The sequence below is a fragment of the Caballeronia sp. LZ028 genome, assembly GCF_031451415.1.
Lineage (GTDB): Bacteria > Pseudomonadota > Gammaproteobacteria > Burkholderiales > Burkholderiaceae > Caballeronia > Caballeronia zhejiangensis.
The window spans coordinates 840235-1070920 of record NZ_JARUXN010000001.1; the positions used below are offsets into that span (position 1 = coordinate 840235).

The window sequence follows — 230686 nt, forward strand, 5'->3', positions numbered from 1 at the left end:
CCCCAAAACCATGATCCTTACCAACTCAACCCTTGACGCTCAATACAGTTGCTTTCTTTGCAGCAGCAAAGAAAGTGACTGCCGCCCCGCACAGGGGCAACGCTAATAGACCGACACGAAAACGGGGATCCGGCGAAGAGAAACAAAGCGCCAAACCCCGCACCGCCCACAAGCTTCATAGAAGCTCAATACCAATACAAAATCAAGCCAACCGCGGCCGCGCCGAATCGAACAACGGCCTCACATGCTGATACAGCTCCCGAAACCCCTTCAACCGCTGCCGCAGCAACGCATGCCGTTCGGAATTCGGCGTGAATTCCTGCTTGATCTCGGGCTTCGCGAGCACCGTCGCCGGATCGCCGCCCGCCGCAAGCCACCCGAGCCGTGCCGCGCCGAGCGCCGCGCCGGTCTCGCCGCCGCCGTGCGTGCGCGTCGGGGTATCGAAGGCATCGGCGAACATCTGCGCCCAATACGCGCTACGTGCACCGCCCCCGAGCATCGATAGCGCGCGCGCCTGCGTGCCCGCGGATTGAAGCGCATCGAGGCCATCGGTCAAGGAGAGCGTCACGCCTTCGAGCACCGAATAGCCGAGCAACGCGCGATCGGTCGCGTGCGTCATGCCGAAGAACACGCCCTGCGCATACGGATCGTTGTGCGGCGTGCGCTCACCACTCAGATACGGCAAAAACAACGGCGCAGACGACAAAACATCGACAGGCAAAGCTTCGATTTCCGCGAGCAGCGTCGGCTCATCCGTCGATGTCAGCTTGCACACCCAGCGCAAACAGCTTGCCGCCGACAGCACCACGCTCATCTGATGCCACCGATCCGGAATCGCGTGACAGAACGCGTGGACGGCCGAAGCCGGGTTCGGCCGAAAGCGATCGCCGATGACGCACAGCACACCCGATGTGCCCAGCGACAGAAAACCATCGCCCGGATCGGTCGCGCCGATGCCCACCGCGCTCGCGGCATTGTCGCCGCCGCCCGCCGCGACGATCACGCCTTCGCGCAAGCCGAATTCGCGCGCGAGTTCGGGCCGCAAGGTGCCCGAGGGCGCGCTGCCTTCCGCAAGCGACGGCATCTGCCGGCGCGACATGCTGCACGCGGCAAGCAACTCGTCGGACCAGTCGCGGCGCGCGACATCGAGCCAGAGCGTGCCCGCGGCATCGGATGGATCGGACACTTTCGTGCCCGTCAGATGCATCCGCAGATAATCCTTCGGCAACAGCACGCACGCGGTCTGACGGAAGACATCGGGTTCGTTGTGCGCGACCCAGAGCAGCTTCGGCGCGGTGAAGCCAGGCATCGCCAGATTGCCGGCGATCTCGTGCAGGTTCGGCGCGCGCTCGTAGAGCTCGGCGCATTCCTTGTCGCTGCGCATGTCGTTCCACAGGATCGCGGGACGCAGCACCTTGTCCTGCGAATCGAGCAGCACGGCGCCGTGCATCTGACCGGACAGACCGATGCCGCGCACCTGCGCGAACTCATCCGGGAATTTCTCGCGCAGCTTGAAGAGCGCGGCGCGCGTGCCTTCCCACCAGTCGAGCGGATTCTGCTCCGACCAGCGCGGCTTCGGACGCGAAACGGTGAACGGCGTGCCGGCCGTGCCGACGACGCTGCCGTCGCTCGCGAGCAGCAGCACTTTCACTTCGGAGGTGCCGAGGTCGATGCCTAAGTACATGAACGGACCCTTTGTCGTTGCCGGAATCGAACTTGGTCAGAAACCAGGCGGGACGCCATATCGGCGGGAGGCGCTAATTTAACGCCACGCGCGACGCCGCGCCATGAGCACATTACCCGAGCGGCGCGGCTTGCAGTTTCGCGATGCCATTAACGCGGCGATAACAGCGGGCTTATGGCCGCTTATGGCCGGTTATGGCCGCTTGCCGCCTACGGCCGATTGGCGAGCCATGCATCGACTTTCGCAATCGCGCTGCGCATCACGCGTTCGAGGCCTTCGGTCTGCGCCATGCTGCCCCACAGGAGCTTGTCGCTCGTGAAGGCCTTGACCGGATCGGGCGACGTGAAGAAGCCGTGCGCCACCGCCGGATCCATCACGCCATCCTGATAGGCATACGGCAGCTTGCCCTCGTGCCAGCGTTCGAGAAAGCGGAAGAAGAGCGCAGGCAGGATCGCGGTCGAATCGGGATCGACCTTGCGCGCGAAGCATTCCGAGAGCGTCGGCGCGATGAAGCCCGGCAGCTTCGAGAAGCCATCCGCCGCGACGCGCTGGTTCGTGTCCTTGATGTACGGATTGCTGAAGCGGTCGAGCACGACATCGCGATATTTCTCGAGATCGATCGGGCTCGGCGTGAGGCAGGGAATCACGTCGTCGGTGACGTAGGCGTCGGCGAGCGCGCGGATTTCCATGTCCTGCGTGCCTTCGTGAATGTATTGCAGCCCGACGAGCGTGCCCGCCCACGCAATGCAGCTATGGCTCGCATTGAGGATGCGGATTTTCGCCTCCTCATACGGATGCACCGATTCGACCATCTCCGCGCCGACCTGCTCCCACGCGGGCCGCCCGGCGATGAAGCTGTCTTCGATCACCCACTGGATGAACTTTTCGCCCATCACGGGCGCTTTGTCGTCGAAGCCGGTCGCGGCCTTCACGCGTTCGGCGACGTCGGGCGTCGGGCGCGGCGTGATGCGATCGACCATCGCGTTCGGACACGACGTGTTCGCGATCATCCACTCGCGCAGCGCGGTCTCGCCGCGCCGTTCGAGAAATTCGAGCATGCCCGCCTTGAAGCGGTCGCCGTTGCTGCGCAGGTTGTCGCAGTTCTGCAGCGATACCTGGCCCGCGCCATTCTTCATGCGCGCATCGAGGATCGCGGCGAGCGCGCCGTAGATCGTGGTTTTTGCGCCCTTGAGGTCGGCGGCGAGATCGGGGTTCGCGGTGTCGAGCTTGTCGTGCTCGTCGAGGTAATAGCCACCTTCGGTGACGGTGAACGACACGATCTTCGTCTTCGGGTCCGCGCCCACGGCGACGAGTTCGGCGAGATCCGCGGACCACGGCACGACCTTTTTGATCGCGCGGATCGTCTCGTATTCGCGCTCGCCCTTCGGCGTGACCGTTTCGAGCGTGTATTCGCCGTTCTGCGCGGCGAGGGCATCGAGCACGGCGTTCATGTCGCCGCGAATATTTCCGACCGCGAGCGACCAGCTTTTGTCGCCCGATTCGTTCAGTCGATGCAGATACCACGCCTGATGCGCGCGATGAAAAGACCCGGCGCCGATGTGCAGGATCACGTTGGCTTCGTTCGTCATGTCGTCTCTTCCTCTGAATGGCGGCGCGCCCGTTCTTCGCGGGCGGCTGGTCGCTTTGGCGCCACGACGGCGGCGGTCAAGGCGGTTTGAGTGAACATTTGCTCGTTCGATGATCGAATGATCGTATTCGGTTCGGCGAAAGTCAAGGCGCGAGGTGGGGTGGGGTTTGCCGCAATGCGGCGCAATTCGCGCGCCTTTGAGCGTTGGGAAGGCGAGTGGTGGAGCGCTCGCGAGCGGCGTTGCAGTGCAACAAGCGATGCGGCAGCGGGAGATCGGGAATAACCCGTAGCGGTGATGCTTTCGGCACTAAGCGAGCCGGATGCCTTCGGATCGGGGGCGGTGTTCGAGCCGATTTCCCAGCGCGTGGATCTGCGCCTTCATGAAATCCTGTCTTCGCGTCGGTCTATTTGCACTGCCCCTGTGCGGGGCGGCACCTACTTTCTTTGCTGCTGCAAAGAAAGTAGGCAAAGAAAGCAGCTTTTCAGGCCCGCGGTCACACGCAATTTGGGTAGTTCTCTCGTCACAGGCGGCACTCGCCTAAAGAGTGCCCTCATCACAATAGCGGGGCTTGGATCGCGCACGGTCTGACGAGCTAGTTTTCCAAGGACACTGGTTCAGCACGAAACAGCATCGGCACAGCGCTACGCGCTGCCGCTGGGTCTGCAAGGGAAACCATCGGTTTGCGCGCGCAGTGCGATAAAGATGTTAGTAGCGAAGCGCGTGCCTCCCCGATTGACCGGACGGCCGCGAAGCGGGCCGGAGCTATTTGGTGCTGAACCCGTTTGGCGTGTGGTGCGATGAGACGGACCGTGCGCGATCCAAGCCCGATTAGGTGTTTGAGGGCACTCTTTAGGCAGCCCACGAACGACGAGAGGACTACCCAAATTGCGTGTGACCGCGGGCGTATCGGAAGCTGCTTTCTTTGCTTACTTTCTTTGCAGCAGCAAAGAAAGTGAGTGCCGCCCCGCACAGGGGCAGTGCTAATAGACCGACACGAATACGGGATCCGACGACAACCAAGACCCCGAAAAAAACACGTCACCGCGCATGCAAACTCGGATGCGCATCAAACACCGGTCCTTGCACGAAATGCACATCGAACTGCTGAAGCGCATTGAACTGCGCCTCATCGCAGACATTCGAAAAGATGAGCGGAATCCTCAACCGATGTGCATACGCCACGAGATGCTTCACCACCGAGTCCCGTAAAGCCTGCGCCGCATCCATCTTGATGAAATCAAGCCGCGCCATATCCGACACTGCCATGATCTGCCCGGCATTCGGCAGATTCCCCGCGACCTTGAATCCGTAATGCTGATAGCTCTTCGTGAGATACCCAAGAAACGTCTTGTGCGCGACCGCCGCCGCAGGCAATTCGATCACCACCCGCGACGGGTTCATCCCGAACTCCATCAGCACGGAAGAGAAGTGCAGTCCGTGGTCATACTTCACGCTCTTCAATAGCCGCTCATGCACGCGCAGAAACAAAAGCCCCGGCCGATGCGGCCCGAAGAAATTGAACGCATGCAGCGCGCGCGACAGCCGGTCCAGCACGACCAGCTCGCGATCGTCTTCCAGTTGTCCGAACGGATCGCGCGGCGCATCGCCCTGAATGAGCGTCAACGCCTGCACGCCGAGTTCGTCGCCGAAACGCTCCGCGCTCTCCGGCGATGCGCTCAAAGTCTGCGGAAAGCTGTGCGTGCCGACATCGAAGATAGGCTCGTAGGCGCTCGAAATGCACAGATCGCGGTAATGCGCGATCGCCTGACCGGCGTGCTCGTTCTCGCCAAGCACGACATGCGCGCCGAGAAACGGATGTTCCGCGGCGCGGGCGACGAGTTCAGGCAAGGACGGGGCGATCATGGATGGAGCGTCGAGTTCGTGAGGCGTGCCGTACCGGGCAATTTTCATTCGAATGGTCGATGGTATCAGCGCGCAACGCCGCGTCCAGCACCAAATTCACATATTGATATGCGCGGCGAGGCCCGTCGATTAAGGGTATACGATGAATTTCACTAATCGTAATTGGTTTTACCATCCGTAAATTGCAGCGACGACATGCCGCGCACGGCGCCGTCGCCTGAACCGTCGCACTTTTCGTCGAGGATTCCGACCATGCCAACGTTCGAGACGCACACGGACGCGAACCAGCACTATCAATCGGGTTTCGCCAACGACTTCGCCACGGAGGCGCTGCCGGGCGCGTTGCCGATCGGCCGCAACTCGCCGCAACGCGCCGCTTACGGCCTGTACGCCGAGCAGCTTTCGGGCACCGCGTTCACCGCGCCGCGCGCGCACAATCGCCGTTCGTGGCTCTATCGGATACGTCCGGCGGCCGTGCACAAGCCGTTCACGCGCATTCCCGCCGACATGCTGCGCGCGAAACTCGTGGCCAATTTCACCGATGTTCCGCCGACGCCGCCGAACCAGTTGCGCTGGGATCCGCTGCCGATGCCCGCCGCGCCGACCGATTTCATCGACGGCTGGGTGACGATGGCCGGCAACGGCGCCGCGGAATCGATGTCCGGTTGCGCGATCCATCTCTACGCCGCGAACCGCTCGATGCAGGACCGCTTCTTCTACAACGCCGACGGCGAATTGCTGATCGTGCCGCAGCAGGGACGTCTCGCGATCTTCACGGAACTCGGCAAGCTCGATATCGAGCCGCACGAAATCGCGGTGATTCCGCGCGGCGTGCGCTTTTCGGTGACGCTGCCCGATGGCGAAGCGCGCGGCTACATCTGCGAAAACTTCGGCGCGCTGCTGCAATTGCCCGATCTCGGTCCGATCGGCTCGAACGGGCTGGCGAATCCGCGCGACTTCCTCACGCCGAACGCCGCGTATGAAGACCGCGAAGGCAGGTTCGAACTCGTCACGAAGATGAACGGCGTGCTTTGGCGCGCGGACATCGGTCATTCGCCGCTCGATGTCGTCGCGTGGCACGGCAATTACGCGCCGTACAAGTACGATCTGCGCCACTTCAACACCATCGGCTCGATCAGCTACGACCATCCGGATCCGTCGATCTTTCTCGTGCTTCAATCGCCGAGCGACACGCCGGGCGTCGATTCCATCGACTTCGTGATCTTCCCGCCGCGCTGGCTCGCCGCGGAAGATACGTTCCGGCCGCCGTGGTTTCATCGCAATGTCGCGAGCGAGTTCATGGGACTCGTGCACGGCGTCTACGACGCGAAGGCCGAAGGCTTCGTGCCCGGCGGCGCGAGCCTGCACAACTGCATGTCGGGGCACGGGCCGGATGCGGAAACGTTCGAGAAGGCATCGAAGAGCGATACGTCGAAGCCCGCGAAAGTCGACGTCACGATGGCCTTCATGTTCGAGACGCGCACGCTCATCAAGCCGACTCAGTTCGCGCTCGAAACCGCGCAGTTGCAGGCGAATTATTACGAGTGCTGGCAAGGTCTCACGAAACACTTCAACCCGGAGCAACGATGATCGACGCGCTGAAGGCCACACTCGCGCCCACTTTGAAGAGCTGGATCGAGTCCGCGAACGATCCCGCGAGCGACTTCCCGATTCAGAACCTGCCGTTCGGCATATTCAGCGACGCGGTGAACGCGCAGCCGCGCGCGGGCGTCGCGATAGGCGACTGGATCGCCGATCTCGCCGTGCTCGAAGACGCGCGTCTGATCGATGCGCGCGGCACGTTCCACGCATCGCGCCTGAACGACTTCATCGCGCTCGGACGCGAGACGTGGCGCGGCGTGCGTATCGCGCTGTCCGCGTTGCTCGCGCACGGCAATGCGACGTTGCGCGACGACGAAGCCTTGCGCCGCCGCGCGCTCGTGCCGCGCTCCGATGCGACGATGCATCTGCCGGTCGAGATTCCTGGCTACACGGATTTTTATTCCTCGAAGGAGCACGCGACGAACGTCGGCTCGATGTTCCGCGATCCGAAGAACGCGCTTCTGCCGAACTGGTCGGAATTGCCGGTCGGCTATAACGGGCGCGCGTCGTCGGTGGTCGTGAGCGGCACGCCCGTGCGCCGCCCGAACGGTCAGATCAAGCTGCCGAACGAAGAGCGCCCGATCTTCAGCGCGTGCCGCAAGCTCGATATCGAACTGGAGACGGGCTTCATCATCGGGCGCGGCAATGCGCTCGGCGAGCCGATCGCGTGTGAGGACGCGGAGGCGCATATCTTCGGCATGGTGCTGCTCAACGACTGGAGCGCGCGCGATATCCAGCAATGGGAGTACGTGCCGCTCGGCCCGTTCAACTCGAAGGGCTTCGCGACGACGATCTCGCCGTGGATCGTCACGCTCGATGCGCTCGAACCGTTTCGCACCGCGACGCCCGCGCAGGATCCGCAGCCGCTCGCGTATCTGCGTCACGAAGGCGATCACGCGTTCGATATCGAACTGGAAGTCACGCTGCGTCCGGAAGGCGCACACACGCCGACGACCATTTCACGCACCAACTTCAAGCTGATGTACTGGTCGATGGCGCAGCAGCTCGCGCATCACACGGTTGGCGGATGCAATACGCGCGTCGGCGATCTGATGGGATCGGGCACGATAAGCGGGCCGACGCCGGATTCGTGCGGCAGCCTGCTCGAAAGCACCTGGAACGGCCAGCGGCCCGTGAAGCTGGAACAGGGCGGCGAGCGCGCGTTTCTACAGGACGGCGATGAAATCACCCTGCGCGGATGGTGCCAGGGCGAGGGATATCGCGTGGGCTTCGGCGAATGCGCGGGGCGGATTTTGCCGGCGCGCGGGTGAAACACCGCGGCCGGTCGTTGCGGGTCAGGCTTTCCTGACGAACTCGGTCTTGAGGCTCATCGCGCCGAAGCCCTCGATTTTGCAGTCGATGTCGTGATCGGCGTCGACGAGCCGGATGTTCTTGACCTTGGTGCCCATCTTGACGACGCCACCGCCGCCCTTCAGCTTCAGATCCTTGATGACGGTGACGGTGTCGCCATCGTGAAGAACGTTGCCCGCGGAATCGCGATAGACCTTCGCGGCGGGCTCCGATGCGGTATCCGTCTGCGCGGACCATTCGTGCGCGCATTCGGGACAGATGTACATGCCCGCATCTTCATAGGTGAATGCCGACTGGCATTGCGGACAGGAAGGTAAAGCGCTCATACGTTTCCTTGATGCCTCGTAGCGGAATTGAAGGCCGGAAAAGTATACCGCCGACCTCGCGCCGAACGACACGCTCGAACTCCTAACCGCGCCGCTCCCACCACGCCGCAGCGAGAAACGCGCACGCGGCCGCCGTCAGCACGCCGATGAGCGCATCGGCGCCGACGCGCTGCATCAGCGTGCCCGCGACGATCGGTCCGCCGAAACTCGCGACGCTCCACGAAGCCCCGACAATCGCCGTCGCCGAGACCAGCGACGGTCCGCGAAAGCGTTCGCCGCACGCGACGAGCGACAGCGTGTACACGCTGCCCGCCGCCGCGCCGGTCACGAAGAGCAGCGGCCAGCAGATCCACGGATACGCGATCGCCCAAGGCAAAAGCGGCAGCAGCAGCGCGACGACCACGCCCGCGCCCGCATGCACCTTCGCGCGCCCGATGCGGTCGGCGAGCCAGCCGATCGGGAACTGCATCGTCGTATCGCCGAGCAGGATCGCCGATGCGAACAGCACGCCGATATCCTCGCCGACGCCGTGCGACATCGCGAAAAGCGGCATCAGCGAGAGCGCGAGCGTGTCGAAGAGCGCGAAAAAGCCCGTGCCGATCACGAGCGCGGGCATGCGCGGCAACACGCTGCGCCAGTCGCCGTGCTCGCCTTCTTCCGATGCCAGCGCGTGCGGCGCGCCGCGTATCGATGCGAGCGCGGGCAACGCCAGCAGAAAGATCGCCCCGCAGATGGCAAAGCGCATCGACGGCAAGCCGCCGATCACGCTGACGAGCACCGGGCCCGTCATCTGGAAGAGCGTGAAGTTGGTCGCGTAGATCGCGACGACGCGGCCGCGCGTGGAGTCGTCGGCGAGTTGCGTGACCCATGCTTCGCCGATCGTGAAAAGCAGCATCAGCGCCGCGCCGCACAGAAAACGCAGCACGGCCCACAGCCACAGGTTCACGGTGAACTGCATCGCGATAGTCGAGAACGCCGCGACGATCACCGTGCCGACGATCGTCTCGCGCGCCCCGAAATGCCCCGCGAAGCGGCTCGCCACCGGCGCAACCATGAGCCCGCCGAGCGCCTGCGTCGCCGTCATCCAGCCGACGATGTCCGTGCCAAAACCCGATTGCGTCAGCGCGAGCGACGTCAGCGGCAGCGTCGCGCCGAGCCCCAGGCCGACAACCGCGACGCTCAGAATCAGCGCGAGAAAATCGCGCGAGAGAATGCCTTTCATGCAACGTACCGCCCGAAGGAACTCAGGCGGGTTGTCCGATCGAAAGACGGCGCGCGCGCTTGTCGAGCGTCGCCGAGAGCAGCGTCAGGCCGAACGCGCTCACCGCCATCAGTACGCCGACCCACGGCAGCGACGTGAGCGGTGCGCCCGCGCCGATCACGCAGCCGCCGAGCCACGCGCCCGTCGCGTTGCCGAGATTGAACGCGCCCTGGTTCAACGTCGATGCGAGATTCGGCGCATCGCTCGCGCGGTTCACGATCAGCATTTGCAGCGGCGGCACGATCGCGAAGGCGAGCACGCCCCAGAAGAAGATCGTGATCATCGCGGCGACCGGCTGATGCATCGTGCCGGCGAAGATCGTCAGAACGGCGACGATCGCGAGCAGGAAGGACAGCAGCGAACGCAGCAGCTTCCAGTCCGCGAGCTTGCCGCCGAGCGTGCTGCCGACCGTCAGGCCGAGACCGAACAGCAGCAGCACATACGTGACCGCGTGCGGCGAAAGGCCCGTCACGTCTTCGAGAATCGGCGTGATATACGTGAACACCGAGAAAAGACTGGCCGACGCGAGCACGCTGATGCCGAGCACCATCAGCACTTGCGGGTTCTTGAGCACGTCGAATTCGCGCAGGATGCTGGTTTCCGGCATCTCGATGTGCTTCGGCAGGCACACATGCAGCGCGCCCGCCGCCGCGACGCCGATCAGCGTGACGACCCAGAACGTCGAGCGCCAGCCGGCCGCTTGGCCGAGCGCGGTGCCGAGCGGCACGCCGAGCACGTTGGCGAGCGTGAGGCCGGTGAACATCAGCGCGATGGCCTGCGCGCGGCGGTTCGGCGCGACGAGATCGGCCGCGACCACCGAGCCGATGCCGAAGAACGCGCCGTGACAGAACGCGGTGACGATGCGCGCGCCCATGAGCACCCAGTAGTTCGGCGCGAGCGCGCACAGCAGATTGCCGACGATGAACACGCCGATCAGGCTCATCAGCGCCTTCTTGCGCGGCATCTTCGCGGTGACGACGGCCAGAATCGGCGCGCCGACCGTCACGCCGAGCGCATAGCCGGACACGAGCATGCCCGCCGCCGGAATCGTCACCGCGAGATCGCGCGCGACGTTGGGCAACAGGCCCATGATGACGAATTCCGTCGTGCCGATGCCGAACGCGGCAATGGCGAGAGCGAAAAGAGGCAGAGGCATGGCGGAAGAGAAGGAGATGTCACGTCTGGGCGCATCGTCGGATTGAGCGATGCAGGCGCCGAGGCGGAGTTGAAGGCTCGAATTGTACCGAAACGTCATTTTCGACGCTGGTATAAACCCTTATTCCGATCGGCCGATCCATGCTCCGGCCCGAACGGATATTCTTTCTGACGCGGCAGCGGCGCACGACTCTTGCAAACGCTGCGCCGCCATGCGTCAGATGTTTCCGGTAACACGCTCGCGGCCTCGCATTCCTTGCGCGTCGGGGGCGCCGCGCAGTGTTGGTCGCAGTGTTGGTAAAACGCAGCAACTTTTTGAACGAAAGATGTCACTGACAAAATTCTGTATTCACGCGGCAGCCGCCGGCACGCTGTTCATCGCTACGCTTGCGTTCGCCCAGAGCGACGCCGCCGGGCCCATCGCAACGCAGGCGGGAACGCTGCACTTTCTCCGCGATGAATCCGGCATGGCCGCGGTCATCGACAAAGAGGTATTCGATCGCTTCGACGCGAAGCGCGTCGTCCATTTCGATGAAACTTCCGGCACGAGCGACACCGTCACGCGCATGCTCGTGCAGACCGGTTCAGGCCCGATCCTCTACGATTTCCGCCGCCATCCGCCGCTCGTGCAGCGCGCCGGCCAGCGCATGACGGTCAAGCGCGTATTCTGGCAAGGCGAGGAGGTGGTGATGCAGTCGAATCTCGGCTGGTACCGCTTGCAGCGCGGCAAGCTCACGAAGCTGCAATCGTCGACGAACGTCTATCACTGAGCGGGAACACGCGCTCGCCCGCGATCACGTAGAGCGCTTCGCCGCGCACGCCGCCGTTGACTTCGAAGCCGCCGGTGAACGCGCCGAACGCCGGCAGCACGCCCGCGCGAGGGCCGAAGCGGAAGCACGGTAGACGCGCGCTGTCGACGCGCGTCGCGAGCCGGTACACCGGATGCTCGTGTCCCGCGAGCGCGTAAGCGCCATCGACCGTCTGCGGATGATGGCAAAGCGCCCACGGTCCGAGCGCGTGCGGTTCCTTCACGACATCGACGCCGAACAGCGCGGGCAGCGCGCCCGCGTGCCTGTCGTGATTGCCTTCGACGAGCACGAGCGCGAGTTCGCGATGCTTCGCGCGCCACGCGGCGAGGGCGTCGAGCGTCTCGTCGGCGTGGGATTCGCGCGCGTGCAGCAAGTCGCCGAGAAAGACGATCGATTCCGGCCGATGCGCCGCGACGAGCGCATCGAGCCGCGCGAGGCTCTCGCCGGTCGTGCCGACGGGCACCGGAATGCCGCGCGCGCGGAACACGGCGTCCTTGCCGAAGTGCGCATCGGCGATGAAAAGGCTTCGGGCGTGCGGATCGAACGCCGCGCGATCGGCGGATAGGACGAGCGCGTGGCCATTCACATCGATGGTCAAAGCTTCCATTTATGTCTTCGCCGCCTTCTCCAGATCCGCGAGCATGCGCTCGACGCGATCCGAGAGCTTCTCCGTGCTCACCTTTTCCCGCAAGCGCGCGACGATCAGCGGAAACGCGAACGGCGTGGGCTTCTTCGGCGCATGCAGCGCGAGGCAGCTCGCGCTCATGCGTTCGAGCGCCGCGCGGATGCGGCCGAGTTCGAGTTCCTGCAGCATCACTTCCTGATCGGCCTGCGCAAGCAGCAGATTGCTGCTGTCGTGCTTGCGAAAGACTTCGTAGAACAATCCGCTCGACGCCTGCAATTGCCTCGCGCTTTTCTGCTGTCCCGGATGCCCCTGATAAATCAGCCCCGACACGCGCGCGATCTCGCGAAAACGCCGCGCCGACAATTCGGATGCGTTGAGGCTCGCGAGAATGTCGTGCTCCAGATTCTCCGGGGAAAAAAGCCCTTCCGCGATGAGCGTCTCCCAGTCGAACGGTTTTGCCGACAGCAGTTCGAAGCCGTAATCGTTCATCGAAATCGAAAACGTGCTCGGCTGATCGCGTGCGACGCGCCATCCGATCAGCGATCCCAGGCCAATATGCGCCATGCGCCCCGCAAACGGATAGCAAAAGAAGTGATGACCTTCGCGCGAGCGCACGCGTTCGACGACGAGCACGCCCGGCCCCGGCAGCGCGGACCACTTCGCCTGCAAATCGAGCAGCGGTTTGACGGCGCGCATTTCCGGCTCGTCGTAGATGCCGTCGTTGGCGCGCGCGAGCATCACGAGTGCGGCATCGGCCAGTTCGGACGACAGCGGCATCTTGCTGCCCGCCCATTGCGGCATCGCCCCGCGCGATGAAGTCGCGCGTTTCACATACGCGGTCATGTCGCGCACGCGCACGAGTTCGAGCGCGCGTCCGCCGAAGGTGAAGACATCGCCGGGCTTCAAGCGCGAGATGAACGACTCCTCCATCGCGCCGATGCGCCCGCCCGTCATATAGGCGACGTTGATGGTTGCGTTTGCAACTATCGTCCCGACGTTGTTGCGATGCCTGCGCACGAGGTCTTCGCGCGGCACGCGATACACGCCGTCATCGTCCTTCACTACGCGATGAAAATCCGGATACGCCGCGAGCGATGCGCCGCCGCGCTCGACGAAAGCGAGCGCCCAGTCGAATTCCCGCTGCGTCAGATCGCGATACGCATACGCGCTCTTCACTTCGTCGAGCATGTCGGCGGGCGTGAAGCCGCCGCCGATCGCCACCGTCACGAGATGCTGGACGAGCACGTCGAGCGGCTTCAACGGCATGTCGCGTCCTTCGATGCGCCGCTCTTCGATCGCCCAGCGCGCCGCGGCCGCTTCGACGAGTTCGAGCGCATGCGTCGGCACGATCGTCACGCGCGATACGCGCCCCGGCGCGTGCCCCGAGCGTCCCGCGCGCTGCATCAGACGCGCGACGCCTTTGGGCGAGCCGATCTGAAACACGCGATCGACCGGCAGAAAATCGACGCCCAGATCGAGACTCGACGTGCACACGACCGCCTTCAGTTGCCCGTTCTTCAAGCCGAGTTCGACCCAGTCGCGCACTGCCTTGTCGAGCGATCCGTGATGCAGCGCGAGCAAGCCGGCCCAGTCGGGCCGCAATTCGAGCAGCGCGCGATACCAGATTTCCGATTGCGAACGCGTGTTGGTGAAGACGAGCGAGCTTTGCGCGCGCTCGATTTCGTCGGCGACGGGACCGACTTGCCGCACGCCGAGATGGCCACCCCACGGGAAGCGCTCGATGGTTTCGGGAATCAGCGTATCGACGACGAGCGTTTTCGGCTGCGCGCCACGCACCACGACGCGCGGCGTCTTCACCGGATGCAGCAACGCATCGTGCGCGAGCGCGAGATTGCCGAGCGTCGCGGACAAGCCCCAGATCTGCAGATCGGGACGCCAGCGCGCGAGCCGCGCGACCGCCAGTTGCGTCTGCGTGCCGCGCTTGTTGCCGAGCAGTTCGTGCCATTCATCGACGACGATCATGCGCAGATGCTTAAGTTCTTCTTGCGCGTTGGCGCGCGTGAGCATCAGCGTGAGGCTTTCGGGCGTCGTGACGAGCGCGGACGGCATCCGGCGACTCTGACGCGCGCGTTCCGTCGATGACGTGTCGCCGGTGCGCAGCCCGACCGTCCACGGCACGTTCAGCGCAGTGACGGCGCTTTGCAGCGCGCGGGCGCTGTCGGCGGCGAGCGCGCGCATTGGCGTGATCCAGAGGACGGTGAGCGGCGCGGGATTTTTATCGGCTTTCGATGACCGCGCGAAAGCCGCGAGCGCCCCGAGCCACACGGCCCACGTTTTGCCCGCGCCCGTCGTCGCGTGAAGCAGGCCGCTCGCGCCACGCTCGATCTCACGCCACGCTTCGCGCTGAAACTCGAAAGGCTGCCAGCCGCGCTCGTCGAACCAGCGCGCGATGCGTTCGTCGATTGGCTTTGCAGCTTCGTTCGCGTCGTACGCGAAAGGCGCGGGCGTGAAGGATTCGGGGGCGGCATCGAGTTTTGCCTGCGCCGCACGCGTGCGCGGCACGCGTCGAGGTCGCGGCGCGCGGCGCCTGCGCTCGCCGGCCGATTCGGACTCGCTCATGCCGTGGCCTCGTTCAGAAAGCCCTTGAGGATGTCGAGCGTATCGGCGTCTTCGATTTTTTTATCGGTGCGCCAGCGCAGCATGCGCGGAAAGCGCACGGCGATGCCCGATTTGTGACGCGGGCTCGCCTGTATGCCTTCGAAGCCGATCTCGAAGACGAGCGTCGGCGTGACGCTTCTCACCGGCCCGAATTTCTCGATGGTCGTCTTGCGCACGATCGCATCGACCTGGCGCATTTCTTCGTCGGTCAGTCCTGAATATGCTTTTGCGAAGGGCACGAGCGTGCGCATGCCGTCGGCTTCGTCCCAGACGGCGAAGGTGAAATCCGTGTACAGGCTCGCGCGCCGGCCGTGACCGCGCTGCGCATAGAGCAGCACGGCGTCGATCGCATACGGATCGATCTTCCACTTCCACCACGTTCCCGACGCCTTCGTGCGCCCGACGCCGTACATCGACGCGCGTTCCTTCAGCATGAATCCTTCGACGCCGCGCGCACGGCTTTCGTCGCGCAATTTCGCCAGTGCAGTCCAGTCGGATGCCGTCACGACCGGCGACACGCGCAGGACATTCACCGCAAGCGACGACGCGAGCGCGTCGAGTTGCGCGCGCCGCGCGTGCAGCGGCTCCATGCGCAGATCGCGGCCATCGATCTCGAGCAGATCGTAGGCAAGCAGCGCGGCGGGGGAATCGGCCAGCACTTTCTTCGTGAGCGACTTGCGCGTGATGCGCGGCTGCAGTCGCGCGAAGGGCAAGGGCGCGTCCGCGCCCGGTTCCCACGCGAGGATTTCGCCGTCGATCACGGTGCCGTCGGGCAACGCTTCGCCGAGCGACGCGAGCTCCGGAAAGCGCTCCGTGACGAGATCCTCGCCGCGCGACCAGATCCATACGCGGCCCGCGCGCTTCACGAGCTGCGCGCGTATGCCGTCCCATTTCCATTCGACGATCCAGTCGTCGGGCGAGCCGAGCGTCGCCGGATCGGCCTGCAGCGGATGCGCGAGAAAGAACGGGTACGGCAGGCCGATATCGCTTTCGTGCGGCGTGTCGACGTCATCGCCTTCTGCTGCCGGTGCGATCAGCCGAAGATAGCGCGCGGCGCTCGGTTTCTCGCGCGAATCGGTCCAGCCGACCATGCGTTGCGCGATGCGCTTATGATCGACGCCCGCGACCTGCGCGAGCGCGCGCACGACGAGCTGCCGCGCGACGCCGACGCGAAAGCCGCCGCCGATCAGCTTCGTCAGCAGGAAACGCTCGCTCCAGTTGAGTTCGTCCCAGTAACTCAGAAGCCGCTCGCGCAATTCGGACGGATCCGCGCCGCGCAGCGTGAGGATGCGTTCCTCGATCCATTGCGCGAGTCCGAGCGACGATTCTCCCGACGCCGGCGGCAAAACGTGCGCGATGGTTTCAGCGAGATCGCCGACCGCCTGATACGACTCTTCGAAGAGCCACTCCGGCAAGCCCGCGCGTTCGCGGGCGAACTCGGTGAGCAGGCGCGTCGGCACCGACTGGCGCGGCTTGCCGCCTGCGAGAAAGTACGACGCCCACGCGGCGTCTTCGGCTTGCGCGCCCGAGAAATACGCGATCAGCGCTTCGAGCTTTTCGTTCGTCGATGTCGTCGCGTCGAGCGCGGCGTAGAGCGTCGCGAAGCGCTTCATGATGTTTGCGCCATATCGGCTTCGATGGCGTCGTCGCCGTATTCGGTCGTGAACGCGCCCGCATCGAGGCCTTGCTCGTTGAGCCAGCGCACCATCGGCTCGATCTGTCCGTGCGTGACGATCACGCGCTCGGCGCCGCTCGCACCGATGGCGAGCTGCAGGCCGGGCCAGTCCGCGTGATCCGAGAGCACGAAGCCGCGATCGACGCCCTTGCGGCGCCGCGTGCCGCGCAGACGCATCCAGCCGGACGCGAAGGCATCGCTGTATTCGCCGAAGCGGCGCATCCAGGTGCTGCCTTGCGCGGACGGCGGCGCGACGATCAGCGCGCCCTTGAACGCGGCCTTGTCTTTCGCGGCGATCTCGCTGACGAGGCGCGTCGGCGGCAACGCGACGCCCGATTCGCGATACGCGCGATTGAGCGGCTCGACCGCGCCGTGACAGAAGATCGGACCGATGGCGGCATCGACGCCCGCGAGCACGCGCTGCGCCTTGCCGAACGAATAGCAGAACAGCACCGACGCGCGGCCTTGCGCCGCGTTATGCCGCCACCATGAGTCGATGCCGTCGAAGACATCGCGCGAGCTGTCCCATCGATAGATCGGCAGCCCGAACGTCGATTCGGTGATGAACGTATCGCAGCGCACCGGCTCGAACGGCGCGCAGGTCGGGTCGGGCTCGACCTTGTAATCGCCGGACGCGACCCACACGCGGCCCTTGTGTTCAACGCGCACCTGCGCCGATCCGAGCACGTGCCCGGCAGGATGCAGCGACACGCGCACACCGTTCACGACGATTGCTTCTCCGTAAGCGAGCGCTTGAATATCGATGCCCGGCAGCCGCGACAGCAACACGCCGACGCCCGGCTCGGCCGCCAGGTAATGCGTGTGCCCGAAGCGCGCGTGATCGGCATGCGCATGCGTGATGACGGCACGTTCGACAGGCCGCCACGGGTCGATATGGAAGTTGCCCGGCACACAGAAAAGACCCTCGGGCCGCGCGACGATGAGATCGGAAGAAGTGTCCACGAGTCGTTGATCGGTGCCGTGAATGAAAGTCACATGACAAGCGATCTCGCAGGCTATGTCCATGTGTTCGATTCTGGCAACAAAAGCACATGCCGTGCCCGTCATGGCGCTTTCACGAATTGCGTCCAGGGTGTAAAAGTTTGTTTAGCCCGAGCGCCTGTTCAGCGGCGGTCGTTCAGGCTGCTTGTCAGCGAAACACGCGCGCACGGGGCGCGCGCCGCAGTCTTCCTCCTATGCCGAACATGGACACGATGGTTGCGCCGACCGCCGCAGAAGCGGTCTGGATCGTCAGATTGCAGAGCCATCCGCAGTACGACTTCGTGCGGCTGAAGCGGGTGTTCACCGACCATGGCTCGCGTCATCAGGTCGTGCTCGTCGACGTGAGGAAGCTCCTCGCGTGCGCCGATCGCGACGACACCGACTACGTGCTCAAGGCCGTCGACGACTGGCACGCGGGCAAGGTGCGCGGCATCCGCGAGTTTCTCGATCCGGACAATCCGCGCGTGCCCGAAATGCCCTACGTGACGATCAGCGTGCGCCGCTCGCCCGGGCTGCTCGGGTTGCTGGGCGTGCATCGGGAAGGTGTCGTGGCGTTTCGCAACGGCCAGCATCGCGCGCGCTACATGGCCTATGCCGGCGCCTTGTTGATGCCGGTTGAAGTGCACGAGCGCGAGGCGTCCTTGCTGCGCGAGATGTGCGCGGCGCCGGATGCGTCGAATGCGGAGTACGGGGAGGGTTGAGCGCCGCCCGATTCGGCGCTGGACGAAGCTTAGTTGTGCGGTGCGATCGGGAGATTGGGTCAGACGGCGGTAAAACGCCGTGCTGGCCCTTGTGCTTGCTATGGCTTCAGTTGGCGGTCGCGGTCGCGTTGCGCAACGCCTGCATCGGCATCATCGCCGGCATGGTCGGGCGGATGATTTCGTCGGGACGCGTGCCGCCTTGCGCGGTGAATTCCCGGCCGAGATAGTCCAGCGCATAGTCGATGAAAAAGCGCGTCTTCGCGGGCAGATATTGCCGCCCCGGATATACGATCGACACTTTCATGTCGGGGTCGTCGATCGAATAGCCGTCGAGCAGGCGGACGAGCGTGCCGCTTTCGATGTCCGCCCGCACGATGCCTTCGGGAAGAATCGAGAAGCCCATGCTTTTCAGCGTGGCGAGACGCACCATCAGCGCGTTGTTGACCGTGTAGACCGGCGCGAGCGTGACCTGATCGGCGGCGCCGTGACGATGCCGGAAATGCCAGGTCTGGCTGCGCATTTCGTTCGGCAGTCCGACGGACGGCAACGTTTGCAGATCGGTCGGCGTGGCGGGCGTGCCGTGCTCGGCGACGAACGCGGGCGTCGCGACCGTCACGAGCGCGCTTGTGCCGACCGGCCGCTCGATGAGCGCGGTGCTCGACACCATGAACGCCGTGACGATGCCGACGTCATAGCCGTCCTCGACGAGATCGACATGGCGCTCCGCGAGCGTGAGCCGCACGTTGACCTTCGGATACACCTTGCGGAAGCCGTCGATGAGCGGCGTCAGCGTGAGCAGCGAAAGCGCGCTGGATGCAACGACGCGCAAAGTGCCGCTCGGCTCGCCTTCGGTGTGCGTGACTGTGGATTCCAGATGATCCAGTTCCTCCAGCAACGCGCGGCAGCCCTCGAGATAGCGTGTGCCCGCTTCCGTGAGAGACAGATTGCGGGTAGTGCGGTTGATGAGACGTGTTCGCAAATGCGCTTCGAGCATCGCGATTGCCCGAGTCACGAGCGCATTCGAGACATCGAGTTGTTGAGCAGCGCGGCGAAAACTCTCCGTGTCTGCCACGCGCACGAACACACGCATTGCATGGATCTGATTCATCATTCAGCCCTCTCAGGTTTTACCACACGGGCCGGACATGTTGTTCTAGGACAACTTTGTGTCCGGTTCTTGAATCTCGCGTTAAGTCGATAATATTTAGGGCTAACCAAATTTGCAATATCAAATTTCCATTGAGCGATAAATTTACCGCATCGTTATTGCCGCTGTTAATAGCGAAGACGCATGTTTCGAAAACTAATTTAGCGCTGTTCGAAATGCGATATGTACGAAATGCATGGAGTTCGTAAATCTTTCGCGAATTAGGACTGTATGGTTAATTTGCTTAAAAAACGGCATTTTCTGCGCGCTTTCCGCGTGCGAACGCATCGAAGTAACACTCAAGGCCGAAAGAGATTTTATCTATCGCCCGGTAAATGCCGTTAAAACTTTTGGTGCAAACCCGTTTCTCTTTTCGGATATTGATGGATATATCGATGCCGCGATTACGTTCGAAATTCGAAAACACGGGTTGACGTCATGATTTGGACTCTGCTTGCGGCGCATCCTGAAATCGCCCTATTTTCGAGCCTCGCTATTGGTTATCTCGTCGGGTCCGTGAAGCTCGGCCCCATTCAGCTCGGCGGCGTTTGCGGCACACTCGTCGTCGCGCTGATTCTTGGACAAAGCGGCGCGCGCATTTCACCCGATCTCAAGAACATCGCATTCGCGCTCTTCATCTTCGCGCTGGGTTTCACCGGCGGCCCGCAGTTCTTCGCGAACATCGGGCGCGGCTGGCGTTACGGCGCGTTGTCGATCGTCGAGATCGTCGTCGTGGTCGCGCTCGTGCTCGGCGCCGCCGTCATATTGAAACTCGACGCGGGAACGGCGGCCGGCTTGCTTGCCGGCGGCGCGACGGAATCCGCGGTGATCGGCACGGCGTCGGAGGCCATCGGGCGGCTCGGCCTGTCCACGACAGATACCGCGCGGCTGCAGGCGAACATCGTCACCGCTTACAGCGTGAGCTATCTGTTCGGCCTCGTCACGATCGTGCTGTTCACGAGCCAGTTCGCGCCGCTCATCCTGCGCGTGAATCTGCGCGACGAAGCGGAGCGCGTGTGGCGCAAGCTGGGCGGCGACGGCGCGCTCGGCACCGGGCAGACGCCCGCCACGCCGCCGCTCGCGGGCCGCGAGCTAAGGGTGACGGCCGCCGCGGGCCTCACCGTCGGCGACCTGGAGAAGCGCTTTCGCGACAACATCAGCGTGCAGCGCGTGCAGCGCGACCGCTCGGTCATCAAGCCGCAAGCGGCGGTCATGCTGAAGGCGGGCGATCTCGTCGTGGTCGGCGGGCGGCGCGAGGCGCTGGTCGAGGCGATTCCCGCGATCGGCGAGGAAGTTTTCGGCAACGGCGTCTCCGATGTCTATGTCGAACGCACGGATGTGATGCTCACGCGGCGCGAACTGCACGGCCTCACGCTCGCCCAGGTGCGCGCCCGCGCCGCGCCCGCCGACGCCCACGGCGTCTTCGTCGCGGCCGTGACGCGTCTCGACAGCACGATTCCCGCGCTCGCCGGCACGCAGGTGCATCGCGGCGACGTGCTGACGCTCATCGGCAACAAGGAGGATGTCGCGCGCGGCGCGGCCAGGCTCGGCTACATCATCCGCGCGACGCAGAAAACCGACTTCGTGTTCCTCGGGCTCGGCGTGCTGCTCGGCATCGCGGTCGGGCGGCTGTCGGTACATGCCGGCGACATCGATCTCACGCTCGGGACGGGCGGCGGCTGCCTGCTCGCGGGGCTGCTGTTCGGCTGGATCCGCTCGCGTTTTCCGCTGACCGGCTCGCTGCCCTCGGCGGCGGCGCAGATATTGAAGGACTTCGGCCTGTGCACGTTCATCGCGGCGGTCGGGCTGTCGGCGGGCCCGGACGCGTTGCGGCTCGTTCGCGAATACGGCATCGCGCTGCCGGTCGCGGGCATCGTCATCACGCTCGTGCCGGCGCTCGCGTCGCTCTTCATCGGACGATGGCTGCTCAAGCTCGACGTGCCGATGCTGCTCGGCGCGATCGCGGGGCAGCAATGCAGCACGCCCGCGATCAGCGCGCTCGTCGGCGTGACGGGCAACGCGACGCCGATGATCGGCTACACGATCACGTATGCGCTCTCGAACGTGCTGTTGCCGCTGCTCGGCCCGGTGATCGTCGGGCTCGCGAGCAAACTGGGCTGACCGTATGGAATGGCTCCACGACATCTTCCAGAAAGCGCCGGAATCGGCGCTCTTTCTTTCGCTCGCGGCGGGTTATCTGATCGGCCAGATCAGCTTCGGCAAGTTCCAACTGGGCGGCGTGGGCGGCTCGCTGATCGCGGCGGTGATCGTGAGCCAGGCGGGCGTGCAGATCGACAACGGCGTGAAATCCGTGATGTTCGCCGTGTTCATCTACGCGGTCGGCTACGACTCCGGCCCGCAGTTTTTCAGCTCGATCAACCGCCGCACGCTGCGCGAAATCGCGATGGCGCTGTTCCTCGCGGTGACGGCGCTCGCGAGCGTGATCGTCTGCGCGAAGCTGTTCGGGCTCAACAAGGGGCTAGCGGCCGGACTCGCGGGCGGGGCGCTGACGCAATCGGCGATTATCGGCACGGCGGGCGATGCGATCGCGCGGCTCGGATTGCCCGCCGATCAGACCAAGGCGTTGCAGGCCGACGTCGCGGTCGCGTACGCGGTAACGTACGTGTTCGGCTCGCTCGGCGCGATCATCGTATGCGTGAACATCCTGCCGAAGTTCATGGGGCAGAGTCTCAGGGATGCGTCGATCGAAGCGGAGAAGGCGCTCGCGGGCGGGGCGTCCGGTCCCGGACCAGGGCAGATTTCGGCGTTGCCCGCGCTCGTCGGACGCACGTATCGCGTGACGCACGATGGCGCGGCGGGGCGCACGGTCGCGCACGTCGAAGTCGACGACCGGGACATGATCACCGTCGAGCGCATCCGGCGCGGCGTGCGCGCGCTGGAGCCTGCCGCGGACTTCGTATTGCGAGCGGGCGATATCGTGCTCGTCGTCGGGCGGCGCGAGGCGATGGCGGGCGCGACGGCGCACATCGGCGAGGAAATCGCGGACGCCGATGGCAGCAGCGTCGTCATGCAGAAGCGTCAGGGCGTGTTCACGAAGCGCGGGATGAACCACGTGAGCATCGCCGACGTGCGCGCGACGGTCGATCGCGACATTCGGCACGGCGTGTATATCCACGGCATCACGCGTGCGGGGCATCCGTTGCCGGTGCTGCCCGAGACGACGCTCGATCACGGCGATGTCATCACGTTCTACGGCGCGCCGCAGGACACGAAGCGCGCCGTCGATGCCGCCGGTTACGAACTGCCGTATTCCGACAAGACCGATTTCATCTACATGGGCGTGGGTATCGTGCTCGGGTTGCTGATCGGGCTGATCGTCGTCGATGCAGGCGGCGTGCCGCTCACGCTCGGCTCGGGCGGCGGCTGCCTGCTCACCGGTTTGCTGTTCGGCTGGATGCGCGGCAAGCATCCGATGTACGGCGTGATGCCGCCGGCCGCATCGCAATTGCTGAAGGATTTCGGACTGGCGGCGTTCGTCGCGGTGGTCGGGCTGAATTCCGGCTTGCAGGCGGTCGTCACGGTGAAACAGAGCGGGCTGACGATCTTCCTGCTCGGCGTGTTCGTCACGCTGTTTCCGCTCGTGCTGACGATGCTCTTCGGCCGCTACGTCCTGCGTTACGACAACGCGGCGCTGCTCGCGGGCGCGCTCACCGGTTCGCGCAGTGCGAATCCGGCGTTCGGCGGCGTGCTCGACAAAGCCGAAAGCGCCGCGCCGACGGTGCCGTTCGCGATCACGTATGCGTTGGCGAACGTGCTGCTGACCTTGCTCGGACCTTTGGTGGTCGGGCTCGTCTGAAGCGGCGGGCGTGCTCCTTGCGCCATAATCGGCGGACCTGCAAGGAGACTTCTTCATGGCTCAATCCAATGCGGCAACCGTCACGCTTCCGTCCGGCGAAGCGATTCCGAAACTCGGCCAGGGCACCTGGGAAATGGGCGAGCGCCCGAACGCGCGCAAGAGCGAGATTGCCGCTTTGCGCGAGGGCGTCGATCTCGGCATGACGCTCATCGATACCGCCGAGATGTACGGCGAAGGCGAAAGCGAGAAGCTCATCGCCGAAGCGCTCGGCGACAGGCGCGACGAGCTTTTCATCGTCAGCAAGGTGTATCCGCATAACGGCAGCGAGCGCGGCGTGCAGAGCGCATGCGAGCGCAGCCTGAAACGCCTGAAGACCGATCGCATCGATCTGTATTTGCTGCACTGGCGCGGCGGCGAGGATCTCGAAGGCGTGATCGCGGGTTTCGAAAAACTGAAGGACGACGGCAAGATTCGCCACTGGGGCGTGAGCAACTTCGACACGGACGACATGGAAGAGCTCTTATCGCTCGATGGCGGCGACGCCTGCGCGACCGATCAGATTCTCTTCAACGTCGCGCGGCGCGGGGCGGAGTTCGATCTGTTGCCGTGGCTGCGTGAGCACCGCATGCCCGCGATGGCGTACAGCCCCGTCGATCACGCGCGTCTGCCGCGCGGCGGCGCGCTGGAACAGATCGCGGCGGCGCGCGGCGTGTCGGCGTTTCAGGTGGCGCTCGCGTGGGTGCTACAGCAGCCGCAGGTATTCGCGATTCCGAAAGCGTCGGATGTCGCGCACGTTCGCGAGAATCGCGCGGCGCTCGATCTTCACCTGTCCGCCGACGAGCTCGCGGACATCGATCGGCAGTTCAAGCCGCCGAAGTCGAAGCGCCCGCTCGAAATGCTGTGACGACGCGCCGGATCACGTGCACGCGTGATGCGCGTGCACCGAGCCGAGCACCGCGACTTCCGCGGGCGTGCGCCTCAGATCGGCTTCGTTGACCTGCTTCGCATCGGCGAGGAAGTCGTCGACGATCGACGACACGGTCGTGTCCGCGAGACACAGCGATACGCGCTTCGTCTCGCCATCGGGCAGCGACGTGCGCTGCGACAGAAACAGCACGCCGTACTGATAACCGCGCACGATTCCGCGTACCGCGCCCACGCATTGTCCTTGCGCCGTGTTGTCGGACTTCGCGGCGCATTGCTGCGCGAGCGCGTAGGCCGAGAAAGTCGGATCGGACGCGCCGGGCGCCGGAGCCTGTGGTGCGGTCTGCGCCTGCGCGGCCGTCGCGACGCCGAAAGTCAGTGCGCAAAGCGCGGCGGAGAGGGCGGGTTTCATCGGTTGAATCCTCGTTGTTTTGAAGGTTGAACCGATGAGAGGCGCGCAACGCCGCTTTGGTTCCGACGAAAGCCTCAGCGCGCCTGACGCTGCAGCGTGCGCAATTCGTCGACGGGAATGTGGCAATGAATCGCGTGACCGTCTCCGGCGTCGCGGCACGGCGGCGTTTCGGTTTCGCAGATTTCGCCGATCTTGCGCGGACAGCGCGTATGGAACACGCAGCCCGAAGGCGGATTCGCCGCGCTCGGCAACTCGCCCGACAGCCGGATGCGCTTCGCGTGCGTCCCGTCGATCGACGGCACCGACGACAGCAATGCTTCGGTGTACGGATGCTGCGGTCCGTCGAATACGGCGGCCGCGCGCCCGATCTCCATGATGCGCCCGAGATACAGCACGGCGATGCGGTCCGACAGATAGCGCACGACATGCAAATCGTGCGAGATGAACACGTAGGAGACGCGGCGCTCGCGCTGCAGATCGGCAAGCAGATTGAGGATCGCGGCCTGCACGGAGACATCGAGCGCGGAAGTCGGTTCGTCGCACACGACGACGCGCGGATCGCCCGCGAACGCGCGCGCGATCGCGACGCGCTGCTTCAATCCGCCCGACAGTTGCCGCGTGCGCGAGCTCAGATAGCGCTCCGGCAGACGCACCGCTTCGGTCAGCGTGTGCAGGCGCTGTTCCTTCGCTTCGCCGTGCAACGCTGCGAGCTTCGACAGCGAACGCGCGATCAGTTGCCGCACGGAATGCGCGCGATTCAGCGCGGAATCCGGGTTCTGAAAGACGATCTGCAGCGACTTCACCTGTTCTTCGCTGCGCCGGGTCACGCGCTCGGGCAGCGCGGCGCCGTCGAGTTCGAGCGACGCGCCTTTGTCGGGCGATACGAGGCCGAGCAGCAGCTTCGCGAGCGTCGTCTTGCCGCTGCCCGATTCGCCGACGAGCCCGAGCGTTTCGCCCTGCACGAGATCGAGCGAGACATCGTGGACGGCGCGCACGTCTGCATCGCCGACGCGGAATGTCTTCGAGAGATTGCGCGCGGATAGCGCGAGCGGCTGATCGACGCCGTCGGCATCGGCGACGGGCACCGGCGCTTCGTCGGCCGAGCGCGGCAGCGTTTCCGCGCGTTCGTGATAGTGACAGCGCGCCATCTGATCGCCGTGCGCCGACGCCACGCGATACGGCGGCGGCGCGTCCTTGAGACAACGCTCGTCGGCGAGCTTGCAGCGCGGCGCGAAAATGCAGCCCTGCGTGATCGATCCGGGCAGCGGGAGGGAGCCTGGAATCGTGTCGAGCCGGCCCGTTTCCTTGGCGCGCCCCGCACGCGGCAGACAGCGCAGCAGGCCGACCGTGTACGGATGACGCGGCTTGGCGAACACGTCGGCGGTCGTGCCTTCCTCGACGAGCTTGCCCGCGTACAGCACGCCGACGCGATCGCACATGCGCCCGATCACCGCGAGATTGTGGCTGATGAAGAGCACGGCCGTGCCCAACTGCGCACGCAATTGCGCGATGAGATCGAGCACTTCGGCTTCGACGGTGGCGTCGAGGCCCGTGGTCGGTTCGTCGAGAATCAGCAGTTCGGGATTGCACGCGAGCGCCATCGCGATGACCACGCGTTGCTGCATCCCGCCCGAAAGCTGATGCGGATAACTCTCCATCACGCGTTCGGGCGATGCGATGCGCACGCGTCTCAGCATGTCGGCCGTGCGCGACAGCGCTTCGTCGGCGGATGCGCCCGTGACTTCGAACGCTTCGGAGACTTGCCGCGCGATCGTCAGCGACGGATTCAGCGCGCGTCCGGGATCCTGATAGACCATCGACACGGCGGTCGCGCGCATGCCGCGCAGCGCGTCGGCGTCGAGCGCGGCGACGTCGCGCCCGGCGATCGAAATGCGGCCAGCCTTCACGCGCCCGTTGCGCGGCAAGTAGCGCAGCACCGCGAGCGCGGCGGTCGACTTGCCGCAGCCCGATTCACCGACCAGCCCGTAGGCCTCGCCGCGCCTGACGCGCAACGTGACGTCCTGCAGCACGTCACGTTCGCGTCCGCGCGAACGGTACGCGACCGTGAGGCCGACGACCGTGAGCGCGTCGGCCTGATCGCCTTTCGCGGCGCCGAACGTGGGAAAAGCCGATGGCGGCGGTCCGTTCATCGGTCGAGCACTCCTTGCACGGCATCCGCGACGAGATTCACCGCGACGACCAGCGACGCGATCGCGGCGGCGTCGAAGACGACGGTCCACCACGCGCCGCCCGCCATCAGCGTATAGCTTTCGGACAAGGCGAGACCCCAGTCGGCGGACGGCGGCTGAATGCCGAAGCCGAGAAACGACAGCGTCGCGACGGCGAAGATCGCGTAGCCGAGACGAACGGTCGCCTCGACGATGATCGGCGGCAGCACGTTCGGCAGAATCTCCGCGAACATGATGTAGAGCGCGTTCTCGCCGCGTAATTGCGCCGCGAGCACGTAGTCGAGATGGCGCTCGCTCAGCACGGCGGCGCGCACGGTTCGCGCGGTGATCGGCGCGAAGGTGAGGCCGATGACGAGGATCACCGTCGTGTTGCTCGCGCCGACGGCGGCGAGCGCGAGCAGCGCGACGATCACGAGCGGCAGCGCGAGCAGCGCATCGATCACGCGGCCGATGGCGGCGTCGACCCAGCCGTCGAAATAGCCGACGACGAGCCCGAGCGCCGTGCCCGCCGCCGTGCCGAGCAAGGTCGCGAGCGGCGCGATCGTCAGAATGTCGCGCGAGCCGACGATCACGCGCGCGAACACGTCGCGACCGAGCTGGTCGGTGCCGAACCAGTGATCGCCCGAAGGCGCGACGAGCGAGTTGAGCGGATCGGACGCGTAGGGATCGTGCGGCACGAGCCAGTGGCCGAAGAGCGCGCACAGCACCCAGAAGAGCAGGATCAGCACGCCGATATCGAAGGTCGCGGAACGCACGAGCGCGCTCAACGCTTCGAAGCGGCGCGATTTCGGTGCGATAGCGGCCGCCGTGCTCATTTCGCTTCCCCGGTGCGCAGGCGCGGATTGAGCACGACGTAGAGCGCATCGGCGATCAGATTCGCCGCCGTATAGATCACGCCGATGGTCAACACGCCCGCTTCGAGCATCGGAAAGTCCTTCGCTTTTGCGGCGTTGTAGATCAGCGAGCCGATGCCCTGGTAGTGAAACAGCGTTTCCACGACGACGAGTCCGCCGATCATGTAGCCGAGCTGCGTCGCGGCGACGGTGACGGTCGGCAAAAGCGCGTTGCGCAGCACATGGCGCACGATCACGACGCGCTGCGGCAAGCCCTTCAGGATCGCGGTGCGCGTGTAATCGGCGTCGAGCGCTTCGACGGTGCCCGCGCGCGCCATCCGCGCGATGTAGCCGAAGAACACGAAGACGAGCGGCAGCACTGGCAGGATCAGATGTTCGAGTTGCGTGAAGAAGCCCGCGTCGGCAGGCGCGGTCGCTTCGATCGGCAGCCATTGCAGCCAGACGCCGAAGATCAGGATCAGCACGATCGACGAGACGAATTCCGGCACCACCGTCGCCGTCAATCCGCCGATGCTGATGACGCGATCGATCCATCGTCCCGAATGCAGCGCCGCGTACACGCCGCCCGCGATGCCGAGCGGCACCACGACGACGAACGCGAGCGCGCCGAGCTTCGCCGAATTCCACAGCGCGTTGCCGATGAACGGCGCCACGGGCGCGCGAAACGCGTAGGACTCGCCCATGTCGCCGCGCAGGAAATGGCCGATCCAGCTCGAATACTGCGTGAGAAGCGGCCGGTCGACGCCAAGCTGATGGTTGAGCGCGGCGACCGCGCGCGCGTCGGCGAGCGGGCCGAGAATCGCGCGGCCGACGTCGCCGGGCAGCAACTGGCCGCCCGCGAACACGATCATCGACAGAAGCCACAGCGTGACGAGCGCGAGCAAGACCCGCACGCCGACGAAGCGCGCGATGCGCTTCATTCGGGCGAAGTCGGCGACGTGCGCCGTGGGCGTGATCGTGCTCATTCGCTTACGCCGAGATCGTCGCGCGGTCGAACCACATCTGCGAAATCGCGTTGAAGCGCACGCCGGAGACATTGGCGCGCGTGACGATCAGCTGGTCGTAGAAGTAGGGGATGACGACCGGCGTTTCGTCGAGCAGCAAATGCTGAATCTGCCCGGACAGCTTCTTCTGCGACGCGACGTCGAGCGCCGCGACGAACTGCGCGACGAGCTTGTCGTATTCGGGATTCTTGAAGTGCGCCGCGTTCCAGGTGCCGCCGCTCGTCAGCGGCGCGTTGAGGAACACGTTCGGCACGCCGCGATGCCCGTAATCGGTGATCCCGAGCGGCGAATCGAGCCAGTCCGACTTGCCGAACGTGCCCGAGCCGTAATAGAGGTCCTGACTCTCGACCTTCAACTGGATGCGTATGCCGATCGCCTTCGCCGCGTTTTGCACGACGACCGCGAGATCGGGAATCTCCATGTACTTTTCGGTCGTGAGCGTGACGTCGAAGCCGTTCGCGACGCCGGCATCGCTCATCAGCTTCTTCGCCTGCGCGATGTCGATCTTGCGTTGCCGCACGCTGAGATCGCTCGACGGAAAAACCGGCGCGAACGGGCTGTCGTTGCCGACTTGCGCGCGGCCGCGGAACAGGCCCTTCACGATGACTTCGCGATCGATCGCGAGCGCGAGCGCCTGACGCACGCGCTTGTCCTTGAACGGCGCCATGTCGCAGCGCATGTGCAATTGCCGATGCGAACTCGACTTCGTGCCGAGCACCTTGAATTGCGGATTCGTCAGCATCGCGACCCCGCCTTGCACCGTGAAGTCGCCCATCACGTCGGCCTGGCGGCCTTGCATCGCGAGAAGCTGCGCCTGTTGATCCGCGTAGAAGGAAAACTGCACGCGATCGGGCAGCGCTTTCTCGCCCCAGTAGTCGGGATTGCGCACGAACGATGCGCCCACTTTCGGCGTGTATTTCTCCAGCTTCAGCGCGCCCGTGCCCATGAACGTCTTCTCGTAAGGGCCGCTGAAATTCGCCGGGAGGATCACGGCGTTATACGTATCCGAGGAAACGTAATACGGGAAATTGCCATTGGGCGCGTCGAGATGAAACTCGACGGTGTGATCGTCGACGGCCTTCGCCGAATCCTTCGACAGCACGCCCTTCAGCACCGAAAGCGCAGCCGAGCCGGTCGCCGGATCGGACAGGCGGTTGAAGGTCGCGACGACGTCCTTCGCGGTCATCGGCTGGCCGTCGTGGAACTTCACGTTCGGGCGCAGCTTGAACGTCCACACGTCGCCCTTGGCATTCGACGACCACGACAGCGCGAGGGCCGGCTTGAGCGTCAGATGTTCGCTGTCGTCGTCGACGAGAAATTCGCCGGTCTGATTGATGAGCGCAAGCCCCGACGCATCCGTCACGGTGAGCGGATCGACGGCGCCCGCGGGCATCAGATGCGCGACGCGGATCGTGCCGCCCGGCTTGCCCGCGCCTTGCGCCCGCGCGCCCGGCATACCGAAGATGCCGCCCGCCGTGAGCGCGATGCCGAGCACGCTCGCATGGCGCAGCAACTCGCGGCGCGTGAGGCGCCCGGCCATGAACTCGTCGATCGCGTGATTGCCCAGTTCGCCCGCGCGAGGGCGGGCCAGTTCCAGAAGATGCGCGTCGGTCGAAGGTTTCTTCATCGTGTGCTTTTCCGTTGTCGTTGTTTGCTGGCCGTCGCCCACGCGCGATCGGCTCGACCGCGCCGTCGAGGTGCATTCGGGCATCGCTAGCAAGGAACGCGCCGCTCCATGACGCGCCCGTGCGCTTTTCAGTGATCGTGTGGATGCTTGTGAATCGGATCGACCCAATAGACTTCCTCGGGCTTCTCGACGGCATCGATGTTCAGATTCACCACCACCGCTTCGTTGTCGCTGCGCACGAGCACGCATTCGAGCGGATCGGCGGTGCTCGCGTTGATTTCCTGGTGCGGCACATAAGGCGGCACGAAAATGAAGTCGCCGGGACCGGCCTCGGCCGTGAACTCGAGATGCTCGCCCCAGCGCATGCGCGCCTGGCCGCGCACGACATAGATGACGCTTTCGAGCGCGCCGTGATGATGCGCGCCGGTTTTCGCATTCGGATGGATCGTGACCGTGCCGGCCCAGATTTTCTGGGCGCCGACGCGCGCCGCGTTGATGGCAGCCGCGCGGTTCATGCCGGGCGTCTGCGGCGTGTTGGTGTCGAGCTGATCGCCCTTGATGACCTTGACGCCGTGTTCGCGCCAATCGATGTGCTGATGTGGATCGCTCATGTCGCTCATGCCCGTGTATCGTCTGCGGATATGAAAAAGTCCGTTGCCGCCATCAAGGAAGCGAGCAACGGACTTCCGATACTACACGGTTCGATCGCGATTATTTCGCTTTCGAATTGATGATCGCTTCCGACACGTTCGACGGCGTCTCCGCGTAATGCTTGAACTCCATCGTGTAGGTCGCGCGGCCTTGCGTCAGCGAGCGCAGCGACGTCGAGTAGCCGAACATCTCGGCAAGCGGCACTTCCGCGCGCACGAGCTTGCCGCCGCCGCCCGCGATGTCCTCCATGCCCTGCACGATGCCGCGCCGGCCCGAGAGATCGCCCATCACGTTGCCCATGAAGTCCTCGGGCGTCTCGACTTCGACGGCCATCATCGGTTCGAGCAGCACGGGCTTCGCCTTGCGCATCGCTTCCTTGAAGGCCATCGAGCCCGCCATGCGGAACGCGTTTTCGTTCGAATCGACATCGTGATACGAGCCGAAGGTGAGCCGCACTTTCACGTCGACGACCGGATAGCCTGCGAGCACGCCGGCCTTCAGCGTTTCCTGAATGCCCTTGTCGACGGCGGGGATGAACTCGCGCGGAATCACGCCGCCCTTGATCTGGTCGACGAACTCGTAGCCCTTGCCGGGGTCCGGCTCCAGCGCGATCACGGCGTGACCGTACTGCCCGCGTCCGCCCGACTGCTTGACGAATTTGCCTTCGACATCCTCGACCTTGTTGCGCACGGTCTCGCGATACGCGACCTGCGGCTTGCCGACCGTCGCCTCGACGCCGAACTCGCGCTTCATCCGGTCGACGAGAATCTCGAGGTGCAGCTCGCCCATGCCGGAGATGATCGTCTGGCCCGATTCCTCATCGGTCGTCACGCGGAACGACGGATCTTCCTGCGCGAGACGGTTCAGCGCGATGCCCATCTTTTCCTGATCCGCCTTCGTCTTCGGTTCGACGGCCTGCGAGATCACCGGTTCAGGGAAGATCATCCGTTCGAGGATGATGACGTTCTGCGGATCGCAAAGCGTGTCGCCGGTCGTCGCTTCCTTGAGACCGACGGCCGCCGCGATGTCGCCCGCGCGCACCTCCTTGATTTCCTTGCGCTCGTTCGCGTGCATTTGCAGAATCCGGCCGAGGCGCTCCTTCTTGTCCTTCACCGGATTGAAGACCGTGTCGCCTGAATTCACGACGCCCGAATACACGCGGAAGAAGATCAACTGCCCGACGAACGGGTCGGTCATGATCTTGAACGCGAGCGCGGAGAACGGCTCGTCGTCGCTCGGATGACGCTCCGCTTCCTCGTCGTCTTCCGTGTGGCCGAGAATCGCGGGCACGTCGACGGGCGAGGGCAGGTAGTCGATCACGGCGTCGAGCATCGCCTGGACGCCCTTGTTCTTGAACGCGCTGCCGCAGAGCATCGGTACGATTTCGTTGGCGATCGTGCGTTTGCGCAGCGCGCCCTTGATCTCGTCCTCGGTCAGGCTGTTGTGGTCTTCCAGATACTTCTCGAGCAGCTCTTCGCTCGCTTCGGCGGCGGCCTCGACCATCTTCTCGCGCCACTCGTGCGCGAGATCCTTGAGGTTGTCGGGAATTTCCTCGTAGGTGAACTTGATGCCCTGGCTCTCGTCGTCCCAGACGATCGCCTTCATCTTCACGAGGTCGACGACGCCCTGAAAGTGATCTTCCGCGCCGATCGGAATCTGGATCGGCACCGCGACGCCCTTCAGCCGGTCGCCGATCTGCCGCTGCACGCGAAAGAAGTCCGCGCCGACGCGGTCCATCTTGTTGACGAACGCGATGCGCGGCACCTTGTACTTGTTCGCCTGACGCCACACGGTTTCCGATTGCGGCTGCACGCCGCCGACCGAGTCGTAGACCATGCACGCGCCATCGAGCACGCGCATCGAGCGCTCGACTTCGATCGTGAAGTCGACGTGCCCCGGCGTATCGATGATGTTGATGCGATGTTCCGGATAATTGCCGGCCATGCCTTTCCAGAAGGCCGTCGTTGCCGCGGAGGTAATCGTGATGCCGCGTTCCTGCTCCTGCTCCATCCAGTCCATCGTGGCCGCGCCGTCGTGCACTTCGCCGATCTTGTGCGTCACGCCGGTGTAGAAAAGGATGCGCTCGGTAGTCGTAGTTTTGCCGGCATCGATGTGAGCGCTGATTCCGATATTCCGATAGCGCTCGATGGGAGTCTTGCGGGGCACGTGAACCTCCTGTGGTTTGAGTCGGCGCGGCGTGTGAAGCCAACGCGAATGCGTCGCGCCGAATCTTTTTAGGATAGCGCGTCGGCAGGCTCTTTGCAGGAATCCTGCCAGCCCGGCGCAAGCGACTTCCCGGACGCAAAAAAACCGGCGTGTCGTGCGACGACGCCGGTTGTTCGGGCAGGCAAGAAGCGCGTTACTGCGCGCGCGGCAAGCCTTTGATCTGCGTGCCCGGCTTGATGCCTTTCGCGGCAAACCATCCCTTCGGCATTTCGAGCGCATACACGCCGTTGTTGCGCGGGCAGTGGTTGTTCTCGGTTTCGGCCTGCATCTCGTCGATGTCGGTGATCGTGCCGTCCGCGCGGATGAACGCGATCGACAGCGGGATCAGCGTGTTCTTCATCCAGAAGCAATGCACGGCGTTTTCATTGAACACGAAGAGCATGCCTTCGTTCGGTGCGAGCTGCGTGCGATACATGAGACCTTGCTCGCGATCGGCATCGTTCGCGGCGACGGCGGCGTCGATCACATACATGCCCGCGGTCAGCTTTGCGCGCGGAAAGTCGGACGGCTGCTTGGCGCCGGGCGGCATTGTCTGCGCCTGTGCGAGCGGCAATGCGGCGAAGGGCAGGGCAAGCGCGATCACGCATGCGCGCGCGAGCTTGCCGAGGTTGATTTGTTGATTGAAGAAGCGCGAGACGAGATTCACGGCAAAGCTCCCTTTCTGATCGATGGCTTGCGCCTGAGCCGGACAAACCCCGCGCATGTTACTCGATGCGCAGGCACAAAACAAAAGGGCAGACGCCTTGCGGCCATCTGCCCTTTGAACGCCGTAAGGACGGCGGTAATGCTCGTTCTTGACTTCGCTATACCGCCTCTTACAAAAAACTTACTGAGCTGCCGAAGCGGCTGCCGGAGCCGAAGCAGCGGCTGCCTTCTTGTGCGACTTCGACGACTTGTGCGACGTCTTCTTGTGAGCCGACTTGTGAGCCGACGAAGCAGCTGCCGGAGCAGCAGCGGCCGGTGCCGAAGCTTCTTGTGCGAAAGCAGCGGTTGCGAACAGGCCAGCGACGAGAGCAGCGATCAGTTTGTTCATCTGTGAATCCTCAGCTTGAGTTAATTAACCAAACGACCCGGTCATTGAGTCATGTCGGTAAACGAGCCACCTACCTTTCGGTTGACACTCGACATCGATAATTCAAATTCGATGCGACTGTGAACGCTTGAACCTTTCAAACTCCCTGGAGCACACAGGTAGTTGTAATCAGTTATTCGCTCATGCCGGATAGCTTTATGCGGCATCTGACGCCCTTAACGCGTCGCGTGAAGAGTCGGTTGACGCGATTTACAGAGAAAATTGCGCGGCGACAAAAAAATATCGGCGGCGCGATATGCGCTACTCTATCTCGATGACAGCACGTTTAAACACATCGCACTAAACGATGCACACGGCGATGCACACGGCGATGCACACGGCCGATATTCAGGATAGTTGAATGCGATTCAACGAACGCGTTGCCACGGCGCGCGCGGAGCGACCTCGACGGTCTCGCCCGGCGCGAGGCCGAGCGTGAAGATATCGAGCGCGCCGATCGCGACGCGTACGAGCCGCAAGGTCGGAAAGCCGACTGCAGCCGTCATGCGCCGCACCTGCCGATTCTTGCCTTCGGTGATGGCGAGCTCGATCCACGTCGTCGGGATGGCGGCGCGATAGCGGATCGGCGGATTGCGTGGCCAGAGCGCTTCGATGTCGCGTTCGTCGACGAATGCGGTGCGGCACGGCTGCGTCACGTAATCGCCGAGATCGACGCCTTTCGAAAGACGCGCGAGGGCGGCTTCGTCGGGCGCGCCTTCGACTTGCGCCCAATAGCGCTTTACCAGCTTGTGACGCGGCTCCGCGATGCGGGCCTGGAGCGCGCCGTCGTCGGTGAGGAGGAGCAGGCCTTCGCTATCGGCGTCGAGCCGGCCCGCGGGATACACGCCCGGCGTCTTCACCCAGTCGCCGAGCGACGCGCGCGTCTCGTGCGCCGAAAACTGGCAGATGGTGCCGAAGGGCTTGTTCAGGGCGATAAGTGACATGCGAGGCGCGCGGCGTGGTCGGATGCGGCATCTTAAAGCATGCGCGCGGCGGCTTTCGGGCGCGCCGGGACAAGCCAGCATGGTTAGAATGATGAAGTGAACTTCATCGCGCGGGTTCATCGCTCGCGCATGCTGCATCGCATCGCTCTCTATCCAGTTTGCTTGCTTCCATTCAAGCCCGGCCTTATTTGGAGTCGACCATGCCGTATCAGCACATCAAGGTTCCGGAAGGCGGTGACAAGATCACCGTCAACGCGGACTTCTCGCTCAACGTCTCGGATCAGCCGATCATCCCGTATATCGAGGGCGACGGCACGGGCGTCGACATCACGCCGGTGATGATCAAGGTCGTCGATGCGGCGGTCGAGAAGGCCTACGGCGGCAAGCGCAAGATTCAATGGATGGAAATCTTCGCGGGCGAAAAGGCGACGCGCGTCTACGGCCCCGACGTGTGGCTGCCGGACGAAACGCTCGAAGTGGTGAAGGATTTCATCGTGTCGATCAAAGGGCCGCTCACGACGCCCGTCGGCGGCGGCATCCGCTCGCTGAACGTGGCGCTTCGTCAGCAACTCGATCTCTACGTGTGTCTGCGTCCGGTGCGCTATTTCAAGGGCGTGCCGTCGCCGGTGCGCGAACCGGAGAAGATCGACATGGTGATCTTCCGCGAGAATTCGGAAGACATCTACGCGGGCGTCGAATGGCCGGCGGATTCGCCCGAAGCGAAGAAGGTCATCAAGTTCCTGCGCGAAGAAATGGGCGTGAAGAAGATCCGCTTCCCTGATTCGTCGGGACTCGGCATCAAGCCCGTTTCCCGGGAGGGCACGGAGCGGCTCGTGCGCAAGGCGATCCAGTACGCGATCGACAACGATCGCCGCTCGGTGACGCTCGTGCACAAGGGCAACATCATGAAGTTCACCGAAGGCGCCTTCCGCGATTACGGCTACGCGCTCGCGCAGAAGGAGTTCGGCGCGGAACTGATCGACGGCGGCCCTTGGATGAAGGTGAAGAATCCGAAGTCGGGCAGCGATATCGTCGTGAAGGATGTGATCGCCGATGCGTTCCTTCAGCAAATCCTGCTGCGTCCCGCCGAATACGACGTGATCGCCACGCTCAACCTGAACGGCGACTACATCTCGGACGCGCTCGCGGCGCAGGTGGGCGGCATCGGCATCGCGCCGGGCGCGAACATGTCGGATTCCGTCGCGATGTTCGAGGCGACGCACGGCACGGCGCCGAAATACGCGGGCAAGGACTACGTGAATCCCGGTTCGGAAATTTTGTCCGCCGAAATGATGCTGCGCCATCTCGGCTGGTTCGAGGCCGCGGACCGCATCATTTCGTCGATGGAGCAGTCGATTCTTTCGAAGCGCGTCACGTACGACTTCGCGCGTTTGATGGAAGGCGCGACGCAAGTATCGTGTTCGGGTTTCGGAGAGGTGATGATCGAGAATATGTGAGGACTCACCTCGATTCGATGTGGTAAATAAAAACCCCGGAAGGCCTACGCCTTCCGGGGTTTTCATTTCGCGCACATGCCTCATATGCGTGCAACGCGCGAGGCATGAAAAAACCCGGCGCGAAGGCCGGGTTTCACGAGGCCAAGTCGATCGAACGGTCAGGCAGCGTCCTGAATGTTCGAAGCTTGTTTGCCTTTCGGTCCCTGGACGATCTCGAAGCTGACCTTCTGGCCTTCCTTGAGCGTCTTGAAACCGTTCATTTGAATCGCCGAGAAATGTGCGAACAGATCCTCGCCGCCTTCATCGGGCGTGATGAATCCGTAGCCTTTCGCGTCGTTGAACCATTTGACCGTACCAGTAGACATTCGTACTTCCCCTCTAACTCTTGTCGCACCCAGAGCACGCTCGAAAAGCTCGACGGCACACCCCACAATGTGAACCGCCCCCTCCTCACAAGCTCACCTCGGCCTCTTTTTTCGTCCGTGGTTGGCCCCCGGAAAAAAGTGCCAGTTTGATTGTTAAATCTCTTAAATCGGGTGTCAAGGAATTTTTGGGATAGCCGTTAAGCTCGTTGCAAAGAGCGCATTCGTAGGGTAATTCCTGCTTTGCGTGTGTGCTGCCGTCCAAGCAAGTCATCTTGAAAAGTCGCATAATCGACTCACTTGTGTGATACCCGGCGGCCCGCAGCGCTTGGTGCTCGGTTTGTTTTTTTTGAAGCTGTGCGATACTGGTTTCGACGAGGTGCAAGCGGGCCGCGCCGAAATGTTGGGCAGCGGCAGGATTCGATGGACGACACCTGTGCGAGTGCGGTTTTCAGCGACACATTCCGACCGGGCGGTCGGTGCTGGAGCGGCGATTGCGAGGACGTCCGTGATGTTTAGAATGGGTGTATGGCGATCAATCCCAACAAGCAGGATGGCACGGTACTGGAGCGGCAGGAGCAGAAGCTCAAGAAGCCGGCCATGTACAAGGTGGTGCTGCTGAATGACGACTTCACGCCGATGGAATTCGTCGTGATGATCGTGCAGGAATACTTCAATAAGGATCGTGAGACCGCGACGCAGATCATGCTCAAGGTTCATCGCGAAGGCAGGGGAGTTTGTGGGGTCTACACGCGAGACATTGCGTCGACCAAAGTTGAGCAAGTCGTTAGCCATGCACGGCAAGCGGGGCATCCGCTGCAGTGCGTGATGGAGGAAGCATGATTGCCCAGGAACTGGAAGTCAGTCTGCACATGGCGTTTATGGAAGCACGTCAGGCGCGGCATGAGTTCATAACGGTCGAGCACCTGTTGCTCGCCCTGTTGGACAATCCGACCGCGGCTGAAGTGTTGCGCGCCTGCGCAGCCAACATTGAAGATTTGCGTCAGAACCTGCGCAATTTCATTCATGACAACACGCCGACCGTGCCCGGCACGGACGACGTCGATACTCAGCCGACGCTTGGTTTCCAGCGCGTGATCCAGCGCGCGATCATGCACGTGCAATCGACTTCGAATGGCAAGAAGGAAGTGACCGGCGCGAACGTGCTGGTCGCGATCTTCGGCGAGAAGGACTCGCACGCGGTGTACTACCTGCAGCAGCAGGGCGTCACGCGTCTCGATGTCGTGAATTTCATTTCGCACGGCATTGCGAAGACGAATAGCGGCGACGCCGCCAAGGCGAGCAGCGAAGCGAATCCGGAATCGGAAGACGCCGCTGCGCAGAAGGAAACGCCGCTCGCGCAGTTCACGCAGAACCTCAACCAGCTCGCGAAGGACGGCAAGATCGATCCGCTGATCGGCCGTGAACTCGAAGTCGAGCGTGTGGTGCAGGTGCTGTGCCGCCGTCGCAAGAATAATCCGCTGCTCGTCGGCGAAGCCGGCGTCGGCAAGACGGCGATCGCCGAGGGCCTCGCATGGCGCATCACGCGCGGCGAAGTGCCGGACATCCTCGCCGATGCACAGGTCTACTCGCTCGACATGGGCGCGCTGCTCGCCGGCACGAAGTATCGCGGCGATTTCGAGCAACGTCTGAAGACGGTGTTGAAGGAACTGAAAGAGCGTCCGCACGCGATTCTGTTCATCGACGAAATTCATACGCTGATCGGCGCGGGCGCGGCATCGGGCGGCACGCTCGACGCATCGAACCTGCTGAAGCCGGCGTTGTCGTCGGGTCAGTTGAAGTGCATCGGCGCGACCACGTTCACGGAATATCGCGGCATCTTCGAGAAGGACGCGGCGTTGTCGCGGCGTTTCCAGAAGGTCGATGTCACCGAGCCGTCCGTCGAACAGACGGTGGCGATTCTGCGCGGCCTCAAGACGCGCTTCGAAGAGCATCACGGCGTGAAGTATTCGTCGGGTGCGCTGTCGGCGGCGGCGGAACTGTCGGCACGATTCATCACGGACCGTCATCTGCCGGACAAGGCCATCGACGTGATCGATGAAGCGGGCGCGGCGCAACGCATCCTGCCGAAGTCGAAGCAGAAGAAGACCATCGGCAAGAGCGAGATCGAAGAGATCATCTCGAAGATCGCGCGCGTGCCGGCGCAGAGCGTGTCGCAGGATGACCGCAGCAAGCTCCAGACGCTCGATCGCGACCTGAAAGCCGTCGTGTTCGGTCAGGATCCGGCGATCGACGCGCTGTCGGCGTCGATCAAGATGGCGCGCGCGGGTCTCGGCAAGCTGGACAAGCCGATCGGCGCGTTCCTGTTCTCCGGCCCGACGGGCGTCGGCAAGACGGAGGTCGCGAAGCAGTTGGCGTTCACGCTGGGCATCGAACTGCTGCGCTTCGACATGTCGGAGTACATGGAACGCCATGCGGTCAGCCGTCTGATCGGCGCGCCGCCGGGCTATGTCGGTTTCGATCAGGGCGGTTTGCTGACCGAAGCCGTCACGAAGAAGCCGCATTGCGTGCTGCTCCTCGACGAAATCGAGAAGGCGCATCCGGACATCTACAACGTGCTCTTGCAGGTGATGGACCACGGCACGCTGACGGACAACAACGGACGCAAGGCGGATTTCCGCAACGTCATCATCATCATGACGACGAACGCGGGGGCCGAGGCAATGGGCAAGGCGGTGATCGGCTTCACGTCGCGACGCGAGTCGGGCGACGAAATGGCCGACATCAAGCGCATGTTCACGCCGGAGTTCCGCAACCGTCTGGACCAGATCATCAGCTTCCGTTCGCTGGACGAGGAAATCATCCTGCGCGTGGTCGACAAGTTCCTCATGCAACTGGAAGATCAGTTGCACGAGAAGAAGGTCGATGCGGTCTTCACCGATTCGCTGCGCAAGCACCTGGCGAAGCACGGTTTCGATCCGCTGATGGGCGCTCGTCCGATGCAGCGTCTGATTCAGGACACGATCCGTCGCGCCTTGGCCGACGAGCTCCTGTTCGGCAAGCTGGTCAACGGCGGCCGCGTGACGGTCGATGTCGATGCGGACGACAAGGTGCAGCTGACGTTCGACGAAAACTCGGCGCCGCCGCGCAATCCGAATCCGGAAGCGATCGAAGTGGATTAACGCGTTTAAGGCGGGACGATAAGCGTGGACTCGAAAGAGCCCACGCTTTTTTTTGCGCGTTTCACAACAAGCCGTTCCATGCTCAAGCATGTTTAATGTATCCGTGTCCCATCCCATGAGTCTCGAAGTCCAGATGATGCGCGGAAACGAGCAAGCGCGTTTTCTGTTTGCGTCCTCACGGGTTGAGCGTTCCGACCATGATGTTGATCGAGCTGATGGTTACGATGCGCAAGTCTTTATCTCCAGTTGTACCTGAGAGCCGAAACTTGCCGTGTTCCCCGTTATTGCTGTGAAACGAGACTGCCGATGAGGGTTTTACGAAGTCCGGCGACACTCCGAATATGGTGAAAAATCTCCAGCCGATTCCTTGCATGCATGACGAATCGTGGTGATCGTCGGGGCTCGCCAGTACGGTTTCCAGAGGCGGGGGCGGAAGCGGGCCAAGGATGATTTCCTCGCAGTCATTGCCGTGTATGTCTGCATCTACTTGAATGGCGACAAGGTAGAACAGGCCGTTATACGACGTCGGAAACATTTGCGCGGTGTAGGTGTTGGAGTAGAAACTCACTTGAGCCACATCGAGCTTACTTACTACGGTAGAAGTTGTTTCGCCCAGAAGCGCCTGCCCATCACGGCCGGGGTTGCAGACTGATTGGACGCCAGCGTCATTGGAGTAAAACCAGTGGTCATAGAATTTGAATCCGCTGGCAGGCGGTGCAAGGCCGGACAGCGAGACGGTGGGAAATTCCAGTGCGAGCTGGTAGTTGTCTGAAAACATACATTCTTGGGCCATGATGCACTCCTAGAAATATGACTGTGAATCCTAAATAAAGCAGCGCGGATTAATCCAGTTGGATCGAGTATTGAAGCGGTCTACATGGCTACCTCCACGGGTTTATTAAGTCAGAGTCGACAACAAACATTTGAATCGGAATTTCGCAGCGGAAACGTGCGTGAAAACATTGGGCTCATCGTCAAGCGATGAACTCGATGCTGTCTCGAGCAACGCGCCGAGATAGCTGCAGTTATGTTGATGGAGATAGTCCGCGCGTTCTTTTGCTGTAGGGAGTTATAGGTTTGTAATGTCAAAATAACTGTGAAGGTTTGTAATACGCGAAAGCGATTTGATTGCGAGAATTTTCCTATTTGAAAGTTCGATATTTTGGATCGTTAAACAAAAACGCGGATTATCTAAAAGATAATCCGCGTTTCATCGGTAATGGAACTGATCAGTGGGACGATCTATGTCTCGTCCCAGCGCGAGTGTATTCGCTTTCAGTGTTTCCCGGTACTTCCAAATCCACCAAGCCCGCGCTCGCTCGCTTCGAAATCATCGACGATATTGAACTGCGCCTGCACGACCGGCACGATCACCATCTGTGCGAGACGCTCCATCGGGTTCAGCGTGAACGCGGTGTCGCCGCGATTCCACGTCGAAACCATCAGTTGGCCTTGATAATCCGAATCGATCAGCCCAACGAGATTGCCGAGAACGATGCCATGCTTGTGACCCAGACCCGAGCGCGGAAGGATCATCGCGGCATAGCCGGGATCGGCGAGATGAATGGCGAGGCCGGTCGGCACGAGCACGGTCTGATGCGGCTCGATGACGAGCGGCGCATCGAGGCACGCGCGCAGATCGAGGCCCGCGCTGCCGGGCGTGGCGTAGGCGGGCATGAAGTCGCGCATGCGCGCATCGAGAATCTTGACGTCGAGTTTCATGGATCGAGGCGTTATTGAATGGAATGACCGAGCTCGAAAGCATCGGCGGGAAGTCGATAGGAGCGCGTGCGCGCGGCGTCGAGTTCGGTCACGACAACAGCGTGCCGCCGGTCTTCGGCGCGCGTTTTGCGATCTCCGCGATCAGCGTGCGCGCGAGTTCCTGCTTGCCGGCGCGCGGCAGCGGTGTCGTGCCGCTTTCTTCGAACAGCACGACTTCGTTGTCGTCGCGTCCGAACGTGAGCTGTCCGATATTGCCGATCAGCAGCGGCACGTTCTTGCGCTTGCGTTTCTCATCGCCATGAACCTCGAGATTGCCGCTTTCCGCCGCAAAGCCGACGCAAAAAGGCGGATTCGGCAGCTTCGCCACCGACGCGAGAATGTCCGGATTCTCGATGAAGTTGAACGTCGGCAACGCGTCGGCGGTCTTTTTGATCTTCTGCTCGCTGACGTGATCGACGCGCCAGTCCGCCACCGCGGCGACCGCGATGAAGATGTCGGTGTCAGGGGTCGCGGCCATCACCGCATCGTGCATTTCCTGCGCGGTCTGCACGTCTTCGCGATACACGCCCCACGGCGTCGGCAGGGAAACCGGACCGGCGACGAGATGCACGTCCGCGCCCGCCTGCGCCGCCGCGCGTGCGAGCGCGAAGCCCATCTTGCCCGACGAACGATTGGTGATGCCGCGGACCGGATCGAGCGGCTCGAAGGTCGGACCGGCGGTAATCAGCACGCGCTGGCCGCGCAGAATCTTCGGCTGAAAGAACGCGCAGATCGCTTCGAACGCGGCTTCGGGCTCGATCATGCGGCCGTCGCCGACTTCGCCGCACGCCTGCGAGCCCGAATCCGGACCGAGCACTTCGACGCCATCGGCGCGAAGCTGACTGACATTGCGCTGCGTCGGCGGGCTTTGCCACATCTGGCGGTTCATCGCGGGCACGACGAGCAGCGGGCAATCGCGCGCGATGCACAGCGTCGAAAGCAGGTCGTCGCACATGCCATGCGCGAGCTTCGCCATGAAGTCGGTCGAGGCGGGCGCGATGACGATCGCATCCGCTTCGCGCGAAAGATCGATGTGCGGCATGTTGTTCGGCATGCGCGCATCCCACTGCGACGTGTACACGGGACGGCCCGACAGCGCCTGCATCGTGACGGGCGTGATGAACTGCGTGGCCGCTTCGGTCATCACGATCTGCACGGTTGCGCCGGCCTTGACGAGCAGGCGCGTCAGTTCGGCGATCTTGTAGCAGGCGATGCCGCCGGTCAGTCCTAAAACGAGATGTTTGCCCGCGAGTTCCAACTTGCCTCCATCGCAAAAGAACACGGCTCCGTGAGAGGAGCCGCGTCGTGAATATCAACGTGAACCGCGCACGCGCCGCAGTTCGTCGAAAATCAGCAGGACCGCGCCGACGGTGATCGCGCTATCGGCGAGGTTGAACGCCGGCCAGTGCCACGCGTTCACATGAAAATCCAGAAAGTCGATGACGTGCCCGTACGCAATCCGGTCGATGACATTGCCGATCGCACCGCCCATGATGAGCGACAACGCCGTGCAGAACATGCGCTGCCCCGAATGGCGCTTGAGCAGATAGCAAATCACGATCGCCGCGACGACGCCCAACGCCGTGAACGCCCAGCGCTGCCAGCCGCCCGCCATCGCGAGGAAGCTGAACGCCGCGCCGCGGTTGTAGACGAGCAGCAGATTGAAAAAGGGCGTGAGCGCATGCGGATCGCCATAGGCGAACACGCGCTGCACGGCGATCTTCGTCAACTGGTCGAACAGAATGACGATCAGCGCGACGCCGAGCCACGGCGCGAGCGAACCGCTGCTCGCGGTTCTAACGGAAGTTTGCTTTGCCATCGTTCGAGCCATTTATGCCGCGCCTCGCGTTTCGCCTGCGCCGAAGAGATTGGAGAAGCAGCGGCCGCAGAGGCCCGGATGTTCCGGGTGCGAGCCGACATCGGCGCAATAGTGCCAGCAGCGCTCGCACTTCATGTAGCTCGACGCGGCGACATCGACGCCTTCTTCTGCTTCGCTCGCCACCTTTTCGACTTGCGCCGACGACGTGATCAGCACGAAGCGCAATGCATCGCCGAGACTCGCGAGTGCGTCGTAACGCGCGCCGCTCGCACGAACCACGACTTCCGCCTGCAGCGACGAACCGATCTGATTGGCCGTGCGCGCTTCTTCGAGCGCCTTGGTGACGTCGCCGCGCGCGCTGCGGATGAGCGTCCACTTGTCGAGCAGATCGCCGCCGTTCGCGATCTCCGGATACGTCGCGAAGACTTCCGTGAAGATCGTTTCCTGACCGGGCTTGAGCACCTTGTACGCTTCTTCGGCCGTGAACGACAGATACGGCGCGACGAGACGCAACAAGCCGTGCGCGATATGGAACAGCGCGGTTTGCGCGCTGCGGCGCTCGCGCGAATCGGGCTTCGTGGTGTAGAGGCGATCCTTCAGCACGTCGAGATAGAAGCCGCCGAGGTCTTCCGAGCAGAATGTCGCGATCTTCGCGACGACCGGATGGAATTCGTACTTCTCGTAGTGCGCGAGGGCGTCGTCCTGCAGATTGCGCGTGAGCGCGATGGCGTATCGATCGATTTCGAGCCAGTCCTGAACCGGCAGCGCGTTCTTGTCGAAATCGAAGTCCGACAGATTCGCGAGCAGGAAGCGCAGCGTGTTGCGGATACGGCGATACGTCTCCGTCACGCGCTTCAGGATTTCCTCGGAGATCGCGAGCTCGCCCGAATAGTCCGTCGATGCGATCCACAAACGGATGATTTCCGCGCCAAGGCGATTGGACACTTCGTGCGGATCGATGCCGTTGCCGAGCGACTTCGACATCTTGCGGCCTTCGCCATCGACGGTGAAGCCGTGCGTGAGCAGCGCGTCGTAGGGCGCGCGGCCGTCGAGCATCGACGCAGTGAGCAGCGACGAATGGAACCAGCCGCGATGCTGGTCCGAGCCTTCGAGATAGAGATCGGCCGGAAACTGCAGCGAATCCTTGTGCGAGCCGCGCAGCACGTGCCAGTGCGTCGTGCCGGAATCGAACCACACGTCGAGCGTGTCGCGGTTCTTCTCGTACATGTTGGCTTCGTCGCCGATCAGCTCGCGCGGATCGAGCGATTGCCACGTTTCGATGCCGCCTTCCTCCACACGCTTCGCCACTTCTTCCAGCAACTCCAGTGTGCGCGGATGCAGCTCGCCGGTTTCCTTGTGCACGAAGAACGCCATCGGCACGCCCCACTGACGCTGACGCGAAAGCGTCCAGTCCGGGCGATTCGCGATCATGCTGTAAAGACGCTGCTTGCCCCATGACGGATAAAACGCCGTGTTCTCGACGCCTTCCAGCGCGATCTCGCGCAGCGTGCGGCCGCCGTCCTTCGGCTTCACGTCCATGCCGGCGAACCATTGCGAGGTCGCGCGATAGATGATCGGCGTCTTGTGGCGCCAGCAGTGCATGTAGCTGTGCGTGTACTTTTCGCTCTTGAGCAGCGATCCCGCGCCTTCGAGCGCTTCGACGATCTGCGGATTCGCCTTCCAGATCGACAGCCCGCCGAACAGCGGCAACGATTCGATATAGCGGCCATCGCCCATCACCGGGTTGATGATGTCCGAGTCCGGCATGCCGTGCGCCTTGCACGACACGAAGTCTTCCACGCCATACGCCGGCGACGAATGCACGATGCCCGTGCCGCTTTCCGTCGTCACGTAATCGCCGAGATAGACCGGCGCCGTGCGCTTGTAGCCCGGATGCGCTGCCGCGAGCGGATGGTGGAAGCGCAGGTTCGCGAGCTTTTCGCCGGTCGTCGTCGCGATGACTTCGCCCGTCAGGCCGTAGTTCTGCAGGCACGCTTCGACGCGCTCCTGCGCGAGGATCAGGAGACCGCGCGGCGTATCGACGAGCGCGTAGACGATCTCCGGATGCACGTTCAGCGCCTGGTTCGCGGGAATGGTCCAGGGCGTCGTCGTCCAGATGACGATGCCGCCTTCCGTCTTCGGCAGCGCGGGCAGGCCGAACGCCTGCGCGGTCTTCTCCGGTTCGGCGAACGCGAACATGACGTCGATGGTCGGATCGGTCTTGTCCTTGTATTCGACTTCCGCTTCGGCCAGCGCCGAGCCGCAGTCGAAGCACCAGTTTACCGGCTTCAGGCCGCGGAACACGAAGCCCTTCTCCATGATCTTGCCGAGCGCGCGGATCTCGCCCGCTTCGTTGGCGAAGTTCATCGTCTTGTACGGATTGTCCCAGTCGCCGAGCACGCCCAGGCGCCGGAAGCCGACCTTCTGTTTTTCGATCTGCTCGCCCGCATACGCGCGCGCCTTCCGCATCACTTCGATGGCGGGCAGCGTCTTGCCGAACTGCTTTTCGATCTGGATTTCGATCGGCATGCCGTGGCAGTCCCAGCCCGGCACGTAGACCGCGTCGAAGCCCGCGAGATTGCGCGCCTTGACGATCATGTCCTTCAGGATCTTGTTGACGGCGTGACCGAGGTGGATGTCGCCGTTCGCATACGGCGGGCCGTCGTGCAGGATGAACTTCTTGCGGCCCTTCGACGCCGCGCGGATCTTCTCGTAGATCTTGTTGTCCTGCCACTCCTTGACCCACGCGGGTTCGCGCTTGGGCAGGTCGCCGCGCATCGGGAAGGGCGTGTCGAGCAGGTTGACGGGATACTTCGAGGAGGCTTTTTCTTTCTTGTCGCTCATGGGTGACTCAGTGAATTCGGTGAGACGGCGCTCGTCTTTTAGCGCGCGGTGATTCGGAAGCGGGGCAGCGGACGGCACAAGAACGCGCCGCACGCTCACCTAATTCGGTCGGTCGCCGAGATGGCGAAGCCCGTCGCGCGGCTGCCGGCGTTGCTCGCGGGCGGCAGGCCGAAGTACGCGCGCGCGTTGTCGACGTCTTTCGCGATGGCGCGGCCGAGCGTTTCGAGGTCGACGTACTTTTCCTCGTCGCGCAGCTTTTTCAGGAATTCGACGCGCACGAGCTTGCCGTAGGCGTCGCCGTGCCAGTCGAGCACGAACACTTCGAGCAGCACGCGGCCGGAATCGTCGACGGTCGGGCGCAGGCCGAGGCTCGCGACGGCGGGCAGCGGTTCATCGGCGAGGCCGTGCACGCGCACGACGAAGATGCCCGCGAGCGCCGGCCGCTTGTGCGCGATCGGCAGATTCAGCGTGGGAAAGCCGAGATCGCGTCCGAGCTTCGCGCCGTGCACGACGTGACCGCTGATGACATACGGGCGCCCGAGCGCGACTTGCGCCGCGTCGAGATCGCCCGCGACGAGCGACGCCCGCACCGACGACGACGATATGCGCGTGCCGTTCGGATGCGCGACCGTTGCCATCTGCTCGACTTCGAAGCCGTATTTCTCGCCGGCGGCTTTCAACGACTCGAAATTGCCCGCGCGTTTCGCGCCGTAGCAGAAGTCGTCGCCGACCATGACCCAGCGCGCGTGCAGGCCATCGACGATGACGTTCTTCACGAACGTATCCGGCGATTGTCCCGCGAACGTCTTGTTGAAATGCTCGACCACCACGCGATCGACGCCGTTGGTGCGCAGCGCTTCGAGCTTGTCGCGCAGCATCGCGATGCGCGGCGGCGCGCCCGCCGGATTGAAGAACTCGCGCGGATGCGGCTCGAAAGTCATCACGCAGACCGGCAGGCCGCGCGCGTCGGCGGCTGCCCGCACGTGCGCGAGCAGCGCCTGGTGGCCGCGATGGACACCGTCGAAATTGCCGATGGTCAGTGCGCAGGGCGCCCGGCTTTCGGCATTGGGGAGGCCGCGAAAGACTCTCACGATAGGCGATGGTCGGTGGGAGGGGCTGATGCTGCAAAGCGTTAGATTATAAACGCTCGCAAGGAGGACGGGCGCGAGCGCCCCGGCGCGATGCCTGACCGAACCCGTATGGCACGATTTTCGCACCCTTCGAATGATAAAATCCGCGGATGAAAAAAATCGTCATTCTGATCTCCGGACGCGGGAGCAACATGGAGGCCGTCGTGCGTGCATGCGCGCGCGAAGGCTGGCCGGCTCGCGTCTGCGCGGTCATTTCCAACCGGCCCGATGCCGCCGGGCTAGGCTTCGCGGCCGCGAACGGCATCGAAACGAACGTGGTGGATCATCGTCAGTTCGACGGTCGCGAATCGTTCGATGCCGCGCTCGCGCGTGAAATCGATCGCTTCGAGCCCGATCTCGTCGTATTGGCCGGCTTCATGCGCGTGCTGACCGACGCCTTCGTCGGGAAATATGCCGGGCGCATGCTCAACATTCATCCGTCGCTGCTGCCGTGTTTTCCGGGCTTGCGTACGCATCAGCAGGCGCTCGACGCCGGCGTGCGCGTGCACGGCGCAAGCGTGCATTTCGTGACGCCGACGCTCGATCACGGGCCGATCGTCGCGCAAGGCGCGGTGCCGGTCGTCGCCGGCGACGATGCCGCCGCGCTCGCCGCGCGCGTGCTCAAGGTCGAGCACGACATCTATCCGCGCGCGGTGCGCTGGTTTATCGAAGGGCGTCTTTCTATCGAAGGGGAGCGCGTCGCGCTCACGCCGTCTGAGCCGCAATGGCTCTTTGCCGACATTGCCGGGGAGGGCGTATGAGGCTGCATGGATTTCTGATCGGACAAACCGAAACGCTGCTTGCGGACGTGCTCCGCTTTTCCGGCCCCGCCGATGCCGCGACGAGCCGCTTTTTCCGCGCGCATCCGAAGCTCGGGCACGGCGAGCGCGGCGTGATCGCCGAGGCGGTTTTCGCGGTGCTGCGCCGGAAGATGGAGTTTTCGCATCTCGCGGAAAGCGGCAGCGGCAACCAGGCGCGCCGTCTGGCGCTGCTCGGGCTGATGCAGACGGCCGGGCTCTCCGCGCTGAAGCCGTTCGTCTCGGCCGATGAGTATCAATGGCTCTCGCAAGTCTCGAAGATCGATCCGGCGAGCTTGCCGGTGCGCGTGCGGACCAACCTGCCGCAGTGGATCTACGACGCGATGGGCAAGCGCTTCGAGCCGGAGGAACTCGCGCAGCTCGCCGCCGCGCTGAACTATCCCGCGCCGCTCGATCTGCGCTCGAATCCGATCAAGGCGGATCGCAAGGTCGTGCTGAAGGCGCTGACCGAAGCGGGCATCGACGCCGGCGAAATGCCGTTCGCGCCGTTCGGCATCCGCGTGGACGGCAAGCCGGCGCTCACGCGTCTCGCGCCGTTCCAGGAAGGCTGGATCGAAGTGCAGGACGAGGGTAGCCAGTTGCTCTGCTCGCTGATGGCCCCGCGCCGCGGCGAAATGATCGTCGATTTCTGCGCGGGCGCGGGCGGCAAGACGCTCGCCCTCGGCGCGATGATGCGCTCGACCGGCCGTCTCTACGCCTTCGACGTGTCCGATCGCCGGCTCGCGAAGCTCAAGCCGCGGCTTGCGCGCAGCGGTCTGTCGAACGTGAATCCGGTGCTGATCGACAGCGAGCACGACGCGAAGATCAAGCGTCTCGCGGGCAAGATCGACCGCGTGCTCGTCGATGCGCCGTGCTCGGGCCTCGGCACGCTGCGTCGCAATCCGGATCTGAAGTGGCGCCAGTCGCCCGCGACCGTCGCGGAACTCACGCCCAAGCAGCTCTCGATCCTGTCGAGCGCCGCGCGCCTCGTGAAGACCGGCGGCCGTCTCGTCTATGCGACCTGCTCGATGCTCGAAGCGGAGAACGAAGACGTCGTGAAGCAGTTTCTCGAGACGCATCCGAACTTCCGCGTCGTGCCCGCGCGCGACGTGCTGGCGGAACAGCGCATCGACCTCGATACGGGCGAATTCCTGTCGCTGTGGCCGCACAAGCACGGCACCGACGGCTTCTTCGCGGCGGTGCTGGAGCGCGTGCCGGACGCCGCAAAAGCGCCCAAAGCGGCCGAAGAAACCGCGTAAGCAATGCAGAACCACTTCCTGAACGAACTCTCCGCGCGGCTCTTCCGCGATTTCGGCGAGCCGGAAGTGATCTGGCAGGTGGCCGCGCTCGTCGGCCTGCTCGTAGTGGCGTGGTGGTGCGCGCGTCTGCTTCGCAAGAAGCTCGATGCGCGCCGCCAGTCGCGTTTCGAAGCCGTGCGCTTCGGCGCGGAAAGTCTAAACAAGGCGCTGTTTCCGTTGCTCGGCACGGTTTTCGTGTCGATCGCGCAGGTCGTGCTCGCGCCGTTCATCCATACGTCGCTGTTGCGGCTCGCGCTCGTGCCGCTGTGCGGCATCACCGTCATCTACACGATGCTCTACGTCGCGCGGCGCGTGTTCAGCCGCGGCCAGACGGAGCACGAGGCGAACGCGCTGCTGTATCTGTTCGAGAAACTCGTCACCGTGATCGTCTGGGTGACGATGGTGCTCACCGTCATGGGCATTCAGGACGACGTCGTCCACTGGATGGCGAGCGTGCGCTTCAACTTCGCGAACGCGCACATGACGCTGCTCTCGCTCGCCTCGGGCGTGCTGTGGGTGTGCGTGACGCTGATCGTCGCGATGTGGGCGGGCGCGCTGCTCGACGACCGCCTGATGCGCGCCCGCTCGCTCGACGCGAATCTCAAAGTGGTGCTCGCGCGCGTCGGCCGGGCGCTGATGATCCTCGCCGCCATTCTGGTGAGCTTGTCGATCGTCGGCATCGACATCACGGTGCTCGGCGTGTTCGGCGGCGCGCTCGGCGTCGGGCTGGGCTTCGGCTTGCAGAAGATCGCGAGCAATTACGTATCGGGCTTCATCATTCTGCTGGACCGCTCCTTGCGGCTCGGTGACATGATCAATGTCAGCGGAAATCAGGGCACGGTCACGCAGATTCGCACCCGATACACGATGGTGCGGGGCCTCGACGGCATCGAAACGCTGATTCCGAACGAAAAGCTCATCACGGACGTGGTGCAGAACCATTCGTCGTTTCTCACGCGCGGCAACGCGAAGATCGCGGTGCAGGTGAGCTATCGCTGCGACGTCGAACGCGCGATGCAGTTGCTCGTCGAAGCAACGCAGGGCGTCGAGCGCGTGTTGCAGGACCCGGCGCCCGCGGCGCTGCTTGCGAGCTTCGGCGCGGACGGAATCAACCTCGAACTGAGCTTCTGGATCGAAGAGGCCGCCAAAGGTACAGGCGGCGTAAAGTCGCACGTAAATCGGGCGGTTTGGCGGTTATTCTGCGAGCATGGCATTGAAATCCCGTACGCTCAGCGCGAGATAAGGATTATCGATGGCGTGCCCCGCCCGGGCGGCGAATCGGTACTTAATGCCGGAAGCGGCGGTGAAAGCGCTGCGCCTGCCGCCTGATCGCTGATCGTCAGAACCAATCTTTCGATTTGGCGTCGGAATCAACACCAATTCGGGGCGTGAGTTTTTCCTCGTTTTGGTACGATTCAAAAAATTTCACCTTTAGGACAAAGACTTGGAACGCATGCAGTAGAATGCGATCGAACTTGCGCACGTTCCTTTCATGTGCCCAACGCGTTGTTCGAAGTCTGTTCGACCGGCCATTTTTCCCGAATTTCACAGCTACACAGGTAACTGCCTTGCTGAATTCTTCCCTTGAATTTCTCGCCAACGGATTGCTGGACTTCTCCTGGTGGCAGATTCTGCTGTTCACGCTTGCGATGACTCACGTCACGATCGCCGGCGTCACGATTTACCTGCACCGTTGCCAGGCGCATCGCGCGCTGGATCTGCATCCGGTCGCGAGCCACTTCTTCCGTTTCTGGCTGTGGATGACCACCGGCATGTTGACCGGCCAGTGGGCGGCGATCCACCGCAAGCACCACGCGAAGTGCGAAACCGAAGAAGATCCGCACAGCCCGCAGACGCGCGGCATCTGGAAGGTGCTGCTCGAAGGCGCGGAGCTTTATCGCGCGGAAGCGAAAAACGAAGAAACCATGCGCAAGTTCAGTCACGGCACGCCGAACGACTGGATGGAACGCAACGTCTACACGCGTTATCCGATCCTGGGCATCAGCATCATGATGGTCATCGACGTGGCGCTGTTCGGCATCGTCGGTCTGTCGGTCTGGGCCGTGCAGATGATCTGGATCCCGTTCTGGGCGGCGGGCGTCGTCAACGGTCTCGCGCACTGGTGGGGCTACCGCAACTTCAATTCGTCGGATGCATCGACGAACATCTTCCCGCTCGGCATTCTGATCGGCGGCGAAGAACTGCATAACAACCATCACACGTTCGCGACGTCCGCGAAGCTGTCGAGCAAGTGGTACGAGTTCGACATCGGCTGGCTGTACATCCGCATGATGTCGATGGTCGGCCTCGCGAAGGTCAAGAAGGTCGCGCCGACGCCGAAGCTCGCCGCCAGCAAGGCCGTCGTCGATCAGGACACGCTGCAGGCCGTGCTCGCCAACCGCTACGAAGTGATGGCGCGCTACGGCAAGGCGCTCAAGCACGCCTACGCGCAGGAACTGGCGAAGCTGAAGGAGGCCGGCGCGCGCGAGAAGTATCAGTTGATGCGCGGTGCGCGCAAGTGGTTCCACAAGGAAGAAGACGGCCTGAACGAGCCGCAGTTGAAGCAACTGCCGGAGCTGACTTCGGATAATCAGAAGCTGCGCACGTTCATCGAGCTGCGCAAGGATCTGTCGGCGATGTGGGATCGCTCCAACGCATCGCGCGAGCAACTCGTCACGCAATTGCAGGACTGGTGCCATCGCGCGGAAGAAAGCGGCATCAAGGCGCTGCAGGACTTCGCGTTGCGTCTGCGCCGCTACGCCTGACGCGCGATATCCGTTAAAATTTGAGGACGTCACAAGACCCCGCTCTGGCGGGGTCTTTGTTTTTGTGCAGTCGATTCTTGCGTTACGTTGTTGGCACGGAGCAGGGGACAGGGACATGGAAGCGATCAGGAGCGTCGAGTACGACCGGCCGCAAGGCCTGACGTGTGGAGTGGGCGAAGCGTGGGCGCGCGTGCCGGACGCACCGTCGGCCGAACGGAAGCGCGAGTTGAAGGAGCGCATTCGCGCGTTGCTCAAGCGCGAAGAAGCCGTGCTCGTCGCGCACTATTATGTCGACGCTGAGCTCCAGGAACTCGCCGACGAAACCGGCGGCTGCGTTGCCGACTCGCTCGAAATGGCGCGTTTCGGCCGCGATCATGCTGCGAAAACGCTGGTCGTCGCGGGCGTGCGCTTCATGGGCGAGACGGCCAAGATTCTGAGTCCGGACAAACGCGTGCTGATGCCCGACCTCGACGCGACCTGCTCGCTCGACCTCGGCTGCCCGGCCGACGAATTCTCAGCATTCTGCGACGCGCATCCGGACCGCACGGTCGTCGTGTACGCGAACACGAGCGCGGCCGTGAAGGCGCGCGCGGACTGGATGGTCACATCGTCGATCGGGCTTGAAATCGTCGCCGATCTACACGCGCGCGGCGAAAAAATCCTGTGGGCGCCGGATCGTCACCTCGGCAGCTACATCCAGAAGAAGACCGGCGCGGACATGCTGCTGTGGCAAGGTTCGTGTCTCGTCCACGACGAATTCAAGGGCATCGAGCTCGACCTGCTGCGCAACGAATATCCCGACGCGAAAATCCTCGTGCACCCGGAATCGCCGGAAGGCGTCGTCGCGCTCGCGGATGTCGTCGGCTCGACCACGCAACTCATCGACGCCGCGGTGAAGCTGGACGCGAAGCGCTTCATCGTCGCGACGGACCTCGGCATCCTGCACAAGATGCGGCTCGCCGCGCCCGGCAAGATTTTCATCGAAGCGCCGACCGCCGGGAACAGCGCGACCTGCAAGAGCTGCGCGCACTGTCCGTGGATGGCGATGAACGGTCTCGCCAATCTCGCCGACGTGCTCGAACGCGGTCACAACGAGATTCACGTCGATCCGGCCATCGGGCAGCGCGCGCGCGTGCCGATCGATCGCATGCTCGACTTCGCGGCGCGTCACAAGAAACGCGTGCAGGCGAGCGGCGATCTCGCCAAGGACGGAACGCTGTTTTCGAACGTGGGAGCCGCGTGATGACGTATCCGGCGATTTTCGAGGAAGTCCGCAAGCAATACGGCGAAGCATTCGACGATGCGCTCGCACGCAATGTCGTCGATGCGCTCGAAGAAGACGTCGGCACGGGCGATCACACCGGGCGCCTCGTGCCCGCCGACGCCCGCCGCACCGCGCGCATCATCGTGCGCGAGGAAGCGGTGCTGTGCGGCGCGCCCTGGTTCGACGAAGTCATGCGCCGCGTCGATCCGACGATCGAAGTCGAATGGCAGTATCGCGAAGGCGATCGCATGGCGGCCAACTCCACGGTCGTACTGCTGCACGGCCCGGCGCGCTCGCTTCTGACGGCGGAGCGCAACGGCCTCAACTTCCTGCAATTGCTGTCGGGCGTCGCGACCGCCACGCGCCGCTATGTCGACGCGATCGAAGGCGCGCGCGCACGGATTCTGGACACACGCAAGACGCTGCCGGGCTTGCGGCTCGCGCAGAAATACGCGGTGCGCGTCGGCGGCGGCGCGAATCAGCGCCTCGCGCTCTACGACGGCATTCTCATCAAGGAAAACCATATCGCAGCGGCGGGCGGCGTCGGCGCGGCGATGGATGCGGCGCTCGCGCTGAAGGCGGGCGTGCCGATTCAGATCGAGGTCGAAACGCTGGAGCAACTCGAGACGGCGCTCGCACATCGGGCCGAATCGATCCTGCTCGACAACTTCACGCTCGACATGATGCGCGACGCGGTGCGCATCACGGCCGGGCGCGCGTTGCTCGAAGTGTCGGGTGGCGTGAACTTCGACACGGTGCGCGCGATCGCGGACACGGGCGTCGATCGCATTTCCATCGGCGCGCTCACAAAAGACCTGCGCGCGACCGATTTCTCGATGCGTCTGCTCTAAAGGCTCGTGCGGCGCGCGGCCGGCGGCATCAGCACCGTCGGCAGCGCTTTCGGCAAGGTCGCGGGCCAGTCGCGGCTGTAGTGCAGGCCGCGGCTCTCGCGGCGCGAGCACGCGCTTTCGACGATCAGCGACGCCACATCGACGAGATTGCGCAGTTCCAGCAGATCGCGGCTCACCTTGAAGTTGGCGTAGTACTCGTGAATCTCGTCGCGCAGCAGCGCGATGCGATGTTGCGCGCGCGCAAGGCGCTTGTCCGTGCGCACGATGCCGACGTAATTCCACATCAGGCGGCGCAGCTCGTCCCAATTGTGCGCGACGACGACTTCCTCGTCCGGATCGGACACGCGGCTTTCGTCCCAGTCGGGCAGTTGGGCGTGACAACCATTCGAGAAGCCGTCCGCTTCAATCGCCTGCGCCGCCGCGCGCCCGATCACGAGGCATTCCAGCAGGGAATTGCTCGCGAGCCGGTTCGCGCCGTGCAGACCCGTGTACGACGTCTCGCCAACCGCATACAGCCCCGGACGATCCGTGCGCCCCGCGAGGTCCGTGACGACGCCGCCGCAGGTGTAATGGGCGGCGGGCACGACGGGAATCGGCTCCTTCGCGATATCGATGCCGAATTCGGCGCAGCGCGCGAGGATCGTCGGAAAGTGCTCTTCGAGAAACGCGCGCGGCTGGTGGCTGATGTCGAGATACACGCAATCGATGCCACGCTTCTTGATCTCGAAGTCGATCGCGCGCGCGACGATATCGCGCGGCGCGAGCTCGGCGCGCTCGTCGTGCGCGGGCATGAACCGCGTGCCGTCCGGCAGACGCAGCACGCCGCCTTCGCCGCGCACCGCTTCGGAGATCAGAAACGACTTCGCATACGGATGGAAGAGGCACGTCGGATGGAACTGGATGAACTCCATGTTCGCGACGCGGCAGCCCGCGCGCCACGCCATTGCGATGCCGTCGCCGGTCGCGGTGTCGGGATTGGTCGTATAGAGATAGACCTTGCCCGCGCCGCCTGTCGCGAGAACGGTGTGCGGCGCCTGGATCGTCACGGTGCGGCCCGAGTTCAGATCGAGCGCGTAGAGGCCGTGACAGCGATGGCCGGGCAGCCCGAGACGGTCGGACGTGATCAGGTCGATCGCGTAGTGATCTTCGAGGACGGTGATGTTCGGATGGTTGCGCACGCGTTCGGAAAGCGTCGTGACCACCGCGTGGCCGGTCGCGTCGGCGGCGTGGATGATGCGGCGATGACTGTGACCGCCTTCGCGCGTCAGATGGAAGCCGAGTTCGGCGGAGACATCGCGCGTGAAGGGCACGCCTTCGTCGATGAGCCATTCGATCGCGGCGCGCCCGTTTTCGACGATGAAGCGCGTCGCGGCTTCGTCGCACAGTCCGCCGCCCGCGACGAGCGTATCGTCGACGTGATTGTCGACGCTGTCGGCGGAGTCCAGCACCGCCGCGATGCCGCCTTGCGCCCAATCGCTTGCGCCGACGCTCGCCGCGCGCTTCGCGAGAATCGCGACGCGCCGCGTCTCGGCCAGATTGAGCGCGACGCTCAGACCCGCGAGGCCGCTTCCTACGATCGCCACATCGAAATTCATGCTGCCGGTTCTCCGTCCGTGTTCTTCGTCGATAGCCGGCAAGCATAACGCGCATGAACATTCCGTGACAGCGAAAACCCCCGCACGATCGTGTGCAAAGCGTGTTAAAGCGGCGCCGGAAAACAAAAAGCCCCGCGAGGTGCGGGGCTTTCTGCTGTCTTCGTGCAGGCTACTCAAAAATCAAGCGGCTTACTTGATCTTGGTTTCCTTGTACTCAACGTGCTTGCGGACGACCGGATCAAATTTCTTGATCAGCATCTTTTCCGGCATGTTGCGCTTGTTCTTGGTCGTCGTGTAGAAGTGACCCGTGCCTGCGGTCGATTCCAGCTTGATCTTGTCGCGTGCGCCCTTGGCCATGTGCGTGCTCCTTAGATTTCACCGCGTGCGCGCAGGTCTGCGAGCACGGCGTCAATACCGTTCTTGTCGATCAGGCGCAGGCCGGCGTTCGAAACGCGCAGACGCACCCAGCGATTTTCACTTTCAACGAAGAAACGGCGATTCTGCAGGTTCGGCAGGAAGCGACGCTTGGTCTTGTTGTTTGCGTGGGAAACGTTGTTGCCCGACATCGGGCCTTTCCCAGTTACTTGGCATACGCGTGCCATGGTGACACTCCTAATACACGTTGAGTCCGAGACGAACGCTCGAATCGAAAGCACTCGCTTTCAGCTTCGATGCCTCTTATCGCCCAATTTGCCGATCGGGGACTTGGCAGCACGGTTATGCCAATGAGGGCCGCATTCGTTCAGAACAGGCGGGTTGAGAAAAGCAAACGAGGATTCTAACAGGAAAAACGCTGCAATATCAAACGTTTTATGCCGTCACAGCCAGCCATGCCGCGCGAACGAGAAGACCTCGTTCGCCGCCACGACGATGTGATCGAGCAGCCGCACGTCGATGAGCGTCAGCGCGTCCTGCAGCGTCTTGGTGAGCCGCCGGTCGTTCGCGCTCGGCTCGACGCCGCCCGACGGATGATTATGCGCGACGATGAGCCCCGCCGCGTTCAGCGTGAGCGCGCGCCGCACGATCTCACGCGGATACACGGCCACGCGCGTCAGCGAGCCGCGCGCCGACTCCTCGACATGCAGCAACTGATGGCGCGCATCCAGATACAGAGAGATGAACACCTCGTAGGGCCGCGTGCCGATCAAGAGCCGCAGATAGTCTTCCACCGCGCCCGGCGCGTTCAGCAGTTCGCGATCGCGCGCCTTCTCGGCGAGCGCGCGCCGGCACAATTCCGATACGGCGATGAGCGTCGCCGCCCGCGCCGGCCCGATGCCGCGCAGTTCGCGCAATTCCGCCGCCGACGCGTCCAGCACGCCGCGCAGCGACCCGAAACGCAGCAGAAGCTGACGCGCCACATCGACGGCCGTGGCCCCCGGAAGGCCGGTGCGCAGGAACAAGGCGAACAGTTCCGCGTCCGACAGCGACGCCGGGCCTGTATCGAGCAGGCGTTCGCGCGGCCGGTCCGCGCGCGCCCACTTGCGGATCGGCAGGAGAGGCGCGATCGCGGACAAACTGTCGCCGTCGGGTGCGACGAGCGGCGGCACGAGCCGCAGATCGGCGCTCATCGCGGTGCTCCCGGACCGCGTGGCGTGCGGGCAAGCGCACACGGGACTGAGCCGCGTGACGCGTGCTGCCACAACTCTGTCTTACAATAGCGGTTTTGGCGTCCGGTTCGCACGGGCGCCGTGCGGTTCGCTGCCACGCGCCGAAGAGCCGCCCCATGCGGGGCCTGCGCCCTGCCTTCAAACGAACGGCCACATCCAATACTCATGAGCATCATCGATATCTCCGAGGTGAAACCCGGTTCGCACGTCACGCTTCATTACCGGCTCGCGCTTGCCGATGGTGCTGACATCGTCAATACGTTCGCCGACAAGCCCGCGACGCTTCTGCTAGGCGCAGGGCAACTCGCCGAACCGTTGGAAGAGATTTTGCTGGGACTGAAGGTCGGCCACCATTCGACCTTTCAGCTAACGCCGGATCAGGCGTTCGGGCCGCGCAATCCGGAACTGGTCCAGTGGGTGTCGCTCGCGACGCTGCGCGAAAACAGCATGATCGGCGAGGATTTTTCTCCCGGCGATCTCGTCGAATTCAACGCGCCGAACGGCGGACGCTACGCCGGCGTGCTGAAGGAAGTCGGCGAAACGGCGGCACTGTTCGATTTCAATCACCCGCTCGCGGGCCAGGCGCTCGTCTTCGAAGTGAAAATCATCGGGATTCTGTAACCATGATTGAAAGCCTCAACGAAGTTCAGACCGACGTCGAAATCCTGCTCGCGCAGCCGCGCGGGTTTTGCGCGGGCGTCGATCGCGCGATCGAGATCGTCGAGCGTGCGATCAAACTGTTCGGCGCGCCCATCTACGTGCGCCACGAGATCGTGCATAACGCATATGTCGTCGCCGATCTGCGCAAGAAGGGCGCGATTTTCATCGAAGAGCTTTCCGACGTGCCCGAAGGCGCGACACTGATCTTCAGCGCGCACGGCGTCTCGAAAGCGGTGCGCAGCGAAGCGGAGGCGCGCGGCCTGCGCGTGTTCGACGCAACGTGCCCGCTCGTGACCAAGGTGCATATCGAAGTCGCGAAGATGCGTCAGGAAGGCTTCGACATCGTGATGATCGGCCACAAGGGTCATCCGGAAGTCGAAGGCACGATGGGCCAGTCGGGCGAGGGCATGCATCTCGTCGAGGATATCGACGACGTGCTGAAGCTCGATCTGCCCGATCCGCAGCGCATCGCGTACGTGACGCAGACGACGCTTTCGGTCGACGATGCCTCCGCGATCATCGACGCGCTCAAGAGCAAGTATCCCGAGATCAAGGAGCCGAAGAAGCAGGACATCTGCTACGCGACGCAAAATCGCCAGGACGCGGTGAAATTTCTCGCGCCGCAGTGCGACGTCGTGATCGTCGTCGGCAGCCCGAACAGCTCGAATTCGAGCCGTCTTCGCGAAGTCGCTGAGAAGCGCGGCATCCCTTCTTATATGGTCGATTCGCCGACGCAGATCGATCCGCGGTGGGTGGAAGGCAAGAAGCGCATCGGCGTGACGGCGGGCGCATCGGCGCCGGAAGTGCTGGCTCAGGCCGTGATCGCGCGTCTGCGTGAACTCGGCGTGCGCAACGTGCGCTCGCTCGAAGGCATCGAAGAGACGATCTCGTTTCCGCTGCCGCGCGGACTGTCGCTGCCGCAGTAACTAGCGGCCTTCCTCTAAAAAAGCGCCTGCGGGCGCTTTTTTTTCGCGCTTGAAACCCATCGGGCGCCATCGAAACGGAACCGTCACGCGAGAGATGACACCAAGCGTAAGCACCGATATGGGGCGCGCGCCGCGACGAGCAATTTCGCCGAAAGCCTTCAGGGTTTCCCCGTAAATCCGATAAGCAAACGTAACCGTCGGAACCGATCGATTAAACCTGTTCCCGTTGTGGTGCAACTGCTGCACAAATGCGGATCGCAACCCGGTTGCGCTCTAGCCGGAAAATCGCTCGAAAATGCTGGTTGCAATGCTGGAAAACCCCGCCACGCAAGAATATTGCTCGTCTCATATTTAGCGTTACAATGCGCGCGTCTTGAGGCCAGAAGGGTTCACGACGACAGTTTTTAGAGGCGCAGGAGACCTATTTGATGCGATTCAAGTTTGCTCACGCCGTGTCCATCGCGGCTGCGGTTGCAATGGCAACCGCATGCGGCAAGAAGGATGAAGGCGGGGCGAGCACAGCGGCATCGGCAGCGAGTTCCGCCGCCGTGCCCGTTGCGTCCGCGCCGGCGCCAGCGCCCGCGAGCGAAGCAACTGTCGTGAAGATCGGTCATGTGGCGCCCCTCACGGGCCTGCAGGCTCACCTCGGCAAGGACAACGAAAACGGCGCGCGTCTCGCACTGGAGGAGATCAGCGCGCAAGGCTTGACCATCGACGGGCGTTCCATCCGCCTCGAGCTCGACGCCCAGGACGATGCAGCCGATCCGCGCGTCGGCACCGAAGCCGCGCAGAAGCTCGTCGATGACCACGTGGTTGCGGTGATCGGCCACATGAATTCGGGCGTGTCGATTCCGGCGTCGAAGATCTACAGCGATGCGGGCATCGCGCAGATTTCGCCGTCGACGACGAATCCCGAGTACACGAAGCAGGGCTACAAGACGACGTTTCGCGTCGTCGCGACCGATGCGTTGCAGGGCCCGGTCCTCGCCGGCTACGCGATGAAGACGCTGCACGCGAAGAAGATCGTCGTGGTCGACGACGCGAGTGCCTACGGCCGCGGCCTCGCCGACGAATTCACGAAGAGCGCGCAGGCCGGCGGCGTGAAGATCGCCGCGCGCGAAGCAACGACCGAGAAGGCGCGCAACTTCAAAGCGATTCTCACGAAGATCAAGCGCATCCAGCCGGACGTCGTGATGTACGGCGGCATGGACGTGACGGGCGGCCCGTTCGCCAAGGAAGCGGCGGCGCTCGGCATCAAGGCGAAGATTCTGGCGGGCGACGGCGTCTGCACCGACAAGGTGGCCGAGCTCGCGGGCGACGCGGTGCAGAACATCGTCTGCTCGGAGGCGGGGCTCGCGCTTTCGAAGATGGACAAGGGAGCCGACTTCGAGAAGAAGTACGAAGCGCGCTTTCACACGCCGGTGCAGATTTACGCGCCGTTCACGTATGACGCGATGTACGTGATCGTCGATGCAATGAAGCGTGCGAACTCCATCGAAGCGCCCAAGGTGCTCGCTGCGATTGCCACGACCGACTACAACGGTCTGACGGGGCATATCGCATTCGACGACAAGGGCGATCTGAAGGCGGGGACCATCACGCTGTACGACTTCAAGGACAAGAAGAAGGACGTACTCGACGTCGTCAAGCAGTAGGCAGTCTGGCGGCGCCAGCTATCCGGCGGCGCTGTTTTCGTATCCGTCCGTGAACCGCTCGCAGCCTCATCCGGCCGCGGGCGGACGATCGGCGCTCAACCCTTACCGGTTTTTTAAAAGTACGCGCAGTGCCGCTTCAGATTTCACTTCACACCGGTTTATCGGCCGGTGATAAAGGCGTTATCGAATCGCACGGGGCTAAGGAGCTTTAAATGGATATTTTCATCCAGCAGATCCTCAACGGTCTGGTGCTTGGCAGCGTCTACGCCATCATCGCGTTGGGTTACACGATGGTGTACGGCATTCTCGGCATCATCAACTTCGCGCACGGCGACGTGCTGATGGTCGGCGCAATGGTCGCGCTCTCCGCCATCGGCGTCATGCAGAATCACGCGCCCGGCTTGCCCGGGCCGATCATGCTGACGATCGCGCTCGTTATCGCCGCGATCGTCTGCGCGATCGTCGGTTACACCATCGAACGCGTCGCGTACCGGCCGCTGCGCAAGGCGCCGCGTCTCGCGCCGCTGATTACCGCGATCGGCGTCTCGATCCTCTTGCAGACCATCGCGATGATGATCTGGGGCCGCAATCCGCTCGCCTTCCCGCAGCTTCTGCCGACCGATCCGATCAACGTGATCGCCGCCGACGAAACCCGTCCGGGCGCGGTGATCTCGATGACCGAAATCGTCATCATCGTCGTCGCGTTCCTCGTGATGGGCGGCCTGCTGCTCCTCGTGCACAAGACCAAGCTCGGCCGCGCGATGCGCGCGATCGCCGAGAACCCGGGCGTCGCGTCGCTGATGGGCGTGAACCCGAACTTCGTGATTTCCGCGACCTTCATGATCGGCTCGGCGCTGGCTGCGTTGGCGGGCGTGATGATCGCGTCGGAATACGGCAACGCGCACTTCTACATGGGCTTCATTCCTGGCCTGAAGGCGTTCACGGCGGCGGTGCTGGGGGGCATCGGCAACTTGGGCGGCGCGATGGTGGGCGGCGTGCTGCTCGGTCTCATCGAACAGTTGGGCGCCGGTTACATCGGCAATCTGACGGGCGGGGTCTTCGGTTCCAACTACCAGGACGTCTTCGCCTTCGTCGTGCTGATCATCGTGCTCGTGTTCCGTCCGTCGGGTCTGCTCGGCGAACGTGTCGCGGACCGCGCTTAAAGAACGTGTGAGGAGCTCAAAAAAATGACTTCGATTCAACCGATTGAGCCGTCCACGACGCTCATCCCCGAGAAGAACATGACGAAGACGCTCGTCATCGGCATTCTCACCGCTGTGTTCGTGATTGCCGCGCCGATGGTCATCGGCGCAGCGGGCGGCAACTACTGGGTCCGCGTGCTCGACTTCGCGATGCTCTACGTCATGCTCGCGTTGGGTCTCAACGTCGTGGTCGGCTTCGCCGGCCTGCTCGACCTCGGCTACATCGCGTTCTACGCGGTCGGCGCTTACACGGCGGCGTTGCTGTCGTCGCCGCAACTGTCGACGCAGTTCGAGTGGATCGCGGCGCTCGCGCCGAACGGATTGCATGTGCCGTTCCTCATCATCGTGCCGATCGCGATGGCGCTCGCCGCGACCTTCGGCGTGCTGCTCGGCGCACCGACGCTGCGTCTGCGCGGCGACTACCTCGCGATCGTGACCTTGGGCTTCGGGGAAATCGTCCGGATCTTCATGAACAACCTCGATCGTCCGGTCAACATCACGAACGGTCCGAAGGGCATCACGGGTATCGATCCGGTGCACGTCGGCGGCTACAGCCTCGCGCAGACGCACGAGTTCTTCGGCTTCAAATTCCCGTCGGTGTACCTGTACTACTACCTGTTCGTGCTGTGCGCGCTGTTCGTGATCTGGGTGTGTACGCGCCTTCAGCATTCGCGTATCGGCCGCGCGTGGGCCGCTATCCGCGAAGACGAAATCGCCGCGAAGGCGATGGGCATCAACACCCGCAACGTGAAGCTGCTCGCATTCGCGATGGGCGCGTCGTTCGGCGGTCTGTCGGGCGCGATGTTCGGTGCGTTCCAGGGCTTCGTGTCGCCGGAATCGTTCACGTTCTGGGAGTCGATCGTCGTGCTGGCGTGCGTGGTGCTGGGCGGCATGGGCCATATTCCGGGCGTGATTCTCGGCGCGGTGCTGCTCGCCGTGTTCCCCGAATTCCTGCGCACGACAATGGGTCCGCTGCAGAACGCCATCTTCGGTCATCAGCTTGTCGATACCGAAGTCATCCGCCAGTTGCTGTACGGTCTGGCGATGGTGCTGATCATGCTGTATCGCTCGGAAGGCCTGTGGCCCGCCGCGAAACACGAAGACAAGATCGCGAAGATCGCGAAGCGCAACGGCAAGAAGCCGGTGCGTGCTTAAAGGCGGGGGATTGAAAGATGAGCGATAAGCAAACACGACTTTCCGTCACGGGCGTCAACAAGCGTTTCGGCGGCTTGCAGGCGTTGTCCGACGTACGCCTCGAAATCAAGGAAGGCGAAATCTACGGTCTGATCGGCCCGAACGGCGCAGGCAAGACGACGTTCTTCAACGTGATCACGGGTCTCTACACGCCGGATTCGGGCGAGTTCAAGCTCGACGGCCAGGCGTACACCCCGACGGCGGTTTATCAGGTGGCGAAGGCGGGCATCGCGCGCACGTTCCAGAACATTCGTCTTTTCGGCGGCATGACGGCGCTGGAGAACGTGATGGTCGGACGTCACGTTCGCACGAAGCACGGTCTGGTCGGCGCGGTGTTCCAGACGCCCGCCGAACGCCGCGAAGAGCGCGAGATCAAGGAGCGCGCGCTCGAACTGCTGGAATACGTCGGCGTGCTGCAATACGCGGATTACACGTCGCGCAATCTGTCGTACGGGCATCAGCGCCGTCTGGAGATCGCGCGCGCGTTGGCGACCGATCCGAAGCTGCTCGCGCTCGACGAACCCGCCGCCGGCATGAACGCGACGGAGAAGGTCGAGCTCACGCGTCTGCTCGACAAGATCCGCGCGGACGGCAAGACGATTCTTCTGATCGAACACGACGTGAAACTCGTGATGGGATTGTGCAACCGCATGACGGTGCTCGATTACGGCAAGGTGATCGCCGAAGGTCTGCCGCAGGACGTGCAGAAGGACCCGAAGGTGATCGAGGCATATCTGGGTGCGGGGGTGCACTAAATGGCGACCACAAGCGCAATGTTGAAGGTCAAGGGTCTGCAGGTGAATTACGGCGGCATCCAGGCGGTGAAGGGTGTCGATCTCGAAGTCGGGCAGGGCGAACTGGTTACGCTGATCGGCGCGAACGGCGCGGGCAAGACGACGACGATGAAGGCCATCACCGGCCTCAAGCCGTACTCGGGCGGCGATATCGAGTACATGGGCCAGTCGATCAAGGGCGTGCCGACGCACGAACTGCTCAAGCGCGGCCTCGCGATGGTGCCGGAAGGCCGCGGCATCTTCGCGCGCATGTCGATTCTCGAGAACATGCAGATGGGCGCGTATCTGCGCAACGATTCGGACGGCATTCAGAAGGACACGGAGCGCATGTTCGGCTTCTTTCCGCGTCTGAAGGAACGTGCGTCGCAGTACGCGGGCACGCTGTCGGGTGGCGAACAGCAGATGCTCGCGATGGCCCGCGCGCTGCTGTCGCGCCCGAAGCTCTTGCTGCTCGACGAACCGTCGATGGGTCTCTCGCCGATCATGGTCGAGAAGATCTTCGAAGTCGTGCGGGAAATCTCGAAGGAAGGGCTGACGGTGCTGCTCGTGGAGCAGAACGCGCGTCTCGCGCTGCAGGCGGCGAATCGCGGTTACGTGATGGATTCAGGCACGGTGACGATGTCCGGCGACGCGAAGGTCATGCTCGATGATCCGAAGGTCAGGGCGGCGTATTTGGGTGAGTGAAGACTTAACCTTCCGATGCTCGAAAGGGAGCCGACTGTCGCGAGACAGTCGGCTTTTTTCTTTTCCAGGATTACGGGTGCTTCGCCAAATCGTTCTCGCTTTCTTGTCATCTATCGCATTAGCCCGCTTTCTCAGATTCTTCCCACTATCGAAGCTCAGGATGCCGATCAAGAATCGGGGATTTTGCGCGATGTTCACCTCCGGTCTCAGCCAGCTGCCGAAGCGCGGCCACCTCCTCATCGCAGCCACGATGGCACTGACGGGCTGCGGATTGTTTCCGCAGCCCAGTCATAACGTGACCGTCGCGGCGCCGGAATACGATAGCGCGGTCTCTGCGCGTATCAGACTTCTCTCCGGCAACGGAACGCGCACTGCCTCGTACCTTCCCAATCACGCCTGTTATGGCGGTTCCGTCGAGGGAGCTGAATGGGTGGCCGGTGACGACGGTTTTTTTGCCAATTGGAAATATTCGTCGCGGAGCGAGGTTATCGGCATGCCGCCGAGCCCGCGCGAGTTCATGCGAGTCGACGGCCTGGAGTTCAAGGATTCCATCAGAGAGTATGTGGTGGCGGGCGGCCAGCCGATTGTCCTGAGCATGGGAACGAGCGGCAGTGCGGGTAACGCCCATTGGTGGTGTACTCCACCGCGTGTGACTTTCAGTCCGGTTGCGGGCCGTGACTACGATGCGTTTCTCGAGATGAGGGGCAGGCAGTGCTGGATATCCGTTCGTCTTATCGACGGCCATGACATGGATGAACCCGTCGCTGTGACACGCGCTGCCAAATGTGCCGACGCGAGAGTTGACACGGATTCGAATTCAACTTCGCAATGATCGCGAGCCTTGCATCGCCTTTCGCTCGGCCATTCACATTCGAACCTCTCAGATCAGATAAGAATATATGCAACGCTTGAAAATCATACGTTGGCTCTTGGCTGCCTTCGCTTTCCTCTCGATAGCGACGGCGACAGGACAGACTCAACCGATCGCACCCGTATCCGCCGAGACGAGAGACTTGGCGGACTTCAACTCGCGGCTTGCATCATCAGGTATCGACCCGGATTCGCCGCAGGGCGCGATGCTGCGCCAATACTTTTCGAAGCTATGGCGAGGTGGTGCAACGCGGTCTTCCCGCTAAGGGCAGCCAGATTCTTCCCTACAAGCGACTGATCATCGAAGCAGATTGGGTCGATTCACGCTCACCACTGAAGCGTGTGCCCTTCACGTCAACTCTTGTGAACCGTCACGACAATGGTGTCGTTTCGGAGCAAAGCGTCACGACCGCTGGAGATAGTGCGGTTACATGGGCCTATTTCCGGACCTACTACCGAATGGCGGACCTGCGTTCTCAGGACTGTGGGGCGATAGCCAGATCGGCATGGCGAACCTCAAAGATAGCCCTGCGATCCGCGCGACCCCACAGACCCTGGTCAAAGGGGCGGAATTTGATATGTCCGTTCCTCAGCCTTCCCGAAAGGGCGAAAAGCGCATGCAGTGCCGGGTCGGAAACACAAAACCGGCGTTCGACGTGTTTGCTTCGCTCACCGGCTCCGCAGTCGAAACCCACTGCTCAGTAGCGACGCAGAGCGGATTCGTCGTGGAGTACGACGGCGTTTGGCTCACTGATTACAACGTAGACCTGACGCTGAAATACAGGGAAGAAAGCGGCACAACGGACGTGGTCTTTCGCAACATTTCGATCGAACCCAATCCGTCGTTCAAGGTGCGCGGCTCGTCGGTAGAAGATGCGGCGCGCAATCCGCAAAGAAAGCAAAGACGCGCAGCGGCCGTCGACGAGATGCCTCAAATCTGCTTTTCTTGTTGAACCTGGTCGACATCTGAGAAAGATAGCGGCCTTGTCGAAGCGTTCAGCCTGAGTTCGCGCGTCAAAGCCGCTTCCCCAAACTCACCACTTCATCCATCCGATACCCGAGCCTTTCATAGAACCCGCGCAGCTCCGTCTTGAACGACAAAATCTGCAGATTCACCTTCGGGCAGCCGAGCTTCGTCAACGCCGCTTCCGCGTGCTTCATCAACGCACTGCCGTATCCGCGGCCGCGCAGCGCAGGCGTGACAGCAAGCGAATACACCCAGCCGCGATGCCCGTCGTAACCGGTCATCACCGTGCCGATCACTTCGCCATCCATCGAGCCGACGAAGAACAGCTCCGGTTGCGCGCGCATCTTGTTCTCGATCGACAGCGCCGGATCGCGCTGCGGCCGCGATGCGTCCGCGTACTCCGGAAACACATCGCGCCACAGGGCGATCACGGCGTCGCGATCGCCTGCATCGAAAGTGCGGATGATCACAGCGAATCGAGCACCGAACGCAGCATCGTCATCATCTGGTCGATCTCGTCCTTCGTCACGTTGAGCGCGGGCATGAAGCGCAGCAAATTCGGGCGCGCCGCGTTGAGGAGGAGGCCGTCGGGCTGCATCAGACGCGCCTTCTCGACGATTTGCGGACCCTTGTCGCTGTCGAGCAGCAACGCGCGCAGCAAACCTTCGCCGCGCTCGCCCTGGAAGCCGCGCTCGTCCGACAGCTTCAGCAGTTCCTGCTTCAGATACTCGCCGCGCTCGCGCACGCCTTCGAGAAAGCCCGGCGCGACGAGTTGCGAAATCACCGAGTAGCCGACCGCCGTCATCAGCGGATTGCCGTTGTAGGTGCCGCCCTGATCGCCCGCATCGAAGCACGCGACGTCCGCCTTCGACAGGAGCGCCGCGAGCGGCACGCCGCCGCCGATGCCCTTGCCGAGCGTCATGATGTCCGGCTCGACGCCCGACAGCTCGTACGCGAACAGCGTTCCCGCGCGGCCGCATCCGCTTTGCACTTCATCGACGATGAGCAGGATGTTGTGCTTCTTCGTCAATTCGCGCAGTTGCTGCATGAATTCGCGCGTCGCGGGAATCACGCCGCCTTCGCCCTGAATCGGCTCGAGCATCACGCCCACGGTCTTCTCGTTGATGAGCTTCTCGACCGACGCGATATCGTTCAGATCGGCCTTCGGAAAGCCCGGCACTTGCGGTGCGTAGATCGTGTCCCAGCCGGCCTTGCCGCTCGCGGACATCGTCGCGATCGTGCGGCCGTGGAAGCTGTGGTCGAACGTGATGATCTCGTACGCGCCGTTCTTGAACTTCTTGCCCCACTTGCGCGCGAGCTTGATCGCGCCTTCGTTCGCTTCCGCGCCGCTGTTGGCGAAGAACACCTTGTCGAAGCAACTGTTCGCGGTGAGCAGGCCGGCGAGCTGCGCCATCGGCGCGTTGTAGAACGCGGGCGACGGGTTGATCAGCGTGCGCGCCTGCTTTTCCATCGCCTCGATCATGCCTTCGTTGCAGTGGCCGAGCGAGTTCACCGCCCAGCCCTGGATGAAGTCGAGATAGCGCTTGCCCGTGTTGTCGTAGAGCCAGGAACCCTTGCCATGCGTGAACACGATCTCGGGACGGTTCGTGATGTACATCAGCGAATCAACGGGGTACTCATTGAAATTCATGACAGCGGGCTCCACGAAGGCTAGTGCGAGAAAAAGAGGAAAACGATGCGGAAAAAAACAAAAGCCACGGATTTCCGTGGCTTCATTTCGTACGCTTCGACAAGACCGAACCGTGAGCGCAATGCGTGACGAGCCAGCGGCATCCCTAGGGAAGCGGCGAGCGGCGACGTCGAAGTGCGTTCAGGGTTTTGAGCATTCGCGAAGGATACGTTAAGCGGTTGCCGCCTGTAAACCGTGCACGCGGATTTTTTGTCCGCGTGCACGTTGTGTGCAAGCTCACACGGGATGCGCGAGATCTGCCGCGCTCGTGAACGAATCCGCGTAGAACTCGTCCTCCGGCAGCCGATGATGCTGCGTGAAGTCGCGCTGCGCCGATTCCACCATCACGGGCGCGCCGCACGCGTACACCTGATAGCCGCTCAAGTCTGGCAGATCTTCGATGACAGCCCGATGAACGAAGCCCGTGCGGCCCGTCCAGGCGTCGCCGGCGTCGGGTTCGGAGAGCACCGGCACGAACTTGAAATTCGGAACCTCGCGCGCCCACTGTTCGGCGAGCGACATCATGTAGAGATCCTTCTTGCGGCGGCCGCCCCAATAAAGCGTCATCGGGCGATTCAGATTCTTGAAGACCGCATGTTCGATGATCGCCTTGATCGGCGCGAAACCCGTGCCCGAAGCGAGCAGAACGATCGGCTTGTCGGACTCGTCACGCAGGAAGAACGTGCCGAGCGGGCCTTCGAAGCGCAAGATGTCGCGCTCTTTCATCGCGCCGAAGACGTGATCCGTGAACGTGCCGCCCGGCATGTGGCGAATGTGCAGTTCGAGCGGCCCTTCGTGATGCGGCGGGCTCGCCATCGAATAGCTGCGGCGCTTGCCGTCCTTCAGGATGAATTCGATGTACTGGCCCGCGTAATACTGCAGGCGTTCGTTCGCGGGCAGTTGCAGCTTCAGTTCGATGACGTCGTCGGCTTTGCGTTCGAGCGCGTTCACGCGGCACGGCAGCTTTTTCACCTGGACGTCGCCGACGCCCGCGACTTCGCGCACGTCGATGGTCAAATCCGTCTGCGCGGTCGCGCAGCAGAAGAGGGCCATGCCGCGCGTCTTTTCGTCGTTCGACAGCGCAGACGACGAATGCGGCGCCTGCTCGACCTCGCCGCTCACGACGGCGCCCTTGCACGAACCGCACGCACCGTTCTTGCAGCCGTACGGCAGGCCGATGCCCTGGCGCAGCGCGGCGGTCAGCACCGGTTCGTCGGGTTCTACTTGAAACTGCCGGCCGCTTTGCCGGAGCGTTACGTTGAAAGCCATAGATCGATTTCTGCGATGTGTGGAGTTGTCTCGTGAGTCTTTTCGGACGCCGCACGCGGGTTTCAGGCGACGGATAAAATGCTCCGATGATCGCCACTCGAAACCTTCGCCGCGCGCGCGTCCTGATCGTCGGATGCGGCGATGTCGGCATGCGCGCGTTGCCGCTTCTGCATGCGCGCGCCGCCGCGCCCCGCGTCGTCGCGCTCACGCATCATCCCGAACGCGCCGGCGAATTGCGCGCGGCCGGCGCGACGCCCATTTCCGGCGATCTCGACGTGCGCCGCAGCCTCGCAAGGCTCGCCGGCCTCGCACGCGACGTGCTGCATCTCGCGCCGCCTCAGCGCGACGGCGATTCGGACCGCCGCACGCGCGCGCTGATCGCCGCGCTGCGCAGACCGCGCCGCTCGGTGGCGCGCGCCGCCGCAAGCCATTGGCTGCATGCGGATCGCGCCGGAAAAACATCTTTCATTGTACCCGACGGTCTTCGTGCGGCCGCGAAGCGCCGGGACGGGCAGCGCACGCGTTTCGTCTATGCGAGCACGACCGGCGTTTATGGCGATTGCGCCGGCGCGTGGATCGACGAAACGCGGCCTGCGCGGCCTGCGAACGAACGCGCGCGGCGGCGCGTGTCGGCGGAGCGGCAGTTGCGCGCGGCGGGCGTGAAAAGCGGCTGGCGGGTGTCGATCGTGCGGATTCCGGGCATTTACGCGGCCAACCGCCTGCCGATCGCGCGCATCGAAAAGGGCATGCCCGCGCTCGCCGAACCGGACGACGTCTACACGAACCACATTCACGCCGACGATCTCGCGGCCATTCTCGTGCGTGCGCTCGCGCGCGGGCGTGCGCAGCGCGTCGTGAACGCGTCGGACGACACGGATTTGCGCATGGCGGATTACTTCGACCGCGTGGCCGATGCCTTCGGCCTGACGCGCGTGCCGCGCATTTCGCGCAGCGAAGCGCAAACGCGCCTGGAGCCGGTCACGCTTTCGTTCATGCGCGAATCGCGGCGGCTCGCCAACACGCGCCTGAAGCGCGAACTGGGCTACGTGCTGCGCCATCCGACGGTCGACGCGTTCCTAAAGCAGAACGCGCGGCGTTAGATCAGCGCCGGAATCGTTTCCAGCAGAACGAAGCACATCAACGCGCCGATCAATGCGCCGATGAGATTCGGCGAATACTTGTGGCGCATGTGCATGACGAAGCCCAGCACCCCGATGAGGACTGCGCACAGCGCGACGAACGCTACCAGCGCAACGGCCGATTGGGAGACCATGATGCCCTCCTGCTTTTTTCGTAATCATTTTGGTATCCGTTAGACCAGTATAAGAGTACGAAACGTGGAAGGCATGCTGCATCGCAGCGTCCGCCGGTGAGGGGATTCACCGATTTGCATGCTCAATGCGAAGTGTTTCGCAACGCGGCGAGATCGGCGTCTTCGAGCCAGCGCCATGCGCCTTCGACGAGCGTGTCGGGCAACGCATAACCGCCGACCCGCTCGCGATGCAGCTTTTCCACGCGGTTGCCCGCGGCCGCGACCATGCGCTTGACCTGATGGTATTTGCCTTCGAGCACGGTGAGTTCGAGCAGCCGTTCGCCGCGTTGTTTGGCGGCGAGCGCGGCGCTCGGTTTCGGCTCGCCGTGCAGCAGCACGCCTTCGCGCAACTTCGCGAGTTGCAGACCGTCGAGCGGATGACGCACGGTCGCGAGATAGACCTTCGGCACCTTGCGCTTGGGCGACGTGAACGCGTGCACGAACGCGCCGTCGTCGGAAAGCAGCAGCAGGCCGGTCGTGTCCTGGTCGAGCCGGCCGACGGCCTGCACGCCGCGCTCGGCGAGTTGCGGCGGCAGCAGATGAAACACGCTCAGATGATGCTGCGGATCGCGCGAGCATTCGTAGCCCGCGGGCTTGTTGAGCGCGATGTACGCCTTCTCGCGATACGTCCAGAGATGATCGTCGACTTCGAATTCGAGACCGGGGGTGACGGGGAGATGGGCGTGCGGATCGTCGCGCACGATGCCCGCGATGCGCAGGCGGCCTTCGGCCACGATGCCGCGGCACTGGCGGCGCGACCCGAAGCCTTGGGAGAAGAGGAGGGTTTCGAGGTCCATCGGATGAGCGGAGTTGAAGCGCGCATTCTAGCAAGCCGCGCTTTCGGTCCGCGCGCGCCGGCGCGCTTCGCATCGCCAAAAAAAGCGCCGCCCGAACCGCGGGCGGCGCCGAGCGTGGCGATGCGCTTTCGGACGGCCATGCGTCCGCGGCCAGCGTCATCGCCCAGGGAATCGTCGCGTGCGCGTCATTGCATGTCGATGCGGCCATACACGCCGTTGGCTTCGTCGTTCGGCCCGGCGGCGAAAAACAGCGTGTTCGACGGCTGCGCGTTCAGGTTGTTGCCGAACGCGATGCCCCACAGACCGTGCTGCACGAGCGGCGCGCCGCCCGTATCCGTGAGCGCGCCGACGAACGCGCCGGTATTCGGATCGAACGCGTTGATGGCGCCGTCGCCGAAATTGCCGATGAGGATATCGTTGCTGAACGTGCCGAAGTTTCCGGGCGCCTGCGCGATGCCCCACGGAGCGTTGAGCGGCCCGTTCGCCGCGAAGCGCTGCGTCAGATTGCCGTCGATGTCGAACACGTCGACGAAGCCCAGGCCCGCGCCCGGCACGTCGTCCTCGGCGTCGCCGTCCTGCTTCGCGTAGGTGACGAATATCTTCGAGACGATCGTCTGAATGCCGAAGGGCGCGAAGCCCGCCGGAATCTGCGCGTCCCTGAAGCCGCCGGGCACGGCGATCTTCGTGAACGTGCCGTCGAAGACGTCGACCTTGTTGTTATGGAAATCGGTCGCGTAAAGGCGATGCGCGCCCGTCGACGTCGTGGCGATCGCGAGTCCCTTGTAGATCGCGCCCGACGCGCTCGAATCGACGGCGGTGAACGCGTGCGTCATGTCGACGGCGGGCGCCCACGCGGTAATCGAGCCGCCTTCTCCCGCGAAGACGAACGCGGCGACGCCCGACTTGCCGTTGCGCGAGAGCGTGAGATCCGGTCCCTTGTTGAAGACGATTCCTGTCGGTTTGGCGGGCCCGGACGCGCTCGGAGGGATCGATACGACCAGCGACTGAACGACGCCGTTGCCGTCGTAGAGCGTGGCCGTCTGCGTGCCGTTGTCGGCGACCCAAACGAAGCCGTTCGGGTTGAACGCCACGCCCCAGCCGTTCTTCAGATTCGGGTCGGTGTGAGGCGCGGACACGGCGCCATCGGAGACGACGATCGACATCTTGAAACGTGTCGCCGTCGGCATGTTGTCGTCCGAGCCGCCGCCGCACGAGGCGATGCCCGCGAGCGAGACGACCGCGGCGGCGCAAACCACCAGACGGCGCAACAATCCGGTTTGCATGATGGTGACTCCTTCGGCGCGGTTCGCCGGCAGCTCGTTCGTCACCTTTAAACGGATGTGCGTTGCGGCTTATTCCGTTTGCATCATGCTGAATGGCGCGTCAGTACATCAATGCGCGTCGCCGCGTCCCTTCGATACGGCCGGCACGCCCAGGCCGAAGAGCGTGAAGCGCGAATCGTCGTCATCCGGTATCCCCGAATGATGGGCGTGCGCGTTCCAACGGCCGTCGTAGGTCATCGTCGGGACGACCGGCTTCGGGATGCCGCTCGCCTGGCGGAAGTACTCGGTGTTGCTCTCGTTCTGCACAGCGAGCGCGCGGCGCAGCGTCGCCTGCGCCTGGCCGTTGCGCGGGTCGAGCGCGACCGCGCGGCGTGCGTTGCGCAACGCGCACGCCGCTTCCATGTTGGCGGCGCAGGCGCGCGCGTTCGCTATCGCGCCGTCGCGCGCACGTTCCTGACGCGACAATTCGGCCGCGAGCTGCTGGATTTCCGGAGTGCGCGGCTCGCTCGCCGAGAGGCCGCGCATGTGACGGCGCGCCGCCGCGAGGTCGCGCCCGGCGAGCGCTTGCTGAGCCGCCGCGATGCTCCGCGCGACGGCTGCGGGAAGCGGCTCCGGCGCAGGCTGAACGGCGGGCGTGGCGGGCGTGGGCGGTTTGTCGATCGAGGCGACCGTCGCGGTGCTGCGCGGCTGTTCGGATTGTCGGGCGACGGGCGCGGTATTTCGAGGCTGTTCGATCGCGCGAGCGACGGGCGCCGGCGCTTGCGTCACCGGTTTCGGCGGCACCGGCGCCGCTGCGGCGATCGTCGCGACCACGCGCGGTTCAGGCTTCTGCAGCGATGCGACGACCGGTGTCGTCGGCTTGGTCGGCGGCGCGACGGCAGCGACCGATGCGGCTGTCGCGGCGGCTGCGTTCGTCGTGGGAACGGGCGTCGCGGGCTTCGCAGTTGCGATCATGGCTGGCGACGCGTTGCTCGCCGGAGCCGCGTTCGCCGCAACGTGCGGCGTCGTCGGCAACATGCTCGATGCCGTGACGCGCGGCGCGACAGACGCGGTTTCCGCTATCGGCGCGGGCTTCTTCGCGATCGTCGTTGTCGTCGTCGCTGACGGGACAGGCTGCGCACTCGGCGTATCCGCTTTGGAGCGCGCCAACGATGCGTGCCGCGCGGCATCGGCCTTGGACGCGCCGGAGGCGCCGTCGCGAATCGATCCCGCCGCGCTGATACCGGGCTCCGCGCTCGGCGACGGCGCGTTGTCGTCCAGACGCGCATAGAAGTATCCGCCGACCGCGATGCTGGCGACCACCCCGCCGACCAGCATCGCCATGCCGGTGCGGGCGGGCTTGCGCTGATCCTGCGCATCGGGCTCGACGAAGTTCGGATAGGACGTCAGCATCCTGCGGCGCACGAGGCGCTGCAGCCAGTGGCTATCGTCCCAGTCGAGAATGTCGAGCGGCGCGGGCACCGGCGCCGCGGCGGCCGCGGCGGCTTCGGCCGCGCGGCTCGTGAAAATCGCGCCCTGACGATCGGCGCCGCACGCGGGGCAGGTGTCTTCCGAGGCAGGGGAAACGGTGTTGCAGCGCTTGCAGATGACGGAGTCGAGAGACAGCGAGTGATCAGGTCGATTCATGTCGTACCTTTCTTCGAGTTATGGCTCGGCGCGTCGCGCGAGCGGGTCACGACATCGAGAGGGTCCTAAGCAACCCGAAATGCGGGCGCTGCGCGTGCGAGCATCCCCGCGATGCTCCGCGCGCCGGGGTTCCGAATGCCGATGGAGGCCATTTTTTGCTGACGCGGCAGTGCGCGTCTACGCGAGAGCGCACATAGCTGGACGGACGACTTACGCGCGCTCGCGTCATCGGCGAAATTGCGTGTCATCACGCACATATGGACGATGACAATGCAATCGAAGGGCTTCGACGCGACGGCGCGGCAACTGATCGTCGGACTGCCGCTATTCATGGGCGCGATCGAGTACATCTTGAGGGTGGCGCTGAAGCAGCCGGGCAGGGATGACTTCTTTCCGATTTCGCTCGTCGCGTCGAGCGTCAGTCTGAATCTTGCGTTGACGGTGCTGCCGGGTGAGCTTCGCCGCGGCGCCTATTCTCGATGGTTCTCCGAGCGACGAATCGCTGAGGCGTTTCTTGTCGCGAATCTGGGAATTTTCGCCTCTCTAATCGGGATGCTTCTCTGGATATACTTGCTCGTCGCTTCGTTCAGTGAGGAAGTTCGGGCGATTCTGCCTATGCATCCTCTTCGGGATGCTCTGGTCTACTATGTATTTTCGATCGCGGTGAATGAATGGAAGGCGTGGGTGGAAAAATGTTGAACTTCGTGCTGGGTTTCTTTCGAGAGTATTGGCCTGTCGTGTTGGCTTACGCGATCGCCAGGTTCGTCGTTCCGCCCGTCGTGGGCTGGATTTATCGGAAGACTGCGGGCGATGAGCCGCGCGTCGAAGTCGAGCGCGGTTCAGGCAACGTTCAAACGCAGATTGCCGCGAAACCCGGCGAGATGCCGAAATGACGCCGAAGCCGTGCCCCAAACGCAAAAAAGCCGCTCACAACGGAGCGGCTTTTTCAACAATCCTGGTGCCCAGGGCCGGAATCGAACCGGCACGCCTTGCGGCGGGGGATTTTGAGTCCCCTGCGTCTACCAATTTCACCACCTGGGCCTGAATCGACTCGTAGCGGAACAGAGCGAACCAACGAGCCAATCGAGTCGGCGATTATGACCGAAAACGCCGTCGCCGGCAAGCATCGACAGCAGCGTTTTCAGAACAAAGGACATTACTGCGCGAGATACGTAAATGCGCCGTTCTTGATGACGCCCATTACGCTCGCGCGCTGATCCAGACCGACGTGATCCGTCGCGCTCGTATTGACGACGCCGTTCGGCACGACCAGTTCGTGCGCATGCTCGAGTTCCGAGCGCAGCGCCACGCGAAACTCCTTCGTGCCCGGCTTGGCCGTCTTCAGCGCGCGCGCCACGGCGTCCTGAAGACGCGGATACACGCCCGCCGCATCGCCCGCGAACTGCGTCACGGTGCCCTTGCCGTACTTCTCCTCATACGCATTCGCGAACGCCAGCGCAGCCTTCTTCGACGGATGATCCGCCGGCAGCGTCCGCGCGACGACGACCGGCTGCGTCGGGAACAGGGTGCCCTCGACGTCCTTGCCGCCGAGCTTGATGAACTCGGGCGTCGCGATGCCGTGCGTCTGATAGATCGCGCCCTTGTAGCCGCGCTCGACGAGCGTGCGCTGCGGCAACACCGTCGGCGTGCCCGCGCCCGCGATCAGCACCGCGTCGGGCTTCGCGGCCATCAGCTTGAGAATCTGGCCGGTGACGCTCGCATCGGTGCGATTGAAACGCTCGCTCGCGACAATCTTGATATGCCGAAGATCGGCGAACTTGGTGAACTCGTTGAGCCAGCTATCGCCGTAGCTGTCCGCGAAGCCGATGAAACCCACCGTCTTCACGCCGTGATTGGCCATGTAGCGCGTCATGACGTCGGCCATCGCGCGATCGGTCTGCGCCATCTTGAACGCCCACACTTTCTTGCCTTCCTGCGGCTCCACGACCGATGCCGAGCCGATCAGCGTGATCATCGGCGTTTCGGATTCGGCGACGGGATCGAGCGCGGCGAGCGCCGCCGGCGTGATGTTCGGCCCGACGATCACATCGACGTGATCTTCGCTGATGAGCTTGCGGATGTTGCGCACGGCCGCGCCCGGATCCGAGCCGTCGTCGAGGATGATGTACTCCGCGCTCTGCCCGGCGATGGTTTTCGGCCACATGAGCATCGCGTTCTTGCTGGTGATGCCGATGGCGGCGGCCGGACCGGTGCTCGACAGATCGATGCCGACCTTCAACTGGGCGTGCGCGGCGGCGGCAACTACGGATAAGGCGACGCCGGCAGCGAGCCGGCGCGTGAACTTCGACAACGTCATCGGATGGTCTCCAAAAGGGCAGGATTTTCTAGGCGGCGGGCGCCGCCGATATTCAAAGCTCGTAACTCTCGTGCTCGCCGGACAGCGCCTGTTCGATCAGCTTGCGATTCAGCGACGGCGACAGCAGTTCGACGAGCGTATACACATAGCTGCGCAGGTACGCGCCCTGTTTGAGCGCGAGCCGCGTGACGTTCGTGCCGAAGAGATGTCCGACCGGCATCGCGCGCAAATGCCGATCGCGCTCCGGATTGAACGCGATATCCGCCAGAATCCCGACGCCGAGCCCCAGTTCGACGTAAGTCTTGATGACGTCGGCATCGATGGCTTCGAGCACGATGTCCGGTGTCAGATTGCGCAGCGCGAACGCCTGATTGATCTTCGTGCGCCCGGCGAACGACGCCTCGTAAGTGATGATCGGGAATTGCGCGAGATCGTCGAGCGTCAGCGTCTTGCGCTCCAACAGCGGATGATCCGGCAGCATGACGGCCAGATGCTGCCACTGGAAGCAGGGCAGCGACACCAGTTCCTTATAGTTGGCGATCGCTTCCGTCGCGATGGCGATATCGGCCTGATCGTGGATGACCATTTCGGCGACTTGCGTCGGACTGCCTTGCAGAATCGAAAGGTGGACCTTCGGGAAGCGCTTCTTGAATTCTGCGATGGCGGACGGCAGCGAATAACGCGCCTGCGTATGCGTGGCGGCGATGACGAGATTGCCCTGGTCCTGCGCGGCGTAATCCTTACCGACGCGCTTCAGGCTTTCCACTTCCTGCAAGATTTTCTCGACCGACGCGAGAATGATGCGCCCCGGCTCGGTGAGCGACCTCACGCGTTTCCCGTGCCGCGTGAAGATTTCGACGCCCAACTCGTCTTCCAATTCGATGATCGCTTTCGAGACGCCCGGCTGCGACGTATACAGCGCCTTGGCGGCTTCCGTCAGGTTGAAGTTCTGCCGGACGGCCTCGCGCACGAAGCGAAACTGATGCAGATTCATTTATAGCCTTTGTTTATTACTACCGGGCATATCAAAGTAATTTTTCAGTCGTTTGCAATATATAGCAGGTTCTTTACTATCAGTCCAATTTTTCCAATATCCATATCTCCATCTGTCATAAGCAAATGAGCGTTCAGTCTGAACGGCTCGGGCAATAGCGACTCAATGGATATTCGATGGACGAGACGCGCCGCGTAACCTAGGACGCTGCGCTTTACACAAGAACTTGGGGCCCCCGAATGTACCAATACGATCAGATCGACCAACGCATCGTCGACGAACGTGTCGCGCAGTACGCCGACCAGGTCCGCCGACGTTTGTCGGGCGAATTGAGCGAAGAAGAATTCCGTCCGCTGCGTTTGCAGAACGGCCTGTACATGCAGCGCCACGCGTACATGCACCGCATCGCGATCCCGTACGGCAACCTGCGCAGCGACCAGCTCCGCATGCTGGCCACCATCGCGCGCGAGCACGACCGCGGCTACGGTCACTTCTCGACGCGGACCAACATCCAGTTCAACTGGGTCGAGCTCGAAGAGACGCCGGAAATCCTGCGCAAGCTCGCGTCGGTGCAAATGCACGCGATCCAGACGTCGGGCAACTGCATCCGCAACATCACCGCCGATCAGTTCGCGGGCGTCGCGCCCGACGAGCAGGTCGATCCGCGTCCGTGGGCGGAAGTTCTGCGTCAATGGTCGACGTTCCATCCGGAATTCGCGTGGCTGCCGCGCAAGTTCAAGATCGCGGTGAACGGCTCGGCGGAAGACCGCGCGGCCGTGCAAGTCCACGATCTCGGCGTGTATCTGAAGAAGAACGCGCAAGGCGAAGTCGTGATGGACATTCTCGCGGGCGGCGGCCTCGGCCGCACGCCGATCGTCGGCGCGATCATCAAGCGCGATCTGCCGTGGCAACACTTGCTTACTTATTGCGAAGCCGTGCTGCGCGTGTACAACCGCTACGGCCGTCGCGACAACATGTACAAGGCGCGTATCAAGATTCTCGTTAAGGCGCTGTCGCCGGAGAAGTTCAGCAAGCAGGTCGAGGAAGAGTGGCAACACTTGAAGGACGGCCCGTCGACGCTCACGCAGGAAGAAGTCGATCGCGTGTCGAAGTTCTTCGCGCCGCCCGTCTACGAGAAGCTCGCGGACACCGACGCTTCCTATGAAAAGCATCTGATCGACAGCAAGCCGTTCGCGCGCTGGGTCGAGCGCAACGTGCGTCCGCACAAGGTGCCGGGCTACGCCGCCGTGACGCTCTCGCTCAAGCAGCGCCACATCGCGCCGGGCGACGCCACCGATCAGCAGATGGACGACGTCGCCGCGCTCGCCGATGAATTCTCGTTCGGCGAAATCCGCGTGTCGCACGAGCAGAACCTGATTCTCGCGAACGTGAAGAAGCGCGATCTGCACACGGTGTGGGAACGCGCGAAGGCGCTCGGTTTCGCGACGGCGAACATCGGCCTGTTGACGGACATCATCGCGTGCCCGGGCGGCGATTTCTGCTCGCTCGCGAATGCGAAGTCGATCCCGATCGCGCTCGCCATTCAGGACCGTTTCAACGATCTCGACTACGTGCACGACCTCGGCGACCTTTCGCTGAACATCTCGGGCTGCATCAACGCGTGCGGTCATCACCACGTCGGCAATATCGGCATTCTGGGCGTCGATAAGGACGGCTCGGAGTGGTATCAGGTGACGCTCGGCGGCGAGCAAAGCTCGGGCGCGACCGGCGCGCATCTCGGCAAGGTGATCGGCCCGTCGTTCTCGGCCGAAGAGATGCCCGACGTGATCGCGCAAGTGATCGACACTTTCGTCGATAACCGCGTCGAAGGCGAGCGCTTCATCGAGACGTTCGGCCGCATCGGCATGGCGCCGTTCAAGGAGCGCGTGTACGCATCGCGCCAGGCTCACGCTTAAGGATCTGCAAATGACGTTGATTATCAAGAACCGCGCGGTCGTCGAAGACAGTTTCACCGTTGTGCGCGCCGCCGAAGACGGTACGTTGCCCGCCGTCGATGCGCTGCCGGCCGGCAAGATCATCGTGCCGTTTGCGCTGTGGAAAGAGCACAAGCCGGCGATCGTCGCGTCGCGCGCGAAAGAAGACATCGGCGTGTGGCTCGCGCCGGACGACGAACCCGCCGACATCGTCGCGGATTTCGCGCAGATTTCCGTGATCGCCGTCGATTTCCCGGTGTTCCGCGATGGCCGCGGCTTTTCTATCGGCCGCTTGCTGCGCGAGCGCTATCAGTGGACGGGCGAACTGCGCGCAATCGGCGACGTGCTGCGCGATCAGGTTGCATTCCACGCGCGCTGCGGCTTCGATGCGTTCGCCGTGCGCGCGGACAAGGACATCAACGACGCGCTCAACGCGTTCACCGAGTTCACGAATCTGTATCAGGGCGCGACCGACAATCCGGAACCGCTGTTCCGTCGTCGCGCGGCGCTCGTCGCAGCGCTTGGAGCCTGATGTATGACGCCTGAATTGCAAGCCAAGGTTGAACGCCTGGATGCGCTGCTCGATTCGATCGCGGCGCGCCACCAGAACGTCAAGCTAGCCAGCAGTCTCGCCGCCGAAGACATGGTGCTGACGCACGCCATCCTTTCGCGCGGTGTGAAGATCGGCATCTTCTCGTTGAATACGGGCCGTTTGCACGCGGAAACGCTCGGCATGCTCGATACCGTGAAAGCGCGCTACGGCTACGACATCGAGCAGTTTCATCCGCAACAGGACGCGGTCGATGCCTACGTGCGCGATCACGGTCTGAACGCGTTCTACGAAAGCATTGATTTGCGCAAGAGCTGCTGCCATATCCGCAAGGTCGAGCCGCTCAATCGCGCGCTGTCCGATGTCTCCGCGTGGGTGACGGGACAGCGCCGCGAACAATCGGTGACGCGCGCCGAGCTGCACGAGGAAGAGCGCGACGAGCCGCGCAACATCGCCAAGTTCAATCCGCTCGCGGACTGGACCGAAACCGATGTGTGGGATTACCTGAAAGCCTTCGATGTGCCCGTGAATCCGCTGCACGCGCGCGGCTATCCGAGCATCGGCTGCGAGCCTTGTACGCGCGCGGTGCGCCCCGGCGAAGACAGCCGCGCCGGACGCTGGTGGTGGGAATCGCGCGATACGAAGGAATGCGGCTTGCACATCACGAACATCAAGATCGTCGAAGCAGCACCAAGCTCCGCGATCTAAGGCACTACCCCCTGTCACTGAACGCGGCGCTCATAGAAGCGCCGCTAGAAAAAGGATCGACGAACATGAGCACGACGCTCGACTCTAACGTCACCGCACCGGTCGTCAACAAGGCGACTCGCATGGATCACCTGGATTGGCTCGAAGCCGAGTCGATCCACATCATTCGCGAACTGGTCGCGGAATGCAGCAAGCCCGCGCTCCTGTTCTCGGGCGGCAAGGATTCGGTCGTCGTGCTGGCGCTCGCGCTCAAGGCGTTCGGCCTCGGCGGGGGCCGCAAGACGACGCTGCCGTTCCCGCTGGTTCACATCGACACGGGTCACAACTTCCAGGAAGTGATCGATTTCCGCGATCGCCGCGCGGCCGAGATCGGCGCGGAGCTCGTCGTCGGTCATGTCGAGGATTCGATCAAGAAAGGCACGGTGCGTCTGCGTCGCGAGACGGATTCGCGCAATGCCGCGCAAGCGGTGACGCTGCTCGAAACCATCGAGCAATACGGCTACACGGCGATGATCGGCGGCGCGCGCCGCGACGAAGAAAAGGCGCGCGCGAAAGAGCGCATCTTCTCGTTCCGCGATGAATTCGGCCAGTGGGATCCGAAGGCGCAGCGTCCGGAACTGTGGAGCATCTACAACGCGCGTCTGCACAACGGCGAGCATCTGCGCGTGTTCCCGATCTCGAACTGGACCGAGCTCGACGTGTGGCAGTACATCGCGCGCGAAAAGCTCGAACTGCCGAACATCTACTACGCGCATGACCGCGAGATCGTGCGCCGCAACGGCCTGCTCGTGCCGGTAACGCCGCTCACGCCGGTGCGCGAAGGCGAGACCGCCGAGATCGCGCAAGTGCGTTTCCGCACCGTCGGCGATATCAGTTGCACGTGCCCGGTCGCGAGCGACGCCGATGACGTCGAGAAGATCATCGCGGAAACGGCCGTGACGGAAATCACGGAACGCGGCGCGACGCGCATGGACGATCAGGCTTCCGAAGCCGCGATGGAACAGCGCAAGAAGCAAGGTTATTTCTAAGCATCACGCCACAGGAAGAAACGAGTCATGAGCATCTATCAAGCTGAAGATCTGGGCGTGTTGCGCTTCATCACCGCGGGTTCCGTCGACGACGGCAAGAGCACGCTGATCGGCCGTCTGCTGTACGACAGCAAGGCCGTCTTGTCGGATCAGTTGTCGGCGATTTCGCGCGCGAAGAACAAGCGCACGGTCGGCGATGAAATCGACCTCTCGCTGCTCACGGACGGCCTCGAAGCCGAGCGCGAGCAGGGCATTACCATCGACGTCGCGTATCGCTATTTCGCCACGGCGAAGCGCAAGTTCATCATCGCCGATACGCCGGGCCACGAGCAGTACACGCGCAACATGGTGACGGGCGCGTCGACGGCGCATGCGGCGATCATTCTCGTCGACGCAACGCGCGTCACGTTCGAGGACGGCGTCGCGCAACTGCTGCCGCAGACGAAGCGCCACAGCGCGATCGTCAAGCTGCTCGGTCTGCAGCACGTGATCGTCGCGATCAACAAGATGGATCTGGTCGAGTACAGCGAAGCGCGCTTCAACGAGATTCGCGATGCGTACGTCGTGCTCGCGCGTCAGCTCGGGCTGTCGAACGTGCGCTTCGTGCCGGTGTCGGCGCTGAAGGGCGACAACATCGTGACGGCGAGCGAGCGCATGCCGTGGTACGCAGGCGAGCCGCTGCTCGATCTGCTGGAATCGCTGCCGGTCGCGCAGCCGAACGATCAGGCGCTGCGTTTCCCGGTGCAATGGGTCGCGCGTCAGGACGGCTCGCAAGCCGACGATTTCCGCGGCTACATGGGCCGCGTCGAAGCGGGCGAAGTGCGCGTCGGCGATGCGCTGACCGTGCTGCCCGCCGGCCGCGAAGCGACGGTTGCCGAGATCATCGCGCCGGTGCCGGGTGGTGTCGCGCCGGTGGATCGCGCGTTCGCTGGCCAGACGGTGACGATTCGCCTGACGGAAGACGTCGACGTGTCGCGCGGCGATACCTTCGTGCCCGCCGCGGCGAAGGTCGAGCCGGCGAAGAAGCTCGAAGCGGACCTCTGCTGGTTCGACGAAGAGCCGCTTTCGCCGCAGCGCAAATATCTGCTGAAACAGACGACGAACACGGTGTTCGCGCGCATCGGCGCGGTGAAGCAGGTGCTGGACGTGCATACGCTGTCGCATTCGGTCGATCGCAGCACGCTCGCGATGAACGATATCGGCCGCGTGGCGCTCACGTTGCAGAAGCCGATCGTCGCGGACGAGTACGATACGCATCAGGGCACCGGCGCGTTCGTGCTGATCGATGAAGCGACGCATCACACGGTCGCCGCCGGCATGATTCGTTCGATCGCGGCTTGATCGACATTTAGCGACGGATGATTGCAATGGGTAAGGTCTATCTGATCGGAGCGGGGCCGGGCGCGGCGGATCTCATCACCGTGCGCGGCATGCGCTTGCTCGAGCAGGCGGACGTCGTGCTGCACGACGCGCTCGTCGAACCGGCGATGCTCGACTACGCGCTCAACGCGAAGAAGATTGCTGTCGGCAAGCGCTGCGGACAGCGTTCGACGGCGCAGCACTTCATCAACAAGCAGATCGTCGATGCCGCGCTGGAACACGGTGTCGTGGTGCGTCTGAAGGGCGGCGATCCGATGCTCTTCGGCCGCGCCGACGAGGAAATGCGCGCGCTCGAAGTTGCGGGCATCGAGTTCGAAGTGGTGCCGGGCATCACGGCGGCGCTCGCGAGCGCGGCGACGCTGAAGCGCTCGCTGACCTTGCGCGGTGTGGCGCGCAGCGTCGCACTGGCGACGCATTCGCGTGCGGCGGACAGCGACGAGATTCGCGAGCAGGCGAAGGCCGATTCGCTCGTGTTCTACATGGGCCGCGACAGCGCGCCGGACATCGCGCAGCAGTTGATCGATGCGGGACGTCCCGGCTCGACGCCGGTGGCGATCGTCGAGGCGTGCAGCACGCCGCGCGAACGCACGCTGACGTTGACGCTCGCGCGCATGGCGCTGGGTGAGGCGCAGGAGTGGCTGGATCCGTCGCAGCCGAGCTTGCTGATGATCGGTGAGGCGTTTCGCGAACGGGCGTCGGCGGTGAAGCCGAAGGTGCATTTGAAGGGGATGCAGGCGGCGGCTTGATGTCGTTCGACAGGCTCAAAGTAAGGAGCGCACCGGAGACGGTGCGCTCCTTTTGCTTTGGATCTCGGAATTCAAAAGTCGACGAGCTTGATTTTCTTCTTTTTCGAGTTGCTGCCGCGGGAATGCGTACTGCGAGGCTATTGCCCACTTGGAAATGAGCAGATTCATACGGGGCCTAATCGGATATACGGAAAAGTCAATCCAAGTAGAGGCGCTCGATTCGGAGGGTGCCATTCGGCCGAACGGCCAGCGTTGATCTACGCGCCCATCTGCCGCAAACAATACCCCGCGACCGCTTCCAGCACCGCGTCATCTTCCCCGACTGCCGTCGCGCAGGAAATCGCAACGTCGGGATGTGCCTTCCGGCACTTCTCGACGATCTCCGGCAAGTCGCGACGCACATGCCCGCCTTGTCCGAAAAAAACGGGCACGACCGTAATGGCATCGCATCCATCGGCGGCTTGCCGCGCCACTGCGGCCGGCAAATCCGGCGACATCAACTCGAGAAACGCCAGCGCCACCGGCTGATCGCCGCGCGAACCACGCAACTTCTGCGCAAGCCGCTCGAATGGCTCGGCCCAGCGCGGATCGCGCGCGCCGTGACCGAACAGGATGATGCCGTGCTTCTTCATCGCGCGTTCTCCGTCAGAGAAGAAACGTCAGTGCCGCTCGACCCACTTCAGTCCGATCAACCCGACCGCCAGATAGGCGAGCGCGGGCGCGGCCGCCGTGAGCGGCGCGGGCCAGGTATTCAGATTGCCGATATGCGAGAACAGCGTGTTGAACAACTGGAAGCTCATGCCGATCATGATGCCGCCGAACACCTTCACGCCGACCACGCCCGCGCGCGTATGCAGGTACGCGAACGGCAGCGACAGAATCAGCATCACGAACACCGCGAACGGATAAAGAATCTTGCGCCAGAACGCGATCTGATAGCGCTGCGCGTCCTGATGGTTCTCCGTCAGATGCTGGATATAGCGAAAGAGGTTGAACATCGACATCCGGTCCGGCGACACGAGCAGCACCGACAGAATCTGCGGCGTCAGCTCGGAGCGCAACGAGTACTCCGGCAGCGTGGTCTGCGTCGCGCGATACACCGGATTCAACGTGTCGCCGGGATTGACGGCCTGCGGCGGCGCGTCGTTCAGGCGGGTGTCGGTCACGCCGGTGAGCTTCCAGTGGCCGGGCGGCGCGTACACACCCGTCTTCGCGATGCGTACGTTGGTCAGGCGGAACTTCGAATCGAACTCGTAGATTCGCACGTTGGCGATCGTCGTATCGGGGTTCAGCGTGCCGACGTTGACGAAACGCGTGACCTGTTCGCCGTTCTCTTTCGCCGTCAACGTGTCCTTGACCCACACGCCCGACTGAAAATTCGATGACACCGACGATCCGAGCGCCTCAAGCCGCACTCGCTCGGACAACTGGTCCGTGTACGGCCCGATCACTTCGCCGATGAGGTACGTGATGAACACCAGCGGAATGCCGATCTTCATCAGCGAGCGCAGCGCCGCGCCGGTCGAAAGCCCCGACACGCGGAAGATCGTGAATTCCGAGGCTGCCGCCATCTGCGCGAAGACGTAAATGGCCGAGATGAGCGCGGCGACGGGAATGATCTCGTAGAAGCGCGAAGGCGTCTGCAGCCCGACGCGCAGCACCGCGAGCATGAAGTTGTATTTGCCGTGCCCGACCGTGTTCAGCTCGTTGATCAGGTCGAAGAAGAAGAACAGCCCCGAGAACGCGAACAGGATGAAGATGAACGCGAGGTATATCTGGCGCGCGAAGTATCGTTCGTAGATGCGCAACATGTCAGGCCCCCTTTGAACCCGTCAGCGACGAGAGCCTGAAGAGCGGCCGGTTGCGAATCCGCAGCCAGAAGATGAACGCGACGAGCGCCCCCACGACGAGGTGCAGCCCGACGAGTCCCACGCCGAACGACAGCTTGCCTTGCTCGATCCACGACTGCGCGACGTTCAGCAGGTTCGAATACGTGAGATAGATGAGCACGGCCATCACGAGATTGATCGTGCGGCTGCGGCGCGGGTTTTGATACGAAAGCGGAATGGCGAGCAGCATCAGATTGATGGCGATGATCGGCAAGCCCGCGCGCCACGCGAACTCCGCGAGATTTTCCTTGGTCGGATCCGCGAGCAGATCGGGCGTGTAGATGCCCGTGGTCGTCGGCGTGTTGACGACCTGGCGGCTCATTATCTTCACACCATAGCGCTCGAATTCCATGATCCGGAAGTTCGGCTGGCCGGGCTCGCCGTCGTAGCGGCGGCCGTTGTCGAGCACGATGAAGCGGTCGCCGTCGGGACGCGTTTCGGTGTGCCCGTTCTTCGAAACGATCACGTTGACCTTGCCGCCTTCCGTGCTCGTGACGAACACGTTCTCGACGTGCCCCTGATCCTGCGACATCTTCTCGATGAAGAACACGCGATGGCTCGCCGGCGATTCGCGGAACTGGCCCGGCGCGAGCAGCGACACTTCATCGCGCTGCTGAAAGCGCTGCTTGATGAGCTTGCTCTGCTGATTCGACCACGGCCAGCCGACGAAAGCGAAGAACATGATGAGGATGATGATCGGCGTCGAGAACACGGCGATCGGCTTGATGAGCTGCGTCTGACTCACGCCCGACGCGAGCCACACGACCATTTCCGAGTCGCGATACCAGCGCGTGAGCACGAAGAGGATGGAGACGAACAGCGTCACGATCAGCATGACCGCGAGATAGCCGATGACGGTAAGCCCGATCAGCACGACGACGTCTTTCGGGTCGATCTGACCTTGCGCCGCGAAGCCGACGATGCGGATCATCATCGTCGTGAGCATGATCGTGAGCAGGACCATGAACACGGCGCCGGCCGTATACGCGAGTTCGCGCTGCAGGGAGCGTTCGAAGATCATTGAATTTTGCGATTTGCCGGCGGGGATGCGGAATCATGCACGCATCTTGTGGCGAAGGGGAAGGGCATCGTGCTCATCCTCGCTTTGCGCCTGTGACCGCCGCGGAAAAAATAGCGGATAATTGCGGCTTTCATCCTTCAGCCTAGATTTTATCCGAGGATAAGCGCGATGGACTTTAGCATAAAAGCCTGTGATTGGAGCAAAGGCGAGGCAAATGGTTTCCTTACCGGAAAGTCGGATGTCATCGTGCTCGGCATCTTTGAAGCGCAGACGCTCACGGGCGCCGCGCGCGACATGGACGTCGCCACCAAGGGCCTCATTTCGCGCGTCGTGAAAGCCGGCGACATGAGCGGCCGCGCCGGCACGACGCTGCTCGTGCCCGAAGTGACCGGCATCGGCGCATCGCGCGTGCTGCTCGTCGGGCTCGGCAAGCAGGACGCCTTCAATCAGAAAGCCTATGGCGAAGCCGTGCGCGCCGCGTGGCGCGTGCTGCTCGGCTCGAAGATCGGCCAGGCGACCTTCACGCTCGCTCAACTGCCGGTCCAGGAGCGCGACGGCGTGTGGGCCGTGCGCGCCGCGATCCTCGCGCTGCGCGAGCTGACCTACAAATTCACGCAGATGAAGAGCAAGCCCGACAACGGTGCGCGCTCGCTCAGGAAGATCGTGTTCAGCATCGATTCCGCGGACGAGAAAGCCGCCAGGGTCGCGGTGAAGCAGGGCGTCGCGATCGCGAACGGCATGGATCTCACGCGCGATCTCGGCAATCTGCCGCCGAACGTCTGCACGCCGACCTATCTCGGCCAGACCGCGAAGAAGCTTGGCCGCGACTTCAAGCTGAAGGTCGAGGTGCTCGGCCAGAAGCAGATCGAGGCGCTCGGCATGGGCTCGTTCCTGTCGGTGGCGAAGGGTTCGGTCGAGCCGCCGCAGTTCATCGTCATGCATTACCAGGGCGCGGGCGTCGAAGCGAGCAAGACGAAGGGCAAGAACGCGCCGATCGTGCTGGTCGGCAAGGGCATCACGTTCGACTCGGGCGGCATCTCGATCAAGCCGGGCGAGGCGATGGACGAGATGAAGTACGACATGTGCGGCGCGGGTTCCGTGTTCGGCACGATGCGCGCGGTCGCCGAAATGGGCCTGAAGCTCAACGTGATCGGCGTGATCCCGACTTGCGAGAACATGCCCGCGGGTAACGCGGTGAAGCCGGGCGACATCATCACGGCGATGAACGGCACGACCATCGAAGTGCTCAACACCGACGCCGAAGGCCGCCTGATCCTGTGCGACGCCTTGACCTACGCGGAGCGCTTCAAGCCCGCCGCCGTGGTCGATATCGCGACGCTCACGGGCGCGTGCATCATCGCGCTCGGGCATCACAACACCGGTCTCTTCTCGAAGGACGACGCGCTCGCGGGCGAGTTGCTCGACGCATCGCGCGAAGCGTCCGATCCGGCATGGCGCCTGCCGCTCGACGACGAGTATCAGGACCAGCTCAAGTCGAATTTCGCGGATGTCGCGAATATCGGCGGACGTCCGGCCGGCAGCGTGACGGCGGCGTGCTTCCTGTCGCGCTTCGCGACGGCGTATCCGTGGGCGCACCTCGATATCGCCGGAACCGCGTGGAAGAGCGGCGCGGCGAAGGGCGCGACGGGCCGTCCCGTGCCGCTGCTTTCGCAGTTCCTGATCGATCGCGCGGGCGCATGACACGCATCGACTTCCATACGAATGTCGGCGATCCGCTCGCCTACGCCTGCCGCCTCGCGCGCAAGGTGTATGCGAGCGGCAAGCCGCTCGTCGTGCTCGCCGAACCGCCGCGTCTCGCCGCGTTCGACGAGCAGTTGTGGACCTTCCAGCCGCTCGAATTCGTGCCGCACTGCATGGCGAAGAGCGCGCTCGCGCTGGACACGCCTGTCGTGCTCACGTCGAATCTGGATGAAGCGCCGCATCATCAGGTGCTGGTGAATCTCGGCGCGCCGGTGTCCGCGCAGTTCGCGCGCTTCGAGCGGCTCGTCGAGATCGTCGGCAGGGAGGGCGACGAACTCGCCGCGGGCCGCGAGCGCTATCGCTTCTATCGCGATCGCGGCTATGCGATCGAGACGCACAATCAGGGCGGTTGAGCGAACAGAAAGCGCGCGTTGCGTGCGCTACGCTGGCAGTGACAAAGGAGACCACCCGAGATGACCGACAAGCCCGAATCCTTCGATTCCTCCATTCCGACGCTGACCGATGTCGTCGTGCCCGGCAAGCCGGAATACGCGCGCGCGCCGTCGATCAACGCCGCGATCGAATACGACGCGGACCAGATCGCCGAGCGGCTGCGCGGCCGCTTCACGAACTTCCTGACAGGCGATGCGCGCGCGCTCATCGAAGAACGCTGCCGCGAAGTGCTGCGCGAACATTCGACGCAACTCGTGTCGGCGATCACGCGCGAAGTCGCGATGGCGCTCGAAGGCCGGATGAGCGAATGGGTGCGCGATGCAGTCGAGGAAGAGTTGCGCCGTCAGCGCGGCGAATGAGTTCTATCGCGGCGACGGTATGTCCGCCCGGCACGCGATAACCTGATCCCGGCGACACCCTGTTTCTCCAGTCGAACGCGCGCGTTCGATTGTTGCGTTATTTCTTTTGGCGAACTGATCATGTTCGCCTGCCACGCATATCGTTACAAAGAGGATGACGCCGAAATTCGACGGGCGTTCACCTATACTGCCAATGCTTCGACCAGATACAGCGATGAGCGCGTGACTCGCAGTCGTGATGCACGCCTTGGGACGTCGGTGGAACGGAGTCGTCCAGCGCATGAGCAAACAACGATATCGCGGGCGGGACCGGCCATTCTTTACTGAACGGCGTCCTCATTACGCCGCCGTGCTCCTTCTTTTCGCGATGTCGGCGCACGCCGTCACGACACTCGGGCCAAGCTCGGCCACGCAGACGGTTTCCACCGACACGTCCTACCTGATCAAGCCCGGCACCGCGATCACGACCTCATCGGGCAACGCCATCAACGTCGAGGGCATTGCGCCCGTAACCATGTCGAACGCGGGTTCGATCATCAGTTCTACGGACAACATCGCGGCGGCAGTTGTGTTCGACGTGCCCGGATCGCTCGTCAATCAGGTGTCCGGCGCGGCGCTGGGCCATACGCACGGCATCCTCTTCAACAACAACGGTGCAGCCAACAATATCGTCAATCGCGGCGACGTCAGCGCGCGTATCAGCCATGCAATTACCTACTTGGGCGCGGCGAGCGGGACCGTCGACAACTTCGGAACGCTCAACGCCAACTCGGCGGTGACGGCCAGCACGGACGGCATTCTCCTCGGATCGACGGGCAACGTGACCGTGAACAATCACGCCGGGGCGGTCATCCGCTCGGGTATGGGCGATCAGGATAACGGCAGCGGGATCCTCGTGAGTGCCGGAACGGCGGTGATTGGCAATGACGGACTCATCGATGCCTATCACGAAGGCATTCTCGGCAGAAGCCGCCTTCCCATGGAGGTACGCAATGGCGCCACGGGCGTGATCCGCAGCACGATCGGGGCGGGCGTGCGGCTCCAAAGCGGGAGCACGCTCGATAACGCCGGCGTCATTGCCAGCGGGTCGGAAACGGCCATTCTGCTATTCGGCCCGCACAACGTCGTGACGCTCGGCGCGGGTTCGCGGCTGATAAGCGGCAATGGCAACGCCATCACCAGCCAGAGCACAGACAATTCGATCATCCTGACGGGCACCAACACGGAGTCGGGGAACTTCTTCGCAAGTCCCGAACATGGCTTCATCCGGCTGAACCCGCGCGCGGGCAGCGACTGGACGCTCAACGGCACGGTGCTGATGGGCGGGACATCCTCAGCGGCGCTCGATGTCGAAGGCGCGCTGACGCTCGGCGGCGCGGTCATTCAGAACGGCGGCGGCACGACGGTAAGGTCTTCGGGCTCGCTCACGCTCGGCACGGGCGGCGCGGCCGGCATCGTGACGGGCAATGTCGTCAATGACGGCCTGCTTCGGTTCAATCGCAGCGACGCCTTTTCGTTCGACGGCGCGATAACGGGAACGGGCACGCTCGTGCAGGCGGGCAGCGGCACCGCCGCGCTGACAGCAGCGGGATCGTCGCAAGGCGCGGTAAACGTGCAAGCGGGCACGCTCGCGCTGAATCAGCCGGGCGCGTTCAATGCGGGCAGCTATGCGACGCAGCCTGGCGCGACGACCGCCATCGCCGCGGATTCGACGCTGAACGTCGCGACGAACTTCAGCCAGGCGCCGGGCGCAGCGCTGACGATCGCCATCGGACAGGCCCAGCCGATCATCACGGCGGCGAGCGCGAGTCTCGGCGGCGCGCTGAACGTGAGCGGCTTCGGCGCGAGCGCGCCGGATTCCGCGAGCGCGCTCACGAGCACGCGCTTTGACATCATCCATACGAGCGGCGGTATCGCAGGCGATTTCGCGAGCGTCGGGTTCGGCGGCACGGCGAGTCCCGTCGATTATCTGACGCTCGCCGGCGCGAAGACCAACAACGGGCTCGACTACGAAGTCGGCTTCGGCCTGCGCTGGCTCGCAGGCGCGGCACAGGGCGACGGCGCGTTCACGCTCGCAGGCGCGGCGGATACCTTCAATGCCGATGTCGCGCTCAACGACCAGACTGGCCGGTTCGCGAGCGGCTGGGACGGCCGGACGTTGACGAAGAAGGGCGCGGGCACGTTGATCCTGTCGGCGGCGAACGGCTATACCGGCGCGACACTGATCGATGCCGGCACGCTCGCCGCGGGCGCGCGCGACGTGATCGCGGGAAGTTCGCAGCTCGCGGTGGCGGCGGGCGCGACCTTCGATCTGCGCGGCTTCGATCAGCACGTCAGCGATCTCGCCGGCGCGGGCAATGTGACGCTCGCCGGCGGTGCGTTGAGCGTGAACAGCGCGGCCGATTCGACGTTCAGCGGCACGATCGGCGGCGCAGGCAGTTTGACGAAGAGCGGCGCGGCCACGCTGACGCTGAGCGGCGACAACACGTTCACCGGCACGACGACGATCGCTTCGGGCGCGCTGCGGCTCGGCGCGGGCGGGACGACGGGCAGCGTCGCCGGGAACGTCGTCGATGACGGCGCGCTCGTCTTCGACCGCGCCGACAACGTGATCTTCCGCAACACGATCAGCGGCACGGGCGATGTCGTTCAGCAAGGCAGCGGCGTCGTCACGTTGACCAACGCGCAAACCTACAGCGGCGCCACGCGCGTCGATGCCGGCGCGCTGGTGTTGACCGACGGCGCGCGGCTCGCGAATACGTCTCAGGTAAGCGTGGCTCCGAGCGCGACCTTCGGCGGCTATGGCTCGGTGGGCGGCGCGGTGCTCAACAACGGCGTGCTGGCCATAGCCGATGCCGCGCCGGGTTTCGCGGGCGGTCCGGCGGGACAATTCCTCATCGGCGGCGCGCTCACGAACAACGGCGAGATTCGCATGGCGAGCGCCGCGCCCGCGAGCACGCTGACCGTCGCGGGCGATTACACCGGCAACAACGGCCGTATGGCGCTCTCCACGGTGCTCGCGGGCGACGGATCGGCGACCGACAGACTTGTCGTACACGGCGGCACGGCGGGGCAGACGCGCGTCGCAATCGCAAATGCGGGCGGCGCGGGCGCGCAAACGGCGAACGGCATCGAGATCGTCCAGGTGGACGGGCAATCGAACGGCGTGTTCACGCTTGACGGCCGCGTGGTCGCGGGTCCGTACGAATACAGTCTGCGGCAAGGCGGCCTGGCGACGCCGGGCGATGGCGACTGGTATCTGCGTTCGGCGCCGACGCCGCGCCCGGAGCCGGGCGCTTACCTCGGCAATCAGCGCTCGGCCGAAACGATGTTCACGATGACACTGCACGATCGCGCAGGCTTCGCCGATTCCTACGCCGCGCTACCGCCGGACGCCGATAACGCGACGGCCTGGGCGCGCACGAGAGGCGCGCATACCGACAGCGACGCGGCCAGCGGGCGTATCGGCGAATCGACGGACACCGCGCTCGTGCAGGCGGGCATCGACCTGCTGCATCGGGTGTCGGACGGGCATCGCTGGCAGGCGGGCGTGATGGCGGGCTACGGCTCGTCCACCACCGATGCGACCGCGCAGAACAGTTCCGCGACCGCGCGCGGCAACGTCAACGGGGCGAGCGCGGGCGTCTACGCGACGTGGCGCGGCAATGCCTGGTCAGCCGATGGCCCGTACGTCGACACCTGGCTGCAGTACGCCCATTTCGACAACACCGTGAAGGGCGCGGATCTGCCGGGCGAGAATTATTCGAGCAGCGTGTGGGCGGGATCGCTCGAAGGCGGCTGGGCCTTCGCGCTCGGGCAGACATCGACGGGACCGGTGCTCGTCGAGCCGCAGCTTCAGTTGATCTACACGAACTATCACGCCGGCGATCACGTCGAGCACAACGGAACGGTGATTCACAGCGACGATGGCGGCGGATTCACGACGCGCGTCGGCGTGCGGATCTTTCACGCGCCAGGCTCGGCGGCGTCGCCCGGATGGCTGCCGTTCGCGGAAATCAACTGGTGGCACGACACGCAGCTTTCCTCGGTTTCGTTCAACGACGTGCGCGTGTCGCAGGACGGCCCGAGAGATCGCATGGAGTTCAAGCTCGGCGCGCAAGGCCAGATCGCGAAACAGTGGCGCGTGTGGGGCAATCTCGGCTATCAGCAAGGCGACGGCGGTTATCGGAGCTACGAAGGGCTGCTCGGCGCGCGCTACATCTGGTGACGCGCGCGCCGGTCGCGCGTCAACCCGTCACCGCGCCCTTGTTCGCCGGCCCCGCGAGCGCCGCGAATTTCGCCAGCACGCCGCGCGTGTACTTCGGCGCGGGCTGCTTCCACGCGGCGCGGCGGCGCGCGAGTTCGGCGTCATCCACGTTCAGTTGCAGAAGCAGCTTGTGCGCGTCGATGGTGATCGAATCGCCTTCCTGCACGAGCGCGATGGTGCCGCCCGCGAACGCTTCCGGCGCGACGTGGCCGACCACCATGCCCCAGGTGCCGCCCGAGAAACGCCCGTCGGTGATGAAGCCGACGGATTCGCCCAGCCCCTTGCCGATGATCGCCGATGTCGGCGCGAGCATCTCCGGCATGCCCGGACCGCCGACGGGCCCCAGATAGCGCAGCACGAGAATGTCGCCAGCTTTGATCTTGTCGCTGAGAATGGCGTCCATCGCGCTTTGCTCGTCGTCGAACACGCGCGCAGGACCCGTGATGACCGGATTCTTCAGGCCCGTGATCTTCGCGACCGCGCCGTCTTCCGCGAGATTCCCGCGCAGGATCGCGAGATGCCCTTCCTTGTAAAGCGCCTGCTCGATCGGGAAGATGACCTTTTGATCCGCGCGCGGCTTGCTCGGCACGTCCTTCAGTTCTTCGGCCATCGTGCGGCCGGTGATCGTGATGCAGTCGCCGTGCAAGAGACCCGCGTCGAGCAGGATCTTCAGCACTTGCGGAATGCCGCCGGCTTTGTGCAAGTCCGTCGCGACATATTGACCGGAAGGCTTCAGATCGCAGATGACCGGCACTTTCTTGCGCATGCGCTCGAAGTCGTCGATGCTCCATTCCACGTCCGCCGCGTGCGCGATGGCGAGATAGTGCAGCACGGCGTTCGTCGAGCCGCCCGTCGCCATGATGAGCGCCACCGCGTTCTCGATCGACTTCTTCGTGATGATGTCGCGCGGCTTCAGATCCCTCTTCACCGCTTCGACGAGTACGCGCGCCGATTCGGCCGCGGAATCGACCTTTTCCTGATCCGGATTCGCCATCGTCGACGAATACATCAGCGACATGCCGAGCGCCTCGAACGACGAGCTCATCGTGTTCGCCGTGTACATGCCGCCGCACGAGCCGGTCGACGGGCACGCGTTCTTCTCGACGCCCTTGAAATCCTCCTCCGACATGCGCCCCGCGGTGAACTCGCCGACCGCCTCGAAAGACGACACGATCGTCAGATCCTTGCCCTTCCAGTTGCCGGGGCGAATCGTGCCGCCATACACATAGATCGACGGCACGTTCATGCGCGCCATGCCGATCATGCCGCCCGGCATGTTCTTGTCGCAGCCGCCGATCACGACGACGCCGTCCATCCACTGGCCTTGCACGGCGGTCTCGACGCAGTCCGCGATTACCTCGCGCGACACGAGCGAGTACTTCATGCCTTCGGTGCCCATCGACATGCCGTCGGAGATCGTCGGCGTGCCGAAAATCTGCGGATTCGCATCGGATTTCCTGATCGATTCGACGGCGGCGTCCGCGAGGCGCTGCAAGCCCGCGTTGCACGGCGTGATCGTCGAGTGGCCATTGGCGACGCCGATCATCGGCTTGTCGAAGTCCTCCTCCTTGTAGCCGAGGGCGTAATACATCGAGCGATTGGGCGAGCGCGCGACGCCCTGAGTGATGTGCTTCGAGCGGCGATTGAAGGCCATGGTGTGCTCCTGAGGGGATGTTCTTGATTTGATGCAGCAAGAATGCAACCGCGCTATGTGTCTGTCCAATATATTATTCAGGGCTTACTAGGTCGCAAAACATATCAATGGAACTACGACTCCTGCGTTATTTCGTGACGGTCGCCGAAGAGATGCACTTCGGCCGTGCCGCCGCGCGCCTCGCGATGACGCAGCCGCCGCTCTCGCAGGCGATCCGCGCGCTGGAAGAATCGCTCGGCGTCGCGCTTTTCGTGCGCACGAAACGGACCGTGGAGCTGACGCCCGTCGGCAAGGATCTGTTGCCGGAAGTGCGCCGCCTGCTCGCATCCGCCGATGCGCTGCGTCCGCTCGCGCAATCGCTCGCGCGCGGCGAGGCGGGCGTGCTGTCGCTCGCGTTCGTCTCCACCGCCGATTACGGGCTTCTGCCGGCGCTGCTGCGCGATTTCGGTGCGCGTCATCCCGGCGTGCGTCTGCAACTGACCGAAGCGACGAGCGACGTGCAGATCGACGAACTCGTCGCCGGGCGCGTCGATGCGGGCCTCGTCATTCCGCCGCTGCCGCCGCGTTACGCGTCGTCGCTCGAGTATGTGCCGATCGCGCGCGAGCCGCTGATGATCGCGATGTCCGAGAAGCAGGCGCAAGAGCTGAACTCGGGCGAAGGCGAACCCGTCGACCTGCACGATCTCGCCGCCGCGCCGCTCGTCGTCTTTCCGAGGCGTCTCGCGCCCGGCTTGCACGACATCATCATGGGCTGCTATGGCGCGGCCGGGCTCACGCCGCGTATCGGGCAGGAGGCGATCCAGATGCAGACCATCGTGAGCCTCGTGTCCGCCGGCATGGGCGTCGCGCTCGTGCCGCAATCGCTGCGTCATCTAAGGCGCACGGGCGTCGTGTATCGTCCGCTGCTCGATCCCGGTCCTTTCGTGGAAACGGGGCTGGTATGGCGGATCGCGGAAGTGAGTCCGGTGCTCGCCGGGTTCATCGAAATCGTCCGTTCGAGGGCCGAAAGCGCCGGTTCTGTATGATTCGCCCCTGTAGCCCGCTTAAAGATTCCCACATCAGAATGCTCATACATCCCAATTTCGATCCCATCGCGATTCATCTCGGACCGCTCGCCGTGCGCTGGTACGGCCTCATGTACCTGGTGGCGTTCGTGTCGGCCATCGTCATCGGCCGGTTGCGGCTGCGGCTGCCTTATGTCGCCGCGCAAGGCTGGACCGTGAAGGACATCGACGACATGCTGTTCTACGGCGTGCTCGGCACGATTCTGGGCGGGCGCATCGGCTACGTGCTGTTTTACAAGGCCAGTTATTACGCCGCGCATCCGCTCGATATCTTCAAGGTATGGGAAGGCGGGATGTCGTTTCACGGCGGCTTTCTCGGCGTGACGCTCGCGATGGTGCTGTTCGCGTATCACCGCAAGCGCACGTGGCTGCAGGTGACGGATTTCGTCGCGCCGATGGTGCCGCTCGGTCTCGCGGCGGGGCGACTCGGCAATTTCATCAACGGCGAGCTGTGGGGCCGCGTGACGGACCCGAACGCGCCGTGGGCGATGCTCTTCCAGAACTCGACGAACGACGACGCCGTGTGGCTCTCGAAGAATCCGCAGCTCGACGCGCAGTATCACCTCACGGAAATTTTTCAGCGTTACCACATGCTGCCGCGTCATCCGTCGCAGTTGTACGAAATCGCGCTGGAAGGGCTCGTGTTGTTTATCGTGATCTGGACGTTCTCGCGCAAGCAGCGTCCGGTCGGCGCGATTTCGGCGCTGTTCCTGATCGGTTATGGACTCGCGCGCTTCACCGTGGAATTCGCGCGTGAGCCGGACGATTATCTCGGCTTGCTCGCGCTCAATCTCTCGATGGGCCAATGGCTTTCGCTGCCGATGATCGTCGCCGGCGTGGTAATGATGGTGTGGGCCTACAAGCGCAATCTGCGCCTGCCGCCCGAATCCGCAAAGGCTTGAGGAAAGAGCGGGGCGGTCGAACGCCGCCCCGCGTGAACACCGTGAACGGCGTTTAGCGTCCCATTTGTACGGAGCCGGAAACGTCGACTGTCACCGTGGTCGTGCCGGCTTCCATCGCGATCGGGGCCATCTTCGCATCGGCGCTCATCGCGCGCGATTGCATCATCATGACGGGACGCGGCTGCGCGCCGCTCCGTCCGACATTCACTTCCCGAATCGTGAAATTGCTGTAGCCGAAGCCTTGCGCGGCGCTTTGCGCCTGCTTGCGGAACGAATCGATGGCTTGCGAGACGAGCTTTTGCTCGGCCGCGCGCTGCGCTTCGGGCGACAGCGAGAACGCGACGCTACCCACTTGCATCGACGAACTCATCTTGCCCGCGAGCTTCGATGCCGCCGCGAAGTCATGCGATTCGAGCACGACTTCGGTGCGCCCGCGCCACACGGAAATCTTGCCGTCGCGATCCGTCGACGGATAGACGGTGAACGAGCCGCTCTTCGCGGTCACGCCGTCGACACCTTTGGCTTCGCGTAACGCGGCCTCGGCGCGCTGATTGAGCGTGCTGGTGAGCGACGACGGATCGGCCGCTTCCTGTTCGTAGAAGAGCGTGATGTTGACGACATCCTGCGGCACTTGCGCGCTCGCTTGTGCGGAGAGCGAGAGCACGCCCGAGGGCTGTGGCTGCGTTATCACCGTCTGCGCAGCGGCGGTTTGAGACAACGTAATCGCGGCACCGGACATCGCGAGCAGGGCGAAGGCGGCGGCGGTTTTCTTATTGAGCATCGAAGGACTCCGTGACATCGCGTACGTGCGACGGGATTTAGTCGCAGTCGTGAAGTCGTAAGTTCCTTGTTAGACGAGGTGCTCGGTAATAAATCGCCATTGCGCTTCGGTCACGGGCGTGATCGAGAGCCGGTTGCCGCGCGCGAGCACTTGCATGTCGGCAAGCTCTGGATGTTCGCGCAACGCGGCGAGCGATATGAGCGGCGTCTTCTTCACGAACTTCACGTCGACGAGCATCCAGCGCGGCGTTTCCTGCGTCGATTTCGGATCGTAGTAATCGCTCTTCGGATCGAATTGCGTGGGATCCGGATATGCCGTCGAGCACACTTTCGCGATGCCCGCGATGCCCGGCTCCGGGCAGCTCGAATGATAGAAGAGCACGCCGTCGCCGATCTGCATCTGATCGCGCATGAAGTTGCGCGCCTGATAGTTGCGTACGCCCGTCCACGGCAAGGTTTTTTTCGGCGCGTGCGCGAGATGATCGATGCTCGCTTCGTCCGGTTCGGACTTCATCAGCCAGTAGCGCATGGTCGTGTGCATGAATCGAAGAGCGAACGGCAGGGACAAACGAAAACGGCATCGGAAAAACCGATGCCGTTTCTTGAATGAGGTCCCCGCCACAGCCGCTAGGCCGGCATCCTGAACCTGGGTTCAAGATTGGTCGCGGTAAGCAACACTTCGGGTACATCGGACTAGCGACGCGCGCGCCCGTGCTGCAAGGTTCCGCAACCGTGCCAATGTAGCATTGGTTCAAGGAATATATGACCTTGGCGTACCAGGCAGGGAAACGTCACTCTACACCAATCGTTTGCCTTCTGCAGCCTCTTCAACCTACTTCGGCAGTTTCTTTTTTCGATTGACATTGCGCGCTGATTGACTCGACGCGCATCTGCCTTATTGCGCTTCGTGTTGCGCAATGACCGCGCCCAATTGCTCGTTCATCGAGTGCATCGTGCGGCGGATTTCTTCGGCGGGGAAGGCCTCGCCGTGACGCACGCTGTCCTGCAGCTTAAGCAATTCCGACGCCAGCGAAAGCGCCGCCATCACCGCGATGCGATCCGTGCCGCGCACGCTGCTTGCATTGCGCACTTTGTTCATTTCGGCGTCGACGCGCGCGACGGCTTCACGCAATGCGCCTTCGGTTTCCGGCGAGCACGCGAGACGATACGGCTGCCCGAGAATGGATACTTCGATCTGCGTGGTCGTCATGCCTTCTCTCCCTGATGATGCTCGCCGTGCAATTCCGTTTCATGTGCTTCCTGGGAATCGGTTTCGAGGAGATCGAGTTGATTGTCGGACTCGGCATGTTGCGCGGACTTGCCGCGCGGCAGCTTTTCGAGAATCGCGTTCAGGCGGATTTGCGCGTCGTCGATTTTCGCGGACAGCGAATCGCGTTCGGACTGCAGCGTATCGCGCTCTTCGCGCACTTGCGCGAGCTCGGCCTGCACGTTCGCATAGTCGGCGCGCAGCTGTTCGAGTTGTTCCTGCAGCGCTTGATGCGCCTGCTTGTGGCGCTCGCTGATCTGGATCAGCCGGCCGATGTTTCCTGACAGTGATTCGAGTTCGTTGAGCATGTGCTGCGTCCTCTAAAGACCTCGCATTTTAGCGCGGTTCAACGGAGCTTCCGATAAATGTCTCGTTTCGAGACGTAACAACACGCGATCTAGCGCTTAATCCTTCGAATCAAGCGCATGTCGCGATGCATTCGTGTGCAGAAAACGCGAGCGCCCCGCAACGCTCGTGATGACAGGCCGGCCGCTTCTCTTTCGCTTCTCGTTCGATTCGTCATGCGCCGCGCCAGTCTGCCCGCGCGGTTTTCTTGACGGCCCCGAACCGCGCTCCTACACTTGCCGCACTTTTGGTGCTCGCATCCGCGGATCTCGTGGATGCAGTCAAACGGGAAACAGGGAGCGAAGTCGCCGCAATCGACGACGAGCCAACCTGTGCTGCCCCCGCAACGGTAAGCGACCGCAACGCAAGTTGCAAGTCGTCTCATGCGCGTTTTTGCCGCGCGAGCGTGTCGAAATTCGTCGCACGCGCGCGACTGCAAGAAACGTGTCGATGCCACTGCGCGCCATGCGCGGGAAGGCGAGACGATTGATCGCCAGCCCGGATACCGGCCGGAGTCCGACGCATCGGCGCGCATGGCGCGGTGCGTTCGTCGCGCATCGTCCTCGCGGGGAGCGGGGTCGCGCTCACGCGAAACGGAACACTTCACACATGGTATTGCCACTGGCCGCGCTCAGAAGCGGTCTCTCCCGTCATGGCGCGCTCGTTGCGGCCATCGGCGCCTTGCCGTTCGCCGGCGCTGCACAGGCGGCCCAGACGGAAGACAGCACGCAAACGCTTGCGCCCGTCGTCGTCACATCGACGCGCGCGCCGCAGCCGCTTGCCGAATCGATTCCGCAGACATCGCTTTTTGACGAGCAGGACATCGCCGATGCAAACGCAAGCGACGCGCTCGGACTCGTCGCGCTCGCGCCCGGCGTGCAGATCACGCGCAACGGCGGACCGGGCTCGAACTCGGGGCTTTTCATACGCGGTGCGGCGTCGTCGCAATCGCTCGTGCTGATCGACGGCGTGCGCGTCGAATCGGCGTCGCTCGGCGCGGCACAGCTATCGCAATTGATGCTCGACCAGATCGGGCGCGTCGAGGTCGTGAACGGCAACGTGTCGGCGCTCTATGGATCGAATGCGATTGGCGGCGTCGTGCAGATCTTCACGAAGGAAGGCGAGGCGCATCCGCCGCGCTTCAACTTCGAGGCCGAGTACGGCAGCTATCACACGCAGCGGCAATCGGCGGGCGTGAGCGGCGCGCTCGACAAGGACGGCCGCACGACCTTCAGCGTGAACGTCTCGCGCGAGAAAACCGACGGCTTCTCGTCGATCGATCCGGGAATCGCGCCCGGCGCCAATCCGAACGCGAACGGCTATCTGAACGAGAGCGTCGCGGCGACGCTGCGTCACGAGTTCAGCGACAAGTGGGACGTGGGCGTGCGCTTCCTGCAATCGAACGGCATCAACAGTTTCGACGATGCCTATGGCCAGCCGACCGATATCAACGAAACGCACGATCGCGTGCGCTCGGCGTCGGTGTTCGCGAACGGCCGCGTCACGGATAACTGGACGACGCACTTCACGATCGCGCAGGGGCAGGACCGCGCGAACATCGAGCAGAACGGCGTCTATACGAGCCGTTTCGATTCGGAGAACCGGCAATATACGTGGCAGAACGACGTGCGGATCAGCGACGCGCACAAGCTGCTCTTCGGCTACGAGCATCTCGATCAGACGCTCGATTCCGATCAGTTCAGCGCGCCCGACCGTCATGTGAATTCGATGTTCGCGGGTTACGTGGGGCACATCGGCGCGAACGAGTTGCAGGCGAATCTGCGCCGCGATCAGTATTCCGATTTCGGCGGCGCGAACAGCTACTATCTGGGCTACGCGTATAACTTCGACGCGCACTGGAAGGCGAGCGCGAGCTATTCGGCCTCGTTTCGCGCGCCGAGCTTCGACGATCTCTACTATCCGCTGAGCGGCAATCCGTCGATTCAGCCGGAGCGGAGTCATTCGGTCGAGGCGGCGTTGCAGTACGCATCGAATGCGCTCGGCGTGGTGCGCGTGACGCTTTTTCAGACGCGCTATTCGAATTTGATCGATTACGTGTCCGACGGCGGCTTCTACTATGTCGCGCAGAACGTCGGGCGCGCGAAGGTGCAGGGCATCGAGGGATCGTGGGCGGGGCACGTCGGCGCAACGGATGTGCGCACGGGCGTCACGTTCCAGAATCCCGTCGACGAAACGAATCACGAGGATTTGACGCGGCGCGCGCGGCATTTCGCGACGCTGACGGCGCATCGCACGATCGGGCCGTGGCGCGTCGGTGGCGAATGGATCGTGAGCGGTCAACGCAGCGATTACGATTCGACGCTCGCGGGCTACGGCATCGTGAATCTGTCGGCGCGCTACGACATCTCGAAGTCGTGGTACGTCACGGCGCGCATCGACAACCTGTTCGACAAGGACTATGAACTTGCCTACTCGTACAACACGCCACGACGCGGCGCGTACATCACGTTGGGCTGGCATCCGTCGTGAGCCGCGTGGCTGAACGTCCGCGCGCGATGGACGCGAGCCGCGCCACCGCGATCTGGATCGCGCTCGGCGCAGCGACGCTCGTCGTGCTGGTCGCGTCGCTCGCGATGGGCAGCGTCGCGTTGCCCGTATCGCGTGCGATCGGCGCGCTCTTTCACGCGCACTCGGCGACGCCCGATATCGCCGATGACATCGTGCTGACCTTGCGTCTGCCGCGCGCGCTCGCGGGCTTCGCGTCGGGCGCATTGCTCGCGTTCGCCGGCGCGCTGCTGCAAGTGCTGTTGCGCAATCCGCTGGCGGAACCGTACGTGCTCGGCGTATCCGGCGGCGCGGCAACCTTCGCGCTTGCCGCGATGCTCGGGTCGCTGCCGTGGTGGGGCGTCGATATCGCGGCTTGCGCGGGCGCGTTCGCATCGATCGTTCTGGTCCTCGGACTCGCGCGCAAGGACTTGTGGCAAAGCGGACAGGACGCATCGCCGAGGCTCTTGCTGACGGGTGTCGTGATCGCATCGGGATGGGGCGCACTCATCACGCTGATCCTGAGCGTCGCGCCCGAGAACCGTTTGCGCGGCATGATCTTCTGGCTGACGGGCGATCTCAACGGCGCGGCGGCGCCATGGCCCGCGCTGATCGCGCTCGCCGTCGTGCTCGCGGTCATCGTTCCCGTCGCACCGCAACTGAACGTGCTCTTGCGCGGCGATACGACCGCGCGCGCGCTCGGCGTGCCGGTCGAGCGCTTGCGTCTGCGCGTGTATCTCGTCGCATCGATCGCGGCGGCGGCCGCCGTGACGACGGCGGGCACCATCGGCTTCGTCGGGCTCGTCGTGCCGCATCTGTTGCGCCTCGCGTTCGGCAACGATCAGCGCATGCTCGTGCCCGCCGCCGCGCTCGCGGGCGGACTCGCGGTGATGGCCGCCGATCTCGTCGCGCGCACGGTGATCGCGCCCGCGCAATTGCCGGTCGGCGTCGTCACGGCATTGATCGGCGTCCCGATGTTCCTGTGGATGCTGCTGCGGAGGCCGCGATGATTTTGCGGCTCGACGCCATCGTGCTTCGCGCGGGTAAGCGCACGCTCATCGACGGGCTCACGCAGTCGATCGAAGCGGGCGAAATGTGGTGCATCGCCGGGCCGAACGGCGCGGGCAAGACGACGCTCATCAACGTGCTCGCCGGGATTGCGAAAGCCGCATCGGGCAGCGTGTCGCTCGACGGCCGCGCGCTCGCGTCATGGCGCGCGACGGAACTCGCGCGCGCACGCGCTTTGATGCCGCAAGCCGCGCACGACGCCTTCAGCGCGAGCGTGCTCGATACCGTGCTGCTCAACCGCTTTCCGCATCTCACCGGCTGGGGCTGGGAGAGCGACGAGGATCGCGCCGCCGCGCACGCCGCGCTCGAAACGTTGGGTCTCGCATCGTTCGCGTCGCGCGACGTGCTGACGCTTTCCGGCGGCGAACGCCAGCGTGTCGCGCTCGCCGCCGTGCTGTGCCAGAACGCGCCGCTGCTGTTGCTCGACGAACCGCTTTCGCATCTCGACCTGCATCATCAGATCGATTGCCTGCACGCGTTGCGCGACGCGGCGCGCGCGCACAAGCGCACCGTAATCTTCTCGTGCCACGATCTGAATCTCGCGCGCCGTTTCGCGACACACGCGCTTCTGCTCGACGGCAACGGCGGCGCTCATGCGGGACTCGTCGCCGACGTGCTCACGGCCGAACGCGCGAGCGCCGCATTCGGCTATCCGCTCGCGTTGATTCGCGATGGCGAGCACGAAGCGCTCGTGCCTTCCATCCCTCGCTCATGAAAGGAATTCCGATGTCCACGAATAACGGCATCCCGATGCCCCGCGCGCTCGACCGCGCCATCGAAGGCGAACTGCGCCGCATCATCGACACGAAGACGAAGCCGCCCGGCAGTCTCGGGCGGCTCGAAGACATCGCGCTGCAAATGGGCCTGATTCAACGCACGGCGAAGCCGCGCATCGAGCGTCCCGCGATGATCGTCTTCGCGGGCGATCACGGCATCGCGAAAGAGGGCGTGAGCTCGTATCCGCAGGAAGTGACCGCGCAGATGGTCGCGAATTTTCTGGCGGGCGGCGCTGCGATCAACGCGCTGTCGCGCTCGGTCGGCATGACGCTCGAAGTCGTCGATGCGGGCGTCGCGACGCCGATTCCCATCGATCATGGATACGAGCGTCTGTCGCTCGGGCTCGGCACGCGCAACTTCGCGCACGAACGCGCGATGTCGCGCGAGACCGCGCTCGAAGGCATCGCGCGGGGCGCGGCGCGCGTGCGGCATCACGCGTCGCTCGGCACGAACGTGATCGGCTTCGGCGAAATGGGCATCGCGAATACGTCGGCGGCGGCATGTTTGATGAGCCGTCTGTGCGTTCTTTCGATCGACGAGTGCGTCGGGCGCGGCACCGGTCTCGACCAGCGAGGACTCGCGCACAAGCGCGAGGTGCTGTCTAAAGCGCTCGCGCTGCATCGCGATGAAGGCGATGCGATCGACACGCTCGCGACCTTCGGCGGCTTCGAAATCGCGATGATGACGGGCGCGTATCTCGCCGCCGCGTGCGCGGGCATGACGATACTCGTCGATGGTTTCATCGCGACTTCCGCGTTGCTGGTTGCATCGAAGATGGCGCCTGACGTGCTCGACTATTGCGTGTTCGCGCATGCATCGAACGAGACGGGGCATCGCCGGATGCTCGCGCATTTCGGTGCCGCGCCGCTGCTGCAACTCGAGTTGCGTCTGGGCGAAGGCACGGGCGCGGCGCTCGCGTTGCCGATCCTGCGCGCGGCCGTCGCGTTCGTCGACGAAATGGCGAGCTTCGAGTCGGCGGGCGTCTCGAATAAAGCCGACTGAGATGCGCCCGCTCGACGAACTGCGCTATTTCTTCACCGCGCTCGGCTATTTCACGCGCGTGCCGGTGCCGCGCTGGGTCGGCTTCGAGCGCGACTATCTGAACGCGGCGGCGCGCTATTTTCCGCTCGTCGGCGCGATGGTCGGCGGCGTCGCGGCGCTGGTGTATCTCGCGGCGTTGCGCGTGTTTCCGGCGGGCATCGCGGTGCTGCTTTCGATGGCCACGACGCTCGTCTTGACCGGCGCGTTTCACGAAGACGGACTCGCCGATTGCGTCGATGCCTTCGGCGGCGCATACACGCGCGAGGACGCGTTACGCATCATGCACGACTCGCGCATCGGCGCGTTCGGCGCGATTGCGTTGATGATCGCGCTCGCGCTGAAATGGCAGACGCTCGCCGCATTGCCGCCGCAACGCGTCGCGTGGACGATGATCGCCGCGCACGCCGCGAGCCGCGCGTTCGCAATCAGCTATCTCGTCACGCTCGATTACGTGCGCGCCGAAGGCAAGGCGAAGCCGGTCGCGCAGCGCATGAGCGTGTCGTCGTTCGCGCTGGCGCTCGCGTTCGGCCTGCCGTGGCTCTTCGTGACCGACTGGAAGCTCGCGTGCGTGACGATCGTCGCGCTGATCGTTCTGCGCTTGTTCATCGGACGGTACTTCGTCCGGCGCATCGGCGGTTACACGGGCGATTGCCTCGGTTTCGCGCAGCAAGTGTTCGAGATCGCGATCTATCTCATAGGGCTCGCATGGATCTCGTCCTGATCCGGCATCCGGAAGTCGCCGTCGATGCGGGCGTTTGCTACGGGCAAACCGATGTGCCTTTGCAGCGCGATGCGCGCGAATCGGCGAGCGCGTTGACGGCGCGCATGAAGGCGCTGAACGTGCCCCCATGCGTCGATGGATGGCACGCGAGTCCGCTCGTGCGTTGCGCTTCGATCGCGCGTGCGCTGGGCGGCGACGTTCATCCCGACGCACGTCTGGCCGAAATGCACTTCGGCGCGTGGGAAGGGCGCGCGTGGGACGCGATCGATCGCGCGCTGATCGATGCATGGGCCGACGATATCGCCCATGCGCGTCCGCACGGCGGCGAGAGTCTCGCGCAGTTCGCGCATCGCGTGATCGCGTGGTTCGATGCGACGTGTGTCGATGAACGGGCCGTGCATGTCGTCGCGCATGCGGGCGTCGTGCGCGTGCTTGCTGCGCATCTGCTCGGCGTCGCGCGTGAATCGGCGTTGCAATGGCCGCTCGATTTCGGCGGGATCGCGTGGTTCAGGCGCGTGCGCGGGCAGTGGCTGCTTGTGCGGTGGAACGCCTGACTACTTCGTCCTCCGCTCGCGCGCGATTTCCAAATCGCGGCACAGCTCATCCGCGCCCAGCGCAAGCCGCGGCGTCGGCCGATTGATCAGATCGCCGTCGATGCCGAAGAGATTGCCGCGCGCCACCGCCGTCATCGATGTCCAGCGCCGCCATCTTTCGAGCGCGGGCAACGGGCGATCCGGCTTCGTCGCGCCGGGTGTCGCCGTGACGATCGCTTCCGGATTCGCCGCGAGCACGGCTTCGGTCGATATCGTCGGCACGCGCGGTTTCTCAGCTGCGAACACGTTCGCGCCGCCGCACAAGCCGATCACTTCGTCGAAAACGTTGTCGCGATTGAGCGTCATCAACGGATCGTCCCACACCTGATAGAACACGCTCACGCGCGGCCGTTCCGCGTAACGCGCACGCAATCGCGCAATCTCGCGCGTGAAGGCATCGGACGCGGCGCGTGCCTCATTCTGCGTGCCGAGCAGCGCGCCCAGCTTGCCGATGCTCGCCGCGATATCGTCGAGATGCTTCGGCTCGCTGAAATAGATCGGCACGCCGAGCGCCTGCAGTCGATCCAGCTGACGCGCCGCATTTCCATGCCGCCACACGACGATCAGATCCGGATGCAACGCGACGATGCGTTCGAGATCGAGCGCCTTGTTGTCGCCGACGCGGGCAATCGCCTGCGCCTCTTTCGGATAATCGCTATACGTGACAGCGCCGACGACGCGCGCGCCGCCGCCCGCCGCGAACAGCAACTCGGTCACATGCGGCGCGAGACTGACGACACGTTCGGCGGGCTTCGCGAGCGTGACGGACGCGCCGCTGTCATCGACGACGGTGATCGCATGCGCTTGCGTCACCGCGAAGCCGATCAGCAGGGCAATCGCACGGCGCAACTTCACGCGCAAATCTCCCGCAGCGCGAGCGACAGGCGCGCCCAGTCGCCTTCCGCGCCTGGCAATCCGATGCGCAGGCTCGGCGTCATGCCGGGCGGATCGAAAAGACGCGTCCAGATGCCGCGCAACGCGAGCGCGTGTTGCAGTTCGGGCGCTTTCGGCGTCGCTGTCCACGCGAAAAGCGGCGTCGCGCGCACGTCGAAACCGTAGATCGCGATCGATGCGGCAAGGCGCGCGCCATCGCGATGCAGACGCTCGCGCATTTCGCGCTGCCACGCGATATCGGCGAAAGCGGCGGCGACCGCATGTCGCGCCGGGCCGCTCACGGTCCATGCGCCGAGCGCGTCGCGCAACGCGTCGGCGAGCGCGGGCGCGGCCAGCACGAAACCCGCGCGAATGCCCGCGAGCCCGAAAAACTTGCCGACCGAGCGCAGCACGACGAGCCCGTCGTGCGCCGTCTCGCTCGCCAGCGACGATGCGGGATCGGTATCGGCGAACGCTTCATCGACGATCAGCGTGCCGCCGCGCGAGGCAAGCTGTTCGTGCCAGGAAAGCAGCGTGTCGCGCGCGACGCGCTCGGCCGTCGGATTGTTCGGATTGGCGACGATGACGTGATCGAACGTATCGGGCAAATCGTGCTTCGTGATGTCGAGCGTGGCGATCGCGTGGCCCGCGCGTGCGAACGCGGGCGCGTATTCGCCGTACGTGAGCGGCGCGACGGCCGCCGTGCCGCGGCGCAAAAGCGCGGGCAACGCGCGTATCGCCGCCTGCGATCCCGCCACCGGCAACGCGAGCGGCGCGCCGTAGTAGCGCGCGGCGTCTTCGGCGAGGCCGTCGTCGTCTTCGGGCAGGCGCCGCCACGCATCGGGCGCGACGGGCGGCACCGGATAGCCGTGCGGATTGATGCCGGTCGACAGATCGAGCCAGTCATCGAGAGATATCGCGTAGCGGCGCGCGGCCTCGCGCAGATTGCCGCCGTGCCGGATGGATTGCGTCATGTCAGTCAGCCACTCGTCGTTACGCTCAGAACCGCGATCATCAATAGCACCGCGAGCCACATCAATGTCGCGCGCTCGACGAGCCGCAACGCCGCGACGACATGCTTCGCCGTCGCCGGATGGCCCGCGCCGAGCGTCGGACGCGTTTCGAGCACGCCGTGATACACCGCCGCGCCGCCGATCAGCACGTTGAGACTGCCGGCCCCCGAGGCCATCACCGGCCCCGCGTTCGGGCTGTCCCACGAGCGCGCCTGCGTGCGCCAGCAGTGCCACGCCATGTGCGTGTCGCCGGCGAGCGCGTAGGTCGCGGCCGTGAGGCGCGCGGGGATGAAGTTGAGCACATCGTCGAAGCGCGCAGCCGCCCAGCCGAAACGCAGAAAGCGCGGCGTGCGATAACCCCACATCGCGTCGAGCGTGTTGGCGAGGCGGAACATCAGCGCGCCGGGGCCGCCCGCGACCGCGAACCAGAAGAGCGCGCCGAAGATCGCATCGTTGCCGTTTTCCAGCGCCGATTCGACCGCAGCGCGCGAGAGCGCGTTTTCATCGGCTTGGGATGTATCGCGCGACACGATGCGCGACGTCAGCACGCGCGCGTGATCGATATCGCCGAAACTCAACGCGCGAGCGATCGGCGCGATGTGCTGGCGCAGGCTTTTCGCGCCGAGCGCGAACCAGAGCAGCAGAACATGCACGAGACACGCATACGCGAACGGCAGCGCGCCGACCAGAAACCACGCGATGCCGACCGGCGGCGCGACCAGCGCGAACCCGGGGTGGAGGCCCGCCGGCCGCGCGCGAAAGCGGGTGTTCACGCGCTCTTCGAGCTTCGTCGCGAGATTGCCGAAGCCGACGAGCGGATGCCGCGCGCGCGGCTCGCCGAAGATGCGATCGACGATCACGCCGAGCACGGCGAGAAGCGCCATTGCGTAGGCGGAGAGAAGGAGCATCGCGCTAACCCTTGAGCGCGAGCGGAAGGCCCGCGACCATCAGCGTCGCGCGTGTGCTCGCGGCCGCGACGCGCTGATTCAGCCGGCCGAGTTCATCGACATAAAGACGCGTGACGGAGCCGAGCGGCACGACGCCCAGCCCGATTTCGTTGCTCACGACGATCACTTTGCCTTTCGTCTGCCCGAGCGCCGCGTCGAATTGCGCGAAGGCATCGCGGGCGCTGTCGGGCAGAACGGCGATTTCGTCGCTCATCGCTTCTTTCGAGAAAAGCAGATTCGCGAGCCACAGCGTCAGGCAGTCGATCAGCACGCAATGTCCCGCGCGATCCGCTTCGCACAACGCGCCCGCGAGATCGAGCGGCGCTTCGACGAGCGTCCAGTGTGCGGGCCGGCGCCCGCGATGCAGCTTCACGCGTTCGGCGAACTCCGCGTCGCCGACGCGCGCAGTCGCGATATACGTCACGGGCAGGCCGCTTTCGGCGGCGAGCCGTTCGGCGTGCGCGCTCTTGCCGGAGCGTGCGCCGCCGAGGATGAAAGTGAGGTCGGGGGTCATCGCGATATTGTACTGACGGGCTAAGATAGCGCGTCGCTCTTCATGGGAATCCTCCGATGCCATTCACGCCACGCGGCACGCTGATGATCCAGGGCACGACGTCCGATGCCGGCAAAAGCACGCTCGTCGCCGGATTGTGCCGCCTCGCCCGGCGCGGCGGGGTGCGCGTCGCGCCGTTCAAGCCGCAGAACATGGCGCTCAATAGCGCAGTGACCGTCGATGGCGGCGAGATCGGCCGCGCGCAGGCGCTTCAGGCGATCGCGGCGGGCGTCGATGCGCGCATCGACTTCAATCCGGTCCTGCTCAAGCCGACGAGCGATCGCGGCGCGCAGGTCATCATCCACGGTCACGCGCACGCGAACCTCGACGCGCGCGCGTATCACGCGTATAAGCGCATCGCGTTCGACGCCGTGCTCGCGTCGTACGAGCGCTTGCAGAAGGACTTCGACGCGGTGATCGTCGAAGGCGCGGGCAGTCCCGCCGAAATCAATCTGCGCGACGGCGATATCGCCAACATGGGCTTCGCGGAGCGCGTCGATTGCCCGGTCGTGCTCGTCGCCGATATCGATCGCGGCGGCGTGTTCGCGCATCTGGTCGGCACGCTCGCGTGTTTGTCGGAGAGCGAAAGGGCGCGCGTTCGCGGCTTCGTCATCAACCGGTTTCGCGGGGATATCGGCTTGTTGAAGCCAGGGCTCGACTGGCTGGAAGCGCAGACGGGCAAGCCGGTGTTCGGCGTGCTGCCGTATCTGCACGGCCTGACGCTCGACGCCGAGGACATGCTGCCGAGCCAGCCGCACACGCGGGGCGATGCACCCGCGCTGAAGGTGATCGTGCCGGCGCTGCCGCGCATCAGCAATCACACGGATTTCGATGCGCTGCGGGCGCATCGTCAGATCGACTTCAGCTATGTGCGCGCGGGCGTCGCGCCGCCGCCCGCCGATCTGATCGTGCTGCCCGGTTCGAAGAGCGTGCAGCGCGATCTCGCATGGCTGCGCGAAAACGGCTGGGATCGCGCGATCGAACGGCATCTGCGATACGGCGGCAAGGTGCTCGGCATATGCGGCGGCATGCAGATGCTCGGACGCGAGATCGACGATCCCGATGGCGTCGAAGGCGCGGCGGGGTGCGTGGGCGGGCTCGGGCTGCTCGATCTCTCGACCGTGCTAACGCCGCAGAAGCAACTGGAGAATGTCACCGGACGGTTGACCATCGGCGATGCCAAAGCGCCCGTGCGCGGCTATGAAATCCACATGGGCCGCACGCGCGGACCGGCGCTCGCGCGGCCGCTGGTCGCGCTGGACGGCGGGCGTGTCGACGGCGCGGTATCGGATGACGGCCAGATCGCCGCGACGTATCTGCACGGCGTTTTCGACACGCCCGAAGCCTGCGCCGCGCTGCTCGCATGGGCGGGCGTAAAAGACGCCGAGCCGCTCGATTATCCGGCGCTGCGCGAGGCGTCGCTGGATCGCCTCGCCGATGCGTTCGCGCAGTCGCTCGATCTGGACGCGCTACAAGCTGCCTTCGGTCAATAAAGAATCATCTGCGTGCAACGGAACATGGCGATCAGCTTGCCGTCGCCGTTCGTGACCGTCGCGTCCCACACCTGTGTGCTGCGCCCGAGGTGCACGGCCGTCGCCTTCGCGACGATCCTGCCTTCGCGCGCCGTCGAAACGTGGTTGCTCTTCAGTTCGAGCGTCGTGAAGTTCTGCGCCTTCTCCGGCAGATGCGCGATGCACGCGTAGCCGCAACACGTATCCGCGAGGCCGACGACCGTCGCCGCATGCAGAAAGCCATTCGGCGCGAGCAATTCCGGGCGGATCGTGAGTTCGCCGCTCAACTGGCCCTGATCGAGCGAGATCAGTTGCACGCCGAGCAGCTCGGGCAGGCGGCCTTTCTGGCGATTGCGAAGAAAATCGAGCGTGACATCGGGGCGAAGGGGCGTCATGAGCGTTCGGTCGGTTGAAATGGAGGAAGGCGTACGGCCGTTCGGGAGAGATGCCGGCCGCGCGAGTTTTGCCGATAATATCAACGCTCGAAATCATGCACCTGTTCTAGTCAAGACGAAATCGTGCGCGGCGCGGAAACACTGCGCGAGCGCGCCCAACAAAATCCAGGACACTTCATGACCGTGATCGTGGTGGCAAATCCTAAAGGCGGCGTCGGCAAAAGCACGCTCGCAACCAATCTGGCCGGCTATTTCGCGGCGCAAGGCGAATGGGTCGCGCTCGCGGATCTCGACAAGCAGCGCTCGTCGCACGCGTGGCTTTCGCTGCGCGTCGATATGCTGCCGAAGATCGAGGAATGGGCCGTCGACGTCGATTCTCCCGCGAAGCCGCCCAAAGGTCTGGAGAAAGCCGTCGTCGATACGCCCGCCGGCGTGCACGGCAACCGCCTGTCGCTCGCGCTGGATCTCGCCGATAAAGTGATCGTGCCGCTCCAGCCGTCGATGTTCGACATCCTCGCGACGCAGGACTTTCTCACGCGGCTATCGAAGGAGAAGGCGGTGAGGAAGGGCGCGATTCAGGTCGGCGTGGTCGGCATGCGCGTCGATGCACGCACGCGCTCGGCCGAACAGTTGCATCGTTTCGTCGAAGGACTCGATTTGCCGGTGCTCGGCTTCTTGCGCGATACGCAGAACTACGTGCAGCTCGCCGCGCACGGCCTCACGATCTGGGACGTGGCCAAAAGCCGCGTCGAAAAGGATCTGGAGCAGTGGGAGCCGATCATCGACTGGGTGTCGAAGAAATGAAAAAAGCCGGCGTCCGTTGAGGAACGCCGGCTTCGTCGGACGAAAACCGCCCGGAAATCAGGTCCAGTTCTGCGTCGGGACGTGATCGCGGCTGCCCTTGATGCGATTGTCCTCGTCGACGAACACGAGGTTCGGCTTCCAGCCCGCCTTGATCTCTTCCTCGTCGACTTGCGCGAACGCCGCGATGATGACGAGATCGCCGAGTTGCGCGCGGCGCGCCGCCGAGCCGTTCAGCGAAATCATGCCGCTGCCGCGCTCGCCCTTGATCGCGTACGTGGTCAGGCGCTCGCCGTTGTTCACGTTCCAGATGTCGATCTGCTCGTTTTCCATCAGGTTCGCGGCGTCGAGCAGGTCTTCGTCGATCGCGCACGAGCCTTCGTAATGCAATTCGCAATGCGTGACCGTCGCGCGGTGAATCTTCGATTTCAACAAGGTGCGCTGCATGGTGCTTCCTTCCTTCAGATTTCCAGATTGTCGATGAGACGCGTCGCGCCGAGCTTGGCCGCCGCGACCACGACGAGCGGCGCGTCGGTTTCGTCGGCGCCCGGCGCGATCAGGTTCGAGCGTTTGCGCACGCTGATGTAGTCCGGCTTCCAGCCGCGGTCGGCGAGCGCGTTCATCGCGTCGCGTTCGAGTGCGGCGATATCGCGATTGCCCGACAGCACGGCTTCGCGCACGCGCTGCAACGCGGCGGCGAGCTGCGGCGCTTCGGCGCGCTCGTCGGCGGACAGGAAGCGGTTGCGCGACGACAGCGCGAGGCCGTCTTCATCGCGCACGGTTTCCGCCGCGACGATTTCCGTCGGCAGCGCGAACTGATGGCACATGGCGCGCACGATCATCAACTGTTGATAATCCTTCTTGCCGAACACCGCGACGCGCGGCTGCACGCACGACATCAGTTTCATGACGACGGTGCACACGCCCGTGAAAAAGCCGGGGCGGAATTCGCCTTCGAGAATGTCGCCGAGATTGTGCGGCGGATGCACGCGATACTCCTGCGGCTCCGGATACATGTCCGTCTCGGTCGGCGCGAACAGCACGTAGACGTTCTCTTTCTGCAGCTTTTCGATGTCGTCCTGCAGCGTGCGCGGATATTTGTCGAAATCTTCGTTCGGGCCGAACTGCAGACGATTCACGAAAATGCTCGCGACCACGGGATCGCCGTGCTGGCGCGCGAGACGCATCAGGGAGAGATGGCCTTCGTGGAGGTTGCCCATCGTCGGGACAAAGGCGGTTCGGTTCTGGCCGCGCAACTGGTCGCGCAGTTCGTGGATGGAGCTGATGACTTTCATCGAGCGGGTGTCTCCTGTCGAGCGGCCGGTGCGCCGCCACGCGGAAAAAGATAAGAAAGACTAGGCAGGAGAATACGCGAGCCGCACGTAGATCGGCGCGTAGGGTTCGGCCTGCGTGATTTCGATCAGCGATTCGCGCGACAGCTCCAGCATCGCGATGAAGTTCACGACGACTACCGGCACGCCGCGCGTGGTGTCGAAGAGTTCCGTGAACTCCATGAAGCGCGCGTTCTGCAGACGCCGCAGGATCACGCTCATGTGCTCGCGCACCGAAAGCTCTTCGCGCGTGATCTTGTGATGCTGCACGAGCTTCGCGCGCTTGATGACGTCGGCCCACGCGGCGCGCAGGTCGTTCATGTCGACGTCGGGGAAGCGCTGCTCGGCGGACTGCTCGATGTAAATGTCCGCGCGCAGGAAGTCGCGGCCGAGCTGCGGCAACTGGTCGAGCTTCTGCGCGGCGAGTTTCATCTGCTCGTATTCGAGCAGACGCCGCACGAGTTCCGCGCGCGGATCTTCGGCTTCTTCGCCGGTGTCGGCCTTCTTGACCGGCAGCAGCATGCGCGACTTGATCTCGATCAGCATCGCGGCCATCAGCAGATATTCCGACGCCAGCTCGAGATTCGATTCGCGAATCTGATCGACGTAGCCGAGATATTGCGCGGTGACATCCGCCATCGGGATGTCGAGCACGTTGAAGTTCTGCTTGCGGATGAGATAGAGCAGCAGGTCGAGCGGGCCTTCGAATGCTTCGAGAAAGATCTCGAGCGCGTCGGGCGGGATGTACAGGTCGGTCGGCAGCTTCCAGAGCGGCTCGCCGTACAGGTGCGCGATCGCGACGCCGTCGATGGTGTCGGGCGTCGAATCGGTTGCGGGCGTGGCGAGCGCCACGGCACGGTCTTCCCGGGCTTCGTCGCGCTTTGCCTCAGACGGCGAATGCGCGGACGATTGCGGCTCGCGGCCTGCTGCGCTCACGTTCAGAAGTTCTGGTAATAGACGTAGGGCGTCTGGTTCACGCGCGATTGCTGCTGCGTGGTGCGCTCGTCGAGGTCGATCGGCTGCTTGTCCCACAGTAGCGCGCGGCCGCGGCGCTGTTCTTCTTCCAGCGAGGGCTTCTGCTCTTTCAACTGATTGATGAACTGGGTGATATCCGACTGATACATGATCCGGCTTCCGTTGAGGTCGAGGCGTGAGCCTGTGATTTTGCCTGTGCGCGCAATTTTACCGCAAGCGCGCGGCAGTTTCGTCGCCCGGAAGGCGCACGCGCGTGCAGCTTTCGCGGAACCCACGCGGCGCGCAGCCGTCCAACGGCGCACGTCCGGCGCGAGATGGCCGCTTTTGCGGCGTGCGTCCATGCCGATGTGGTGAAATAGCGCCTGCGTCCGATTGCGTCGGCTGCAAGTTTTACCTCGAATCCCACTTTTTCCCGATGCCGGAGGTCACGTTTGGCGGGGCGTTCGTTTGATCCGCTGCGCGCGTGGCGCGTAAGGCCGCGCGGCATGAGCCGCTGGCCGGCCCTGATTGTGGCGCTCGTCGCGTTCGGCTTCGCTGCGCCCGCTTGCGCCAAGTACGACGTCGACATCGACGCGCCGCGCAGCATCAAGAAGCTGCTGAAGGAGAACCTCGATCTCTCCCGTTTCGCCAAGCGCGACGACGTCAGCGACGACCAGTTCCAGTTCCTCGTCACCGCGACGCCGAAGGACGTGCGCGATCTCGTCGCGACGGAAGGCTATTTCACGCCCATCGTGCGTACGGACGTCACGACCGTCGACGACAAGCGCAACGTCAAGGTGAGCGTCGATCCCGGCCCGCGCACGATGGTCGCCTCGGTGCAACTGAATTTCACCGGCGCGGTGACGACCGAAGATCGCGCGCAGGAGAACGCGGCGCGTTTCGCTTTTTCGGTCAGCGAAGGCGATCCTTTCACGCAAAGCGGCTGGGACGACGCTAAAAACGCCGCGCTGCGGGCCCTGCAATCGAAACGCTATCTCGGCGCGAAGATCGTGCGTTCGCAGGCGCGCATCAATCCGCGCGCGCATCTGGCCGATCTCTCCGTGACGTTCGACAGCGGCCCGACCTTCACGCTCGGCAAGCTCGAGGTGAGCGGCCCGAAGCGCTATCCCGCGTGGATCATCGACCATGTGAATCCGATCCGCGAAGGCGAGGTCTACGACATCGCGCGCCTGAACGAGTTGCAGCGCCAGATCCAGAACACGCCGTATTACGCGAGCGTCGCGATCGATGCGGACAGCGACGTGAACAAGCCGGTCGACACACCGCTGCATGTGAAGGTGAGCGAGTATCCGTACAACAGCATCCGCTACGGCGTGGGTTACGCGACGGACACGGGTTTCCACATTCAGGGCGCCTACAGCTATCTCAATACGTTTGGCGCGGCGTACCCGTTCACGATTTCCGGGCGGCTCGACCAGACGCAGCAATACGGCCGCGTGCAACTCGCGATGCCGCCCGATTCGTCCGGCTGGGTCAACGCCGTGTTCGGCTCGTACACGATCACCGACGTCTCGAGCACGAAGATCTATAGCGGGCGCGTCGGCGTGCAGCGTTCGCGCTCGCGTCAGAACATCGACACGACGTATTCGCTGACCTTCTACGACGACCGCCTGACGCAGAACGAGCCGAATCCGTCGACGGCGCGTGCGCTCGTGCCCGCGTGGAGCTGGGTGCGCCGCGACGTCGACGATCCGCTGTTTCCGCGCCGCGGCAACATCATCCGCGCGGAGGCGGGTTTCGCCGTCAAGGGCGTGATGGCCGATCAGACTTTCGCGCGCCTGTACACCAACGCGCTGCAATACGTGCCGCTCGGCAAGAACGATCTGCTCGTGTTTCGCGCGGAGTTTGGCGGCGTGTTCACGAGCGGGCCGTCGAGCGGCGTGCCGGCTTCGCTGCTGTTCCGCGCGGGCGGCGCGAATTCGGTGCGCGGCTATAGCTATCTCAGCATCGGCAACAATGTGGCCGGCTCGATCCTGCCGACCAAATACATGGTGACGGCCAGCAGCGAATATCAGCACTGGTTCACGCACGACTGGGGCGGCGCGGTGTTCTTCGACATCGGCACCGCGACCGACAACTGGAGCGAGCGCGTGTTCGATCCGGGCGTGGGCGTCGGCGCGCGCTGGCGCAGTCCCGTCGGCCCGGTCAACGTCGACCTGGCGTATGGGCTGAAGAACAAGAGCATCAAACCGTATCTGACGCTCGGCATCGCGTTCTGATGCGTGAGAACGATGAAGGACATTGAATCGGCATGACGGACCCGAACAAGCAGGCGGACGCCGAAGCGCCGCCGCCCGAAAACGTTGGCGGCGGCGACGGCGGCGCGCAGAAACCGCCGCCGCGCAAAAGCGGCTGGCGCCGTTTGGCGCGGTGGATCGGCGCGCTCGTGCTCGTCGTCGTGCTGATCGCCGGGATCGCCATCGGCACGGTCTTTTACGTGCTGACGACCGAGCGCGGCACGCGCTACGCATGGAACGCGGCAACGAAGCTGCTCAAGGGGCAACTTACCGGCAAGCTCGACGGCGGCGCCATCGCGACCGGCCTGCAACTGCGCGACGTGCGCTGGAAGGACGGCAAGGGCACGGATATCGCGGTGGATAGCGTGTCGGGCCGCTGGGCGCTCACACGCGAGCCGCTGCGCTTCACGATCGATTATCTGCATATCGGGACGGTCGATGCGCGCATTGCGCCGTCGAACGAGCCGAGCAAGAAAACGGAACTGCCCAAGGATCTGCGCATTCCGATTCAACTTGCGATCAACGATCTTTCCGTCGGGAAACTGCGTCTGCATCAGGGCACGGCGACGACCGAATTCTCGCGCCTGCTTTTCCACGGCCGAAGCGACGGCCAGCATCACGAAGCGGCGGTAGAGCGGCTCGACACGCCGTTCGGCGCGGTGACGGCGTCGGCGAAGCTCGATGGCGGCGCGCGTCCGTTTCCGCTTTCCGGCGATGCGGGCTATGCCGGCAAGGTCAACAACGAAACGGTGAACGTGAGCGCGCGGCTCTCGGGCTCGCTCGAAGACCTGATCGCCGACGTCGATGCGAGCGGCCTGAAACTCAACGGACGCGCGCACGTCGAGGCGCTGCCGTTCGCGGACGTGCCGCTCAAGTCGGCGCTCGTCACGTTCGATCACGTCAATCCGCAGGCGTTCGCGCCGGGCGCGCCCGAGGCCGACCTCGCCGTGCGCGCCGAAGTGAAGCCCGTCGAAGGCGCGGACCCGAACGCGTTCGTCGTCGCCGGGCCGGTGTCGATCGTGAACGCGAAGCCCGGTTCCATCGACAAGAAGCTGCTGCCGCTCATCGACGCGCACGCGAACGTGCGGCTCGACGCGTCCGAGCAAAGCATCACCGATCTCGATGTGCGGCTCCTGAAGAACGCGTCGGTGACGGGCGGCGGCGCGCTCAAAAGCGGCAAGGGCAAGTTCGACCTCAAGGTCGCGAAGCTCGATCTGAACGCGATCGAGCCGACGCTGCGCCCGACGGATTTCGCCGGACCGATCCGCATCGAGCTGGATGGCGACACGCAGCGCATCGCCGCCGACCTGAACGATCCGAAAGCCGCGATCCGCGCGCAGGCCAAAGTGAAGCTCGATCCGCAAGCGACCACGCTCGACGACGTGAAGCTCACGGTCGGGAAGGGCCGCGTCGAAGCGAGCGGCGTGCTGAAGAAGGACGCGAATTCGAGCTACGACCTGAAGGCGAAAATCGTCGAGTTCAATCCGCTGCTGCTGCAACAGCAGTTGATCGCGCCGAAGCCCGCGCCGGCGAAGAAAGGCGCGAAGCCGTCGAACAAGCCGGCCGCGCCGGCGCGTGTCGTGGAAGCGCGCGTGAACGGCACGCTGGCGGCATCGGGGCAACTCGCGCCGACGCTCACGACCAAGGCGACCTTCAAGCTCACCGACAGCATGTACGACAATCTGCCGCTGACGGGCGAGGGCACGATACAGGTCGCGGGCATGCGGCTGTTGCCGAGCAAGGCGGCGCTGTCGGTGGCGGGCAACAACGTCGATCTGAACGGCAGCTTCGGCGCGCCCGGCGACCGGCTGCGCTTCAAGGTCGACGCGCCCGCGCTCGAACGGCTCGGCTTCGGCATCGCGGGCACGGCGAAGGCGGACGGCGATCTGACCGGCTCGATCGCGCATCCGAACATCGCGGCGAACTATCAGGCCGATGGCCTCGTGTTCGGCGCGAATCGGCTCGGTCACGCGGAAGGCCGCGCCGATATTCGCGACGGCGCGAACGGCGCGCTCGTCTTCACGCTGAAGGCGCGCGATGCGAGCACGGAAGACATCGACATCGCGAATCTCGACGCGAATCTGAACGGCACGCGCGCGCATCACACGCTCGACGTGACGGCGACCGGCAAGGTGCGCGGCCAGCCCGTGAATCTCGCGCTCGGCGCGAACGGCAAGTTCACCGACGCGCCCGACGGCCCGCACTGGGACGGCGCGATCACGAAGCTGTCGAACAAGGGCACGCCGTCGCTGAATCTCGAATCGCCGCTTTCGGTGAGCTACGGTCCGAAGCGTCTCGTGCTCGGCGCGACGCGGCTCGTCGCGGAAGGCGCGGTGCTGAATCTGAAATCGTTCGCGATGGAGAACGGCCGCCTGCAATCGGCGGGCACGCTGACGAACCTGTCGGTGCCGCATCTGCTCGACGTGCGCCAGACGCTGACGGGCGCGGAGCCGCCGATCCGCACCGATCTCGTTTTCGACGGCGACTGGAACTTCACGCTCGGCGCGACCGCGACGGGCTACGCGCAGATCAAGCGCCGCGCCGGCGACGTGACGATCGACGGTACGCGCGGCCTGTCGGCGCTCGGCATTTCCGATATCGCCGCGCGCGCGGATTTCACCGACGGCAACCGCCTGAACGCGTCGCTGCACGCCCAGGCGAGCCGCATCGGCGTGATCGATGCCAACGTGCACACGCCGCTCGTCAATCGCGACGGCATGCTCACCATCGACGACAACGCGCCGCTGACCGGCGCCATCAACGCGAACGTGCCGGAATTGCGCACGACCGGCGGCCTGCTCGGCGCGAACTATCTGCTCGGCGGCAGGATTGCGCTCAAACTCGTGATCGCGGGCATCGTCGCGAAGCCGAATCTGTCGGGCTCGCTGACGGGCGACAACATTTCCGCGACGGTCGTCGATCAGGGCGTGCAACTGAAGGACGGCATCATCCGCATTGCGCTGTCGGAGAATCTCGTCGATTTTCAGCGCGTCGAGTTTCATGGCGCGAGCGGCACGCTGCGCGCGACCGGCAAGGTGCGCCTCGATCAGCAGGAGCCCGATCTGACCGCGAGCATCATCGCGGACAAGCTGGAGCTGTTCGCATCGCCGGATCGCGAGCTGATGCTCTCCGGCAGCGCGACGATCGCGAACGCGGGCTTGCAGGGCGGCATGGCGATCGACGGCAAGTTCACCGTCGATCACGCGCTCATCGATCTGCCGGAATCGTCCGCGCCGTCTCTCGGCGACGATGTCGTGATCGAGCGCCCCGATGGCACGATCAAGGGCGAGAATCAGTCGATCACCGCGAAGACCGAGAAGCCGGTCGGGCCGTTCACGCCGCGCGCGAACATCGGGATCGATCTCGGTCAGCACTTCCGCTTCAAGGGCGCGGGTGCGGACCTCGGCCTCGCGGGCACGATTACGGCGATGAGCGCGCCGAACATGCCGCTGCGCGCGGTCGGCAACGTGCGCGTGACGACGCCGGGTTCGTCGTACACGGCGTTCGGGCGCAAGCTGAACATCGAGAACGGTTTCTTCACGTTCAACGGGCCGGTGGCGAATCCCGGCCTCAACATTCTCGCGATGCGGCGCAATCAGGAAGTCGAGGCGGGTGTGCAGGTGACGGGCACGGTGCAGGCGCCGGTCGCCAAGCTGATTTCCGAGCCGAGCGTGCCAGACAACGAAAAGCTCTCGTGGCTGCTGTTCGGCCACGGCACCGATCAGGGCAACAACGTCGGCCAGCAGAGCGCGATGACGAGCGCGCTCGCGCTGCTCGGAAGCCGCGGCGGCGCGAAGATCGCGCAGACGGTCGGACTGGACGAGTTCACGGTCGGATCGAGCGAAGTGGGCCTGACCGATCCGCAAGTCGTGCTGCTGTCGAAGGCGATCAACGAACGGCTCGTGATCGGCTACGAGCAAGGCTTGCAATCGGCGAGCAACGCGGTCAAGGCGACGCTGAACCTGTCGCGGTTCTGGGCCGTGACGGTGTACGGCGGGACGTATCAGGGCGTCGATCTGTCTTATACGCGGCGCTTCAATCGCTGGTCGAGGCTGTGGTCGTCGTCTTCGTCGGCATCGCGGGCGTCGGCTGTGCAGCCATCGGCGGCCTCGGGGGCGTCGGGCGTGAGCGCGCCATTCGGGGCATCGGCGACGGAAGTGGAATCGGACTGAGCATCGTCTGCTTCCAGCAAAAAGGGCACGCGATCTGCGTGCCCTTTTCGTTATGCGATGCGTGCTACTTCACCCGCATGCCCGGTTTCGCGCCGCTGTGCGGCTCGAGAATGTAGAGGCCCGGTTCGGCTTTTTCGTCTGTGGCGGATGCCGCGAGCACCATCCCTTCCGACAGACCGAACTTCATCTTGCGCGGCGCGAGGTTGACGACCATCACGGTCAGCTTGCCGATCAGATCTTGCGGCTGATACGCCGACTTGATGCCCGAAAACACATTGCGCGTCTTGTCCTCGCCGACGTCGAGCGTGAGTTGCAGCAGCTTGTCGGAGCCTTCGACGGCCTTGCAGTCGACGATCTTCGCGATACGCAGATCGACCTTCGCGAAGTCGTCGATGGAAATGACGCCCGCATCGTCCGGCTTCTTAGCGGCGGTCTTGGCCGGAGCGGCTGTTGTCGTCGCCGTTGCGGCTGCGGCTTCCGCGGCCGGCGCGAGCGATTCGCGATTCGCGGCGAGCAACGCCTCGATCTGCTTCGGATCGACGCGCGTCGTCAGATGCTTGTATGCGTTGATCGCGCTCGCCGACGACAGCGGCTTGTCGGCATCGGCCCAGACGAGCGGTGCGATGCCGAGGAACGATTCCACCGCTTCGATGAGCTTCGGCAAAACCGGCTTCAACGCGAGCGACAGCAGGCGGAACGCTTCCAGGCTCACGCTGCAGGTTTCATGCAGCGCGACGGCGTTCGCCGGATCCTTCGCCTGTTCCCACGGCTTCGCGGTGTCGACGTAGGCGTTGACGGCGTCGGCCAGTTCCATCGTCGTGCGCAGCGCGCGGCCGTATTCGCGCGACTCGTAGAAGCAGGCGATGTGCGGAATCGCCGAACGCAGTTGCGCGACGAGCGGATGATGCATCGCGCTGTCCTGCACGCGGCCGTCGAAACGCTTGATGAGAAAGCCCGCCGCGCGGCTCGCGATGTTCACGTACTTGCCGACGAGATCGCTGTTCACGCGCGCCTGGAAATCTTCGAGATTCAGGTCGATGTCTTCCATCGTGCTGTTCAGCTTCGCCGCGAAGTAGTAGCGCAGCCACTCGGGATTCAGCCCCGTGTCGATGACGCTCTGCGCGGTGATGAACGTGCCGCGCGACTTCGACATCTTCGCGCCGTCGACGGTCAGGAAGCCGTGCGCGAACACGTTCGTCGGCGTGCGATGGCCGGAGAATTCGAGCATCGCCGGCCAGAACAGCGTGTGGAAGTACAGAATGTCCTTGCCGATGAAGTGATATTGCTCGGCCTTCGAGCCGGGCTTCACCCATTCGCCGAAATTCACGCCGATGCGGTCCGCGAGATTCTTGAAGCTCGCGTAATAGCCGACGGGCGCATCGACCCAGACGTAGAAATACTTGCCCGGCGCGCCGGGAATTTCGAAGCCGAAGTAGGGCGCGTCGCGCGAAATGTCCCAGTCGGCGAGTTTGGCTTCGCCCTTGTCGCCGAGCCATTCGCGCATCTTGTTGGTGGCTTCGGGCTGAGCGAGACCGCTGACCCAGCCGCGCAGGAATTCCTCACAGCGCGGATCGGACAGCTTGAAGAAATAATGCGTCGACGTCTTGCGGATCGGCGTCGCGCCCGACACGACCGAATACGGATTGATCAGTTCGGTCGGCTGATAGGTCGAGCCGCAGACTTCGCAGTTGTCGCCGTATTGGTCCTTCGCGCCGCATTTCGGGCATTGGCCCTTGATGAAACGGTCCGGCAGGAACATTTCCTTGACCGGATCGTAGGCTTGTTCGATGTCGCGCGCCTCGATCAGGCCCGCCTGCTGCAGCGCGCCGTAGATCGTGTTGCACAGTTCGCGGTTTTCCTCGGCATCGGTCGAGTAGTAGTTGTCGAACGAGATGCCGAAGCTGTCGAAGTCGCGCTTGTGCTCTTTCCACACGCGCTCGATCAACGCTTTCGGCGTGATGCCTTCCTTCTCGGCGCGCAGCATGATCGGCGTGCCGTGGGTGTCGTCCGCGCCGACGTAGTAGACCTCGTGGCCATGCATTCGCAGCGTCCGAACCCAGATGTCCGTCTGAATGTATTCGACCATATGGCCGATATGAATCTGACCGTTCGCGTACGGCAACGCGGACGTGACGAGGATCTGGCGGCGGCCGCCTTCAAAGGCTTGAGCGGCAGGCGCGGCGGTGGCAGTGGCTGAAATCGGTGCTGACATAAAGGCGCGGCCCGGTGGGAGTGCTTGAGGTTGTGAAAAAACGCGGAGTTCGATTTTAGCAGGGCGGGGAGAGGCGGGCGGAGTCGGCGGTGGATGGGGCGGAGTGCGTTTCGAGCGCCCAAAAAAAACCGGGGTCCAATCGGGCCCCGGAGCAACAACGACAAGAGGAGAATGGCAGGTGATGGCATCGCCATCCGCCTACCGTAAGGACAGACAGCAGCACCGCGTCCAAGTTTCAAATTTTTTTCAGACGACTAATTGCCGCTCGTGCCAGCGCCCTCGCGGCGGCATATTCTCCTTTATATTCAGACGCTTACTGCACTTGTCCGGGCTGCGCGGTCGCACGCAGATAGATCTCCACGCGACGATTCTGCGCGCGGCCGGCTTCCGTCGAGTTGTCCGCGATCGGCTGAGTCTGGCCCATGCCCGATGCCGCGAGACGCTGCGCCGCGACGCCGTGCGTCGAAATGTACGACGCGACGCTCTGCGCGCGATTCTGCGACAGCGTCTGATTGTAAGCCGCCTGACCCGTGTTATCCGTATGGCCGACCACGCTCGCGATCAGCTCCGGATGCTGCTGCATCGTCTGCGTGACGGAGTTCAGCACCGGATCGAACGACGGCTTGATCGCGTAGCTGTTCGTGTCGAACGAAATCGAGTTCGGAATGTTCACCTTCAGCGAGCCGTCCTGCTGCTCGGTCACTTGCGTGCCCGTGCCCTTCGAGTCACCCGAGATCTTGTTCTTGATCGACTGCCAGTTGTAGCCGACGATACCGCCCGTCGCCGCGCCGGCTGCCGCGCCGATCGCCGCGCCCTTGCCGCCGCCGAAGATCGCGCCGATCGCCGCGCCGGTCGCGGCGCCCGCGCCGGTGCCGACTGCGGTGTTGGTGCCCTGCTGCGTTTGACAGCCGGCGAGAAGCGCGCCCACCAGGGCAACGACGGACAGGCGGGTCATCAACTTAGTATTCATCTACGATCTCCTTTGATTCAACAAGCGTTCGGCGCATGCGCCGACAGTGCGAAAGGGTCTTCGGACGAGCCTCCGGGCGAGCCTCTACAATAATGAGAAAAGCGCCCGACTGCCCGGTGGGATGCGTCCCCGGAAAGATTTGCAGCGGGATAGTGCAATGCGTAAGCGTTACAACGCAACGGCGCTAACAATTACTTTCAATTTCCTCAGAGTGTTCCGTGCGCCGCTGGGCGCCAGCAACAATCGTTCCATGGAGTCTCGATGAGTATTGACCGCGCGAAGATCGACGCCGCACTCGCCACACTGACCGATCCGAACACCAACCGCAAGCTGGTTGATCTGAAAAGCATTCGCAACGTATCCGTCGACGGCGCGAACGTCGTGGTGAGTGTCGTGCTCGGCTATCCGGCGAAATCGCAGTTCGGTGCGATCCGCGAAATGGTGGAAGGCGCGCTGCGTCAGATCGCGAGCGTCGCGAACGTGACCGTGGATGTTTCGTCGCAGGTCGTCGCGCATGCCGTGCAGCGCGGCGTGAAGCTGCTGCCGAACGTCAAGAACATCATCGCGGTGGCGTCCGGCAAGGGCGGCGTCGGCAAGAGCACGACGGCGACGAATCTCGCGCTCGCGCTCGCGGCCGAAGGCGCGTCTGTCGGCATGCTGGACGCGGACATCTACGGTCCCTCGCTGCCGATGATGCTCGGCATCACCGGCCGTCCGGAATCGCCTGACAATCAGACGATGAATCCGCTCGAAGGCCACGGCATTCAGGCGAACTCCATCGGCTTTCTGATCGAGCAGGACAATCCGATGGTCTGGCGCGGCCCGATGGTCACGTCCGCGCTCGAACAATTGCTGCGTCAGACGAACTGGAAGGATCTCGATTACCTCGTCGTCGACATGCCGCCGGGCACCGGCGACATCCAGCTCACGCTATCGCAGAAAGTGCCGGTGACGGGCGCGGTGATCGTCACGACGCCGCAGGACATCGCGCTGCTCGACGCGAAGAAGGGCTTGAAGATGTTCGAGAAGGTCGGGATTCCGATTCTCGGCATCGTCGAGAACATGAGCACGCATATCTGCTCGAACTGCGGTCACGAAGAGCACATCTTCGGCGCAGGCGGCGGCGAGCGCATGGCGAAGGAATACGGCGTCGAAGTGCTCGGTTCCCTGCCGCTCGATATCGCCATTCGCGAGCGCACCGACGCGGGCCAGCCGACCGTCGTGTCGCAGCCGGACAGCCGCATCGCGGAGACGTATCGCGCCATCGCGCGCCGCGTCGCCATTTCGATTGCGGAGCGCCAGCGCGACATGACCTCGAAGTTTCCGAGCATCGTCGTGCAGAACACCTGATTTCGAATAAGCGATCGAATCGGCGCGAGCCTTGTGCGATGCGGCTCGCGGTATCATGTCGCCTTCGATGCGCGGCAGCGCGGACGCACGGGGCGTCGGCGGGCCGCCGAGAGGATCGCATGAGACACAGATTCGACGGAAGGGCGCTTTACGCCTCGATCGCGATGGCCGCTTGCAGCGTCATGCTGAGCGGTTGCGGCCTCATCTTCCAGAATCACGAAAAGCGCGCGGACGCCGTTTTGAATCCGACGCCCGGCAACGCCACGCGCGGCACCGTCACGCTGATCGAGCGCGCGGACGGCGTGCAGGTTTCCTACAGCCTCACCGACATGCCGCCGAACAGCGATCACGCGCTGACCGTTCACGAGCGCGGCGACTGCATCGCGGTCAACGGGCCGGACGCGAGTCCGGTGTTCGCGCTGCCTTCCGATCGCAGACGAACGTCATCGCGTCTCGAAGGCGAGCTCGGCAACATCCACGCGGACGCAACCGGCGCGGCGACGGGCTTCATCGTCGCGACAGATGTCTCGCTCGACGGCGTGCGCTCGATCATTTCGCGCGCGATCATGCTGCACCGCGAAGCGCTCGACCCGTACGCGAGCGCGCCGCACAACGTCGGACCCGCGCTCGCTTGCGGCGTGATCCGGCGGTAGCTGCTGCGGCGGCATGCGAAGCGCCCGGCGCGGCGGCGCGCTTCGCGTAAAATACCCGCTTTCGTTTGGCCCGCGCGGCGAGAACCGCCGCCGGCCATGCCCCGTTTCACCGCAGGCGGCGGTCGCGAGACCGAGCCGTTCACCGTTGAGTAGCGTCCCCTATGAGCATCAAATCCGATAAGTGGATTCGCCGCATGGCCGAAGAGCACAAGATGATCGAGCCGTTCGTGCGCGATCAGGTGCGCGTGGCCGAGGACGGCCGCAAGATCGTGAGCTACGGCACGTCGAGCTACGGCTACGACATTCGCGTCGCCGACGAATTCAAGATCTTCACGAACATCAATTCCACCATCGTCGATCCGAAAGCCTTCGACGAGAAATCGTTCGTCGACTTCAAGGGCGATGTCTGCATCATTCCGCCGAATTCTTTCGCGCTCGCGCGCACGGTCGAGTATTTCCGCATTCCGCGTTCGTGCCTCACGGTGTGCCTCGGCAAGTCGACGTATGCACGCTGCGGGATCATCGTGAACGTGACGCCGTTCGAGCCGGAATGGGAAGGTTACGTCACGCTCGAATTCTCGAATACGACACCTTTGCCTGCCAAAATCTACGCGAACGAGGGCGTCGCCCAAGTCCTGTTCTTCGAAAGCGATGAAATGTGCGAGACGTCGTATGCCGATCGCGGCGGGAAGTATCAAGGTCAGCACGGCGTGACGCTGCCGAAAACCTGATCGAACCACGCACGTTACAAGCTTGTCGAAAGACCGCTGGCCCCGAGATTGCGACTCGGGCAGCGGTCGTTTCCATTTGGAGATTCGCCCCATGAAGTTCCGCTTCCCCGTCGTCATCATCGACGAAGACTTTCGCTCCGAAAACATTTCGGGTTCCGGCATCCGGGCGCTCGCAGAAGCGATCGAAAAGGAAGGCGCCGAAGTCCTCGGCCTGACGAGTTACGGCGATCTCGCCGCGTTCGCGCAGCAGTCGAGCCGCGCATCGTGTTTCATTTTGTCGATCGACGACGAGGAATTGCTGCCTTACGCGGACAACGTCGTCGTAGAAGGCGATACGCCGGAACTGGCGACGGCCATCGTCGCCTTGCGCGCGTTCATCACCGCGGTGCGCAAGCGCAACGCCGATATCCCCATCTTCCTGTACGGCGAAACGCGCACGTCGCGCCATCTGCCGAACGACATCCTGCGCGAACTGCACGGCTTCATCCACATGTTCGAGGACACGCCGGAGTTCGTGGCGCGTCACATCATCCGCGAGGCGAAGGTGTATCTCGATGCGCTCGCGCCGCCGTTCTTCAAGGAGCTCGTGCAGTACGCGGACGAAGGCTCGTATTCGTGGCACTGTCCGGGGCACTCGGGCGGCGTGGCATTCCTGAAGAATCCGCTCGGGCAGATGTTCCATCAGTTCTTCGGCGAAAACATGCTGCGCGCGGACGTCTGCAACGCGGTCGAGGAACTGGGTCAGCTGCTGGATCACACCGGCCCGGTCGCGGCGTCGGAGCGTAACGCGGCGCGCATCTTCGGCGCGGATCATCTCTTCTTCGTGACCAACGGCACGTCGACGTCGAACAAGATCGTGTGGCATGCGACCGTCGCGCCGGGCGATATCGTGCTGGTCGATCGCAACTGCCACAAGTCGATCCTGCACGCGATCACGATGACGGGCGCGATCCCCGTGTTCCTCACGCCGACGCGCAATCACTTCGGCATCATCGGACCGATTCCGCGCGACGAGTTCAAGCCGGAGAATATCCGCAGGAAGATCGAGGCGAATCCGTTCGCGCGCGAGGCGCTGGCGAAGAACCCGAAGATCAAGCCGCGCATTCTGACGATCACGCAGAGCACGTACGACGGCGTGATCTACAACGTCGAGATGATCAAGGATCTGCTCGGCGACATGCTCGACACGCTGCACTTCGACGAAGCCTGGCTGCCGCACGCCGAGTTCCACTCGTTCTATCAGGACATGCACGCGATCGGCGCGGGCCGTCCGCGCACGGGCGCGCTCGTGTTCGCGACGCACTCCACGCACAAACTGCTCGCGGGCATTTCGCAGGCGTCGCAGATTCTCGTGCAGGACAGCGAGAACAGCACGTTCGACCGTCATCGTTTCAACGAGGCGTATCTGATGCACACGTCCACGTCGCCGCAATACGCGATCATCGCGTCGTGCGACGTCGCGGCCGCGATGATGGAAGCGCCGGGCGGCGAGGCGCTCGTCGAGGAGTCGATTGCGGAAGCGGTCGATTTCCGCCGCGCGATGCGCAAGGTCGATGCCGAATACGGCGACGACTGGTTCTTCAAGGTCTGGGGCCCGGACGCGCTGGCGGAAGAGGGCATCGGCGATCGCGAGGACTGGGTGCTGAAGCCCAACGACCGCTGGCACGGTTTCGGCGCGCTCGCGGAAGGCTTCAACATGCTCGATCCGATCAAGGCGACGATCATCACGCCGGGACTCGACGTCGACGGCGAATTCGGCGAGACCGGCATTCCGGCCGCGATCGTGACGAAGTATCTGGCGGAGCACGGCATCATCGTGGAGAAGACGGGGCTTTACTCGTTCTTCATCATGTTCACGATCGGCATCACGAAGGGCCGCTGGAACTCGATGGTCACGGAGCTTCAGCAGTTCAAGGACGACTACGACAACAATCAGCCGCTGTGGCGCGTGCTGCCGGAGTTCGTCGCGCAGCATCCGTCTTACGAGCGCATCGGTCTGCGCGATCTATGCGAGCAGATTCACAGCGTCTATCGCGCGAACAACATCGCGCGCCTGACGACGGAGATGTATCTGTCGAGCATGGAGCCGGCGATGAAGCCGTCCGAGGCGTTCGCGAAGCTCGCGCACCGCGAGATCGATCGCGTGCCTATCGACGAACTGGAAGGACGCGTGACGTCGATTCTTTTGACGCCGTATCCGCCGGGCATTCCGTTGCTGATTCCGGGCGAGCGTTTCAATCGCACGATCGTGGATTACCTGCGTTTCGCGCGCGAGTTCAACGAGCGCTTCCCGGGATTCCATACGGATATTCACGGGCTGGTCGGCGAGATGATCAACGGACGGATCGAGTATTTCGTGGATTGCGTGCGGGATTGAGTGCACGCCGTGGCGATCACGAGCCGCATCAAAAAATAATGAATGCGGTGATCGTGTCGCGATAGGGGCCGGGCCGTGGGGCCGATTGCGCAGGCACTTGCCCATAGACGGTGAAGGTGTAGGCGACGCCCGTACCGACGCCGTTGCCCATCACAGTCCCGGACGTGCCGTCGCCCCACGGGACGGTATGCGAAGGGTCGATGTACAGCTGATAGTCGATTGTCTCGGTCCCACCCACCCGTGTGAGCTTGCGCCCAGTGATCGCGCCGCCGTCCGACGTGCCTCCGTTCAGCGCAATGTTGTACGACGCGCCCGACGTGCAGGTCGCGGTGATGCGGCTCGTCGCCTCGAGCGGCTCCTGAAAAGAGCTCTGCGTGCCGAACGCCATCGGCGTCGCGGAGATGTTGCAGTTGTTCGCCACGTTGACCGATACGTTGAACGCCGCCGACTTGTACGGCGCGGTCGCCGTGCTGCAACTCGGCGGCGTGCCGCTGTAGCCCACATAGACGAAATACGTGTCGGCGGCGGTGAACGTCTGCGTGTACGTCCCCAATCCGACCTGCTGATTCGGCGGAATCCGCCCGTAGAACGGCTCCTGTGCCCACACCTTGCCGCTCGGATGCACGGGCAGGTCGATGATGTACGGCGTCGTCGACGGATTGAGAATCGAGCCCCACACGCTCACATGATCCGGATCGACGTATAGGTTGTAGTCGAGCGTCGCGCCGTTCGGGCCGGTCAGCACGCGCGGCGACGTCGTGCTGATGTTCAGGCACATGCGCACCATCGGCGTCGTGTAGCCGGTGCAATACATGATGACCGCGCCGACGACCTCCGTCGGCTCCGAATAGGTCGTGTCGTATTCGCCGAAATCCGTGTAGCCGACGGAAAACGAACACATCTGCGCCCGCGACGCTTTCGGCAGCGCGAGCAGCGCAAACATCGCGACGACGATGACCGCGCCTCTTCGTATCCACGATCGCGTTCGCATGATTCATCCTCCGTTGCCGCGACAGACGAACGGCCCGATCTGCGGCAACTCGTGTGACGACGCGGCGTCGAACGGCACCTGCGCGGAACAGCTCGCGCCGTGTCCGCGAATCGTCACCGTGTTGGCGGCGTCGAGCTTGTTGAAGAACGCGAGGCCGTCGAAGCCGACGATCGCCGTTTCGCCCGTGCTCTCGTTGGTCGCGGCGGCGCCTTCCTTGATCGGCGCGCCGCCCGCATCGACGAAACTCACCGACGCGCCCTGATACCGCGACATCCCGAAGCGCGCGAGCACGCCCGAGCGCCGTTCGGGCGCGACGTTGAGCTTCGTCGTTTCGATACGCGCATCGGCGGGCAAGGCGAGCGGATCGATCGCGATCTGATTGCGCTGATACGACTGCAGATCCGGCACCAGCAGATGGCCGCCCGAATTCGTGACGCCGACCTTGCGGTTCTCCTGGCTCACCGGCACGCCCGCGACGCCGTCGGTGGAGACGAGCGCGAAGCCATCCGTGATCGTGCGCGCGGGCAGCACCGCACCGTCCATGATGGCGATCGCGCCGGTCATCTCGGCGGTGCCCGTCGTCGTGCCGTTGAAGCGCTGCGCCGTCGCCTGGAATTCCCCGAAGCTCGCCCGATAGTTCGCGCCCGCGAACCCATGCCGATAATCCGCGCCCGCGCCCGCCTGCACCGTCCAGCCCCATCCGCCGCTGAAATCGGCCGGACGCGACGCGGTGACGTCCGCCGTCGAGTGGCCGCCCGATTGCGCGAGCGTCGTGCTGACCGCCATGTTGCCGCCGAGCGCGACCGTCACGCCGATCGATCCGCCCCACACGTTCTTCTGCAGGAAGTCGCGGTACGCCGTCGCGAAGAGCGACCAGCGCCGCCCGAACTGCGCGTTGTACGCGAGCGTGAGGACGCGCGCGTGCCCGGAAAAGCTGTCCTCGGAATCGACGTAGCTCATCGTCGCCGATTGCGTGCGCAGGAACGAAACCGACGCCGTCGCCTGATAGACATGCTGAAACGTCGACGTGCCCGTAAGCGACGCGACATCGCGATAGCCGCTCGACGCCTGCGTGCCCTGCAGACTGACGGAAAACTTCGGCCCGATGTACTGATAGCCGAGGCTGTAGAGCGAACCGGTCATACCGTCGACCTTGCTCGCGGCCGCCGCCGTGCTGAACACGCCGAAGCCGCCGGTGCCGATCACCGCGCCCGCGCCGCCGTTGACGAGTCCCTGGCCGCCTTCGGCGTGCGCCTGCAAGGTCAGCCAGTCGCTGACGCCATAGCTGAACACGCCGCTATAGATGGGCGAACGCTCGTAGTCGAAAGACTCGACCGTGTAGTTGTCGCGCAGGAAGCCGAGTTCGAACGAATAGTTGAACAATCCCTTCGACAAGAGCCGCGCATCGATATAGAGCGGCACGCTCGTCGTGACGCGGCGACCGAGCGCATCGGTGACGACGATTTGCGCGACGCCCGCGCCGTTCAGGCTCGGCGCCTGCGCGATCTGGAACGGCCCGGGCGCGACTTCGCCGCTGTACTGGCGCAGGCCGTTGACGTAGAGATCGACGGCGGAAGGCACGGCGGCCGAGGCGGAGAACATCGGCAGGGGAAACGTGATGAGGTCGGGCCTCAGCGTGAAGTCGCGCTGGATCTGGAATCCGCCGAAGCGCACGGAGCGCGACCACGGCAGCGATCCCGATACCGAATCGCCGACCGTCATCGTGAAAAGTTTCGCGGGATTCGAGTAGCTCCAGTTCGTGTCGAGCCGCGTGTATCGGTTCGAGCCGCCGTCCGCGTTGATCCAGGTGCCGGTGTTGTCGAACACGCCGAAGGGCGTGAAGAGGCGCTGCTCGCTCCACACGCCGATGCTGTTTTCGCTGTCTTCGCCGTATTCGCGCGTGTAACTGACGTCGTAGTTCATCAGGAAGCCGGTGCCTGACGTCGCCTTCGGCGTGACCGGCAGCGTGTAGCCGATCTTGCGTGTGGTCTGGCGCGCTTCGTCGACGTCGAGAATCGCCTGCTGGCGCGCGGGCGCATACGTCACGCGCAAGCCGGGAATCGACGACAGCGCGAGCCAGCCATCGGCGTCCGGTTTGAGATCGCTCACGCGGATGCCCGCGGCTCCGAGCGTGTGCGGCTCGGCATAAAGTTGGCCGTGACGCAGTTCGAACTCCGACGGCTCGCCGAGATTCGTTCCGTTGATGACGATCTCGAGCACGAGTTGCTGATTCGTTTCGGCGAACGCGCCGAAGGGCTCCCCGCGCGCTGCGCCCGAGAGGCTCGGCAGTTCGGCGGGCGAGCCGCCGCCGGTGATGTCGACCTGCGCGATCGCCGCTTCCGACACGAGAACGAGCGTCAGCGCGACGCGAGCTTTCCGGCCCGGCGTCTTCCTGGCGGTGTCGGCGGACGAGGACATGCTCGCGGCGATGCGCAAGCGATCAAGGTCCGCCGCTCTCGCCGAGCCGCTCCGTGACGGCCGAGCCGTTGACCGTCGCCGCGACGTCCGCCGGCTTGCCGCGCAAGGCGCTCGCGGCGGCGGGCAGCGCCCACGCGCGCACGCGGCCCGGCAGGACGTAGCCGAGCAGGCCCGCGGAAATCGGAATGTCCGCGCCGCCGTTTTTCAGCGATACCGCGCTCAACTGCGCATGGATCGCCCCGCTGTTCGAGACGAGCAGAAACGGCTTGCCGTTTCTCTCGACGATGCTCCATTGCAGCTTCGGCTTGCCCGCTTCACCGGCTGGCGAAATAAATAGTGGTACAGAATATAGAAAGCGAAACTGAACGTTCGCACCGGCGGTCGCGCCTTCGGGCGGCAATTCATCGATTAGCAGACGATACGCGCGCTCCTGCTGCAACGGCTCCATGCTCGAGCGAATCACGCGGATGACCTGCTGTCCGCCCGCGGCCACTTCGGCGATCGGCGGGCTCGCGACGATCTCGCGCGTCGGCGTCAGCTTGTCCTGTTCATCGGCCTGATCCCAGACGAACGCGCGCACTTGAGCGTGGATCGGTTCGTCGCCGCCGTTGCTCAGGTTGATGACTTTGCCGTTCTCCGCGGCAGTGAGCTGGATCGTTACCGGGGAGATTTGCAATGAAGCGGCGAGCGTCGCGGAGCATTGCAGAAAGAGAAAAACCGCGCAGGCGCGCGGTAGCAAGGTGGGCATCGTCGGTCTCCTTATGTCATCCCGACTATCCCATTGATATAGATTTATCTGCGAACAAGCAAGCGTCGCGCTGAGTGCGAGATGCTTGCAGCGCGATGCGAGGTTTAGAACACGACCGTCGCGGTGATGGTCGACGAATACGCGCCAGCCGCGGGCGTGTTCTGCGTCGGCACGCGGCCATAGACCGGGATGGTTTGCGCGCCGCCGTCGCCGGTGCCCGCGACCGTGTCGGTGTCCGCCGTGTTGCCCCAGACCTGCGTGCGGGCGATATCGCGATACAGGTTGAACGAGACGAATGCGTCGCCTGCTGCGTTGCCCATCTTGCGATCCGATATGGCCGAACCGGTGGCCGTGCCCGCGTCGAGGGCGACGGTGTAGGGCGTGCCCTTGGTGCAGGTGACCGACAGGCTGGCGTTCTGATCGATGTTCTGCGTGAGCACGCCGGTGCTGCCGAAATCCAGCGGATTGGCGGCGATCGAGCAATCGTCCTGAACCGTCAGCGTGACGTCGAAAGTCGCGGTCTTGCTCGTGGCGGCGAATGCATTCTGCGAACCGACGGCGCCGAGCGTGGCGGCGCTTGCAACGATGGCAATGACGGCGGCTTTCTTGAATAGGTTACGCATGAGGAACACTCCTGAGATCGAAAAGATGACTGATGCTGAATCGCGCTGGCGTCGCGAGGACATGGATGAATCATAGGGAATACGCGACTAAGACTGAATGAGACGACTCTTAATTGAGATAGGCAGGCGCGGTGTTTCGCTTGTTGTGGTTATGTCGCGGGCGTTATTGAGATTGATGCGTGCCGCGAATCACTGGCTGCCGGCACGGAGCATCTTCGTGCTAACTCATCCTGATTGCGCCTTCTAGAATGAAGAGCGATCGGGCGCGGTTCGACGATTTGAATTAGATATGCGAAGCAAATCAAAAAAGGGGATTGTCATGTTCGCTGAGAAGTGGAAATTGACGTTCGTGCTGCTTCCGTTGGCCGTGCCGTGTGCGGTGTCGGCGCACGGTACGATCGAGACGCCGATCAGCCGCGTCTATTCGTGCTACCTCGAGGGCCCGGAAAGCCCGACGTCGGCGCCGTGCAAGGCTGCGGTCGCGGTGGCGGGGCCGTCGTTTCTGTACGACTGGGCTGGCGTGAATCAACTGCCCAATGGCGATCACAAGGCTTTCGTGCCCGACGGGCATCTGTGCAGCGGCGGCAAGACCAACTACTACGGTCTGGATCTCGGCCGAAGCGACTGGCCGGCCACGACGATCTCGGCCGATCTGAGCGGAAACTACACATTCGTCTGGTACGCGACCGCGCCGCACGTCACGCGCTACTTCCAGATGTACATGACCTCGGACGGCTACGATTTCAATCAGCCGTTGAAATGGTCCGATCTCGACAGCAAGCCGTTCTGCGAACTCAACAGCGCGACGCTCGACAACGGGCGCTACAAGCTGCAATGCAAGCTGCCCGCGGGCAAAACGGGCAGGCGGATCATTTACACGATCTGGCAGCGCAACGACAGCGCCGAAGCGTTCTATGCGTGCAGCGACGTGGTCATCAACGGCGCGCGCACGACCTGGCGCGAGATGCGTCCGATCCCGACGACCGCGCTGGATCAACCGGCGGGCATGAAGATCACGCTGCGGGTCTTCGATGCGGACGGGCACGATCTGGAATCGATCAGCTATACGGTGACGGCGCAGACGACGGCCGCTGCGGACTGGGTGTATGCGATGGCGCAGAAGGTCAACTCGGATGCGAAGCATGTGCGGCTGGGGCTGATCGACAACAACGGCAACATCGTGCCGCAGAAGACGATGTCGGCGAACCGCATCTACGTCGACAGTCCGCAGGACTACAACTTCGCGGTCGATTACACCGGCGCGCCGGCACCCGCGCCTTCACCTACGCCGACGCCTTCACCTGCGCCCACGCCAACGCCCACGCCAACGCCCACGCCAACGCCAACGCCAACGCCAACGCCAACGCCAACGCCAACACCTACGCCCGCACCGGCGCCAACGCCGACACCAACCCCCGCCCCCTCACCCAGCGCAGGAGGCGCGACATGCGCCATCGCGTGGCAGTCGGGCACGATCTACAAGGCGAAGGAAAACGTATCGGTCAATGGGCGCAACTACAGCGCGCGCTGGGAGAACTCCGACGATCCCTCGCGCAATTCGGGCAGCGGCAAATCGTGGCAGGACCTGGGCGCGTGTTCGGGACAGACGTTGCTCGCGTGCGCCGCGCCGTGGAGCGCGAGCAAGACCTACGCGACCGCGGGCACGACGGTCAGCTACAACGGCATGAACTATCGCAACAAGTGGTGGAGCGCCAACGCCGATCCGGCGACGAACTCGGACGGCGCCTGGGAAAAAGTCGGAGCCTGCAAATGAGAGAGGGGAGCGCGGCGCCCGCATCGAGGCGTCGCGCAAGTCTCATGCTTCAGCGCGAAAACGCCCGCGCCGGATCCACTTCGTCGCGATCCACTTCTCGCCTTTTTCGACGGGCGTGCCCGCGTGCAGCGTTTTTGGATCGCTTTGTCCGAGTTCGTTGACGTATTCGAAATAGAGCGCGCTGCCGCGCCGCGGATGAATCGCGAGTCCGATGTCCGGAAACGTCGTGTCGCCGCCTTGCTCGACTTCGTTGAGATAGAGGATGACCGTCGCGATGCGCTGCCCGCCGCGCTGCATGTGATGTTTGCTGCCGGCCTGCTCTTCGGGGAAGTAGTCGTAATGCGGGCGATATTCGCCGCCCATGCCGTATCGAAGGATATGCAGATCCTCGCCGTTCTCTACCGGCTGGCGAAACAGTTCGGCGATCCTTCGGTCGATCGTTTCGACGAGCGCATCCGTCGATGCATTGACGAACGCGCCTTCGCTCCTGCGTTCTTCGATGGTGATCTCCTTGCCCGAATCCGGATCGACGACGGACGAGCGCTGCACATGCTCGCGGCCGATCTCGATCAGCCGGTCGCATTCGGTGTCGTCGAGCACGTCGGCGACGAGCGCGATCACCGGCTGTTCGCTGCTGAAGACCTTGGGCGCGGATCGATCGCTCGCGGTCAGCACGCGCGCCTGCGGCAGCATCGGCGTGCCGTAGAGATAGTCGGGCGATGTTTCATCGTCGGCTTGAGGCGCGTCGCCGGCAAGATGGCGCGCGAGCAGCAGGCGCGCGGTGTTCGGATGGAACGCCGCGGCGATCATCGCGTCGATCAGCGACTGATGCGTGCAGCCGCGGCGGATGTTGTCGTCGAGCCAGTTCTTCCATGTCGAATCGAAGCGGGGAATCGTGCTCATGGCGGCTTTCCGAGTATCACTAAACGATCGGTCCTTTCATGGAAGCACAAAAGCATCTGAATAACAACGGCGCGATTGAAACAGCCGCGCGGCTCGCGCAAAGCGAACTATGCTTTCTCAAGGCGCGGCATCGGGCCGTGTCGGATGAGGGATGAATCGCGCCATGCGAAGCGCATCGTGGAGGATCGAAGGCCGCCCTGTGATCGCCGTGTTGCTGGCGATCGGATGCCTCGCGCTTGGCGAGCGAGCGCGCGCCGCGTCGATGCTGCGCTGCGAGTCCGATGACAACACGGTCACGTATGTCAGCACGCGCATCGAAAACGCAAAGTGCATCCGCGTGAACATGAACTGGCAGTGGACGCCGCCTGCAGCGTCATCCGCATCGATGGCGTCGGCCGCGCCGCCCGCCGCGCCGCTCACGCGACGTCAGACCACGGCGCGCATCTACAGCTATGTCGAAGACGGCGTGCGCCACTTCGTGTCCAGGAAACCGGCCGGCGTTGCGGCGAACGTAACGGTCATCGAGTTGCGTTTCATGGAGACGTGCAATCTGTGCTCGCCCGGCGATGACGTCAACGTTGCGGGGCTCGCGCTCGACACGCGTTCCTACGGACGCGAAATCGATGCCGCCGCCGCGTCGTTCAACGTCGACAGCGCGCTCGTGCGCGCGGTGATTCACGCGGAATCGGCGTATCGCGCGAACGCGATCTCCCGCGCGGGCGCGCAGGGCCTCATGCAACTGATGCCGGCGACGGCGACGCGCTTCAACGTCGGCGATCCGTTCGACGCGGCGCAAAACATTCGCGGCGGCGTGCAGTATCTGTCGTGGCTGCTCAGGCGCTTCAACAACAATCTCGATCTCGCGCTGGCCGCGTACAACAGCGGCGAGGCGGCCGTCGATCGCTACGACGGCGTGCCGCCATACAACGAGACGCGCACCTATGTGTCGCGCGTGAAGACGCTCGCCGCGCGTTATCGCGACGGGCACTGAACGCTTCACGCGTTCCCTCGCGCGGATGTTGCCGCGAGGGAACGCGCCGGCGCTTACTTCGTGTTGTCGACTTCGACCTTGCCGTTGTATGTCACCTTGCCGCGGAAGAAGTAGTCCGTGCACGCCTTGTAATCGCCCGGATTGATGAGCGAGAAAGGCATCTGATAGTCGACCAGCTTGCATCCCGTCGCCGGCTTGCCGTTGATCCACGAATAGTCCTTGTCGAGATACGCCTTGATCGCGGCGGCCGAGCCTTCGTTGAAGCCTTTCATGTTGGCGCAGCCGAGCGGTTCGTCGGCGGGAATGGTCACGCCCAGCTCGCGCGTGAACTCCTTGTACGCGTTGATGCGGTTCGTCACCTGCGATTTTTCCGCGCCGCCGCCGCCGCACTCGATCCCGCCGTTGATGATGAACACCGTCGCGCCGAAGCCCGGCTTCATGTTGTTGCCGATATCGACGGCGTTCGGTTTCCAGGTTCCGTCGACGGCCCAGGTCATCGGCGGCTTGGGCGTTTGCGGCGTCACGGCGAACCAGATCGCGGATGCGAAGTTGAGCCACGTATCCGCGACGCGTCCGGGATTGTCGAGCAGGATGTTGACGTCGCCATACAGCGCCTGCGAGAACGGGCCGAAGTTGTAGTTCCACGAGAGCTGCTTCGCGCCGCGCCCGAAGTAGTCGAGATACTTGCCCGAGGCATTCTTCGCGCACGGATAGAAGATCCAGTTCGTCGCGTGCGAGCCGGGGATGCACTGCTGATACGCGCCGACCGCCGAGCCTTCCGTGTATCCCGATTCGCGCAGGAACCACAGACCTTGCTGCCAGAAGGGAATCGGCGTGTTTTGCGGCATCGTCGCGAGTACCGGGTTGTTGTGCTCGGCGTCGTTCGAGCGCGCTTGCGCCGGCGTCAGCGAATTCCAGTTCGCGCCGGTTTCCTGCACGAAGTGCGCGAACGATGTAGCGAGCAGCTTGCGACAGATGGCGTCGGCGTCGCGTCCGTCCGTGTAGTCGCCGCAGTAGGCCGGGAATTTAGCGATGCCGCGCAGGAAGTTCACGTACGAGTAAGCGATGTTGCGTACAGGGAAGAGCGCGTCGAACTTCGCTTCGGGGATGATCGCTTCGACGCGCTTCACGTTCGACGGATTGGCGGCGCGTTTCGGCACGACGGCGTTGACTTCGTCGTCGGGCAGCACGCGCAGGGCGTCGCGCAGCGTCGCGATCTGGCCGCCGGATTGGTCGATCAGCGCTTTCTCGGACGCGTTGAACTGGGCCTGCGTCGGGTAATCGGCGGGCGCGGGGATGTAGGTGATTTGAGGTTTGTAGGACGCGGGGGTTGGCGTTGGGGTTGGCGTTGGCGTTGGGGTTGGCGTTGGCGTTGGCGTTGGGGTTGGCGTTGGGGTTGGCGCTGGCGTTGGCGTCGGAACCGGAGTGGGCACAGGTACGGGCGTCGGCGTCGGCGTCGGCGTCGGCGTCGGCGTGGGCACCGGCACCGGAGTCGGCGTGGGCGTTGGAGTCGGAGCAGGCGTCGGCGCAGGAACAGGCGCAGGAACAGGCGTAGGCGTAGGAACGGGCGTCGGGCTCGGCGTTGCGCCGCTGCACGCGCCGAGGTCTTCCCACACGCCATACGCGCCCGATTGCGCGGGATTGTCGCCCTGCGTCCACCACTTGTTTCGATAGTTCCGCCCGTTGTACGTCACGCGCGTGTTCGCCTGCGCATAAACCTGACTCGCGGACCACGCCGTGTAGCAGCCGGACGGTGTTGGTGTCGGCGTTGGCGTTGGCGTTGGCGTAGGTGTCGGCGTTGGTGTCGGAACCGGCGTCGGCGTCGGCGTGGGCGTCGGAACAGGCGTCGGAGTCGGAACCGGAACCGGAGCAGGAACCGGCACAGGCGTCGGAGCCGGAGCCGGCGCAGGCGTCCCCGCCGCGCCGACATCCTTCCACAACGTCGGCGACGCAGCCGGATTCCATCCCGCGCCGGGATAAGCCGTATGCGTCTGCAAAGCCTGATAGACGCGTCCGTTGTACGTGACTGTCGTGCCCGCCGAATAGGTCGTGCCCTCGGTCCAGGCCTGCTGCGCGAACGTCAGACCCGCCTGAAGCATCAGCGCGGCCGGCAGCAATGCCAGCTTTCTTCGAATCGATGTCATCTCAGTCTCTCCAGCGTGAAGGTCCGGATGCGCGCCGGACGATTGAAGTCGGCTACCGTCGGCTCATGTTCTTTTCCGGGTAGTACGTGAACTTCCATTCCGAAATGCTCGTCTGCAGCCCGAAGCTCGCATCGCTGTCGGAAAATCCGTCCTTCTTGAGCGGCGCTTCGTTCGATGCGCTGTACACGCCGTATAACTCGCCGTCCGGCCCGCGAATCTCCTGCCACGGGCCGTCGTTGGTCATCGGATCGGCATAGGCCTCGCGCAGATAGCGCTGCACGTATGACGCGCGCGGATCGCGCAGCAGATCGTCGAAGCGCTTCGGGAACGCGCCGCTCTTGTCGGCCTTGACGTAAGCCTCGATCGCCCGGCGGATCGCGTCGCCGCGGCGCAGCAGCTCGTCTTCCTTCACGCGCTGGATTTGCGTGGTCCATACGGTGCCGACCGCCATCAGATAGATGGAGATCAGCGCGACGCACATCAGCGCCCACAACATGCCGAAGCCGCGCTCGCGCTTTCGACGTGCGCCGCCGCGCCGCTCACCACGCGCTGTAATCGCTGCCATCCTTGCCCTTGCCTTTCGCGCCGCTGCGCACGTTGTAGACGCCGGGTGTGCCGTCGGCGGGCGGCTCGGTCGTCCATGCGGTGCGATTGCCCGCGACGGGGTCCATCGGTATTTCGCGCAGATAGCGCTTCTGCACGAGCTCATCGAGCGATTGCGGATAACGCCCCTGATCCGCGCGAAAGCGGTCGATGGAATCGCGCATCGCGGCGAGGTTCTGATGCAGCACGGTTTCCTTCGCCTTGTCCGCCTGGCCGAAGTAGCGCGGCACGACGAGCGTGAGCAAGGTCGCGATGATCGCCAGCACGACCAGCAACTCGATCAGCGTGAATGCGCGCAGCGCCTTCTTCCACATGGCTCTCACCACTTTCGATAGGGAACGCCGTTGAGACCGGTGCCTTCGGACAGCGAATAGACGTCGTAGACGTCGTCGCCTTCGCTCGGCGAATCGGGCGGGCTCGCGTAGCTGCGCTTGCCCCAGGTCGCGTCGTCGGAGCGGCTCGGGCAGTCGCACATCGGGTCGCGCGGCACGCGGCGCAGAAAGTAGATGCGCGCGTGCGTCGGACTCGTCTTGTCGACGACGCCTTCGACGAGCGTTGCAAGCTTCGCCGGATAGCCCGTCTCGCCGACGGGACGGTCGATCTTGCCGTCGTCGCCGGCTTTCTTGTAGGCGTCGATCGCGTCGCGGATGCTCCACAGCGCGCGCCTGAACTCGTCCTCCCGGTTGCGCTGCGCGGCGATCTGCACGAGGGGCGCGGCGACCATCGCGAGCGCGGCGAGGATCGCGAGCGTGACCAGCAGTTCGATGATCGTGAAGCCCTTTTCCATCGTCGTCGGCCGGCTGCGCGGTTCAGGGTTGCTCGCGCGGCAGCCGCTGCGCTTCGCCGGTTGACTGAAGCGTCGGCGCGGGCGGCGGCAGGATCGCGATGGGCGGCGCGCTCGGCGGCTCGTTCGGCACGGATGGAGCCGATGGAGCCGATGGAGCGGGCGGCGCGGGCGGCGCGGGCAGCGGGGCTGCGGCGACCGCACCGGCCGCGACCGCCGGCGCGGCGGCGACCGGCGGCGGCAGACGCAAGCTCTCGTTGCCGGTCACGACATCGCGCTCGGTGCTGATGCGCGTTTCCGTGCCCGAATCGAACTGCATCGCGTTGCCCGTCGGCACGGCCTGATTGCGCACGATGCGCGGCGTGAGCAGCAAGACGAGTTCGGTTTCCTTCGAGTCGTCGGCGCGCGAGCCGAAGATGCGGTCGAAAATCGGCAGGCGGCTCAGTCCCGGCAAGCCCGATCCCGAGCTGCGATCGTTGCGCTGGAGCAGGCCCGCGAGCATCTGCGTTTCGTTGTTGCGCACGCTCATCACGGTTTCGGCGGTGCGGGTGCCGATCTGGTACGCGACGAGCCCGGTCGACGTCGTGATCGTGTCGGTGACATTCGACACTTCCATGCGCAGCTTCACCTGCACTTCGTCGGGACTGGCGATCACCGGCGCGACTTCCAGCGTGAGGCCGACGTCCTGATAGTTGACGCTCTCGGAGCTGAAGTTGCTGGAGAGCGTCGTCGTGACGACGGGCAGCCGGTCGCCGATCAGCACCTTCGCCTTCTCGCGATTGCGCACGCGGATGCTCGGATTGGCGAGCGTGCGCGTCTTGCCGTGCGTCTGCAAAAAGTTGATGCCGACCGGCCCGATCCGCACCAGCACGTCGCTGCTGTTGAGGTTATGCAGTTGTTCGAGCGTGACGGTGTTGTCGGGCAGCGTGGTGCCGTCGTCGATCGTGCCGGACTTGAGCCCGAACGTGATGCGGTCCGGATACTGGATACCCATGTTCAGCAGATCGGACGACGACACTTCGAGCACCTGCGCGTCGATGACCACTTCGGCGGGCGTCACGTCGAGCGCGCGGATGATGCGCTCCGCCACTTTGATCGTGTCCGGCGCGTCGCGCATGATGATCGCGTTGGTGCGCTCGTCGAGCACGGCGTCGCGCGTCTTGACCATCTGCTTGAGCACGCCGAGCACCTGCGCCGCCGTCGAGTTCTGCAGATAGAACGTCCGCACGACGAGATCCTTGTACTCGGTTTCCTTGTCGGGCCGCTTCGGGTAGATGAGGATCGAATTGCCGCTCACGATCTTGCTCGAAAGCTGATTGGCCTGGAGCACCATCGACAGCACCTGCTTGACGGGCGTGTTGCTCGCGAAGATCGTGGTCGGCGCGGTCGCTTGCACTTCGCGGTCGAACGTGAAGTTCAGCCCGGTGATGTTCGACACCAGCTCGAAGATGCTGATGATCGGCTGATCGCGGAACTGCACCGTGATCGGTTGATCGAGGTCCTTGTTGAGCTTCGGCTCGATCGATTGTCCCTTCGGCGCGAGCAGTTCTTCGCGCAGCCGGATCGCGCGCGCGTTGTCGGGCTGCTTCGCGAGCACGTCGATAACGGCCGAGAGCGCCGCCTGCGGCTGATCCAGACGCACCGATTCGGCGTAGCGCACTTCCGCGTCGATCGGCGCCTGTCGCTCGATCCACTCGATCATCTCGCGCGGGTTGTCGTCGCCGGGCGCGGCCTGCTGCGCCTTGTGCGCCCAGCCGAGCGCCTGCGCCGCGTCGCCCGCGCGGTACGCGACGGTCGCGCGTTGCAGGTATTCCATCGACAGCCTGCGCCGCAACGCGAGATACCAGCTTCTGATTTCCAGATCGTCGGGATACTGCGCGCTTTGCTGCGCGAGCAGTTCGAGCTGGGCGTCGGGCGGCATGCCCGCGAGCCGGTTTTGCAGATCCTGCCGATGCAGATCCCCCGCGCATGCCGCGATGAGCGGAATCAACAGGCAGACCGTCACGTCTTTGAGCCGGCTCATTTGAGTTCTCCAAGCGACAGCGTCTGCCGGCGCTTCAGCGGCAGGTACGTGAACTGGACTTCGCGGCGGCTGATGTCGTCGATGCGATAAGCGTTCAGCATCACGTCGCCCTTGTGCAGGAAGCCCTTCTTCTGGCAGTTCATGCAGAGCGGGAACTCGCGGTTCGCGCCGGAAATGACCACATAGAAAACGCCTTGCTGATCGAGCCAGAGCGAGCGAACCGCGAACGGCAGCGGCGGCGGCTCGGGCGGCGGCGGCGGCTTCGACGGCTTGGGTGGTTCGGGCGGCGGAGGCGGCGGCGGTGGCTGCCAGTTCTGCGTCGGAAAGAGATCGATGGGCGCGGGTCCGGCCGCCGCGACGATATCGGCTGCGCTCGCCGCCGGCGGCGCGGAAGCGGGCGCGGCGGGCTTCGCCGTCGATGTCGCCGCTGGCTGTTGCGGTTCGGGCGCCGTATCGTCGCCGCCGCGAAAATACGTGAATACGACGAGCGCGAGCGCCGCCAACATCAGCCCCAGCACCGGACGCGAGATCTTCAGGGTGCGCAGGTCGAGCCGGCTCATTTCGTTGCTTCCACGAGAAACGCGCATTGCAGGCGCACCTCCAGTTGCGTCACGCCGATATTCGGCCGCGACAGGCTGAGCCGCTCGCAGCGCAGGCCCGGCAGCGTCCGCAGTTCGTGCATGAAGCCGCGGAACTGCAGATAAGTGGCGCTGAACGTCGTCTCGACGACATAGCGCCGCAGCGACGGATCGTCCTTCTCCTGCGCGGCGAGCTGATACGTGATCTGCGGAATCGCGATGCCGTTCTTCGCCGCGATCGCATGCAGACTGTGCAGGAACACGAAATAACGCTCCTCGGGGCTGACCGGTGCGACGGCTTCGTCGGGCGAGGGTGGCGGCGGTTGCGTCAGATGGACGGCGCGCGCGTTCAGATCGGCCTCACGCTGCGCGATGTCGCGATGCAAGGGCAGGATGTCGGTCAGCGCGACGATCGCCGCGCCCGCGATGAGCAGTACCGCGAGCAGCCCGAAGGTGCCGAGCCGCCACTGCGCGCGCCGCAGTTCCCAGACGAGGCGGTTCATCGGCGCGCTCCGCTCGGATGGGCGGCGTGGCTCGCCTGGGGCCGCGCTTGCGATGCGGCCGGAGCGGCGGAAGCCGCCGATGCCGCCGATGCCGCCGATGCCGCCGAAGCCGCCGAAGCCGCCGTCGATGCCGCCGAAGCCGCCGTCGATGCCGCCGATGCCGAAGCAGCGGCCGCAACCGCCGAAGCCGCCACCGGGCGCGCGACGAACGCCTTCCACGTGACCTGCAACGACGTCTCCACCGATGGCGCCGGCGGTCCCGGCTTCTGAATCTGCCGCTTGATCGCGACGCTTTCCGCGCCGGGCTGCGCCTGAAGCCAGTCGGCGTAAGAGATCGCTTCCTGGACCGAGCGCGTCTCGAACTGCATGTTGATCTGCCGCGACGCGGTGACGAAATCCAGCGACAGCAGCGCGATATTCGGATGCCATCCGCCTTCGATCAGATCGCGCGCGGGTTCCGTCGCGTAGCGCTGCTGCGCCATCAACTGCGCCATGCGCGCGTCGCCGGACTCGCGATGCGCGTTGCTGATCACATGAAACTTCGCTTCCTGCTTCGCGATCGTCGCCTCGCGTTCGTCGAGCGCCTCGCCTTGTTCCTTGAGCGCGTCGCGATACTGCATCGCCGCGATCAGCGCGACGATCCCGACGACGAGCGCGAGCAGCCCCACGGCCGCGCCGGGCCGGTTCGGACGATGCAGGTCGATGACGGGCGCTTTCATGTCGCGGCATCCCAGGGCGCGGGCAGCCATTCGACGAGCGCGGCGTCGGCCGACCAGCGCTCGCGCGCGTCCGGTCCACCCGGTCCGCCCGGTCCAATCACATAGCGGCGTTCGGGCGGCGTATCGGCGCAGAGCGCGAACGCGTCGCGCAGCACGCCATCGAGCGCGCCCTCGCGCGTGCGCGTCACCGGCAATGCGATGAAGGCCGTCCATCCGCCGCCGCGCCGCAGCCCGATATGCGCGATGGCCGCGTCACGCTCCGTTTCCTCCAGCGCGACGATCGCGATCGCGCCGTCGCGGATGCGCGCCGCATGCTTCTGCATCGCGAAGGCATACGCCGGCTCGATGCCGAGCAGTTGCAGCTTGCGCGTCTTGCACAGACGCTCGATGCCCACGCACAGCGCCTCCGATATCGCGGCGGCGAGGCGTCCCTGTTCCCACGCGCCATCGGTGACGGCGTAGCGCCACGCCTCGGTGCCCGCGCCCATCTGCACGGCCTGCACGCGTGCGGCGGCGACCCAGTCCTGCGGTTTCGGCAGCGGCTGCCACGGCAGCGCGTGATAGCGCGCGAACGGTGCGCCGACCACCACGCGCAGCGCATGCAGACCGAGGTTCGCGGGCTTCGGCGCGAGCGTTTCGATGGCCTTGAGCGCCGCGGCGACATCGTTCGCCGATGACAGCGGCATCGGCGCGCCGCCGAACGTGCGGGCGTGCCGTCCGTCGATCCAGATCGTCGTGCGGCTCATGAATGCGGGCGTTTTGATCGACGGCGCATTCAGCTTCGGCCGCTTCTTCGCGACGCTGCGCAACGCTTCGAGATGGTCCGACCAACGCGACATGATTCGCCTCCGTCAGCCTTCGACCATCGTGACGCGATTGACTTCGGCGAGCGTCGTGCGTCCGTCGGCGACCGCGCGCAACGCGATGCCGCGCAGCGGCACGAAGCCGCTCTGATACGCGAGTTGCTTCAGCTCGACGATCGGCCGCCGCTCGACGAAGCATTGCTTGATCGCATCGTTCAGGCGCAGCACTTCCGCGATCGGCTGACGTCCGAGATAGCCCGTGCGCCTGCACGCCTCGCAGCCCGCGCCTTTGCGGAAACGCCAGCCGGCGATCTCTTCGCGCGTGAGCGCCGAAGCGCGCAGCAGCGCGTCGTCGGGCGGATCGTCGTCGCGCACGCAATGCGGGCAGTTCTTGCGCATCAGCCGTTGCGCGACCGCGCCGAGCAGCGCGTCGACGAAACTGTGCATGTCGACGCCCATGTGCAGGAAGCGGTCGAGCACGGAGAAGACGTTGTTCGCGTGGACGGACGTCAGCACGAGGTGGCCGGTCAGCGCTGCCTGCACGGCGATGCCCGCCGTTTCGCCATCGCGGATTTCGCCGACGAGAATCTTGTCCGGATCGTGCCGCAGGATCGAGCGCAGGCCGCGCGCGAACGTGAGCCCTTTCTTGTCGTTGATGGGAATTTGCAGCACGCCCGGCAACTCGTATTCCACCGGATCTTCGATCGTGATGATCTTCTCGTCGCCGGTATTGATTTCGGTGAGCGTCGCGTAGAGCGTCGTCGACTTGCCCGAGCCGGTCGGCCCGGTCACGAGCAGGAGACCGTACGGCTCGTGCGCGATCGTGCGGATCGCCTCGACGATCTCCGGCTCGTGGCCGATCGAATCGAGCCGCAGCGCGGTGGCGCCGGCCTCGCCGCGTTGCTTGTCGAGCACGCGCAGCACGGCGTCTTCGCCGTGGATCGACGGCATGATCGAGACGCGAAAATCGATCTCGCGCTGATTGATGATCGCCTTGAAGCGCCCGTCCTGCGGAATGCGCCGCTCGCCGATATCGAGATCGGCCATGACCTTCAGGCGCGACAGCACTTGCTCGGCCGTGTCGATGCCCGGCGCGCTCGCCGTTTCCTGCAGCACGCCGTCGATGCGGTATTTGATGACGAGTCCCGCCGCCGTGCTTTCGATATGGATATCCGATGCGCGGGCCCGCAGCGCGTCGTACAGCGACGAATTGACGAGCCGGATCACGGGATGCACGTCGGCGGCGAGCGTGGCGAGCGTGATCTCGACGCCCGCATCGGCGCTCGCCGACGACTTGCCCTCGACGCTGATCTGCGTGAGCGCCTGATGCGCCGATTCATGCAGCGCGAGGTACGCCATCAGTTCGGCGGGCACGCAGAACGCGAACGCGAAGGGCTTCTTCACGCGGTTCATCGCCCAGGCGCGCATGTTGGCGTCGAAAGGGTCGGCGAGCACGAGCCACAAGTGCGCGCCGGGGTCGTCGGCGAGCAGGCACTTGCGCGACATCGCGTCGCCGAAAGAGAGCAGGTCGAAGCGCGGCGTGAGCGTTTCGAGCGCTTGCGCGTCGAAGCCGCGCAGGCCGAGCGTCGCCGTCACGTTATGCAGATAGTCGGCGGGATCGTGATCGGCATCGTCCCAGAATCGCTGCTGGCGCGTGCGCGTATCGGGCGCGATGTGCGCGGCTTGTTCCATGATTCACCCCACGGCTCCGGCCAGTTGGAAGATCGGCATGTAGAGCAGGAAGATGATCGTCCCGATGATGCTGCCCACCACCAGCATCAGGACGGGCTCGACCACGCGCATCAGCGTGTCGATCGCGCGGTCCAGCTCTTCGTCGCAAAACTCGGCCGAGCGCGTCACCATGCCGGCCAGCTCGCCGCTTTGCTCGCCCACGCGGATGAGCCGTTCGGCCACCGGCGTCGTCAGATTCGCGGCGGGCAGCGCGCCGGAGAGCGGCTTGCCCGCGCGAATTTCGTCGAGCGCCTGCGCGAGCGCCGTCTGCAATTGCGCGGGCAAGACCTGCGCGGCGAGTTCCATCGACGTAACCATCGACATGCCGCCCGCGAGCAAGAGGCCGAGCGTGCGGTAGAAGCGCGTCAGCGCGAAGAGGCGCTGATAGTCCGCGAGCTTCGGCAGCCGCATGAACGCTTCGAAGAGCCGCGCGCGCACCTTCTCGCTGCGCAACGACAAGCCCGCGCCGACGATCGCGCCGACGACGCCCGCGAGCAGCAGCCCGCCGTGCGCCTCGACGAGATTTCCCCATGCGAGCATCACGCGCGCGGAGAACGGAATCTCCTTCATCGACGCGAACACCTGGCTGAACTTCGGGATCACGTAGAACGCGAGAAACAGGACGATGAGCGCGCCCGTCGCGATGACGATCGACGGATACACCATCGACGACACGACTTTCTTGCGCACCACGGAGAGCCGCGCGTCGTAGTGGTGATAGCGCTTGAGCGCCTCGGCGAGATGGCCGGTCTGTTCGGCGGAGGCCACGGTCGCGACGTAGAGCGGCGGAAAATGCGCGGGCTGGCGCTCGAGCGCGCGCGACAGCGGCTCGCCTTCGTAGAGCGCGGAGACGATCTGCGCGAGCACTGTGCGATTGAGCCCGTCGCGGCTCTTGTCGCGCAATGTCTCGACGGTCTCGACGAGGCTCAGGCCCGCTTCGAGCAGCGCGATCAGCTCTTGCGTGAAGAGCGCGCGCTCGAACACGGGCTTGCGGAACGTGAAGCCCGCCTTGCGCTTTTCGAGCGGCGTCGCTTCGATGAGCGACAGACCCATGTCGGCGACGCTCTGGCGCAACTGGGCGTCATCGGCGGCGTCGAGTTCCAGCTCCTGCTGGCCGCCGTCGCTTTCGACCCGTACGCGATATCGCATGGCGCTCACCGCGCGGATCATTTGGCGACGATGTCCGCGTCCTCGCCCGATCCGCCCGGTTTGCCGTCGGCGCCGTAGGTCATCAGGTCGTAGTCCTTGCCGCCTTCGCCCGGCGATCGATAGATATACGGCTTGCCCCACGGATCGTTCGGAATCGCGCTGCTCATGTACGGACCTTCCCAGCCCGACGTGTTGCCGACGTTGGTCATCAGCGCGGCGAGGCCGGCGTCGGTGCCCGGATAGTGCCCGGTGTCCAGCCGATAACGGTCGAGCGCGCTTTCGATGCCCTTCATCTGCGATGCCGCCGTCTTGCTGCGCGCCTTGCCCACTTCGCCGAAGAGCTTCGGTCCGACATAGCCCGCCAATAGCGCGATGATGAGCAGCACCACCAGCAGTTCGAGCAAGGTAAAGCCGCGCCGGCGCAAGCCGATGCCGGTCTGCGTCAGCTTTCCCCTCAGTGCGGCAGCCTTCGTCAAATGGTTATACATGGCAGCCCCCGGCAGGTTCGGATCTCGGCGCCGCGCGCGTCTGCCCGGTCGGGCGATACGCGCGCGGCCCGTCGAGCATCACTTCAGTCCGTCGCTCATCACTTTCAGCAACTCGGCGTTGGGTCCGTCGCCGTCGAGTTCCCAGGCGAACGAGCCGCGCAGGTTCTGCGCTTTCACGTAGTCCATCTTGAGTTTCATGGTTCCGGGCGTGTCGTAGGACCACCAGGTGGTGCCGTCGAACTTGTACGCGGTTTTCGCGACCGGATGCTCGTACACCGTGCCGGCCGCGCTCTTCAGGAGACGGTAGTCCTGGATGCCTTCCTCGTACTTGCCCGGCGCGGGCTTGGTGGCTTTCTGATACAGGCCGTCGCCTTGCGGACCCTTGGTGACGCCGGTCCAGCCGCGTCCGTAGAACGGCACGCCGACCACGATCTTCGATGTCGGCACGCCGCCTGCGAGCAGCGCCTTCACCGCTCCGTCGACGTTATAGGTCGGCGCATACTGGCCCGCCTTGTAGTTCGGGCTGTCGGGGTCGCCGTAGAGCGGCGCCTGGAAGTCGGTCGGCCCGTTGGTTTCCCATCCGCCGTGGAAGTCGTACGACATGATGTTGATCCAGTCGAGCGACTTGCTGTATTCGCCCGGCTCGGTCATCGCGATCTTGTCGCCGCCCGCGCCGATCGCGACCGTCAGCAGATAGCGCTTGCCGTTCTGGGCGCCGATGGCGTCGAGTTGCTTGCGGAACTCGGCGAGCAGCAGCGTGTAGTTCTTCTTGTCGTTCGGATCGACGGCGTTGTATGGCTGGCCGCCGCCGCCGGGGAATTCCCAGTCGATGTCGATGCCGTCGAACACGTCCGCGCCGATGCCGTCGCCGCCCGCGTTCGAGCCGGCGTCATAGGGCAGATTGCCCTTGATGTAGACGTCGATGCACGAGCTCACGAGCTGCTTGCGCAGCGCGTCGGTTGCCGCCGCTTTGCCGAACCATCGCGACCAGGTCCAGCCGCCGAGCGAAATGATCACCTTCAGGTTCGGATGCTTGGCCTTCAACTGCTTGAGCTGATTGAAGTTCCCTTTCAGCGGGCCGGCTCCGGCTTTGCCGTAGCGCGGATCGTTCGTCGGGAAGTCCCAGGTGTCGCCCTTGCCGCTGACGGCTTCGTTGGCGCCGAAGTTCTTTTGATAGTCGGCCCAGGCGTCGCCGCCGGTGCCTGCGTCCGCGGCGTTCGGATTGGTCGCGCCCGGCTCGGCCTTGTTGATGATGCCGCACTCGTAGCCGCCGTTCTTCTGGTAGAGGTTGCCGAACGCGTAGTTGATGAACGTGAGCATCGAGGCAGAGCCGGTCGTGTCGACGTCCTTGAGCTTGTAATTGCGGTCGTAGATGCCCCACTGCGCGAAGTAGCCGCCGATTTCACGCGCCCCTGAGGGGGAGGGTGCGGGTGTGGGTGTGGGTGTCGGCGTTGGCACCGGCGTTGGCGTCGGCGTCGGTGTTGGAACCGGCGTGGGCGTTGGTGTTGGAACCGGCGTCGGCGTGGGCGTCGGCGTCGGCGTCGGAACGGGTGTTGGCGTCGGCGTCGGCGTCGGAACGGGTGTTGGCGTCGGCGTCGGAACCGGCGTCGGCGCAGGAGCAGGAGCAGGAGCAGGCGACGGCCCGCCCGAGCACGCGCCGAGATCTTCCCATACGCCGTATTGCCCGGATTGCGCCGGATTTTCGCCCTGCGTCCACCACTTGTTTCGATAATTGCGGCCGTTGTACGTCACGCGCGTGCCCGCCGTCGCATAAGCCTGCGTCGACGACCACGCGTCATAACACGCGGAGCCCGACGGTGTCGGCGTGGGCGTCGGAGTCGGAGTCGGAGTCGGAGTCGGCGTTGGCGTTGGCGTTGGCGTTGGCGTGGGTGTTGGAGTCGGTGTTGGAGTCGGCGTTGGAGTCGGTGTCGGCGTGGGACTCGGGGTTGGAGTCGGTGTCGGTGTCGGCGTCGGCGTCGGCGTGCCGCCCGTTGCGCCGAGATCCTTCCACAACGTCGGCGTGGTGGAAGGCGTCCATCCCGCGCCGGGGTAGGCGGTATGCGATTGCAGCGCCTGATACGTGTGGCCGTTGTAAGTGACGGTGGCGCCTGTCGAATATGTGGTCCCTTCCTGCCACTCGGCGCCATTGGCACTGACTGAATAGGCAACCAGCAAGGCCAGCGTCAATGCGCTAACTTTGGAATGCTTAACAAGGCGATTCATGAGAATGGCCTCCTTTGTTTCGATTATGGTTGGTTTCGATTCTCTACATTGTCAAGCTGTTTGCCTCAAACGCCGCGCATTTCAAGCGCCTATACGCGGATATATTGATAATCCAAGCTTCTCCACTAAGCAAGTTGGAAATTGATGATTAGTTTTCCTTCTGGTTTTCTTATAGGCGTGCTTTTTACGCGACGCAAAGAATACTGCTTCGAAATATGGCACCGTCGATTTGAATATGCACGTCGTGAGTTCGACATCGGGCCGTTATTTTCACTCGGCATTCCGGCGATATGGATCGTTGATGCATGCAGCGATGCGAATATGAAACGCGCCGCAGGTCCGTATGCGGGATCGCTTTAATCGCCTGCCGGTATATCGGCGTATCGGTGCGTCAGAACTGAACCGTGACGGCAACGATCGGTGGATAGTTTTCGCTGCCGGACACACTGGTCGATGCCGCCGCGTCCTTGACGTGAGACGTGTGCTCGATCGATTGCAACGATAGCGCCTCACCCGAAGCCGATCTCGCTTCGACGCCGACGCGATACGGCGTTTTGGTCCCGCCGCAATTCACCGCGACGCGGCTTGCCTGATCGATTTCGACAGGAGCGCCGGGCGTGACGATCGAGCAGGCATTTTCGATTGTCAGCGCGATGTCCATTTTGGCCGTGCCGCTTTTCGCGAAACCTTCGGGAGACACAGCAAGCGTTTCCGCCGCAATCAAGGCGGCGAATGCGGCATGGTAGAGCGAGTGACTTTTCATGAATGGACCCGAGGGGATATTGATTTTTCGCGCCATGCAACAGTGCATATGCGCGGGTGCTTTCTAAAAAGCCCCGCGCCTTTGAAAAAAGGAAACCGAAATGCTTAGAAAACCAGCGTCGCGGTGATGGTCGACGAATACGTGCCCGCAGCCGGCGTGTCTTGCGACGGCACGCGGCCATAAACCGTGATGCTCTGGTTCGAGCCGTCGCCCGTGCCTGCGACCGTGTCGCTGTCCACCGTATTGCCCCAGACCTGCGTGCGCGCCGTATCCCGATACAGATTGAATTCGACCGATGCATCGCCGGCCGCGTTGCTCATCTTGCGGTCCGCGACAGTCGAACCGTTCGCGGTGCCCGCGTCGAGCGCGACGCTGTAGGCCGTGCCCTTGGTGCATGTGACCGAGAGCGTCGTCGTCTGATCGAGGTTGTTGCTGATCACGCCGGTGCTGCCGAAATTCAGCGGGTTCGCGGCGATGGAGCAGTCGTCCTGCACGGTCAGCGTGACATCGAAGGTCGCGCTCTTGCTGGCGGCCATTGCATTGGGCGAAGCGACGACGCCGAGCGTGGCGGCGCCGGCAACGATGGCGATGACGGCGGCTTTGCTGAACAGATTGCGCATGAGAATCTCCGGTATCAGATTGACGACGCCGATTGCGTTTGGCGTCGCGAGAACATGAGCAAATGATAGGGAGCGCGCGTCTAAGACTGAATGAGACGACTCTTATTTGAGATGGTGAAACGAGCGGTTTCGCCGGATGGCATTGTGCTGACGCGTTTATCGAGATGCCGACGCTACATGTGAAAACGGCCTCCCGAAGGAGGCCGCCTGGCTACCGGAGACGACGTGGATTCAGATCAGTCCTTCGGCCTTGAGCGCGGCCTGCACGCCCGGGCGCGCGCCGACACGCGCCTGATACGCGACGAGCGCGGGCCACTTGCCGAGGTCGAGATCGATATGCTTCGCCCAGCTCAAAACCGTGAACAGATACGCATCGCCGATGCTGAATTCGTTGCCGAGCAGGAACTGCTTGTCATCGACTTGCTGCGCGACGTAGGCGAGACGGCGTTCGAGATTGGCCATCGCCGCGGCCTTCCAGTCGCTGCTTGCGGCCGGGTTGAAGAACGGCGAGAAGTTCTTGTGCAGTTCCGTGCCGATGAACGTGAGCCAGCTTTGCAGACGGTACCGCGCCATCGCATCGTTGAGCGGCGCGAGATGCTTCGCCGGAACCTGATCGGCGATGTATTGCATGATCGCCGGGCCTTCGGTCAGCAGTTCCCCGTTGTCGAGCAGGAGCGCGGGCACGTAACCCTTCGCGTTGATCTTGGTGAAATCCGCGCCGCTCGCGGTGAGCTTGGTCTTGAGATCGACGGCTTCGGTTTCGTAGGCGAGCCCGGATTCTTCGAGCGCGATGTGCGACGCGAGGGAACAGGCGCCTGCCTTGTAGAACAGTTTCAAAACAATTCCTCCAGGATGAGTCGCACGATTATGAACGATGTCGTGCTTGCGCAGCATCCGCTATCGCGAAACGAATTGTGTCGTTTGATGAAAGATCGAACCGCGATCAATCGAGGATGAAATCGCGCGAGGATGCGACGGTCTTCGGCGGCATCGGGAAGTCGGGGTCGGCGGCCATGTCGTGCAGCGCGGCTTCGATCGCGTCGCAGATGGCGTTCAACGCGAGATCGTTTTCCTCGAGGCCGAACGGATCTTCGATCTGCGCGGCGATCGCCTCCAGCGCCATGAACGCATACGCGACGAGCAACGCGAAAAGCGGCGTGAGCAGGCCGGCGCCATCGACGAGGCCGAACGGCAGCATCACGCAGAAGAGGTAGATCGTGCGGTGAATCATCACCGAGTAGGAGAAGGGCAGCGGCGTGGAGGCGATGCGCTCGCATCCGCCGATCACATCCGAAAGCGCGTTCAGATTGTGCTGAATCGCGAGGACGGCATAGCCGTCGAGCGCGTCTTCCCGCTTGCGTTCGGCGACCCATTCGCCGAGCCAGAGCAGAATCAGCGCGGGCCGGAACTTCGCGGCGGCCACGCGTGCGTGCAGTTCAGGCGAGAGGCGGGGCGCGAGATCGGCGAGCGCGTCGGTGTTGCGCAGTTGATGTCTCAACGCGTGAGGCAGCGCGCCGAGCGCGGACAGAAAACGTCGCTCCTCAGCGCGGTCGCGATTGTCCGGCAGCGACAGCGCCTGCTGCGCCAGCGCGCGCGATGTGTTGAGCAGCGTGCCCCACAGCTTGCGGCCTTCCCACCATCGCTCGTAACTCGCGCTGTTGCGGAAACCGAGAAACACCGCGAGCGCGATGCCGACGAGCGCGAACGGCGGCGTGCCGAGCCCGAGCGGATAGTGCCGCATGTGGTCGTGCATGAAGATCGCCGCGAGCGACAGCGCGAAGATCAGCCCGAGGCGCGGCAGCAGTTGCGGCAGCACGGAGCCGCGCCACACGAACAGCAGCCGGAACCAGTTGAGCTTGGGGCGAATGATCATGGACGAGCTTGCCGGTGAAACCGCAATGAATTTCCGATTATCTCGAAAATAAGGTGCATCGCGCGCGAGACATGGCGTCGCGTGCGGAAACGAAAAGGCCGTCCTTGCGAACGGCCTTCGAGATCAGCAACGCGACAATGCGATCAGAGCGCCGCGCGCGCCGCTTTCGCCGCCGCGCGCACCTGATCCGGCGCGGTGCCGCCCGGATGATTGCGGCTCGCGACCGAGCCTTCGAGCGTCAGATAGTCGAACACGTCTTCGCCGATCAGATGCGCGACGTTCGGCAGTTCGATACGCATCGCGTCGAGCGACAGGTCCGCGATATCGCAGCCGCGATCGTCGCAGATACGCACCGCGTGCGCGACGGCTTCGTGCGCGTCGCGAAACGGCAGGCCGCGCTTCACGAGATAGTCGGCGAGATCGGTGGCGGTCGAGAAGCCTTGCAGCGCGGCCGCGCGCATCGCCTGCGGCTTCACCGTGATGCCCGCGGCCATTTCCGCGAAGATGCGCAGCGTATCCGCGACCGTATCGACGGTATCGAACAGCGGCTCCTTGTCTTCCTGATTGTCCTTGTTGTAGGCGAGCGGCTGGCCCTTCATCAGCGTGAGCAGCGCCATCAGATGGCCGTTCACGCGGCCCGTCTTGCCGCGCGCGAGTTCGGGCACGTCGGGATTCTTCTTCTGCGGCATGATCGACGAACCCGTGCAGAAACGGTCCGCCAGGTCGATGAAGCCGACGCGCGGGCTCATCCACAGCACGAGTTCTTCGGAGAAGCGCGACACGTGCGTCATGACGAGCGCGGCCGCCGCCGTGAATTCGATCGCGAAGTCGCGGTCGGACACGGCGTCGAGCGAATTCGCGCAGATGCCGTCGAAGCCGAGCGCCGCCGCGACCGCGTGACGGTCGATCGGATAGCTCGTGCCCGCGAGCGCCGCCGCGCCCAGCGGCAGACGGTTCACGCGACGGCGCAGATCGCGCATGCGCTCGGCATCGCGCGAGAACATTTCGACATAGGCCAAAAGGTGATGCCCGAACGTGACCGGCTGCGCGACCTGCAGGTGCGTGAAGCCCGGCATGATGGTGTCGGCATGCTTTTCGGCCATGTCGATGAGCGCGACGCGCAACTCCTTCAGCAGCTCGCCGATGCGGTCGATTTCGCCGCGCAGCCACAGGCGGATGTCGGTCGCGACCTGATCGTTGCGCGAGCGGCCGGTGTGCAGGCGCTTGCCCGCATCGCCGATCAGCGCCGTCAGGCGCGCCTCGATGTTCAGATGCACGTCTTCCAGATCCAGCTTCCACTCGAACTCGCCGCGCTCGATTTCGCCCTTGATCTGCGCCATGCCGCGCTCGATGGCGGCGAGGTCGTCGGCGCTGATGATCTTCTGCGCCGCAAGCATGGACGCGTGCGCGAGCGAGCCTTGAATGTCGACGAGCGCGAGCCGGTTGTCGAAGAACACCGACGACGTGTAGCGCTTGACGAGCTCCGACATCGGCTCGGAGAAGCGAGCCGACCAGGCTTCGCCTTTTTTGTGGAGTTGGGACGTCATGGTGATGTTTTCAGCGGTTCGGGCTTCGGGAAGTCGACAATTTTAACATTCGGCACTATTCCGATCCGACCAGAATCACGAGCTTCAAATCCTCGCGATGCGCGGGCTTGAACGTGATCTGATTGAACACGACGCGCCCGCGCGACGGATGATTGAACGCGCGCTCGCCGCCTTCGCGCTCGAACACGTCCTGCGACGCCCAGTAGCGCGCGAAGGCATCGCTCGCGGCGGAGAGATCGTCGATGAGCGCGCGCGTCGGCGCATCGTTCAGATGGCGGATCGAATCGGCGCGGAATTCGGCCGCGAGACGCCGCGCGCGCGTTTCCCAGTCGACGATCAGCGCGCGCGCCGCCGGCGACGTGAACGTGTACGTGAGCAGATTGCGGTCGTGCTCGCCGTCGAGCCAGCCGACGAACAGCGCCGACGCATGCTCGTTCCAGCGCAGCGCGTTCCACTGACGATCGAGCACGTAGGCGGGCGCGCCGATCAGCCCGACGGTCTGGAGCAGCGCGGCGGGCGCGTCCTGCGAAGCCGGATCGGGCTCGGCGGGATCGCGCTGGGCGGCGAGCTCGAAAAGATACGCACGTTCGGCGCGCGACAGTTGCAGCGCGACGGCGATGCGCGCGAGGGCATCGGCGGAAGCGGACACGGGCCGGCCTTGCTCGATCCAGGTGTACCAGGTCGGGCTCACGCCGCACAGTTGCGCGACTTCTTCGCGGCGCAAGCCGGGCGTGCGGCGGCGCGGGCCGGGCGCGAGTCCGACCGCTTGCGGCGACAGCCTTTCGCGATGCGCGCGGATGAACTCGCCGAGCGCGTGCGCGGACGTTTCGGCGAGGGTTTCGTTCTTGTCGATGTGATTCATGCGTGGCAGGTGGTGTACATACCAGAATAACTGCACAACTTGTACTGGTACAAAGCGGGTTCTATTGTAGCGACACAAGACCACGACGAAACCGGAGCCCACGATGAAACACCACGATCAGGTCGCAGACGCATTCGGCAGCACCGCTGCCGCGTATCTCACGAGCGCCGTCCATGCGAGCGGCGCGGATCTGCAGAATCTCTCCGCGACGTTCGCGGCCACTTGCGGCAACGCGCGCGTGCTGGACATGGGATGCGGCGCGGGACACGCGAGCTTTGCGATCGCGCCGCACGTGCGCGAAGTGGTGGCGTACGACATCGCCCCGCAGATGCTCGCGACCGTGGAAGCCGCCGCGAAGGAACGCGGCCTGACGACGATTCGCACGCAGCAGGGCGCGGCCGAAACGCTGCCGTTCGCGGATGCGTCGTTCGACTGGGCCGTGAGCCGGATGAGCGCGCATCATTGGCGCGACGTTTCGTCAGCGCTTGCCGAAGTGCATCGCGTGTTGAAGCCTGGCGGGCGGCTGAAGTTCATCGATATCGCGGGCATCGACGATCCGCTCTACGACACGCACATTCAGGCGATCGAAATCCTGCGCGATGCGTCGCATATCCGTGACTATCGCGCCGACGAATGGATCGCGATGCTCGATGCCGCCGGTTTCGATGCGCAAATCGCCGAGCGCTGGCGCATCCCGCTGGAATTCGAGTCGTGGGTGACGCGGATGCGTACGCCGGCCGAGCGCGTGACGGCCATCAGATCGATGTGGGCGAGCGCGCCGGATGAGGTGCGGCAGTATTTCAACGTGAAGGATGATTGCTCGTTCGAGCTCGATGCGGTGATGGTGGAGGGGAAGCGGCGTGGTTGAAGATTGTTGGATGTCGCTCGATCCTCGGGTTCGTGTCGGTGACGGTTGTTGATTTCGCCGGATCCCTTATTCGCGTCGGTCTATTAGCGTTGCCCCTGTGCGGGGCGGCAGTCACTTTCTTTGCTGCTGCAAAGAAAGTGACCAAAGAAAGCAGCTTTTCAGGCCCGCGGTCACACGCAATTTGGGTAGTTCTCTCGTCCCAGGTGGCACTCGCCTAAGGAGTGCCCTCATCACAATCACCCGGCTTGGCTCGCGCACGGTCTGCCACATCGCACCACACAACGAACTGGTTCAGCACCAAACAGCTCCAGCCCGCTTCGCGGCCGACCGGTTAAGCGGGACTGCCAGTGCTTCGCTATTAACATCGCTATCGCACTGCGCACGCAAACCGATGGTTTCCCTTGCATGCCCTACGGCAGCGCGAAGCGCTGTGCCGAAGCTATTTCGTGCTGAACCAATGTTCTGAACACCTTCGGGCGGCAGACCGTGCGCGAGCCAAGCCCGATTGGTCCTTTGAGGGCACTCTTTAGGCGAGTGCCGCCCGGGACGAGAGAACTACCCAACGTGCGTGTGACCGCGGGCCTGAAAAGCTGCTTTCTTTGCCTACTTTCTTTGCAGCAGCAAAGAAAGTAGGTGCCGCCCCGCACAGGGGCAACGCCAATAGACCGACACGAAATCGGGATCCGCCGAAACCCACGCATACATCGAGGCAACGTTGCATCCCGAACCAAAACGCCCCGCCAAGGGAAGGCATCAGCCGGTATTACGCAACCCCGCGGCAATCCCGTTGATCGTCAAATGAATCCCGCGCCGCAGCCGCACGTTCTGATCGCCCGCGCGGTGACGCTTCAACAGCTCCACTTGCAAGTGATTGAGCGGATCGAGATAAGGGAAGCGGTTCTTGATCGAACGCGCGAGCAGCGGGTTGTCCGAAAGACGATCGATCTTGCCGGTAATTTCGCCGAGCACGTCGCACGTGCGCTGATGCTCCGCGACGATCTTGTCGAACACGGTCTTGCGCAGCTTCTTGTCGGTGACGAGCTGCGCATAGCGCGACGCGACGGCGAGATCGGTCTTCGCGAGCACCATGTCCATGTTCGACAGCAGGTTCTTGAAGAACGGCCACGTCTTGTGCATCTTGCGCAGCGTCGCGAGACGTTTCGCGCGTTCATCGTCGGAACCGGCGCGCTCGAGATACGCCGTCACCGCGCTGCCGAAGCCGTACCAGCCCGTCAGCAAGAGACGGCACTGGCCCCACGAGAAGCCCCACGGAATCGCGCGCAGATCCTCGATCTTGCGCTGCTTCGGATCCTGCAGCTTGCGCGACGCCGGCCGGCTGCCGATGTTCAGCTCCGCGATCTCCGAAATCGGCGTCGACAGGAAGAAGTAGTCGGTGAAGCCCGGCGTCTCGTAGACGAGCGCGCGATACGCGGCCATCGCGGAATCGGAGAGCGTCTGCATCGCCGCTTCGAATTGCGGCAACTGCGCGGGCGCGTTCTCGTGCGGCAACAGCGATGCTTCCAGCGTCGCGGCGACGACCGTCTCCAGATTGCGCCGCCCGATTTCCGCGTTCGCGAACTTGCTCGCAATCACTTCGCCTTGCTCGGTCAGGCGGATTTGCCCGTCGACGGTGCCGGGCGGCTGCGACAGAATCGCCTGATACGTCGGGCCGCCGCCGCGTCCGACCGTGCCGCCGCGTCCGTGGAAGAGGCGCAGCGTCGTGCCACGCTCCTTGAACAGCGTGACGAGCGCCAGTTCCGCGCGATACAGCTCCCAGTTCGACGTGAGGAAACCGCCGTCCTTGTTGCTGTCCGAATAGCCGAGCATCACTTCCTGCTCGTTGCCCTGATTTTCGATGAGCTTGTCGATGCCCGGCAGCGCGAAGAATTCGCCCATGATGACCGGCGCGTTGCGCAAGTCGGCGATGGTCTCGAAGAGCGGAATGACCATCAGGCCGTCGCGCGGGGAATCGTCCTTCGCGCCGAGATAGCCTTGCAGCACGCCCGTTTCCTTCTGCAGCAACATCACTTCCAGCAAGTCGCTGACGGTCTCCGTATGCGAAATGATGTAGTTGCGCACCGCGCGCGCACCGAACTTCGCGCGCGTCTCGCGGGCCGCTTCGAGCACGCCGAGCTCGCTTTTCGCGAGATCGGAATATTGCGCGTAGGGAAGGCGCAGCGGGCGCGGCTGCGCGAGCTCCTTCAGCAGCACTTCGCGCTTCTGCTCTTCGGTGAGCGACGCGTAATCCTCGACGACGCCCGCACGCGCGAGCAGCTCGCTCACGACGGCCTCGTGAATGTCCGAGCTTTGCCGCAAGTCGATGCTCGCGAGATGGAAGCCGAACACTTCGGCGGCGCGCGCGAGCGGCGACAGACGCAGGCTCGACATCGACGCGCCGTGATGCTCCGCGAGCGAATCAATCAGCACGTGCAGGTCGCGCACGAATTCGGAGGCATCGGCGTAGGGCGTCGCGCGAATCTGCGGTGCGCCCGGACCCGCGCTACGCACGGTCACGACGCCTTCGCCGAGCCGCACGCGCGCGCTCGCCGCAAGCCGCGTGTAGATGCCGATGAGCGCGCGCCGATACGGCTCGTCCTTGCGATGCGGCGACTGGTCGGGCGAGGCATCGGCGAGTGCTTTCAGGGCATCGCTCGAACCGGCGAGCAGGTCCGACACGGACAATTCCGCGCCGAGCTTGTGCGTCTCTTCCAGATAGTGTTCGAAGATGACGATCGCCTGACGCGTGATCGCGTTTTCGAGCGTTTCGCCGGTGACGAACGGATTGCCGTCGCGGTCGCCGCCGATCCAGCTTCCCATCTGAAAGAACGGCGGCAGGCGCACGGGCAGGCCGTGTTCCGCGAGCGCGGCTTCGATATCGGCGTAGAGCGCGGGAATTTCGGCGAGAAAGGTCGCGCGATAGTAAGACAGCGCGTTGTCGATTTCATCGGCGACGGAAAGGCGCGCGTCGCGCAACATGCGCGTCTGCCACAGCGACGTCACGCGTGCGCGCAGCACCGCTTCGTTCTGTGCGCGTTCGCGCGCGGTCAGTTCCTGATCGCGCTCGGCGAGCAGACGCGCGATATCGTGTTGCGCGTCGAGAATGCTCTTGCGCGAGACTTCGGTCGGATGCGCCGTGAGGACGGGTACGATCAGCGCATCGCCGAAAAATCTCTCGAGCAGTTTGCGCGTCGCGCTGATGTTCTTGTGCTCGCGCATGCGCTCGATCGCATACGCGATGGTGCCCGGCTGCGAACCCGAGCCCGCGAGCGCGTGAATGCGCCGCCGGCGATTGTGATGGCGGTCTTCGGCGATGTTCGCGAGATGCGAGAAGTAGCTGAACGCACGCACGACCGACACCGTCTGTTCCGGCGACAGCGCGCGCAGCTTCTTTTCGAGCGTCTGCGAGGCTTCGACGTCGTCCTCGCGGCGGAACTTCACGGCCGTCTGACGAATGGCCTCGACGACCTCGAACACGGCGTCGCCTTCCTGCTCGCGCAGCACTTCGCCGAGCACACGCCCGAGAAAGCGGATGTCTTCGAAGAGCGGGCGGTCCTTGTCGTCGCGCGTGCGGCTCGCGGGCTTCGGGGGCTTCGCGGCTTTCGCGACGGCCACGCCGTTGGGGCGCGGCGTTTTGAGCTTCGTCGGCGCGGTCTTGGTCGCGATGGCTTTCTTCGCGAGCTTCGGCGCGATGGCCGCTTTCGAAGCCTTCGCGGCCGTCGCGGCCTTCGTCGTGACGATGGGCGACGACGCCGCGCGCGGCGCGTCGGAGGAGGAAGACTTGGGCAATGCGGCGTTGCGGCGCGCCGGGCGAGCCGATCCGGATGACGTCACGTTGGGTTCCTCTCGAAAGCTGCGAAGCCAGGGTACATCGACATGATCCGGCGACCTCGACGGGCGCCGCATCGGCAGAAAATCGCGGGCCGCGCGAACGGCCGTGCGTCAAACCGGCGACAGCATGCCGCGGCATTCTTCGCGCCCCGAAGCGTTCATCGCGCGCGACGCGGCCGGGGCCGTCGTTCACGCCGCTAGGAACACACCACGGACGCCCCGAAAGGCGCATCGGACAAGGCTCTCGCGCGCTGCCCGGGTGTCGGTGGACCTTGGCGTGCGTGCTACCATTGTTCGCTAATGTCTATTCATCCATCCCGTCATTCGATCGAGCATCAATGAATTCCGAGACGCATTCAACGACACCGCCCGCGAGCATCATCATCGCTTCGCGGGAAAGCCGGCTTGCGATGTGGCAAGCCGAGCACGTGCGGTGTGCGCTGCACAAATTATATCCATCTTGCGACGTGAAAATCCTCGGAATGACGACGCGCGGCGATCAGATTCTGGATCGCACGTTGTCGAAGGTCGGCGGCAAGGGTTTGTTCGTGAAGGAGCTCGAAGCCGCGCTCGCCGAGGGCCGCGCCGATCTCGCCGTGCATTCGCTCAAGGACGTGCCGATGGAACTGCCCGAAGGCTTCACGCTCGGCGCCATCATGGAGCGCGAAGATCCGCGCGACGCTTTCGTGTCGCCGCATTACGCATCGCTCGATGCGCTGCCTGCGGGGAGCATCGTCGGTACGTCGAGCCTGCGTCGCGAGTCGATGATTCGCGCGCGCTTTCCTCATCTCGAAGTGCGGCCGTTGCGCGGCAATCTCGATACGCGTCTCGCCAAGCTCGACCGCGGCGAGTACGCGGCGATCATCCTCGCGGCGGCGGGTTTGAAGCGTCTCGGTCTGGAAGCGCGCATCCGTGCGCTGCTCGATCCGTCCGAGAGCTTGCCGGCAGCGGGGCAGGGCGCGCTCGGCATCGAGATTCGCGCGGACCGCGCCGATCTCGCCGCGTGGCTCGCACCTTTGCACGATGAAAACACCGCGCTCGCGGTCGAGGCGGAACGCGCGGTGTCGCGCGCGCTCGGCGGCAGTTGCGAAGTGCCGCTCGCCGCGTACGCTGTATGGCGCGACGGCGCGCTGAATCTGCGCGGCGCGGTGTCGATGCCCGACGGCAAGCGCGTGCTGCGCGCGGAGGAAAGCGCGCAGGCGCCCGATCTCGCCGCCGCGCTCGCGCTCGGCCAGCGCGTGTCGTCGGATCTCGAAGCGCAAGGCGCGATGGATATCGTCGCCGCGCTCAGCACCATGTCGCGCGCCGACGGCCCGAACACCGCGCCCTCGGGGCCGAAGTCCTGATGGCGAGCGAGCGCCGCGCCACCGTCGTCGTCACGCGTCCCGCCGGACAGTCGTCCGCGCTGCTCGCGCTCCTTGCGAGCGCCGGCTTCGACGCGCTGGAATTTCCGCTCATCGATATCGCGCCCGTCGCCGACGATGCGCCGCTGCGCGCCGCGCTCGACGAGCTTTTTCTGCCGCCGGAAGCGCCGGGGCGCTATGCGCTCGTCGTGTTCGTGTCGCCGAATGCGATCGATCATGCGTTCTCGCGGCTCGCCGCGCCGTGGCCCGTCGATTTGCCCGTCGCGGTCGTCGGTCCGGGCTCGGTCGCGGCGCTCGCGCGTCAGGGCGTGCACGCGCCGTCGCATCGCGTGATCAGTCCGTCGGCGCAAGCGCTCGATCCGCGCTTCGATTCCGAGGCGCTCTTCACCGCGATCGAAGCGCATTTCGGCACGAACGGTCTCGAAGGCAAGCGCGTGCTGATCGTGCGCGGCGACGGCGGCCGCGAATGGCTCGCCGAGCGGCTCGCGCAAGCAGGCGCGCGGGTCGAAAAGGCCGCCGCCTATCGCCGCGTGTTGCCGGAACCGTCGATGCAAGAGTGGGAGCGCATCCACGGATTGCTGGCCGGAGAACCGCACGCGTGGCTGCTGACAAGCTCGGAAGGCGTGCGCAATCTCGACGAGCTCGCCCACGAACATCTCACCGCCGACGAAATCGTGCTGCTCAAGCGCGCGCCGCTCGTCTGCCCGCACCCGCGCATCGCCGAGGCCGCGCGGGGAGCGGGTTTTGATAGGATTACGGTGTCCGGCGCGGGCGATGAGCGCAACGCGCACGCGCTGGAAGCGCTGTTCCCGCTCCAACGGGATCCGGAGGCTCACGCGCACGCGAGCGCATCGGCTTCGATAAATTCCTCATCCGCGCCGACGGACGCCAATCCGGCCACCGCGCCGGCCCAACAAACGGCTCAATCACGCATGACTGATTCGAACGATTCCAAGAAAGCTTCACCTCAGCCGAACGTGACACCGCCCTTGCCGCCGAACACGCCTTTCACGCCTTATGAGCAGCAGAAGAAGAACGGCGGCGCGGGCATCGTGGTGTTGTGGTTCGTCGTCGTCATTCTGGCGGTGGCGGCGGGCGCGGGCGCCTTCGTCCTGAACCGCAAGTTCGAGCGCACCGACGCGCAACTGTCGCAGCGCCTCGCCCAGTCCGACGAGCAGAACGCCGATCTGCGCGCGAAGGCCGATCAGGCCGCGAGCGCGACCACCGCGTTGAACACGCAGATCATCCAGTTGCAGGGCAAGCTCGCCGATGCCGAAGCGCACAGTCAGGCGCTGCAGCAGCAATATCAGGATCTCGCGAGCAATCGCGACGACTGGACCGTCGCCGAAGTCGAGCAGATTCTGTCGAGCGCGAGCCAGCAGTTGCAACTCACCGGCAACGTTCGACTCGCGCTTTTCGCGCTGCAAAGCGCCGACACGCGTCTTGCCGCGACCACCGGTCCGCAGGTCGTCGCGATCCGCAAGGCGATCGCGCAGGACATCGACAAGCTGAAAGCCACGCCGACGACCGATCTCACCGGTCTCGCGATCAAGCTCGACACGGCCATCGACCAGATCGACCAGTTGCCGCTTTCGGGCGAGGCGCCGATCGCCCGCGCCCGCGCGCAGGCCGCCGAGCCGGCCAACAGCGCGTCGATCGCGGCGGCGACCGGCGAGCCGCGCTGGAAGGTGCTGTGGCATCAGATCACGAACGGCATCGGCCAGCAGTTGTCGAGCCTCGTCTCGGTGCGCCGCATCGATAACGCCGATGCGATGCTCACATCGCCCGATCAAGGTTATTTCGTGCGCGAAAACGTGAAGCTGCGGCTGCTGTCGGCGCGTCTTTCGCTGCTGTCGCGCAGCGAGCCGACGCTCAAGTCGGACCTGCACGCCGCCGACGCCGCGCTCGGCCGCTACTTCGATGCCTCGTCGAAGAAAGTGCAGGCCGTGCGCGAGCTCGTGAAGCAGGTCGATCAGGCGTCGCTCGCCGTCGCCGTGCCGAACCTGAACGCGAGCCTCGCCGCCGTCCATCAGTTCAAGCGAGGCGGATGATGACGATTCGTGGACTCATCTGGCTCGCGCTGCTGTTCGCCGTCGCGGTGATCGTCGCGACCGTCGGCGGCTTCAACAACGGACAAATCCTGCTCGTGATACCGCCGTATCGCGTGGACATGTCGCTCAATCTGTTCGCGGTCGCGCTCGTCGTGCTGTTCATCGTGCTGTACGCGATCATCCGCGCGGTGCGTGGCGTCTGGAAGATGCCGTCGCGCGTCGCCGCGTACCGCACGCGCAGCAAGATCGCGAAGGCGAATGCGTCGCTGCGCGATGCGGTCGGGCATCTGTACGCCGGACGTTTCTCGAAAGCCGAGAAGGCCGCGCGCGATGCGTTGTCCGTCGAAGACAACAAGGGTGCGGCCGGGCTGATCGGCGCGAACGCGGCGCATCGTCTGCACGAATATGCGCGCCGCGACGAGTGGCTCGCGCAGGTTTCCGGCGCCGACTGGCAGGACGCGCGCCTGATGGCCACCGCCGACATGCGCGCCGATGGCCGCGACGCCGACGGCGCGCTCGTCGCGCTCACCGAAATGCAGGCGCAGGGCGGCCGGCGCATCCACGCGCAGCAAATCGCGCTGCGCGCGCAGCAGCAATTGAAGAACTGGGGCGAAGTGCTGAAGCTCGTGCGGATGCTGGAGAAGCGCGAGGCGCTGCATCCGGCGGTCGCGGTGCGGCTGCGCCAGGTCGCGGCGGAAAATCTGCTGCGCGATCGCCGGCATAACCCGGACGCGCTGCTCGAACTGTGGCAATCGCTGTCGGCGACCGAGCGCCAGTCGCCGCGTCTCGCCGATCTCGCCGCGGAACTGCTGATCGCGCTCGATCGTCGCGCGGAGGCGAAGAAGATCGTCGAAGACGCGCTCGCGCACAACTGGGACGCGCGGCTGTTGCGGCGTTATCCGGACTGCATCGTCGGCGGCGACGCTTTCCCGCTGATCCAGCGCGCCGAAGCGTGGCAGAAGGAACGCACCGAAGACGCCGACCTGCTTTTCACGCTCGGACGTCTCTGCCTGCATCAGCAGTTGTGGGGCAAGGCGCAGGCGTTCCTCGAATCGGCGCTGAAGCTCGCCGACAACGAACCGCTGAAGATTCGCACGCATCGCGCGCTCGCCCGTCTGCACGAACAGCTCGGCGACGCGGACAAGGCCGCGGAACATTACCGCGCAAGCGCGCTGGCGATGAACGTCGTCTGATTGCGCTCGCCTGACGCGTTCAGGAACGGGCTGCACGGGCGCGATGCTCATGCAGCCCATTTTTTTTGCACGCGCTTTCCGGACCGGCGTTTTTGCGTTGTCTGTACGCCACCGCACGGCCGATGCGCTTGTAAGATGGTCTAGTTTCCTTCCACCGATACGAGGATCGAAAGAAAAGGAGGCGGCGTGAGACGGGCGCTACACACATTGATCGGGCTTGCGCTCGTCGTTTTTCTGTCCTGGCCCGATACGTCGCATTACTTCGCGCAGGGCGTTATCACGTCCGCGCCGTGGACCGGAACCTGGGCCGCCGCGCCCGATGTCACCGCCGACCGGGGCTTCAACAATCAGACGATTCGCCACGTCGTGCGGACGAGCATCGGCGGGACGGCGGCGCGCCTGACGTTCTCCAATCTGTTCGGCACGCAGCCCGTTACGCTCGGCGACGTGCATGTCGCCCGTCGCGCGAGCGGCGCGCGGACGATCGCCGGCAGCGACAAGGCCGCGACCTTCAACGGGCAGACTTATGTGACGATTCCCGTCGGCGGCACCGTCCAGACCGACCCCGTTCCGTTTCAGGTGCCGGCGCTCGCGGACATCTCCGTGAGCTTCCATATTCCGTCGCAGACGCCGCCGGGATCGACCGGGCACGTCGAGGGCTTGCAGGACAACTGGATCGCACCGGGCGACGTCAGCGCGGACCCGGCGTTCACGGGCGGCGTCGTAAACGCGGCGGGCGAGCAGTCGTACTATTTCCTCACCAATGTCGATGTGATGAACGCCGCGGCGACGGGCGCGGTGGTCACCTTCGGCGCGTCGATCACGGACGGAATCGCGTCGACGCCCAATACGAACCGGCGCTGGCCGAACCGCCTCGCGGAGCGGCTGATCCGCTCAGGCATGACGGTCGGCGTGCTGAATCAGGGCATCAGCGGCAACGATTTCTTCACGAACGGTTCGGGCCAAGCCGGGCTGACGCGCTTCGCCCGCGACGTGCTCGCGCAGTCCAACGTCAAATGGGTGATCGTCTCCGACGACGCGGTGAACAATCTCATCAGCGGCAATCCGCCGAGCGCGCAGCAGCTCATCGGCGCGTATCAGCAACTCGTTCACCAGGCGGCCGCGGCGAAAGTGGGCCTGATCTGCTCGACGCTTACGCCCTTCGAAGGCCTCGACGAATGGACGCCCGAGATCGAGAACACGCGCCAGACGGTGAACGCTTATCTGCGCAGCAAGAGCAGCGGTTGCGATGCCGTGCTGGATCAGGCCGCAGCGCTGGGCCACCCGGCCGGCGCGCACGACTCGACGGCGTTCGCGCGCGCCTACAACAGCGGCGACGACCTTCATCCGGACGATGCCGGCATGCTGGCGATCGCCAATGCGGTCGATCTGGGCTGGTTAGCCGCGCTGCCGCCGATCAACGCGCCGACAGCGTGCGGGCGCATCGCGATGGGCGAGGGCCTTGCGGAAGGGCAATCGATCGCGGCGTGCAATGGAAACGTGCAGGTGAACTTGCGCGGCGACGGCTATCTCGTCGCGGTGAAGGATGGCGCGACGATCTGGTCATCGCAGGTGAGCGGCACGCCGGGCGTCGAACTGCGCATGCAGGAGGACGGCAATCTGGCGATGTACGACAACAATGGCGCGACGGTCTGGCAGACGCACACGTCGGGGCATCCGGGCGCCTACGCGACTATCTTGCCGAACGGCTATCTCGTCATCTTTTCGGCGCGCGGCACCGCACTCTGGTCGAGCGAGGGATGAAGCGCCGCGCCGAGCGCTTTCAGTACGTCGGAACCGACGGATCGACCTGACGCGACCATGCGTCGATGCCGCCGTAGAGATTGAACGTCTTCGTGAAGCCGCGCGATTCGAGGAACATCGCGACCTGTGCGCTGCGCGCGCCGTGATGGCAGATGCAGACGATCTGCGCTTCGTCGTCGAGTTCTTCGCTGCGTGCGGGGATGTCGCGCATCGGAATCGACACGATGTTGTCCATCTTCGCCGTCTGGATTTCCCAAGGCTCGCGCACGTCGAGCAGAACGGGAGCGGGGCGCGACGAATCGGCGAGCCACGCGGCGAGTTCGGGTGCGGTCAGGTTTTGCATGGAGATTCCGGCAAGATGCGCGCTACCGGATAAGGCCGGCAGCGCGCTTTCGGCTTAGAACTTGAACTGCGACGGATGCACCGCGTTCTTCAGCGGCGCGACGAGCGTTTCGAAGACATCCGACACGCGGAACTGCTTTTCGTCCACGCGCGTGATGATCTGCGCCTTCATGACCGGCGCCGAGCCGACGAACGCCGCGATGCGCCCGCCGATCTTCAGCTGTTCCAGAAATTCCTGCGGCATGACCGGCAGCCCGCCCGACACGCAGATCACGTCGTAAGGCGCGCCCTGATTCCAGCCGAGCGCGCCGTCGCCGGTGATCACGTCGACGTTCGTCACGCCGTTCGCCGCGAGGTTCTGCTGCGCGAAAGCGGCGAGCTCCGGCGAGATCTCGACCGTCGTCACGCTGCGGCCGCGGTGCGCGAGCAGCGCCGCCATGTAGCCCGAGCCGGTGCCGATTTCCAGCACGGTTTCGCCCTTGTGGATCGCGAGTTCCTGCAGGACGCGCGCTTCGACCTTGGGCGACAACATGCGCTCGCCGCCAGGCAGCGGAATTTCGAGATCGGCGAAAGCGATGTTGCGGTACGCGGCGGGAACGAAGTTCTCGCGCTTGACGATCGCGAGCAGGTTCAGGACGTCCTGGTCCAGCACTTCCCACGGACGAATCTGTTGCTCGATCATGTTGAAACGCGCTTGCTCGATGTTCATGTTCTGTGTGCGTGATGGCGACCGGAGCGGCTTGCATCGCGGCCGGATGCGGGGCTAGAAAACTACGAGATTGTAGCAAATCGAAGGGTTTTCCCGCCTGCTTTGCGCCCGACCTGCGCCCGACGCGCTGGCCTCCCGTGCGGCTAATGCGGCAGGCGGATATCGAACTTGAAGGTGATGAGCCGCGCGATCAGGATGAACGCCGTCGAAAATAGCACGTTGTAGATCGTGTCGACGTCGAGCCGTTCGAGCCCGAGATACATCCAGCATCCGGCGAACGCGCAGACCGCGTACGGGCGCGAGTCGCGCAGGATCAGCGGAATCTCGTTGCAGAGCACGTCGCGCAGCACGCCGCCGAACACGCCGGTGATGACGCCCATCATCGTCGCGGTGAAGGCGGGCATCTGGGCGTCGAGTGCGATCGACGTGCCCGACACGCTGAAGAGTCCGAGCCCGATCGCATCGGTGACGAGCAGCGCGCGCTGGTCGAAGAGGCGTGACGTGACGCGCAAAAAAAGCGGCGCGAAGATCGCCATCGCGAAGATGAACAGCACGTAGTCCTGATGCTCGACCCAGTAGAAGGGCCGGCGCGAGAGCAGCACGTCGCGCACCGTGCCGCCGCCGAACGCGGTCACGAGCGCGACGAGAAACGCGCCTACCGCGTCGAGCCGGCGCTTGCGCGCCTCGATGAGTCCGGAGAAGGCGTACGCGAAAATCGCGAGCGCCTCCATGATGGTGATGGCGAGGGTGAGTCTAGGATGCACTGTCCGGCCCCGGATTGCTGTTCTTGCCGAGGCTCCGGTCCTGCGACTTGTCCTGCGGATGATTGTGATGACGCGGCGTGCCGCCCGGCTGCAGCAGCACGAGCACCGCGCCCGCGCCGCCGTCGTGCGGCCGCGCCTGACAGAACGCGATCACCTCCGACTTCTGCACGAGCCACGCGCGCACCTTGCCCTTCAGCACCGGCTCCTTGCCGATGGACCCGAGCCCTTTCCCGTGAATGACGCGCAGGCAGCGCAGCCCGCGCTTCACCGATTCGCGGATGAACTCCGCGAGCGCCTCGCGCGCTTCCTCGCGGCGCATGCCGTGCAGATCGAGCTGCGCCTGCACGATCCACGCCCCGCGCCGCAGCTTTCTGACGACTTCCTGGCTGACGCCCGGACGATAGAACGACAGCGTTTCGTCGATGTCGAGCAGGCTTTCGGGATCGTATTCGTCGGAGAGCGCTTCCTGCAGCACCGCTTCTTCGTCGCGGCGGCTCTGCAGCGGCACGGGCGGCGGCGGTACGCGCGTGACGGTCGTGCGCGGCGGCGTCTTGAGCGGCTCGATTTCGCCGATCGCGCGACGAAACTCGTCGGCATCCGCGACGGCTTCCCGCTCGGCGCGCGCCGCCGCGACCCGCTGGACTTCGCGCTTTTCGGCGTCGGCCTTCAGCGCGCCCTTCAGCGACGACAGACCCGACAGGCCTTCGCGTTTCACGGCGGCGGCGACATCGCGCGCATCCACCGGTTTTTGCGCGGGCGCGGCCGGGCGCGGCGCTTCCTTGCGACGGACTTTCGGTTCGTTCGGATGAGGGAGATTCTTCGGCATCGTTCGGCCAGCGGAATGGGTCGGGGATCGGACTCGGCGCGCCGCGCGCCGGCGCCGCCGCGTGAAACGACGGCACGCGCGCGCCGAAACGAAAACGGGCCGGCGGAGTGAACCGTGGCCCGTCGTGGCTGCATTCTAGCGGCTCGCGCCGCCCGATCAGCGGTCGGCTTCGTGGCTCATCGAATGCGGCGTCGGCGTTTCGTCGATGGTTTCGAGATAACGCTGCGCATCGAGCGCGGCCATGCAGCCCGTGCCCGCGCTCGTGATCGCCTGGCGATAGACGTGATCCTGCACGTCGCCCGCCGCGAACACGCCGGGGATGCTCGTCGCGGTCGCGTCGCCGCTCGTGCCGCCCTTCGTGATGATGTAGCCGTTCTTCATCTCGAGCTGGTTGACGAAGAGATCGGTGTTCGGCTTGTGGCCGATCGCGACGAACACGCCTTGCAGCGCGATGTCGGTCGTCTTGCCCGATTGCGTGTCCTTGATGCGCAGGCCGGTGACGCCGGACTGATCGCCGGTGACTTCGTCGAGCACGTGATTCCACTTGATGTCGACAATGCCTTCCTTCTCCTTCGCGAGCAGGCGGTCGATGAGAATCGGCTCGGCGCGGAACTTGTCGCGGCGATGCACGACCGTGACCTTCTTCGCGATGCCCGCGAGATAGATCGCTTCCTCGACGGCCGTATTGCCGCCGCCGATCACCGCGACTTCACCGTTGCGATAGAAGAAGCCGTCGCACGTTGCGCACGCCGACACGCCCTTGCCCATGAACGCTTCTTCCGACGGCACGCCGAGATATTGCGCCGATGCGCCCGTCGCGATGATGAGCGAATCGCAGGTGTACTCGCCGGAATCGCCGATCAGACGGAAAGGGCGCTCGTTGAGCTTCGCGGTGTGGATGTGATCGAAGACGATCTCGGTGTTGAAGCGGCGCGCGTGTTCCTCGAAACGCTGCATCAGTTCGGGGCCTTGCACGCCCGACGGATCCGCCGGCCAGTTCTCGACGTCCGTGGTGGTCATCAGCTGGCCGCCCTGCGCGAGGCCGGTGATGAGCAGCGGCGACAGGTTCGCGCGCGCGGCGTAGACGGCGGCGGAGTAGCCGGCGGGGCCGGAACCGAGAATCAGCACTTTGGCGTGTTTGGGCGAAGACATGATGATGGTCCGTTATTGATGGTTTCGGATGCGCGCCTCGAGGCGCGCGAGCGATTGCCTGCGACGCAGCAATCTCGACGCCCGGTACATCCGATGAACCGTATTTGAGTGCAAAACGACGATTATAAAGGCGTCGGAAAAAGCCTTCCGAATGAACCTTTCAATCGGATTGATAGCCGCGCCGGGCCGAAACCGCGACATGACGCGCGCGTGACGAGTGTTACAGGTTGCAAGAACGCGCCGGTTTTTGCGCCTTTCACCGCAATGCAGCGTTTACAATAGTTCACCGTTCCATGCCGCTCTTGCGCAACAGGCGCGAGCCGCAAAAAAGCGATACAAAGCGACACCGAATCAATGGCCAAAGCTACCTATTCCGCGAGCCCGCAGGCATTGCCGCACCGCATGTCGCGGCTCTTCACCGAGATTCGCTGGATTCTCCAGGTCGCACTCGGACTGTTTCTCGTCATGGCGCTCCTCTCGTACAGCCGCAAGGATCCGAGCTGGACCCACGCGGTGAGCGTCGATCACATCGCGAACTGGGCGGGGCGCGTCGGCGCGTACACGTCGGACATCCTCCTGCTCGTCTTCGGGCTATCGTCCTACTGGCTGATCGTGCTGCTCGCGCGGCGCATCATCGCGAATTATCGAAAGATCACGCATCCGCCGGTCGTCGACGAAGACGCGCCGAAAGACCGCACCTGGCTCGCCGAAGCGTTCGCGTTCGTGCTCGTGCTGCTTGCCTCCGACGGCATCGAGGCACTGCGCATGTGGTCGCTCAAGGTGCAGTTGCCGCGCGCGCCGGGCGGCGTCGTCGGCGATGTGGTCGCGCGCCATGTATCGCACGCGCTCGGCTTCACGGGCGCGACGCTGTTTCTGCTGATCGCGCTCGCGATCGGCCTCTCGCTGTATTTCCGCTTCTCGTGGCTGTCCGTGTGCGAGAAGGTCGGCGACGGCATTCTCGATGCGATCACCGGCGCGCAACTGCGCCGCGAAGCCGGACGCGATCGCAAGCTGGGCGAAGCGGCCGCGGTCAAGCGCGAAGGCAAGGTCGTGCGTTCGCGCGAGAAGAGCGAGGATCACGAGCCGGTGATGATCGTGCCCGCCGCGCCCGCGCCCGCGCGTTCCGAACGCGCCGAGAAGGAAAAGCAGGTGCCGCTCTTCAAGGACCTGCCGGGCGATTCCACCTTGCCGCCGCTCGCGCTGCTCGATCCGCCGCCGAAGACGCAGGAAACCATCGCCGCCGATACGCTCGAATACACGTCGCGTCTCATCGAGAAGAAGCTGAAGGACTTCGGCGTCGAAGTGAGCGTGGTCGCGGCGTATCCTGGGCCGGTCGTCACGCGCTATGAAATCGAGCCGGCGACGGGCGTGAAGGGCAGCCAGATCGTCGGTCTTGCGAAGGATCTCGCGCGCTCGCTGTCGCTCGTGTCGATTCGCGTCGTCGAGACGATTCCGGGCAAGAACTTCATGGCGCTCGAATTGCCGAATCAGCGCCGTCAGACGGTCAAGCTCTCCGAAATTCTCGGCTCCGAAGTCTATGCGAACGGCGCATCGCCGCTGACGATGGGCCTCGGCAAGGACATCGGCGGCAATCCGGTCTGCGCCGATCTCGCGAAGATGCCGCACTTGCTCGTCGCGGGCACGACGGGCTCGGGCAAGTCCGTCGGCATCAACGCGATGATTCTCTCGCTCTTGTACAAGGCGAGCGCGGATCAGGTCCGGCTCATCCTCATCGATCCGAAGATGCTCGAAATGAGCGTCTATGAAGGCATTCCGCATTTGCTGTGTCCGGTCGTCACCGACATGCGGCAGGCCGGCCACGCGCTCAACTGGGCGGTCGCCGAAATGGAACGCCGCTACAAGCTGATGAGCAAGATGGGCGTGCGCAATCTCGCGAGCTTCAACACGAAGATCGACGAAGCGAAGAAGCGCGGCGAAAACATTCCGAATCCGTTCAGCCTCACGCCCGACGAGCCCGAGCCGCTCACGCGTCTGCCGAACATCGTCGTCGTGATCGACGAACTCGCCGATCTGATGATGGTCGTCGGCAAGAAGGTCGAAGAGCTGATCGCGCGCATTGCGCAGAAGGCGCGCGCGGCGGGCATCCATCTGATTCTCGCGACGCAGCGTCCTTCGGTCGATGTGATCACCGGCCTCATCAAGGCGAACGTGCCGACGCGCATGGCGTTCCAGGTGTCGTCGAAGATCGATTCGCGCACGATTCTCGATCAGCAGGGCGCGGAGTCGCTGCTCGGCATGGGCGACATGCTCTATCTGCCGCCCGGTTCGGGCCTGCCTGTACGCGTGCACGGCGCGTTCGTGTCGGATGAAGAAGTGCATCGCGTCGTCGACAAGCTGAAGGAGCAGGGCGAGCCGAACTATATCGAGGGCATTCTGGAAGGCGGCCTCGCGGGCGATGGCGACGAAGGCTCGGCGGGCGCAAGCGGAACCGGCGGCGCCGATGGCGAGTCGGACCCTTTGTACGATCAGGCGGTCGAGGTCGTCATCAAGAACCGTCGCGCGTCGATATCGCTCGTGCAGCGGCATTTGCGCATCGGATACAACCGGGCGGCGCGTTTGCTCGAACAGATGGAGAACTCGGGGCTCGTGTCGGCGATGTCGTCGAACGGCAACCGCGAAATCCTCACGCCGGCGCGCGACGCGGAATGACCGCGCGTTATATGGAGAACATAAGCATGAAGCAGTTTACGGGGCGCAGTTTCGTCAAGGCATTCGGCACGGCGCTGGTTTCGGCGTCGATGCTGGTCGCATCGCACGCATTCGCGAGCGGCACGGAGCAATTGAAGGCGTTCGTGTCGCAAGTCCACGCGGCGCGCGGCGACTTCACGCAGCAGGAAATCAAGGCGCCCGGCAAGACCAACAACGGCGCGACGTCCACGCAAGTGCCGACCAAGGGCGCAGCCTCCAGCGGCACGTTCATGTTCGCGCGGCCGGGCAAGTTCATCTGGTCGTATCAGAAGCCGTATTCGCAAATTCTCCAGGCCGACGGCGACAAGCTCTACGTCTACGACAAGGATCTGAACCAGGTCACGGTACGCACGCTCGGCGGCGCGCTCGGTGCGAGCCCGGCGGCGATTCTCTTCGGCAGTAACGATCTGGAAAAGAACTTCAACCTGCGCGACGCGGGGGAGAAGGGCGGCATCGACTGGCTCGAACTCACGCCCAAGGCGAAGGACACGCAATTCGAGACGGTCGGCATCGGCTTCAAGGACGGCAACCTGCAGGCGATGGAACTGCACGACGTTTTCGGCAACGTGACGCTGCTGACGTTCTCGAACATCCAGAAGAACCCGCCCATCAAGAGCGATACGTTCAAATTCACCGTGCCGAAGGGCGCGGATGTCATCAACGGCTGAGGTTTCAGGTCCGGCCGCGCGCGTCAGGCGTGCGCGGCTTGCATGTCCTCGACGAACGCTTCCACGATTTCCCGTTTCGCGCTGCCCGAGCGTTCAGCGCGCGTGACCATGTGAAACGCGACGCGATAGCGCATCGCTTTCGGGTTCAACGGCGCGAGCAACCCTTCCTTCACGTAGGGCGCGGCGAAATGCTCGGGCAGATAGCCGAGATGCCGGCCCGACAGCACGAGCATCGCGACGGCCTCCATGTTGTCCGCGACCGCCCCGATATTGCGCGGCGTCAGCTCGCCCGCTTCCGGCAGCGGATAGCTGCGCCACGCCCAGTCGTGCTCGAACGCTTCCGGTACGGCGACGCGTCCCGCGCGCGCGAACAGCGGATGCTCGCGTCCGCAATACGCGAGTTGATCCTCCGCGAAAATTTCGGTGTATTCGAGCGACGGCACGCGATGCCAGAAGTATCCGATCGCCATCTGGATGCGTTCGGCGAGCAGCATCTCTTCGAGTTCACCGGGCGAGCGCACGAGCACCGCGAAGCGCACGGATTCGTCGCGCTGCCGGAAACGCGCGATCGCCTCGCTGACGCGCGCGTTCGCGCTGACAGGCGTGTTGCCGATCATCCCGAGCGTCAGCGTGCCGACGAGCTTCTTGCCGACATTGCGCGCGGTCGAATCGAAGGTGTCGATGGCCGCGAGCAGCGTCCGGCACGCCTCGACGAACGGCTCGCCGCGCGAGGTCAGCGCGAAGCCGCCGCGTCCGCGCTCGCAAAGCCGGTAGCCGAGCCGCGTTTCCAGCGTCGCGAGCTGCGTGCTGATGGTCGACTGCCCGACGTTGAGCGTCGCTTGCGCGGACGAGACGCCGCCCGCATCGACGATGGCGAGAAACACGCGGATCAGGCGCAGATCCAGATCGGAAAGGTGAGTGAACATGACCGCCGTCGATACATCGATAAATATCGATGTTAAGTTGATTTCTTCGCCATTTTATCTCCGCGGGAAAGCAGCTATTAATAGTCGGATCGACCACCCGCCGCCATTCGACGCCATGAATCCTTCCTCGCCTTCGTCGCTTTTCGCTCCAGCCGAACACTTCGATTCGCATTTCCTCGAACAGCGCGCCGAGCGTCCGCAGCCGCTTTCCGGCAATCAGATGCCGCGCTGCGGCGGCATCACGACGATGATGCGTCTGCCGCACGTTCAATCGGCGGAAGGGCTGGATGCCTGTTTCGTCGGCGTGCCGTTCGATCTCGGCACGTCGAATCGCACCGGCGCGCGATTTGGCCCGCGTCAGGTGCGCAGCGAGTCGGTGCTGCTGCGTCCGTACAACATGGCGACGCGCGCCGCGCCGTTCGATTCGCTGCGCGTGGCTGATATCGGCGATGTCGCGATCAATCCGTACAACCTGCTCGATTCGATCGACCGCATCGAGCGCGCGTATCGCGAAATCCTGAAGCACGGCTGCAAGCCGCTGACGCTCGGCGGCGATCACACCATCGCGCTGCCGATCCTGCGCGCGATTCACGCGAAGCACGGCAAGGTCGGGCTGATTCATATCGACGCGCACGCGGACGTCAACGACACGATGTTCGGCGAGAAGATCGCGCACGGCACGCCGTTTCGCCGCGCGGTGGAAGAGGGCTTGCTCGATTGCTCGCGCGTCGTGCAGATCGGGCTGCGCGGCACGGGCTACGAAGCGGGCGATTTCGACTGGTGCCGCGAGCAGGGCTTTCGCGTCGTGCAGACGGAGGAATGCTGGAACAAGTCGCTCGTTCCGTTGATGGACGAAGTGCGCGCGCAGATGGGCGATGGGCCGGTGTACATCACCTTCGATATCGACGGCATCGATCCCGCGTTCGCGCCCGGCACCGGCACGCCGGAAATCGCCGGGCTGACGGTGCCGCAAGCGCTGGAGATCGTGCGCGGCGCGCGCGGGCTGAACATCGTCGGCGCGGATCTCGTCGAGGTCGCGCCGCCTTACGATCCGTTCGGCACGACCGCGCTGCTCGGCGCGAACCTCGCGTTCGAGTTGCTGTGCGTGCTGCCGGGCGTGGAGTATCGCGCGGCGAAATAACGCTTACGCGTAGGCGCGACGTCTGCCCGACACGAGCAGCAGATAGCACACCGCGCCGAGTGCGAGCGCGGGCAGCGTCGCGCCGAGATTCGGCAGCCATTGATTGATCGCGTGATACGCCGCGATCCCGATGCCCCACGCGATGAACGCGCTGACGTGCCATCCGCCGGAGAAGCCATAGCGGCCGTTGACATCGGCGAGCATGGCCGCTTCGATGCGGCGCTTGCGCACGATGAAGTGATCCGCCAGCACGACGCCGAAGAGCGGCGCGAACACCGAGCCGATCAGCAGCAGGAAGTTCTGATACTTGCCCATCTCGACGACGAGCGCGACGAGCGTGCACAGCGCGCCGAACGCGCACGAGAGCAGCGGCACGCTCGCGCGCGCCCAGAACGTGCCCGTCGATACGGCGGCGGAGTGGATATCGGCGAAGGCGTTGTCGGTTTCGTCGATCAGGATCAGGAAGAGCGCGAGTCCGCCGCCCGCCTGCGCGAACGCGGTCGTAAGAAGCGCATCGCCGCCGCCCGCCGCGAGCCCGTAGATCGCGCCGAGCGCATAGAACCACAGATTCGCGATGCCGTAGCCGAGAAGCGTGCCGCGGAACGCGCCGCCCGCGCTCTTGCCGAAACGCGTGTAATCGGCGATCAGCGGCAGCCACGACAGCGGCATCGCGACGACCAGATCGATGCCCGCGCCGAACGCCATTTCGCCGGTGCCGGGACGCGCCATCAGCGCGGCGAGATCGTGCTTCGCGAGCAGATTCCAGGTGAGCCAGCCCGCGCCGCCGAGCAGGAGCCAGATTCCCCACGTTCTCAGAAAGCGGCGCACGAAGGAGAGCGGGCCGCTCACCGCGAGCAAGGTAGCGAGCGCGCCGAAGACGAGCGTCCAGACGAGCGGCATCGAGAGATTGAAGGATTGCTTCGCGAGCGCGTCGGCGGAATCGCGCATCACGATGATCTCGAACGAACCCCAGCCGACGAGCTGGATTGCGTTGAGCACCGCCGGCACCGATGCGCCGCGCACGCCGAGCGTCGGGCGCAGCGAGGACATCGCCGCAAGCCCCGTATCCGTGCCGACGACGCCCGCGAGCGCGAGCAGCACGACGCCGATCACCGTGCCGATGACGATCGCCGCGAGGGCGTGCGGCAGCGACAATCCCGGCACCAGCAGCGCGCCCGCCTGCGCGACCAGCAGGCCGATGCCGAGCGAGAACCAGAGCGCGAAGGCGTCGCTCGTGCCGAATGCGCGCCGCTCCGGCGGCACCGGCGTGAGCGGCGCGTAAGTCGAAGTTTCGCCGTGCGCTGCGGCGTTCGTGGTGTGCTCTTGCCCCATCGGATTGCGTCCTTATATGGATTGTTCAGGCGTGGCCCGCGTTGGTCGCGGCCCTCAGGCTGTCATAATGACCCGATTCTGCGGCCGCGCCGCGCCTTTGCCGAAGCGCGAGATTATCGCCGCGATCCACCCAACTGCGTCAATCTGCATCGCACAGCACATGTTCGAAGAAAACCGTGGCACCGTTCCGCTCGCGGAGCGCCTGCGCCCCCGCACCATCGACGACGTGATCGGCCAGAAGCATCTGCTCGGGCCGAGCAAACCGCTGCGCGTCGCCTTCGAATCGGGCGAGGCACATTCGATGATTCTCTGGGGCCCGCCCGGCGTCGGCAAGACCACGCTCGCGCGTCTCATGGCCGATGCGTTTCACGCGCAGTTCATCTCGCTGTCGGCGGTGCTGTCCGGTGTCAAGGACATTCGCGAGGCGGTGGAAACGGCGCAGATTCATCGCGCGAACGGGCATCAGACGCTCGTGTTCGTCGACGAGGTGCATCGCTTCAACAAGAGCCAGCAGGATGCGTTCTTGCCGCACGTCGAATCGGGATTGTTCGTGTTCGTCGGCGCGACGACGGAGAATCCGTCGTTCGAGGTGAACAGCGCATTGTTGTCGCGCGCGGCGGTGTACGTGCTGAAGAGTCTGGACGCCGATGAACTCAAGGAACTGCTGGAACGCGCAACGAAGGAACTCGGCGGCCTCACGTTCACCGACGAAGCCCGCGACGCGCTGATCGGTTCCGCCGATGGCGACGGCCGCAAGCTCCTGAACAATCTGGAAATCGTCGCGCGCGCGGCGGCGCAGCAAAAGCAGACGGAGGTCGACGGCGCACTGCTCGGCAGCGCGCTCGCCGAAAACCTGCGCCGCTTCGACAAGGGCGGCGACGCGTTCTATGACCAGATCAGCGCGCTGCACAAATCGGTTCGCGGCAGCAATCCGGACGCGGCGCTCTACTGGTTCTGCCGCATGCTCGACGGCGGCGCGGACCCGCGTTACATGGCGCGGCGCATTGTCCGGATGGCGTGGGAGGACATCGGCCTCGCCGATCCACGCGGCGCGCGCATCGCGCTCGACGCCGCCGAAACCTACGAGCGGCTCGGCTCGCCCGAAGGCGAACTGGCGCTCGCGCAGGCGCTCATCTATCTCGCCGTCGCGCCGAAATCGAACGCCGGCTACAACGCGTACAACGAAGCGCGGCGCTTCGTCGGCAAGGATCAGTCGCGCGGCGTGCCGGTGCATCTGCGCAACGCGCCGACCAAGCTGATGAAGGAACTCGGCTACGGCCACGAATATCGCTACGCGCACGACGAGCCCGACGCCTACGCGGCCGGCGAGACTTATCTGCCCGACGGCATGCGCGATCCGTACTGGTACAAGCCGACGCCGCGCGGACTCGAAGGGAAGATCGGCGAAAAGCTCTCGCGTCTCGCCGAACTCGACGATGCGTGGCGGCGCGAGCATCGCGACGAGAAGAAGCGCTGAAACCGGCGCGGTCCGTTTCGCGCGCGCGCTCGCCGCGTTTCGCCGATCCCGCCCGGCGCGCGATGACCGTGCGCTAAAATCGGCGTTTCCGATTACTTAACAAAGCAGCCCCGCCATGCTCGACATCCAAACCCTCCGCAAAGACCTGGACGGCGTCGCGAAGCGTCTCGCCACTCGAGGCTACACGCTCGACGTCGCCGCGTTCGCCGCGCTCGAAGCCGAGCGTCGCGAGATCCAGACCCGCACCGAAGAACTCCAGGCACGCCGCAACAGCCTGTCGAAGCAGATCGGCGCGATGAAAGGCCGCGGCGAGGACACGTCGGCGGTAATGGCGGAAGTGAGCGGCATCGGCGACACGATGAAGGAATCGGCGGCGAAGCTGGATGAGATCCAGAAGCGTCTGTCGGACCTGATGCTGACCGTGCCGAACCTGCCGCACGAAAGCGTGCCGGTCGGCAACGACGAGACGCAGAACGTCGAAGTGCGGCGCTGGGGCGCGCCGCGTTCGTTCGACTTCGAAGTCAAGGATCACGTCGATGTCGGCGCGCCGCTCGGTCTCGATTTCGAAACGGGCGCGAAGCTCTCCGGCGCGCGCTTCACGCTGTTGCGCGGGCCGATCGCCCGGCTGCATCGCGCGCTCGCGCAATTCATGATCGACACGCATACGGAGCAGCACGGCTACACCGAGGCGTACACGCCGTACATCGTGAATCCGGAGATTCTCTACGGCACGGGCCAGCTGCCCAAGTTCGCCGACGACATGTTCCGCGTCGAGAAAGGCGGCGACGAGAACACGGTCACGCAGTACCTCATCTCGACGTCGGAGATCTCGCTCACCAACACGGTGCGCGACAGCATCCTCGAAGCCGACGCGCTGCCGGTGAAGCTGACCGCGCATTCGCCGTGCTTCCGCTCCGAAGCGGGCTCGTACGGGCGCGATACGCGCGGCCTGATCCGCCAGCATCAGTTCGACAAGGTCGAGATGGTGCAGATCGTGGCGCCCGAGCATTCGTACGCCGCGCTCGACGAGATGGTCGGCCAGGCGGAGACGATCTTGCAGAAGCTCGAACTGCCGTATCGCGTGATTACGCTGTGCACCGGCGACATGGGCTTTTCGGCGGCGAAGACGTTCGATCTGGAAGTGTGGCTGCCGGCGCAAAACACGTATCGCGAGATTTCGAGCTGCTCGAATACCGAGGCGTTCCAGGCGCGTCGCATGCAGGCGCGCTTCCGCAATGCGCAGGGCAAGCCGGAGTTCGTGCATACGTTGAACGGCTCGGGCCTGGCGGTCGGCCGCACGCTCGTCGCGGTGCTGGAGAACTTCCAGAATGCGGACGGCTCGGTGACGATTCCCACAGTGCTGCGTCCGTACATGCGCGGCGCGGAAAGAATCGAAGTTTCCGCGTCGGCCTGATGTTTATTTTCAAAAAGGGGCTTGGAAAGCGCGAAAGGGTTCGATATACTTTCGTTCTTCGTTGAGCAACGACCAGTTCACGAAGACCCGCAAGGGTAGACGGAGAGGTGGCAGAGTGGTCGAATGTACCTGACTCGAAATCAGGCGTACGGTTTTCCCGTACCGTGGGTTCGAATCCCACCCTCTCCGCCAAGACACAAAAACCCCGCAAGTCGAAAGGCTTGCGGGGTTTTGCTTTTGCGGCTCCGCTTCGTCGAGGCGGAGCGCGTCTTCAGGTCGTGCACCTCGCGATATCGAAGCGCAATTCGGGTTCGGGCACGCCGCCATCGTCGCTCGATGACTGCTGCACCTTCACGATCGATCCATAAGCCGAAGGCGTGAGCGTCACGAGCCACGCATTGGAGCCGACCAGCAACTCCGTCGAGCCCTGATCGCGTCGCGTCTGCGCGGACGGAATCATGCGTTGCAGACAACTCGATATATCCGACGCAGGCCGCGCCGACGAAACATGAATCACGGGTTTCGACGCACGCAGTTCGGGATCGCTCGTCGAACTGCAGGCGGCGAGGGTGGCGACGCCCGACAGCACGGCGCAAAGAGAAGCAGATCGATGCAGGTTCATAACACTCCGGCAGGTCAGAAGTCGCGCCACTAAAACACAAACGGTCGCTCATCACAAGATCGAACGACGACGGCGACGCACGCACAAACAACGCGCCCGAAGGCTCGAAATGCAGCGCCGATGCGCCTCCGCGAGCGGAGAGGCTGCGCGGGAGTGCTATCATCGGGCCCATTGTCCTCGCGCGCCGCCTGCGTCGAACATCGGCGAAAAGGCGCGCGCGAGGCGGCACGAACCCATTCGCATTGCTCAATGGCCATCACGCTCAAGACACCCGCCGACATCGAAAAGTTGCGCATCTCCGGCCGCATGGCCGCCGAAGTCCTCGCGATGATCGGCGAATACGTCCGCCCGGGCGTCACCACCGACGAACTCGACGCCATCTGCAATCGCTTCATCGTCAACGAACTGAAGGCCGTGCCCGCTAACGTCGGCTACATGGGCTTTCCGAAAACGATCTGCACGTCGGTGAATCACGTCGTATGCCACGGCATTCCGGGGGCGAAGGAACTGAAGGAAGGCGACATCATCAACATCGATGTCGCGATCATCAAGGACGGCTACTACGGCGACACGAGCCGCATGTACTACGCCGGCACACCGAGCGAGCAGGCGCGCCGTCTCACCGAAACCACCTACGAAGCGATGGTCGCCGGCATGCGCGAAGTGCGTCCCGGCGCGACGCTCGGCGACGTCGGCGCGGCGATTCAAAGCGTCGCGCATCGGGAAGGCTTCTCGGTGGTGCGCGAGTATTGCGGACACGGCATTGGCCGCGTGTATCACGAAGATCCGCAAGTGTTGCATTACGGTCAGCGTGGCGCGGGCCTGCGTCTGAAGCCGGGCCTCGTCTTTACGATCGAGCCGATGATCAATGCGGGCCGCGCCGGCACGCAGCAGTCGCGCGACGGCTGGACCGTGACGACGAAGGACCGCTCGTTGTCCGCGCAGTGGGAGCACATGGTCGCCGTGACCGACGACGGCTTCGAAGTGCTCACGCCGTGGCCGGATGGCACGGGCAGCTATGCAGCGCCATGAGCGCGCGTTCGCCATGCCGTGTGCGTTGTAAAGCACTTTCCCGGATTTAGGAATTGACGGGTTCGCCCGTTCGGTTGAAGCTATGCCGATGGCCCGAGCGCCGGACCGGCCGACAGAGCCGCACGCGTATCCCGCCTGAAAGCCAGAGAGAAATTGTCCGCATGAGCGCCCGCATGAGTCCCTCACTGACCGTCAGCCGCATCGCCGCGCAACAAGGTTCGGTCTTGCGCGAGCTTCGCACGGCATCGCTGCGCGAAGCGCCATACGCATTCGGCGAAACGCTGGAAGATGCGCTGCTCGTCGATCCGTCGTCGTTCGACGACACCGCGTCGCTGCATGCGAGTTCGCCCCGGCTCGCGACGTTTCTGCTCTACACCGAAGGTCATCCTTGCGGTCTCGTGCACGCGTACATCGAAGAGGCGCCGAACGAGCGCGCATTCGTGAGCGCGCTGTGGGTCGCGCCGGCCGTGCGGCATCTGCGTGGCGGCGAACTGCTCGTGAACGTCGCGTCGCGATGGCTCGCGCAGCAAGGCGTCGCAGAGGTGCATGCGTGGATATCCGAGGAGAACCGCACCGCGGTGCGCTTCTACGAGCGCCTCGGCTTCGGTCCCACCGGCGATCGTCGCGCGATGCCGTCTCACGAGCAAGAAGCCGAGTCGCTCTTCGTGCGCCACATGCATCCCGAAGAGGACGACTGAGGCGCCTCCGCTTCGGCTTCGTCTTCGCTTCACGCATCTTCGTCGTGCGCGTTCGTCGCACGCACTTCTCGTTTCCGATAGCTGAAATCGGTCCTAAAAATTATGGCCGTGTGCGACAACGCCTGTAAAATACGCAAAATTTTTGGCCGTTCTTATGTCGCTCAACAAAACGCCCTTCTTCGAACTGCGCAGCGGCTCCGTCGACACGCTTCTCTTCGTCGTCAAGACTCCCGACCTCGATGCCCTGCGCACTGAACTCACGCGGCGCTTCGAAGCGACTCCCGAATTTTTCGCAGGCGATGTCGTCGCCATCGACGTGCGCCGTCTCGCCGAAGGCGAACGTGTCGCGCTTGCCGATCTGGAAAAGGTGCTGAGAGACGTCCGCATGCGTCCGATCGGCATCGTCGCGCTGCCCGAGCAGACGTGGGCGATTCAATGGGCGAACGCGGGCGGCCTGCCTGTTCTCGAAGCACGTGACCGGCGCGGCGCGCCCAAGCCCTCCGTCGACGAAGCGAAGCCCAACACCGAAGCTGCCGCGGTGATCGAAGCCGCGGTCGCGAACACGCCGCCGCCGCCCGCGCTGCCGGCGCCGGCGACCATCATCGATCGTCCGCTGCGCTCGGGGCAGCAGGTCTATGCGAAGGGCGATCTCATCGTCCTCGGGCTCGTGTCATACGGGGCCGAAGTGATCGCCGAAGGCAATATCCATATCTATGCGCCGTTGCGAGGCCGCGCGCTCGCGGGCGTGCACGGCAATCTCGACGCGCGCATCTTCTGCACCTGTCTCGAGCCGGAACTCATCTCCATCGCGGGCATCTATCGAACGACCGAGAACCCGCTGCCGGCCGACGTGCTCAGCAAGCCGGTGCAGATCTGGCTGAACGAAGAAAAACTGATGATCGAACCGCTGCGTCTGACCTGACGGGTTGCATCGATTCGCGCGCCCGATGCCCTTGGCGCGCGCTCGCAGGCAACGCAAGCGGACTTATTGACGAACACAAGGTACTTGTATGGCAAAAATCATTGTGGTGACCTCGGGAAAGGGCGGCGTCGGCAAGACGACCACCAGCGCGAGCTTCGCATCGGCGCTCGCATTGCGCGGCCACAAGACGGCCGTGATCGACTTCGACGTCGGTCTGCGCAATCTCGACCTCATCATGGGTTGCGAACGCCGCGTCGTGTACGACCTGATCAACGTCATCCAGGGCGAAGCGAATCTGCATCAGGCGCTCATCAAGGACAAGAAGTGCGAGAACCTCTACATCCTGCCGGCATCGCAAACGCGCGATAAAGACGCGCTGACTCTCGAAGGCGTCGAGAAGGTCATCAACGAGCTGATCAAGATGGACTTCGAGTACATCGTCTGCGATTCGCCGGCGGGCATCGAATCCGGCGCGCTGATGGCAATGCACTTCGCCGACGAAGCGCTCATCGTGACGAATCCGGAAGTGTCGTCCGTGCGCGATTCGGACCGCATTCTGGGCATTCTGTCGTCGAAGACCAAGCGCGCGATCGAAGGCAAGGAACCGGTCAAGGAACATCTGCTCATCACGCGCTACAACCCGAAGCGCGTAAGCGAGGGCGAAATGCTGTCGCTCTCCGACATCCAGGAAATTCTGCGCATCGATCTGATCGGCGTGATTCCGGAATCGGAAGCGGTGCTGCACGCATCGAACCAGGGTTTGCCGGCCGTGCATCTCGATGGCACGGATGTCGCGGAATCGTACAAGGACGTGGTGTCGCGATTCCTCGGCGAGGAAAAGGCGCTGCGCTTCACCGATTATCAGAAGCCCGGTTTGCTGCAACGCATCTTCGGCACCAAGTAAGGGGACGCAATGTCGATTCTTTCGTTTTTGCTGGGCGAGAAGAAGAAGTCCGCTACGGTCGCGAAGGAACGCTTGCAGTTGATCATTGCGCACGAGCGCGCGGGTGGCAAAGCCGCCGCCGATTATCTGCCGGCGTTGCAACGGGAACTGGTTGCCGTGATTTCGAAGTACGTGAAGATTTCCGATGACGATATTCGAGTCAGCCTCGAACGTCAGGACGATCTCGAAGTGCTGGAAGTGAAGATCGAAATTCCGCAGGCGTGATGCCGCGTGCGGCGCGTGCTTGCGCGCCGCGTTTATCGAAAGAGCCAGAATCTCGGGATTCTGGCTCTTTTGCTTGGCGCGTTATCGTTTGCGCGTGTCATTTCGACGCCGCCGATGCGCGGTCGATCAGCGTTTTCCGGGGCCAGAAAAAAGAACAGGCGCGAGGCTTTCGCCGGGCGCCCAAGAAACGCTCCCGCCATAAGCAGGAGCGGAGAGGAGATGAGAGCCGTGCGTTAGGTTCGACGAGCGATCCGACGAACGGCATTACCTGCTCAGAGTGCCCGCGCGGGGGAAAGTTCAACCGATTTGAAATTTTTCTGTAGGTCCGGCGTCTGATGCCGGCGCGCGCGGCTCAGGCGGTCAGCACTTCGAAGGCGAGCACGGCCAGGATCGCGCCGACATTCGCGATGACGGCTTCGACGAGCACGCCTCGCCATGTCGCCGGTCGGAACCTGATCGCGAGCAGCAACGCGGTCGAAAGCGCGATGGCGATCATCGCGACGAGATGAGCGCTCTCAACATGAAGACGCATGCCCGGCCTCCTTCTGGTTCGCGGCACAAGTTTTCCGCGCATCGTTTTTGTCGAACTTGTTTCGAGTATAGGCAGCGGCATATTTACTGGAAAGCGGACAAAAAAGTCATTTTGCCGCCAGCTTGCCGACTGGCACCGAGTGTTAATTTAAATACTCGTTGATTAAGGGAATTTTCCTTTCGGAGCAGGTACAAACCGCGTATGTGCGCCAGCCCGTCCGGCGGCGCGCCGAAACCGCAGGTCCGTGGAGCATTCGCCAGATGACTTCCCCGACGACACGTTCTCTCGAAGTCGATTTCTTTCGAGGAATCGTGCTGCTCATTATCGCGGTCGACCATATAACGGGAAGCGTGCTATCGCGCTTTACGCTGCACCAGTATGCGTTTTGCGATTCCGCCGAAGTTTTCGTGTTTCTCGGAGGTTATGCGTCGGCGGCGGCTTATACGGCGCTTGCGACTCGCCGTAGCGATTCAGCCGCCCGCCGACGCTTTTTCAAACGCAGTTGGGAAATTTATCGCGCGTATCTGTTCACTGCGTTTCTGATGCTGGTCGGCGGCGCGATCCTGATGGCGCTTCAAGTCGACACGCCGATGGTCCAGTACACCGAGTGGCCGAACTTTCTCACGCGGCCGTTCGGCCTTGCGGTCGATATCGTGCTGTTGCGTCAGCAGCCGTATCTGTCGGCGGTTTTGCCGATGTATTCGGTGTTCGCGCTCGCAGTCCCGGCGATCGTGCCGCTCGCGCAGAAGAAACCCGTCATCGCCATTTTCGGCAGCCTGCTTGTGTGGCTCGCGGCCATGCCGCTGCTGCGCTTCCTGCCGGGCACATACGGCGAAGCGTGGTCGTTCAATCCGTTCGCGTGGCAGTTGATGTTCATGACCGGCGTGCTCGCGCGCGTGCAGCCGATCAGCGACGAATTCCACGCCGGCCGATTCGCGCGCTGGCTGACCGCCGGGGCGATCGCGCTGGCGCTGACCTTCGCGTTCGCCAAGCTCTTCCTCGAAACGCAGGCGCCGCCGGGATACATGAAGCAGAATCTCGCGACGCTGCGCATCGTGAGCTTCGCCGCCATCGCGTGGATCGTCGCGCGCGGCGTGTATGCGGGCTGGGTCGGCAAGCTCGCACGCAGGCTGCCGGGCGTCGTCACGATCGGCCAGCAGGGGCTCGTGTGCTTCATCGCGGGCACATGCGTGTCGCTCGTGCTCGATTCGGCGCTGCGCGCGATGGGCGTGCTCGGGCTCGGGCGGTATCCGTCGCACTGGATTCTGGGGCTGATCGCCGATGGCATCGCCATTGTCAGCCTGCTTGCGCTCGCGCGCTTCTGGGCGGATCGGAAGGCGGCGAAAGCGGCGAGTGCGAAGAGCGTCGAGCGGCCGGCGCCGCGTATGCCCGTCATCGAGGGCAGGCCGGTCCCGGCGCACGCCACGAACCGGCGCGATCGCTGAGCGCGCCGGTTTCTCTCGTGCTTACTCCAGCGTGATGTGGCGCGTCTCGCGCATACACAGCACGGCGATCAAACTCACCGCCGCAGCCGCCGACACATATCCGCCGACCCACGCGAGCCCGCCGCGATTGGCGAGCAATTGCGCGATGTACGGCGCCACCGATGCGCCCAGAATCCCGCCGAGGTTGTACGCGACGCCCGCGCCCGTGTAACGCACGTTGGTCGGGAAGAGCTCGGGCAGGAGCGCGCCCATCGGTGCGAACGTGACGCCCATCAGGAAGAGCTCGATCGTCAGGAAGAGCGCGACCTGGATCGTGTCGCCGCTGCCGAGGAGCGGAGACATCGCGAAGCCGGAGAGGATCGCCAGCAGACAGCCGACGATCAGCACCGGCTTGCGTCCGAAACGGTCGCTCGCGATCGCGGAGATCGGCGTGGCGAGCGCCATGAACACCACGGCGAGGCACAGAAGGCCGAGGAAGGTCTCGCGCGCGAAATGCAGTTTGGCCACGCCGTACGACAGCGAAAACACCGTCGAGATATAGAAGAGCGTGTAGCAGACGACCATCGCGAACGCGCCGAGCAGCGTCGGCACGAGATGGCGCCCGAGCAGCGTCGCGACCGGCACCTTGACGCGTTCTTCGCGCTCGACGGCCGCGCGGAACGCCGGCGTTTCCGCGATCTTCAGGCGCACGTACAGGCCGAGCGCGACCAGCACCGCGCTCACGATGAACGGCACGCGCCAGCCCCAGCTGCGGAATTGCTCATCGGAGAGCGAGAGCGCGAGACCGAAGAACAGACCGTTCGACGCGAGAAAGCCGATCGACGGCCCGAGCTGCGGAAACATGCCGAAGAGACCGCGTTTGCCCTTCGGTGCGTATTCGGTCGCGAGCAGCGCCGCGCCGCCCCATTCGCCGCCCAGCCCAATGCCTTGGCCGAACCGCAGGATGCACAGGAGGATCGGGGCCGCGCTGCCGATCGAATCGTAGCCGGGCACGAAGCCGATGAGCGTCGTCGAGAGGCCCATCACGAGCAGCGAGGCGACGAGCGTCGATTTGCGGCCGATGCGATCGCCGAAGTGTCCGAAGATGAACGAGCCGATAGGCCGCGCGAAGAACGCGATGCCGAAGGTGACGAACGCCGAGAGCGCCTGCGCGGCGGGCGAGTCGTGCGGAAAGAACACCGGTCCGATGACGAGCGCGGCGGCGGTCGCGTAGACATAGAAGTCGTAGAACTCGATCGCGGTGCCGATGAAGCTCGCGAAAATCACGCGGGAAGCGCTTTGGGATCCGTCGCCGGGCTTTGCGGCGGAAAGCGAGGGTGAGGCCATGTTGTCTCCGTTGTCGTGTTGCCTTGGTGCGAAGCATTGTCGCGCGCATCGCCGGGCAAGAGCGATCGGAATGACGAACGATGTCGTCGTTCCGGCGCGAGTCAGCTTTTTGTAGGGATTGCGATGCAATGGCGGGAAAGCCAGGGTTGGACGGCGCGTGAGTGGCGCGCGGTGTCGCGGCGCAGTTCGGCTGCGCTCGGGCGCTGCGCCGGACGCGCGGGGTGAGCGCGAGGCGCAGGCCACGCCGGAAGCGGGTCCGGCCGGGGTGCAAAAAATTATAACGAGCGTGCCGGCCGAGCGCCAATCAATCGATGGTCGTGGCTTGCGGCGAATGGGACGTCTGTAGCTGGAACTGGCCGTTGTCGTTGAACATCCAGCCTTCGAAAAGCTCCAGTTGGCCGTTGCCGTTCAAAAGGCGCGGGGGCGGCGCGGGCAGCGGCGATGCGCGGCGCAGCGAGGCGAGCGCGGTGGCTTCGGCTTCGTCATCGCCGTTGGTGCGATACACCGACGATTCGACGAGCCGCCCGCCGCGATCCACCGTAAACGACACGAGCACGAACGAGCGCAGCATCGCTTGCGGCGTGCCCTTCAGCACGAGCGACGGATTGCGCTCGAAGATGCGCTGCGCGATGCGCGCCTTGTACTCGTCGAGCGTTTGACCGGAGACGGCCGGCGCGGGCGCGCGCGCAGCCACGACGCTGGGGGGCGGGGTGATCGTGCAGGCGCTCATCGCCGACGCAAGGACGAGCGCGGCGGCGGTACGGCGAAAACGTGACGCGGACATCGCAACAATGGCGGGATGGCGTTACTTAAATGGTAGTCGCTGCAAAGGCCGTCAGCGAACCGAATTCGTGCGCCCGGACGCATTCAGGCGCGCGTTTTGCTGCCGATGCTTTCATTCGAAAGCACTTTAAGGAGGGCGCCATGAACAGCGAGACCAACCGTCCGGAAGACGGAAAGACGGCCGAGCACAGCGACAACGAGAAAAGCAAGCTGCCCGAGCGCGATGACGACAACCGCAAGCAAGGTCCGAACGACAGGCCGGGCAAGCAGTCGGGTGAGGGCGAGGCGCCGGTCGGCTGAGTCGTGCATGGCGTGTGCGGTATCGGCGGCGCGGTGCTAATGTGGAAAGGGGATGTCCCCGGATTTCGGGAGAATGCCATGACACGCAAGAACGATCCTGCGCCGTCGGGCGCGCCCGCAAGGAAGCAGCAACCGGCTTCCGCGGCGCATTCGAAGAGCGAATCGCAACGCGCCGCGCCCAAACAGGACGCTGCGAAGGCGGAGCCGGTTCCGCACGTCCGGCCGCCCGTCAGATCCGATGACAATTGAGCGTTCGGTTTCGATTATTCGGTGTAGGGCTTGACGAGTTCGGCGCAGCGCATCGGCGCGGCAGATCTGACCGCGCCGGTTTCGGCCGCGCGCGTTTCCACGCAGCGGTAGAGGCTATTGTTTTTCTGAAGCACGTAGGTGTCTTCGGGAAGGCCGGAGTTGCGCGCGGCCACGCTCGTTACCGCGACGATCCCATATCCGTTTTGAATCAGGTCGAAGAGCGTTGTTTCGGTCGCGCGCCATTGCGCGTTTGGCTGAGGCTGGGCATGCGCCGACAGGCTCACGGCGGCGATGCAGCCGACGAGGATGGGCATGATGCGGCCTGACTTCATGGGCGACTCTCCGCGTTGTGATCGATGAGGCGGTTAGATGGCGTTATGGCCGTAGTGTTCACGTCGATGTTTCTCGGGGCGTGGCATCGGACGAAAAAAAGCCTCGCGAGTGCGAGGCCCAAGTCCAACCTTTCCCATTGAAGACCTCCTTCGAATCGAGCATGGGGGGAACTCGGAAGGAGGCAGAAGGGAAGATACGTGGCTCCGGAGACGTCGGATAGGCGTTTTGTCTGAAATTGATGGTTCAGGATAGCGAAGCAACGGGCCAGCCTTGGCGCGTTCGAGCGCGTCGCGAAAACGGAGCGGCAAAAGACAAAGCCCCGTAAGCGTTTGAACTTACGAGGCTTGATTTGATCTGGCGGAGGCGGTGAGATTCGAACTCACGGAAGGATCGCTCCTTCGCCGGTTTTCAAGACCGGTGCCTTAAACCGCTCGGCCACACCTCCAGCAAGGCGCGTATTGTAGCGCAACTCGCAGCCGCGCAGGAACGCTCATCCTTCGAGCGATTTCGTCGCCTTGAGCGCGGGAAAAAGGCGCATCCACAACAGCGCGACGACAATCGTGCCGATTCCGCCGATCAGCACCGCCGGCACCGCGCCGAGCAGTCCCGCCGTCATCCCCGATTCGAACTCGCCGAGCTGATTCGACGTGCCGATGAACAGCGAATTGATCGCGCCGACGCGTCCGCGCATTTCGTCGGGCGTCTGCAACTGCACGAGCGACATCCGCACGACGACGCTGATCACATCCGACGCGCCCAGCGCCGCCAGCGCAATCAGCGACACGTAGATATTGCGCGACAGTCCGAAGACGATCGTCGCGATTCCGAACGCGATCACCCCGCCGAACAGCGCATTGCCCGCGCGCTGCCGCAGCGGAAAATGCGCGAGCCAGATCGATCCGGCCAGCGCGCCGGCCGCGGGCGCCGCGCGCAGAACGCCGAGTCCCCACGGTCCGGTATGCAGGATGTCGCGCGCGTAGACCGGCAGGAGCGCGGTCGCGCCGCCGAGCAACACGGCGAAAAGATCGAGCGACAGCGCGCCCAGAATCACCGGCTTGCTGCGAATGAAACCGATACCCGAAAAGAGCGCTTCGAACGAGAGCGGCGCGCGCATACGCACGGCTTCGTCGATTCTGATCGCGGCCACGGCGCACGCCGCGACGAGAAACGCGACGCTCACCGCGCCGTACACGGTCAGCGCGCCGAACCCGTAGAGCACGCCGCCCATCGCGGGACCCAGGATCTGCGCCGTCTGATTCGCCGACGTCGACCACGCGCTCGCATGCTGCAACTGATTGCGGGCGACGAGATTGGGCAAGAGCGCGGCCATCGACGGCGATTCGAACGCGCGCGCCGCACCCGTCACGGCGGCGATCGCGTAGATCGGCGCGACATCGTGCCAGCCGTGCCACGCGCCGAGACACAGCACGAGCGCGGCGATGCCCTCGATCGACTGGCACACGTACGCGATCACGCGTCTGTCGTAACGGTCCGCAACGTGCCCGACGACGAGCGTCAGCACGAACATCGGCAGGAATTGCGCGAGGCCGACGAGACCGAGCGCGTAGGCGCTATGCGTGATCGAATAAACCTGCCATCCGATCGCGACCGACATCATCTGAAACGCCACCGACGACATCACCCGAGCGCTCCAGAAAAGCGCGAACGGGCGATGCCGCATCACCGAGTTCGGCGCCATCGTCGGCGCGCTCAATTGTGCGGATCCTTCAAGAACAGTTCCTGGAGATCGTTGAGAAAGCGTTGGCCGAGTTCGGTCGGCGCAATGCGTTCGATGTCGCGCGTGATGAGCCCGCGTTTTTCCGCTTCGGCGAGCGCCGGCTCGATCGCGGACAGCGCCAGTCCCGTGCGCTCGACGAACGAATGCACCGGAAAGCCTTCGACGAGCCTAAGCGTGTTCAGCATGAACTCGAACGGCAGATCGCGCGGACCGACTTCGCGTTCTTCCTGGATCGCGGTTTCGGCCGGCGAAAGCGCGTGATCCATATAGCTCGAAGGATGCTTGAAGCGCGCCTGACGCAGAATCTTGGACGGAAACGACAGCTTCGTATGCGCGCCCGCGCCGATGCCGAGGTAATCGCCGAAGCGCCAGTAGTTCAGGTTATGCCTGCTCTGACGGTGCGGCTTCGCATACGCCGACACTTCGTAGCGCGCGTAACCGGCCTCGCGCGTGCGCTCGTGGATCCAGTCCTGCATGTCGGCGGAAGCGTCGTCGTCGGGGAGCGCGGGCGGGTATTTGGCGAAGACCGTGTTCGGCTCCATCGTCAGGTGATACAGCGACAGATGCGGCGGCGCGAACGAGATGGCCGTCTCGATATCGTGCTTGCACTCGTCGAGCGATTGCTGCGGCAGCGCGAACATCAGATCGAGATTGAAGTTGTCGAAGTGCTTCGCGGCGATCTCGACGGCTTTTTTCGCCTGCATCGCATCGTGAATGCGGCCGAGCGCCTTCAGATGCGCCTCGTTGAAACTCTGAATGCCGATCGACAAACGATTCACGCCGCTCGCGCGAAACGACGCGAACTTGGCCGCCTCGAACGTGCCGGGATTGGCTTCGAGCGTGATTTCGGCGTCGGCATCGATGGGCAGCAGCGCGCGCGCATCGGAGAGAAGGCGGTCCAGCCCTTTCGCCGATAACAGCGATGGCGTGCCGCCGCCGATGAAAATCGTATGCACCTGCCGTCCCCACACGAGCGGCAGCGCGCTTTCGAGATCGGCGCGCAGGGCATCGAGATAACGTTCTTCGGGAAACGTGTCGTCCTTCCACTCGTGCGAGTTGAAGTCGCAGTACGGACACTTGCGCACGCACCACGGGAAATGCACGTACAGCGAAAGCGGCGGCAGCGACGTCAGCCGGATGCTTCCCGGCGACGTGAACGCCTGCACGATGTTGATCGTCTTCGGTCCGGCGCTCACGCAAGTTCCTTCAGTCGTTGCAGTAACTCGCGCAACGCGAGCGCGCGATGGCTGAGCGCGTTCTTGCGCGCGGGATCGAGTTCGGCGGCGGTCGCATCGAGCGTCGGCAGGAAGAAGTGCGGATCGTAGCCGAAGCCATTTGCGCCGCGCGGCGCATCGATCACTTCGCCATGCCAGCGGCCTTCCGCGATGAGCGGCTCGGGATCGTCCGCGTGACGCACGAGCACGAGCACGCAGAAGTAGTAAGCGCGGCGATCCGTGTGCTGAGCGAGGTCGGCGACGAGCTTCGCGTTGTTCGCGGCATCGCTTTTGGCGCCGCCGCTCATCGACGCATAGCGCGCCGAATACACGCCCGGCGCGCCGTTGAGCGCGCGCACGCAAAGGCCGGAATCGTCGGCGAGCGCGGGCAGGCCGGTGAACGTCGCGGCGTGCCGCGCCTTCGCCAGCGCGTTCTCGACGAAGGTCGGATGCGGTTCGGGCGCTTCGGGCACGCCGAGTTCGCCCTGCGCGATCAGTTCGATGCCCGCCGCATCCAGCAGCGATGCGAATTCGCGCAGCTTGCCCGCATTGTTCGATGCGAGCACGACGCGCCCAAGACCATTGACGTCAGACACCGCGAATCCCCAGTGCTTCCTTCTGCTTCAGGATCAGCGCCTTGATGCCGCTGTCGGCGAGCGCGATCAGCTCGTTCATCTCGTCGCGCGTGAAGGGCGCGCCTTCCGCCGTGCCCTGCACTTCGACGAAGCCGCCCGCGCCCGTCATCACGACGTTCATGTCGGTATCGCATTGCGAGTCTTCGTCGTAGTCGAGATCGAGCACGGGCGAGCCTGCGAAGATGCCGACCGAAATCGCCGCGACGAAATCCTTCACCGGCGACTTCGCGATCCTGCCCGACGCGAGCAGTTTGCCGACCGCATCGTGCGCGGCGACGAACGCGCCCGTGATGCTCGCCGTGCGCGTGCCGCCATCGGCCTGAATGACGTCGCAATCGATATGCAGCGTGCGCGCGCCGAGCACGTCCAGATCGAACACCGAGCGCAATGCGCGGCCGATCAGCCGCTGAATCTCCTGCGTGCGGCCCGTCTGCTTGCCGCGCGCGGCTTCGCGGTCGCTGCGCGTGTGCGTCGCGCGCGGCAGCATGCCGTATTCCGCGGTGAGCCAGCCTTGCTCCCGGCCGCGCAGAAACTCGGGCACGCGCTCGGCGATGCTCGCCGTGCAGATCACCTTGGTATCGCCGAATTCGACGAGCACCGAGCCTTCCGCGTGCTTCGTGTAATGCCGCGTGATGCGTACGTCGCGCAGCTGATTCGCGCGGCGGCCGCTCGGACGCGGGGGAGAAGGCTTGAGCAGGGGAGAGTCGGTCATGGATGTCGGAAGAAGAGTGTGGAACCAGCAAACTGAGCGATTTTATCGTCATTCACTTTCAGGCGTTGCGCGTGCGCCATGCGCGCCGGTCCGCCGTCCGGGCGGCTTTCGCGGTAAAAATGGGATAATGCGGGTTCCTCGCCCGGCGGCCCAACGCAGGCCACTCACAGGCACTTTCGACAGCGCCGGGCGTTTCGTATCGAATGGGTCTTCGCAACGAAGGCTCTCTATCGCGAGACGTACCATGATCTACAGCATGACAGGCTATGCCAGCGCGACGCGCGAAGTCGTCGCGGATGGCGCGGGACCCAATGGCGCGGGCGGTTCGGGCGTCGGTGTATCGGTGGAATTGCGCACGGTGAATTCGCGCTTTCTCGACCTGAACTTCCGCATGCCCGAAGACGTGCGCGCGACCGAGCCGCAATTGCGCGAAATGCTGATGACCAAGCTCTCGCGCGGCAAGGTCGATATCCGCATCAACCTGAATCGCGTCGAGCAGACGGCAAACGCGGGCGCGCTCAATCGCGACGCGCTCACGCAGCTCGCCGCGCTCGAACGCGCCGTGCTCGATATCTTCCCCGACGCCGAGCGCATGCGTACCGGCGAAATCCTGCGCTGGCCCGGCGTGCTCGCGGAAAGCTCGGTGTCGCAGGAAACGTTGCGTGAGGCCGTGCTCGCGTGCGGCAAGCAGGCGATCGCCGATCTCATCGAAGTGCGGGCGCGCGAAGGCGCGGCGCTCGGCAAAGTGCTGATCGACAACGTGACGGAGATGGAAACGATCGTCGCGCGCATCACGCCGCTCGTGCCGGAACTCATCGCGAAGCATCAGCAGAAAATTGTCGAGCGGCTGCAGGACGCGCTCGGCATCGCGACGACCGAAGGCGGCGGCGCGGTCACGACGAGCGTGCCGCGCGAGGAAATCGCCGAGCGTATCCGCCAGGAAGTGACGATGTACGGCATTCGCATCGACATCGCGGAAGAATTGCAGCGTCTCACCGCGCATCTGAACGAAACGCGGCACGTGCTGCAAAAGGGCGGCAAGGTCGGCAAGCGTCTCGACTTCATGATGCAGGAGCTCAACCGCGAAGCGAACACGCTCGGCTCGAAGGCCGCCGCGAAGGAACTCGCCGACGCATCGATGACGCTGAAACTGCTCATCGAGCAGATGCGCGAGCAAGTACAGAATCTGGAGTAACGCAACATCATGCCGAATACCACGCATCGCTCGCACAGCCATTACACGGGCATCTATCCGGGCAACCTGTTCATGGTCGTAGCGCCCTCGGGCGCGGGCAAGTCCACGCTCGTGAACGCGCTGCTCGCCGAGGACAAGGACATTCTGCTGTCGGTTTCGTACACGACGCGCGAGGCGCGCTCGAAGGAAACCAATGGCGTGCAGTATCACTTCGTGTCCGTCGATGAATTCATGGAGCGGCGCGACAAGGGCGAGTTTCTCGAAAGCGCCGAAGTGCACGGCAACTACTACGCGACATCGAAGCTGTGGATCGCGGAGCAGATGAAGCAGGGCCATGACGTGCTGCTGGAAATCGACTGGCAGGGCGCGCAGCAGGTGAAGAAGCAGTTCCGCAATGCGGTGGAGATTTTCATTCTGCCGCCGTCGCTCGATGCGCTCGAAGACCGCCTCAAGAAACGTGGCCAGGATTCCGAAAAAGTGATCGTGCGGCGTCTGCTCGCGGCCGGCAGCGAGATGGCGCATGCATCGGAAGCGGAGTATGTCGTCATCAACGAGAACTTCGATCGCGCGCTTAACGAACTGCGCTGTCTCGTCGCCGCGACGCGCCTGCGCTTCACGTCGCAATACGCACGCAACACGCAGCTTTTCGTGGACCTCGGCATCCACTCCACGCCGCAAGCGTGACGCATTGCAGTGGCCGGGTCGATCGGTCACATAAGGTAGAATAAAACCCATATTCCGAAGGAAACAAACATGGCCCGCATCACTGTCGAAGACTGCCTGAAACAAATCCCGAATCGCTTCGAGCTCGCGCTTGCGGCAACGTATCGCGCGCGCCAGCTCGCACAAGGCCACACGCCGAAGATCGAAAGCCGCGACAAGCCGACCGTCGTCGCGCTGCGCGAGATCGCCGCGGGCCAGGTTGGCATCGAAATGTTGAAGAAGGTGCCCGTCTAAGGGCCGCAGTTCCACACGGTTTCATTTTTTGCAACCGACAACCCAGCGCGTCACGTCACCACGGAGGGGAAGATGAGTCAGACACCGTTGCCCATCTCCACCGCCGTGGATCCCGATATCGAAGTCGACGCCGACTCGATGCTCGATGCCGAAAAGCCGCACGCGGCGCGCAAGTACATTGACGCGGTTCTCGAACAATCCTTCCGCCATCTGTTCGGGCCGACCGCCACGCCGGAGCAGCCGCGCAAGCACGACGTCGTTTCAATCGCGAAACTCACGAACGCGCTCGCGAGCTACATCACTCCGGAAGAGATCAAGGAAGTCAAGGCGGCTTTCCACTTCAGCGACGAGGCGCACCTCGGCCAGTATCGGCAGAGCGGCGAGCCGTACATCACGCATCCGGTCGCGGTCGCGGAAATTTGCGCGGGCTGGAAGCTCGATGCGCAATCGATCATGGCGGCGCTGCTGCATGACGTGATCGAAGACCAGGGCGTGACCAAGACCGAAATCGCGGAGCGCTTCGGCGCCAAGGTCGCGGAACTGGTCGACGGCTTGTCCAAGCTGGACAAGATGGAATTCCGCAATCGCGAGGAAGCGCAGGCGGAAAACTTCCGCAAGATGCTGCTCGCGATGGCGCGCGACGTGCGCGTCATTCTCGTCAAGCTCGCGGACCGGCTGCACAACATGCGCACGCTCGGCGCGGTGCCGCCGGAAAAGCGCAGGCGCGTCGCGCGCGAGACGCTGGACATCTATGCGCCGATCGCGCATCGGCTCGGTCTGAACAATACGTATCGCGAGTTGCAGGATTTGTCGTTCGCGAACTTCAATCCGAATCGTTACGCGACGCTCGAAAAAGCGGTGAAAGCGGCGCGCGGCAACCGGCGCGAAGTGGTCGGCAAGATTCTCGAAGCGGTGCAGCGCACCATCGCGGATGCGAAGATCAACGCGGAAGTCACCGGCCGCGAAAAAACGATCTACAGCATCTACAAGAAGATGCGCGACAAGCAGTTGTCGTTCTCGCAGGTGCTCGATGTGTACGGCTTTCGGGTCGTCGTCGAGGGCGCGCTCGAATGCTATACGTGCATCGGCGCGCTGCATGCGCTCTACAAGCCCGTGCCGGGCAAATTCAAGGACTACATCGCCATTCCGAAGGTGAACGGCTATCAGTCCTTGCACACGACGCTGGTCGGCCCGTTCGGCGCGCCGATCGAGTTCCAGATCCGCACGCGCAAGATGCACGAGATCGCCGAGGCGGGCGTCGCGGCGCATTGGCTCTACAAGAACGGCGGCGCCGATCTGAACGACGTGCAGAAGCGCGCGCATCAATGGCTCAAGTCGCTGCTGGACATCCAAAGCGAGGCGGGCGACTCGAGCGAGTTCCTCGAACACGTCAAGATCGACCTGTTCCCGGACGCCGTCTACGTGTTCACGCCGAAGTCGAAGATCATGCCGCTGCCGCGCGGCGCGACGGCGCTCGACTTCGCGTATTCGATTCACAGCGACCTGGGCAACCAGTGCGTCGCGGTGAAGATCAACAACGAACTTCTGCCGCTGCGCACGGAGTTGAAGAGCGGTGACATCGTCGAGGTGATCACCGCACCGTACTCGAAGCCGAATCCCGCGTGGCTCGGCTTCGTGCGCACCGGCAAGGCGCGCTCGGCCATCCGTCACTATCTGAAGACGATGCGACTGAACGAGTCGGTCCAGTTGGGCGAGCGGCTCGTCGATCAGAGTCTCAAGGGTTACGGTCTCGCGCTATCCGACGTCACGCCGGAAGTATGGGAAAAGCTCGTGCTTTGGACCGGCAACAAGACGCGTCAGGAAATCTTCGCCGATATCGGTCTCGGCCGGCGCGTGGCGGCGGTCATGGCCAAGCGCATCGAGGTGCTGATGAACGGCATCGCCGATGACGAAGATCACCCGCATCGCGAGCATCACAACACGAATACCGCGCCGCCGGTCGTCATCACGGGTACGGAAGGCATGTCGGTGCAACTGTCACCGTGCTGCCGACCGATTCCGGGCGACGACATCATGGGCTATATCGGCATCGGACTCGGCATGGCCATCCATACGACCGAATGCCGCGTGGCGCAGCGCATCCATCGGCGCGATCCGGGCCGCTGGATCGACGTCGCGTGGGCGCCGCAGCCGGGCCGTCTCTTCGACGTCGCCGTCAAGGTGCTCGTGAAGAACACGAAGGGCGTGTTCGCGCGCGTCGCGGCGGACATCACGTCGGCGGACGCGAACATCGTGCATATCGCGATGGACGAAGACGTGTCGCAGGAAGCGAAGCTGCTGCGCTTCGTGATCCAGGTGAGCGACCGCGTGCATCTGGCGAACGTCATGCGCCGCGTGCGCACCAATCCGGACGTGATGCGCATCGCGCGCGAGCGTCCGAGCGACGAACCGCATCACCGCAATCAGGACGGCGGCATGCGCATCGACCGCGAGCGCGCCGACTACTGACGCGGCGCGGGTATGCGGCGTGCATGCCTGTCGTCGTTCGACGAACAGGAGAGAGCGCCGTAATGAACACATCCGATCTCGAAGGCGCCACGCTCGACTATTGGGTCGCGCGCGGGCTGCACGAATTCATCCGGGAAATTCACTTCACCGATAGCGGCGAGACGCTGTCCATTCGCGGCAACGATCGCGGCAAACCCTGGGACGGGCGTTTCCTGCCATCGACGTCATGGGATGCAGCGGCCGTGGTTCTGGAGCGCGCCTGCAAGCTCGAGATGCACGATCACGGGCGCGGGGAAGTGGTCTGCACCGTCACGTTCGGCAAGGACGGCAAACCCGTGGAAGGGCGCGGCGCGTCGCTACGCATCGCCTTGCTGCGGGCGTTCGTGCGGCATGCTTTCGGCGATGCCGTCGACGACGAATTCCCGCGCCGTTCTCAGACGCTGCTCGGCGCGCGGGCTGAGGCGATCGGGGAGTCGAGCGCGGTGGCTTCGGTGGAGGATGTGCCGAGGCCGGACCTGGGTATCGGCGATATCGGCTCGGTGCCGCGACAGTAGATTGCGCGCTACGGTCGGGACAAACAAAAAGGGCCTTCCGTATGGAAGGCCCTTCGAAAGATGGCGCGGCTGGCAGGATTCGAACCCACGACCCCTTGGTTCGTAGCCAAGTACTCTATCCAACTGAGCTACAGCCGCACGCAAAACGGTACAACACTATGTTACTTCAACGCGCTAATGGTTAAGCGCTTGATGACCTCGTCAGAGCGAGAACATCCGAAAAGGTGGCGCGGCTGGCAGGATTCGAACCCACGACCCCTTGGTTCGTAGCCAAGTACTCTATCCAACTGAGCTACAGCCGCACGCAGAAGCGGAATTATAGCCAAGCCGATTCTGAAAAGGAAGGGGTTTTGGCCAGAATTTCGAATTTTCTGTCGATGCGCCTCCGACGAAAGATGGCCTCGACGTGGTAAGTTGATGTTTCGAAAGCAAGTACATTCCGGAATTCGACATCAATCGGCAACGAGCGGCATCATGAACAAGGCATTTGTCAAAGAGTCGGACGACACCGACGACGACCTCGAACTCGGCCAGCCCGACGTCCCGGCGGGCACGAAGAACTACATCACGCCTCAAGGCCATCAGCGGCTGCGTGACGAGTTGCTGCAGCTTCTCGATACGGAGCGCCCGGAAGTCGTCAGGCTCGTTTCGTGGGCCGCTTCGAACGGCGATCGCTCGGAGAACGGCGACTACATCTACGGCAAGCGGCGGCTGCGCGAGATCGACCGGCGCATCCGCTTCCTGGGCAAGCGCCTGGATCTCGCGGAAGTGGTGGACAGCAGCAAGCAGGAGAATGTCGATCAGGTGTTCTTCGGCGCGACGGTGGACTACGCGGGCGACGACGGCGACGTGAAGACGGTGACGATCGTCGGCGTCGACGAAGTCGATCTGGATCGCGGCTACGTGAGCTGGATCTCGCCGGTCGCGCGCGCGCTGCTAAAGGCGAAGATCGGCGATACGGTGCCGTTGCACACGCCTGCAGGCATTCAGCAGATCGACATCCTGGACGTCCGATATCCACGCTGAAGCGACGCGCAACGACGAAAAAAAAGCCGCTCCGAAGAGCGGCTTTTCTACAGCGGGACTGCTTGTGAAGCTTAGAAGCGGTGACGCATGCCGACCGTCGCCGAAACCTGGTTGCCGTTCGACGACATACCAACGCCGTTGATCACCGCGCCGACCGGCAGGCCGTCCTGGTCGGTCATGTGCTGGTATTCGCCTTGCAGGTAGACGTCGGTGCGCTTCGACAGCGCATACGCCGTTTGCAGGCTGAACTGGTGGAACTTCGGCTTTTCGCCTTCGATACGGCTATCCGTGTACGTGTACGCACCTGCGATCGACAGAGCCGGCGTCAGGTTGTAGCGGCCGTTCACTTCGTAGTTCGTGAAGCGCATGCTGTCGCCGTTCAGCGCGATGTTGCCAGCGCCTTGCGAGCCGACGTTCGTCAGCTGCGTCGCGTTGTCGAGCATCGTCTGCGTGAACACGAAGCCGACGGTTGCCGGGCCGAACGCGTAGTTGATGCCGCCGCCGAAGATGCGCTGACGCGAAGCGACGAAAGGCGTGTTGTCGGTCGTGACCGCACCGGCCGTGTTGTTCGTCGGCGAGCCGACGTTGTTCAGTTGCATGTACGCTGCAGCAACGTTCAACGGGCCGTAGTTGTACGACGCGCCGACGCTGTACGCACGGTTATCCGCGAAACCGCCGGCTTCGTTCGAGAAGCCGTACATCGCGCCCATCTTGAAGCCAGCGTAGTTCGCGCTCGTGTACTTGACCGAGTTGTTGACGCGGAACGTGTTGTCGAGGTTGTCGTTGTCGAACGGGTGAGCGAACTGCGTGCCGCCGTATTGCGTGCCCGTCAGAGCCAGAGGCCCGAGGAAGTCGACCACGGAGTCGTATTGACGGCCGAGCGTGATCGAGCCGAACTGGTTGCTCGACAGACCGACGAACGCCTGACGGCCGAACTCACGACCGCCCTGGCCGTTCGTGCCGTTCATGATGTTGAAGCCGTTTTCCAACGTGAAGATCGCCTTCAGGCCGCCACCGAGGTCTTCCGAACCACGCAGGCCCCAACGGCTGCCGTTGACCGAACCGCTCGTCGCCTTCCAGTTGCTGTGGCCTTGCTGGTTGTTCGTGTAGGTGATGCCCGCATCGATCAGGCCGTACAGCGTGACGCTGCTTTGCGCATGGGCGGCGGTAGCAAAAACGCCCGACAGGGCGGCGACCATGAGAGTCTTTTTCATCTTTGTAACTCCGAGAGCAGATAGGGCCGGGGACCCAGGCTTTGAGGAAACCTCGCTCCGGCGCGCTGCGAGAGGCGCGGGCGGAGGAGCAATGGATCGGCGTCACCGACACATTTGTTTCCGGACCAGACGAAGTGTAAAGACGGTGTTACAGCGCAAGGCGTTCCAATTTCCACAATAAATCATTGTGGATGCGGCAATGATCGATGGAACGCGTATTTTTCTTTATATACAAGGGTTTATCCGCGAATAAAGTCGTAAGAGATGCGGTGTCAACCAAATGACGTTGCGCATGCGCGACACGATTGCCGCAAGAAAACAACGGGAAACTTCTGGAAATTCGATTGTTGAGATATTTGAAACAGAAGTTTGCTGCTTTTGCGGGTAATGAATGCGGGCCGCATCGTTATACTTTCGTCTCTGCTTTCCGAAGCAGACTTTTTCGTTGACGGAAAAAGATCTCCAAACTTTGTCAGCGCGACTTCCCGGTCGCGCTTTTTTTTTGCCCGGAGCCTTGTGGGACTTGGGTTCGCGTCCGCGTCGCGGAAGCTTCTAAGCGGCCGCGGCGCGCAGTAAGGAAGACGCGACGAGCGTTTGGCATCATCGCTCGAATCGGTCGAGCGGAATCATCGCCGATTTGTTTCATTACATTTAAGTTGCGACTTAGTTTGCAGGCCGGTTAATGTCGGAGAATCGGGCAAGACGAAAGGCGCTGACGATTAATATAATGCTCTGTGCAGCCCGGAGGCACTAAAGTCTTAATATCGTTCGGTATAGGAGAAGCCGCGTTGCGTCGCTGTTCTTTTTCGCCGATAAACCGTGCTTGCGCTATTTTCATTTAATGCGGACCGATTAACTAAGCGAGAAAACGGTCAGCGCCCTAAATGGACGCTGGCGGGCGGCAGCCACGGGCGAGCGCGGCGCAACGGCCCTCGCCCAAGCCTCGCAAGGTTCGCCTTCCTGCGGCTCAGCGAGCCGCGACGGCCGCAAACTCGTATCCTTGATAATCCGGAAATGCTTTTAAGGGTTATCCGCCATTGCGATGCGTTAAATTCAGCATCGGCTTAATGGGAAACTATCAAAATGGTGTGGTTTTAACTGAAGCAAAAACTAGCCAAAAAAGCCGACTCGTCCCGCCCACCGACTGTTCCGGTAAAAGTCCGCCGCTTCCGGCTGCGTTAGAATGGGCAATCCAGCATTCGCTCCATCCAAGGCGCATCCCGCCGTCTCTCGCCGTTCACGATGCATCCCGATCCGTCCGCAAGCTACGCTTATCCCTCCGAACCCATCGTCTTCGTCGATCTCGAAACGACCGGCGGCACATTCGGCGTGGACCGAATCACCGAAATCGGCGTTGTCGAAGTCGGGCCGGCGGGCGTGTCGCAGTGGACATCGCTCGTCAATCCGCAGCGGCCGATTCCTTCGTTCGTGCAACAGTTGACGGGCATCACCGATGCAATGGTGCGCGAGGCTCCGACGTTCGAGCAGCTGGCGTCCGGCTTGCTCGACCGCATGAAGGGCCGCCTTTTCATCGCGCACAACGCACACTTCGACCACAGCTTTCTGAAGGACGAATTCCGGCGCGTGGACCTTCGCTTCGCGCCCGACGTGCTGTGCACGGTACAGCTTTCCCGCGCCGTTTATCCGGCGGAAAGCCGTCACGGTCTCGATGCGCTCGTCGCGCGCCACGCGCTCGTGCCGGCGGCGCGGCATCGTGCGCTCGCCGATGCCGATTTGCTGTGGCAATTCTGGCAGCACCTGCATCGCGCGCATGCGCCGGATGTGATGCGCACGCATCTCGAACGCGTGACGCGCCGGTTCCAGCTCGCCGCGCACATCGACGAGGACACGATCGAGCAGATCGTTTCGGGCTGCGGCGTCTACATGTTTTATGGCGACGACGACGCGCCGCTCTACGCTGGCCGCAGCGTGCGCTTGCGTCAGCGTGTGCGTTCGCATCTCGTCGGCCCGCGGCGCTCGGCGAAGGATCTGCGTCTCGCCGCGCTGGTGCGTCGTCTCGAATGGAAGGCGACGGGCGGCGAAATCGGGGCATTGCTGGCCGAGGCGCAATGGATCGCGAGCGCGCGTCCAGCGCACAACCGCGCGCCGAAGTCGCGTTCCGGCGACGTTCGCGGCGCGCCTTGGCCGTATGCGGGTGCTATCGCGATCGAAGAGTGCGATGCGGCATCGGGGCAACGCGCGTGGCATGTCATCGACAACTGGCGCTATCTCGGCACGGCCGGCACGCTCGAGGAAGCCGGCGCGCTGCGCGCAAGCGCGGATTCTCCCGCGTTCGAGCTGTCCACTTATCGAATTCTGAGCGAGCGTCTCGCGCGCGGTCTCGTCGCGACACCGCTTGTCGCCGCAACGCTCGCGTCCGCCATCTGACGCGCCGTCACCCGACCGCGCCCACGCCGCCCGACGCGCAGACGTGCGACAGCGCGCGCATGAGCGGCGCGTTCATCGACGAGTTGTAGCGCGTCAGATGCTTCCATCGCGCGACGCTTTCCGCGAGCCGCACGGGGCAGTCTTCGGCATGGCGGATCGGCTCGACATGCGCGAGCGCCGAGACGAGCGACTGCGTCAGCCGATCGAGCTTCGGACGCGTGTCCTTGGCGAGATCGGGCGGCGCTTCTTCCGGCGCAGCTTTCAGCGCGCGCCAGTTCGCGAAGAGCGCGTTCTGCACATCCTTGCTGGCTTCGATCTGATCGCGAAAGAACTGACGCGCGAATTCGGGATCGACCTGCGCGGCGCCGGCCTTTTCCTCGACGTGCTTGAGCAACGCTTCTTCGCGCGGCGCATCGGTGATCGGCTCGTGATGCGCCCACTTCCAGCGCGCGACCGGCTCCGCGAGTGCGAGCCGTTGGGAGACGAGGGCGATGAGGTTGGTGAACGGAGTGTCGTCGCCGTCTGCATGCACGGAAGAGGGCGCGGCGAACGCAAGCGCACAGGCGAACGCGGCGGAGGCGAGGAGAGAAGGGGGCGATCGGCGGCGCATCGGTATCCGGGCAAAAGCGCCAGAATAGCGCACCGCGGTCAAACGGGAACGACGGCAGCCAACTGGCGGAGGGGATTTCACGAGGCGAGCCGTAGCGCACGACCCGCCCCGATGCGGTCATGAACGAGAGGCGCGACGCGTCCTGGCGTGAGCCATGTGCGGACCGGATGGTCCGAGTGCGCCGCGCGCGGCGGGCGTCGTTCTCACGACGACGGCGTGATCCAGCGGGTCCGCCTACTTCGACTGCGCCGAGTCGCGCTGTTCGTCGAAGAACGCGCGCACATGCTCGGGCAGCTCCGTCGCGAGAAACTCGACGCCAACCGGTTCCGGATCCGGACAAAGCACCTTGTCGGGCGTCGGGATTTTCGTCGGTTTTGCGTCCATGATTTCTCTCCTGAATGACTACAACAATTGCGCTAACACGGTCCATGCGGCTATTGCGCCGCCGCATGCAGCCGAATTGCCGATTACGGTTCCTTCCATAGATGCGTTATCGGATCGCCACCGCTTCTGCTTGAGCCGAATCGGCGCGTTTCATCACGAACGCATGATCGTTCGTGTCGGGACCGGAATCGCTTCGGTAATTGATTGCCGGCCGCTGTATTCGTTGCGGCAAAAACTACGTTTTATCGCGTCGCGACTGCCGCCCCGCGAGCCGCATCCAGCTTGGGCTCTACCCCGAAAGGCATCAGCGCGTACTTAAACTGTAGCTTTTCCTCTATGGATATAACGATACCGGGAAACCAGCGTTGACGCTTCATGGTGCGCAGCGGAAAATGGCTCGTTGTTGTACGAAAGCGCACATATAAGACGAATCAGGCGCGCGGGTGCTGCCGAATGTGAAATCGCTGAAGCCGATTTTCGGTTCGAATCGCAAACCTGTTGTCGCGATGGCGATCGTTGCGAAATTGCGAAAGATTGCGGGGGTTTCGAGAAACGCGGCGCAAAAAGCAAAAACCCGCGACACATGCGTGATCGCGGGTTTTTAGAACTGCCTGAATTCTTGTGGTGCCGGAAAGAGGAATCGAACCCCCGACCTTCGCATTACGAATGCGCTGCTCTACCGTCTGAGCTATTCCGGCTCCGAATTTTTTCTTCGTTTTTTGCGTTCGTTTAGTTCGTCAGCAACGAAGAAGTGAGATTATGCAGAGCCTTTCTGGCTTTGGCAATACCTTAGATCAATTTTTCTTTTCGACGTGGTAGCGCGTCACGCGATCGACCTCGCTCTTCGAGCCGAGGAACACGGCGACGCGCTGATGCAGGCTCGTCGGAACGATATCGAGGATGCGCTGTTCGCCGTTGGTCGCGGCGCCGCCCGCCTGCTCGACGATGAACGACATCGGGTTAGCCTCGTACATCAGACGCAGCTTGCCGGGCTTCGACGGATCGCGCTTGTCGGCCGGATACATGAAGATGCCGCCGCGATTCAGAATGCGATGCACGTCCGCGACCATCGATGCGATCCAGCGCATGTTGAAGTCTTCCTTGCGCGGGCCGTCCTTGCCGTCGTTCAGCTCGCCGATGTAGCGCTGCACCGGCTCATACCAGTGACGGCTGTTCGACGCGTTGATCGCGTATTCGCGGGTCTCGACGGGGATTTTCATGTCGCGCTGCGTGAGCACCCAAGAGCCGAGCTCGCGATCGAGCGTGAAGCAGTTCACGCCGTGGCCGGTCGTCAACACGAGGACGGTTTGCGGACCGTACACCGCATAGCCCGCCGCGACCTGCTGCGAACCCGGCTGCATGAACGCCGCTTCGCTCGGATCGGCGCCGTCCGGGCAACGCAGCACCGAAAAGATCGTGCCGATCGACACGTTCACGTCGATGTTCGACGAGCCGTCGAGCGGATCGAACGTCAGCAGATAGTTGCCCTTCGGGTAGCGATTCGGAATCGGGAAGATCTTTTCCATTTCTTCCGATGCCATCGCGGCCAGATTGCCGCCCCATTCGTTGGCTTCGAGCAGGATTTCGTTCGAAAGCACGTCGAGCTTCTTCTGCACTTCGCCCTGGACGTTCTCGCTGCCTGCCGAGCCGAGCGCCTCGCCTAGGGCGCCCTTGCTGACGTGATAGCTGATCTGCTTGCAGGCACGCGCGACGACTTCGATCAACAGACGCAAGTCGGCAGGCAGGTTCTGATGTTCACGCTGCTGCTCGATCAGATACTTCGAGAGCGTGGTGCGGCTGGAAATGGAGGACATGCTTAGGCTCCGTGAGCGTTAGACGAATATTCACGATTCTAACCGCTCGACCCGGCCGCTCCATGTGACAGCGACCGCCTGCATCCGCCATAAGCGAGAACGGCCGCCGCGCGAGGTTCTCGCGCGGCGGCCGCTAAACACCAGAAACTCCCGACGAAACAGCGCTTAAGCAGCGAGCGCCTTTTCGACGACCTCGCGAACGTCGCGCGATTTCGCCTTCGCGGCGACGTCGCTCAACGCCGCGTGCATCTTCTCGCGCAACTGCGGCGTGAAGCGGCGCCACAGTTCGAGCCCGCGTGCGAGCCGCGCCGCGACCTGCGGATTGAGCGCGTCGAGCGCGATTACCTGTTCGGCCCAGAACGCGTAGCCGGAGCCGTCGGCGGCGTGGAATTGCGCGGGATTGCCGCTGCAGAAGCTGAAGATCAGCGAGCGCGCGCGATTCGGATTCTTGATGTTGAACGCCGGATGCTGCATCAGCTTGCGCACGATCTCGATCACCTTGCGATCCGGGCCGCCGCGCTGCGTCGCCTGAAGCGCGAACCACTTGTCGATGACGAGCGCCTCGTTCTCGAAGCGGCGATAGAAGTCCGCGAGCGCCGCGTCCGCGACGGTCGCATCCGCGCCCTTGGTCGCGCTCGCAAGCAGCAGCGCGGAAAGCGCCGCCGAGCGGTCGGTCATGTTGTTGGCGGCGTCGTACTGCGCCTGCGCGAGCTTGACGGCGCCGCGCGGATCGTCGAGCTGGCTGAGATAGGCGAGCGCGAGGTTCTTCAGGCCGCGCTTGCCCGCGTCTTCCGGCGTCGGACGATATTCGCCCGGCGTGCGGTTCGCTTCGTACGTCACGAGCCATTTGTCGCGCATTTGCGACGCGAGACGGCGGCTCATGAACACGCGCGCAGCGTGGACGGCGGCGGGATCGGACACGGTCATCTGCTCGGCCAGATAGCTCTCCGACGGCAGCATCAGCGCGAGCTCGCGGAAGGCGGGCGTGAGCGTGGTGTCGTCGAGCACGCGGGCGAACGCGGCGATCACCTGATCGTCGATGGCGAGCGCCTCGCCCTTGGCCGCGCGCTCGGCGAGCGCCAGCAACTCGCGCGTGGCGAGCCGCTGGCCGGCTTCCCAGCGGTTGAACGGATCGCTGTCGTGCGCGAGCAGGAACGCGAGTTCATCGTTCGTATAGTCGTATTCGACGATCACCGGCGCGGAGAAATTGCGCAGCAGCGACGGCAGCGGCGCCTCGTTCACGTCGACGAAAGTGAACGACTGCTCGCGCTCCGTGAATTCGAGCACGCGCGTCGTGCCGTTCGGTTCCTTCTCGCCTTCGAGGCGCAGCGGCAAGTCCGCGCCGTTCTGGCCGATCAGGCCGACCGAGAACGGAATCAGCAGCGGCCCCTTCTGCGTTTCGCGCGCAGCTTCCGACCCGTCGCCGTAACCCTGCGTGAGCGTCAGCGTGTAGCGCTTCGTCCCGGCGTCGTAATTTGCGCGCACCGACACGCGCGGCGTGCCCGCCTGGCTGTACCAGCGCTCGAATTGCGCGAGATCGCGATGATTCGCGTCGGCGAGCGCCTGGCGGAAGTCGTCGCAGGTCACGGCCTGGCCGTCGAACCGCTTGAAATACAGGTCCATGCCGCGGCGGAAGCCGTCGCGACCGAAAAGCGTCTGATACATCCGCACGACTTCCGAGCCTTTTTCGTAGACGGTCATCGTGTAGAAGTTGTTGATCTCGACGTAGCTTTCCGGGCGCACCGGATGCGCCATCGGGCCGGCGTCCTCGGCGAACTGCATTTGACGCAGCACGCGCACGTCCTCGATGCGCTTGGTCGCGCGCGCGGCGGCGCTCGCCGCGCCCTCGACGTCGCCGGCGGCCATATCGGCGGAAAATTCCTGATCGCGAAACACGGTCAGGCCTTCCTTCAGGCTCAACTGGAACCAGTCGCGGCAGGTCACGCGATTGCCGGTCCAGTTATGGAAGTACTCGTGGCCGACCACGGCCTCGATGTTGGAGAAGTCGGTGTCCGTCGCGGTTTCCGGGTTTGCGAGCACATACTTCGTATTGAAGATGTTGAGGCCCTTGTTCTCCATCGCGCCCATGTTGAAGTCGCTCACCGCGACGATCATGAAGCGGTCCAGATCGAGCTCGAGGCCGAAGCGCTTCTCGTCCCAGCGGATCGAGTTGATGAGCGAATCCATCGCGTGACGGGTCTTGTCGAGATCGTGCGGCTCGACCCAGACTTGCAGCAGCTTTTCCTTGCCCGAGCCCGATTCGATGCGTTCCTCGATGCACACGAGCTTGCCCGCGACGAGCGCGAACAGATAACTCGGCTTCTTGAACGGATCTTCCCATTTGGCGAAGTGGCGGCCATCGGGCAGATCGCCTTCCTCGATCAGATTGCCGTTCGACAGCAGCACCGGACACGCGGTCTTGTCGGCGCGCAGCGTGACGGTGTAGGTAGCCATCACATCCGGGCGATCGAGGAAGTAGGTGATGCGCCGAAAGCCCTCGGCTTCGCACTGCGTGAAGAAGTTGCCACTGGAGACGTAAAGTCCGGAGAGCGTCGTGTTCTCGGCCGGATTGCAGATGCTCTCGATGCTAAGCTCGAAAGCATCCGCGGGAATACTGCCGATGGACAGTCCGTTTTCATTGACGCGGACATCCGCGTGCGCGACGCCGTCGATCGCCGCGCTCACGAATTCGAGCTGCTCGCCCATCAGTTCGAGGCGCGATGCGTCGCCTTGGGCGTCGGGGTTGCGCCGCAGCTTCATCGTGTTCTTCACGACCGTGCGCGATGGCACGAGGTCGAATTCGAGCGCGACGGAATCGATCAGGAACGCGGGCGGCGTGTAGTCCTGGCGGCGAATCACAGCGGATGCGGTCGTGGTAGACATGGCAAGATCTTCATGTTTGGATTGAACGGCGCCGGCGTCTCGCGCGTGCGCTTTAGCGCACCAACGCGTGCGCGCCTGGTCGAATCATTGTACAAGCCGCCCGGCGATCGTGAATCGGGCGGCGCCACGCGTCGTGGACCCCACAAAACAAGGACGCCGCCATGCGACGCAAGGCGGTGCTGTCTATAACGGAGAAGGGTGCTGAACGAAGTGAGGACGACCATGAAATTCCCGATCAGGACGCTCGTCACATGGCCGCTGATGCTGGCGGCGATGTGGCTCGCCGGCTGCACGACCTACGTGCAGACGCAGGTCACTGCGTTCTCCGACTGGAGCGGCAGCGACGCGACCCGCACCTACGCGTTCACGCGCAAGAGCGAGCAGCAGAACAGCATCGAGCAGACGACCTACGAGGCGCTCGTCGCCAACGAACTCGCGAAGTACAACTTCCGTCAGGCGCCCGAGGCGAGCGCGAACTATCAGATCGCGATCGCCTATTCGGTTCGCGGCGACATGGTGACCGTGCGTCAACCGGTCTACTACGATCCGTGGCCGATGTACGGTCCGTGGGGCGCCGGCCCATATTGGGGCGGACCGTGGGGCGGGTGGGGGCCGTACGGTTCGTGGGGCGCGACGGGTTACGTCGATCAGAGCTATCCGGTCTATACCCACGCGCTGCAGATCCGCATGAACGACCGCAAGACCGGCCGCGAGACGTACAAGGTGACGGCGGTGAACGCGACGGGCGATCCGTCGCTGTATCAGGCGATGCCGTATCTCGTGCGCAGCGCGCTGGCGGACTTTCCGCTCGGTAACGGCACGGTCCGAACGGTGACGCTACCGGTGGACAAGAGCGGCGGCATGTCGAACGAGACGGCCGCGTCGGCCGGACCGAACGAGCGCAGCGTCGCACCCGCGCCCGCAGCGAAAACCGTCGATTGATCGGGCCGTCGCATCGACGCGAAAACGGCATCGGAATTTTTTGCCGTCATGCGCAGTGAGCATTGCCTTTTACGGCTTCGGGAAATGTTTCAAACACGCCCGCCGCCCTTGACTAAACAGGGAAATATCGCGGCGGCGCCGGGCCGCAATATATGCAGCTTCGGTCAATTAGCGATATATTCCCGGGATGACAAAATCGTGTCCGCCCAATCCTGAAGCCGTTCCCGAGCCCACCACATGGGATGCGCGGCTCGCACGCCGTCTCGTCACGCCGCTCGTCGGCACGCCGGTAACGCCCAACCATCTGACCACGCTGCGCCTCGCCATCGGCTTGGCTGGAGCGTGGTATCTGTCGCTCGGCCAGTTCTGGATGTGCACGCTCGGCGCGCTTCTCATCGCGCTGTCGAATTTCGTCGATCACACCGACGGCGAACTCGCGCGCATCAGCGGCCAGTCGAGCAAGATCGGCCATTTCTACGATCTCGCGTGCGATGCGCTCGTGACCGTGCTGCTGTTCCTCGGCATCGGGTTTTACGTGGCCGTGCATCATCCGTCGATGATCGTGCCCGCGCAATGGCTCGGCGGCATGGCGGGCGTGGCGGTTGCGCTGATCTTTTTCCTGCGCATGCGTATCGAATCGATGATCGGCAAGTCGGGCACGAAACAGGCGTCGTTGGCCGGATTCGAAACGGAAGACGTGCTGTATCTGCTTCCGCTCGTGACCATTCTGAACGGCATGACGCCGTTTCTGATCGCCGCGGCGATCGGCGCGCCGCTCTTCGCCATTTATGTGGCGGTGGACTATCAGCGCGTCGTCGCGCAGACGAAACGCCGCGCGCAGGCCACGCATGCAAAAGACGACAAAGATTTCCAGGCGGTGAGATGAGCGATACGGCAACTCCGGAGAGCACGCTGACACAACCGGCGCAGACGGCGACGACCGCGCGCCCGTCGAAACGCGATATCGATTCGACGATGAACGCGCGCCTCGCCGCGCTGCAGACGCCGAAGCTGCGCGACGAGTACGGCCAGCAAGGCTCGTTTCTCTATATCGAAGACTTCCTGCCGCGCGACTACACCGAGCGGCTGATCGCCGCCGTGCACGACGTGATGCCGTCCGTGAACCGCAACTATCTGCCGGGGCACAAGGCGGGCGGCAGCGTGAGCCGTCACACGCTCGACAAGCTCGCGCCGTTCATCGCCGACCTGTATCGATCGGAAGCGCTCATCAAGTGGCTGGAATCGATCACCGGCGACAAGCTGCAACTCTCGCCGGAGGACGATCCTCACGCCTACGCGCTTTACTTTTACACGAAGCCCGGCGACCACATCGGCTGGCATTACGACACGTCGTATTACGATGGCCGCCGCTACACGCTCCTGCTCGGCGTGATCGACGATTCGTCCTGCAAGCTCGATTACGAACTGCACACGAAGAATCCGGCGGTTCCCGATCAGCCGGGCTCCGTGCAATATCCGCCCGGCGCGTTCGTGTTTTTCGACGGCGACAAGCTGCGCCATCGCGTCACGCCGCTCGGCGAAAACGAGATGCGCGTGTCGCTCACGTTCGAGTACGTGACGAACCCGAACATGCGTCCGTTTCAGCGCTTCATCTCGAACATGAAAGACTCGATCGCGTATTTCGGATTCAGGCAGGTCTTTCGCCGCAAGGGCGGCAAGAACGGACAGGCATGAGCCGCGCGGGCACATTCCTGCTGTCGGTCGGCGTGGTGCTGTTCATCGCGCTGCTCGGCTGGCAAGGCTTCGGTTCGGTTGCATCGACGCTGGCCGCGGCGGGCTGGGGATTGATCGCGGTCGCGGCGTTTCACTTCGTGCCGCTCGTCGTCGATGCCGGCGCGATCAGCGTGCTCTTCTCCCGCAAGGAACGCGACGTGTCCCTGCGCGACGCCTTGCTCGCGCGCTGGGCCGGCGAATCGGTCAATAGCCTGATGCCCGCGGGCCAGATCGGCGGGCCGATGCTGATGGTCCGCTATCTCGCGCAGCGCGGCATGCGCGCGCGCGACGCGGCCGCCGTCATCACCGTCAGCACGACGATGCAGACCGTCGCGCAACTGATCTTCGCGCTGATCGGCGTCGTGCTGCTGACAGGCTATGCGGCGGGCGGCTCGTCATCGACGGTCACGATCGCCGTGCTCGCGGTGATCGGCGTGATCGGTCTGATGATCTTCGGTTTCTATCTCGCGCAGCGGCGCGGTCTCTTCGGCCGCGCGATGCGCTTTGCGTCCGGCATCGCCGCGAAGTTCTCGGCGAAGCGCGACTGGTCGTCGCTCGTCACGCGCGCCGAAGCCGTCGACGCCGCCGTCCACGAGATGTATCGCGAGCGCGGCAAGGTCGCGGCGAGCTTCGGGCTGAGTCTCGTCGGCTGGATCGTCGGCACGGGCGAAGTGTGGCTTGCGCTGCATCTGCTCGGCCATCCGGTCGGCTGGGCGGAAGCGTTGCTGCTCGAAAGTCTCGGCCAGGCGATTCGCGGCGCGGCCTTCGCCATTCCCGGCTCGCTCGGCGTGCAGGAAGGCGGCTATCTGCTGCTTGCGCGTCTGGTCGGCTTGCCGCCGGAAGCGGCGCTCGCGCTGTCGCTTGCGAAGCGCGCGCGCGAACTGCTGCTCGGCGTGCCGGGCATCGTCTATCTGCATTTCGTTGAAAAAGGCTGGCAGCGCCGCCGTCTCGCGCGCGTGCCGGATATCGACTGACCCACCCACGAAGGGAACACAAGCATGCGCGCAATTATTCTTGCGGCCGGGATGGGCTTGCGCCTCGTTCAGCCCGAAGGCCAGCAAAAGCCGAAGTGTCTGCTGCGCTTTGGTGATGCATCGTTGCTCGAACGCCATCTGCACTTTCTGAAAGCCGCGAACGTCGATGAAGTCGTCTTCGTGACCGGCTTCAAGAGCGAGCAGATCGAGGCGGAGCTTGCGGCGATCGACTGGAAGCCGAAGACGGAAATCGTCGTCAACGACGAATTCACGCTCGGCAGCGTGCTGTCCGTGCACACCGCGCGCGACGCGATGACGCGCGGCGGCGACGTCCTCCTGATGGACGCCGACGTGCTCTACGACGAACGCATCTTCGAGCCGCTCGTCGCGGGCGGCTCGTTGAATCGTCTGCTGATCGATCGCGATTTCGAAGCCGGCGACGAGCCGGTGAAGCTGTGCGTCGAGAACGGCGTGCCGGTCGAACTGCGCAAGCAGGTCGCGGCGGGGCTGAAGTACGACACGATCGGCGAATCTGTCGGCTTCTTCCGCTTCGATCACGCGACGGCCACGCGCCTCGCCGAAATCTGCGCCGATTATGTCGCGACGGGCCGCGCGAAGATGCCGCACGAAGAAGCGGTGCGCGACCTGTTGCTGGAAAAGTCCCACGCGTTCGATATCGCCGATGTGACCGGCGCGCCGTGGATCGAAATCGATTTTCAGAACGACGTGAAGCGCGCCGCGGACGAAGTGTTGCCGTCGCTCAACGCGCTGCGTCAGTTTGCAGGAGCCTCGCAACAATGAACGCACCCACGCAAATCCCGGTTGGCTACTCGCGCACGCTGCGCCTGCGCGAAATGCTGCAAAGCAACCGCCTCGAATTCCTGATGGAAGCGCACAACGGCATTTCGGCGCGCATCGCGAAGGAAGCCGGCTTCAAGGCGATCTGGGGCTCGGGCCTGTCGATCTCCGCGCAATTCGGCGTGCGCGACAACAACGAAGCGAGCTGGACGCAGGTCGTCGACAACCTCGAATTCATGGCCGACGCAAGCGATCTGCCGATCCTGCTCGACGGCGATACCGGCTACGGCAACTTCAACAACGTGCGGCGTCTCGTGCGCAAGCTCGAGCAACGCGGCATCGCGGGCGTGTGCATCGAGGACAAGCAGTTTCCGAAGACCAACAGCTTCATCAACGGCGAAGCGCAGCCGCTCGCGGATATCGACGAGTTCTGCGGCAAGATCAAGGCGGGCAAGGATTCGCAAAGCGATCCGAATTTTTCGATCGTCGCGCGCGTGGAAGCGCTGATCGCCGGCTGGGGCATGGAAGAGGCGTTGAAGCGCGCCGAAGCGTATCGCCAGGCGGGCGCGGATGCGATTCTCATCCACAGCAAGCTCTCCAAGCCCGACGAAATCCTCACGTTCGCGCGCGAATGGGCGGGGCGCGGTCCGCTCGTCATCGTGCCGACGAAGTACTACAGCACGCCCACCGATGCGTTCCGTCAGGCGGGCATCAGCTGCGTCATCTGGGCGAATCATCTGATTCGCGGCGCGGTTTCGGCGATGCAGGCGATCGCGAAGGAAATCCACGACAGCGAGACGCTCGTCAACGTCGAGGACCGCATCGCGTCGGTGAACGAGATTTTCCGTCTGCAGGACGCGGACGAATATTCCGCCGCCGAGAACATCTACCTGAGCGCGGCCAACGAGAAGCGCAGCGCGATCGTGCTCGCCGCGAGCCGCGGCGCGGGCCTCGAAGCGCTGACCGAAGCGCGTCCGAAGGTGATGCTGCCGGTCGCCGGCAAGCCGCTGCTGCGCCATCTCGTCGAGGCGTTCAAGAAGGAAAGCATCAACGACATCACCGTGGTCGGCGGATATCGCGCCGATGCGATCGAGAAGGGCGGCATCCGCCTCGTCGTCAACGAGAAGCACGAAAGCACGGGCGAACTTGCGTCGCTCGCGTGCGCCGTCCAGCACATGAACGGCGACACTGTGATTTCCTATGGCGACCTGCTGTTCCGCAGCTACATCCTGCGCGATCTGGTCGAGTCGGACAGCGACTTCTGCGTGGTCGTCGATTCGTCGCAGACGCTACAGGCGGGCGCGGCGGCAACCGATTTCGCGTACTGCTCGACCGCTGACGACCGCGCGCTCTTCGGCCAGAAAGTGTGGCTCGAAAGCGTGGTCGGCGCGGGCCAGACGATCGCCGATGGACGCGCGCCGCAAGGCCGCTGGATGGGCCTCGTCAAGGTGCGCGCCGCTGCGCGCGAACGCCTGCTCGCAACGCTCGGCACGCTGCAGCAACGCGCCGATTTCGACACGCTCGACACGGCCGCGCTTCTCAACGCGCTGATCGCCGATGGCCAGAAAATCGAAGTGCAATACGTGCACGGCCACTGGCGCGGCGTGAACGATCTCGACGATTTCCGTCGCGCGGGCGATTTCGCGCACGGTCAGACGCCGATCGGCTCGGAAAGCACGGAGAACGCGCGTGATTGAGGCCGCCCAGTTTGTCGAGGCGGCGCGCGAACGAGGCTTCGACTGGTATGCGGGCGTGCCGTGCTCGTTTCTGACTCCGTTCATCAACTACGTGTTGCAGGACGAATCGCTGCATTACGTGTCGGCGGCGAACGAAGGCGACGCGGTCGCGCTGATCGCCGGCGTCGCGTTGGGCGGCGGGAAGAAGCGTCGCGGCATCGCGATGATGCAGAACTCCGGTCTCGGCAATGCCGTAAGCCCGCTGACGTCGCTCACGTGGACCTTCCGTCTGCCGCAATTGCTGATCGTCACGTGGCGCGGCCAGCCGGGCGTCCACGACGAGCCGCAGCACGCGCTCATGGGCCCCATCACGCCGCAGATGCTCGAGACGATGGAAATCCCGTGGGAGCTGTTCCCCACGGAAGCCGGCGAGATCGGCCCGGCGCTCGATCGCGCGACCGACTACATGGACCGCACGGGCCGTCCGTACGCGCTCGTGATGCAAAAGGGCAGCGTCGCGCCTTACGAGCTGAAGAAAACCGGCTTGTCCGGCGTGCGCGTCAATGCGAATCCGGCGAGCGTGCAGCGCTTCGAAGGCGAGCGCGTGACGCGCCACGACGCGCTGCAAAAGGTCATCGCGAAGACGCCGAAGGATGCGACGGTCGTGCTCGCATCGACCGGTTTTTGCGGACGTGAGCTGTACGCGATCGACGACCGCGAGAATCAGCTCTATCTCGTCGGCTCGATGGGCTGTGTCACGCCGATGGCCCTCGGCCTCGCGCTTTCGCGTCCGGATCTGACCGTCGTCGCGCTCGATGGCGACGGCGCCGCGCTCATGCGGATGGGCGCGTTCGCGACGCTCGGCGCATACGGCCCGTCGAATCTCGTTCACCTGCTGCTCGACAACGGCGCGCACGAATCGACCGGCGGCCAGGCGACGGTGTCGCGCGAAGTCGATTTCGCGTCGATCGCATCGGCGTGCGGCTATGCGCTCGCGCTCGACGGCGACGACATCGGCGTGATCGATCGTCTCTTCGAAGCGAAGGATGTCGGCGGCGTGCGTTTCGCGCGGCTGTCGATCAGAACCGGCACGCCCGCCGACTTGCCTCGTCCGAAAATCACGCCCGAGGACGTGCGCGCGCGTCTGCAACAACACATAGGAGGCCGATGATGCTGCTGCTCAATCCGGGCCCTGTCACGCTGAGCGAACGCGTGCGCAAGAGCCTGCTGCAAACCGACTTGTGCCATCGCGAGCCGGAGTTCTTCGATCTGCAGGACGAAGCGCGCGAGCGTCTCGTCGCCGCTTACGCGCTCGATCCGGCCGTGTGGAGCGCCGTGCTGATGACCGGTTCGGGCACGGCAGCGGTCGAAAGCATGATCGCCGGGCTCGTGCCGGAGGGCGGGCGGCTGCTCATCGTGGAAAACGGCGTGTATGGCGATCGCATCGCGCAGATCGCGAAGCAGTACGGGATCGATCACGAGGTCGTCAAATACGAGTGGATGCAGGCGCCGGACATCGACGCGATCATCGGGCTGCTCGACACGAAGAAGTTCAGCAATGTCGCGATCATTCATCACGAAACGACGACCGGCCGCCTGAACGCGATCGATCAGCTTTCGCGCGCGTGCAAGGAACGCGGCGTCGGTCTGTTGCTCGACGCGGTGAGCAGCTTCGGCGCCGAAGCGATCGATTTCGCGGGCGGCGGCATCGCCGCGATTGCCGCGACCGCGAACAAGTGCCTGCACGGCGTGCCGGGCGCGGCGTTCGTCATCGCGCGTCGCGATGCGCTGGCGCAGGCCGCGAGCCGCAACTATTACCTCGGCATCGCGCGTCTCGCGAAGCTGCAGGACGAGCGCAACACGCCGTTCACGCCGTCGGTGCATGCGTATTACGCGCTCGTCGAGGCGCTGCGCGAGTTCGAGGAAGAAGGCGGCTGGCGCGCGCGGCATCAGCGTTATGCGAAGCTCGCCGAACAGGTGCGCGCGGGGCTGGCTGCGCTCGGCATCGAGAGCGCGTTGCCGCCGGAAGAGTCGTCGGTGGTGTTGCGTGCGTATCGGCTGCCGAAGGGCGTCACGTATGAAACGCTGCACGACGCGCTCAAGGCGAAGGGCTTCGTGATTTATGCGGGGCAGGGCGGCCTGTCGAAGGAACTGTTCCGCATCTCGACGATGGGCGCGCTCGACCCGAACGACATGGATCGCCTGATTTCGTCGTTCGTGACGCTGCTGCGCTGATTACAGCTTGCAGAAAATCGCCGTGATGAAGGGCGCGACGTGGCGCACGACCGCGTCGCTGCCCGCCGCGCGCACTTTCTGCTCGACTTCGGCGTCGCCGCCCCAGACGACCGCGCCGTATGCCGCATCCCCGATCGGCTCGCCCTTGCCCTGCCTGAAGAGCGGATCGTCCTTCTGATACGCCACCAGCGCGTAGACCTTGAATCCATATGCCGTCAGCGTCGCGCCTTTCGCCGCGCGGAACGCGTTGATCGAGTTCGGCTCGACGCGCATCGGCTTCTTTTCCAGCAAATTGTTTTCTTGCAGCGGCGCGATGAAAGCGTGCGGCGTCGACTTGCAATCGAGTTGCGCATCGAGCGTTTCCGCGTGGGCGAGCGCGGCCAGGGACGCGAGCGTCATCGGCAGAACAAAGCGAACGAGTCGGGCAGCGATCATGGCGAAGCAGCGAACGTAACAGCCAGCACTTTAACGAGATTGCAACAAAAGTGCTCATTCCGTCGAGTGGATCGTCGCGGTTTGCGTGACGCTACATACAAAAACGCCCTTCGAAGGAAGGGCGTCGGTTGCGCGGATTCCTGAACGCGTCAGGCCGCCAGTTCCAGCTTCGCCGTGTTGCGCGTGTCGCGCGCGTGCACGCGCTTGCCGGCCGCGTAGGTCTCGAAGACCGCGCGATCGTCGCCGAGCAGCGCGAACGCGAACAGCAGTTCTTCCAGTGATTCGGTGCGCGACGTCCGGCGCGCGAGCAGCGGCGTCGAGTTCGGATCGAGCACGACGAAATCCGCCTCGCTGCCGGGCGCGAGCGTGCCGATCCTGTCGTCGAGTTCGAGCACTTGCGCGGCGCCTGTCGTCGCGAGCCAGAACATGCGCGTCGCGGTCAGATGATGGCCGGTGAGACGCGCGATCTTGTGCGCGGCGCCCATCGTCTGAAGCATGGAGAAGGACGTGCCGCCGCCGACGTCCGTCGCGAGCGCGACCGGCATGTTTGACTCGCCAGCTTTCTCGAAATCGAACAAGCCGCTGCCGAGGACGAGGTTCGAAGTCGGGCAGTGCGATGCACCCGAGCCCGTTTCCGCCATGCGCGCGCGGTCCTTGTCGTCGAGATGGATGCAGTGGCCGTACACCGCGCGGCGACGCAGCAAGCCGTAGTGATCGTAAATGTCGAGATAGCTGCGATGTCCCGGAAACAGGCTCTCGACCCATTTGATCTCGTCGGTGTTTTCCGCGACGTGCGTCTGGATGAACACGTCGTTGTGCTTCTGCGCGAGCACGCCGCATGCTTCGAGCTGCGCTTCTGTCGATGTCGGCGCGAAACGCGGCGTCAGCGCGTACTGCTGACGGCCGCGCCCGTGCCAGCGCGCGATGAGTTCGGCGCTGTCGTCGTAGCCGGATTGCGCCGTGTCGCGCAGAAACTCGGGGCAGTTGCGGTCCATCAGCACCTTGCCCGCGATCATGCGCGTGCCGCGCGCTTCGCTTTCAGTGAAGAACGCATCGGCGGATTGCTTGTGAACCGTGCAGTAGACGAGCGCGGTCGTCGTGCCGCACGCGAGCAGCTCGTCGATGAAAAAGCTCGCCGTCTCGCGCGCCACGGCGGGATTCTCGAAGCCGCGCTCGGTCGGAAACGTGTACGTGTTGAGCCACGGCAAAAGGCCCGGCGCGGGCGACGCGATCATGTCCGTCTGCGGATAGTGGATGTGCGAGTCGATGAAACCCGGCACGATCAGCTTGTCGCGCATCGTGTGGACGGTCGCGTCGGCGGCGAGCGTGTCGCGCAGCGACGCATACGCGCCTGCCGCGACCACTTTGCCGTCATCGACGACGAGGAGGCCATCGGCCTCGTACACCGCGCCGTCGGCGGCATGCGCGGGGTCCTCGCGAAAGGTCAGCAATTGGGCGCGGTAGGCGGTCTGAGTCATGGTGCAACGTCTCCGTATCTGATGTTCAAAGCTGCGAAAGCAGGACTAACGAGAAAGCCGCGATGATCCACATCGCCGGCTTGATCTCACGCGCGCGCCCGGTCGCCGACTTCAGCACGACGAACGCGAGAAAGCCGTACGCGACGCCATCGGTGATCGAGTACGTCAGCGGGATCAGGATCATCGCGAGGAACGCGGGAATGGCTTCGTCGAAGCGATGCCATTCGATCTTCGTGATCGCTTCCATCATGAACACGCCGACGAGCACGAGCGCGGGCGCGGTCGCGATCGCCGGCACGAGCGACAGGAGCGGCGAAAGGAACAGGAACGGCAGGAAGCACAATCCGGCGACGACCGCGACGAGACCCGTGCGTCCGCCCGCCGAAATGCCCGCCGCCGATTCGATGTACGCGTTCGCCGGGCTCGTGCCGAGCGGCGCGGAAATGAGCGCGGAGAAGGAGTCGACCATCATCGACTGGCGGATGTTGCGCGGATTGCCGTCCTTGTCGTAGAGCTTGCCGGCTTCCGAAATCGCCATGAAGGTGGACAGCGCGTCGAAGAACGACGTGAACAGCATCACGAAGATGAACGGCCAGTAGATGACCTTCAGCGAGCCCATCAGATCGAGCTGCCCGAGCGCCGAAAAGTCCGGCGCGGCGAAGAGGCCGTTCCAGTTGACAAGCGTTTTCGTGGCGATGGCGGCGGGCCAGTACGCGGTGCCGTCGCCGTAGAAGCGGCCGATCGGAATCGCGATGATCGTCGTGAACACGATGCCGAGCATCAGCGCGCCCGTGACCTTGCGCGCGACGAGAATCGTCGTGACGGCGAGGCCGATCAGAAACGTGACGACCACCGGATTGAGCGACGCCGAATGCACGATCGTCACCGGATCGCCGACGACGAACTTCGCGTTCACGAGCCCGATCAGGCTGATGAAGAGTCCGATGCCGCACGAGACCGCGTGCCGCAGATTCGCGGGAATCGCATCGACGACGAGCTTGCGCGCGTTGAACGCCGCGAGAATCGCGAAGATCACGCCGGACCAGAACACGCAGCCGAGCGCGGTCTGCCACGGCATCTTGCCGCCGTGAACCATGACGAACGCAAAAAGCGCGTTCATGCCCATGCCGGGCGCGACGAGCACCGGATTGCGCGCATACAGGCCCATTGCGCAGCTGCCGAGAAAGCTGACGATGACCGTGGCGGTGAGCGCCGCCGGAAACGGCACGCCCGCCGCCGACAAAATGCCCGGATTGACGACGATGATGTACATCGCCGTGAGGAACGTCGTGATGCCCGCGACGATTTCCGTCTTCGTGCGCGAGCCGGCCGCGCGAATGCCGAAGAATCGTTCGAGCGCGGTGCTGTCTTGTTGTGTTGTTGCGGTTGTTTCCATCGTGCTTGCTTACTGCTTCCAGTGCTGATCCAGGCGCGCGACCATCGCGTCGCGTTCTTCTTCGGTGACGAACGAGGCTTCGAGGCTGTTTTTCAGCAGCGTGTAGACCTCGTGATCGGTGAGCTTCAACGCATCGACGATCGCGAAGTAATTCGCGTTGACGTAGCCGCCGAAGTACGCCGGATCGTCGGAATTGATCATCACCGCGACGCCCTGATCGAGCAGATCCTTCAGCGTGTGCTTCGTCATGTCGTCGAATACGCAGAGCTTGATGTTCGAGAGCGGGCACACCGTCAATGCGATGCGCGCATCGGCGAGACGCGCGACGAGCGCCGCGTCCTCGATGCTGCGCACGCCGTGATCGACGCGATCCACTTTCAGCAGATCGAGCGCTTCGTAGACATACGACGGCGGTCCTTCTTCGCCCGCATGCGCGACGAGCTTCAGACCGCGTTCGCGCGCTTTCGCGAACACGCGCTCGAATTTCGACGGCGGATGGCCGCGTTCCGACGAATCCAGCCCGACGCCGATCAGCCGATGTGCGTACTTGTCGAACAGCGGCAACGCGCTGTCGAAGGTGGCGAGCGCGTCGTCTTCGGACAGATGGCGCAGGAAGCAGAGAATCAGCTTGCTCGACAAGCCGCGCTTTTCGCCTTCCGCGAGCGCGGCGTCGATGCCCGCGACGACCGTTTCGATCGGCACGCCGCGTTCCGTGTGCGTTTGCGGATCGAAGAAGATTTCCGCATGCACGACGTGATCCGCGAGTGCGCGTTCGACGTAGGCCATCGTCATGTCGTAGAAATCCTGCTCCGTGAGCAGCACGCTCGCGCCCGCATAGTAGATGTCGAGAAACGACTGCAAGTCGGTGAACGCGTAAGCCGCGCGAAGCGCATCGATCGAGTCGTACGCGAGCTTCACGTTATTGCGCTTCGCGAGCGCGAAGATCAGTTCCGGCTCTAGCGACCCTTCGATATGGATATGCAACTCGGCTTTCGGCGCGTGCGCAATCTTGTCGGCGAGTGTGGGATTCATTTGGGCTTTTGAGTTTTGGGGCTACAAGTTCGCCTGTGGGTCAGGCGGTCTGTTGCGACGACGCATGGCTCGAAGCGTTGGCTTCGACCGCCTGCAGCAGTTGGGCTGCCGCTGCAACGGCGATCACTTCGGGCGCTTTGTCGACGATGCCGTCGATGCCGATCGGACACACCATCCGCGCGATGCGCGCCGGGTCGATGCCGCGCGCCGCGAGCCGATGCTCGAACTGCTTCTTCTTCGTGAACGAGCCGATCATGCCGAAGAACGCAAAGTCGCCGCGCCGCAGGATGCATTCGGCCAGCGCGAGATCCACCGTGTGGTTGTGCGTCATCACGATGAAGTACGCGTTGGGCGGCGCATTATCGACAGCTTCGTCGGGCGCGTCGGTCGGCTCGATCGTCACGTTATCGGGCACGAACTGCGGTGCGGGAAATGCCGCATCGCGCTCGTCCACCCAGGTCACGTGACACGGCAGCGTCGCGAGCACGCGCACCAGCGCCGCCCCGACATGGCCCGCGCCGAACAGCACGACCTGAAAGTCGTTCGGCGCGATGGTCTCGGTCAAAAGCGCGCCGCGCTCGTCGAAACCGGCGCCGTCCCACAGCAGGCAGTCGGCGTCGGTCGCGCCCGGTTCGGGATCGGAGAGCATCACCGCATCGCGAAGCTCGGGATCCGGCGCGAAGGAAACGCTGCGCACGGTCGATAAACCTTGCGCGGTGCGCTTGCCGAGCGTCGTCACCCAGTTCAGATCCGCGACGTCGAGCCGCTCGAATGCGAGCACGACGGCGCCGCCGCAGCACTGGCCGAGGCTCGGGCCGAGCGCGAAACGCTCGAGTCTGCGCATGCGCGGGCTGCGCATGCCGTCCTTCAGCACTTGCCGTGCGGTTTCGATGGCCTTCCATTCCAGATGGCCGCCGCCGATCGTGTAGCGCGCGTCCTCGCGGGTGACGATCATCTTCGTGCCCGGCTCGCGCGGCGCGGAGCCTTCGACACGCGCGACCGTCACGAGCACGACGGCGTCGCCGTGCGCGAGCAGGTGTTGCAGGTCGTTCAGCCAAACTTGCATCGAGTGAGCTCCGGAAGTGATCGGGTTTGTGCGGGGTTTGCGCGGATTTGCGTCGTCGCAGACGCTAGTTTACCGGGCGATGGACATCCCATCGGCCAGCGAGAGAAAAGCGGGAAAAGCGCGCACACGCAAACGCGTGCGAGCGCATAGGAATAGGGCGCAGAGCCGAAGGGAAGCGGATGGTTTGCGTTGTCATGATTCAGGAAGACATTGCGGACCGGGCGCGCGTTACGCGGTTTCCGTTCGTTTCATGCGTTACCGTGAAAAAAACCGGTTGCCTTTGAGCGAAGCGGACTGCGCGCACGTAGATCGCCATCCAGACACGACCTTAACACCGCAATATCCCAAAAACATTGCGGCAGACGTATCAAGATTATGCGGATGCGCTGATGCGGGAAAGAGAAAGCGCGCAAAGCGCGATGAAGCGGGGAAGGACGGGCGGCGCGGACGGCCGCCCGGAACACATTACCGGACGGTCGAGCGCAGTTTGCGCTTGAATCGCAGGCTGGCCGCGACGAGCACGAAGATCAGCGCGAACGCGATCAGCGACCACTGCGGCAGCGAGAGTCCGAGGATCGGCGGATACGGCGTTTCGCACAGACCGGCGACCTTGAACACTTGCGGCAGCCAGCTTGCGGGCGGCAGGCCGTCGACGATCGGTTGCAGCGCGTCGAAGCCGCAACTGAAGCCGGGATGCGACTGCACATAGACGTGGCGAATCGCGGTGATGAGACCGCCGAGCGCCGAAATCGCGACCAGCGTCTCTAAAAGCGCAATGCCGCGCCAGTTGCGGAATGCCGCGCCGAGAAACGCGAAGATCGCGATCAGCACGAAGAAATAGCGCTGGATGATGCAAAGCGGGCAGGGATCTTCGTTATGGAAGAACTGCAGATACAGCGCACCGCCGACGAGACCGAGACTGACCAAACCGAGCAGCACGAGCAGGCGGCGCTCGCGGCGCATCACCCGGTCGTCCTGATGCATCGTGAAGTGATGTAAAGAGTTGTTCATTATTTCGCAACGATTCGAGAAGGAAGCACCTGAGTTGCGCGGGGATCGCGGGGAATTCTAGCGCGAACGCCCGGTGCGCAAAATCAGCCGCGACGATTGGCCGAGTTTCCCGGCCCGTTCAGCGCGTCGTTTCCAGCACCGCTTCGACCGCCCGTCCGATCGACAGCAACGTGTCGTCGGAGTTCGGCGCGCCCGCGAGCATCAGGCCGACGGGCGCCTCGCCGCGCGGATGGCAGGGGAGCGAGAGCGCGCAGGCATCGAGAAAATTGAACGCGGTCGGATTGCGCAGGATCAGCGCGTTGGTGCGCGTGAAGGCGTCGTCATCCGATTCGAGATCGGCGATGCGCGGCGGCAGCACCGGCACCGTCGGGCAGAGAATCGCGTCGAAACGTTGCCAGAGCGTCGTGCGCGCGGCTTCGATCATCGCGGCGCGCGCCTCGCACAAGTCGATGTAATCCGCCGCGCTCGCCGCTTCGGCGCGTTGCAGGCGCGCCAGCACGCGCGGATCGTAATCGGCGCCGCGCTCGGCCATCAGCTTGCGATGCCACGCATACGCTTCGATCGCGACGAGCGGATAGCGATTGATCTCCGGCAGACGATCGAGCGGCGCAAAGCGCACGTCTTCCACGAGCGCGCCGGCCGCCGCGAGATGATTGACGGCCGCGGCGACGGCGCTGGCGACGCTCGCCTCGACGCCGTCGGTGACGTAGTTCGTCAGCACGCCGAGGCGCACGCCTTCGAGCGGGCGCGTCGCGGGCACGCCGGGATCGCGCCCCGCGAGAATCCGGTCGACGAGCGCGCAGCATGCGACCGACACGCCGATCGGACCGAACGAATCGAGCGTTTTCGACAGCGGCACGCCGCCTTGCTTCGGGATGCGGCTCGCGGTCGGCTTGAAGCCGGTGAGGCCGCACAGCGCGGCCGGAATGCGGATGGAGCCGCCGGTGTCGGTGCCGAGCGCGACGGCTGCCATGCCATCGGCGACCGATGCCGCCGCACCCGACGACGAGCCGCCCGCGATGCGCGCGTCGCCCGGCACGTTCGCGCGCCACGGCGAGCGCGGCGTGCCGTAATGCGGATTGAGCCCGAGGCCCGAGAACGCGAACTCGCTCATGTTGGTGCGCCCGACGATCACCGCGCCCGCACGGCGCAGGCGCGCGACGGTCACGGCGTCGGCGCTGGCGGGCGCGTTGTCGGCGAGCGCCTTCGAGCCGGCGCGCGTCACCTGGCCTTCGACATCGAAGAGATCTTTGATCGACACAGGAATGCCCGCGAGCGGCGAGAGCACGGTCCCGGCGCGGCGCAGCGCGTCGTGCGCATCGGCGGCGGCGCGTGCGTGATCGGCATCGACATGCAGGAAAACGGTCGAGCCCTGGCCCGCCGGGTCGGCGATCCGTTCGAGCGCCGTCTCGACGAGCGCGCGGCTCGTCGTGCGGCCCCTTTTCAGATCGGCGGCGAGTTGGGCGAGAGGGGCGAACTGCGGCGAAGTGGTCGGCATGGCGTCGGGCAGTGGCGTCGCCGTCTGCGAGAAGCCGGCAATGCCCGGCGCTTCGCATCGGCAGTGAGTGGATGGACGCCGCAGCCGAAAGCCGGGGCGTCCAAGGTGGCTGTCATTCTAAGCCACCGACGCCGATCGAACACCGCTCAGATCGTGCGCGAGAAGCGCCGCAGACTCGATTGACCCAGATAGCGGTCGAATACCGATGCGACGTTGCGCACCAGCATGCGGCCAGCGGGCAGCACGCGGATCGCGTCGCGCGAGAGATCGATGAGGCCATCGCCGGCCATCGGCGCGAGGCGCGCGAGTTCGTCGGCGAAAACGGCGGGGAATTCGATGCCGTGCGCGTTCGCGACATCGTCGAAGCGCAGCTCGCCGCCGCACATGAGACGCATGATGACGTCGCGGCGCAGTGCATCGTCGGCGGACAGGCGCACGCCGCGCGCGATGGCGAGCCGCCCCGCGTCGATTGCCGCGGCATAGTCGGCGAGTTCGCGGGCGTTCTGCGCATAGACATCGCCGATCTTGCCGATCGACGACGCGCCGATGCCGATCAGATCGCAATCCGCATGCGTGCTGTAGCCCTGGAAGTTGCGCTGGAGCGTGCCGGCTTCGAAGGCGCGCGCGAGCTCGTCGCCGGGCAGTGCGAAATGATCCATGCCGATGTACACGTAGCCCGCGTCGCTCATGCGCCCGATCACGCGCTCGAGAATCGCGAGACGCACGGCCGGTGAAGGCAGCGCGCTTTCGTCGATCTGCCGCTGCATCTTGAAGAGTGCCGGCATGTGCGCGTAGCCGAACACGGAGACGCGATCCGGTTTCAGATCGACGATCGCGTCGAGCGTGCGCGAAAAGCTTTCGACGCTCTGATGCGGCAGGCCGTAGATCAGATCGACGCTCACCGACTTGAAACCGTTCGCGCGCGCGGCGTCGAGCACGGTTTCGGTCATTTCGCGCGGCTGAATGCGATTGACGGCGCGCTGCACGCGTTCGTCGAAGTCCTGCACGCCGAGGCTCAGGCGGTTGAAGCCGAGTTCGCGCAGCAACGCGACGGTTTGCGCCGACGCCTCGCGCGGATCGACTTCGATCGAATATTCCGCGCGCTCGTCGGAAACGAGATTGAAGTGCTCGCGCGTCGCGGACATCAGCTCGGCCATCTCGTCGTGCGAGAGGAAAGTCGGCGTGCCGCCGCCCCAGTGAAGCTGCGTCACCGGGCGCGACGTATCGAAAAGCGCTGCTTGCAGCGCCAGCTCGCGCTTCATGCGATCGAGGTACGGGCGAGCGTGCGCGCGATTCTTCGTCGCGACCTTGTTGCAGCCGCAGTAGAAGCAGACGGTGTCGCAGAACGGAATGTGGAAGTAGAGCGAGAGATCGGCGTTCGCGTTGGACTGGCTCGCGGCTTCGCGATAGTGCGCGGCGTCGAAGGAATCGGTGAACTGGACGGCGGTCGGATAGGACGTGTAGCGCGGACCGTGCGCGTCGTAGCGCGCGAGCAGGTCGGGGCGAAAGAGCGGGGCGGCGGGAGTCATGGCGGACCTCGGGGGGAACGTCCGAGTGTAGTCGGACGATGCGCGCGAACATTGCGTGATAAGGTCGCAGCCCAATGGCAGCATTTGACGAACCGCAAAGAAGAGGCATGAGAAAATGCCGGTTCTTTTTGCGCTGTTGAGTCACGCCATGTCGATCGATTCTTCGCCCCATGCCTGCCGCCAGGGCTGCGGCGCCTGTTGCATCGCGCCGTCCATCTCGAGTCCGATTCCGGGAATGCCGGATGGCAAGCGCGCGGGCGAACGCTGCGTTCAATTGGGCGACGATCTGCGCTGCAGGATTTTCGGCGATCCGCGCAGGCCGGCGTGCTGCGGCGGATTGCAGCCTTCGCACGAGATGTGCGGCGAGACGCGCGAATATGCGCTGACGTGGATCGAGCGGCTCGAAACAGCGACGCAGCCGACGCAACTGTCGTGACGATCGACAGTCCAATTCGCGGACCGCGCCGAAGACGGCGCAGATTCGAAGAAGAACACTGGAGGATCAAGCATGACGGAACCCGTCGCGCCGCTGCGGCGCCGGTTCGTGCGGGCAGGGCTGATGGCGCTGCCCGCGCTCGCACTCGCATCGAAGGCCCACGCGGCCTCGAACTCGATATTCCCCTTCATTCCGGATCACTACACATTCTCGACGCAGCAGGTGCAAGCCGCCGTCGCGCGCAAGTTCCCGCTGCAACGCACGGCTTCGCAGATTTTCGACGTCGTCCTGAGCAATCCCGTCGTCGGGATGGCGCCGGATCGCAATCGCGTGACCGTGCGCGTCGATGCGCGACTTTCGACGCCGTTCATGCCGAATCCCGTGATCGGCGCGTTCACGCTCTCGACGCAGCTCGGCTACGATGCGCCGAGCCGTTCGGTCATTCTCGTGTCGCCGTCCGTCGACGATGCGCAGTTCACGGGCGATGCCGCGCAATATAACCAGCAGATCGCGTCGGTCGGCGCGCAACTCGCGGCGCAATTGCTCGACCGCTATCCGATCCACACCTTCAAGCCCGAGGAGCTCCAGTTCGCCGGGGTGTCTTACGAACCCGGTACAATCACAGTCCTTACAAACGGCATACGTGTGCAGATTGTCGAGAAGTGAATCGAAATCGCTGCGCAATGTGCATCAAAACCTACGGCTACACCGCGAACAAGGGCTGACGGATGGACTGGATATTGATGGTGAAGGCGCTCATCCTGGGCGTCGTGGAGGGCTTGACCGAATTTCTGCCGGTCTCGAGCACGGGGCATCTGATCGTGGCGGGCAGCTTGCTGAATTTCACCGACGCGCAATCGAAAACCTTCGACGTCGTCATCCAGTTCGGCGCGATTCTCGCGATTTGCTGGGAATACCGCGCGAAGATCGGCTCCGTCGTCGCCGGCCTGCCCGCACGCTCCGACGCGCGGCGCTTCA

The 230686-nt window shown here is 64.0% G+C and carries 207 protein-coding genes, 6 tRNA genes, 1 other RNA gene, 2 pseudogenes and 1 riboswitch (1 of these 217 cut by a window edge); of the genes and pseudogenes, 93 read left to right on the plus strand and 123 right to left on the minus strand.

All coding sequences use genetic code 11. From position 1 onward, the window contains the following. Positions 1-202 precede the first annotated feature (202 nt). The 3 genes from xylB to QCE58_RS03980 all read right to left on the minus strand — a co-directional run bounded on the left by xylB (position 203) and on the right by QCE58_RS03980 (position 5136). Entirely contained in the window at positions 203-1684 is a 1482-nt protein-coding gene (gene xylB, locus QCE58_RS03970) for a xylulokinase (RefSeq protein WP_250456555.1), read from the minus strand. A 209-nt stretch (positions 1685-1893) separates the two neighbouring features. Further along, a complete protein-coding gene (gene dalD, locus QCE58_RS03975; RefSeq protein WP_244807727.1) occupies positions 1894-3273 on the minus strand; it encodes a D-arabinitol 4-dehydrogenase in 1380 nt (459 codons plus the stop codon). A 1038-nt stretch (positions 3274-4311) separates the two neighbouring features. Then, positions 4312-5136, minus strand: a complete 825-nt coding sequence (locus QCE58_RS03980) for an EAL domain-containing protein (protein ID WP_008351242.1) — start codon at positions 5134-5136, stop codon at positions 4312-4314. 252 nt (positions 5137-5388) lie between these two features. Between QCE58_RS03980 and hmgA the strand changes: the two genes are divergently transcribed. Together hmgA and fahA are read left to right on the plus strand one after the other, a co-directional pair. Beyond that, positions 5389-6726, plus strand: coding sequence for a homogentisate 1,2-dioxygenase (gene hmgA / locus QCE58_RS03985; protein WP_250480313.1), 1338 nt, complete (start codon positions 5389-5391; stop codon positions 6724-6726). Further along, positions 6723-8009 (plus strand): fumarylacetoacetase, encoded by a 1287-nt coding sequence (gene fahA / locus QCE58_RS03990; protein WP_008351240.1) that lies wholly within the window; start codon positions 6723-6725, stop codon positions 8007-8009. The genes hmgA and fahA overlap by 4 nt, the downstream gene beginning before the upstream one ends. Positions 8010-8033: 24 nt before the next feature. On the opposite strand, the gene QCE58_RS03995 is transcribed toward fahA, so the two are convergent. The 3 genes from QCE58_RS03995 to QCE58_RS04005 all read right to left on the minus strand — a co-directional run bounded on the left by QCE58_RS03995 (position 8034) and on the right by QCE58_RS04005 (position 10792). Continuing rightward, positions 8034-8375: a zinc ribbon domain-containing protein YjdM gene (locus tag QCE58_RS03995; protein WP_250520950.1), complete on the minus strand. Its 342-nt coding sequence runs from the start codon at positions 8373-8375 to the stop codon at positions 8034-8036. 82 nt (positions 8376-8457) lie between these two features. Next, complete coding sequence (locus QCE58_RS04000; protein WP_250480314.1) at positions 8458-9597, minus strand: MFS transporter; 1140 nt, start codon at positions 9595-9597, stop codon at positions 8458-8460. 22 nt (positions 9598-9619) lie between these two features. Further along, positions 9620-10792 carry an MFS transporter gene (locus QCE58_RS04005; RefSeq protein WP_033537120.1) on the minus strand — a complete coding sequence of 391 codons (1173 nt, stop codon included), beginning with the start codon at positions 10790-10792 and terminating at the stop codon, positions 9620-9622. 325 nt (positions 10793-11117) lie between these two features. On the opposite strand from QCE58_RS04005, the gene QCE58_RS34065 reads away from it, so the two are divergent. Continuing rightward, entirely contained in the window at positions 11118-11561 is a 444-nt protein-coding gene (locus QCE58_RS34065) for a hypothetical protein (RefSeq protein ID WP_008351236.1), read from the plus strand. On the opposite strand, the gene pdeM is transcribed toward QCE58_RS34065, so the two are convergent. From pdeM to QCE58_RS04030, 4 genes are read right to left on the minus strand one after another with little or no spacing between them, the layout of a single operon-like run. After that, entirely contained in the window at positions 11524-12207 is a 684-nt protein-coding gene (gene pdeM, locus QCE58_RS04015; RefSeq protein ID WP_008351232.1) for a ligase-associated DNA damage response endonuclease PdeM, read from the minus strand. The two genes, QCE58_RS34065 and pdeM, sit on opposite strands and share 38 nt — an antisense overlap. Then, positions 12208-14805: a ligase-associated DNA damage response DEXH box helicase gene (locus QCE58_RS04020; protein ID WP_250520951.1), complete on the minus strand. Its 2598-nt coding sequence runs from the start codon at positions 14803-14805 to the stop codon at positions 12208-12210. Next, positions 14802-16457, minus strand: coding sequence for an ATP-dependent DNA ligase (locus tag QCE58_RS04025; protein WP_034472974.1), 1656 nt, complete (start codon positions 16455-16457; stop codon positions 14802-14804). The genes QCE58_RS04020 and QCE58_RS04025 overlap by 4 nt, the downstream gene beginning before the upstream one ends. After that, on the minus strand, positions 16454-17482 hold the full coding sequence (locus QCE58_RS04030; protein WP_250480317.1) for a ligase-associated DNA damage response exonuclease: 1029 nt from the start codon (positions 17480-17482) through the stop codon (positions 16454-16456). Before QCE58_RS04030 ends, QCE58_RS04025 begins: the two co-directional genes overlap by 4 nt. A 233-nt stretch (positions 17483-17715) precedes the next feature. Here QCE58_RS04030 and QCE58_RS04035 point away from each other — a divergent pair, with 233 nt between their 5' ends. Beyond that, the gene (locus tag QCE58_RS04035; RefSeq protein ID WP_008351228.1) at positions 17716-18222 is read left to right on the plus strand and encodes a plasmid fertility inhibition factor family protein; all 507 of its coding nucleotides are present in this window, start codon (positions 17716-17718) and stop codon (positions 18220-18222) included. Between the two features lie 106 nt (positions 18223-18328). Here the strand turns inward: QCE58_RS04035 and QCE58_RS04040 are convergent, their stop codons facing one another. Next, entirely contained in the window at positions 18329-19333 is a 1005-nt protein-coding gene (locus tag QCE58_RS04040; RefSeq protein WP_239295376.1) for a LysR family transcriptional regulator, read from the minus strand. A 474-nt stretch (positions 19334-19807) separates the two neighbouring features. Between QCE58_RS04040 and aspT (QCE58_RS04045) the strand changes: the two genes are divergently transcribed. From aspT (QCE58_RS04045) to QCE58_RS04055, 3 genes are read left to right on the plus strand one after another with little or no spacing between them, the layout of a single operon-like run. Then, positions 19808-21490: an aspartate-alanine antiporter gene (gene aspT / locus QCE58_RS04045; RefSeq protein ID WP_250520952.1), complete on the plus strand. Its 1683-nt coding sequence runs from the start codon at positions 19808-19810 to the stop codon at positions 21488-21490. 4 nt (positions 21491-21494) lie between these two features. After that, positions 21495-23186 carry an aspartate-alanine antiporter gene (gene aspT / locus QCE58_RS04050; RefSeq protein ID WP_250458202.1) on the plus strand — a complete coding sequence of 564 codons (1692 nt, stop codon included), beginning with the start codon at positions 21495-21497 and terminating at the stop codon, positions 23184-23186. 55 nt (positions 23187-23241) lie between these two features. Beyond that, positions 23242-24090, plus strand: a complete 849-nt coding sequence (locus tag QCE58_RS04055) for an aldo/keto reductase (RefSeq protein WP_250433942.1) — start codon at positions 23242-23244, stop codon at positions 24088-24090. Between the two features lie 12 nt (positions 24091-24102). Here QCE58_RS04055 and QCE58_RS04060 read toward each other — a convergent pair whose 3' ends face one another. The 10 genes from QCE58_RS04060 to QCE58_RS04105 form a co-directional block, all read right to left on the minus strand. Beyond that, entirely contained in the window at positions 24103-24522 is a 420-nt protein-coding gene (locus tag QCE58_RS04060; protein WP_008351222.1) for a Rap1a/Tai family immunity protein, read from the minus strand. Positions 24523-24596: 74 nt separating this feature from the next. Beyond that, complete coding sequence (locus QCE58_RS04065) at positions 24597-26672, minus strand: ABC transporter ATP-binding protein (protein ID WP_250520954.1); 2076 nt, start codon at positions 26670-26672, stop codon at positions 24597-24599. Continuing rightward, complete coding sequence (locus QCE58_RS04070; protein ID WP_008351220.1) at positions 26669-27526, minus strand: ABC transporter permease; 858 nt, start codon at positions 27524-27526, stop codon at positions 26669-26671. Before QCE58_RS04070 ends, QCE58_RS04065 begins: the two co-directional genes overlap by 4 nt. Then, positions 27523-28530, minus strand: coding sequence for an ABC transporter permease (locus tag QCE58_RS04075; protein ID WP_250458205.1), 1008 nt, complete (start codon positions 28528-28530; stop codon positions 27523-27525). The genes QCE58_RS04070 and QCE58_RS04075 overlap by 4 nt, the downstream gene beginning before the upstream one ends. A 4-nt stretch (positions 28531-28534) precedes the next feature. After that, complete coding sequence (locus QCE58_RS04080) at positions 28535-30196, minus strand: ABC transporter substrate-binding protein (RefSeq protein ID WP_250520955.1); 1662 nt, start codon at positions 30194-30196, stop codon at positions 28535-28537. 128 nt (positions 30197-30324) lie between these two features. After that, positions 30325-30807, minus strand: a complete 483-nt coding sequence (locus tag QCE58_RS04085) for a cupin domain-containing protein (protein WP_033537126.1) — start codon at positions 30805-30807, stop codon at positions 30325-30327. Between the two features lie 100 nt (positions 30808-30907). Further along, positions 30908-33013 (minus strand): elongation factor G, encoded by a 2106-nt coding sequence (gene fusA, locus QCE58_RS04090; RefSeq protein ID WP_008351216.1) that lies wholly within the window; start codon positions 33011-33013, stop codon positions 30908-30910. A 193-nt stretch (positions 33014-33206) separates the two neighbouring features. Then, on the minus strand, positions 33207-33776 hold the full coding sequence (locus QCE58_RS04095; RefSeq protein ID WP_008351215.1) for a DUF192 domain-containing protein: 570 nt from the start codon (positions 33774-33776) through the stop codon (positions 33207-33209). 123 nt (positions 33777-33899) lie between these two features. Next, the gene (locus tag QCE58_RS04100) at positions 33900-34106 is read right to left on the minus strand and encodes a hypothetical protein (RefSeq protein ID WP_075583544.1); all 207 of its coding nucleotides are present in this window, start codon (positions 34104-34106) and stop codon (positions 33900-33902) included. Between the two features lie 407 nt (positions 34107-34513). Further along, on the minus strand, positions 34514-35089 hold the full coding sequence (locus tag QCE58_RS04105; RefSeq protein WP_250501778.1) for a pseudouridine synthase: 576 nt from the start codon (positions 35087-35089) through the stop codon (positions 34514-34516). 200 nt (positions 35090-35289) lie between these two features. Between QCE58_RS04105 and icd the strand changes: the two genes are divergently transcribed. Beyond that, positions 35290-36546 (plus strand): NADP-dependent isocitrate dehydrogenase, encoded by a 1257-nt coding sequence (icd, locus tag QCE58_RS04110; RefSeq protein ID WP_008351202.1) that lies wholly within the window; start codon positions 35290-35292, stop codon positions 36544-36546. A 158-nt stretch (positions 36547-36704) separates the two neighbouring features. Here icd and cspD read toward each other — a convergent pair whose 3' ends face one another. After that, positions 36705-36911, minus strand: a complete 207-nt coding sequence (cspD, locus tag QCE58_RS04115) for a cold shock domain-containing protein CspD (RefSeq protein WP_008351201.1) — start codon at positions 36909-36911, stop codon at positions 36705-36707. A gap of 525 nt (positions 36912-37436) precedes the next feature. On the opposite strand from cspD, the gene clpS reads away from it, so the two are divergent. Together clpS and clpA are read left to right on the plus strand one after the other, a co-directional pair. Beyond that, positions 37437-37751, plus strand: a complete 315-nt coding sequence (gene clpS / locus QCE58_RS04120; protein WP_008351199.1) for an ATP-dependent Clp protease adapter ClpS — start codon at positions 37437-37439, stop codon at positions 37749-37751. Next, complete coding sequence (gene clpA, locus QCE58_RS04125) at positions 37748-40051, plus strand: ATP-dependent Clp protease ATP-binding subunit ClpA (protein ID WP_008351197.1); 2304 nt, start codon at positions 37748-37750, stop codon at positions 40049-40051. Before clpS ends, clpA begins: the two co-directional genes overlap by 4 nt. Before the next feature lie 175 nt (positions 40052-40226). Here the strand turns inward: clpA and QCE58_RS04130 are convergent, their stop codons facing one another. The 6 genes from QCE58_RS04130 to QCE58_RS04155 form a co-directional block, all read right to left on the minus strand. Further along, positions 40227-40844 (minus strand): hypothetical protein, encoded by a 618-nt coding sequence (locus QCE58_RS04130; protein WP_175982816.1) that lies wholly within the window; start codon positions 40842-40844, stop codon positions 40227-40229. Positions 40845-41326: 482 nt separating this feature from the next. Continuing rightward, a complete protein-coding gene (dut, locus tag QCE58_RS04135) occupies positions 41327-41773 on the minus strand; it encodes a dUTP diphosphatase (protein ID WP_008351195.1) in 447 nt (148 codons plus the stop codon). A gap of 88 nt (positions 41774-41861) precedes the next feature. Further along, positions 41862-43070: a bifunctional phosphopantothenoylcysteine decarboxylase/phosphopantothenate--cysteine ligase CoaBC gene (coaBC, locus tag QCE58_RS04140; RefSeq protein WP_034472998.1), complete on the minus strand. Its 1209-nt coding sequence runs from the start codon at positions 43068-43070 to the stop codon at positions 41862-41864. A gap of 54 nt (positions 43071-43124) precedes the next feature. After that, complete coding sequence (lspA, locus tag QCE58_RS04145) at positions 43125-43643, minus strand: signal peptidase II (protein ID WP_033537118.1); 519 nt, start codon at positions 43641-43643, stop codon at positions 43125-43127. Beyond that, the gene (gene ileS / locus QCE58_RS04150; protein WP_008351192.1) at positions 43644-46475 is read right to left on the minus strand and encodes an isoleucine--tRNA ligase; all 2832 of its coding nucleotides are present in this window, start codon (positions 46473-46475) and stop codon (positions 43644-43646) included. Positions 46476-46570: 95 nt separating this feature from the next. Continuing rightward, positions 46571-47566 (minus strand): bifunctional riboflavin kinase/FAD synthetase, encoded by a 996-nt coding sequence (locus QCE58_RS04155; protein WP_008351191.1) that lies wholly within the window; start codon positions 47564-47566, stop codon positions 46571-46573. Positions 47567-47715: 149 nt separating this feature from the next. Between QCE58_RS04155 and purN the strand changes: the two genes are divergently transcribed. From purN to nadC, 6 genes are all read left to right on the plus strand, one after another. Then, a complete protein-coding gene (gene purN, locus QCE58_RS04160; RefSeq protein ID WP_244807745.1) occupies positions 47716-48366 on the plus strand; it encodes a phosphoribosylglycinamide formyltransferase in 651 nt (216 codons plus the stop codon). Beyond that, positions 48363-49661, plus strand: coding sequence for an RsmB/NOP family class I SAM-dependent RNA methyltransferase (locus tag QCE58_RS04165; RefSeq protein ID WP_008351189.1), 1299 nt, complete (start codon positions 48363-48365; stop codon positions 49659-49661). Before purN ends, QCE58_RS04165 begins: the two co-directional genes overlap by 4 nt. A 3-nt stretch (positions 49662-49664) precedes the next feature. Continuing rightward, complete coding sequence (locus QCE58_RS04170) at positions 49665-51029, plus strand: mechanosensitive ion channel family protein (RefSeq protein ID WP_250520956.1); 1365 nt, start codon at positions 49665-49667, stop codon at positions 51027-51029. Positions 51030-51268: 239 nt separating this feature from the next. Beyond that, positions 51269-52465, plus strand: coding sequence for an acyl-CoA desaturase (locus QCE58_RS04175; protein ID WP_008351187.1), 1197 nt, complete (start codon positions 51269-51271; stop codon positions 52463-52465). Positions 52466-52580: 115 nt separating this feature from the next. After that, entirely contained in the window at positions 52581-53708 is a 1128-nt protein-coding gene (gene nadA / locus QCE58_RS04180; protein ID WP_034472958.1) for a quinolinate synthase NadA, read from the plus strand. Next, entirely contained in the window at positions 53708-54580 is an 873-nt protein-coding gene (nadC, locus tag QCE58_RS04185; protein ID WP_008351185.1) for a carboxylating nicotinate-nucleotide diphosphorylase, read from the plus strand. Before nadA ends, nadC begins: the two co-directional genes overlap by 1 nt. Here the strand turns inward: nadC and nadB are convergent. The 4 genes from nadB to radC form a co-directional block, all read right to left on the minus strand. After that, complete coding sequence (gene nadB, locus QCE58_RS04190) at positions 54577-56175, minus strand: L-aspartate oxidase (RefSeq protein ID WP_008351184.1); 1599 nt, start codon at positions 56173-56175, stop codon at positions 54577-54579. The genes nadC and nadB overlap by 4 nt on opposite strands. Before the next feature lie 189 nt (positions 56176-56364). Then, a complete protein-coding gene (rpmG, locus tag QCE58_RS04195) occupies positions 56365-56532 on the minus strand; it encodes a 50S ribosomal protein L33 (protein WP_007180630.1) in 168 nt (55 codons plus the stop codon). Between the two features lie 11 nt (positions 56533-56543). Then, positions 56544-56777 carry a 50S ribosomal protein L28 gene (gene rpmB, locus QCE58_RS04200; protein ID WP_008351171.1) on the minus strand — a complete coding sequence of 78 codons (234 nt, stop codon included), beginning with the start codon at positions 56775-56777 and terminating at the stop codon, positions 56544-56546. Between the two features lie 216 nt (positions 56778-56993). Beyond that, entirely contained in the window at positions 56994-57743 is a 750-nt protein-coding gene (radC, locus tag QCE58_RS04205; RefSeq protein WP_008351169.1) for a RadC family protein, read from the minus strand. A gap of 204 nt (positions 57744-57947) precedes the next feature. On the opposite strand from radC, the gene QCE58_RS04210 reads away from it, so the two are divergent. The 9 genes from QCE58_RS04210 to QCE58_RS04250 all read left to right on the plus strand — a co-directional run bounded on the left by QCE58_RS04210 (position 57948) and on the right by QCE58_RS04250 (position 66720). Further along, the gene (locus tag QCE58_RS04210) at positions 57948-58403 is read left to right on the plus strand and encodes a peptidylprolyl isomerase (protein WP_008351167.1); all 456 of its coding nucleotides are present in this window, start codon (positions 57948-57950) and stop codon (positions 58401-58403) included. Positions 58404-58405: 2 nt separating this feature from the next. Further along, positions 58406-59368, plus strand: a complete 963-nt coding sequence (gene ispH / locus QCE58_RS04215; protein WP_008351164.1) for a 4-hydroxy-3-methylbut-2-enyl diphosphate reductase — start codon at positions 58406-58408, stop codon at positions 59366-59368. A gap of 428 nt (positions 59369-59796) precedes the next feature. Beyond that, the gene (locus QCE58_RS04220; protein ID WP_008351162.1) at positions 59797-61023 is read left to right on the plus strand and encodes a branched-chain amino acid ABC transporter substrate-binding protein; all 1227 of its coding nucleotides are present in this window, start codon (positions 59797-59799) and stop codon (positions 61021-61023) included. A gap of 212 nt (positions 61024-61235) precedes the next feature. Then, positions 61236-62186, plus strand: a complete 951-nt coding sequence (locus QCE58_RS04225; protein ID WP_008351160.1) for a branched-chain amino acid ABC transporter permease — start codon at positions 61236-61238, stop codon at positions 62184-62186. A 24-nt stretch (positions 62187-62210) separates the two neighbouring features. Further along, positions 62211-63380 (plus strand): ABC transporter permease subunit, encoded by a 1170-nt coding sequence (locus QCE58_RS04230; RefSeq protein WP_008351157.1) that lies wholly within the window; start codon positions 62211-62213, stop codon positions 63378-63380. Positions 63381-63397: 17 nt separating this feature from the next. Next, entirely contained in the window at positions 63398-64174 is a 777-nt protein-coding gene (locus QCE58_RS04235) for an ABC transporter ATP-binding protein (protein WP_008351156.1), read from the plus strand. Positions 64175-64192: 18 nt separating this feature from the next. Then, the gene (locus QCE58_RS04240) at positions 64193-64897 is read left to right on the plus strand and encodes an ABC transporter ATP-binding protein (RefSeq protein ID WP_008351154.1); all 705 of its coding nucleotides are present in this window, start codon (positions 64193-64195) and stop codon (positions 64895-64897) included. A 160-nt stretch (positions 64898-65057) separates the two neighbouring features. Beyond that, positions 65058-65729 carry a hypothetical protein gene (locus QCE58_RS04245; RefSeq protein WP_250520957.1) on the plus strand — a complete coding sequence of 224 codons (672 nt, stop codon included), beginning with the start codon at positions 65058-65060 and terminating at the stop codon, positions 65727-65729. Between the two features lie 544 nt (positions 65730-66273). Beyond that, positions 66274-66720 carry a hypothetical protein gene (locus QCE58_RS04250; protein ID WP_250520958.1) on the plus strand — a complete coding sequence of 149 codons (447 nt, stop codon included), beginning with the start codon at positions 66274-66276 and terminating at the stop codon, positions 66718-66720. 61 nt (positions 66721-66781) lie between these two features. Here QCE58_RS04250 and QCE58_RS04255 read toward each other — a convergent pair whose 3' ends face one another. From QCE58_RS04255 to QCE58_RS04265, 3 genes are all read right to left on the minus strand, one after another. Then, positions 66782-67204 carry a GNAT family acetyltransferase gene (locus QCE58_RS04255; protein ID WP_008351148.1) on the minus strand — a complete coding sequence of 141 codons (423 nt, stop codon included), beginning with the start codon at positions 67202-67204 and terminating at the stop codon, positions 66782-66784. Continuing rightward, entirely contained in the window at positions 67201-68385 is a 1185-nt protein-coding gene (locus QCE58_RS04260) for an acetylornithine transaminase (RefSeq protein ID WP_250433993.1), read from the minus strand. The genes QCE58_RS04255 and QCE58_RS04260 overlap by 4 nt, the downstream gene beginning before the upstream one ends. A gap of 276 nt (positions 68386-68661) precedes the next feature. Next, entirely contained in the window at positions 68662-69693 is a 1032-nt protein-coding gene (locus tag QCE58_RS04265) for a CDP-6-deoxy-delta-3,4-glucoseen reductase (protein WP_008351145.1), read from the minus strand. A gap of 86 nt (positions 69694-69779) precedes the next feature. On the opposite strand from QCE58_RS04265, the gene QCE58_RS04270 reads away from it, so the two are divergent. Beyond that, on the plus strand, positions 69780-70793 hold the full coding sequence (locus QCE58_RS04270; protein ID WP_250520959.1) for an NAD-dependent epimerase/dehydratase family protein: 1014 nt from the start codon (positions 69780-69782) through the stop codon (positions 70791-70793). On the opposite strand, the gene QCE58_RS04275 is transcribed toward QCE58_RS04270, so the two are convergent. The 4 genes from QCE58_RS04275 to QCE58_RS04290 form a co-directional block, all read right to left on the minus strand. Continuing rightward, entirely contained in the window at positions 70790-70966 is a 177-nt protein-coding gene (locus QCE58_RS04275) for a hypothetical protein (protein WP_008351142.1), read from the minus strand. The two genes, QCE58_RS04270 and QCE58_RS04275, sit on opposite strands and share 4 nt — an antisense overlap. Before the next feature lie 122 nt (positions 70967-71088). Further along, positions 71089-71802 carry a pseudouridine synthase gene (locus QCE58_RS04280; protein WP_008351140.1) on the minus strand — a complete coding sequence of 238 codons (714 nt, stop codon included), beginning with the start codon at positions 71800-71802 and terminating at the stop codon, positions 71089-71091. A 185-nt stretch (positions 71803-71987) separates the two neighbouring features. After that, a complete protein-coding gene (locus QCE58_RS04285; protein ID WP_250520960.1) occupies positions 71988-73085 on the minus strand; it encodes a TIGR03118 family protein in 1098 nt (365 codons plus the stop codon). Between the two features lie 108 nt (positions 73086-73193). Continuing rightward, the gene (locus tag QCE58_RS04290) at positions 73194-74711 is read right to left on the minus strand and encodes a hypothetical protein (protein WP_250520961.1); all 1518 of its coding nucleotides are present in this window, start codon (positions 74709-74711) and stop codon (positions 73194-73196) included. A 270-nt stretch (positions 74712-74981) separates the two neighbouring features. Here QCE58_RS04290 and QCE58_RS04295 point away from each other — a divergent pair, with 270 nt between their 5' ends. After that, positions 74982-75410 (plus strand): hypothetical protein, encoded by a 429-nt coding sequence (locus QCE58_RS04295; RefSeq protein WP_250496655.1) that lies wholly within the window; start codon positions 74982-74984, stop codon positions 75408-75410. After that, the gene (locus QCE58_RS04300) at positions 75383-75604 is read left to right on the plus strand and encodes a hypothetical protein (RefSeq protein ID WP_175982804.1); all 222 of its coding nucleotides are present in this window, start codon (positions 75383-75385) and stop codon (positions 75602-75604) included. The genes QCE58_RS04295 and QCE58_RS04300 overlap by 28 nt, the downstream gene beginning before the upstream one ends. 63 nt (positions 75605-75667) lie before the next feature. Here the strand turns inward: QCE58_RS04300 and QCE58_RS04305 are convergent. From QCE58_RS04305 to QCE58_RS04315, 3 genes are all read right to left on the minus strand, one after another. Then, positions 75668-75752 (minus strand) — tRNA-Leu (locus QCE58_RS04305). A 115-nt stretch (positions 75753-75867) separates the two neighbouring features. Beyond that, complete coding sequence (locus QCE58_RS04310) at positions 75868-77028, minus strand: ABC transporter substrate-binding protein (protein WP_008351129.1); 1161 nt, start codon at positions 77026-77028, stop codon at positions 75868-75870. Between the two features lie 52 nt (positions 77029-77080). After that, positions 77081-78022 (minus strand): CysB family HTH-type transcriptional regulator, encoded by a 942-nt coding sequence (locus tag QCE58_RS04315; protein WP_008351128.1) that lies wholly within the window; start codon positions 78020-78022, stop codon positions 77081-77083. Between the two features lie 239 nt (positions 78023-78261). On the opposite strand from QCE58_RS04315, the gene QCE58_RS04320 reads away from it, so the two are divergent. From QCE58_RS04320 to cobA, 6 genes are all read left to right on the plus strand, one after another. Then, complete coding sequence (locus tag QCE58_RS04320) at positions 78262-79938, plus strand: nitrite/sulfite reductase (RefSeq protein WP_008351126.1); 1677 nt, start codon at positions 78262-78264, stop codon at positions 79936-79938. A gap of 10 nt (positions 79939-79948) precedes the next feature. Next, the gene (locus QCE58_RS04325) at positions 79949-80488 is read left to right on the plus strand and encodes a DUF934 domain-containing protein (RefSeq protein ID WP_034472943.1); all 540 of its coding nucleotides are present in this window, start codon (positions 79949-79951) and stop codon (positions 80486-80488) included. Between the two features lie 3 nt (positions 80489-80491). Then, the gene (locus QCE58_RS04330; RefSeq protein ID WP_008351123.1) at positions 80492-81214 is read left to right on the plus strand and encodes a phosphoadenylyl-sulfate reductase; all 723 of its coding nucleotides are present in this window, start codon (positions 80492-80494) and stop codon (positions 81212-81214) included. Between the two features lie 65 nt (positions 81215-81279). Beyond that, positions 81280-82242, plus strand: a complete 963-nt coding sequence (cysD, locus tag QCE58_RS04335; protein WP_008351121.1) for a sulfate adenylyltransferase subunit CysD — start codon at positions 81280-81282, stop codon at positions 82240-82242. Between the two features lie 27 nt (positions 82243-82269). After that, a complete protein-coding gene (locus QCE58_RS04340) occupies positions 82270-83583 on the plus strand; it encodes a sulfate adenylyltransferase subunit 1 (protein WP_008351120.1) in 1314 nt (437 codons plus the stop codon). Positions 83584-83609: 26 nt separating this feature from the next. Continuing rightward, positions 83610-84368, plus strand: coding sequence for a uroporphyrinogen-III C-methyltransferase (cobA, locus tag QCE58_RS04345; RefSeq protein ID WP_250520962.1), 759 nt, complete (start codon positions 83610-83612; stop codon positions 84366-84368). Between the two features lie 257 nt (positions 84369-84625). On the opposite strand, the gene QCE58_RS04350 is transcribed toward cobA, so the two are convergent. The 3 genes from QCE58_RS04350 to lptF are packed head-to-tail and all read right to left on the minus strand — an operon-like array spanning position 84626 to position 87278. Continuing rightward, entirely contained in the window at positions 84626-85000 is a 375-nt protein-coding gene (locus QCE58_RS04350; protein ID WP_008351118.1) for a sirohydrochlorin chelatase, read from the minus strand. A gap of 27 nt (positions 85001-85027) precedes the next feature. After that, entirely contained in the window at positions 85028-86176 is a 1149-nt protein-coding gene (gene lptG / locus QCE58_RS04355; RefSeq protein ID WP_008351117.1) for an LPS export ABC transporter permease LptG, read from the minus strand. A 4-nt stretch (positions 86177-86180) separates the two neighbouring features. After that, positions 86181-87278, minus strand: coding sequence for an LPS export ABC transporter permease LptF (lptF, locus tag QCE58_RS04360; protein WP_250520963.1), 1098 nt, complete (start codon positions 87276-87278; stop codon positions 86181-86183). A 168-nt stretch (positions 87279-87446) separates the two neighbouring features. Here lptF and QCE58_RS04365 point away from each other — a divergent pair, with 168 nt between their 5' ends. The 4 genes from QCE58_RS04365 (at position 87447) to QCE58_RS04380 (ending at position 94019) form a co-directional block, all read left to right on the plus strand. Continuing rightward, the gene (locus QCE58_RS04365) at positions 87447-88979 is read left to right on the plus strand and encodes a leucyl aminopeptidase (protein ID WP_034472942.1); all 1533 of its coding nucleotides are present in this window, start codon (positions 87447-87449) and stop codon (positions 88977-88979) included. Next, a complete protein-coding gene (locus QCE58_RS04370; protein WP_250520964.1) occupies positions 88976-89392 on the plus strand; it encodes a DNA polymerase III subunit chi in 417 nt (138 codons plus the stop codon). Before QCE58_RS04365 ends, QCE58_RS04370 begins: the two co-directional genes overlap by 4 nt. 60 nt (positions 89393-89452) lie before the next feature. Further along, positions 89453-89791, plus strand: coding sequence for a DUF2486 family protein (locus QCE58_RS04375; RefSeq protein ID WP_008351113.1), 339 nt, complete (start codon positions 89453-89455; stop codon positions 89789-89791). 280 nt (positions 89792-90071) lie between these two features. After that, positions 90072-94019, plus strand: a complete 3948-nt coding sequence (locus tag QCE58_RS04380; RefSeq protein ID WP_250520965.1) for an autotransporter outer membrane beta-barrel domain-containing protein — start codon at positions 90072-90074, stop codon at positions 94017-94019. Positions 94020-94038: 19 nt separating this feature from the next. On the opposite strand, the gene ilvD is transcribed toward QCE58_RS04380, so the two are convergent. Next, a complete protein-coding gene (gene ilvD / locus QCE58_RS04385) occupies positions 94039-95712 on the minus strand; it encodes a dihydroxy-acid dehydratase (RefSeq protein WP_008351111.1) in 1674 nt (557 codons plus the stop codon). Positions 95713-95819: 107 nt separating this feature from the next. On the opposite strand from ilvD, the gene QCE58_RS04390 reads away from it, so the two are divergent. Continuing rightward, the gene (locus QCE58_RS04390) at positions 95820-96737 is read left to right on the plus strand and encodes a LysR family transcriptional regulator (protein WP_008351110.1); all 918 of its coding nucleotides are present in this window, start codon (positions 95820-95822) and stop codon (positions 96735-96737) included. 38 nt (positions 96738-96775) lie between these two features. Beyond that, positions 96776-97678, plus strand: a complete 903-nt coding sequence (gene lgt / locus QCE58_RS04395; RefSeq protein ID WP_008351107.1) for a prolipoprotein diacylglyceryl transferase — start codon at positions 96776-96778, stop codon at positions 97676-97678. A gap of 52 nt (positions 97679-97730) precedes the next feature. Here the strand turns inward: lgt and QCE58_RS04400 are convergent, their stop codons facing one another. The 5 genes from QCE58_RS04400 to QCE58_RS04420 form a co-directional block, all read right to left on the minus strand. Next, on the minus strand, positions 97731-98459 hold the full coding sequence (locus QCE58_RS04400; RefSeq protein ID WP_250520966.1) for an SIMPL domain-containing protein: 729 nt from the start codon (positions 98457-98459) through the stop codon (positions 97731-97733). Positions 98460-98528: 69 nt separating this feature from the next. Further along, positions 98529-98987, minus strand: coding sequence for an EVE domain-containing protein (locus tag QCE58_RS04405; RefSeq protein WP_008351103.1), 459 nt, complete (start codon positions 98985-98987; stop codon positions 98529-98531). A 79-nt stretch (positions 98988-99066) separates the two neighbouring features. Next, positions 99067-99248: non-coding RNA, 6S RNA (ssrS, locus tag QCE58_RS04410), on the minus strand. Between the two features lie 105 nt (positions 99249-99353). Next, positions 99354-99668, minus strand: coding sequence for a cell division protein ZapA (locus tag QCE58_RS04415; protein WP_008351102.1), 315 nt, complete (start codon positions 99666-99668; stop codon positions 99354-99356). After that, the gene (locus QCE58_RS04420) at positions 99665-100033 is read right to left on the minus strand and encodes an ATPase (protein WP_250520967.1); all 369 of its coding nucleotides are present in this window, start codon (positions 100031-100033) and stop codon (positions 99665-99667) included. The genes QCE58_RS04415 and QCE58_RS04420 overlap by 4 nt, the downstream gene beginning before the upstream one ends. Before the next feature lie 268 nt (positions 100034-100301). Next, positions 100302-100599, plus strand: a riboswitch (cobalamin riboswitch). Positions 100600-100679: 80 nt separating this feature from the next. Between QCE58_RS04420 and QCE58_RS04425 the strand changes: the two genes are divergently transcribed. The 6 genes from QCE58_RS04425 to QCE58_RS04450 are packed head-to-tail and all read left to right on the plus strand — an operon-like array spanning position 100680 to position 106736. Further along, positions 100680-102560, plus strand: coding sequence for a TonB-dependent receptor domain-containing protein (locus tag QCE58_RS04425; RefSeq protein WP_250520968.1), 1881 nt, complete (start codon positions 100680-100682; stop codon positions 102558-102560). Continuing rightward, on the plus strand, positions 102557-103585 hold the full coding sequence (locus QCE58_RS04430) for an iron ABC transporter permease (RefSeq protein WP_008351096.1): 1029 nt from the start codon (positions 102557-102559) through the stop codon (positions 103583-103585). Before QCE58_RS04425 ends, QCE58_RS04430 begins: the two co-directional genes overlap by 4 nt. Beyond that, a complete protein-coding gene (locus QCE58_RS04435) occupies positions 103582-104358 on the plus strand; it encodes an ABC transporter ATP-binding protein (RefSeq protein ID WP_034472993.1) in 777 nt (258 codons plus the stop codon). Before QCE58_RS04430 ends, QCE58_RS04435 begins: the two co-directional genes overlap by 4 nt. Positions 104359-104369: 11 nt before the next feature. Further along, on the plus strand, positions 104370-105422 hold the full coding sequence (gene cobT / locus QCE58_RS04440; protein WP_250520969.1) for a nicotinate-nucleotide--dimethylbenzimidazole phosphoribosyltransferase: 1053 nt from the start codon (positions 104370-104372) through the stop codon (positions 105420-105422). A 1-nt stretch (position 105423) separates the two neighbouring features. Then, entirely contained in the window at positions 105424-106182 is a 759-nt protein-coding gene (locus QCE58_RS04445; RefSeq protein ID WP_250434033.1) for an adenosylcobinamide-GDP ribazoletransferase, read from the plus strand. Beyond that, positions 106167-106736, plus strand: coding sequence for a histidine phosphatase family protein (locus QCE58_RS04450; protein WP_008351088.1), 570 nt, complete (start codon positions 106167-106169; stop codon positions 106734-106736). Before QCE58_RS04445 ends, QCE58_RS04450 begins: the two co-directional genes overlap by 16 nt. Here QCE58_RS04450 and QCE58_RS04455 read toward each other — a convergent pair whose 3' ends face one another. From QCE58_RS04455 to cobU, 4 genes are read right to left on the minus strand one after another with little or no spacing between them, the layout of a single operon-like run. Next, complete coding sequence (locus QCE58_RS04455; protein ID WP_250520970.1) at positions 106737-107630, minus strand: cobalamin-binding protein; 894 nt, start codon at positions 107628-107630, stop codon at positions 106737-106739. Beyond that, on the minus strand, positions 107627-108622 hold the full coding sequence (cobD, locus tag QCE58_RS04460) for a threonine-phosphate decarboxylase CobD (RefSeq protein WP_250507235.1): 996 nt from the start codon (positions 108620-108622) through the stop codon (positions 107627-107629). The genes QCE58_RS04455 and cobD overlap by 4 nt, the downstream gene beginning before the upstream one ends. Positions 108623-108627: 5 nt before the next feature. Beyond that, positions 108628-109569, minus strand: coding sequence for an adenosylcobinamide-phosphate synthase CbiB (gene cbiB / locus QCE58_RS04465; RefSeq protein WP_309779244.1), 942 nt, complete (start codon positions 109567-109569; stop codon positions 108628-108630). 4 nt (positions 109570-109573) lie between these two features. After that, entirely contained in the window at positions 109574-110122 is a 549-nt protein-coding gene (gene cobU, locus QCE58_RS04470; RefSeq protein WP_250520972.1) for a bifunctional adenosylcobinamide kinase/adenosylcobinamide-phosphate guanylyltransferase, read from the minus strand. Positions 110123-110178: 56 nt separating this feature from the next. Here cobU and QCE58_RS04475 point away from each other — a divergent pair, with 56 nt between their 5' ends. Continuing rightward, a complete protein-coding gene (locus QCE58_RS04475) occupies positions 110179-111654 on the plus strand; it encodes a cobyric acid synthase (RefSeq protein WP_250496665.1) in 1476 nt (491 codons plus the stop codon). Here the strand turns inward: QCE58_RS04475 and QCE58_RS04480 are convergent. Next, on the minus strand, positions 111648-112067 hold the full coding sequence (locus QCE58_RS04480; protein WP_034472911.1) for a PaaI family thioesterase: 420 nt from the start codon (positions 112065-112067) through the stop codon (positions 111648-111650). The two genes, QCE58_RS04475 and QCE58_RS04480, sit on opposite strands and share 7 nt — an antisense overlap. A gap of 177 nt (positions 112068-112244) precedes the next feature. Between QCE58_RS04480 and QCE58_RS04485 the strand changes: the two genes are divergently transcribed. Continuing rightward, the gene (locus QCE58_RS04485; protein ID WP_008351074.1) at positions 112245-112871 is read left to right on the plus strand and encodes a ParA family protein; all 627 of its coding nucleotides are present in this window, start codon (positions 112245-112247) and stop codon (positions 112869-112871) included. A gap of 57 nt (positions 112872-112928) precedes the next feature. Here QCE58_RS04485 and panD read toward each other — a convergent pair whose 3' ends face one another. From panD to QCE58_RS04505, 4 genes are all read right to left on the minus strand, one after another. After that, positions 112929-113315: an aspartate 1-decarboxylase gene (gene panD / locus QCE58_RS04490; protein ID WP_008351073.1), complete on the minus strand. Its 387-nt coding sequence runs from the start codon at positions 113313-113315 to the stop codon at positions 112929-112931. A 14-nt stretch (positions 113316-113329) separates the two neighbouring features. Beyond that, the gene (gene panC, locus QCE58_RS04495) at positions 113330-114163 is read right to left on the minus strand and encodes a pantoate--beta-alanine ligase (protein ID WP_008351071.1); all 834 of its coding nucleotides are present in this window, start codon (positions 114161-114163) and stop codon (positions 113330-113332) included. 60 nt (positions 114164-114223) lie between these two features. Next, on the minus strand, positions 114224-115051 hold the full coding sequence (locus QCE58_RS04500; RefSeq protein WP_034472990.1) for a ScpA family protein: 828 nt from the start codon (positions 115049-115051) through the stop codon (positions 114224-114226). 86 nt (positions 115052-115137) lie between these two features. Then, positions 115138-115326, minus strand: a complete 189-nt coding sequence (locus QCE58_RS04505; RefSeq protein WP_174447747.1) for a DUF3460 family protein — start codon at positions 115324-115326, stop codon at positions 115138-115140. Positions 115327-115659: 333 nt separating this feature from the next. Between QCE58_RS04505 and QCE58_RS04510 the strand changes: the two genes are divergently transcribed. Both QCE58_RS04510 and QCE58_RS04515 read left to right on the plus strand, forming a co-directional pair. Continuing rightward, positions 115660-117393 (plus strand): autotransporter assembly complex family protein, encoded by a 1734-nt coding sequence (locus QCE58_RS04510; protein WP_239295371.1) that lies wholly within the window; start codon positions 115660-115662, stop codon positions 117391-117393. Between the two features lie 32 nt (positions 117394-117425). Continuing rightward, positions 117426-121583 carry a translocation/assembly module TamB domain-containing protein gene (locus QCE58_RS04515; protein WP_250520973.1) on the plus strand — a complete coding sequence of 1386 codons (4158 nt, stop codon included), beginning with the start codon at positions 117426-117428 and terminating at the stop codon, positions 121581-121583. Between the two features lie 64 nt (positions 121584-121647). On the opposite strand, the gene metG is transcribed toward QCE58_RS04515, so the two are convergent. Beyond that, positions 121648-123795, minus strand: coding sequence for a methionine--tRNA ligase (metG, locus tag QCE58_RS04520; protein ID WP_250520974.1), 2148 nt, complete (start codon positions 123793-123795; stop codon positions 121648-121650). A 313-nt stretch (positions 123796-124108) separates the two neighbouring features. After that, positions 124109-124765, minus strand: coding sequence for an OmpA family protein (locus tag QCE58_RS04525; RefSeq protein WP_008351059.1), 657 nt, complete (start codon positions 124763-124765; stop codon positions 124109-124111). A 261-nt stretch (positions 124766-125026) separates the two neighbouring features. On the opposite strand from QCE58_RS04525, the gene apbC reads away from it, so the two are divergent. The 4 genes from apbC (at position 125027) to QCE58_RS04545 (ending at position 129876) form a co-directional block, all read left to right on the plus strand. Beyond that, entirely contained in the window at positions 125027-126115 is a 1089-nt protein-coding gene (apbC, locus tag QCE58_RS04530) for an iron-sulfur cluster carrier protein ApbC (protein WP_250520975.1), read from the plus strand. A 119-nt stretch (positions 126116-126234) separates the two neighbouring features. Next, entirely contained in the window at positions 126235-126768 is a 534-nt protein-coding gene (locus QCE58_RS04535) for a superoxide dismutase family protein (protein ID WP_008351054.1), read from the plus strand. A 161-nt stretch (positions 126769-126929) separates the two neighbouring features. Then, complete coding sequence (gene dcd / locus QCE58_RS04540) at positions 126930-127499, plus strand: dCTP deaminase (RefSeq protein WP_008351052.1); 570 nt, start codon at positions 126930-126932, stop codon at positions 127497-127499. Positions 127500-127590: 91 nt separating this feature from the next. Beyond that, positions 127591-129876 carry an arginine/lysine/ornithine decarboxylase gene (locus QCE58_RS04545; protein ID WP_008351050.1) on the plus strand — a complete coding sequence of 762 codons (2286 nt, stop codon included), beginning with the start codon at positions 127591-127593 and terminating at the stop codon, positions 129874-129876. 28 nt (positions 129877-129904) lie between these two features. On the opposite strand, the gene QCE58_RS04550 is transcribed toward QCE58_RS04545, so the two are convergent. The 4 genes from QCE58_RS04550 to QCE58_RS04565 form a co-directional block, all read right to left on the minus strand. Then, positions 129905-130867 (minus strand): spore coat U domain-containing protein, encoded by a 963-nt coding sequence (locus QCE58_RS04550; RefSeq protein ID WP_008351048.1) that lies wholly within the window; start codon positions 130865-130867, stop codon positions 129905-129907. A 3-nt stretch (positions 130868-130870) separates the two neighbouring features. Next, positions 130871-133285 (minus strand): fimbria/pilus outer membrane usher protein, encoded by a 2415-nt coding sequence (locus QCE58_RS04555; RefSeq protein ID WP_250520976.1) that lies wholly within the window; start codon positions 133283-133285, stop codon positions 130871-130873. A 22-nt stretch (positions 133286-133307) separates the two neighbouring features. Next, on the minus strand, positions 133308-134033 hold the full coding sequence (locus tag QCE58_RS04560) for a molecular chaperone (protein WP_250520977.1): 726 nt from the start codon (positions 134031-134033) through the stop codon (positions 133308-133310). Positions 134034-134137: 104 nt separating this feature from the next. After that, entirely contained in the window at positions 134138-134656 is a 519-nt protein-coding gene (locus tag QCE58_RS04565) for a spore coat U domain-containing protein (protein WP_008351043.1), read from the minus strand. Positions 134657-134975: 319 nt separating this feature from the next. Here QCE58_RS04565 and QCE58_RS04570 point away from each other — a divergent pair, with 319 nt between their 5' ends. Next, positions 134976-136430: a lytic polysaccharide monooxygenase gene (locus QCE58_RS04570; protein ID WP_250520978.1), complete on the plus strand. Its 1455-nt coding sequence runs from the start codon at positions 134976-134978 to the stop codon at positions 136428-136430. A gap of 42 nt (positions 136431-136472) precedes the next feature. Here QCE58_RS04570 and QCE58_RS04575 read toward each other — a convergent pair whose 3' ends face one another. Then, positions 136473-137333 carry a 2OG-Fe(II) oxygenase gene (locus tag QCE58_RS04575; protein ID WP_008351040.1) on the minus strand — a complete coding sequence of 287 codons (861 nt, stop codon included), beginning with the start codon at positions 137331-137333 and terminating at the stop codon, positions 136473-136475. Between the two features lie 163 nt (positions 137334-137496). Between QCE58_RS04575 and QCE58_RS04580 the strand changes: the two genes are divergently transcribed. Then, complete coding sequence (locus QCE58_RS04580; protein ID WP_250520979.1) at positions 137497-138324, plus strand: lytic transglycosylase domain-containing protein; 828 nt, start codon at positions 137497-137499, stop codon at positions 138322-138324. Positions 138325-138377: 53 nt separating this feature from the next. Here QCE58_RS04580 and QCE58_RS04585 read toward each other — a convergent pair whose 3' ends face one another. The 22 genes and pseudogenes from QCE58_RS04585 to QCE58_RS04675 all read right to left on the minus strand — a co-directional run bounded on the left by QCE58_RS04585 (position 138378) and on the right by QCE58_RS04675 (position 157737). Next, complete coding sequence (locus QCE58_RS04585) at positions 138378-140468, minus strand: glycoside hydrolase family 19 protein (RefSeq protein WP_250520980.1); 2091 nt, start codon at positions 140466-140468, stop codon at positions 138378-138380. Positions 140469-140520: 52 nt separating this feature from the next. Beyond that, positions 140521-141033 carry a type II secretion system protein gene (locus tag QCE58_RS04590; protein ID WP_008351032.1) on the minus strand — a complete coding sequence of 171 codons (513 nt, stop codon included), beginning with the start codon at positions 141031-141033 and terminating at the stop codon, positions 140521-140523. Continuing rightward, a complete protein-coding gene (locus tag QCE58_RS04595) occupies positions 141008-141385 on the minus strand; it encodes a type II secretion system protein (protein WP_008351031.1) in 378 nt (125 codons plus the stop codon). Before QCE58_RS04595 ends, QCE58_RS04590 begins: the two co-directional genes overlap by 26 nt. Before the next feature lie 5 nt (positions 141386-141390). Continuing rightward, a complete protein-coding gene (locus QCE58_RS04600) occupies positions 141391-141858 on the minus strand; it encodes a type II secretion system protein (protein ID WP_008351029.1) in 468 nt (155 codons plus the stop codon). 22 nt (positions 141859-141880) lie between these two features. Further along, positions 141881-143878: a secretin N-terminal domain-containing protein gene (locus tag QCE58_RS04605; protein ID WP_034474457.1), complete on the minus strand. Its 1998-nt coding sequence runs from the start codon at positions 143876-143878 to the stop codon at positions 141881-141883. Further along, positions 143875-144438, minus strand: a complete 564-nt coding sequence (locus tag QCE58_RS04610; protein WP_250507251.1) for a hypothetical protein — start codon at positions 144436-144438, stop codon at positions 143875-143877. The genes QCE58_RS04605 and QCE58_RS04610 overlap by 4 nt, the downstream gene beginning before the upstream one ends. Next, positions 144435-144959 carry a hypothetical protein gene (locus QCE58_RS04615; RefSeq protein WP_175981731.1) on the minus strand — a complete coding sequence of 175 codons (525 nt, stop codon included), beginning with the start codon at positions 144957-144959 and terminating at the stop codon, positions 144435-144437. Before QCE58_RS04615 ends, QCE58_RS04610 begins: the two co-directional genes overlap by 4 nt. Then, entirely contained in the window at positions 144956-145678 is a 723-nt protein-coding gene (locus QCE58_RS04620) for a hypothetical protein (RefSeq protein ID WP_250520981.1), read from the minus strand. The genes QCE58_RS04615 and QCE58_RS04620 overlap by 4 nt, the downstream gene beginning before the upstream one ends. After that, the gene (locus QCE58_RS04625) at positions 145675-146517 is read right to left on the minus strand and encodes a hypothetical protein (protein WP_250520982.1); all 843 of its coding nucleotides are present in this window, start codon (positions 146515-146517) and stop codon (positions 145675-145677) included. Before QCE58_RS04625 ends, QCE58_RS04620 begins: the two co-directional genes overlap by 4 nt. A gap of 12 nt (positions 146518-146529) precedes the next feature. Beyond that, a complete protein-coding gene (locus tag QCE58_RS04630) occupies positions 146530-148173 on the minus strand; it encodes a GspE/PulE family protein (protein WP_008351022.1) in 1644 nt (547 codons plus the stop codon). Positions 148174-148176: 3 nt separating this feature from the next. After that, complete coding sequence (locus QCE58_RS04635; RefSeq protein WP_034474466.1) at positions 148177-149361, minus strand: type II secretion system F family protein; 1185 nt, start codon at positions 149359-149361, stop codon at positions 148177-148179. Positions 149362-149378: 17 nt separating this feature from the next. After that, positions 149379-149849, minus strand: coding sequence for a type II secretion system major pseudopilin GspG (gene gspG / locus QCE58_RS04640; protein ID WP_008351020.1), 471 nt, complete (start codon positions 149847-149849; stop codon positions 149379-149381). Between the two features lie 78 nt (positions 149850-149927). Continuing rightward, positions 149928-151307: a glycoside hydrolase family 18 protein gene (locus QCE58_RS04645; RefSeq protein ID WP_409014115.1), complete on the minus strand. Its 1380-nt coding sequence runs from the start codon at positions 151305-151307 to the stop codon at positions 149928-149930. A 222-nt stretch (positions 151308-151529) separates the two neighbouring features. Continuing rightward, positions 151530-151631, minus strand: a pseudogene (locus QCE58_RS34070) (carbohydrate-binding protein); the annotation flags it as partial. A gap of 13 nt (positions 151632-151644) precedes the next feature. Continuing rightward, the gene (locus QCE58_RS34075; protein ID WP_409014121.1) at positions 151645-151887 is read right to left on the minus strand and encodes a hypothetical protein; all 243 of its coding nucleotides are present in this window, start codon (positions 151885-151887) and stop codon (positions 151645-151647) included. 26 nt (positions 151888-151913) lie between these two features. Beyond that, positions 151914-152072 (minus strand): annotated as a pseudogene (locus tag QCE58_RS34080) (carbohydrate-binding protein); the annotation flags it as partial. A gap of 391 nt (positions 152073-152463) precedes the next feature. Next, a complete protein-coding gene (locus tag QCE58_RS04650) occupies positions 152464-152871 on the minus strand; it encodes a hypothetical protein (RefSeq protein WP_144403598.1) in 408 nt (135 codons plus the stop codon). A 68-nt stretch (positions 152872-152939) separates the two neighbouring features. Further along, positions 152940-153455 (minus strand): spore coat U domain-containing protein, encoded by a 516-nt coding sequence (locus QCE58_RS04655; RefSeq protein WP_244807785.1) that lies wholly within the window; start codon positions 153453-153455, stop codon positions 152940-152942. Positions 153456-153686: 231 nt separating this feature from the next. Beyond that, positions 153687-154292 carry a glutathione transferase GstA gene (gstA, locus tag QCE58_RS04660; protein WP_008351011.1) on the minus strand — a complete coding sequence of 202 codons (606 nt, stop codon included), beginning with the start codon at positions 154290-154292 and terminating at the stop codon, positions 153687-153689. A 106-nt stretch (positions 154293-154398) separates the two neighbouring features. After that, the gene (locus QCE58_RS04665) at positions 154399-155328 is read right to left on the minus strand and encodes a bestrophin family protein (protein WP_008351010.1); all 930 of its coding nucleotides are present in this window, start codon (positions 155326-155328) and stop codon (positions 154399-154401) included. Positions 155329-155471: 143 nt separating this feature from the next. Then, positions 155472-156875, minus strand: coding sequence for an argininosuccinate lyase (argH, locus tag QCE58_RS04670; protein WP_008351007.1), 1404 nt, complete (start codon positions 156873-156875; stop codon positions 155472-155474). 55 nt (positions 156876-156930) lie between these two features. Beyond that, a complete protein-coding gene (locus QCE58_RS04675) occupies positions 156931-157737 on the minus strand; it encodes a helix-turn-helix transcriptional regulator (protein ID WP_008351005.1) in 807 nt (268 codons plus the stop codon). A gap of 103 nt (positions 157738-157840) precedes the next feature. Here QCE58_RS04675 and QCE58_RS04680 point away from each other — a divergent pair, with 103 nt between their 5' ends. Beyond that, on the plus strand, positions 157841-158605 hold the full coding sequence (locus QCE58_RS04680) for a class I SAM-dependent methyltransferase (RefSeq protein ID WP_008351004.1): 765 nt from the start codon (positions 157841-157843) through the stop codon (positions 158603-158605). A gap of 753 nt (positions 158606-159358) precedes the next feature. Here the strand turns inward: QCE58_RS04680 and ppc are convergent. Then, on the minus strand, positions 159359-162436 hold the full coding sequence (gene ppc, locus QCE58_RS04685) for a phosphoenolpyruvate carboxylase (protein ID WP_250520983.1): 3078 nt from the start codon (positions 162434-162436) through the stop codon (positions 159359-159361). A gap of 335 nt (positions 162437-162771) precedes the next feature. Between ppc and hemC the strand changes: the two genes are divergently transcribed. The 4 genes from hemC to QCE58_RS04705 all read left to right on the plus strand — a co-directional run bounded on the left by hemC (position 162772) and on the right by QCE58_RS04705 (position 168805). Beyond that, positions 162772-163779 carry a hydroxymethylbilane synthase gene (hemC, locus tag QCE58_RS04690; RefSeq protein WP_250520984.1) on the plus strand — a complete coding sequence of 336 codons (1008 nt, stop codon included), beginning with the start codon at positions 162772-162774 and terminating at the stop codon, positions 163777-163779. Continuing rightward, positions 163779-165848: a fused uroporphyrinogen-III synthase HemD/membrane protein HemX gene (gene hemDX / locus QCE58_RS04695; protein WP_250520985.1), complete on the plus strand. Its 2070-nt coding sequence runs from the start codon at positions 163779-163781 to the stop codon at positions 165846-165848. Before hemC ends, hemDX begins: the two co-directional genes overlap by 1 nt. Next, positions 165848-167041, plus strand: a complete 1194-nt coding sequence (locus QCE58_RS04700; RefSeq protein WP_008350996.1) for a heme biosynthesis protein HemY — start codon at positions 165848-165850, stop codon at positions 167039-167041. The genes hemDX and QCE58_RS04700 overlap by 1 nt, the downstream gene beginning before the upstream one ends. A 186-nt stretch (positions 167042-167227) precedes the next feature. Beyond that, positions 167228-168805, plus strand: coding sequence for a GDSL-type esterase/lipase family protein (locus QCE58_RS04705; RefSeq protein ID WP_250520986.1), 1578 nt, complete (start codon positions 167228-167230; stop codon positions 168803-168805). 19 nt (positions 168806-168824) lie between these two features. Here the strand turns inward: QCE58_RS04705 and QCE58_RS04710 are convergent, their stop codons facing one another. From QCE58_RS04710 to trxB, 5 genes are all read right to left on the minus strand, one after another. Further along, positions 168825-169148 (minus strand): rhodanese-like domain-containing protein, encoded by a 324-nt coding sequence (locus QCE58_RS04710; RefSeq protein ID WP_008350991.1) that lies wholly within the window; start codon positions 169146-169148, stop codon positions 168825-168827. A 54-nt stretch (positions 169149-169202) separates the two neighbouring features. Then, a complete protein-coding gene (locus QCE58_RS04715; RefSeq protein ID WP_008350990.1) occupies positions 169203-169856 on the minus strand; it encodes a protein-L-isoaspartate O-methyltransferase in 654 nt (217 codons plus the stop codon). 143 nt (positions 169857-169999) lie between these two features. After that, entirely contained in the window at positions 170000-170620 is a 621-nt protein-coding gene (locus QCE58_RS04720; RefSeq protein ID WP_008350988.1) for a trimeric intracellular cation channel family protein, read from the minus strand. Next, complete coding sequence (locus QCE58_RS04725; protein WP_008350985.1) at positions 170610-171446, minus strand: Smr/MutS family protein; 837 nt, start codon at positions 171444-171446, stop codon at positions 170610-170612. Before QCE58_RS04725 ends, QCE58_RS04720 begins: the two co-directional genes overlap by 11 nt. A 156-nt stretch (positions 171447-171602) precedes the next feature. Continuing rightward, positions 171603-172598 carry a thioredoxin-disulfide reductase gene (trxB, locus tag QCE58_RS04730; protein WP_008350982.1) on the minus strand — a complete coding sequence of 332 codons (996 nt, stop codon included), beginning with the start codon at positions 172596-172598 and terminating at the stop codon, positions 171603-171605. A gap of 354 nt (positions 172599-172952) precedes the next feature. On the opposite strand from trxB, the gene QCE58_RS04735 reads away from it, so the two are divergent. Continuing rightward, a complete protein-coding gene (locus tag QCE58_RS04735) occupies positions 172953-175268 on the plus strand; it encodes a DNA translocase FtsK (protein WP_008350980.1) in 2316 nt (771 codons plus the stop codon). A 26-nt stretch (positions 175269-175294) separates the two neighbouring features. Beyond that, on the plus strand, positions 175295-175975 hold the full coding sequence (gene lolA, locus QCE58_RS04740; protein WP_081851844.1) for an outer membrane lipoprotein chaperone LolA: 681 nt from the start codon (positions 175295-175297) through the stop codon (positions 175973-175975). Positions 175976-175998: 23 nt separating this feature from the next. On the opposite strand, the gene QCE58_RS04745 is transcribed toward lolA, so the two are convergent. After that, positions 175999-176901, minus strand: a complete 903-nt coding sequence (locus QCE58_RS04745; protein ID WP_250520987.1) for a LysR family transcriptional regulator — start codon at positions 176899-176901, stop codon at positions 175999-176001. A 115-nt stretch (positions 176902-177016) separates the two neighbouring features. On the opposite strand from QCE58_RS04745, the gene speB reads away from it, so the two are divergent. Next, complete coding sequence (gene speB, locus QCE58_RS04750) at positions 177017-178042, plus strand: agmatinase (RefSeq protein WP_175981751.1); 1026 nt, start codon at positions 177017-177019, stop codon at positions 178040-178042. A 3-nt stretch (positions 178043-178045) separates the two neighbouring features. Here speB and cytX read toward each other — a convergent pair whose 3' ends face one another. Next, positions 178046-179374, minus strand: a complete 1329-nt coding sequence (cytX, locus tag QCE58_RS04755) for a putative hydroxymethylpyrimidine transporter CytX (RefSeq protein WP_250520988.1) — start codon at positions 179372-179374, stop codon at positions 178046-178048. 160 nt (positions 179375-179534) lie between these two features. Between cytX and QCE58_RS04760 the strand changes: the two genes are divergently transcribed. The 3 genes from QCE58_RS04760 to QCE58_RS04770 all read left to right on the plus strand — a co-directional run bounded on the left by QCE58_RS04760 (position 179535) and on the right by QCE58_RS04770 (position 182457). Then, positions 179535-180851, plus strand: a complete 1317-nt coding sequence (locus QCE58_RS04760) for a replication-associated recombination protein A (protein WP_034471382.1) — start codon at positions 179535-179537, stop codon at positions 180849-180851. A 115-nt stretch (positions 180852-180966) separates the two neighbouring features. Continuing rightward, on the plus strand, positions 180967-182265 hold the full coding sequence (gene serS, locus QCE58_RS04765; RefSeq protein ID WP_008350969.1) for a serine--tRNA ligase: 1299 nt from the start codon (positions 180967-180969) through the stop codon (positions 182263-182265). Positions 182266-182366: 101 nt separating this feature from the next. Beyond that, a tRNA-Ser gene (locus QCE58_RS04770) sits at positions 182367-182457 on the plus strand. 79 nt (positions 182458-182536) lie between these two features. Here QCE58_RS04770 and QCE58_RS04775 read toward each other — a convergent pair. After that, positions 182537-182887, minus strand: coding sequence for a hypothetical protein (locus tag QCE58_RS04775; protein WP_034471379.1), 351 nt, complete (start codon positions 182885-182887; stop codon positions 182537-182539). A 249-nt stretch (positions 182888-183136) separates the two neighbouring features. Here QCE58_RS04775 and map point away from each other — a divergent pair, with 249 nt between their 5' ends. From map to minE, 5 genes are all read left to right on the plus strand, one after another. Next, the gene (gene map / locus QCE58_RS04780; protein WP_008350964.1) at positions 183137-183919 is read left to right on the plus strand and encodes a type I methionyl aminopeptidase; all 783 of its coding nucleotides are present in this window, start codon (positions 183137-183139) and stop codon (positions 183917-183919) included. A 173-nt stretch (positions 183920-184092) separates the two neighbouring features. After that, positions 184093-184617, plus strand: coding sequence for a GNAT family N-acetyltransferase (locus tag QCE58_RS04785; protein ID WP_008350962.1), 525 nt, complete (start codon positions 184093-184095; stop codon positions 184615-184617). Between the two features lie 154 nt (positions 184618-184771). Beyond that, positions 184772-185539 (plus strand): septum site-determining protein MinC, encoded by a 768-nt coding sequence (gene minC / locus QCE58_RS04790; RefSeq protein WP_008350959.1) that lies wholly within the window; start codon positions 184772-184774, stop codon positions 185537-185539. A gap of 88 nt (positions 185540-185627) precedes the next feature. Continuing rightward, entirely contained in the window at positions 185628-186443 is an 816-nt protein-coding gene (gene minD, locus QCE58_RS04795; protein WP_008350957.1) for a septum site-determining protein MinD, read from the plus strand. Positions 186444-186452: 9 nt separating this feature from the next. After that, entirely contained in the window at positions 186453-186707 is a 255-nt protein-coding gene (minE, locus tag QCE58_RS04800; RefSeq protein WP_008350955.1) for a cell division topological specificity factor MinE, read from the plus strand. Between the two features lie 352 nt (positions 186708-187059). Here minE and QCE58_RS04805 read toward each other — a convergent pair whose 3' ends face one another. Next, positions 187060-187239 carry a hypothetical protein gene (locus QCE58_RS04805; RefSeq protein ID WP_250520989.1) on the minus strand — a complete coding sequence of 60 codons (180 nt, stop codon included), beginning with the start codon at positions 187237-187239 and terminating at the stop codon, positions 187060-187062. A 260-nt stretch (positions 187240-187499) separates the two neighbouring features. Here QCE58_RS04805 and QCE58_RS04810 point away from each other — a divergent pair, with 260 nt between their 5' ends. Then, positions 187500-188684: an OpgC domain-containing protein gene (locus QCE58_RS04810; protein WP_250520990.1), complete on the plus strand. Its 1185-nt coding sequence runs from the start codon at positions 187500-187502 to the stop codon at positions 188682-188684. A 21-nt stretch (positions 188685-188705) separates the two neighbouring features. Here QCE58_RS04810 and QCE58_RS04815 read toward each other — a convergent pair whose 3' ends face one another. Both QCE58_RS04815 and QCE58_RS04820 read right to left on the minus strand, forming a co-directional pair. Next, entirely contained in the window at positions 188706-190010 is a 1305-nt protein-coding gene (locus tag QCE58_RS04815; RefSeq protein WP_250520991.1) for an MFS transporter, read from the minus strand. Between the two features lie 304 nt (positions 190011-190314). Next, positions 190315-190794, minus strand: a complete 480-nt coding sequence (locus tag QCE58_RS04820) for a TonB family protein (protein WP_250439255.1) — start codon at positions 190792-190794, stop codon at positions 190315-190317. A 140-nt stretch (positions 190795-190934) separates the two neighbouring features. Here QCE58_RS04820 and QCE58_RS04825 point away from each other — a divergent pair, with 140 nt between their 5' ends. Together QCE58_RS04825 and QCE58_RS04830 are read left to right on the plus strand one after the other, a co-directional pair. Next, the gene (locus QCE58_RS04825; RefSeq protein WP_008350949.1) at positions 190935-191093 is read left to right on the plus strand and encodes a hypothetical protein; all 159 of its coding nucleotides are present in this window, start codon (positions 190935-190937) and stop codon (positions 191091-191093) included. 78 nt (positions 191094-191171) lie between these two features. Then, entirely contained in the window at positions 191172-191342 is a 171-nt protein-coding gene (locus QCE58_RS04830; protein WP_160172884.1) for a hypothetical protein, read from the plus strand. 14 nt (positions 191343-191356) lie between these two features. Here QCE58_RS04830 and QCE58_RS04835 read toward each other — a convergent pair whose 3' ends face one another. The 6 genes from QCE58_RS04835 to rph form a co-directional block, all read right to left on the minus strand. Further along, positions 191357-191674 carry a hypothetical protein gene (locus QCE58_RS04835; RefSeq protein ID WP_034471367.1) on the minus strand — a complete coding sequence of 106 codons (318 nt, stop codon included), beginning with the start codon at positions 191672-191674 and terminating at the stop codon, positions 191357-191359. Positions 191675-192030: 356 nt separating this feature from the next. Beyond that, positions 192031-192120: transfer RNA gene (locus QCE58_RS04840), tRNA-Ser, on the minus strand. Between the two features lie 45 nt (positions 192121-192165). Continuing rightward, positions 192166-193374, minus strand: coding sequence for an MFS transporter (locus QCE58_RS04845; RefSeq protein WP_175981895.1), 1209 nt, complete (start codon positions 193372-193374; stop codon positions 192166-192168). A gap of 11 nt (positions 193375-193385) precedes the next feature. After that, positions 193386-194609 (minus strand): radical SAM family heme chaperone HemW, encoded by a 1224-nt coding sequence (gene hemW / locus QCE58_RS04850; RefSeq protein ID WP_008350946.1) that lies wholly within the window; start codon positions 194607-194609, stop codon positions 193386-193388. Then, positions 194606-195223, minus strand: coding sequence for an RdgB/HAM1 family non-canonical purine NTP pyrophosphatase (rdgB, locus tag QCE58_RS04855; protein ID WP_008350944.1), 618 nt, complete (start codon positions 195221-195223; stop codon positions 194606-194608). Before rdgB ends, hemW begins: the two co-directional genes overlap by 4 nt. Continuing rightward, the gene (gene rph, locus QCE58_RS04860) at positions 195216-195974 is read right to left on the minus strand and encodes a ribonuclease PH (RefSeq protein ID WP_250520992.1); all 759 of its coding nucleotides are present in this window, start codon (positions 195972-195974) and stop codon (positions 195216-195218) included. The genes rdgB and rph overlap by 8 nt, the downstream gene beginning before the upstream one ends. Before the next feature lie 244 nt (positions 195975-196218). On the opposite strand from rph, the gene QCE58_RS04865 reads away from it, so the two are divergent. The 5 genes from QCE58_RS04865 (at position 196219) to QCE58_RS04885 (ending at position 201149) form a co-directional block, all read left to right on the plus strand. Further along, a complete protein-coding gene (locus QCE58_RS04865; protein WP_008350939.1) occupies positions 196219-197169 on the plus strand; it encodes a YicC/YloC family endoribonuclease in 951 nt (316 codons plus the stop codon). Positions 197170-197178: 9 nt separating this feature from the next. Continuing rightward, positions 197179-197853 (plus strand): guanylate kinase, encoded by a 675-nt coding sequence (gene gmk / locus QCE58_RS04870; RefSeq protein WP_008350937.1) that lies wholly within the window; start codon positions 197179-197181, stop codon positions 197851-197853. A gap of 69 nt (positions 197854-197922) precedes the next feature. Beyond that, positions 197923-198126: a DNA-directed RNA polymerase subunit omega gene (gene rpoZ, locus QCE58_RS04875; RefSeq protein ID WP_006999799.1), complete on the plus strand. Its 204-nt coding sequence runs from the start codon at positions 197923-197925 to the stop codon at positions 198124-198126. Positions 198127-198198: 72 nt separating this feature from the next. Continuing rightward, on the plus strand, positions 198199-200595 hold the full coding sequence (locus QCE58_RS04880; protein WP_008350928.1) for a bifunctional (p)ppGpp synthetase/guanosine-3',5'-bis(diphosphate) 3'-pyrophosphohydrolase: 2397 nt from the start codon (positions 198199-198201) through the stop codon (positions 200593-200595). A 62-nt stretch (positions 200596-200657) separates the two neighbouring features. Next, entirely contained in the window at positions 200658-201149 is a 492-nt protein-coding gene (locus QCE58_RS04885; RefSeq protein ID WP_008350926.1) for a phage protein NinX family protein, read from the plus strand. Positions 201150-201210: 61 nt separating this feature from the next. Here QCE58_RS04885 and QCE58_RS04890 read toward each other — a convergent pair. Next, a tRNA-Arg gene (locus QCE58_RS04890) sits at positions 201211-201287 on the minus strand. A gap of 87 nt (positions 201288-201374) precedes the next feature. After that, positions 201375-201451, minus strand: a tRNA-Arg gene (locus QCE58_RS04895). 172 nt (positions 201452-201623) lie between these two features. Between QCE58_RS04895 and greB the strand changes: the two genes are divergently transcribed. Next, positions 201624-202175 (plus strand): transcription elongation factor GreB, encoded by a 552-nt coding sequence (gene greB, locus QCE58_RS04900; RefSeq protein WP_008350924.1) that lies wholly within the window; start codon positions 201624-201626, stop codon positions 202173-202175. Between the two features lie 71 nt (positions 202176-202246). Here greB and QCE58_RS04905 read toward each other — a convergent pair whose 3' ends face one another. Beyond that, positions 202247-203389, minus strand: coding sequence for a porin (locus QCE58_RS04905; RefSeq protein ID WP_008350922.1), 1143 nt, complete (start codon positions 203387-203389; stop codon positions 202247-202249). 1242 nt (positions 203390-204631) lie between these two features. Between QCE58_RS04905 and QCE58_RS04910 the strand changes: the two genes are divergently transcribed. Continuing rightward, positions 204632-205777 (plus strand): exonuclease domain-containing protein, encoded by a 1146-nt coding sequence (locus QCE58_RS04910; protein WP_008350920.1) that lies wholly within the window; start codon positions 204632-204634, stop codon positions 205775-205777. A gap of 7 nt (positions 205778-205784) precedes the next feature. Here QCE58_RS04910 and QCE58_RS04915 read toward each other — a convergent pair whose 3' ends face one another. The 5 genes from QCE58_RS04915 to pepN all read right to left on the minus strand — a co-directional run bounded on the left by QCE58_RS04915 (position 205785) and on the right by pepN (position 211468). Continuing rightward, positions 205785-206387, minus strand: a complete 603-nt coding sequence (locus QCE58_RS04915) for a chorismate mutase (RefSeq protein WP_008350918.1) — start codon at positions 206385-206387, stop codon at positions 205785-205787. 234 nt (positions 206388-206621) lie between these two features. Next, complete coding sequence (locus tag QCE58_RS04920; RefSeq protein WP_008350916.1) at positions 206622-206771, minus strand: hypothetical protein; 150 nt, start codon at positions 206769-206771, stop codon at positions 206622-206624. A 622-nt stretch (positions 206772-207393) separates the two neighbouring features. Next, a tRNA-Thr gene (locus tag QCE58_RS04925) sits at positions 207394-207469 on the minus strand. Positions 207470-207565: 96 nt separating this feature from the next. Further along, positions 207566-208585, minus strand: coding sequence for a class 1 fructose-bisphosphatase (locus QCE58_RS04930; protein WP_008350914.1), 1020 nt, complete (start codon positions 208583-208585; stop codon positions 207566-207568). Positions 208586-208750: 165 nt separating this feature from the next. Then, positions 208751-211468 carry an aminopeptidase N gene (pepN, locus tag QCE58_RS04935; RefSeq protein WP_250520993.1) on the minus strand — a complete coding sequence of 906 codons (2718 nt, stop codon included), beginning with the start codon at positions 211466-211468 and terminating at the stop codon, positions 208751-208753. Between the two features lie 222 nt (positions 211469-211690). On the opposite strand from pepN, the gene QCE58_RS04940 reads away from it, so the two are divergent. From QCE58_RS04940 to QCE58_RS04975, 8 genes are all read left to right on the plus strand, one after another. After that, complete coding sequence (locus tag QCE58_RS04940; RefSeq protein ID WP_250520994.1) at positions 211691-212410, plus strand: DUF4136 domain-containing protein; 720 nt, start codon at positions 211691-211693, stop codon at positions 212408-212410. Positions 212411-212597: 187 nt separating this feature from the next. Then, the gene (locus QCE58_RS04945; protein ID WP_008350908.1) at positions 212598-213296 is read left to right on the plus strand and encodes a CDP-alcohol phosphatidyltransferase family protein; all 699 of its coding nucleotides are present in this window, start codon (positions 212598-212600) and stop codon (positions 213294-213296) included. Continuing rightward, positions 213293-214105 carry a 2OG-Fe(II) oxygenase gene (locus tag QCE58_RS04950; RefSeq protein WP_008350907.1) on the plus strand — a complete coding sequence of 271 codons (813 nt, stop codon included), beginning with the start codon at positions 213293-213295 and terminating at the stop codon, positions 214103-214105. Before QCE58_RS04945 ends, QCE58_RS04950 begins: the two co-directional genes overlap by 4 nt. Further along, the gene (locus QCE58_RS04955; protein ID WP_175981772.1) at positions 214102-215118 is read left to right on the plus strand and encodes a flippase-like domain-containing protein; all 1017 of its coding nucleotides are present in this window, start codon (positions 214102-214104) and stop codon (positions 215116-215118) included. The genes QCE58_RS04950 and QCE58_RS04955 overlap by 4 nt, the downstream gene beginning before the upstream one ends. Before the next feature lie 24 nt (positions 215119-215142). Further along, a complete protein-coding gene (locus tag QCE58_RS04960) occupies positions 215143-215919 on the plus strand; it encodes an NTP transferase domain-containing protein (RefSeq protein ID WP_008350902.1) in 777 nt (258 codons plus the stop codon). Continuing rightward, positions 215916-217613 carry a phosphoenolpyruvate mutase gene (aepX, locus tag QCE58_RS04965; RefSeq protein WP_008350901.1) on the plus strand — a complete coding sequence of 566 codons (1698 nt, stop codon included), beginning with the start codon at positions 215916-215918 and terminating at the stop codon, positions 217611-217613. The genes QCE58_RS04960 and aepX overlap by 4 nt, the downstream gene beginning before the upstream one ends. Next, on the plus strand, positions 217606-218763 hold the full coding sequence (gene aepY, locus QCE58_RS04970) for a phosphonopyruvate decarboxylase (RefSeq protein ID WP_008350898.1): 1158 nt from the start codon (positions 217606-217608) through the stop codon (positions 218761-218763). The genes aepX and aepY overlap by 8 nt, the downstream gene beginning before the upstream one ends. Next, the gene (locus tag QCE58_RS04975) at positions 218763-219827 is read left to right on the plus strand and encodes a 2-aminoethylphosphonate aminotransferase (protein ID WP_250521015.1); all 1065 of its coding nucleotides are present in this window, start codon (positions 218763-218765) and stop codon (positions 219825-219827) included. The genes aepY and QCE58_RS04975 overlap by 1 nt, the downstream gene beginning before the upstream one ends. Here the strand turns inward: QCE58_RS04975 and QCE58_RS04980 are convergent, their stop codons facing one another. From QCE58_RS04980 to hemN, 8 genes are all read right to left on the minus strand, one after another. Next, a complete protein-coding gene (locus QCE58_RS04980) occupies positions 219828-220262 on the minus strand; it encodes a hypothetical protein (RefSeq protein ID WP_250520995.1) in 435 nt (144 codons plus the stop codon). Positions 220263-220411: 149 nt separating this feature from the next. After that, positions 220412-221740 carry a guanine deaminase gene (guaD, locus tag QCE58_RS04985; RefSeq protein ID WP_309779257.1) on the minus strand — a complete coding sequence of 443 codons (1329 nt, stop codon included), beginning with the start codon at positions 221738-221740 and terminating at the stop codon, positions 220412-220414. A gap of 25 nt (positions 221741-221765) precedes the next feature. Next, entirely contained in the window at positions 221766-223136 is a 1371-nt protein-coding gene (locus QCE58_RS04990) for an NCS2 family permease (protein ID WP_008350890.1), read from the minus strand. Between the two features lie 9 nt (positions 223137-223145). Next, positions 223146-224168 carry an adenosine deaminase gene (locus QCE58_RS04995; protein WP_008350888.1) on the minus strand — a complete coding sequence of 341 codons (1023 nt, stop codon included), beginning with the start codon at positions 224166-224168 and terminating at the stop codon, positions 223146-223148. Between the two features lie 40 nt (positions 224169-224208). Then, positions 224209-225234, minus strand: coding sequence for a xanthine dehydrogenase accessory protein XdhC (gene xdhC, locus QCE58_RS05000; RefSeq protein ID WP_008350887.1), 1026 nt, complete (start codon positions 225232-225234; stop codon positions 224209-224211). 465 nt (positions 225235-225699) lie between these two features. Further along, positions 225700-226218, minus strand: a complete 519-nt coding sequence (locus QCE58_RS05005) for a disulfide bond formation protein B (protein WP_033536679.1) — start codon at positions 226216-226218, stop codon at positions 225700-225702. A 145-nt stretch (positions 226219-226363) separates the two neighbouring features. Continuing rightward, a complete protein-coding gene (locus QCE58_RS05010) occupies positions 226364-227743 on the minus strand; it encodes an amidase (RefSeq protein WP_250480376.1) in 1380 nt (459 codons plus the stop codon). 146 nt (positions 227744-227889) lie between these two features. After that, positions 227890-229272, minus strand: a complete 1383-nt coding sequence (gene hemN / locus QCE58_RS05015) for an oxygen-independent coproporphyrinogen III oxidase (protein ID WP_250439320.1) — start codon at positions 229270-229272, stop codon at positions 227890-227892. 148 nt (positions 229273-229420) lie between these two features. On the opposite strand from hemN, the gene QCE58_RS05020 reads away from it, so the two are divergent. From QCE58_RS05020 to QCE58_RS05030, 3 genes are all read left to right on the plus strand, one after another. Beyond that, complete coding sequence (locus QCE58_RS05020; RefSeq protein ID WP_250439322.1) at positions 229421-229708, plus strand: YkgJ family cysteine cluster protein; 288 nt, start codon at positions 229421-229423, stop codon at positions 229706-229708. Between the two features lie 72 nt (positions 229709-229780). Continuing rightward, positions 229781-230374, plus strand: coding sequence for a DUF1439 domain-containing protein (locus QCE58_RS05025; RefSeq protein ID WP_008350882.1), 594 nt, complete (start codon positions 229781-229783; stop codon positions 230372-230374). A 62-nt stretch (positions 230375-230436) separates the two neighbouring features. Then, positions 230437-230686: the 5' portion of an undecaprenyl-diphosphate phosphatase gene (locus QCE58_RS05030; RefSeq protein ID WP_175981786.1), read on the plus strand. Its footprint extends 584 nt past the window's final position; only the first 250 of its 834 coding nucleotides appear in the window; its start codon is at positions 230437-230439; its stop codon lies beyond the right edge, outside the window.

Excerpts from the sequence above, each read along its gene's own strand:
- QCE58_RS04865 (WP_008350939.1), top strand. The coding sequence starts at position 196,219 with ATGATCTACAGCATGACAGGCTATGCCAGCGCGACGCGCGAAGTCGTC.
- QCE58_RS04245 (WP_250520957.1), top strand. The coding sequence starts at position 65,058 with ATGCCGATCAAGAATCGGGGATTTTGCGCGATGTTCACCTCCGGTCTC.
- QCE58_RS04665 (WP_008351010.1), bottom strand. The coding sequence starts at position 155,328 with ATGATCATTCGCCCCAAGCTCAACTGGTTCCGGCTGCTGTTCGTGTGG.
- QCE58_RS04240 (WP_008351154.1), top strand. The coding sequence starts at position 64,193 with ATGTTGAAGGTCAAGGGTCTGCAGGTGAATTACGGCGGCATCCAGGCG.
- QCE58_RS04975 (WP_250521015.1), top strand. The coding sequence starts at position 218,763 with ATGCTGCTGCTCAATCCGGGCCCTGTCACGCTGAGCGAACGCGTGCGC.
- metG (WP_250520974.1), bottom strand. The coding sequence starts at position 123,795 with ATGTCAGCACCGATTTCAGCCACTGCCACCGCCGCGCCTGCCGCTCAA.
- lgt (WP_008351107.1), top strand. The coding sequence starts at position 96,776 with ATGCTCATACATCCCAATTTCGATCCCATCGCGATTCATCTCGGACCG.
- ileS (WP_008351192.1), bottom strand. The coding sequence starts at position 46,475 with ATGAGCGACAAGAAAGAAAAAGCCTCCTCGAAGTATCCCGTCAACCTG.
- QCE58_RS04365 (WP_034472942.1), top strand. The coding sequence starts at position 87,447 with ATGGACTTTAGCATAAAAGCCTGTGATTGGAGCAAAGGCGAGGCAAAT.
- QCE58_RS04340 (WP_008351120.1), top strand. The coding sequence starts at position 82,270 with ATGAGCATCTATCAAGCTGAAGATCTGGGCGTGTTGCGCTTCATCACC.
- QCE58_RS04105 (WP_250501778.1), bottom strand. The coding sequence starts at position 35,089 with ATGTCACTTATCGCCCTGAACAAGCCCTTCGGCACCATCTGCCAGTTT.
- QCE58_RS04375 (WP_008351113.1), top strand. The coding sequence starts at position 89,453 with ATGACCGACAAGCCCGAATCCTTCGATTCCTCCATTCCGACGCTGACC.
- QCE58_RS04820 (WP_250439255.1), bottom strand. The coding sequence starts at position 190,794 with ATGTCCGCGTCACGTTTTCGCCGTACCGCCGCCGCGCTCGTCCTTGCG.
- lspA (WP_033537118.1), bottom strand. The coding sequence starts at position 43,643 with ATGGCTCGAACGATGGCAAAGCAAACTTCCGTTAGAACCGCGAGCAGC.
- QCE58_RS04570 (WP_250520978.1), top strand. The coding sequence starts at position 134,976 with ATGTTCGCTGAGAAGTGGAAATTGACGTTCGTGCTGCTTCCGTTGGCC.
- QCE58_RS04775 (WP_034471379.1), bottom strand. The coding sequence starts at position 182,887 with ATGAACCTGCATCGATCTGCTTCTCTTTGCGCCGTGCTGTCGGGCGTC.
- QCE58_RS04130 (WP_175982816.1), bottom strand. The coding sequence starts at position 40,844 with ATGGCCCAAGAATGTATGTTTTCAGACAACTACCAGCTCGCACTGGAA.
- QCE58_RS04300 (WP_175982804.1), top strand. The coding sequence starts at position 75,383 with ATGGAAGGCGTGGGTGGAAAAATGTTGAACTTCGTGCTGGGTTTCTTT.
- QCE58_RS04250 (WP_250520958.1), top strand. The coding sequence starts at position 66,274 with ATGGCGAACCTCAAAGATAGCCCTGCGATCCGCGCGACCCCACAGACC.
- QCE58_RS04955 (WP_175981772.1), top strand. The coding sequence starts at position 214,102 with ATGAGCCGCGCGGGCACATTCCTGCTGTCGGTCGGCGTGGTGCTGTTC.
- pdeM (WP_008351232.1), bottom strand. The coding sequence starts at position 12,207 with ATGGAAGCTTTGACCATCGATGTGAATGGCCACGCGCTCGTCCTATCC.
- QCE58_RS04435 (WP_034472993.1), top strand. The coding sequence starts at position 103,582 with ATGATTTTGCGGCTCGACGCCATCGTGCTTCGCGCGGGTAAGCGCACG.
- QCE58_RS04325 (WP_034472943.1), top strand. The coding sequence starts at position 79,949 with ATGACGTTGATTATCAAGAACCGCGCGGTCGTCGAAGACAGTTTCACC.
- radC (WP_008351169.1), bottom strand. The coding sequence starts at position 57,743 with ATGAGCGCCGATCTGCGGCTCGTGCCGCCGCTCGTCGCACCCGACGGC.
- QCE58_RS04420 (WP_250520967.1), bottom strand. The coding sequence starts at position 100,033 with ATGCTCAACGAACTCGAATCACTGTCAGGAAACATCGGCCGGCTGATC.
- QCE58_RS04920 (WP_008350916.1), bottom strand. The coding sequence starts at position 206,771 with ATGGACGCAAAACCGACGAAAATCCCGACGCCCGACAAGGTGCTTTGT.
- nadC (WP_008351185.1), top strand. The coding sequence starts at position 53,708 with ATGACGTATCCGGCGATTTTCGAGGAAGTCCGCAAGCAATACGGCGAA.
- QCE58_RS04515 (WP_250520973.1), top strand. The coding sequence starts at position 117,426 with ATGACGGACCCGAACAAGCAGGCGGACGCCGAAGCGCCGCCGCCCGAA.
- QCE58_RS34075 (WP_409014121.1), bottom strand. The coding sequence starts at position 151,887 with ATGGACGCCTTCCACCACGCCGACGTTGTGGAAGGATCTCGGCGCAAC.
- cobU (WP_250520972.1), bottom strand. The coding sequence starts at position 110,122 with ATGACCCCCGACCTCACTTTCATCCTCGGCGGCGCACGCTCCGGCAAG.
- dut (WP_008351195.1), bottom strand. The coding sequence starts at position 41,773 with ATGAAACTCGACGTCAAGATTCTCGATGCGCGCATGCGCGACTTCATG.
- hemN (WP_250439320.1), bottom strand. The coding sequence starts at position 229,272 with ATGACTCCCGCCGCCCCGCTCTTTCGCCCCGACCTGCTCGCGCGCTAC.
- QCE58_RS04065 (WP_250520954.1), bottom strand. The coding sequence starts at position 26,672 with ATGAACGGACCGCCGCCATCGGCTTTTCCCACGTTCGGCGCCGCGAAA.
- QCE58_RS04330 (WP_008351123.1), top strand. The coding sequence starts at position 80,492 with ATGACGCCTGAATTGCAAGCCAAGGTTGAACGCCTGGATGCGCTGCTC.
- xylB (WP_250456555.1), bottom strand. The coding sequence starts at position 1,684 with ATGTACTTAGGCATCGACCTCGGCACCTCCGAAGTGAAAGTGCTGCTG.
- QCE58_RS04445 (WP_250434033.1), top strand. The coding sequence starts at position 105,424 with ATGCGCCCGCTCGACGAACTGCGCTATTTCTTCACCGCGCTCGGCTAT.
- speB (WP_175981751.1), top strand. The coding sequence starts at position 177,017 with ATGAATCCTTCCTCGCCTTCGTCGCTTTTCGCTCCAGCCGAACACTTC.
- QCE58_RS04590 (WP_008351032.1), bottom strand. The coding sequence starts at position 141,033 with ATGGCAGCGATTACAGCGCGTGGTGAGCGGCGCGGCGGCGCACGTCGA.
- QCE58_RS04265 (WP_008351145.1), bottom strand. The coding sequence starts at position 69,693 with ATGGCTTTCAACGTAACGCTCCGGCAAAGCGGCCGGCAGTTTCAAGTA.
- QCE58_RS04080 (WP_250520955.1), bottom strand. The coding sequence starts at position 30,196 with ATGAAGAAACCTTCGACCGACGCGCATCTTCTGGAACTGGCCCGCCCT.
- QCE58_RS04680 (WP_008351004.1), top strand. The coding sequence starts at position 157,841 with ATGAAACACCACGATCAGGTCGCAGACGCATTCGGCAGCACCGCTGCC.
- QCE58_RS04475 (WP_250496665.1), top strand. The coding sequence starts at position 110,179 with ATGCCATTCACGCCACGCGGCACGCTGATGATCCAGGGCACGACGTCC.
- QCE58_RS04565 (WP_008351043.1), bottom strand. The coding sequence starts at position 134,656 with ATGCGTAACCTATTCAAGAAAGCCGCCGTCATTGCCATCGTTGCAAGC.
- xdhC (WP_008350887.1), bottom strand. The coding sequence starts at position 225,234 with ATGCAAGTTTGGCTGAACGACCTGCAACACCTGCTCGCGCACGGCGAC.
- ilvD (WP_008351111.1), bottom strand. The coding sequence starts at position 95,712 with ATGGCCTTCAATCGCCGCTCGAAGCACATCACTCAGGGCGTCGCGCGC.
- QCE58_RS04165 (WP_008351189.1), top strand. The coding sequence starts at position 48,363 with ATGAGGCTGCATGGATTTCTGATCGGACAAACCGAAACGCTGCTTGCG.
- QCE58_RS04715 (WP_008350990.1), bottom strand. The coding sequence starts at position 169,856 with ATGAACATCGAGCAAGCGCGTTTCAACATGATCGAGCAACAGATTCGT.
- QCE58_RS04380 (WP_250520965.1), top strand. The coding sequence starts at position 90,072 with ATGAGCAAACAACGATATCGCGGGCGGGACCGGCCATTCTTTACTGAA.
- clpS (WP_008351199.1), top strand. The coding sequence starts at position 37,437 with ATGGCGATCAATCCCAACAAGCAGGATGGCACGGTACTGGAGCGGCAG.
- QCE58_RS04990 (WP_008350890.1), bottom strand. The coding sequence starts at position 223,136 with ATGGAAACAACCGCAACAACACAACAAGACAGCACCGCGCTCGAACGA.
- aepX (WP_008350901.1), top strand. The coding sequence starts at position 215,916 with ATGAACGCACCCACGCAAATCCCGGTTGGCTACTCGCGCACGCTGCGC.
- QCE58_RS04555 (WP_250520976.1), bottom strand. The coding sequence starts at position 133,285 with ATGTCCTCGTCCGCCGACACCGCCAGGAAGACGCCGGGCCGGAAAGCT.
- lptF (WP_250520963.1), bottom strand. The coding sequence starts at position 87,278 with ATGATCTTCGAACGCTCCCTGCAGCGCGAACTCGCGTATACGGCCGGC.
- QCE58_RS04585 (WP_250520980.1), bottom strand. The coding sequence starts at position 140,468 with ATGACATCGATTCGAAGAAAGCTGGCATTGCTGCCGGCCGCGCTGATG.
- QCE58_RS04635 (WP_034474466.1), bottom strand. The coding sequence starts at position 149,361 with ATGCGATATCGCGTACGGGTCGAAAGCGACGGCGGCCAGCAGGAGCTG.
- minC (WP_008350959.1), top strand. The coding sequence starts at position 184,772 with ATGTCGCTCAACAAAACGCCCTTCTTCGAACTGCGCAGCGGCTCCGTC.
- hmgA (WP_250480313.1), top strand. The coding sequence starts at position 5,389 with ATGCCAACGTTCGAGACGCACACGGACGCGAACCAGCACTATCAATCG.
- aspT (WP_250520952.1), top strand. The coding sequence starts at position 19,808 with ATGATTTGGACTCTGCTTGCGGCGCATCCTGAAATCGCCCTATTTTCG.
- QCE58_RS04270 (WP_250520959.1), top strand. The coding sequence starts at position 69,780 with ATGATCGCCACTCGAAACCTTCGCCGCGCGCGCGTCCTGATCGTCGGA.
- QCE58_RS04000 (WP_250480314.1), bottom strand. The coding sequence starts at position 9,597 with ATGAAAGGCATTCTCTCGCGCGATTTTCTCGCGCTGATTCTGAGCGTC.
- QCE58_RS04630 (WP_008351022.1), bottom strand. The coding sequence starts at position 148,173 with ATGGAACAAGCCGCGCACATCGCGCCCGATACGCGCACGCGCCAGCAG.
- cytX (WP_250520988.1), bottom strand. The coding sequence starts at position 179,374 with ATGGGGCAAGAGCACACCACGAACGCCGCAGCGCACGGCGAAACTTCG.
- QCE58_RS04060 (WP_008351222.1), bottom strand. The coding sequence starts at position 24,522 with ATGAAACCCGCCCTCTCCGCCGCGCTTTGCGCACTGACTTTCGGCGTC.
- QCE58_RS04210 (WP_008351167.1), top strand. The coding sequence starts at position 57,948 with ATGAGCATCATCGATATCTCCGAGGTGAAACCCGGTTCGCACGTCACG.
- QCE58_RS04580 (WP_250520979.1), top strand. The coding sequence starts at position 137,497 with ATGCGAAGCGCATCGTGGAGGATCGAAGGCCGCCCTGTGATCGCCGTG.
- QCE58_RS04980 (WP_250520995.1), bottom strand. The coding sequence starts at position 220,262 with ATGATCGCTGCCCGACTCGTTCGCTTTGTTCTGCCGATGACGCTCGCG.
- QCE58_RS34065 (WP_008351236.1), top strand. The coding sequence starts at position 11,118 with ATGTCACTGACAAAATTCTGTATTCACGCGGCAGCCGCCGGCACGCTG.
- QCE58_RS05020 (WP_250439322.1), top strand. The coding sequence starts at position 229,421 with ATGTCGATCGATTCTTCGCCCCATGCCTGCCGCCAGGGCTGCGGCGCC.
- QCE58_RS04760 (WP_034471382.1), top strand. The coding sequence starts at position 179,535 with ATGTTCGAAGAAAACCGTGGCACCGTTCCGCTCGCGGAGCGCCTGCGC.
- QCE58_RS04995 (WP_008350888.1), bottom strand. The coding sequence starts at position 224,168 with ATGAATCCCACACTCGCCGACAAGATTGCGCACGCGCCGAAAGCCGAG.
- QCE58_RS04575 (WP_008351040.1), bottom strand. The coding sequence starts at position 137,333 with ATGAGCACGATTCCCCGCTTCGATTCGACATGGAAGAACTGGCTCGAC.
- QCE58_RS04950 (WP_008350907.1), top strand. The coding sequence starts at position 213,293 with ATGAGCGATACGGCAACTCCGGAGAGCACGCTGACACAACCGGCGCAG.
- QCE58_RS04025 (WP_034472974.1), bottom strand. The coding sequence starts at position 16,457 with ATGAAGCGCTTCGCGACGCTCTACGCCGCGCTCGACGCGACGACATCG.
- QCE58_RS04610 (WP_250507251.1), bottom strand. The coding sequence starts at position 144,438 with ATGAGCCGGCTCGACCTGCGCACCCTGAAGATCTCGCGTCCGGTGCTG.
- QCE58_RS04275 (WP_008351142.1), bottom strand. The coding sequence starts at position 70,966 with ATGGTCTCCCAATCGGCCGTTGCGCTGGTAGCGTTCGTCGCGCTGTGC.
- QCE58_RS04905 (WP_008350922.1), bottom strand. The coding sequence starts at position 203,389 with ATGAAAAAGACTCTCATGGTCGCCGCCCTGTCGGGCGTTTTTGCTACC.
- icd (WP_008351202.1), top strand. The coding sequence starts at position 35,290 with ATGCCGTATCAGCACATCAAGGTTCCGGAAGGCGGTGACAAGATCACC.
- rph (WP_250520992.1), bottom strand. The coding sequence starts at position 195,974 with ATGACCGACTCTCCCCTGCTCAAGCCTTCTCCCCCGCGTCCGAGCGGC.
- QCE58_RS04295 (WP_250496655.1), top strand. The coding sequence starts at position 74,982 with ATGCAATCGAAGGGCTTCGACGCGACGGCGCGGCAACTGATCGTCGGA.
- QCE58_RS04960 (WP_008350902.1), top strand. The coding sequence starts at position 215,143 with ATGCGCGCAATTATTCTTGCGGCCGGGATGGGCTTGCGCCTCGTTCAG.
- QCE58_RS04525 (WP_008351059.1), bottom strand. The coding sequence starts at position 124,765 with ATGAATACTAAGTTGATGACCCGCCTGTCCGTCGTTGCCCTGGTGGGC.
- guaD (WP_309779257.1), bottom strand. The coding sequence starts at position 221,740 with ATGACTCAGACCGCCTACCGCGCCCAATTGCTGACCTTTCGCGAGGAC.
- aspT (WP_250458202.1), top strand. The coding sequence starts at position 21,495 with ATGGAATGGCTCCACGACATCTTCCAGAAAGCGCCGGAATCGGCGCTC.
- QCE58_RS05010 (WP_250480376.1), bottom strand. The coding sequence starts at position 227,743 with ATGCCGACCACTTCGCCGCAGTTCGCCCCTCTCGCCCAACTCGCCGCC.
- QCE58_RS04230 (WP_008351157.1), top strand. The coding sequence starts at position 62,211 with ATGACTTCGATTCAACCGATTGAGCCGTCCACGACGCTCATCCCCGAG.
- QCE58_RS04040 (WP_239295376.1), bottom strand. The coding sequence starts at position 19,333 with ATGATGAATCAGATCCATGCAATGCGTGTGTTCGTGCGCGTGGCAGAC.
- QCE58_RS04480 (WP_034472911.1), bottom strand. The coding sequence starts at position 112,067 with ATGACGCCCCTTCGCCCCGATGTCACGCTCGATTTTCTTCGCAATCGC.
- dcd (WP_008351052.1), top strand. The coding sequence starts at position 126,930 with ATGAGCATCAAATCCGATAAGTGGATTCGCCGCATGGCCGAAGAGCAC.
- QCE58_RS04940 (WP_250520994.1), top strand. The coding sequence starts at position 211,691 with ATGAAATTCCCGATCAGGACGCTCGTCACATGGCCGCTGATGCTGGCG.
- QCE58_RS04350 (WP_008351118.1), bottom strand. The coding sequence starts at position 85,000 with ATGAAGAAGCACGGCATCATCCTGTTCGGTCACGGCGCGCGCGATCCG.
- QCE58_RS04100 (WP_075583544.1), bottom strand. The coding sequence starts at position 34,106 with ATGAACAAACTGATCGCTGCTCTCGTCGCTGGCCTGTTCGCAACCGCT.
- QCE58_RS04615 (WP_175981731.1), bottom strand. The coding sequence starts at position 144,959 with ATGAACCGCCTCGTCTGGGAACTGCGGCGCGCGCAGTGGCGGCTCGGC.
- QCE58_RS04510 (WP_239295371.1), top strand. The coding sequence starts at position 115,660 with ATGAGCCGCTGGCCGGCCCTGATTGTGGCGCTCGTCGCGTTCGGCTTC.
- fahA (WP_008351240.1), top strand. The coding sequence starts at position 6,723 with ATGATCGACGCGCTGAAGGCCACACTCGCGCCCACTTTGAAGAGCTGG.
- QCE58_RS04415 (WP_008351102.1), bottom strand. The coding sequence starts at position 99,668 with ATGACGACCACGCAGATCGAAGTATCCATTCTCGGGCAGCCGTATCGT.
- QCE58_RS04280 (WP_008351140.1), bottom strand. The coding sequence starts at position 71,802 with ATGGACCTCGAAACCCTCCTCTTCTCCCAAGGCTTCGGGTCGCGCCGC.
- QCE58_RS04070 (WP_008351220.1), bottom strand. The coding sequence starts at position 27,526 with ATGAGCACGGCGGCCGCTATCGCACCGAAATCGCGCCGCTTCGAAGCG.
- QCE58_RS04550 (WP_008351048.1), bottom strand. The coding sequence starts at position 130,867 with ATGCGAACGCGATCGTGGATACGAAGAGGCGCGGTCATCGTCGTCGCG.
- QCE58_RS05025 (WP_008350882.1), top strand. The coding sequence starts at position 229,781 with ATGACGGAACCCGTCGCGCCGCTGCGGCGCCGGTTCGTGCGGGCAGGG.
- purN (WP_244807745.1), top strand. The coding sequence starts at position 47,716 with ATGAAAAAAATCGTCATTCTGATCTCCGGACGCGGGAGCAACATGGAG.
- QCE58_RS04485 (WP_008351074.1), top strand. The coding sequence starts at position 112,245 with ATGACCGTGATCGTGGTGGCAAATCCTAAAGGCGGCGTCGGCAAAAGC.
- QCE58_RS04095 (WP_008351215.1), bottom strand. The coding sequence starts at position 33,776 with ATGCGCGGGGTTTGTCCGGCTCAGGCGCAAGCCATCGATCAGAAAGGG.
- QCE58_RS04930 (WP_008350914.1), bottom strand. The coding sequence starts at position 208,585 with ATGTCCTCCATTTCCAGCCGCACCACGCTCTCGAAGTATCTGATCGAG.
- hemC (WP_250520984.1), top strand. The coding sequence starts at position 162,772 with ATGAATTCCGAGACGCATTCAACGACACCGCCCGCGAGCATCATCATC.
- minE (WP_008350955.1), top strand. The coding sequence starts at position 186,453 with ATGTCGATTCTTTCGTTTTTGCTGGGCGAGAAGAAGAAGTCCGCTACG.
- QCE58_RS04260 (WP_250433993.1), bottom strand. The coding sequence starts at position 68,385 with ATGAATTTCAATGAGTACCCCGTTGATTCGCTGATGTACATCACGAAC.
- rpmB (WP_008351171.1), bottom strand. The coding sequence starts at position 56,777 with ATGGCACGCGTATGCCAAGTAACTGGGAAAGGCCCGATGTCGGGCAAC.
- QCE58_RS04225 (WP_008351160.1), top strand. The coding sequence starts at position 61,236 with ATGGATATTTTCATCCAGCAGATCCTCAACGGTCTGGTGCTTGGCAGC.
- QCE58_RS04370 (WP_250520964.1), top strand. The coding sequence starts at position 88,976 with ATGACACGCATCGACTTCCATACGAATGTCGGCGATCCGCTCGCCTAC.
- QCE58_RS04945 (WP_008350908.1), top strand. The coding sequence starts at position 212,598 with ATGACAAAATCGTGTCCGCCCAATCCTGAAGCCGTTCCCGAGCCCACC.
- cobD (WP_250507235.1), bottom strand. The coding sequence starts at position 108,622 with ATGACGCAATCCATCCGGCACGGCGGCAATCTGCGCGAGGCCGCGCGC.
- pepN (WP_250520993.1), bottom strand. The coding sequence starts at position 211,468 with ATGTCTACCACGACCGCATCCGCTGTGATTCGCCGCCAGGACTACACG.
- QCE58_RS05005 (WP_033536679.1), bottom strand. The coding sequence starts at position 226,218 with ATGCATCAGGACGACCGGGTGATGCGCCGCGAGCGCCGCCTGCTCGTG.
- QCE58_RS04535 (WP_008351054.1), top strand. The coding sequence starts at position 126,235 with ATGAGACACAGATTCGACGGAAGGGCGCTTTACGCCTCGATCGCGATG.
- QCE58_RS03995 (WP_250520950.1), bottom strand. The coding sequence starts at position 8,375 with ATGAGCGCTTTACCTTCCTGTCCGCAATGCCAGTCGGCATTCACCTAT.
- QCE58_RS04600 (WP_008351029.1), bottom strand. The coding sequence starts at position 141,858 with ATGGAAAAGGGCTTCACGATCATCGAACTGCTGGTCACGCTCGCGATC.
- QCE58_RS04915 (WP_008350918.1), bottom strand. The coding sequence starts at position 206,387 with ATGCGCCGCCGATCGCCCCCTTCTCTCCTCGCCTCCGCCGCGTTCGCC.
- QCE58_RS04785 (WP_008350962.1), top strand. The coding sequence starts at position 184,093 with ATGAGTCCCTCACTGACCGTCAGCCGCATCGCCGCGCAACAAGGTTCG.
- QCE58_RS04085 (WP_033537126.1), bottom strand. The coding sequence starts at position 30,807 with ATGAGCGATCCACATCAGCACATCGATTGGCGCGAACACGGCGTCAAG.
- QCE58_RS04020 (WP_250520951.1), bottom strand. The coding sequence starts at position 14,805 with ATGAGCGAGTCCGAATCGGCCGGCGAGCGCAGGCGCCGCGCGCCGCGA.
- argH (WP_008351007.1), bottom strand. The coding sequence starts at position 156,875 with ATGACGTCCCAACTCCACAAAAAAGGCGAAGCCTGGTCGGCTCGCTTC.
- QCE58_RS04310 (WP_008351129.1), bottom strand. The coding sequence starts at position 77,028 with ATGACGTTGTCGAAGTTCACGCGCCGGCTCGCTGCCGGCGTCGCCTTA.
- QCE58_RS04235 (WP_008351156.1), top strand. The coding sequence starts at position 63,398 with ATGAGCGATAAGCAAACACGACTTTCCGTCACGGGCGTCAACAAGCGT.
- QCE58_RS04710 (WP_008350991.1), bottom strand. The coding sequence starts at position 169,148 with ATGCAAAACCTGACCGCACCCGAACTCGCCGCGTGGCTCGCCGATTCG.
- QCE58_RS04170 (WP_250520956.1), top strand. The coding sequence starts at position 49,665 with ATGCAGAACCACTTCCTGAACGAACTCTCCGCGCGGCTCTTCCGCGAT.
- QCE58_RS04220 (WP_008351162.1), top strand. The coding sequence starts at position 59,797 with ATGCGATTCAAGTTTGCTCACGCCGTGTCCATCGCGGCTGCGGTTGCA.
- gmk (WP_008350937.1), top strand. The coding sequence starts at position 197,179 with ATGCCGAATACCACGCATCGCTCGCACAGCCATTACACGGGCATCTAT.
- clpA (WP_008351197.1), top strand. The coding sequence starts at position 37,748 with ATGATTGCCCAGGAACTGGAAGTCAGTCTGCACATGGCGTTTATGGAA.
- QCE58_RS04625 (WP_250520982.1), bottom strand. The coding sequence starts at position 146,517 with ATGTCGCGTTGGTCGGACCATCTCGAAGCGTTGCGCAGCGTCGCGAAG.
- QCE58_RS04400 (WP_250520966.1), bottom strand. The coding sequence starts at position 98,459 with ATGCTCAATAAGAAAACCGCCGCCGCCTTCGCCCTGCTCGCGATGTCC.
- QCE58_RS04605 (WP_034474457.1), bottom strand. The coding sequence starts at position 143,878 with ATGAGCCGGCTCAAAGACGTGACGGTCTGCCTGTTGATTCCGCTCATC.
- panD (WP_008351073.1), bottom strand. The coding sequence starts at position 113,315 with ATGCAGCGCACCTTGTTGAAATCGAAGATTCACCGCGCGACGGTCACG.
- QCE58_RS04805 (WP_250520989.1), bottom strand. The coding sequence starts at position 187,239 with ATGCGTCTTCATGTTGAGAGCGCTCATCTCGTCGCGATGATCGCCATC.
- minD (WP_008350957.1), top strand. The coding sequence starts at position 185,628 with ATGGCAAAAATCATTGTGGTGACCTCGGGAAAGGGCGGCGTCGGCAAG.
- QCE58_RS04845 (WP_175981895.1), bottom strand. The coding sequence starts at position 193,374 with ATGGCGCCGAACTCGGTGATGCGGCATCGCCCGTTCGCGCTTTTCTGG.
- lolA (WP_081851844.1), top strand. The coding sequence starts at position 175,295 with ATGAAGCAGTTTACGGGGCGCAGTTTCGTCAAGGCATTCGGCACGGCG.
- map (WP_008350964.1), top strand. The coding sequence starts at position 183,137 with ATGGCCATCACGCTCAAGACACCCGCCGACATCGAAAAGTTGCGCATC.
- QCE58_RS04005 (WP_033537120.1), bottom strand. The coding sequence starts at position 10,792 with ATGCCTCTGCCTCTTTTCGCTCTCGCCATTGCCGCGTTCGGCATCGGC.
- QCE58_RS04885 (WP_008350926.1), top strand. The coding sequence starts at position 200,658 with ATGAACACATCCGATCTCGAAGGCGCCACGCTCGACTATTGGGTCGCG.
- QCE58_RS04055 (WP_250433942.1), top strand. The coding sequence starts at position 23,242 with ATGGCTCAATCCAATGCGGCAACCGTCACGCTTCCGTCCGGCGAAGCG.
- nadB (WP_008351184.1), bottom strand. The coding sequence starts at position 56,175 with ATGAATTTCGATGTGGCGATCGTAGGAAGCGGCCTCGCGGGTCTGAGC.
- QCE58_RS04650 (WP_144403598.1), bottom strand. The coding sequence starts at position 152,871 with ATGGCGCGAAAAATCAATATCCCCTCGGGTCCATTCATGAAAAGTCAC.
- QCE58_RS04595 (WP_008351031.1), bottom strand. The coding sequence starts at position 141,385 with ATGTGGAAGAAGGCGCTGCGCGCATTCACGCTGATCGAGTTGCTGGTC.
- QCE58_RS04315 (WP_008351128.1), bottom strand. The coding sequence starts at position 78,022 with ATGAATCTGCATCAGTTTCGCTTCGTGCGCGAGGCCGTCCGGCAGAAC.
- QCE58_RS04320 (WP_008351126.1), top strand. The coding sequence starts at position 78,262 with ATGTACCAATACGATCAGATCGACCAACGCATCGTCGACGAACGTGTC.
- QCE58_RS04035 (WP_008351228.1), top strand. The coding sequence starts at position 17,716 with ATGCCGAACATGGACACGATGGTTGCGCCGACCGCCGCAGAAGCGGTC.
- cysD (WP_008351121.1), top strand. The coding sequence starts at position 81,280 with ATGAGCACGACGCTCGACTCTAACGTCACCGCACCGGTCGTCAACAAG.
- QCE58_RS04880 (WP_008350928.1), top strand. The coding sequence starts at position 198,199 with ATGAGTCAGACACCGTTGCCCATCTCCACCGCCGTGGATCCCGATATC.
- cobT (WP_250520969.1), top strand. The coding sequence starts at position 104,370 with ATGTCCACGAATAACGGCATCCCGATGCCCCGCGCGCTCGACCGCGCC.
- QCE58_RS04620 (WP_250520981.1), bottom strand. The coding sequence starts at position 145,678 with ATGAAAGCGCCCGTCATCGACCTGCATCGTCCGAACCGGCCCGGCGCG.
- QCE58_RS04700 (WP_008350996.1), top strand. The coding sequence starts at position 165,848 with ATGACGATTCGTGGACTCATCTGGCTCGCGCTGCTGTTCGCCGTCGCG.
- QCE58_RS04725 (WP_008350985.1), bottom strand. The coding sequence starts at position 171,446 with ATGCCGAAGAATCTCCCTCATCCGAACGAACCGAAAGTCCGTCGCAAG.
- QCE58_RS04450 (WP_008351088.1), top strand. The coding sequence starts at position 106,167 with ATGGATCTCGTCCTGATCCGGCATCCGGAAGTCGCCGTCGATGCGGGC.
- cobA (WP_250520962.1), top strand. The coding sequence starts at position 83,610 with ATGGGTAAGGTCTATCTGATCGGAGCGGGGCCGGGCGCGGCGGATCTC.
- cspD (WP_008351201.1), bottom strand. The coding sequence starts at position 36,911 with ATGTCTACTGGTACGGTCAAATGGTTCAACGACGCGAAAGGCTACGGA.
- apbC (WP_250520975.1), top strand. The coding sequence starts at position 125,027 with ATGAGTATTGACCGCGCGAAGATCGACGCCGCACTCGCCACACTGACC.
- QCE58_RS04405 (WP_008351103.1), bottom strand. The coding sequence starts at position 98,987 with ATGCGCTACTGGCTGATGAAGTCCGAACCGGACGAAGCGAGCATCGAT.
- dalD (WP_244807727.1), bottom strand. The coding sequence starts at position 3,273 with ATGACGAACGAAGCCAACGTGATCCTGCACATCGGCGCCGGGTCTTTT.
- QCE58_RS04655 (WP_244807785.1), bottom strand. The coding sequence starts at position 153,455 with ATGCGCAATCTGTTCAGCAAAGCCGCCGTCATCGCCATCGTTGCCGGC.
- nadA (WP_034472958.1), top strand. The coding sequence starts at position 52,581 with ATGGAAGCGATCAGGAGCGTCGAGTACGACCGGCCGCAAGGCCTGACG.
- QCE58_RS04425 (WP_250520968.1), top strand. The coding sequence starts at position 100,680 with ATGGTATTGCCACTGGCCGCGCTCAGAAGCGGTCTCTCCCGTCATGGC.
- QCE58_RS04545 (WP_008351050.1), top strand. The coding sequence starts at position 127,591 with ATGAAGTTCCGCTTCCCCGTCGTCATCATCGACGAAGACTTTCGCTCC.
- QCE58_RS04735 (WP_008350980.1), top strand. The coding sequence starts at position 172,953 with ATGGCCAAAGCTACCTATTCCGCGAGCCCGCAGGCATTGCCGCACCGC.
- QCE58_RS04810 (WP_250520990.1), top strand. The coding sequence starts at position 187,500 with ATGACTTCCCCGACGACACGTTCTCTCGAAGTCGATTTCTTTCGAGGA.
- rpmG (WP_007180630.1), bottom strand. The coding sequence starts at position 56,532 with ATGGCCAAGGGCGCACGCGACAAGATCAAGCTGGAATCGACCGCAGGC.
- QCE58_RS04835 (WP_034471367.1), bottom strand. The coding sequence starts at position 191,674 with ATGAAGTCAGGCCGCATCATGCCCATCCTCGTCGGCTGCATCGCCGCC.
- QCE58_RS04910 (WP_008350920.1), top strand. The coding sequence starts at position 204,632 with ATGCATCCCGATCCGTCCGCAAGCTACGCTTATCCCTCCGAACCCATC.
- greB (WP_008350924.1), top strand. The coding sequence starts at position 201,624 with ATGAACAAGGCATTTGTCAAAGAGTCGGACGACACCGACGACGACCTC.
- QCE58_RS03980 (WP_008351242.1), bottom strand. The coding sequence starts at position 5,136 with ATGATCGCCCCGTCCTTGCCTGAACTCGTCGCCCGCGCCGCGGAACAT.
- QCE58_RS04390 (WP_008351110.1), top strand. The coding sequence starts at position 95,820 with ATGGAACTACGACTCCTGCGTTATTTCGTGACGGTCGCCGAAGAGATG.
- QCE58_RS04285 (WP_250520960.1), bottom strand. The coding sequence starts at position 73,085 with ATGCAAACCGGATTGTTGCGCCGTCTGGTGGTTTGCGCCGCCGCGGTC.
- trxB (WP_008350982.1), bottom strand. The coding sequence starts at position 172,598 with ATGTCTTCGCCCAAACACGCCAAAGTGCTGATTCTCGGTTCCGGCCCC.
- QCE58_RS04815 (WP_250520991.1), bottom strand. The coding sequence starts at position 190,010 with ATGGCCTCACCCTCGCTTTCCGCCGCAAAGCCCGGCGACGGATCCCAA.
- QCE58_RS04560 (WP_250520977.1), bottom strand. The coding sequence starts at position 134,033 with ATGCCCACCTTGCTACCGCGCGCCTGCGCGGTTTTTCTCTTTCTGCAA.
- QCE58_RS04290 (WP_250520961.1), bottom strand. The coding sequence starts at position 74,711 with ATGAATCGACCTGATCACTCGCTGTCTCTCGACTCCGTCATCTGCAAG.
- QCE58_RS04675 (WP_008351005.1), bottom strand. The coding sequence starts at position 157,737 with ATGAATCACATCGACAAGAACGAAACCCTCGCCGAAACGTCCGCGCAC.
- panC (WP_008351071.1), bottom strand. The coding sequence starts at position 114,163 with ATGAAAGTCATCAGCTCCATCCACGAACTGCGCGACCAGTTGCGCGGC.
- QCE58_RS04075 (WP_250458205.1), bottom strand. The coding sequence starts at position 28,530 with ATGAGCACGATCACGCCCACGGCGCACGTCGCCGACTTCGCCCGAATG.
- serS (WP_008350969.1), top strand. The coding sequence starts at position 180,967 with ATGCTCGACATCCAAACCCTCCGCAAAGACCTGGACGGCGTCGCGAAG.
- cbiB (WP_309779244.1), bottom strand. The coding sequence starts at position 109,569 with ATGCTCCTTCTCTCCGCCTACGCAATGGCGCTTCTCGCCGTGCTCGGC.
- QCE58_RS04830 (WP_160172884.1), top strand. The coding sequence starts at position 191,172 with ATGACACGCAAGAACGATCCTGCGCCGTCGGGCGCGCCCGCAAGGAAG.
- hemDX (WP_250520985.1), top strand. The coding sequence starts at position 163,779 with ATGGCGAGCGAGCGCCGCGCCACCGTCGTCGTCACGCGTCCCGCCGGA.
- QCE58_RS04745 (WP_250520987.1), bottom strand. The coding sequence starts at position 176,901 with ATGTTCACTCACCTTTCCGATCTGGATCTGCGCCTGATCCGCGTGTTT.
- gspG (WP_008351020.1), bottom strand. The coding sequence starts at position 149,849 with ATGTATAACCATTTGACGAAGGCTGCCGCACTGAGGGGAAAGCTGACG.
- rpoZ (WP_006999799.1), top strand. The coding sequence starts at position 197,923 with ATGGCCCGCATCACTGTCGAAGACTGCCTGAAACAAATCCCGAATCGC.
- QCE58_RS04825 (WP_008350949.1), top strand. The coding sequence starts at position 190,935 with ATGAACAGCGAGACCAACCGTCCGGAAGACGGAAAGACGGCCGAGCAC.
- ispH (WP_008351164.1), top strand. The coding sequence starts at position 58,406 with ATGATTGAAAGCCTCAACGAAGTTCAGACCGACGTCGAAATCCTGCTC.